Here is a 179809-nt window from a genome sequence, read left to right as displayed (position 1 = left end):
GGGGGGCCCCCGCCCCACTGCGCGAGCACTCGGGTTACCAAGCGTGCACTTGTGTCGTAACTTCCGGGCTAGGCGTCCGGCGTCCCGGTACGCAACCCCGTGAACGACCAGCCTTGTGTGCGGCAACGCGTGGGTGCTCCGGGCCTCGCGCGCGGAGTCCGATCGGGGTGGACGTTACTTCTCCTCCGTAACGTCCCTGGCCAACCGTGGTCCGCACTTCCATTTGTAGACGGTGACGCCCGTCACTGCAAGGGTTCCGGCCGGTGTGGTCGCGACGACTTCGCGGACTGGCGATCACCGCGCGCTCTGCGCTATGGGGCAAGCGAAAACGCCGCTCAGCGGCGGCGGCGCCAGGCGCGCAAGCCCCACCACGCGGCACCCGCCGCGGCGACCGCACCCATCCCGACCCCGGCCGCGGTGACCGCGGCGCGCGAGGGAGTGGGGATCCGGGCCCGCAGCGACACCGGGTGGTCGAAGGCCAGCGACGGCCAACCGCGCTGCACCGCTTCCTTGCGCAGCGCGCGATCGGGGTTGATCACAGTGGGGTGGCCGACGGCCTCCAGCAGCGGCAGGTCGGTGATCGAGTCCGAGTAGGCGTGGCACTCGGCGAGGTCGTAGCCGTTCTCCTCGGCCAGCTCGCGGGCGGCGATCGCCTTGTTCTCCGCCGAGCAGTAGAAGTCGACGTCGCCGGTGTAGCGGCCGTCGGCCACCACCATCCGGGTGCCCGACCAGTGGTCCGCGCCGAGCAGCTTGGAGATCGGGGCGACGACCTCCTCGCCGGAGGCCGACAGCACCACGATGTCGTGGCCCTGCTCCTGGTGCTCGGCGATCAGCTGGGTGGCTTCCTTGTAGACCAGCGGGTCGACGATGTCGTGCAGCGTCTCCTCGACGATGGCGTTGACCTGCTCGACGTCCCAGCCGCTGCACAGCGAGGTGATGTGCGCCCGCATCCGGTCCATCTGGTCCGCGTCGGCGCCGGCCAGCATGAACACGAACTGGGCGTAAGCGCTCTTCAGCACGGCCCGCCGGTTGATCAGCCCTTCCTGGAAGAACGGCCGGCTGAAGGCGAGCGTGCTCGACTTGGCGATGATCGTCTTGTCCAGGTCGAAGAACGCTGCCACCCGGCGTCCGGTGGCGGGCGATGGGTTCGCGGGCTCTGTCACGCCGCACAGCATACGAGCCGGGCCCGGCCGCGGACGGGCCGCGCACGCACGGTGGCATGGACCACTGATGCTTCACGCTGCGTAAATTCTTGCCCAGGTATTCCGACTAGTGGGATAAGTTTCTTGACTCGAATGATTGCTAGTTGGCGATACGTGCGCACCGAGAGCAATAACGTTCCCTCAAATGGACGGGGGGCAATGCGGGTGATCTGCGGGATACAGTGTGTGGAGTCCGGCACGACCGGACAGGTTCAGCTCGACCCCCCGGAGCTGAACTGATGACGACCCCCGCCCCTCCCCCCTGGCGGGGGTCGTCCCATTTCCGCGGTGCGCGGCCGGCGTCCGGTTCGCGGACCCGGCAGGCGGGGATCCGTGCCCAGGAATGATCTTGCCGAGTGGTGGGGCGGGCTCCCGTCCGCGGGCCGCCCGGCCGACGGTCCGCGCGGAAAGCGAATTCGCGCCACGCTTTCGAGTGAGCCGAGTTGTCCACAGGCCGGAGGTTTGTCCACAGATTTCGAAAACCTCCTTGGCATCGGCCGGAGTTCGGGCCACCTTGGTTATCGAGCGGAGCCGTTCGGGTTTTCGCTCCCCGTCCCGAATCACCGGAAGGTTTTTGCCATGACTGCTGCACGCCCGCTTCTCGTTGCGCGAGATGCCGAACTCGCCGAAGAAACCGCTCGCCTGGCCGCTGCGTCCGGTGGCGAGCTGGTGCGCACCCGAGATCTGTCCGCACCTGCCTGGCGCACCGCGCCGCTGGTGCTGCTCGACGCCGCTGCCGCAGCAGCCGGGGTGACCGGTGGTCTGCCGCGAAGACGCGGTGTCGTCGTGCTGTGCCGAGATCCGACGCCGGAGCTGTGGCAGGTCGCGTTCGGGGTCGGCGCGGACCAGGTGATCACCCTGCCCGCCGAGGAGGCGAAGCTGATCGAGCTGCTGGCCGATGCCGCCGACGTCCCGGTGCAGGACGGCCGGGTCCTCGCGGTGCTCGGAGGTTGCGGTGGTGCCGGTGCATCCGTGCTGGCCACGGCGACAGCGGTGCTGGCCGCACGCGGTGGCGAGCGGGCACTGCTGGTCGACTGCGATCCGCTCGGCGGCGGGGTCGACCTCGCGGTGGGCGCGGAGACCGACGACGGGCTGCGCTGGTCGGGGCTGGCGGTCAACGCCGGTCGGCTCGGTGCGAGCGCGCTGCACGAGGCGCTGCCCGAGCGCCGGATCGGTTCCGGCGCGATCACGGTCCTGTCCTGCGATCGCGACGGCCCTTCCACCGGACTGACCGCGGAAGGGGTGCGAGCGGTGCTGGCCGCCGGGCGACGGGCCGGTGACGTCGTGGTGTGCGACGTCCCGCGAGCGCTCCCGGAACCGGCCGTCGCAGCGCTGCGAGAGGCCGATCTCGTGGTGGTGGTCGTGCCTGCCGAGGTCCGCGCGGTCGCCGCGGCCGAGCGAGTCGTGGCCGCGGTCGGGGAGCACGCCGCCGGGCCGATCCGCCTGGTGGTGCGCGGACCCGCGCCAGGTGGGCTGCGGTCGTCGGACGTGGCGGGAGCGGTCGGAGCCGAAGTGCTGACCGGGATGCGGCCGGAGCCCCAGCTGCCGGCGCTGCTCGATCGCGGCGGGCTGGCGGCCCGGCTGCGCCGTCGCGGTCCGGTGGCCAGAGCAGCTCAGCAGGTGCTGGCGGAATTCGCTCGCCTGGAACCGGTCGCCGCGGCTTGCTGATCTCCTGATCGGCGATTTCGTTTTGTCGTACTGATTTTCCGACATCGTCCCGCATCGCGGCGGAACCGCGGTGCCTGCCCGGCTTTTGGGTGCCAGCCGTCGATGCGCGGCCGCACAGCCGTCAAATCTTTGCTGAGAACCCGCAGATCGTGAGCTTTCACCGAGTGCGGAAGGCGAATTCGGCATTTCACGCGGACGAAGTTGGAAACCGCATGGGAGAGGAGAGTTGAACGGTCATGTCCACGAGTCGTGTTCTGGAACCCGTCGACGGTGCGGTGGACGGCGAGCTGCTGGCGCGGGTCCGCAACCGCTTGGTCGGCAGCGGTGCTGCGCCGACCTCCAGCGCCGTCGCCGCCGCGGTCCGGGAGGAGTCCGGCGGGCTGGTCGCCGACGCCGATGTGCTGGCGGCGCTTCGGCTGGTGCAGCAGGAGTTCCGCGGTGCGGGAGTGCTGGAGCCGCTGCTGCGCGACCCGGAGGTCTGCGACGTGCTGGTGACCGCGCCGAACAAGGTCTGGGTGGATCGGGGCAGCGGTCTCCAGCGGGCAGCGGTGCGCTTCGCCGACGAGGACGCGGTGCGCCGACTGGCGCAGCGCCTCGCGATGTCCACCGGTCGCCGGCTCGACGACGCCCAGCCCTGGGTCGACGCCTGGTTGCCGCAGGAGAGCGCCTCCGGCGCGGTGCGGTTGCACGCGGTGCTGCCACCGGTGGCGGGCGAGGGGACCTGCATCTCGCTGCGCGTCCTCCGCCCCGCGGTGCACGACCTGGCCGCGTTGCAGCAGTCGGGCGCGTTCGACGGACCGACGGCAGGCGTCCTGCGCGAGATAGTCGCCGCGAGGTTGGCCTTCCTCGTGGTCGGTGGCACGGCCAGCGGGAAGACCACGCTGCTGGCGGCGATGCTGGGCGAGGTGGCCGAAGCGGAGCGGATCGTCTGCGTCGAGGAGGCGGCGGAGCTGCACCCGCGGCATCCGCACGTGGTCCGGCTGCTCACCCGGCCGCCGAACGTCGAAGGCGTCGGCGAGATCCAGGTCCGCGACCTGGTGCGCCAAGCGCTGCGGATGCGGCCGGACCGGTTGATCGTCGGGGAGGTGCGCGGCGGCGAGGTCCGCGAGCTGCTCTCGGCGCTGAACACCGGCCACGACGGGGGCGGCGGCACGCTGCACGCGAACTCACCGCAAGAAGTCCCGGCCCGGATGGAAGCGCTGGCGGCGCTGGGCGGTCTGTCGCACACCGCGCTGCACAGCCAGCTCGCCGCGGCGGTGCAGGTCGTGCTGCACGTCCGGCGAAGTGCGCAGCGTGGGCGGTACCTGGCCGGGATAGGCGTGCTGCGGCGCGACGACGAGCGGGTTCAGGTCGTCCCGGCCTGGCAGCGCGATGGAGGCTGGACATCGGGCCGGGAGGACCTGGCCGCGCTGCTGGCGGCTCGGGGAGGTGGGCTGCCGTGCTGATCCTCGCGCTGCTGCTGGCCGCAGTCGCGGTGCTGTGCTGGCCTGAGATCAGCGCTCGCGATCGGCTTCGCCCTCGACAGGTGCGGTTGGTGCTCGGGCCGGTGCGCCACGTGCGGTTGCTCGTGGTCCCGGTGGCGGCGGCCGTCGGGATGGTTCTGGCTGGTCCGGCGGGCTTCTTGGCCGGAGCCGGGTTGGCCCTGCTCGGCGGGCACCACTGGCGGTCTCTGCGGGGTCGGCGGGCCCGGCTCGCCCGGGCCGACGAGCTGACCGCGGGCCTGCGGCTGCTGGTGGCGCAGCTGCGAGCGGGTGCGCATCCGGCTTCGGCGGCGGAAGGTGCCGCGGCCGAAGCCGGGCCGGCGGTCGCCGGTGTCTTCCGGGACATGGCGGCCACGGTGCGGCTCGGCGGTGATGTGGCGGCGGTCCTGCGCGGGCACGACCTCGTCGAGCTGCGCGCTCCGCTGGGACGTGTCGCCAGGGCGTGGGCGCTGGCGGAGCGGCACGGTGTCGCGCTGGCCGATCTGCTCGACGCGGTTCGCCGCGATGTCGAACGGCGCACGGCGTTCCGCCGCGGCGTCGAGGCGAAGCTGGCCGGTCCGCGCTCGACGGCGGCGGTGCTGACCGGGCTGCCGGTGTGCGGCCTGCTGTTCGGCGAAGCCCTCGGGGCGGCTCCGATGGCCGTGCTCAACGACGGGCTGTTCGGGCAACTGCTGTTGCTGGTCGGGGTGGCGTTGCTGGCGGCCGGTGCGAGCTGGACGTTGCGGCTGACGGAGGTGGTGCGATCGTGATCGAGGCGGTGCCGGTGCTCGCGGCAGCCGCGGTGCTGGCCGCTCCGACGGGCTCGGGGCGGCACCGGCTCCGATCGCTGCGCCCGCGGTCCCGGTCCCGGCAGCGGATTCCCGTCACCGCATGGGCGCTCCCGCTCGCCGTGGGATCGGTTGCGGTGCAGGTGTTCGGCCTGGTCATGGGCGTGTTGATCGGGCTGGCGGCCGCGCTCGCCGCACGCCGCTGGTCAGCGCTGATGGCGCGAAGACAGGAGCGGACGGATCCGCTGGTGCTGGCTGCGGGCTGGGACCTGCTCGCAGCGGGCATGCGGGCGGGCCTGCCGGTGCCGGTGGTCGTGCGGGCGGTGGCCGAGGAACTGGCCGGATCCGCACGCCGAACCCTGCGCGAAGTGGCCGCACACCTCGCGCTGGGATCGGACGCGGTGACGAGCTGGGAGCCTGCGCTGGCCGACCAGGACACCGCCGAGCTGGCCCGCGCGGCGCGGCGGACCGCGCGCACGGGTCAAGGCCTGGCGGAAGTGGCTGCTGAGCTGGCCGAGCACGCCCGTGCCACGGTCGCCGAGCAGGCCGAAGCACGTGCGCAACGAGCAGCGGTGTGGATCTCCGCTCCGCTCGGCCTGTGCTTCCTGCCCGCGTTCCTGTGCTTGGGCGTGGTGCCGGTGGTCGCGGGCACGCTGAACCGGCTGGCCATCTCCGGATAGCCGAATCCGCTGCGGTCTCTCGGCAGCTGGCCGATCGGCATCGAGCGAAATCTCCCGAAAGTGGCCGTGCTGCTCGCTTTTCGGGCGAAGAGGTCACAGCGATGGGCAAGTCTGAAGCAGGTCAATGTGGACGGACGAATGGAGAAGAGGATGACCAGGACGATCATGACCACCCGGTGGGCGGCGGCCCGGCGGCTGCGGGCGTTGTTGCACGGCGATGGCGGGATGACGACCGCCGAATACGCGATGGGCACGGTGGCTGCGGTCGCGTTCGCCTCGCTGCTGTTCGAGATCGTCACCGGCGGCACGATCAAGGAAGCCCTGACCGGTCTCATCGAACGCGGTCTGGAGGGTGGCGGCATCTGATGGCTGCACAGGTGGCTCCGGCGCCGCGCGGTGCCGGAGCACCCGACCGCGGCGCGGTGACGGTGGAAGCCGCGCTGGGCATCTGCTCGGTGGTCGCGGTGTTCGTGCTGGGGCTGGTCGGCACCAACGCGCTGATCGGCCACCTCCGCTGCACCGATGCGGCGGTGGAGGCGGCCCGGCTGGTGGCGCGCGGCGATCGGGCCCGGGTCGACGAGGCGGTCCACCGGATGGCCCCAGCAGGTGCTGCGCTGGAGGTGCAGGTGGACGGTGATGTCGTCCGTGCGGAGGTGAGCGTGCCGCTGCCCGCTCAGCTGCCCGGTCGCTGGCTGCACGCGCGGGCGGTGGCCGTGCTCGAACCGGGCGTCGAAGGGCAGGTGGTGCGATGAACGACGACAGGGGAGCGGCGACGGCGCTGTCCGCGATCCTGGCGCTGGCACTGCTCGCGGTGCTCGTGCTCGTCCTCCAGATCGGTGCGGCGACCATCGCCCGGCACCGCGCGGAAGGCGCCGCCGACCTCGCGGCGCTGGCCGCCGCTGCGCACGCCCCGAGCGGGGCGGAGTCGGCGTGCGAGCGGGCCGCGCAGGTGGCGGACGGCATGCGCGCGTCGGTCGTCGAGTGCCTGCTGGTCGGCTGGAACGTCCGCGTCATCGTCGAAGCCGATCTTCCGGCCATCGTGCTGCTGAGCGGAAAGCCCAGGGCACGGGCGCACGCGGGGCCGATCGAATGCTGATCGGCCCCGCCACGACGAACGGTCGACGAACGGTCCGGAGCGGACCGCAACGTCCGCGCCAGCAGCGGTTCGGGAGCCGTTCACCTGATTGATCTTTCGGTGGTCGTGTTCCGCTCGGGCACGTTCGTCGCGGCTGGACGACCGGTCGCCGACGCGGGGTGTACTCATCGGGGTGTCATGCCGTTGATTGGAGGTGTGAGCGGAAAGACTCGAAGTTCACGACAACGAGGTCGCGAACCAGGTGGTTCCCCGAGACCACCGGTCCACCGCCCACTGTGGAGCAAGGAGGCGGAACAGATGCGATGGTCGGCGGAGAGGTGGCAAGGTGCCTTCCGCGGCGTCCCGGCCCATCCGGCCGGGTTGACCAGCAGCCGGATCGAACTGCGCGTGCAGGCAATCGGATTCGCTTCGCGCGGTTGGCCGGTGCTTCCCGGAACCTACCCCGATGAGGACCACTGGATCGGCCGGCACGGCCGCCAGGAGCACGGCCCGATGCCGGTGCACCGCGACTGGCAGACGCGGCTGGGCACCAACCCCGACGAGGTCACGGCCTGGTGGGCGGAGCACCCGTACAGCCTGCTCATCGCCACCGGGCACACGGTCGACGCGCTCGAGGTCGACGCGGCCCTCGGCCGGGCAGGCGCCTCGGTGCTGCGCGCCCTGGGCTTCCCGGTGCCGATCGTGGCGACCCCGCGAGGTCGCTGGTACTTCCTGATGGCCAGCGGCGGCGAGCTCGCCGCGGAACTGGCCGACGTGCCCGGAATCCGCTTGCACGGCAAGGGGAGCTGGGTGGCCATGCCCCCGACCGCCTACCCGGGTGGCGCGGTGCACTGGCGGGTCAAGCCGGAGGTCTGCGCCTGGCGGCTGCCCACCCCGGACTTCGTGCAGGACGCGCTCCGCACGGGTCGCGAGAACCTTGACAACGACGCAGACGTGGCGGAACTCCTCGCGGCACGCAGGTGACCCTGCCGACCGTGCCGGCGCCGACCGGATCGGCATCCGCGCCCGGGCTCCCCGACACGACCGGACACCGCAGCTCCCCGAGCACGCACCAGTTCCTCTGTGCTCAGACCCGTTGCGGACGGTCGTGCAGCCCAGCCGATCCACCGGTGCCGCCCCCGAGCACGGTCGACACCGCATCGAGAACAGCCACCGCCCCTGCCTTGTCCAGCGGTTCGTTGCCATTCCCGCACTTGGGCGACTGAACGCAGGACGGGCAACCAGCCGGGCAGTCGCAGGAAGCGATCGCTTCCCGCGTCGCGGCCAACCACGGGACCAATGCGGCAAAACCGCGATCGGCGAATCCGGCCCCTCCCGGATGCCCGTCGTGCACGAACACCGTTGCCTCCCCGGTGTCGGCGTGCATCGCGGTGGACACCCCGCCGATGTCCCAACGATCGCAGGTCGCGAACAGCGGTAGCAGGCCGATCGCCGCGTGCTCGGCGGCATGCAGCGCGCCGGGGATGCGCGCCGGTTCCAGCCCGGCGCCCCCCGGCGCGCTGCTCATCAGCAGTTCTTCGCTGGCCGTGTACCAGACGGCGCGGGTCAGCAGGGTTTGCGCCGGGAGGTCCAGCGCGACCTGGTCCAGCACCTGACCGGACGGCCGCTTCCGCAGGAAGCCGACGACCTGCGAGGTGACCTCCACCTCGCCGAGGCAGACCGTCACGCCCCGGCCGGTGTCGTGCTGCTCGATGGTCCGCAGCACCGAGATGTCCACGACGTTGCGCGGTGAGGTCGTCCAGTCCGGGCTCTCCGCGTGCACCAGCGCGATGCCGGTCTCCAGGTCCAGGTCGTCGACCACGAAGGACTCGCCGCGGTGCAGGTAGACGGCGCCCGGGTGCACGGTGCTGCAGGCGGAATCCGGGTCCACGGTGCCCAGCATCCGGCCGGAGTCGCCTTCGACGACGGCGATCGGGTGGCCGCCGGCGCCGCGCAGCTCCACGTTCCGGTGCGGACGTTCGCGCGAGGTCCAGAACCAGCCGTGCGGCCGCTTGCGCAGCACCCCGTCCGCGGTGAGGGCCTGCACCGCGCGATGCGCGGCCTCGCCGCCGAAGATCGCGAACGACTCCTCGTCCAGCGGCAGTTCCGCGGCGGCGCAGGCCAGGTGCGGTTCGAGCACGTACGGATTGGTCGGGTCTAGCACTGTCGCCTCGACCGGCCGGTCGAGCATCGCGGGCGGGTGGTGCACGAGGTAGGTGTCCAGCGGGTCGTCCCGCGCCACGAACACCACCAGCGCGCCCTCGCCGTCCCGCCCGGCGCGACCGGCCTGCTGCCAGAAGGACGCGAGCGTGCCCGGGTAGCCGGCGACCACCACGGCGTCGAGGCCGGAGATGTCGACGCCGAGTTCGAGCGCGTTGGTGGTGGCCACCGCGCGCAGCTCGCCGGTGAGCAGCGAGCGCTCCAGCTCGCGCCGGTCCTCGGGCAGGTATCCGCCGCGGTAGGCGGCGACCTTGCCCGGCAGTGAATCATCCACTTCGGACAGTGCGCGCTGGGCGGCGATCGAGGCCAGCTCGACGCCGCGCCGGGACCGGATGAACGCCAGCGTGCGGGCGTCCTCGATGACCAGTTCCGCCATGATCCGCGCGGCTTCGGTGCCCGCGGCGCGGCGCACCGGAGCGCCGTTCTCGCCGGTGGTCTCCTCCAGCAGCGGTGGTTCCCAGAGCGCGATGGTGCGCGCGCCGCGCGGTGATCCGTCGTCGGTGATGGCGCGGCAGGGCGCCCCGGTGAGGCGCTGCGCCAGCGCGTCCGGGTCGGACACGGTGGCCGAGGCGAGCACGAAGACCGGATCCGCGCCGTAGTGCTGCGCGATCCGGCGCAGCCTGCGCAGCAGGAGCGCGACGTGCGACCCGAAGACGCCGCGGTAGGTGTGGCACTCGTCGACCACGATGTGCGTGAGCTGCCGGAAGAACCGGGCCCAGCGGCTGTGCCCGGGCAGGATCCCGTAGTGCAGCATGTCCGGGTTGGTGAAGATCCACCGGCCGTGCGCGCGGATCCAGTCCCGCTCCACCTGCGGCGTGTCGCCGTCGAAGGTGACCGCGCGGACCTCCTTCAGGCCGAGTTCGGCGACGGTGCGCAGCTGATCGGCCCCCAACGCCTTCGTCGGGGCCAGGTAGAGCGCGGTCGCGCGGCGCTCTTTGAGCAGCCGGGACAGCACCGGCAGCTGGTAGACCAGCGACTTCCCCGAGGCAGTGCCGGTGGCGACCACCACGTGCTCGCCGGCCCGGACGGCCTCCGCGCCTTCGACCTGGTGCACCCACGGCTCGTCGGCGCCGCGCTCGCGGAGGGCGTCGACCAGCTGCGGCGGGGCCCACGCCGGCCAGTCGGTGGTGCGGGCCGTTCGGTTCGGCAGCTGCGCGACGTGGCGGATCGGTGATTCGCCGGTCGGCACACCGGCCAACACGCGGTCGAGCAACCGCTTGCCTCTGTTCTGCTCCGCAGCGCGCACAGCAGCGAGCCTCGCACAGGGCGGTGCGGGAGCCGCGCACGAGTTCCCGGTTCCCGCAGCTGTGTCGGTATCGCCCGATCGGCTGATTCCCGTCCATGGCGGGCCTGTACCGCGCTGGAAGAGCGCAAAACGGCGCTATATACCTCATGTCACCCGATTGGGCCAAATCAAGATCGGACCGAACGGGTGATCAAGTGGCCTTCTGAATCGATAAACAGGTAACAGATTCCCACGTCGGAGAGAGGTGCGTATCACACCGTGAGGTAAGCCACTCGTGGCCTGAATAGACTCCCGAGCCACGACGTCGCCACGGACGGCCAGCGGACGATCACGGGCCGTACCGGGCGGGGCCGCCTACCGCGCACTGGAGCCGGTCGCGAGCCGACCGTCTCCGGTGCTGAACCGAGCACAACCCAGGAGGACGGATGTCCCTGCTCACCCCGGTCCAGCACGGCTGGGCCCAGGGCGCTGCACCACCGAGCTCGCAGACCCGGATGGACCTCGCCCAGCAAGCCTCCGGAATCGAACTCGGCGGCGCCGACTACGCGGTGGTCGGCGTGGTCATGGTGATCGCTCTGGCCGCGTTGGCCTTCGGCTACGTCCTGATCAAGGAGGTGCTGGCCGCCGGTCAGGGCACGGCCAAGATGCAGGAGATCGCCAAGGGCGTGCAGGAAGGCGCTTCGGCCTACCTGAACCGGCAGTTCCGCACCCTGGCGATCTTCGCGGTGCTCGTGTTCCTGCTGCTGTTCGCGCTGCCCGCGGAAACCGTCGGCGAGCAGATCGGCCGCTCGATCTTCTTCCTGTTCGGCGCCGCGTTCTCCGCGGCCATCGGCTACCTCGGCATGTGGCTGTCCACCCGCGCCAACGTGCGCGTCGCGGCGGCCGCCCGCGAAGCCGGTGAGGGGCGCGAGAAGGCGATGCGCGTCGCGTTCCGCACCGGCGGCGTGGTCGGCATGACGACCGTCGGCCTCGGCCTGTTCGGCGCCGCGCTCGTGGTGCTGGTCTACGCCGGTGGCGCACCGCGCGTGCTGGAGGGCTTCGGCTTCGGCGCCGCCCTGCTGGCCATGTTCATGCGAGTCGGCGGCGGCATCTTCACCAAGGCCGCCGACGTGGGTGCCGACCTGGTCGGCAAGGTCGAGCAGAACATCCCCGAGGACGACCCGCGCAACGCCGCCACCATCGCCGACAACGTCGGTGACAACGTCGGCGACTGCGCCGGGATGGCGGCCGACCTGTTCGAGTCCTACGCGGTGACCCTGGTCGCCTCGCTGATCCTCGGCACCGCGGCGTTCGGCCTGCACGGCCTGCTGTTCCCGCTGATCGTGCCTGCCATCGGCGTGCTGACCGCGGTGATCGGCGTCTACATCACCAAGGCCCGCGGCGGGGAGAGCGCGCTGGTCGCGATCAACCGGTCGTTCTACATCTCGGCCGCGATCTCGGCGGTGCTCTGCGTGGTCGCCGCGCTGCTGTACCTGCCCAGCTCCTTCGCCGACCTCAACGGCGTCTCGCCGGAGCTGCAGGCGACCCCGGGCAACCCGGCGGTGATCGCGATGGTCGCGGTGATCATCGGCATCCTGCTCGCGGTGGTCATCCTCAAGCTGACCGGCTACTACACCGCGACCGAGCACCGCCCGGTGCAGGACGTCGGCAAGTCCTCGCTGACCGGTGCGGCGACGGTGATCCTCTCCGGCCTGTCCGTCGGTTTCGAATCCGCCGTCTACACCGCGCTGATCATCGGCGCGGCGGTGTTCGGCGCGTTCCTGCTGTCCGGTTCGCTGCCGGTGGCGCTGTTCGCCATCGCGCTGGCGGGCTGCGGTCTGCTGACCACCGTCGGCGTGATCGTCGCGATGGACACCTTCGGCCCGGTCAGCGACAACGCGCAGGGCATCGCGGAGATGTCCGGTGACGTCGAGGGCGAGGGCGCGAAGATCCTCACCGAGCTCGACGCCGTCGGCAACACCACGAAGGCGATCACCAAGGGCATCGCGATCGCCACCGCGGTGCTGGCCGCGACGGCGCTCTTCGGCTCCTACACCGATGCGATCGGGGTGGCGCTGGCGGACGTCGCGGGCACGCTCAGCCGCTCGGAGTTCTTCGTCTACGCGCCGAACGTGCTGGTGGGCGTGATCATCGGTGCCGCGGTGGTGTTCCTGTTCTCCGGGCTGGCGATCAACGCGGTCTCGCGCGCTGCGGGCGCGGTGGTCTACGAGGTGCGCCGCCAGTTCAAGGACAAGCCGGGCATCATGGACGGCTCCGAGCGGCCCGAGTACGGCCGGGTCGTGGACATCTGCACCCGCGACTCGCTGCGCGAGCTGGCCACGCCCGGCCTGCTCGCGGTGCTGGCGCCGATCGCGGTCGGCTTCGGTCTCGGCGTCGGCCCGCTGGCGGGCTACCTCGCCGGTGCCATCGCCACCGGCACCCTGATGGCCATCTTCCTGGCCAACTCCGGTGGCGCCTGGGACAACTCGAAGAAGCTGGTCGAGGACGGCCACCACGGTGGCAAGGGTTCCGAGGCGCACTCCGCCACGGTCATCGGCGACACCGTCGGCGACCCGTTCAAGGACACCGCCGGACCGGCGATCAACCCGCTGCTGAAGGTGATGAACCTGGTGTCGGTGCTGATCGCGCCCGCCGTGGTGGCCTTCTCCATCGGTGCCGGCGCGAACCACCCGCTGCGCATCGGCATCGCGGTGGTGGCCGTCGCGGTGATCGTCGTCGCGCTGGTGATCTCCAAGCGCCGCTCGACCTCGATCGCCGAGTCGTCCCCTTCCGATGACAAGGCGATCAACGGCGCACCTTCATAACGCGCCGGACCGGATCGGAGGGCGCCTTCCCCACCGGGAGGGCGCCCTCCGCCGTGCGCAGGGGTTTCGGCGGAGCGCGCACCCCGGGATCCGGAGCGTGATCGCGGATGCGGGAGAGTCTGGGCCGCACGCCGAAGGCAACTCCGATCTGTGCGAGGAGTGCGCATGAAGTTACGTTCCACCGCGGTGCTGGCCGCTGTTCCGCTCGCGCTGGCCGGTTGCGCCGGGGGTCCGGCGGGCGCCCCGGAACCGCCCGCACCGCCCGCGCCGAGCGCGGAGGCGGTCGCCTGGACCGGCAAGATGTGCGGTCTGATCAGCGGTTTCAGCACGGCCCAGCAGAACCTGCCCGAGCTGGACCAGAGCAACACCGCGACGGTGAAGGATTCGGTGATCAACCGCATCGATGCGGCGTCGAAGGCCGCCGACGACGCGGCGCGCGGACTGCAGGACCTCGGGGCCCCGCCGGTCGAAGGGGCCGAGCAGCTCGGGGTCGGCTTCCAGGAGAGCTTCGGCCAGGTCCGCGACCTCCTGGGCGGCGCGCGGGCGAAGGCCGAGCAGGTCGACCCGACCGACAAGCAGCGCTTCCAGGAGGGCATGACCGCGGTCCAGCAGGAGCTCGACAAGGGCGGCCAGCTCGACCTCACGGACAAGCTCGTCCAGCTGGAGCAGAACCAGCAGCTCAACGCGGCGGCCCACCAGGCGGCGGAGTGCAAGCCCTTCTTCGCCAAACCCCAGCAGCAACAACCACCGCGCTGACCCCTCGCGCCGCAACTTCCATTGAAGTTGGACGTCCGATTTCGTTGAGGTTTTTCCAGGCTCGTTTTGCGTGGCGGTGCGGGTGGCGGAACCTCAGAACCCGCGGCGGTGCCGGTTGCGTAGGTGGGTTGTGCGCCTGGCGGCGCATGCGGCACCCCGCCGACGTGCGGCTTCCAGCCTCGCGGCTGCGGAACCACCGAGATGAAGAACGCTCAATGGAAGTTGCGGCTGGAGAGCGCGGTGCGGTGCTTTCGACTCGCACGTTCGGGTGAAGGCATGGCGCAGCTCGAACTGTCGTTCTACGATGCGGGCCGTGGACCAGCTGTCCTTCTACTCGGCCGAGGCGCGGCAACCCGTCATCGCTGATCTGGCGGGCATGCTGTGCGGACCGGGGCAGGCCGTCGGCTTCGGGCGCGGCACCGCGGCGCGGCTGTCGGTCGTGGTCGACGACGAGTGGCGGGCCCGGTCCCTGGTCGACGCGTGCGCGCAGCGCGGCGTGGAAGCCGAGCTCGGTCGTTCGGACGAAGGCCGTCCGCTGATCCGCACCGCGTTCCGGGCCGACCTCACCGGCCTCGCCGCGAACTGGCTGCGAGGCGCGGTCAAGTCGGTCCCGGCCGGTTACGTCCCGGACGGCGCGGCCCTGCGGATCTGGGCGCTGACCGCGGGTTCCGCCGAGCCCACCGGCTACCGCCTCGGGCTCGACCCGCACGCCCCCGACACGCACGAGCCGCTGGCCGCGGCGCTGCTCGGCTGCGGCCTCCCGGCCAAGCCGATCGGCCTCCGCGCCGGTGGCCCGGCGCTGCGCGTCACCGGTCGCCGCCGCCTGGCCAGGCTGGCCGAGCTGGTCGGGCCGACGCCCGATGGTGCGATCGAGCGAACGTGGCCGCTCGTGTCGTGACCGATTTGACGCATATCACGCCAGGTCACGCAACGGAACACGTTCGTCACCCGATACGTTCGTAAGACAAGACGCCGACGTACATGGGCGTGTTATGTGCAACCCTGTGCCTTCCCGGGCGGCGGTCACGACCGCGCACGGGGCACACTGAGGAACTTGTCGGGTAGCAAAGGATGCTTCCGGGAGAAGAGAGCGGGTAAGCGTGGCTGGGTCGACACGGACGAAGAAGGCCGGCGGGACCGGCCGGACTTCGGGGTCCGCCAACGGGGCGGGCTCCGGGGGCCGGCGCCTGGTGATCGTCGAGTCGCCTGCGAAGGCCAAGAAGATCGCCTCCTACCTGGGCTCGAACTTCATCGTGGAGTCCTCCCGCGGCCACATCCGCGACCTGCCCAAGAACGCCAAGGACGTGCCGGAGAAGTACAAGGGCCAGGCGTGGGCCCGGCTCGGCGTGGACGTCGACAACGACTTCGAGCCGCTGTACCTGGTCTCCGCCGACAAGAAGTCCACGGTCACCGAGCTGAAGGACGCGCTCAAGCAGGTCGACGAGCTCTACCTCGCCACCGATGGTGACCGCGAGGGCGAGGCGATCGCCTGGCACCTGCTGGAGACGCTGAAGCCGAAGGTGCCGGTGCGCCGGATGGTGTTCCACGAGATCACCGAGTCGGCGATCCAGGCGGCCGCGGCCAACCCGCGCGACCTGGACCACGACCTGGTCGACGCGCAGGAGACCCGCCGCATCCTGGACCGGCTGTACGGCTACGAGGTCAGCCCGGTGCTGTGGAAGAAGGTCATGCCGAAGCTGTCGGCGGGCCGCGTGCAGTCCGTGGCAACCCGGATCGTGGTCGAGCGCGAGCGCGAGCGGATCAAGTTCGTCCCGGCCGACTACTGGGACATCTCCGCGACCATGGACGCCGGCCCCGATGCCTCGCCGCGCCGCTTCGGCGCCCGCCTGGTGACGGTGGACGGCGCGAAGCTGGCCACCGGCCGCGACTTCGGCCCGGACGGCCGGCTCAAGAACACCGACATCCGGGTGCTGACCGAGACCGAGGCCCGCGCGCTCGCGGCGGCGCTGACCGATGCGCAGCTGAGCGTCTCCAGCGTCGAGGAGAAGCCGTACACGCGGAAGCCGTACGCGCCGTTCATGACCTCCACGCTGCAGCAGGAGGCCAGCCGCAAGCTGCGCTTCTCGGCGGACCGCACGATGCGCACGGCGCAGCGGCTGTACGAGAACGGTTACATCACCTACATGCGTACCGACTCGACGACGCTGTCCGAGACGGCGATCACCGCGGCGCGCAACCAGGCCACCGACCTCTACGGCAAGCAGTACGTGTCGCCGCAGCCGCGGCAGTACACCCGCAAGGTCAAGAACGCGCAGGAGGCGCACGAGGCGATCCGCCCGGCGGGCGAGAGCTTCCGCACTCCCGGCGCGGTCGCCGCGGAGCTGGGCAACGACGTCGACGGCTTCAAGCTGTACGAGCTGATCTGGCAGCGCACCATCGCCTCCCAGATGGCCGACGCCAAGGGCACCACCCTGTCGGTGCGCATCACCGGCACCGCGACCAGCGGCGAGGAGTGCACCTTCGCCGCCTCGGGCCGCACCATCACCTTCGCGGGCTTCCTGAAGGCCTACGTCGAGGCCGTCGACTCGGAGGCGGGCGGGGTCGCCGACGACGCCGAGTCGCGGCTGCCGCAGCTGGTCAAGGACCAGTCGGTCACCGCGCCGGAGCTGTCCCCGGACGGGCACACCACCAACCCGCCGCCGCGCTTCACCGAGGCCAGCCTGGTCAAGACGATGGAAGAGCTGGGCATCGGCCGCCCGTCGACCTACGCCTCGATCATCAGCACCGTGCAGGAGCGCGGCTACGTGTGGAAGAAGGGCTCCGCCCTGGTTCCGTCGTGGATCGCCTTCGCCGTGGTCGGCCTGCTGGAGAAGCACTTCGAGCGGCTGGTGGACTACGACTTCACCGCCGCGCTGGAGGACGAGCTCGACCGCATCGCCGAGGGCCGCGAGCAGCGCACCAGCTGGTTGTCCGGCTTCTACTTCGGCGGTGACGTGGGCCCGGAGGGCTCGATCGGCCGCGCCGGTGGGCTGAAGAAGCTGGTCGGTTCGAGCGTCGAGGAGATCGACCCGCGGGCGGTCAACTCGATCCCGATGTTCACCGACGACCACGACCGCACCGTCTACGTGCGCGTCGGCCGCTACGGGCCCTACCTGGAGCGGACCCTGGAGGACGAGTCGTCGCAGCGGGCGAACCTGCCCGACGACCTGCCGCCGGACGAGCTGACCGTGGAGATCGCGGAGAAGCTGTTCGCCACGCCGATGGAGGGCCGCAGCCTGGGCACCGACCCGGAGTCGGGCCACGAGGTGGTGGCCAAGGAGGGCCGGTTCGGCCCGTACGTCACCGAGGTCCTGCCCGAGGGCAGCAAGAACAAGCCGCGCACCGGCAGCCTGTTCAAGTCGATGTCGCTGGACACCGTGACCCTCGAGGACGCGCTCAAGCTGCTGTCGCTGCCGCGCGTGGTGGGCAAGGACCCGGAGAGCGACAACGAGATCACCGCGCAGAACGGCCGCTACGGCCCGTACCTGAAGAAGGGCACGGACTCGCGGTCCCTGGAGACCGAGGAGCAGATCTTCTCGATCACCCTGGAGCAGGCGCTCAAGATCTACGAGCAGCCCAAGCAGCGCGGACGGCGTGCTGCGGCGGCGCCGCTGCGCGAGCTCGGCGAGGCGCCGGACACCGGCAAGCCGCTGGTGATCAAGGACGGCCGGTTCGGCCCGTACGTCACCGACGGCGAGACGAACGCGTCGCTGCGCAAGGGCGATGACGTGGAGTCGTTGACCATGGAGCGCGCGGTGGAGCTGCTCGCGGAGCGGCGGGCCAAGGCCCCGGCCAAGAAGAAGGCCCCGGCCAAGAAGTCCACCGCGGCTGCGAAGAAGACCTCCACCACCGCGGCGAAGAAGACCACGAGCACGACGACCAAGAAGCGGGCCAGCTCCTCTTCGAAGTCCTCGTGACGAGGCACGACGCGCTCTCCGGCCCGGACGGCACGCAGGCACTGCCGCCGCTGCTCCACTTCCCGGATGCGCTGACCGTGGCACGCGCGGTGCCGCCGACCACCACGTCGGCGGCACCGCCCGTCCCGCCACCCGTCGTCGAACCCGAAGAACAGTTCTCGTTCCCGCCCGCGCGGAGGCAGAGCCCGCCTGCGCAGCAGCGGCAGAAGAAGCCGAAGAAGAAGCAGCAGACGAGCGTCGGCGCGAAGATCGGCTGCCTGGTGGCGCTGGCCATCCCGCTGCTGGTGATCCTGGCCGCGGTCTTCGGTTAGGCCTCGGTCCGCGGTCGGGGCGGCACCGTAGAGTCGTGCGTGCGAGCACGCACCAGACACGGGAGGCGACGCGATGCGGACCGACGCTCCGGAGCAGCTGAACACCGGGGTGTGGGCGGAGGTCGTCGGCCAGCCTGACGCCGTGCAGACGCTGTACGCCGCGGTGAGCGCGGCCCGCCGCCAGGTCCGGGGCGAACCGGTCCCGCCGGGTGCCATGACGCACGCCTGGCTGTTCACCGGCCCGCCCGGTTCGGGCCGCTCGGTCGCGGCCCGCGCCTTCGCCGCAGCGCTGGAGTGCACCGATCCCGTCGTCGTGGGCTGCGGGAGCTGCACGGCGTGCCGGACGGTCATGCACGGCACCCACGCCGACGTGCGCCTGGTGGCGCCCGAGGGCCTGTCGATCTCCGTCGCGGAAATGCGCTCTCTGGTCCAGGCGGCGGCGCGCCGGCCGACCACCGGCCACTGGCGCGTAGTGCTCATCGAAGACTCTGACCGCCTCACCGAGGGCGCGGCGAACGCGCTGCTCAAGGCGGTCGAAGAACCGCCCCCGCGCACGGTGTTCCTGCTGTGCGCGCCATCGGACCACCCGGAAGACGTGTCGGTGACGATCCGCTCCCGGTGCCGAGTGGTGCAGCTGCGCACGCCCTTGTCCAGCGCCATCGCCGAGGTGCTGCACGAGCGCGACGGCGTTGGCGCCGAGCTGGCGCAGTGGGCCGCTTCGGTGTGCGGCGGGCACATCGGCCGCGCGCGGCGGTTGGCGACCGACGAGGAAGCGCGTGAGCGGCGCGAGTCGGTGCTGCGCATCCCGCTGGGCCTGCGCAGGTTCTCGGACGTCTTCACAGCGGCGACCGGCTTGGTGAAGCTGGCCGAGACCGAGGCGACCACGGCCAACGAGGATCGCAACGAGGCGGAGAAGGAAGAGCTGAAGACGGCGATGGGCGCGGGCGGCACCGGCAAGGGCACGGCCGCGGCCACCCGGGGCGCCAACGCGGCGCTGAAGGAGCTGGAGAAGCGCCAGAAGTCCCGCACCACCCGCTCCCAGCGAGACGCCCTCGACCTCGCGCTGGTCGACTTGGCGGGCTTCTACCGCGACGTCCTGGTGACCCGCGCGGGCTCGTCCGCCCCGCTGAACCACCCGGACTTCGAGCGCTCGGTGGCCAAAGCGGCGCAGGAGTGGACCTCGGAGTCGGCGCTGCGCCGCCTGGACGCGGTCCTGGAGTGCCGGGTGGCCCTGACGCAGAACGTGAAACCGATCATCGCGGTGGAAGCGATGCTCGCCACCCTCTTCACCGGCTGACGTCCACAGTGGACTTCAGGTTGCGGGCTTGGTCATGAACACGGCGCCTGCGATGTGCCCTGGCACGTGCGGGGCCTCGGCGAGCTGGTACCCGGCCCGCTGGTAGGTGCGGATGTTGCGCTGGCTCGCGGCTCCCGTGAACAGCGAGAACCGCCGCACCGATGTCGGGGCCTGCGCTTCGATCAGGGCCAGCAGCGCGGACCCGATGCCGTTGCCGGCCAGGTCCGGGGCGACCATGAGGCGACCGATCTCCCAGTCCTGGCCGTTCAACCGCCCTCGCACGGCGGCGACCAGACGTCCTTCCCGGCGCACGACGAGAGTCGTCCACGACTGCGTCCAGGCCAGCACCTCGTCGTGGGTCTCGTGCAGGGCGGGCACGTCCAGGGTGTTGTTCAAGACGGCCTCGGAAACCCAGCAGCACCGCTGCAGCACGACCAGCTCGGCCAAGTCCTCCGGGGTGAACAGGCGTGTGACGGCTCCGGGCAGAACCTGGGTCAGGGCGTCGTCCAGCGGAACAGCAGTCATGCCGACGACCATACGTCGCGGAGTCCTCGCAGAGCTCAGGCGCGGCGGCGGGGGAGGGCGGCGACGATGATCGAGCCCAGGAGCAGCAGGCCTGCGCCGGTCCAGAACAGCGGGACCGCGTAGTAGCCGCTGCTGGTGAGGGCCAGCGGCTGGACCGCTTGCGGGGTCGTGCCCGCTGGGGCGGCGGCAGCCGGTGCCGGGGCGGTCGTGCAGTCCACGCCGCCGCCGGGGGCACCGGCTCGGACGATCTGCTCGCCGAAGGAGGCCTGCACCAGCGAGGTCGGCAGTCCGACCGCGTGCCCCCGCAGGACCTGGAGGTCGAAAAGCCGTGCGGCGGCCCGGACTTCGGTGCCCACGACGTCCTGCTTCAGCTCGCCGACGCTCAGCCGCAGCACTCCTGCGTCGAGCACCCGCTGGTCGAGGCCGGGCAGCGGAACGTCCAGGCCGGGGTTCGCGGCGTCGAGCACGCCGAGCTCTTCGCCGCCGCGCGAAACCCGCAGCACCGGTGCCTCGTAGTCCACAGTGGAGGAGCTCGGGTCGCCGGTGGCGGTCGCGGTCAGCCGCGGCGTGCCGACCACGTCGACACGGATCTCCTGCGCGGTCCCGGCGAAGAGCCGCACGCTGGCCAACTGCAGGTCCGAGGTGGCCTGGACGGCCTTGCCGACCTGCCCGGGCACGTCGACGAGCTCCACACCGGAGTGCGCCTGCGCGGAGTCCGGCACGTGCAGCAGCGAACCGGTGCCGCTCTCGGCGGGCTTCCCGCCGCCGAGCAGCCCGCCCAGCGACAGCCCTTCCGGCAGCGCGTTCACGGCCGATGCGCTGCCCATCGAGTACCGCGCGTCGGCGATCGGCGACACGCAGGGCCCGGCCTGCTTGTCCCAGCGCGCGTGCACGCTGCCGTCCAGCCCGCTGAGCTTGACCAGCTGATCGGCCGGTGAGCTGGGCGGCTGCATGCTCGAACTGATCGGCTCGGCCCGATCCGGCAGCGCGGCCTGCGCCAACCCGACGGGCAGCTGGGGCGACTTCCCGAGCACCGCGACCCCGAACGGCGAGGCCTCGGCGACCGCCCGCTCGTGGGCGAAGTAAGCGGTGGAGTTGGCCTGCGCGACGGCCCGCCCCATCCCGGCCTCGGCGACGGCCTGCTTCGGCAGCTGCTCCTCGAACTCGGGATCTTCGACGACGGAGCCGCTCGGCACGGTGTTCGGCAGGATCCGCACCACGCCGATCAAGGTCCCGGCATCGGCCACGATCGGCCCGGGAGCCGGAGTCGGCACGGAAGCAGGTGGCTGACCGGGATCGACCGGCGACGGGATGGGAGTGGTCGGCAGAGTGCTCTGAGCGAAGGCAGCGGGCAGCGAAAGCCCAGCTACGGCCAACGACACGGCGGTGCACACGCCGAACCGGCGAACAGCGCGCATCCGACCCCCTCCAGGTCGAGTGACGGGCATCACTGTGATCTCAACGACGCCCCGCGCGCCGGGTGACGCCCGACTTCAGCGCACCTGGGGGTCGTGCGCGAGCCGCCGAGGCGGCCCGCTACACTTGACCGCGCAATGCCGCCTTAGCTCAGTCGGCCAGAGCGACGCACTCGTAATGCGTAGGTCGAGGGTTCGATTCCCTCAGGCGGCTCCGCCGGGTTCAGCCCGTTGACCTGCGGCGGGAGAAGAGATCGATGATCTCGGCTCCCGCCGCAGAGTTGTTTTCGCTCCTTGTTCGACGTCCGTGGGTGGTCCGGTCAAGGTCGGCGCGGTGGCGCGTAGCGGTTTGCCCGCTGATCGAGACATGATGAGTTTGCTCGATGCGCAGTACGCTGGGCTGAGCGTTGGCCGTCCGTTGAGCATGTCAAGGGGGTTCGCCATGACCGCCGAGATGATTGCGCCAGCCTGGATGCATGCGCAGGTCACTGCGGAGCAGTACGACTCCTGGTCGGCAGAGCAGTGCGCGGGCATCGAGATCGTGGACGGGATGATCGTTGTGAGCCCCAGCGCTTCCAAGCGGCACAATCGCCTGGCGCGGATTCTGGCGAACGCCCTGGATGCTGCGGCTGGGACGGAGTGGAACGCGGACACCGACTTCGACGTCCGCTTGCAGGACGTGCCGCTGACCAACCGTCGCCCGGATGTGGTCGTGTACCGAGCCGACACCATCGACATCACGCCGACCCGTCCCGAACACGTGCTGCTGGTGGTCGAGATCGTCTCGCCCGGTTCGGAGACCACCGATCGGATCGTGAAGGTCGCCCAGTACGCCAAGGCAGGCATCCCCTTCTACTGGCGGGTGGAGCAGAGCGTTCCGGGTGTTCCGCTGGTCTACACCTATCTCCTCGATCCGGCCAGCCGTGTCTATCGCGATGGTGACGTTTTTACCGGCGTGGTCAAGGCAATGGCGCCGTTTTCGGTCGAGATAGACCTCAGCGCGATTTGATCCGGCGCGCAGTGCCTCTCGATCGCCTGGGGCTTGTCACTGCTGGGGCAATCGATGTTTCTCGCGTTGTCTCTTGGTCAGGGGCTAGATTCCGGTCGAATCGGTGATCCAGCGGCTCAAGCGGCCTACGTTGACGACTACGAGAAATCATTCCGAGCGGCAGCCGTCGGTGCGGCTGTCGTACACGGTGGCTAGGTTCTCCGCATGACCTAACTTTTCTCCGTGTCGATCGACGACCACTACGAGTGTGCAATTCGCGGCACGGTGCACGTCATCAACCTCGATGCGGCCTTCTTCCCCGCCTGCGGTGCGGCAGGCGCTCAGGGCGAGCTTGAGGATTGTTGATTGCGTCCACTGGCGGATTGTCGCGACTTCGCTCCGCTGCATGACACGGCACTAATACCGGCATTGCCTACATCGGTAAGGTGAAACTCCTTGTCACAGTTGACTGTTCGCTGCGTTCGGATGAGGCTGGCCGTCGGGACTTCGTGATCGGGACTACCAGAGATCACTTCGGTTGGCGGCCGCCTGAATTCCCGTCAGCCCCTGCCCTTCTCGAGGTGCCTCGATCGACTGCGTCCGCGACTGAGTTCGAGGAAGTCATTGATGAAACGCTCCAAACGCACTGCTTCCGTGCTGGCCACCGTCGTGGCCACGCTGGTGTCCGGCCTGACCTTTGCGGGGACGGCCCACGCGGCGGGCACGTCGTACCACGTCGACAACCGTTCAGGCTCGAACTGCTCCGACTCCGGGCCCGGCACCCAGCAGCGGCCCTGGTGCACCTTCGCGCCGGTCAACGCCCGCACCTACACCGCGGGCGACAAGATCCTGCTGGCTCGCGGCGCTGCCTGGGCCGAGAGTATGGACCTGCGCGGCTCCGGTACGGCAGGCAACCGGATCGAGCTCTCCGCCTACGGCCGCGGAGACAAGCCGCGCATCCTCAAAGGCGCCGACCACACCGGCATCGAGATGTTCAACGTCTCGCACTGGAGCGTGAACAACCTGGAGATCGACGGTAGCGGGGAGGGGAAGGCGAAGCTGGTCTTCGGGATCCGGGCCAGGTACGACGGTGCCGAAGGCATCGGCAACCAGGACCTGAACTTCTCCAGCCTGGAGCTGCACCACAACCACATGGGCGTCTACGTCGCCGGGACTTCCACCCTCGCGGACGGCCAGTGGGCGATCAAGGGCGTCCGGATGAGCGATATCGAAGGATCGCGCAACGAGGTTTCGATCGCCTTCGGGGCCGCTGGGCTGCCGCGCACCTTCCTCCAGGACGTCGTGCTCAGCCGGCTCAACCTCACCAACGACGACGGCCAGCCCGCCGCCTACAAGAACTGCCCCAACTCCCTCACCCTGCAGAACATCACGCGGCTGACGGTGATGGACTCGCTCGTCAGCCACGCCGGGGGCTGCTACGTCCACTCCGGCACCACTGGCATCTACCTCGGCAACGTCAACGACGCCAACCTCACCAACAACATCGTCGCCTACACCCAGCAGTCGGGCTCTCCCGATCAGAGCGGCGTCAACTACGAGAACGGGACCAGCAACGTCGCCCTCCGCGGCAACCTGATCACCGGGAACGTCCGCTGGGGCGTCGCCCTCCAGGGCATCCACGAGGGCAGTCCGAACGAGGACGTGACCGTTGAGTCCAATGCGATCGCGTACAACGGCCAGCCCCCCATCGCGGCGCTGGGCGACGATGCGCACTCCGACGGGGTGATCCGCGGCAACCTGTGGGAAGGCGACAGCCTCACCGCGGTCGTGAACGGCGGCAGCTTCGCCGACGTCGAGATCACCGGGAACGTCGGCCCCGCCGTCGGAGACCGGATCTGGTTCGCGGCCCGCGACTTCTCGCCCAGCCAGGGCCTCTACGGCTGGCGCTACCAGTACTCGGACAACGGCGGGGCCACCTGGGCCGACCTCACCTACCACCAGAACGACCAGTCCTGGCGTCCGGCCGGCAGCGCTCTGCCCGTGCTCGAGAAGTGGAACTGGCACCCGGGCGGCTCTTCCGGCCACGTCGCCAGGACCTGGACGGCGCCGCGCGACGGGACGGTCGCGATCCGCGGCCAGGCCGCGAAGTCCGACCTGGGCGGGGACGGCGTGCGCGTCCAGATCCAGCACAACGGCCGTCCGGTGCTGGGCAGCCGCGCCCTGGGTGGCAGCGACCGCGTGGGTGTCCCCACCAACGTCGACTCGCTGACCCTCAAGGCGGGCGACACCCTCCGGTTCATCGTCGATCCCGGTGCCGCAGGTGCCAATTCCTACGACACCACCAGCTGGACCCCGGTCATCGGCTACCTGAACTGACGTGGGAAGGCCGCAGGATCACTCGGGTGACCTGTGGTCTTCCTCTTCTGGTCTGGGCAAGGGGAGTGGTCGCCGGATACGTTCGGCCGGTGGAATTCGTGCCGCTCGCTTCGCTGCTCGGTGTTGTGGTGCTGGAGTTGGGGATGGTGCTGACTCCCGGGCCCAACATGGTCTACCTGGCTTCGCGGGCCATCTCGCAGGGACGGCGGGCCGGTCTCGTGTCGCTCGCCGGGGTCGCTCTCGGGTTCGTCGTGTACCTGCTCGCCGCCGCTGCTGGTCTGTCCGCGCTCTTCGCGGCCGTTCCGGAGGCCTACCACGTGGTGAAGCTCCTCGGTGCCGCGTACCTCGCGTGGATGGCTTGGCAGATCCTGCGTCCCGGCGGCCGGTCGCCGTTCGAGCCGCGGGAGCTGGCCCCGCACTCCGCTGCCCGGTTGTTCGGCATGGGGTTCCTGACGAATCTGCTGAACCCGAAGATCGCGCTCCTGTACGCGGCGCTGATCCCGCAGTTCATCGATCCCGCGCTGGGTTCGACGTGGTGGCAGTTCATCCAGCTCGGAGCCGCGCAGATCGTGATCGGTGTGGGCGTCAACGGTCTCATCGTGCTCGCCGCCGCCGCGCTCGCCGGGTACCTGGCCCGCCACCCCCGCGTGCTCCAGGCGCAGCGTCTGGCATCCGGCACCCTGCTGGGCTTCTTCGCCGCGAAGATGGCCATCAGCCGACCCAGCTGAACCACGGCCCGAGGTGCGGGATGATCGTTCTCGGCGTTCGGGGGAATGCGGTTCAGGAGGCGGATTTGGCTCGAACACGCGGCAGGGCGAGGGCAGCTGACGGGGGTACCGCGGAGTCGCCCGTGGTTTCCACCGTGCTTCCTCCCGTGGAAGACGGGTACTGGACGGAGGAGCGGATGCGCAACGCCGTTCCGGCCGGGCCGAGGGTCAGTTACCGCTATGCGGTGATGGTGGCGGTGACCGGTGCGGTGCTCGGTGGGGTGAGCGCGGTTCTTGCCGCTGTGCTGATCGAGAAGCTGCGCCGGTGCTCGGTGGGTTGAGGCTCGGGAGGCCGGTTTCGCAGCAGTGCCCCGGCTACGGGTTCGGGGACTCGGCCCTGAGGGCGTCCATGGTGATGTCGAGCAGGCGTCGGGTTCGGTCTTGCCAGGTGGCGTCGGGGGCGATTCGCCAGAGGAAGCCGACCAGCAGGAGGACTTCTTCCGGCGTGATGTCCTCGCGGAGGGTGCCGTCCCGCACGCCCGCTTCGAGCAGTGAGCCGATCGCGGTGACGACCGGGCCGTAGCCCTCTTCGGCCAGTTCGGCGTGCATTGCCGTGTGGAGCGCGTTCGCGAGGCCGTGCTTGATGCGGCCGTACTGGGCGAGGCGGTCGAACCACCGGCGGAGGGCGACTGCCGGCGGGTGCTTCGCGAGCAGCGCTGGGGCGGCGTCGACCAGGTCTTGGACGTCGTTGCGGTGCACGGTCATGACGAGCGCCTCGCGAGTGGGGAAGTGCCGGTAGAGCGTGCCCTGGCCGACGCCCGCTGCCTTCGCGATCGCGTGCATCGAGGCGTTGCCGTCGGCTTCGAGCGCTGTTCGTGCGGCGCCGATGATCAGCGCGCGGTTGCGCTCGGCGTCGCGGCGGACCGCGCGTCCCCCGGCCTCCTGCGATCGCATCACCGCTCCGTTCCTCGATTGCAAAGCGGACAACTGTCCGATAGCTTCACGACTGTTCCGGACAGTTGTCCGCTTCAGGTTATCAGGGGTGCGCATGGGTGAGCGGGACGGCGTCGAGGGCAAGATCATCGCGATCACGGGTGCGAGCAGCGGGATCGGTGCGGCGATCGCCGAGCACCTGGCGGGGCGTGGTGCGGCCGTCGTGCTCGGTGCGCGGCGCGAGGACCGCCTCGCCGAAGTCGTCGCGCGCATCGACGCCGCCGGTGGCGCGGCTTTCGGGCTCGGCGTGGACGTGCGGCGCCGGGAGGACCTCGGGAGGCTCGTCGCGGCTGCTCAGGAGCGGTTCGGGCGACTCGACGTGCTCGTGTCGAATGCGGGCAGCATGGCCGTCTCCGGGTTCGACGAGCTGCGGCAGGACGACTGGGACGACATGGTCGCGACGAACCTGACCGGAGTTCTCAACGGGATCGGCGCCGCGCTCCCGGTGTTCCGCGCGCAGAAGTCGGGGCACTTCGTCCACATGGCGTCGACGGCCGGGCACCGGATCGTTCCGGCGCAGGGCGTGTACGCCGCGACGAAGACGGCGGTCCGGGTGCTCTCGGAGGCGTTGCGGCAGGAAGCCGGTCCTGACCTCCGCGTGACGGTCGTTTCGCCGGGGATGACCGACACCGAGGGCGCGCGCTCGGGTGCGGTCGACGAGGAGACCGCTTCCCGCGTGCGGGAGGTCGCGCAGCCGCCGTCCGCGATCGCGCGTGCCGTGGCGTTCGCGATCGAGCAGCCCGCCGGTGTCGACGTGGGCGAAGTGATCGTCCGCCCGACCGCGCAGAGCTAGTCCGCGCTCGGGGCGATCACGGTGCGTGCCGGGGTGACCGTCGCTCCGGTGAAGATCTCGACCGGTGGTGGACGCCGGCTGGCCGGGTCGGTGCGCTGCCGGTTGTCTCCCTCCTGCAAGCAGGTTCCAGGAGGGAGAACGCTGATCATGATTCGTCATCTCGGCCGGTCCGTGGCGGCAGCGGGTGTGCTGGCCGCCGCGCTGGGGTTCGCACCCGCCGCTCAGGCCACCGCGCCGGTCGTCCTGGCCAGCGTCGATGACTGCATCGACCACGCCGTCGCGAACGGCGGCAACGAGCACCTCGCGACGTTCGCCTGTCACGAGGTCAACCTCACCGACTGCTACCGGGCCTTCCGCGACAACTACGGCCGCCAGCAGTGGGCTCTGGACGCCTGCAAGCTCCGCGGCGCCTAGCCGCATTCGAAAAACCGGGCCTGCGATGGGAAGTGCTCCTGTCGCAGGCCCGGTGGCGTGTCAGTCGCAGTACTGCGCCGTTGCCCAGTGCGTGCCGGGCACTAGGTGGGCGACGTGGCGGGCGTCGTGGGCGGTGAAGGTGAACTCGACGTACGGGTAGGCGTCGACGTTCTCCGGGAAGTCGTCGTCGGTGGCGGTTTCCCAGAAGCCTTCGGCCTCCCAGAAGCCCGGCGTGTTCCGCGGTTCGCTCACCTCGGCGGACTCGATGATCTCCTCGAACTGGTCGAGGAGGGTTCCGTCCGCTTCCTCGTCCTCGAAGACCTCCTTCAGCTCGTGCTCGTCGGCGAGCGCGGCCGCTTCTCCGGTGGAGATGGGGAGGGCGTCGTCGGTGAGGCCGTCGCCGGTGTAGAAGCGGCCGTCCTTCATCCGCTGCCACGCGTCGAGCATGATCTCCAGCACCAGCTCTTCGTAGTCCGGGAGGATCCCGGCATCGGGGTTGATCATGTGGAAGCGGCCGCGCACGGTGGCGTCGGTCCTGTCGTCGATGGCGATCCGGTAGAGGGCGGTCACGTCTGCGGACTCCTATCCAGGTGTGGGCAATCAACGCCTAGGACGTGGCGGGGCGCGATCCGGTTTCGGCCGGATCCGGATCGTCGGCGATCCGGGCCTGTCCGGCGGGTTTTCGCCGGACAGGCCCGCCGTTCAGCGCTTGAGGGTGAAGGTGAAGTCGCCGGAGAGCTTGCCGTTCAGCCGGACCGCCGAGACGATTCTTCCTCCGTCGAGCAGCCTTTCGACCTCGGCCCGGGAGAAGCCGAAGCCGTCGGCGATCAGTCGTACCGGCCGGAGCGGGATCCGGGCCGCGAAGCGGACGGCGACGTCGATCGCCTCGTCCTCCGCGGGCTGTTCCGCTCCGCCGGTGTCCAGCCGCCAGGCGCCGTCCCAGTCGAGGGTGATGCGGTTGCGGCGCTGCACGACCGGGTCCTGGAGCAGCTCGGCGGCCAGGGCGGGATCGTTGTGGTGCAACCGGTCCAGCAGCTCGGCTCGCACGGAGCGGACGTGCGCCCGCTCCGTGATCGTGAGCTTCGCCGTCTCCCCGCAATCGGTGCAGAGCACCAGGAGCCAGACGTCGATGAGCTTGTGGTTGGCGTTGACGCGGAACTTTCCGTTCGGGCGGAAGCGATCGGACCCGCACGCGTGGCAACGACGGCGGACGAGCGGCAGGCAGGTGGGCGTGACCACCCAGTTGTTCAGCACGGATGTACACCTGTTTCAAGTGAGGAGGTCCGCAGCAGACATCGGCGCGACGCGGATGCGCGTCGCGCGATGAATCAGCGCTTGGGAGGTCTCACTCGATGTACAACGGCACGCCCTCGGCTAGACGACTCGGTCCAGCCGCAGAGTAGGCGCGCGCCTCGTTACCGCTCAACCGGTTTTCGGCGCGAGGCCTGTCGTGAACTGCCGGGAACTACCCGCCGGAAGCGGCCGACTACTGGCACGACGGGAGTGGCAGGAGCCGCCCGCAGGTCCGAGAGGGAGGCCGAGCGCCGTGAAGTGGTACGAGGACGACTCGCTGTGGTCCGACTTCGCGCCCACCATGTTCTCCCCGGCCCGAGCGGAGTCCGTCGCCGAGCTGGTGGCCACCTCACCCCTCCTCGACTTTCCGCCGGGAGCGAGGGTTCTCGACCTGTGCTGCGGTCCGGGTCTGTTCCTGGCGCCGCTGGTCGGCCGGGGATTCGACGTCACGGGCGTCGACCTCAGCGAGCCGATGCTGGAGCGCGCGCGGAGCGCGTGCGCGGAGGCCGGTGCCGATGTCCGGCTGGTGCGGGGCGACATGCTCACCTACACGGCGCCCGAGGCGTTCGACGTCGTCCTGAACGTGTTCACGTCATTCGGGTACTTCGACGACCCGGACGACAACCTCCGGGTCCTGCGCAACGCGTGGGAGAGCCTCGCCCCCGGTGGGCAGCTCCTCGTGGACGTCATGGGCAAGGAGGTCCTGGCCGGCTGGATCGGCAGGCCCCAGGTGGTCGACCTGCCGGACGGTTCGTACGTGGTCCAGCGGGACGTCGTCTTCGACAGCTGGCGCAGGCTCCGGACCGACTGGACGCTGGTGCGCGGTGCGTCGGCGCGCACGGCGTCCCTGACGTCCTACCTCTACAGCGCCGCTGAACTGCACGACCTGTTCGTGACCGCCGGCTTCGCGGATGTGGAGTGCTTCGGCGGTTTCGACGGTTCCGCGTACGACAACCACTCCCGGCGGTTGATCGCCCGGGGGCGCAAGAAGTGATCAGGTCCGCACCGTCGCCCTGGAGGACCGGTACGCGATGTCATCGCACCACGAGAACGATCCCCCGCTCGGCATCCGCTCGCCCGAACGCGGCCCGGAAACCGCCGCACCCGTCCACGAGCACATCACCGACGCGTTGAAGACGCCGGACCTGATCCGGCTCGACGGCAACGTCGTGCTCGCCCGCTTCGAGACGATGAAGGTCTACGCGGCTCTGGGCGCCGTTCGCACGCTGCTGCACCGCGGGCGCATCCTCCCGGGGCAGACCCTCATCGACAGCTCCAGCGGCATCTACGCCCTGGCGCTGGCCATGGCCTGCCACCGCTACGGCTTGCGGTGCCACATCGTGGCCTCCTCGGCCGTCGACTCGGTCATGCGCGCGCAGCTGGAGGTCCTGGGTGCGACGGTCGATCAGATGCCTCCGTCGCAGAACCTCCAGCTCGACCAGGAACGCCGCGTGCGCCGGGTCCGCGAACTGCTGGCCGACCGCCCCGACTTCCACTGGATGCGGCAGTACCACGACCCCGTCCACTACGTCGGGTACCGGGAGCTCGCCGAGCTCGTCACCGGGGCGCTGCCCGATGCGCCCCTGACCGTCGTCGGCGCCGTCGGTACCGGGGCGTCCACCGGCGGGCTCGTGCAGGCGCTGCGGGAGACGGGGCGGGCGGTGCGCCTGGTGGGGGTCCAGCCGTTCGGCAGCGTCACCTTCGGCAGCGAGCACTTCAGCGATCCCGAGGCGATCATCGCGGGCATCGGGAGCTCCATCCCCTTCGAGAACGTGCGGCACGAGCTGTACGACACCGTGCACTGGCTGGACTTCCGGCACGCCATGGCAGGCGCGATCGGTCTCCTGCAGGAGCACGCCACCTTCGCGGGGCTGTCGACCGGGGCCGCGCACCTGGTCTCCTCCTGGGAGGCCGCGCGCGATCCCGAGCGCCTCCACCTCGTCCTGGGCGCGGACACCGGCCACCGCTACGCCGAACGGGTCTTCGCCCGGCACACCGAGGCGCAGGACATGCGCACCCTCCGGCCGCGGCCCATCGGCACCCTCGACGAGCTGCGCCCGCCCTGGTCGGTGATGGAGTGGGCACGGCGTCCCGATCCGGCGTCGGCGCGGTGCACGAACAGCGTTGAACCCGTGGAGGTGACGCCATGACATGTCTCGTGTCGACAAATCGCGGAGAGGCGGACCGGCCATGACACCCCGTGTGCCAACCGGAGTTCTGCTCAACCGCACCTCAGGGGACCGTGATGCAACCCGGCCACAAGAAACCGCACAACGCGAGATCAATCCGGACGCAACCACCACTGAAAAACGCGGAGAGGCGGGACTGTGAGGCGGACTGCCCCATGACCATCGCAGCTTTGGAATCCCTGTCCTTCGGCCTGGGCCGCATGGCCGCCGCGGCGGCGGACGCCGGGCACGAGCTGTGCTTGCTCACCGCGGACCGTTCGGTCTACCGGCACGAACTCGAGACCCTGCCCGGCGACGCGCTCACCGTCATCGACGTCGACACCTTCGACGCGACGGCGTCCCGCAGCGCGCTGGCCGCCCTGCCCGACCTGGCCGGTCTGCTCAACACCACCGACACCTGGAGCGTGCCCGCCGCCGATCTGGCCGCCGAATTCGGGCTTCCCGGACCGGATCCGGCCGCGGTGCGGCTGCTGCGCGACAAGTACCAGGTGCGCGAGCTGCTGCACCGCCGAGGCTTGAGCCGGAGCGGTGCCGTGCGCGTCGCTGCGAGCCCGGACAGCGCCGACGCGGTGCGTCTTGCGGTTGGTCTGCCTGCGGTGCTCAAGGATTCCTCGGGCACCTCTTCGCGCAACGTCTGGATCGCCCAGGACGAAGAAGCGCTGCGCCGAGCGCTCGACGAAGCCGCCCAGCAGCAGTTCACGGGGGAGCTGTTCGCGGAGTCCTTCCTGGCCGGGCCGCTCTACAGCGCGGAGATGCTCAGCTGGGACGGCTCCACCCGGCTGCTCGGCGTCCTCAGCAGGCAGACCTCCCGGCAGCCCGCGGTGCGGGAGGAGGTCGCCGCCTTCCCGGTCGCGCTGCCGACGGCCGAGTCGAACGCCATCGAGCAGTGGGTCGGGGACGTCTTGCGCGCGGCGGGTCATCGCAGCGGCTTCGCCCACGTGGAGTTCGTCCGCACCACCGAGGGGCCGGAACTCGTCGAGATCAACCGCAGGATCGGCGGAGCCCTGGTGGGAGAGGTCATGTGCCGCTCGCTCGGCACCAACGTCTACACCGCCATGATGGAGGAGGCGCTGGGCCGCAGACCGGGCCTCATGGACGCCGCGCTCGGAGGCGGCCCCGCGCACGCCTTCGTCCTCGTCTACGCGGACCGTCCGGGCGTCCTCAAGGACTGGCACGGGCTCGACGAGCTGGCGGCCTTTCCCGGCGACGTGCGCTGGTTTCCGACCAGAGCGCCGGGAGACGTGATGCCGCAGGTGGGGGATCAGCGCGGCTGCACCGGCATCGTGCTGGCCGAGGCCGCGACGGCGGAGCTGGCGCAGCACCGGGCGTGGAGCGCGGCCACCCGCGTGCGCCCCGTCATCGCCGACAGCGGTTCGTGAGCCTCCCGCCGGTGACCCGCGTCACTGGGTGCTGGTGGGAACTTTCGCCTCTCCTGTCCGACTCATCCAACAGTGCGTCTTGGCGCGCCGTGCACGGAAGGCGACGCACCCGCTCACCAGCCGAAGCGACTGAAAAGGCGGCAAGATGACGTCATCACCAGCGCACCCCGCCTCTGAACCGGCAGGCGACCGCGTCGAGACCGGTGGCAGGCGGCGCCCCACCCTGCGGTCCGACCTGCGCGCCGCCTTGCCCGACGGCCTGATCGCACTGGTCGTGACCGGGGCCGTCTTCGCGCTCATCTACGTCCGCATCCGCGCCGGGACCTCCTCGACCTTGTCCGTCATGCCCTTCATGGCCGACACGGGCAAGTTCTGGATGTACTTCCTCAGCCAGGCGTTCGGCTGGTCCGCCCTGCTGTGGGCCTGGATCACCGTCGTCCTCGGGCTCTTCCTCTCCGGCCCCCGCCCTTCCTGGCCGCCGCTGTCCGGCCAGCGGCTGGAACGCCTGCACCGCACGACCAGCCTCAACACCATCGCCCTCATCGCCGCCCACGCGCTGCTGTTCGCCGCCGAACTGTTCCGGTCGGACTCCGCGCGCTGGGACTCCGCGCTCGTCACGGCCTTCGTGGAGACCTTCGTCCCCGGCGGCTACGTCTCGGGCACCGGCAGGATCGCCATCCCCATCGGGCAGGCGGCCCTCTACCTGGCCATCCCGCTGGGCCTGCTCTTCTACGTCAGACACCGCATCGGCCCCAAGACCTGGCGCGTCCTGCACCGCTTCGTGATCGCCGTGTACGTCCTGAGCGTCTGGCACACGCTCCTCTACGGCACGAACGTCTGGTACGACGGCTGGTTCCGCACCGCGGTCTGGTTGCTCCAGATCCCCATCGCGGCACTCCTCCTGCTGCGCCTGCTGCGGCCCGCCCGGCGCTCGGAGGAGCTGCGCGGCCCTCGCGCCCACACCGGATCGCCGACGGGCTGGGGCCTGCGCTTGGGCGGCCGTCTCGCCATCGCCGGCGTGATCGTCGCGCTGATCGGTGTGATCGTCAGCGGGTACGACGGCGGGCGGACCGCGCCTCCCGAGGACACCTCTTCCAGCCACGTCGAGCACGACTGAGTTCGCCCCCGCGCCAGGGATGCGCGCGGGGGCGATCGGTCAGCGGACGACGTCGTAGACGAGCTTCTGGATCCCGTTGGAGTAGGACTCGCTCTCGACGAGCTTCAGGTTCTGCTTGTCCTTGTCCGCGTCGCTGAAGAGCTTCTTGCCCGCGCCGAGCAGGACCGGGAAGCTCAGCAGGTGGTAGCGGTCGATCAGGCCCGCGTCGGAGAGGTTGCGGTTCAGCGTCGCGCTGCCGTTGATGATGATCGGGCCGCCTTCGGTCTCCTTCAGCGCGGCGACGTCGTCCAGCGAGCGCAGGATGTTGATCTCGCCCCAGTTGGTCACCAGGTCCTCGTCCTTGAGCGTCGTCGACACGACGTACTTCGGCATCGCGAGGTAGCCCGCGAACTCCTCGGTCATCTGCGGCCACACCGGGGAGAACGCCTCGTAGCTGACGCGGCCCAGCAGCAGCGCGGTGGCCTCCTCCTGCTCGCGACCCTTGATCTCGAACGCGGCCGGGTCGAAGTCGATGTCGTTGAAGGTCCAGCCGGCGTTGCGGTAGCCCGCCTCCCCGCCGGGTGCCTCGACGACGCCGTCGAGCGAGACGAACGCGGTGGTGATCAGAGTGCGCATGTGGTGCTCCTGGGTTGTTCTCGGCTTGCTCTCGTCAGGGCATCGAACGGGCCGCGCCGAAATCGACACGTCCGCCGAAAAATTTCTGACGAACCGAATTCAAGCAGGTCATGGGCGTTTCCCGGGCGGTTTCGCGGATCGGACCGCTGCCGGGCGGTGGAGTTCGCCGACCCGAACCTGTGACCTGCGGCATAGGGGCGGGACTCCCGGGTTTGTGAGCATGGGCGGGTGGTCGGGGAGCACGCGCGGTTGTGGACCGCGGCGGGCAGTTCGCAGGTCGAGCTGTTCGCCGCGCGGTTCGAGCGGTTCGCCTTCGACCGGCACAGCCACGAGCAGCTCTCCGTCGGCGTCATCGAGCAGGGCGCCGAGGGGCTGCACCTGGTCGGCGGGAAGGTCGTGATCCCGGCCGGGCAGCTGGTCGTCCTCAACCCGGGGCAGGTGCACACCGGGTTCGCCGCGGCCGAATCCGGTTGGCGGTACCGGATGTTCTACTTCGACACCGCGATGGTCGAAGAGCTGGCCCGCGAGCACCTCGGCACCTCCGGCGTCTGGTTCCCCGAAACCGCTGTGCGGGACGAGCGGCTGTTCTCCCGGATGCGCTGCATCCACCGAGCGCAGGAGCAGGCCGAGGATCCGCTCACCGCGGAATCCCTGCTGCTCGAAGGACTGGGCGCGGTGCTGCTCCGACATGCCCGCACCGGCCCGGCGTCGACCGTGGGAATGCCGGAAAGCCGCCAGGGCGCGGATCTCGCGCGGCAGCTGCTGCACGACCGGTGGGCCGATCCGGTCACGGTGGCGGAGCTCAGCGCCGCTGCGGGCATGCCGCGCACCACGCTCATCGCCGCTTTCCGGCGCGCGTACGGGCTGCCGCCGCACGCCTACCTGCTCCGGTTGCGCGCCAACCGCGCTCGGCGGCTGCTGCTCGCCGGGCAGCGGCCCGCGGAGGTGGCCGTCGCCGCGGGTTTCGCCGATCAGGCCCACCTGACGCGGATCTGCAAGCGCTACTTCGGCGTCACGCCCGGCGCGATCCGCCCGTAGCGGGATTTTCGTTCAAGACCGACGGCTCTCCGCGGCGCGAGGCTGTGCGCAGCGCACGACGGAAGGCGAGCGAAATGGTGTGGACGGCTGCGGTTTCCCCGCTGGTCCTGGTGTTGGTGATGATCACCGGTTTGCGCAGGCCCGCGCATTGGGCGGCGCTCTCCGGGGCGGTGCTGGCGGTGACCCTGATCTGGTGGCTGCCGGACTTCGCGCTGCCCGCGGATCTGGCGGCCGACGCCGGTGGTGCGGGGCTGCTGGTGCTCAACGCCGCCGCGGTGATGCTGCCCGGCGTCTACCTCAGCCAGGTGCTCACCCGGCGGGAGGTGCACCGGTCGTTGCAGGAGTGGGTGCGGGCGCTCCCGCTGCCCGGCCCGGCGAAGATCGCCCTGGTGGTCGCGGGCATCGCGCCCACGGTGGAAGCGCTCACCGGGTTCGGGGTGTCGCTGCTGGTCACCGTGCCCGTCCTGCTGGCGCTCGCGCCGCCCGCGATCGCGCTGCGGCAGGCCATGCTCGGCATGAACATCATGCCCTGGGGAACGCTCGGCCTGGCCACCGTCATCGGTGCCGCGCTGGCGGGCGTGGACGCCGCCGCGCTCGGCACCGCGACGGCGGTCACCAGCAGCTTGGTCTTCCCGCTGGTGGCCGTGTGGGCGACGCTGCTGGTCCGGCCGCGACGCCGGTTGCTCGCCGCCGTCGTGGCGGCCGGAGTGGGCGGCGTGCTCTCGCTCGGGTTGCTCGCGCTCAACTGGATGGGCGTGGTCGAGGCGGCCGGGATCGTCGCCGGGCTGCTGACCACCGCGATCGCGTTGGTGCTGGGCCGCGCCGGGGCCGGGAGGTTGTTGCCGCCGCGCGAGGTTCTGGTGGCCTACGGGCTGGTGCTCGGCGGTATCGCCGTCAGCCGCGCGGCGATCGCGCTCGGTGTTCCGCCGCTGGAGCTGCGCGCGGGCGAGACCAGTTTCGCGCTGCTGTCCGCACCGGGCCTGCCGCTGCTCGCCGCCGCGCTGCTGCTGGATCGGGGGCGGCTGCACGGATCGGACGTCCGCGCCGCCTTCGCCCGCGTCGGACGCCCGCTGCTCGCGCTGGCCGGGTTCGTCGTGCTCGGCAGGCTCATGGCGGGCAGCGGGATGATCGGCGAGCTGGGTGCTGCGGTCGAGGCGGCGCCGCCGCTGGTCGCCGTGCTGGCCGCGCCCGCGCTCGGCATGCTCAGCGGGTTCATCACCGGATCCAACGTCGGTGGCAACGCGCTGATGATGCCGCTGCAGGAACGGCTCGCGACGAGCGGAGTCGGCGAGTGGTTCGCGGCGGTGCAGAACAGCGCGGCGGGCCACGCGGTGTTCACCTCGCTGCCGATGATCATGCTCGTGCTGGCGGTGGCCGGAGATCGCGCGAAGACCGAGGAGCACACCTTGCTGCGCTTCGGCCTCGGCGTGGCCGCCGCGGTGTACGTCGCGCTGGCGGTGGTGGCGGTGGTCGTGTCGTGACGTGCTAGAACAGCGGCATGGCACATCGTTTCACCGCGCTCGCGATCAGCGCCGACGTGGAGCCCGACCACGTCGAGGCCGGTGTCTCGGAACTGGCGGACGGCAGCGGCTTCGTCGTGCTGTTCCAGTGCGGTGCCGATGAGCCGGACGCGCAGGACGCGGAGCTCGGCATGGACACGTACTGCGTGGTCACGGCCGACCAGGGCACCGCGTACGGATGCGTGCGAGCGGCGGAGCTGACCGGGAACGTGCTGCGAGTGACCTTCGACCCGGCAGCGCTGCCCGCGCTGGGCCTGGACGACGCCGAACTCGAAGCAGTGCTCGAAGCACCGGCCGAGGACGTCGCCCGGTTCGGCGAGGTCCTCGGGCAGGTCCTGGACTACGGCCGCGAGGACGTGCGAGTGGAGCTCCGGCCCGGCCTGCCCTTCCGTGCCGGAGCTCCGCGCCGCTAGCCGTTCGCGACGGCTCGGACCGGGCCGGTGAGGAACACCGGGCTCTCGGTCAGCGGCAGTACCACCCGCCCGTTGGCGGGTTCCAGGGTTCTGGTGCGGCCGAACTGGTCGGTCAGCTGGAGCGGCCCGGTCGCGGCGATGTCGACCCGGCTCTTCGCCGTGGACCACAGGACTCGCGTGGTGTCCTTCCCGGTGCCGAAGCGGTAGGAGTGGGACTCGGCCGCCAGGGCGTCGCGGCCGGTCGGTCGCAGGCCGTTGAGCATCCGGATCAGCACGGCCTGGGAGACCAGGGCCTTCTTCGGCGCCGGTGCGGTGATGCCGTTGCCGGACTTCCGGAGCAGGCCGAAGTTGTGCTCCTTGTCGTTCGGGTCGGTGCCGTCGTCGACCATGTCGTAGAAGTAGACCTGGCTGACGCCGTTGGCCAGCGCGAGCGTCTCGGCGCGGATCACGTAGTCCGCCTGCGCGGCGTCGTTGCCGCCTTTGGTGGTGCACCCGGTTTCGGTGATCCAGAGCGGTTTGTCCTTGCCGCCGTTGAACTTCCGGACGTTCTCCCGCAGCTCGCGGGCCTTGGCGTCGATGTCGCCCTCCGGTCCGTCCGCGCACGCGTAGACGTGCATGTTCACCGTGTCCACGGCGTCCAGCCCGCCGTGCTCGAACAGCTTCGCGTGCCACTCGGGCTTGCTGCTGACGTCGACGACGACGTTGGCGTCCGGCGTTCGCTCCTTGGTCCGGTCGTAGGCGGGCTTGATCAGCTTGTACTGGCAGCCGGGGCCCTTGCACGGGCTGGTGTTGAAGCCGCCGTAGAACTCGTTGTAGGTCTCGACGTCCTTGGTGACGCCGAGTTCGCGGAAGTGCGAGAGCCACCAGGCCTGGTAGTTCGCGAAGGCGCGCAGGCCGGTCGGGCTGCTGGGCGTCACGTCGTGGTCGTAGTTCGGGTTGTGGAAGCCGGTGACCAGCATCGGCGTGATGCCCTTGCGCTTCGCGGTGACCAGGTAGGCCTCGTACTCGGCGGGGACGTGGTACTCGCCCGGCTCCTTCTCCAGGGAACTCCACTCCATGCTCTCCCGCAGGTGCCCGAACCCGACCTGGCCGACCGTGTCCAGCAGCGACGTCGTGTAGTCGTCGTTCCAGGTGCGCTGCGCGAAGTGCGTGTTGACGCCGAACGGCGATGACGGCCTCAGCGCGTCCTCCGGCACCGGTGTCAGCACGGCGAAGTCGGTGTTCCGCTGCGTGGTGGAGCCGTTGGCGGTGGCGGTCGTCTCCAGGCGGTAGTGGCCGGGCCCGAAGCCGCTCACGTCGATGCTGCCGCGCCGCTGGTCGATCTTCGCGGTGCCCGATCCGGCCGGATCGCCGTGCACGTCGGAGATCTCCCACCGCACGCCGGCCGCGGTGGAGTTCAGCGAGATGCGGTTCTGGCCCTGGGTGAACACCAGGCTCGGCGAGTCGATGATCAGCGTGGGCGCCGCGGCGCTCGCCGAGGGCGCCACGAGCAGCGAGGCGACGCCCGAGGCGGCGATCAGTGCCCCTGCCGCGCGGTTCTGAGTGCTGGGCATGCCAGCTCCTTCCCGGTGCGGGTACTGCCGCGAACAGGCTGGCAGCACCGCTGCGGGTGGTATGTCGGCAGAAGTACCAGCATCAAACGCTTAGCTCTTGCGCTAAGTGTTTCGGCGAGCAATACTTAGCCTCATGGCACAGTATTCGGCGCAGCTGGACGGCGTGTTCGTCGCGCTCGCCGACCCGACCAGGCGCGCTGTCGTGCGGCGCCTCGGGCACGGGCCGATGAGCGTCGGCGACCTCGCGCGCGAGTTCCCGATGACCCTGCCGTCGTTCATGAAGCACGTGCGGACGCTCGAGTCGAACGGGCTCATCCGCACGGTCAAGTCCGGCCGGGTGCGCACCTGCGAGCTCCGCCGCGAGCGACTCGCCCTCGTCGACGACTGGCTCGCCGAGCAGCGCCGCATCTGGGAAGAGCGCACCGACCGCCTCGAGCAGTTCGTCACCCAGGAGGACAACGCATGAATCCCGACCTCGATCTCGGCCTGGAGCGGATCATCCGCGCCCCGCGCTCGACCGTGTGGAACGCGTGGACCGATCCGGCCCGGCTAGCGCAGTGGTGGATCCCGGCGCCGATGCGCTGCCGGGTCGACCAGCTCGAAGTCCGGCCAGGTGGCGCGTTCGTGACGCGGATGAGCGAGGACGGCGAGCAGTTCGTCCCGCACCTGGACGCGTGCTTCCTCGTCGTCGACGAGCTGGAGCGGATCGTGTTCACCACCGCGGTCGACAGCTCGTGGCGCCCGGCGAGCTCCGCACCGATCACGATGACCGCCACGATCACCTTCGCCGAGCACCCGGACGGCACCGACTACCGCATCGTCGTCCGCCACGGCGACCCGCAAGCCCGCGCCCGCCACGAAGAGCTCGGCTTCGCCGAAGGCTGGGGCACGGTCGCCGCCCAACTCGCCGCACTGGCCGAGCGCACCCACGACTAGGGGAGAGGTGAAGGGCACCTTTTAGCAAGTAACTTGCCTAAAGGTGCCCTTCACCGCGCAACATCTGAACGGGTGCGTTCAGATGTTGCGCTCGGCGGCGCTGCGCTCGATGCAGAACTCGTTGGACTCGGGGTCCAGGAGGGTGACCCAGCCGAGGCCGTCCGGCTTCCGGTGGTCCTCGTGCAGGGTCGCGCCGAGGGCGAGGATGCGCTCGACCTCCTCGTCCCGGCTGCGCTCGGTGGGCATCCAGTCGAAGTGGATGCGGTTCTTGACCTGCTTGCCCTCGGGAACCCGGATGAACAGCATGCCCGGCTGCGGCTCCGGTGCGACCACCAGCACTTCGGGATCGCCCGGGAAGTCGTCGTCGCCGAGCGGCCAGCCGGTCACCTCGCTCCAGAAGGAGGCGAGCTGGTGCGGATCGGCGCAGTCGATGGTCACGTGGCGGAGGATCATCCGCTCACCGTAACCGGATCTCGTGAGCGTGCAACGGAATTCGGGTGCGCTCACGGCCTCCTGGGCGCGACGTGGGTGAGCAGCTGTTCGAGGTGGGCGCGGGCGGTCCGGGCTGCTCGTTCGGGGTCGCCGTCGGCGATGGCTGCGACGACCTCGCGGTGCTCGGCATGATCCACCGGCCGCGGTTCCGGCAGCAGGGCCAGCACGTCCAGCATCGCTTCGCGGACCCGCTCGGTCAGCGAGTCGAACAAGCCCGTGATGATCGTGTTGTGCGCGGCGTCGACCACCGCTCGGTGGAACGCGATGTCCGCGTCGACGAACTCCTCCGGCGTGCCGTCCCCGAGTTCCGACCGTCGCGAGATGGCCCGGTCGATCGCGGCCAGGTCGGCGGCGGTGCGCTTGGTCGCGGCCAGCCGGGCGGCTTCCACCTCCACCGCGATGCGTCCCTCCACGACCTCCGAGATCACCGCCTCGCGGACCGTGCTCGGCCAGTCCTCGACCGGTTCGGTGCGGATCACGTACACGCCCGAGCCGTGCCGCGGTTCGAGCACGCCGCGGCCGGCGAGCTCGCGCACCGCTTCGCGGACCGTCGAGCGCCCCACGCCGAACTCCGCGGCGAGTGCCGTCTCGCTGGGGATCTTCCCGCCCACCGGCCAGTCGCCGTCGGCGATGCGCTGCAACATCGCCTCGGTGGCCTGCTCCGACAGCGGGTAGCGCCGCAGCGACACGACTGCCTCCAAAGTTATCGGGTTGTCTGAGGACCTGATCTATTGTACGTTGCCGATCATGTGGTTCGGAGCTCGCGGCCTTATCCGCCGCAGCAGGGGTTGATCGCACCGGCGCCCCCTGCTGCGGGGTGGAGTCGTGCGCCGGTGGCGACCCGTCTCACGAACGCGGAAGGCGAAATGACCTCCCACCACTGGAATCCGCAGCAGCCATCGGGAATGCCCCACCACCGCTACCGGAGCGCCTTCGACCGGGTGCCCGTCGCCGAGATCGACCGGGAGTGGCCGCGGAACCGGATCACGCAGGCCCCGCTGTGGGTGCCCGTCGACCTGCGCGACGGCAACCAGGCCCTGGCCGAACCGATGGATCCGGCCCGCAAGCGGCGCTTCTTCGAGCTGATGGTCTCCATCGGCTACAAGGAGATCGAGGTCGGTTACCCGTCGGCCTCGCAGACCGACTTCGACTTCGTCCGCCTGCTGGCCGAATCCCGGCTGGTGCCCGAGGACGTCACGGTCGTGGTGTTCACCCCGGCCCGGCGGGACCTCATCGAGCGCACCTTCGAGTCGATCGCCGGCCTGGACCGCGTCGTCGTCCACATGTACACCCCGACCGCGCCGCTGTGGCGCGAGGCCGTGCTCCGCACCGAACGCGACGAGCTGCGCGAGCTGATCCGCCGCGCCGGTGCGGACGTGCTGCGCTGCGGTGGCGACCGGCCCGGCATCAGGTACGAGTTCTCGCCCGAGGTCTTCAACCTGACCGAGCCGGACTTCGCGCTCGAGGTGTGCAACACGATGATCGACCTGTGGGACGCCTGCCCCGACCGGCCGGTCATCATCAACCTGCCCGCGACGGTCGAGGTGGCGACGCCGAACGTCTACGCGGACCAGATCGAGCACGCGAGCAAGAACCTCGACCGCCGCGAGGACGTGATCCTCTCGGTGCACCCGCACAACGACCGGGGAACCGGCGTGGCCTGCGCCGAGCTGGCGGTGCTCGCGGGCGCGCAACGCGTCGAGGGCTGCCTGTTCGGCAACGGCGAGCGGACCGGGAACGTCGACCTGGTGACGCTCGCGCTGAACCTGTACTCGCAGGGCGTCGATCCGATGATCGATTTCTCGGACATCGACGCGATCCGCGACACCGTCGTGCACTGCAACAGGATCGGCGTCCACGAACGGCACCCGTACGCCGGCGAGTACGTCTACACGGCCTTCTCCGGCACGCACCAGGACGCGATCCGCAAGGGCTTCCAGCGCCACGCGGTCCGGGCCAAGGAAGCCGATGTCCCGGAATCCCTGGCCCGATGGGAAGTCCCGTACCTGCCGATCGACCCGCACGACGTGGGCCGGGACTACGAGGCGGTGATCCGGGTCAACAGCCAGTCGGGCAAGGGCGGCATCGCATACCTGATGCGCACCGAGCACGGCCTGGAGCTGCCGCGCGGGTTGCAGGCCGAATTCGCCCGCGTGGTCCAGCGGCACACCGACGAGACCGGCACCGAGGTCGACGCGGACACGCTGTGGAAGCTGTTCTCCGCCGCCTACCTGGAGCACCCCGAACCGGCGGCGGAGCTGGTCGGGTGGTCGGTCGAGCACGGGCCGTCCGGCGACCGCCTCACGGCGACGTTGCGCACGAACGGCGAGACCACGACGCACGAGGTGACGGCGGAAGGAGCGGTGTCGGCCCTGGTGCTGATGCTGGCGCAGCACGGCCGAGAGGTGGAGATCGTCAACCTCGTCCAGCAGTCGATCGAGCCGGGCCGCTCAGCCCGCGCGGCGACCTACCTGGAGTACCGGACCAGCGCGGGAACGGCCTGGTCGGTGGGCATCGACGTCTCCACCACCGCGGCCAGCCTGCGCGCAGTGCTCGCCGCGGCCTGATCGAGTTCGTGCGCAACGGTCCGGGCACCGTTGCGCACGAACCGGCGGATCAGCGCACCAGCTCGTCGTACGGTGGAAGCGGTAGATCACCGGAGATCAGAGGAACACCGTGGAGAGAGTCAGCCCGCCCACCACCGGCTCGGAGCGCGAGCTCCTGCGAGCACACCTGGACTTCCACCGCGCCACGCTGGCGATGAAGTGCGAGGGGCTCGCCGACGACGACCTCCGCCGCCAGTCGGTCCCGACGACGTCGCTGACGCTGCTCGGCCTGGTCCGGCACATGGCGGAGGTGGAGCGAGCGTGGTTCCGCCGAACCATCGACGGCGAGCACGACCTCCCGCTGGTCTGGTCGAACGCGGGCGACTTCCAGGAGGCGTACGACGCGAGCGACGCCGACCGCGACGAAGCGTTCAAGGCCTGGCAGGCGGAGGTGGAGCACGCCCGCCGCATCGAGCTGGCGGCGGAATCGTTGGACGTGACGGTGCACAGCGCCCGCTGGAACGCAGAGGTCTCCCTGCGAGCGGTGATGCTCCACATGATCCACGAATACGCCCGCCACAACGGCCACGCAGACCTCATCCGAGAAGCCACCGACGGAACAGTCGGGGTCTGAGTGATCTCAGCTCTGCTGAAGGCGAGACGTGAACGACGCCCACTGCTCGGGGGTGAACGCGAGCGTGCCGCCGTTGCGGTCTTTGGTGTCGCGCACGCCGACCGCACTCGTGGTCACCGCGACCTCGACGCAGTGGGCGTTGCTGGCGCTGCGACTGGACTTCCGCCAGTGGGCCTCGTCTAAGCTTCGGGAAGCGCGGAAACTGCTCATGTTCCAACTGTATCTACCGCGGTAGCTCTGTCGAGATCTTCTTGATGAGTGAACGGGATTCCTCGCGGCTGAGTGCTGCCTGGACGGCGGTCTTGTGAGCGATGGAGTACTCCCGGACGGTCATGGGATCAATGATCAGCTGCGTTGACGTCACGGTCTCCTGCCAGAGCACGGTGGGCAATCGGCCGTTCGGGAAGGTCATGAGGTAGAAGGCGGATCCGCCCAAGGCTTCGTGTCCCCTGGAAGAAAACGGGACGACGCGCAGATCCAGGGTGTCGGGCAGGTCGTCGATGAGAGTCAGAAGGTGCTCAAGTTGAGTTCTGAGTACTTCTGGCCCGCCGATTTCTTGGCGCAGCACGGCTTCTGACATGACGGCGTTGAACCGGAGCGGATCGTCCCCGGTGAGTCTCAGCTGCCTGGTCATCCGGCAGGTGATTCGGCGATCGACCTCGGCCATTCGAAGATTTCCGGTGCTTGCGTCGCTGATCGCTCGTGCGTAGTCCTCGGTCTGCAGCAGGCCGTTCATGAGGCCGCTGTCGTATGCCTGCACTGATTCCGCGCCGTGCTCGAAACCGAAGAATCGAAGCAGATCGTTTCCGAAGATGCCGGAGTACTTGCCCCACCAGCCGCGCTGAACGGCCTGCTCCCGCAAAGTTCGCAGCTCCTGAGCCTCAGCGTCTTCGACGCCGTACTCAGCCATAAGAGTGTCGAGCTTCTCCAGGACGAGCGTCTTCTTGCCGTGCTCGGTCTCGGACAAGTAGGCGGAGGTTACGCCGATGACCTTGGACGCTGCGCCGCTGGTCAGGCCGATTTCCTCGCGGATTTCCCGAAGTCGGCGTCCCAGCGCCCAGCAAGCGACTGTTGGGGAGATTGGCGGCATGCTCGGACTCCTCCTGATCACACCTTTGGGTTTACAGGGTGGCTATATAACCAAAACCTTCGCTAGCGTTGCTGCTGTCGGTGACGATATCAGCACGGTCGGTCACCGCCTGGCGGTGGCTCCGGTGTTTGCCTCCTCCCCGACAGCCGGGGCCACCGCTTTCCCTTCGACACCAAGGAGAAGCGATGCACGACATGTTCCAGCCAGCGGGTTTGGTCGCGTACTGGCGGCCGGTCGACGGCGTGCGGCACGGGTTGCTGCCGACCGAGCCGCCGTACCCCGGTCAGGAACGCGAAACCCTGTGCGGCACAACGGTGACCATCTTCAAGCCGACCGACCTCGACTGGCTAGCCCCGACCTGCGGCCCGTGCTGGGACGAGGCCCGAAGCCGCCGCGACGCAGCAGAAGCCGCGAACAAGGCAGGTGCGCAGTGATGACACCGGTTCTCACCCTGATGCAAACACCGACCAACGCCCTGATCGCACTCAGCGCGATCGCGGTCCTCGCCGCAATCATCGCCCTACTACCGCTGCGAAGCGGAAACGGCCAACACGCGCACGCAGGCCCGGGAACGGTGATGGTGTGGCAACTCGTCGACGCGATAGCCGCCGAGCCCCGACCTCCCGAAATGCCCCTCCACCAACCACCAGAACCCATCGCCTGGCCACCAGAGCAAGAGGAGTGCACCGGCCGCCACCGGCTGCTCTCATCGACCTGAGTTCGCCCCGGTTACGCCGATCGAGCAGCCGTCCCGCCGGATCCGCCCAGGTGGCGGTCAATTTCGTACGAAATTGACCGTCACCCGGGTGAACGTCAATTTCGTACGAAATTGACCAGGCTCCCTGCTCGGGTGAGGCGCCTGCGGGGTCGTGAGTGCGTTGCTGGGCGCTTGCGGGTTGCTGCGTCAGAGGCTGGCGTAGGTGTCGTTGTAGAGGTGGTGGGCTCGGGTTTGGAGGTGCTTCGGGTTTTGGCCTTCGAAGCGGGTTGGGGCGAGGGTGTTCAGGTCCGGGAAGCGAGGGGTCTTGTCGAGGAGCTGGTCGACGAGGGCTTGGGCCGCTCCTCCTGCTGAGGTCACCCAGATCGCCACTGCCGACCAGAGGCCTTCGACGCTCGGGATCGGGCCGAGGAAGGGGAGGTTGTCCGGGGTGACGGCGAACATGCCGTTGAGGCGTTCCGCCGGGTCGAACGGCGTTGGCAGCAGGCGCATCGCGCGGTGCACCGCTTCGTCGAACACCTCTCCCGGCCACGGCTTCTCCGCGCTGGTGCCGAGGTCGTCCTGCGGGACCGGCTGGATCGCGTGGTTGTAGGTGCCCAGGCCGAGGCGGCCGCCGTGGTGGCGGACGTAGACCTGGTGCTCCGGCCAGCGCACGAACGGTGCGGTCGGCGCAGAAGCGCCTTCGGGGCCGTAGACGTACGGGTGGGCGAAGGCCGTCAGCGGCAGCTGCACGTCGACCAGCGCCGCGATCTGCGGGCCCCAGATTCCGCCTGCCAGCACCACGTCGTCGGCCGGGTACGTCTCGGTTTCGGTGCGGACCGCCGTGGCGCGGTTTCCGCTCAGCTCGATGCCGACGACCGCGGCGTCCTGGACGAACCGGGCGTTGCTGCGCTTTCGCAGGGCTGCGGTGAGGATGTCGGGGCGGGCCGCGCCGTCCGAGGTGAGGTGCAGGCCTCGGTGGCAGTGCTCGGGGTTGATCAGGCCCGGTGCCAGGGCCACCGCTTCGGCCGCGTCGAGCAGGCGGTGCGGGAGGCCCGCTGCGGCTGCGAGTTCGGCCCTCGCCGTCAGCTTCTCCGCCGCTTCCGGGCTTCCCGCGACCTCCACGCCGCCGATCCGCTCGAAGCCCCGCGTGCCGTCCAGCTCCAGGTCGTCGTAGAGCTCGGCGCTCGCGCGGGCCAGCTCGGTCAGCACCGGGACCTCGTTGAGCAGTCCCACGAAACCGGGCGCGAGGCCGGTCGAACCCGCCAGCGGTCCGACCGGTCCTCGGTCCAGCACCGTCACCGAGACGTCGTCGGGCAGCAGTGCCGCGATCGACGATCCGACGATTCCGCCGCCGATCACCACGATCTTCCTGGCCATGCCCACAACCTACGGGACGTTCGAAGCCGCGGGAAAACCGTTTCTGCGCCGGGCGATTCTCGGAGTCAGGCGATGTCCAGGACCGCCTTGCCGTGCAGGGTTCGGCCGAGGAGCGACTCGATCGCCTCCGGGGCGCGGTCCCAGGAACCGCGCCAGGAGATCTGCGGGTCGAGGTCGCCCGCCGCGACCCGTTCCGCCAGCCAGGTCAGGTCCGGGGCGAGGTTCTGGCAGCCGAGCAGGAAGAACGTGGCGATCGTGCGGTTGTGCCTGCCTTCGTTGCCGTACATGGCGCCGTGCGGGAAGTGCTCGCCCTCGGCCGTGGAATGCCCGATCGCGACCAGCGTGCCGTTCTCGGCGAGCCGGTCGTGGGCCGCGACCAGCTGGGGGCCGCCGACCATGTCGAGCACGCCGTCCACGATGCCGGATTCGGACGGTTCGGAGACCACTCGGTGCGCGCCGAGCGCGTGCAGGCTCTCCGCGTGCGCGGCCGGGTTCCCGGTCGACGCGGTGATGTGCGCGCCGCCCATCTTGGCGAGCTGCACGGCGTAGCGGCCCGTTCCGCCGGTGGCGCCGGTGATCAGCAGCTTCTTGCCGAGGATCGGGCCGACGCGGTGCAGCGCGCGCAAGGCCGTGGCTCCGGCCACCGGGATCGTGCTGATGGCGCCGAGGTCCGCTTCCGGCGGCACGATGCCGATCAGGTCGGTGTCCACGGCGCGGTACTCGGCCCAGCCGCCGTCCGCGGCGAGCGTGATGACCGGTGTTCCCGCAGCCGGGCCGGAGCCGTCGGCGGCAGGGCGCTCGATCACGCCTGCCGCGTCCCAGCCGAGCACGGTTCCCTCCGGGGCCTGCTCGATGCCCACCTTGACCTCGCCGTAGTTGAGGGAGGTCGCGGCCACCCTGACCAGGGCTTGGTTCGGCGCGGGCTCGGGCATCGGGGCTTCGCCGAGGCGGAGTCCGCTGGGGGTGGAGCGGTCGACGAGGAGTGCGCGCACGGGAACCTCCGGAGAGAAAATGTTACTGAGTGCCGAAAGTTTATGAGTCACGTTCGGTGTGCGGTAAACTGTTTGTGATGAGCACCTCACCACCCGCCTCGCTGCGCGAGCGCAAGAAGCAGCGCACCCGGCAGGCCTTGATCGACACCGCGCTGGCGAAGTTCGCCGAGCAGGGCTTCGACGGCACCACGCTCGACGAGCTGTGCGAGGCGGTCGAGGTCTCGAAGACCACGTTCTTCCGCTACTTCGGCGGCAAGGAGGACGTGGCGCTGGCCCCGGTCGAGGACATGTGGACGGCCTTCGTCGCGGACCTCGGATCGCGCGAGCCCGGCAGCCGCTCCCTGGTCGAAGTGCTGCAGGAGACCCTGCTCAGCGCGTTGTCCGGGATGCCCGGCGAGGACTGGGCGCACCGGCTGCTGCTGAGCAGGCGGATCGCCGCCGGGATGCCGTCCATCGACGCGCACGGCAAGCAGTTCTGCGAGCGGACCACCAACGAGGCCGTCGACGTGCTGCGGGCGCGGTTCGACCTGTCCGACCAGGTCGACCTGCGCGCGCGGCTGGCCATGGACCTGGCGATCGCCGCGTTCCACCGCGCACTCGAACTGTGGTTGCAGCGCGAGGGCGCGCACACCCGCGACGAGCTCGCCGACTGCGTCCGAGAGGTGTTCGCCGCCGTCCCCGGCGTGCTGGAGGTTTCGGTCAGCTCAGCCTGAGACGGCGCGCAGCGCTCCGGGGTGGCGGCCGTTGAGGCGGTCGAGCGCCAGGGCGGTCACGTCGTCGCCCGGGACGTAGACGACCAGGCGCTGGGAGTCCAGGTCGGCCAGGTCCATGATCTCGAAGTCCAGCAGCAGCTCGCCGACCTCCGGGTGCACCCACCGCTCCTTCCCGGAGCGCAGCGCCGGGGTGGGCGACCTGCGGAACCGGTCGGTGAACTCGGCGCCGACCGCGGACAGCTCCGCGACCAGCTGCATCGAGTGCGGGTCCTGCTCGTGGGAGCCGAGCTTGAGGTGGTTGGCCTGCGCGTCCGCGAGCAGCGGCCAGTCCGGGTGCGCGTCGCGGGCGCGGGGATCGGTGAACAGGTAGCGCGGCAGGTTCGGCGGCTCGCCGTCCAGGACGCCGAGCGGGCCCGCCAGCCGCTGGTAGCCGGCGGTGCGGGCGAGCACGTCGCCGATGCGGTTGATCACCAGCGCGGGGCTCGGTTCGAGGCGGTCGAGTACCGCTCGCACGCCCGGCCGCACCTGCTGCACCGGCGGTTCGGCCACGCTCGGGCACAGCGCGGACGGCTTGTTGTGGCCGAGGATCACCCACAGCTGCTCGCGGTCGGACACCGACAGCTGCAGCGCTCCGACCAGCGCGGACAGCACCTCCGCCGACGGGTGGCGGTCGCGGCCCTGCTCGAGCCTGGTCAGGTACTCGACGCTGATCCCGGCCAGCATGGCCAGCTCGGACCGCCGCAACCCGGGCGTGCGCCGCCGCTGCCCGGTGGGCAGCCCCACGTCCGCGGGCTGCACCGCTTCGCGGCGGGCCCGCAGGAAGTCGCCGAACTGGTTCTCGCGCACGGCTCGAACCTAGCGCGTCCTGCTGGGCGGAGGGTGTCCCTGGGAGGACCAGTCTCCGCGCGGTCTCCCCGGCGCCGGGCCGGAGCAGCAGTGTTTCCGGCATGACCACTCGAACCAATGCACTCCCGCTCATCGCCGGCCGCTGGGCGCTCGACTCGTTGCACTCCTCGGTCGGCTTCGCGATCCGGCACCTCGGGGTGTCGAAGGTGCGCGGCCGGTTCACCGCGTTCGACGCCGAACTCGTCGTCGGGGAGTCGCTGGCGGACAGCGCGATCACCGCGACCGTCGAGCTCGCCTCCATCGACACCGGCAACGCCGACCGCGATGCGCACGTGCTCGCCAATGACATGCTCGACGTCGAGAAGCGCCCCACCATGTCCTTCCGCTCCACCGGCATCCGCGGCGACGGCGAGGACTGGACCCTCGACGGCGAGCTCACCATCGGCGAGGTGACCCGGCAGATCAGCTTCGCCGTGGAGTTCGGCGGCGTCGAGGACGTCTTCGACGGCAGCAGGCACGCCGGGTTCGAGGCGACCGGGCAGATCCGGCGCAGCGACTTCGGCATCGGCTTCGGCGCGGGCGAGGCGATCCTGGGCGACGTCGTCAAGATCCAGCTCGACGTCCAGTTCGTCGAACCGGCGGAGTGACGCTCTCACCACTGCTATCGGTTCCGCCGTTGCTGGTCAGGTGCCGTGAGCGTTTTGTGGTGTTATAGCCCCACAAAACGCTCACGGTCACTGTGCAGGCGGAACGTCCCCGGCTCGGCTGAAGTTCTGGTGCAGGTGCGTGCGTATCGTGGTGGCACCGGCTTCGGGAGGGGAACGTGTCGCAGCGCCGCTACTGCGCCGATGATGCCGATCAGTGGGCAGGGTGGTCGTACTACGGGGCCGCTCATCGGTACGACGTTCACGGCACGTCCGAGGCGGCTTCCTCCTGTGCGCGGGTGATGGATCAGCTCGAAGCCGCCGGCGATGAGGTGCGGTTGCGCGAACTCGGTTTCGGGGACGGCGATCGGTGCGCCTTCATCCGGTTGATCGAGATCCTGGTGGACGGGGATCGCCTCGACGACCTGCGGATCTTGGCGCGGGACGGTGACGGTCGCGCGTTCACGACGTTGATGGAGCTGCTGTTCCGCACCGATCGCGTCGACCAGCTGCGCGCCGAGGCCGATGAGTTCCCGAGCGCCCGGTTGTGGCTGGCGCAGCTGCACCTCCGCCGGGGTGAGGTCGATGCCGGGCTCGCGGAGCTGGCGGCCGCGGAGCTCGATCCCGAGCTCGGGTGGAGCGCTCACTCCGAGCGGATCGCTCAGCTGCTCCGGTTCGGCAGGGTGGCGGACGTCCGCGCGATGGCCGAGGCCGGGGACCGGGTCGCCGGCAGGCGGCTGCGGCGGTTCGAGCGGGAGAGTGATCGCTCGCAGTAGCAGCCGCCTTGCTTAGTCACTCGTTCGAGTGGAACCGGCGGATATCGCGCGCTCACGTGATCGACTGCTGGAGCGGGCCGGAGCAGTTAGCTCGATCCGGTGAGTTTCGGCGAGGCAGCGGGGTGAATCCGGGTTCTCGCGTCCGGTCGGCACCGTCCGTGAGGAGTGGAACGGTCTTCGGATTCCGGGCCGGTCCGGTTCACCGATAATCGCGACCACTGTGGACTCTCGGTGTTCGCGGCGCTTTCTTGTGGCGGACTTCCGGAGTCGTCCGGACGAGTCCCGGAAAACGGAGTGGGTCATGCCATCGGGCCATTCCGGAATGCACCGCCGGAGCTCCTCGGCTGGAATCTCCCCGGGCTGCCCCGCGCCGGATCGAAACGGAATTCGGCGCCAGCGCCAATTCAGCCCGGCCACCGCCCGGTGCGGCGGATGGCGGGAGGAGTGGAATCCGATGGCAATTCCAGAGAGGACCGCGCTCGGCGGTCTCACCGTCCTGTTCGCGGTCAGCGTCGGCGGTGTCGCCACCGACCTGTCCGCCGCCGTCCCCGCGCCCGCCGCGCGCACCGCCCCCGCGGCGTACTTCGCTGCTCCGCGGCCTGCGCCGGACGAGGAGTGGGTGGCGCCGACCGAGGGCGAGATCAGCAGCGGCTTCGGCGAGCGGTGGGGATCGGTGCACCACGGCGTCGACGTGGCCAACGAGGTGGGAACGCCGATCCGGGCCGCTTCGGCGGGAGTCGTCATCGATTTCGGCCCGGCGAGCGGATACGGCCTGTGGATCAGGATCGAGCACCCGCACGACGTCATTTCCACCTACGGCCACATCGACGCCGGATTCGTGGCGGTCGGGCAATCCGTGCGGGCCGGTGAGGTGATCGCGACGATGGGCGATCGCGGCGAATCCACCGGACCGCACCTGCACTTCCAGCTGGACGTCGCGGGCGTGCCCGTCGATCCGGTGCGGTTCTACGCCGAGCGCGACGCCGAATTGCTCGGCTGATCCGCCGGACCCGGTTGCGCGGTGCGCGGCGGGCGCTGCCACAGTGGCAGGCCCGGAGCCGGTCGCGCCGCCGGAGATCGCGCCACCCGCTGTTATCACTGCGGAGTATCGCGCGGCGATCGACCTGCGAGCCCAGCGGCGATCACCCGGCGCAGCCGGAAGTGGTCCGGAAGGCCGAAGATTCCATCACCCTCCTGGCCGATTGTCGTGGTGCTCCGGGAGCTACTTCGATCGCATCAACGCGCTGGAAGGATAGTGATGGAGCGAGTGGACACAGCCGGCATCGTCGGCGGCGGGGTGCTCTCCGGAGAGCACCGGCCCGCGGACTGGGACCGACGGATCGCCGAGCGTTCCGAGCAGCTCTACCGCAACCGGATGGTCCAGCGGTTGCTGCTGCTCTGGGCCGTGCCCGGAAACCTGCTGCTGGTCGTGCTCGGAGTGGTCGCGCTGGCGTTATGGGGCATCGCCGCCCCGGCCGCGGTGGTGTTCGCGCTGGCGGTCGCCTCGGCCGCGGTGTCGGCGAAGTTCGTCTACCGGCAGCACTTTAGGGTTCGCGCGGTGGAGTCAGAACTGCGTGCGCTGGAGCACGGCTACCGCGAGCACCTGCTGGACGAACTGGGCGACGGGGATCTGCTGGCCGCGCACAAGCGCTACCGCGCGCAGCTCCCCGAGCTGATCGAGCGCTACCGCGGCGAGGCCCGGCGCGACCGGTGGAAGGACAACGCCCTGCAGACCGTGGTGGTGGGCGGTTCGATAGTGGCCGCCGCGGTGACCGCGACCGCCATGTCCGTTGTGGACGTTCGCTGGGTGGCGGCGGTGCTGAGCCTGCTGGTCGCGGTGGCCGCGGCCTTCGCCGGGTACGCCAAGTACCGGGATCGCGCGCAGGCGTTGCGGCAGACCGCGGACGCCCTGGAGCGGGAGTACGAATCGGTGGAGCTGCGGGTCGGCCGGTACCGCCGGTTCGACGGCGAGCGCGAGGCGTACGCGGAGTTCGCCGATGCGGTGGACGCGCTGCGGGCCGAGCAGGTGCGGCGGTTGCCGTCGGCAGCGACCGACGCGCCCGGCCAGTAGTCGCGGTCACGCCATATCGCTCGAAAGTGGGGCACTTGAACGGTGATTCGGTCACTCGGTGTTTACATTTCCCACTTGCGTGATCGCTGAATAGTGGAGGTTGATCCTTCCGTAATCTCCGCCGCGGACACAGGAAGTCGGCCTGTGCAGAGAGGAGCATTGCGATGAAGCGCACCCTTACGGCCGCGGCCGCAGTTCTGGTCAGCGGTGCCGGTGCCGTTGGCTTCGCCGGCGCCGCGAACGCCGAAACCCCGCAGCTGCCCGCCGAACTGCCCACGGACAACAACCTCGCGCAGACCGCGTTCCACGCCGCGGGCACGCTGCACTCCGCGCAGCAGACCGTCGGCGACGTGGTTCCGCTGGGCAAGCAGCTCTCCGGTCGCAGCGGCGACCAGGTCGGCGGCCTCGCCGGTGGCGCCCTGGCCGGGCTGACGCAGGGCGACGTGGTCGGCAACCTCGCGGGCAAGACCCTCGGCGGCCTGCCGGTCGGCAACGTCGTCCCGGCCGGGCAGACCCTGCCCGCGGGCCGCAGCGGCGTGGACCAGATGCTGCCGACCGGCGTCGCCCCGACGCTGGACCAGCTCCAGCCGAGCGGCCCGCAGACCAAGCCCGCGCAGCTGCCCGCGCAGGACGTGAACGTGGTCGGCGAGACCGTCAACGGCGTGGTCGGCACGACCCCGCTGGGCCGCACCGGCGACCTGCTGGGCGCCGCTGAAGGCATCACCGGCGTGGCCAGCGACCTGACCGGTGGCCTGCCGCAGGCCGTGCCGGTCGGCCGCGCGACCCCGGACGTCCTCCCGGCCGGTACCGGCGAGAAGGTCAACGACCTGCTCGCCCACGGCCCGCTCGGCGGCGTCAACCAGCTCGGCAGCTGATCCACCGCGGCGGACCGGGCGCCTCCGCCCGCGCCGGAACGCCCGCAGTGCCCAGGGCGGCCCCGAAACCCGCGCTGCCCGATCGGCGGGCGCGGTGTCGGACCGGCCGACGCCGGTAGCACCCCCGAGCGAAGACTCGATGGCCCTCGCGACCCCGCGAGGGCCATCGCCGCTTCCTGGCTGTCCACAGTGGATCAGACGTGGCGCTTTGCCGGAAATGCCCCGGAATTCGGGTATTCGACTGGGCTGAACGCGTGAACCGGCGCTGGGCCGAACGGGTGGAGTGCTGCCGGGCGGCATCATGACCCGGCTGCTCGCGCATTTCCCTCCGCGACGGGAGGGAACGCGATGTTGTGGTCGATGGCAGTGGTCGCGGTGGGGCTGGTGCTCGCCGTGCCCGGAGCCCGCAGGTACCTGCTCCGGCGCCGGGCGGTGGCCCGGGCGCGGACCGAACTGGCCTGGTTCTACCAGCGGCGCCCGGAGCGCGAGCGGTTCACGCCGGGCAGCGGGAAGCACGCTTCGACGGTTCCGGTGGTGGTGCTGCGCCGGGTCGACGGCACGCCGCTCGGGCAGGTGCCGAGGCCGCGCTGAGAGGGATTCCACAGAGTTGTCCACAGGCGGGACGAGTTATCCCCAGGGTTGTGGACAACCTCGGGGCAAAACAAAGCCCTCCCTCGCGCGAAGCGGGGAGGGCTCGTTTTGCGGGCCGGGTTTCAGTGACCCTGCTCCTTGAGCCGCTCGTACGAGCGCTTGATCTCCTCTTCGGCCTCCGTGCGGCCGACCCAGGTCGCGCCTTCCACGCTCTTGCCCGGTTCCAGGTCCTTGTACACCTCGAAGAAGTGCTGGATCTCCAGCCGGTAGAACTCGGAGAGGTGGTGGATGTCGCGGAGGTGCTCCTGGCGCGGGTCGTCCGAGGGCACGCAGATGACCTTGTCGTCGCCGCCCTTCTCGTCCCGCATCCGGAACATGCCGATGGCGCGCGACTTGATCAGGCAGCCCGGGAAGGTCGGCTCCTGGACCAGCACCAGCGCGTCCAACGGGTCGCCGTCCTCGCCGAGGGTGTCCTCGATGAACCCGTAGTCGGCCGGGTACTGGGTGGCGGTGAACAGCGTGCGGTCGAGGCGGATCCGCCCCGTCTCGTGGTCCACCTCGTACTTGTTCCGGTTCCCCTTGGGGATCTCGATCGTGACGTCGAAGTCCACGCGGTTCCTCACTCGTCTTGCGTCGGATGCAGCCGCCCGCTCCGGTGCGCGGCCACGTCTAGTGTGGACCACGGCAGCGCACCGAGCCCCACCGCAGTGCGGGAGCTCGCAATCTGGCAGGCTGGCGATCCGTCGAGGAGGAGCACGTGCCCGAACCCCAGAACAACCGGGGTGAGGTGGCCGAAACCGGCGCTCGGGCGTCGTCGTCGGACAACGAGAGCCCAAGCCCAACCGCTGCGTCATCGCCGAACCGACCTGCGGAAGCCCCCGCCCCGGAGGCGTCGGACACCACCCCACCAGAACCCGATCGCACCGCGGAAGCCGCCGAGCAGGCGGACGGAGCTGAGACGAAGCGCACAGCCGCGGTGTCGAAGCGCGTGTCGGGTGCGCTGGCCGAGCCGGAGGCGGAAACGACCCGGCTCCAGACCGTCGAGGCCGAGCGGGAGACCACCCGGTTGCAGACCGTCGGGGACGAGCCCGAGACCGCTCGGTCGCAGACCGCCGAGCGCGAGGACGCGAGCGCCTCGAAGCGCGTCGCGGGCAACCTCCCGGACGCCGAGGACGAGGCTGCGGAGCCCGCCGACGCGGAAGCTCCCGCCGAGCCGACCGATGGCGAAGCGGCGGACGGCGCTGGTCAGGGTGCTGCCGAGGAATCGGAGAGCGACTCCGCGGAGCAGGGGACTCCGGAAGACCCGGAGCCTGCCGATCAGGACGGCGCCGCCGACTCGGCGGAAGAGCCGAGCCCGGCCGAATCCGCTGATCAGGGCGAGGACGAGCCCGCCGAAGCCCCGGCTTCCGCTGCCGACCAGGACGACAGCGCTGAGGGCCGCACGGTGACCGGGCGCGTCACCGGCACCGTCGATGTCGGCGGTGCGGAACCGGAGCGCGCCGAGGAGCCGCCGCAGGCCGCCGTGGAGTCTGGTGACGCTGCGGAGTCTGGTGATGCTGCGGTCTCCGGTGACGCTGCGGGGTCCGGTGACGCTGCGGACTCTGGCGATGAACCGGCACCCGATGCCGCTCCCGAAGAGGAGCAGCCCGCCGAGAGCTCCGAGGCCGCCGACGACGAGTCGGCGACCGACGATGGCGCTGCGGCGAGCGATGTTTCTGCTGGTGAGCAGCCCGACGCAGAGGCTTCGCCGGGCAGCGCCGTCGATCAGCCGGACGCCGATGAGGCCGACTCGACGAGCGATGAGTCGGCGACCGACGCGGAAGCCGTCGAGCAGCCGGACGCTGCTGAGGAGAGCGTCGCCGAAGCCGCGACGAGCATTGATTCCGCTGGTGAGCAGGCGGACGGTGTCGCCGAGAGCGCTGCTGACGAGCCCTCGGCAGAGAAGGCCGACGAGCAGGCTCCGCCGGAGGACGCGAGCGAGCAGGACGTCGACGAGAAGTCGGACGCCGCTGCCGACGACGCGGCCGAGACCGTTTCGGTGAGCGTTGTTCCCGCTGATGAGAAGCCTGCCGAGCAGGCGCCGTCGGACAGCGCCGATGAGCAGCCGGTGTCCTGGCCCGCCGACGACGCGGCTCCGGCGGAGGAAGCCGCCGAGGAGCCGGAGCCGGACGACGATGCGGAGGACGGCCCGACCGGGCCCGTCGTCCCGCCGCCGACCGCTGTCGAGCAGACCCAGCAGTTCAAGCCGATCACCGACGCGCCGCCACCGGCCGCCGTCGAGCAGACGCAGACGATCGGCCGCGTCGAGGCCGCCGAGGTCGAGCGGGTCGACAGCACGCAGCAGATGCCGCGGGTTCCCGCCGCCCCCGAGGAGCGGCCTGCCGAGAGCACCCAGCTGATCGCCAAGGTGCCCGCCGAGACCGAGGTGGAGCGCACCACCCGGCTCGAGCTCTCCGACCTCGCCGAGCTGCGGAAACCCGCCGATCCGGGCCCGGCGACGCAGCGCATCCCGGTGGTGCCGCCGGTCGCGCCCGCCGAGCGGACCCAGCAGTTCGCCCGCCCGGACTTCAGCGCCCCGCGCCCGGCGTCACCGGCCGACTTCGCCGGTCTGGCGGCCCCGGCCGCGTCGCCGGGGGAGGCCGCCGGGCTGGACGCGCCGACCGCGTCGCCAGGCGATTTCCCCGGCTTGTCCGCGCCGACCGCGTCGCCCGACGACTTCGCCGGGCTCACCGCGCCGCACGCCAAACCGCCGCAGGGCCCTCCTCCGGTGGCCGCACCGGAGGACTTCGCCGGATTGCGGGCGCAGCCCGCGCGCATCGAGCCGCCGCACGCGGCCACCTCGGATGACTTCGCCGGGCGGGCTCAGCCGCAGCACGTCGGGCAGGCGCAGCCCGCCGCGCCGGCGAAGCGGAGCCGCAAGGGGCTCATCGCCGTCGCCGCGGCGGTCGTCGTGCTGCTCGCCGCGGGCATCGGCTTCGGGCCGCAGCTGCTGATGCAGGCGCAGATCGAGGATCCGCCGCCGCCCGTCCGGCTCGACCCGTCGATCAAGCCGCTGGCCCAGGACGCGCCGCAGCCCACGCCGTCCGGGGTCGAGGCGGTCCTGGCCGGCCCGCTGAGCAACCCCGCGCTGGGCACCCTCGCCGGGACCGTGCGGGACGCCCGGACCGGGCAGGTGCTGTGGTCGCAGACCCCGGACCAGGCCCTGCTCCCGGCGTCGACCGGCAAGCTGCTCGCCATGAGCGCAGCGCTGCTCGTCCTCGACCACGACCAGCGGCTGACCACCAAGGTGGTGCGCGGCAACGAGCCGGGCAGCGTCGTCCTGGTCGGCGGCGGTGACGTGACGCTGTCCACGCTGCCGCCCGGCAAGGAGTCGGTGTACCCGGGAGCCGCCCGGTTCGACGACCTGATCCAGCAGGTGCGGGAGGCGACCGGCGGGAACGTGACCTCGGTGCAGCTCGACACCGGCCGCTACCAGGCGCCGAAGCTGGCGAAGGGCTGGCTGCCGGGCGACGTGCGCGCCGGGATGATGGCGCCGATGGAGCCGGTGATGCTCAACGGCGGCCGCGACGACCCGACCCAGGAGTACAGCCCGCGGACCGAGCAGCCCGCGCGGCAGGCCGCGCAGCGGCTCGCCGACGCTTTCGGCGCGACGGTGGGCGGGGAGGTCTCGGCGCCGGGCAACGGGGAGGTCCTCGGCCAGGTGCAGTCGCCGACGGTGCAGGAGATGGTCGACATCGCGATGCTGCACTCGGACAACATGCTCGCCGAGGTGCTCGCGCACGAGGTGGCCATCGCGACCGGTCACTTCCCGTCGTTCGAGGGCTCGTGGCAGGCCGTGCGCAAGGTGCTGGCCGACCACGGCTTCGACGTCAGCGGCACCGAGATGGCTGACGGCAGCGGGCTGTCGGTCGACGACCGGGCCACGCCCAAGCTGCTCGCGGAACTGCTGACCACGGCGACCACGGAGGCCAGCCCGGAGGGCGGGCTGCCGCCGCAGGCGGCGAAGCTGCGGGGCCTGCTGACCGGCCTGCCGGTGGCGGGCGGCAGCGGCAGCCTGCAGGGGCGCTACGGCAGCAGCGACGGCCGCGGCTGGGTGCGGGCGAAGACCGGCACGCTGACCGGCGTCAACAGCCTGGCGGGCACGGTCGTGACGAAGGACGGCAGGCTGCTGGTGTTCGCGCTGATGTCCAACGGTTCGGGCACGCCGGACGAGGGCCGCAAGGCGCTGGACGCCGTCACCGGAGCGCTGCACAGCTGCGGTTGCCGCTGAGCGCCGCCGCCGAGTTCGGCGACAGGGCACCGGGCAGCGGGTACGGTCGGTCGTGTGAACGCCCGACCTTCCACCCTGCCGACGCCGGGCGCGGCGGGGGAGCACCGGCCGCTGGACTGGAACGTCGCCGTCGCCACCGCGGTCCGGCTGATGAAGCCGGGCCCCGAGGTGCCGCGAGCGGAGGCTGAGCGGGCGGTTCGCGCGCTGCGGCGGTTCAGCGTCGACGCCGAGAGCCACGTGCGCGAGGTGACCGGCCTCGGCCAGGAGCTGCCGATCATCGCGGGCGACGTCGTGGACCGGCCGGCCTGGGTGCACGGCGCGGCGCACGGCCTGGCCGCCCTGACCGACGCCGCGCTGTCCTCGGCCGATGCCCGGATGCAGCGCGTCGACGACCTGTTCACCGGGCTGAGCTCGCGCAGCGCCGGGGTGCAGGCCGGGCTCGTGCTCGCCTACCTCGGCGGCAAGGTGCTGGGGCAGTTCGACCCGTACGGCGAGTCCGGCGTGGCCGGGCAGCGCGGCAAGCTGCTGCTGGTCGCGCCGAACATCGTCGCGGCCCAGCGCTCTCTCGGCGTGCCCGCCGACGACTTCTCGATGTGGGTCTGCCTGCACGAATCCACGCACCGCCTGCAGTTCAACGCGGTGCCGTGGCTGCGCGAGCACTTCGCCGAGAGCCTCGGCATCCTGCTCGCGGAGATGGAGGGCACCACCGGTGAGCTGCTGAGCAGGCTGCCGACGGTCCTGCGGGAAGCCCGCGCGGCCCGCTCCGGCGACTCCAGCCCGGGCATGCTCGGCGTGATCGAACTGCTGCAGACGCCCCAACAGCGCCTCGCGCTGGACCGCATCATCGCCATCTCCACCCTCCTGGAGGGCCACGCGGACCACGTGATGGACGCGGTGGGCCCGCGAGTGGTGCCGAGCGTGGCGACGATCCGCAGCCGCTTCACCGAACGCCGCAAGGGCGGCGGCCTCCTCGACCGAATCCTGCGCAGCCTCCTCGGCGTGGACGCGAAGATCCGCCAGTACGCCCAGGGCGCGGCCTTCACCCGCCACGTCGTCGACCAGGTAGGCATGACCGGCTTCAACGCCATCTGGACCTCCCCCGACCACCTGCCCACCCGCGCCGAGATCTCCACCCCCGACACCTGGATCCGCCGCATCCACGGCTGACCCCGGTGAAGGGCACCTTTTAGCAAGTAACTTGCTAAAAGGTGCCCCTCACCATTTCCGCCACCCCGATCGATACCGGGGTGAAGGGCACCTTTCGCCAAGTTTGTTGGTGAAAGGTGCCCTTCACTCCTCGCTCGAACGTGTGAGCGCGGATGCTGTGCGTCGGGGCTTCCGGGTGGCGGGAGAATGGCGGCGTGCCGCCGCCTCCCGCCGTCAGCGCCGTCCGCGGCGCCGTCCGGCGCTTGCTCGGCTCCGCCGAGGCCGCGCCGTTCCGGGGCGCTCCGCTGGTCGTCGCGTGCTCCGGCGGCGCGGACTCGCTGGCGCTCGCCGCTGCCGCCTCGCACGCTGCCCGGCACGCCGGCGTCGCGCTGCGCGCTGTCGTGGTGGATCACGGGCTCCAGGTCGGCTCCGCCGACGTCGCCGCTCGCGCGGCCCAGCAGCTCGCCGGGCTCGGCGCCGTTGCCGAGGTGGTGAGAGTGCAGGTCGGGGGAGTCGGGGGGCCTGAGGCCGCCGCGCGTCGCGCGCGGTACCGGGTGCTGCGCGAGAAGTGCCCGCCCGGTTCGCTCGTCCTGCTCGGGCACACCCTCGACGACCAGGCCGAAACCGTGCTGCTCGGGTTGGGGCGCGGTTCGGGGGCGCGGTCGATCTCGGGGATGCGGCCGGTGGATCCGCCGTGGGCGCGGCCGTTCCTGGGCGTGCGGCGGGAGACCACCGAGGCCGCTTGCCGGGAGCTCGGGATCGAGCCCTGGCGGGATCCGCACAACGCCGATGCCCGGTTCACCCGTGTGCGGTTGCGCACAGAAGTTCTTCCGCTGATGGAAGCCGTCCTGCAAGGTGGCGTTCACGAGGCGTTGGCCCGGACCGCGCAGCAGCTGCGGGAGGACGCCGACGCGCTGGACGCGCTGGCCGCCGCCGAGCGCCGCCGGGTGGCGGCCGGTGATGGGCTGGATGCCTTGGCGCTGAAGGAGATTCCGGCCGCGCTGCGGCGCCGGGTGGTGAAGGCGTGGCTGCTCGACCGGGGCGTGCCGGAGCTGACCGATGCGCACCTGCGAGCCGCCGATGCGCTGGTGTCGGACTGGCGCGGGCAGGGCGGGCCGAGCTTGCCGGGTGACTTTGTGCTTTTCCGCGCGCATGGCACGCTTCAAGTCGAAGGGGCGGGTCGCAAGCCGCCGAATGGCTGACGGGCGACGCGCTTGTTCGACACCGGGGCGGGCAGCACCGGAGATCCGACGACGAGGGGAAGCCGGGCCGTGTACGACGGCGACATCGCTTCTGTGCTCATCAGCGAGCAGCAGATCAAGGACAAGGTCACCGAGTTGGCCAAGCAGGTCGACGAGGACTACCAGCAGGCCGGGGGGGATCTGCTGCTGGTGGGCGTGCTCAAGGGCGCGGTGATGTTCATGACCGACTTCGCGCGGGCCCTGCCGCAGCCCGCCCAGCTGGAGTTCATGGCGGTCAGCTCGTACGGCTCGTCGACCTCCTCCTCCGGGGTGGTGCGGATCCTGAAGGACCTGGACCGCGACATCGCGGGCAGGCACGTGCTGATCGTCGAGGACATCATCGACTCCGGGCTGACGCTGTCCTGGCTGTTGAAGAACCTCAGCTCGCGCAACCCCGCCTCGCTGGAGGTGTGCACGCTGCTGCGCAAGCCGGACGCGGTGCAGGTCGACGTGCCGGTGCGCTACGTCGGCTTCGACATCCCGAACGAGTTCGTGGTCGGCTACGGCCTGGACTACGCCGAGCGCTACCGTGACCTCCCTTACATCGGCACGCTCGATCCGAAGGTCTACACGTCGGGCGTCTGACGCCTGCGCAGGAGCCTGTTGGTGGTTGTTTTGCGTGGGTGGTTGCTTAGCGGAACCTGAGAGGCTCCCTGGACTGCGGGTGCCCCTCCTGATGTATGACCGAATACACGGCGGAGGGGCCGTCCTCGCCAGGAAGCCTCTCAGAACCCGCGGGTGGTTACGTTGCGTAGCCGCTCAAAGCGGCTGCCGCCGCTTGCACAAGCGCGGACGGCATTCGCCGACGGGCTGTTGGGCGTGCCCGGTTCGACCCTCCTGCCCCGCGCGGGCGGGTCGACCGGATACGCTGTTCAACCTGTGTCGGGTTCGGCGTGGTCGGGCCCGCACATCGGCCGGTACGCTGGTCTGAAGGGGTTGACGGCGACGATGAAGTGTGTCTGCCGAGCAGCCGTCGCCCGAAGTGACAGTCAGGGAGGGTCGAGGCCGCCCGTCGGCCGCAAGTGAATGGACCGAAAGCGCCTGCTCCGCAATCCGCTGCTGTGGATCCTCATCGCTTTTCTGTTGATCTTGTCCTTCAACGTGCTCTTCGACGAGACGCGCGCCTACCGCGAAGTCTCCACGTCGCAGGCGCTCGAGCAGATCGCTCAGGGCAAGGTCAAGGAAGCGACCATCGAGGACAAGGAGCAGCGGGTCCGGCTGACCCTTAATGACGGCCAGAACTTCGATGGCAGCAACCAGCTGATCGCGCAGTACCCCGCGGGGGCCACCGACAAGGTGGTCGACGAGATCCGCAACGCGCACGTGCCGGTGTGGAACACCAAGGTCTCCCAGGACTCGTTCTGGGTGCAGATGCTGTTCTACCTGGTGCCCATCGGCCTGCTCGTGCTGCTGCTGATGTGGATGATGAACAACGTCCAGGGCGGCGGGAACCGCGTCCTGAACTTCGGCAAGTCCAAGGCCAAGCAGCTCACCAAGGACATGCCCAAGACGCTGTTCACCGACGTCGCCGGCGCCGATGAGGCCGTCGAGGAACTGCACGAGATCAAGGACTTCCTGCAGAACCCCGGCCGCTACCAGGCGCTGGGCGCGAAGATCCCGAAGGGCGTGCTGCTCTACGGCCCGCCCGGCACCGGTAAGACGCTGCTCGCGCGCGCGGTCGCCGGTGAGGCCGGAGTGCCGTTCTACTCCATCTCCGGTTCCGACTTCGTCGAGATGTTCGTCGGTGTCGGCGCCTCCCGGGTGCGCGATCTGTTCGAGCAGGCCAAGCAGAACGCGCCCTGCATCATCTTCGTCGACGAGATCGACGCGGTCGGCCGCCAGCGCGGCGCCGGCCTCGGTGGCGGGCACGACGAGCGGGAGCAGACCCTCAACCAGCTGCTGGTCGAGATGGACGGCTTCGACTCGCGCGGCGGCATCATCCTGATCGCCGCCACCAACCGCCCGGACATCCTGGACCCGGCGCTGCTGCGCCCGGGCCGCTTCGACCGGCAGATCCCGGTGTCCGCGCCGGACCTGCGCGGCCGCCGCGCGATCCTGGGCGTGCACTCCAAGGGCAAGCCGCTGGCCCAGGACGTCGACATGGACAGCCTGGCCAAGCGCACCGTCGGCTTCTCCGGCGCCGACCTGGAGAACGTGGTCAACGAGGCCGCGCTGCTCACCGCGCGCGAGAACGGCCAGCTGATCACCGCCGCGGCCATGGAGGAAGCGGTCGACCGGGTGGTCGGCGGCCCGCGCCGCAAGAGCAAGATCATCTCGGAGCGGGACAAGAAGATCACCGCCTACCACGAGGGCGGGCACGCGCTCGCCGCGTGGGCGATGCCCGACCTGGAGCCGGTCTACAAGCTGACGATCCTGCCGCGCGGTCGCACCGGCGGGCACGCCCTCGTCGTCCCCGAGGACGACAAGGAGATGATGACCCGCTCGGAGATGATCGGCCGGCTGGTGTTCGCGCTGGGCGGCCGCTCCGCGGAGGAGCTGATCTTCCACGAGCCCACCACCGGTGCCTCCAGCGACATCGAGCAGGCCACCAAGATCGCCCGCGCGATGGTCACCGAGTACGGCATGACCGCCCGCCTGGGCGCGGTGAAGTACGGCAAGGAGGAGGGCGACCCGTTCCTGGGCCGCACCGCCGGCCAGCAGCCGAACTACTCGCTCGAGGTCGCGCACGAGATCGACGAGGAGGTGCGTCGCCTCATCGAGGCCGCGCACACCGAGGCGTGGGAGGTGCTCAGCACCTACCGCGACGTGCTCGACGAGCTGGTGCTGGAGCTGCTGGACAAGGAGACGCTGAACCGCAAGGACCTGGAGCGGATCTTCGCCAGCGTGGAGAAGCGCCCCCGGATCACCGCGTTCAACGACTTCGGTGGCCGCACGCCCTCGGACAAGCCGCCGATCAAGACCCGCGGCGAGCTGGCCAAGGAGCGCGGCGAGCCGTGGCCGCCGGTCAAGGAGGAGCCGACCCCGGCGCCCGCCGCACCGGTGAACCAGAACGGCGCCCCGCCGGCCCTGGGCCAGCAGGAGCCGACGCCGGCCGGTGCCGGTGCCAACCAGGGCACGGTGCAGATCCAGCAGCCGCAGCCCGGCCAGTACGGCCAGCCGCCGCAGGCGGTGCCGCCGAACTACGGCGCGCCGCCCGGGTGGACCCCGGCGACCACGCCGTCGGGCTCGTCCAACTACTCCGGTGGCCAGCAGTACAACTGGACGCCGTCCTGGGAGCGCGGGCCGCAGCAGGCCGAGCACCCGGCGACGCCGGAGTCCGGCGAGCAGCAGGCCGAGCAGGCCCCGCGCCAGGAGGGCTCGGACCCGGCTCAGGAGAACGGCAGCGGCAACCAGAGCCGCTGATACCGGCTCGCCGCACGGCGATCCGGTCAGTGGAGGAACGAAGAATTGACCAGTTCGGTCGACGAGCCGATCGGGGCGGGAGGCGACTCCCGTCCCGACGGCTCTTTTCACGCGCCCCAGTTCGACCACGCGCGCGCCGAGGCAGCGGTGCGCGAGCTGCTGCTCGCCGCCGGTGAGGACCCGGACCGGGACGGCCTGCGCGACACGCCCGCCCGCGTGGCCCGCGCCTACCAGGAGCTCTTCGCCGGGCTCTACCTCAACCCGGACGAGGTCCTGGACAAGACCTTCGACGAGGCCCACGAGGAGCTCGTCCTGGTCCGCGACATCCCGGTGTACTCGCAGTGCGAACACCACCTGCTGCCCTTCCACGGGTACGCGCACGTGGGGTACATCCCGAACGAGAAGGGGCGGGTGACCGGGCTGTCCAAGCTGGCCCGGCTGGTCGACCTCTACGCCAAGCGGCCGCAGGTGCAGGAGCGGTTGACCTCGCAGGTCGCCGACGCGCTGGTGCGCAGGCTGGAGCCGCGCGGGGTGATCGTGGTGATCGACGCCGAGCACCTGTGCATGGGCATGCGCGGGGTGCGCAAGGCCGGTTCCACCACCACGACGTCGGCGGTGCGCGGCCAGTTCCGCAGTTCGGCGTCCTCGCGCGCCGAGGCGTTGTCGCTGATCAGGGGACGCTGATGCATCCGCGGTTGCCGCAGCCCGAGCGGTGCGCGGTGATGGGCGTGCTGAACGTGACCCCGGATTCGTTCTCCGACGGCGGGCGCTACCTGGACCGCGACGCGGCCGTCGCGCACGGCGTGGAGATGCACCGGCTGGGCGCCGACATCATCGACGTCGGCGGCGAGTCGACGCGGCCCGGTTCGGAGCGCGTCGACGCCGGCACCGAGATCGGCCGGGTGCTGCCGGTGGTCCGCGAGCTGGTCGCGGCGGGCGTGCCGGTCAGCGTCGACACCACCCGCGCCGCGGTCGCCGCGGCCACCGCGGAGGCCGGGGCGGCGGTGATCAACGACGTCTCCGGCGGGCTGGCCGATCCGGACATGGCGCGCGTGGCGGCCGACACCGGGCTGCCGTGGGTGCTGATGCACTGGCGCGGCCACAGCAAGGACATGAACAGCCTCGCCGACTACTCCGACGTGGTCGCCGAGGTGCGCGACGAGCTGCTGCGGCAGGTCGACATCGCGCTGCGGGCCGGGGTGGCGGCGGAGGCCGTGGTGCTGGACCCGGGCCTGGGCTTCGCGAAGACCGGGCGGCACGACTGGCAGCTCCTGCAGCGGCTGGACGTCTTCGTCGAGCTGGGGTTCCCGGTGCTGGTCGGGGCTTCGCGCAAGCGCTTCCTGGGCCGGCTGCTGGCCGATGCCGAGGGAAGCCCGCGACCGCCCGCCGGGCGCGAGACGGCGACCGCGGTGGTCTCGGCGCTGGCCGCCGACCGCGGCGCGTGGGGCGTGCGGGTGCACGACGTTCGGCAATCGTTGGACGCCGTCGCGGTGACCGCCGCGTGGCGCAGCGGAGGGGAGTTCGGTGGCTGACCGGATCACGCTGACCGGCCTGAAGGTTCGCGGCAACCACGGCGTCTTCGACCACGAGAAGCGCGACGGGCAGGACTTCTTCGTCGACATCACGGTCTGGATCGACCTCGGCGAGGCCGCTTCCAGCGACGACCTGGCCAAGACGGTGCACTACGGCGAGCTGGCCGAGCGCGCGGCGGCGATCGTGGCCGGGCCGCCGAAGGACCTGATCGAGGCGGTGGCCGGCGAGATCGCCGACGACGTGATGACCGACGAGCGGGTGTACGCCACCGAGGTCACCATCCACAAGCCGAGCGCGCCGATCCCGCTGACCTTCGCCGACGTGGCGGTGACCATCCGCCGCTCCCGCCGCGGCGGCCGCGGCCAGTTCTAGGCAAAATCGCCCGGCCGTGCCGGGCACAGGCCGTGGTCGGTTTTAGGCAAAACTGCCCGGGGCACCGGGCGAGGAGGACGTTGATGAGCAGGGCAGTGCTTTCGCTGGGCTCGAACCTCGGGGACCGGCTCAGCTACCTGCGGATCGCCGTCGAGGGGTTCGCCGACGTGCTGGTGGCGGCTTCGCCGGTGTACGAGACGGCGCCGTGGGGCGTCACCGACCAGCCGGACTTCCTCAACGCGGTGCTGGTCGTGGAGTCGCCGGAGCTGGACGAGTGGGGCTGGCTGCGGCGCGGCCAGCAGCTGGAGCAGCAGGCGGAGCGGGTTCGCGAGCAGCGCTGGGGTCCGCGCACGCTGGACGTGGACGTGGTCAGCGTGGACGACGTCCGCAGCGAGGACCCGGAGCTCCTGCTCCCGCACCCGGGAACGCCGAGCCGCGCGACGGTGCTGATCCCGTGGCTGGCGATCGATCCGGACGCGGTGCTGCCCGGGCACGGCCGGGTTTCCGAGCTCCTCGACGCTCTGCCGCCGGGCGAGATCGCCGACGTGCACCTGCGCTCGGACCTCTCCCTCAGCTGACTCAGGATTCGGCGAGTTCAGCCAGTTCCTTCAGCGCTAGCTCCCGCTGGTGGCGTTCGCCGCGGCTGGTTGCCAGGCTCAGGGCCTTGTGCAGCAGCACGTTCGCCGCGGTGAGGTCGCCCACCTCGCGGTGCGCCGCGCCCAGGTCGATGAGCACTTCGCTCTCCGCCGCCGGGCCGCCCACCTTCGCCACCACGCGGCGCGCGGTCTGCAGGTTCGCGGTGGCTTCCGGGTAGCGGCCCAGTTCCCGGTAGACCTTGCCGATGCGGTGGCGGGCGTAGGCGACCTTCGGCGTCAGGCCGTGGCTCATCGCCAGCTCCAGCGCCTGGTCCAGGAAGTCCAGTGCCGCTTGGTGGTCTCCCAGGCGGCGGTGCGCGTCGCCGATGTCGGCCAGCGCGATGGACTGGCCGTCGATGTCGCCCGCCCGCCTGGACAGTTCGAGGCCGGTGTTCAGGCAGGTCAGCGCGTCGGGCAGGAATCCCTTCGCGGCCAGGGTGTTTCCGGTGCCGCTGTGCAGCACGCCCTGGCGGAACGGGTCGTCGCCGGTGCACAGCTCGGTGGCGTCGCGGAAGTGCTGTAGCGCTTCGTCGAACTCGCCCAGCCGGAAGCACGCGATGCCCAGCGATTCCAGCGTGCTCGTCTCCATCTCGCGGTCTCCGGCGCTGCGGTGGAACTCCAGCGCGCGGTACAGGTGCTCGCGGGCTTCCGCGCCGCGGCCGAGGTCGAGGTAGGTCGCGGCCAGGTCGGCCCTGGTGAGCGCCTCGCCGGTGGTGTCGTGGGCGGCGATCGCGGCGGCCAGAGCTGCTTCGTGCGCGCGCACCCAGTCGTGGTCGTGCCCGTAGCCGTAGAGGCGCAGGTACTCGCGCAGCGATCGGGTGAGCTGCCAGGCGTGCGTCGGCCAGCCGTGCGCCGCGGCGAGCCGCACCGCCGCGATCAGGCAGGCGCGTTCGGCGTCGAGCCACTGGCGTGCCGAGACCGGTGTTTCCAGTGCCGGGCGGTGCACGGGCTCGCTGCCGACCAGCGGCAGCGCGGGTTGGTGGGGTTGCAGGAGGCGGGTCGCGGCGGCCGTGCTGTGCAGGTAGAAGTCCAGCACGCGGGTGATCGCGGCGGAGCGCTGCGCTGCGGGGTCCTCGTCGCGGACGCGCCCGCGGCCGTACTCGGCGAGCAGGTCGTGCAGCCGGTAGCGGTCCTTGGTGACCACGGTGGCCAGGTGCTCGTCGACCAGGCGGTCCAGCAGGAAGCGGGCCTCACCGGCCGTGGTGCCGGCCAGCGCGGCCACCGAGTCGGCGGTGAACTCGTCGCCCGGGTGCAGGCCCAGCAGCCGGAACATCCGCCGCTCGACGGGGTCCAGGGCCTGGTAGGAGAGGTCGAAAACGCTGCGGAGGCGGCGGTTTCCGGCGACCAGCTCGTGCAGCCGGTCGTCGCACTCGGCCAGCCGTCCCGCCAGGTCTCGCACCGTCCACTTCGGACGCGCCTGTAATCGGCGCGCGGCCAGCGCCACCGCGAGCGGTAATCGGCCGCACAGCTCCACCAGGCTCCGCGCCGCCGAGGGGTCCACCTCGACGCGGTCGCGGCCGACCGCCTTGGTCAGCATGTCGCCCGCTTCGGCCGGGGTGAACACGTCCAGCGGCAGGGTGCGCGCGCCGTCCAGCGCCAGCGTGCCGCGGCTGGTGATCAGCACCATGTTCTCCGCGCCGGACGGCAGCAGCGGCGTGACCTGGTCCTCGGTGGCGGCGTTGTCCAGCAGCACCAGCGCCTTCTTGTCGAAGAGGCGGTCGCGGAACAGCATCATCCGCTCGTCGGCGCGGGACGGGATGTGGTCGTCGGGCACGCCGAGCAGCCGCAGGAAGGAGGCCAGCACCGCGGCCGGGTCGGCGGGCGGCTGGTCGGAGTGGCCGCGCAGGTCCACGTAGAGCTGGCAGTCGCTGAACCGGCCGTCGGCCAGCAGCCGGTGCGCGGCGTGCACCGCGAGCCGCGTCTTGCCGACGCCGCCCATGCCCTCGATCAGCACCACCTTCACCGCCGAGCCGCCGACGTGCGGCAGGTTCGCGCGCAGCGCGGCCAGCTCGGTCTCCCGGCCGGTGAACTCGCCGATGTCCGGCGGCAGCTGCCGGTGCGCGCTGACCGGGGTGAACTCCGGGCGCGGCACCTCCTGGCGCAGCACCCGCTGGTGCGCGGCGGTCAGCTCGGGCCCGGGATCGGCGCCCAGCTCGTCGGCGAGCCTGCGGCGCAGGGCGTCGAAGGTGGTGAGCGCGGCCGCTTGCTGGCCGCTGCCCGCCAGGGCGATCATCAGCGCGGCGTGCACGGCTTCGTGCAGCGGGTCGGCATCGGCGATGCGTTGCAGGTGCGGCAGGACTTCCTGGTGGCGGCCCAGTTCGGCCGCGACGGCGGCGTATTCCACCAGCACTGCGCGGAAGTCGCGGACGAGGGCCGTGATCAGCGGGTGTTCTTGCAGGCTGGCCAGGCCCTCCAGCGGCTCACCGCGCCACAGCGCCACGGCGTCGGCGAACAGCGCGCACGCTTCGGTGGCCTTGGGCGCCTGGCGGGCCGCGGTGACCAGTCGGCGGAACACCAGCAGGTCGTGCTGGCCCTCGGAGAGCACGAGCTGGTACCCGCCGCGGTCGGCGATCAGCACCGGTTCCTCCGCCTCGGCCTGCAACCTGCGCCGCAGCCGGGACACCCGGGACTGCAGCAGATCCGCCGAGCCCGCGGTGGATCGCTCGCCCCACACCGCCTCCACCAGGGCGTCCCGCGCCACCGGCTCGTTCGGCGAGAGCGCGAGCAGCCCGAGCAGCACGCGCTGGGTCTCCGATCCGGGATCCACCGCTTCGCCGCCCGCCGAGACCCGCAGCGGTCCGAGCACCTCGACGCGCAGGCCGCTGCCGTTCTCGCCGCCCGCCTCGCGGATCAGCGATTCGAGCTCGATCCGGGACAGCGCGAGGACTTCGCCCAACTGCCGCAACGTCGACACCCGCGGCCGGACCACCCGGCCCTGCTCCACATCGCGCAGTCCCGCGGCGCTCAGCCCGGCCTGCTCAGCGGCCTGGAGCTGGGTCAGCCCGGCCCGCTTCCGGAATCCGCGGACCAACCGCCCCAGCGTGCTCCCGGTCGTGCCCACAAGACCACCCCACATCGAAGATCGTTCAAGCGTTGAGCTCGTTGCGGCACCGATGGCGCGAATTCCCGATCCCCACGTCGGTTTCGACGACCCGGTGCCGCTTTCGGTTCCTGCTCGGCCGGATTCAGCCGGTTTCGGTGAGCGCGTCGGCCGCGCCCGCGAGGATCTCGTCGAGGATCTCGGCGCTGCTGATCAGCTCGGTGCCGCTGCCCGGGTTCAGGCACAGGGCCGGGCGTTCGGCGGGCCAGTTGGCGGCGAGGACGAGGAACGGCAGCCGGGTGAAGTGCTCGATGCCCGGCGCGGTGCGGTGCAGCAGCTCCTCCGAGGTGAAGGCGGGCAGCGCGGTGCCGGTGATCAGCCACGGGAAGTCGCGGTCCTCGGTGATCGGGGCGGTGAGCGGCAGCAGGACGTCGGCACTGATCAGCGTGGCCAGGTAGGACTCGAAGTCCTGCTCGGCGATGGCCTCGGCCAGGGCCGCTTCCAGTTCGTTGGCCGGTCCGGCATCGCCCGGGTCGCCGCCGAGCTCGGCGAGGCACCGGCGGCGGATCTGCGCCTGCACCACGGCTTCGGCGTCCTCGGCGGGCAGCAGGAACTCCTCGCCCGCCGCCATCCGGGTCAGCGAGTCCGGTGCCATGACCACGCCGATCGGCAGGTCGAAGTTCAGCGCCAGCACGTAGTCGGGGTGCGGCCAGTGCTGCATGAGCGTCGTCGCGCTGATCTCCCGGTGCCCCAGGGCGAACGGTTCGAGCGCCCGGGCCAGTCCTTCGCGCGAGGTGAACGCCAGGACGTGCCTTCGCTCCAGCGGGAGGTACTCGTTCAGCTCGCGGCGCATGTCGGTGCCCTGCGCGGGCAGCACCGGGAGGTAGAGCGGCGCGGAGAGCACCACTTCCGCGAATCGCTTGCTCTCGCCCGCTTCCAGGGCCGCGACCAGTTCCTTCTCCACCGCGTTGGCGGGATTCCACTGCGCTTCCAACCGAAACCGCCTTCCTGGTCATCGGATCTACTTCCCGGGGCGGGCCCTGGGGTAGCTTGTCCTCGCACGGCAACTGTTCCCGCGAGATTTGCTCGGAGCCATGGCACGCACGCTCTCCGTTTCCCCAGACCAGCGCGGTGCGCTGCCGACCATTCGGGATGCGCTGGAGGCCGCCGCCGACGGCGCGGTCATCTCCGTCGCGCCCGGCGAGTACGAGGAGCAGCTGGAGATCCGAGGTGCGCGCGTGACGATCGCGGCCCGCGAGCCCGGCACGGTCACCATCACCTCGCCGCTGCTCGACCAGCCCACCGTGTCGGTGGTGGGCGGCACCGTGGAGCTCAGCGGGCTCGCGGTGGTCGGCGATGCGCGGCCGGCGATCCGGATCTCCGGTGGCAGCGCGACGATCGCGGACTGCGCGGCCACCGCGGCCCGCGCCGCGGCGATCAGCGTCGGCGACGGCGCGGACGTGGCGGTGCGCGGCGGCCGGATCAGCGACTCGCAGTGCGGGCTGATCATCGAGAACGCCGACGGCGTGGTGGAGAGCTGCGAGATCCGGGACATCGGGGACGATGCCGTGATCGTGCGGCTCGGCGCGCGGGCCGTGCTGCGGCACTGCACGGTGCGGGGCGCCGGTTTCCGCGGCGTCTACATGTACCAGGCGGGCGGTTCCGGCCTGGAGCGCTGCGACATCTCGCAGACCGGTGATGCCGGGATCGCGGTGGCCGACCAGACCTCCCCGAACATCGTCGAGTGCTGGGTGCACGACACGCAGGGCGTGGGCATCTCGGTCGGGCGCGGGTGCGGCGGCGTGGTCGAGAACTGCCGGGTGGACAACACCGCCGCGCCCGGTGTGCTGATCGACGAGGGCGCGCGCACCGAGGTGCGCGACGACGCCCCGGGCAAGCCGCCGGTGGGTGCGTCGGCGTCCAGCGGCAGCAGGCAGGACCAGGAGCAGGTGGACCAGCTGCTCGGCGAGCTCGACGGCATGATCGGCCTGACCGGCGTGAAGGCCGAGGTGCGGGCGCTGATCGACGAGATCCAGGTCAACGAGTGGCGGCGCGGCGAAGGCCTGTCGGTCAACGCGGTCAGCAACCACCTGGTGTTCACCGGCGCACCCGGCACCGGCAAGACCACCGTGGCCCGCGTCTACGGCGATCTGCTGAAGGCGCTGGGAATCCTGCCGCACGGGCGGTTCAAGGAGGTGTCCCGGCGCGATCTGGTCGGCCAGTACATCGGGCACACCGCGGAGAAGGCGGCCAGCGCGTTCGACGAGGCGCGCGGCGGCGTGCTGTTCATCGACGAGGCCTACACGCTGTCCCGCTCCAGCGGTGGCGGCGCGGACTTCGGGCAGGAGGCGATCGACACGCTGGTCAAGCTGATGGAGGACCACCGCGACGAGGTCGCCGTGATCGTCGCGGGCTACACCTCGGAGATGCGCGAGTTCCTCGACGCCAACCCCGGTCTGGCCTCCCGGTTCGCCAAGACGCTGGAGTTCGAGAACTACACGCCGGAGCAGCTGGTCTCGATCAGCGGCCACCTCGCGCGCGGCGACGACTACCTGCTCGGCGAGGAGCTGGACCTGGCGCTGCTGGAGTGGTTCACGCTGGTTCCCCGGGACGAGAACTTCGGCAACGCCCGCGAGGCGCGCAAGCTGCTGGAGCGCATGCGCAAGTCCCAGTCGACGCGCTTGCGGGGCCTCGGCCGCCGCCCGACGCGCGACGAGCTCCGCACCCTGACCCTCGACGACCTGCTGGACGCCGTCCGCGAGTAGCTCAGGCATCGTCGGCCTTCCGCAAGGCCATGCCCACGAGCACGTCGAGCTCCCGGCGGCCCCGGGGCACGCGGCTGAGCGGGACCGAGATGCTCGCGTCGGGCGATCGCGCGGCCAGCAGCTGCCCGCCCACCACGCGCAGGACCGCCTTCCTGCCGTCCGGCAGCCGGACGGCCCACGCGGTGCTGTCGTCCGGGTGGCGTGCGATTCCCAGCTCTGCCAGCCGTTCCTCGGTCTCGTCGGGCTCCTCCTCCGGTTCCTCCGGTTGCGGCGGGACAGAGGGGCGCGGCGGTGTTTCCGGCCAGCGCGGGGCCGGTGGCGGTCCCGGTGGTGGCGGTGGCTCGGTGATCGGGTGCACCTCGCCGTCGCCGGTGATGCGGACCCGGGTGGTGGTGCCGTCGCCGCCGATCACCGAGAGCTCGATCTCGACGGCGGCCGTCTCGGCGAAGGACAGCTCGGCGGCCAGGCCGCGCGCGAGCTCGACCGGGTCCAGCGGTGCCCGGTCGAGTTCGGCCGGGGGCGTCCACCGGCGGCCGGTGAGCTGGGCGGCGGTCTCCAGGATCGCCGCCAGCTGCCCGGCGCGGGTGGGGGCGCCGGGGTCGAACCGCGCCATCCAGGTCCGCTCCGCGCCGGTCGCCTCGTGCTGGACGAGCATCGCGCGCAGGTCCTGACGTGCGTTGCGCCAGTTCTGCATCGCGTTCTCGAAGCGGTTCCGCGCCGCCGGGTCTTGCTGCACCGCTGCTCGCTCCGTCGCGACGGCGGCTGCCGCGCGCTCCAGCTCGGTGACCACGGTGCGCAGCGGCTGGACGTCGACCGTCGGTGCGGACTGGGCGATCTCGTCGAGGAAGGCGTGCATCCGCTCGGTCGTCCGCTGGTCGTGCGCCAGCTGCGCCGCCGTGGCGTCGTCGGTCAGGTGGAGCTTCGAGCCGGGCGATGTCAGCTCGGCGTGCTCTTCGCGCACGTGCGCGGCGAGGGAGCGGTGCGGGTGCTGCGGATCGTGGTCCGAGCGCTGTTCCGCTGCTCGCATCGCGGCGTTCAGGTCGACGGCCTGCTCCTCGGCCGCCTGGTCGCGCCTGGCCAACGCGCGCAGCACGCCCTTGAGCTTGCCTTCCGGCAGCTGAGCGTCCTGGGTGAGTTGCCACGCCTTCTCGTTCCTGAGCGCGTTCTGCAGCGCGTCGAGCTGTTCGGCGGGGACTTCCACGTAGATGTCGACCGGGTCGGCGTCGACGCCGACGTGCCGCTGGGCGACGGGCAGGGCGGGATCGGTCTGCTCGTTCATGGTCGCGGTGACGGTGAAGCGGGCCCGCAGCCGCACGAGCGCGCGCGGGTTGACGTCCTCAGCCTCCGACTGCGCCCACGCGCCGCTCTGCTCCGCCGCCGAGCCGCTGGTCGTGGTGCTCCGCTTCACGCCCGGGGCGAGCGGGACCTCGCCGTCGATCACGTCGCCGGGCAGGTCGCCCACCGCACCGGCCGAGTCGGTCCGGCTCCGACCGCGGCTCTGCGAGGTGGTGCGCTGCGCCCGGTCCAGCCCGTAGGTCCCGTGCTCGCCTCGTTCGTAGCGCCGCACGACCTGCATCTCGAAGTTCTGCAGCCGCACGTCGACGGCGACGTTGTGCAGCGGTGACGCCGGGTAGGTGCCGACCAGCGCCGGCAGGCCGGAGGACAGGCCGTGCCACAGCGCTTTGCCGCGCTGGGCGGTGAAGTCCCGCTGGATCGCGTGGGTCAGGTTGTTCGCCGCGGGCAGCTGCTGCGGCCGCTGCCAGGCGGCGCGGAGCACCTTCCGCACGGCGGCTTCGGCGGACGGGAGCAGGTCGCGCATGCTCCATTCGACGATGCGGCTGGTCACGTTGTCAGGCAGCCTGGTCAGCCTGCGGTGGTCGGCCGCTTCGCGCGGGCCGTGGACCTCGGGGCGCGCGCGGTGCATCGCGTGCTTGAAGGACAGCGTTCCGGTCGACTTCGGGCTGTCCACCGGTGGTTCGCCGGGCAGCAGTGCGCGCACGACGCCGATCGGGCCGAGCGGCGCGGTTTCGAGCTTCGCGGTGAACCAGGCCTGGGCCGGGCGCTCGAACCGGACCAGACCGCTGGAGTCGACCACGCCGGGTTCGCTGACCTCGGCGTGCGAGGTGGTCGTGCGGCTGGTCCGGCTCAGGCCGTGGCTGGTGCTGCCGGTGCCGCCGACATCGCTTTCGCCGACACCGTGGTCGGCGGTGAGGTTCTGGGACTTGCTCCTGGTGCTGGTGGTGCTGCTGGTGGTGCTGTCGCCGGCGCGGTGCCGGTGGCCCATCGACGAGGTCGCTCCCGGTTCGGTGCCGGTGGCGGTGGCCTGGCCGTCCGGGGTCACCTGGTAGGTCACGGTGAGCCGCATCCAGCGGCCGTTGCGGCGGATCAGGCCGCTGAACAGGTCGGTGCCGCCGCTGGCCAGCGCTTTGCCCTGCGTGTGGTTGAGCGCTTCGCCGGGCGCGAGGGCGCTGCGCAGCCGCTCTTCGAGCCCGGCGGTGTCGGCGACGTCGAGCTGCGCCAGGAGCTCCTTCGCCTGCCACAGCGGGAGCACGTCGGCCTGCCAGCCGCTCACCACGCCGGGACCGAGGCCGCTGCCCGGCTGGTAGCCCGGTGGCCGGAAGCGGTAGTTCAGCACCAGCTCTTCGTCGGTGTCCGCCAGCAAACGCGTCAGCTCGGTGCTCGCCTCCTCGTTGGTGCGGCCCAGCATTCGCGTCATCGCGGACGGGTACTCGCGCAGCGCGCGGTCCACGAGCCGCCGGTTGATCTCCCCGGTTTCGGCGGCTCGGCGCAGCACGGCGCGCGCGGCGACCCTGCGGTCCAGCGGTAGCGCGTCGTCGGCCCAGGCCGTCAGCATCTCGTCGATCGTCGCGGCCGGGACGGCGTCGACGACGAGTTCGTTGCCGTTGGCGTAGAACTCGACGACCTGCTGGGCGCTGAGCACGAACTGGAACTTGCCGGGCACCACCGCGGGCGGGGTGGTCGGTGCCTGCTCGCCCGCGGCTTCCCCGGCCCGGACCGCGATGTCCAGATCGGCTTCGAAGGTGAGCCCGTCGTGGTAGGGCGTGATGACGTTCTCATCGCTGCCACCAGCGCGCTTCTGGTTCGCGGTGGTCCCGGTGGTGCGGTCCTGGGAGGCGCCGACGAGGTCGGCCTCGGCCATCTCGCCCGAACTGTCGGACGAGCCGGAGCCGCTGCGCGAACGATCCGCGCTGGAGCTGTGCCCGGCCTGGGACAGCGCCATCGGCCCGGCCGCGACCTTCGTCAACCGGTTCAGCACCCGCAGGCCGGTGGGGCGCGCGGTGATCTCCGCGCGGCCGCGCACGTCGCCGTCCGGTGCGCGGGGGCGGACCAGCTCGCCGTGCGACAGCCACTCGCCGATGTGCGCGAGGGCGCTCGCGTTGGTGGTGTCCACGTAGGCACCGGTGACCGGCATCGCGCTGCGCACCGCGGCGTCCAGGCCGCGGGCGTCCAGGTGCAGCAGGGAGTGCATGCTGGTGACCAGCTCGGCGAACTGGGCCGGATCCACCACCGGAACCGTCCGCCCGGCCACCGCAACGGCGGTCGGCACCGAGATCTCCACGACCTGGTCGGCGATCTCCGCGCGAACCGGGGCTCCTGCCGCGTCGAGCACCGGGGCGCCGGTCGCGTCCACCACGCTCACCGCCAGCGCCACCGGGAGCCGCCACACCGAGTTGCCGCCGCGGTATTCCAGCCGGGTGCCGACGTTCTCCGACTGGCTGAACGCAATCGACGCGCTGCGGCTGGTGCTCGCGTTCGCGCCGAGGCCGCTGCCCAGCAGGCCCGTCGCGCCGTGCCCGCGGCTGCGCGTGAGTTCGACGGTGCTGCTGTGCGAGGTGCTGGTCAGCAGCGAGCTGACGCGCTGCGTCCGGTCGATGCGGCTGATCTCCTCGGCGCGCTCGGGCTCCCAGCGCGCCTCGACCTTCACCCAGCGCGGCTCGCCGTTGCGCGGCTCGACCCGGATCAGGAATCCGTCCTGCATCGCCTCGCCGATCCAGGCCTGCGCGTCCTCCTCGGTGAGCTGGGCGAGCACGGCGTCCACGCCGGTGAACTTGCCCGCGGTGAGCGCGGTGTGCAGGAAGTCGCGCACCGCGGGCAGGCCGGTCATCCGGACCACGCGGTCGAGCAGCGTCGGACCGCTGTCCTGGAGCTGGTTCCGGCTCGGCGCGCCGGGCGCGGTGTAGCCGCTGCGGGCCACCAGCGGCACCTCGCGCGGTGCGGTGAGCGCGTTGCCCTGCCCGTCGAGGACGAGCTCCTGCACCGTCGTGGTCGCGATCTCACCGTCCTCCGTGTACTGGAGCTCGCGGCGGCCGACCGGCAGCCCGTTGCTCGCCGCGTCCTGCACGGACAGCTGCGCGAATCCGCGGCCGGTGACCGACTCCGCTCGCTGCCCGACCTCGACCTCGGTGGTCACCTGCACGCGGTAGGTGTGCTTGGGGCGGAAGTCGTGGTCGTCGAGCAGCATGAAGTGCCCGGTGCTGGTGTCCGAGCCGACCGACACGCCGCGTCCGCGCAGGTAGTTGTAGGCGGCGAGCACCTTCGGGCCCACCGACGAGCCGCTCTGGGAGGTCCGCGTCAGCGAGGTCGACCCGGTCGCGCTGTGGTACGCCGCCACGACCCGGCCGTGGCCCAGCTCGGCCGCCGCCGCGTGCGCCGGTTCCGCGGTGTCCCACCGCACCCGCGTCCGCAGCGTCACCCGGTGCGCCTTCCCGCCGGGCTTGGCGGCGACGTCGAACCGGAGGCCGTCGGGGCGCAGGGCGGCTTCGGCCCGCCGCTGCACCTGGTCGACCACCTGCGCGCGGACGAAGTCGTTCTCGCGCATCCCGGCGGGCAGCTGCGCCAGCACGGCGTCGACCACCTGCGCGGTGTCGTCGAGGTCGAGCAGGCGGCTGGCGCGGACGAGCTCGTCCTCGTCGCGCCGCGCGCCCTCGAAGACGACGGTGTCGCCTGCCGGTTGCTGGTGGGCCGCGTTCACCCAGATCGACATCGCCCGATCGGCGGTGACCTCGGTGGTGGCCCCGGCTTCGGCCCGGATCCAGAGCTTGACGCCGGTCAGGTCGTAGCGGAGGAACTCGCCGCGGAGCTGGTCGGTGGGCGAGACGTGGGCCTGCTGCGCCGTCGTGGTGCCCTGCGAGCCGCTGGTGCTCCAGGTGGTCTGCGGGGTCGCGCTGACCGTGCCGCCGGTGGCCAGGCTCAGCGGGGCCTTCCCGGACACCGAGGTGCTGGTGCCCCGGGAAGCGGAGCTGCTCTGCTCCGGCAGGCCCACCAGCGCGGTCTGCCGCCTGCCCAGCACCGCATCGGTCGCCACGTGAGCGGCGTCGCCGAAGGTCAGGCCGACGGAGAACAGGGCGCCGCGGAACTCCAGCTGCTGGCCGTTGGCGTTGAACAGGCCGGGGAAGACGGCCAGCAGCCGCTGGTTCAGCTCGTCCTGCGTGAGCCCGCGAACGCCCTGGTCGGCGAGCCACAGCGCGGCTTCCGCCATGCCCGGGAGCGTTTCGTCGACCACCGCGGAGTGCGCGAGCGCGACGTCCGACGGCGCGTCGTCGCGGGCGTTGTGGTCGCGGACCGGCACGTCCTGGTGCAGCGCGCGGAGGCCTGCCTCGATCATCGACCGCATCTGCTCCGGCGTTCCCGCGGTGGACACGCGGACCTCGCCGGGGCCGGTCTGGCGGAGCGTGCTGGTGCCGTCGTTGCGCCAGCCGGGGGCGCGGGCCTGGACCTCGCCGGAGGCGAGGGTGGGATCGACGGTCAGGTCGACCGCCACGTCGGTGCCCGCCTGGGCGTAGTGCACCAGCAGCGTCTGGCCGGGCGTGCCCGCGATGGCGATCGGGTCGGAATCGGCGATGGTGAGGGTGGTTTCGGTCTGCCGCCGGGCGATCTCCTCGTGCAGCAGCTGTTCCGATTCCCGGATCGTGCCCGGCGCACCGGGTTCGGTCCGCGCGGTGCGGGGCGGTGGTTGGCCGAACGCGCGCACGTCCGCCTGCCCGGCCGGGAGCGGGGTGCGGCCGTGCGCGGCGGTGAACTCGCCGGAGGCGATGACCGGAGTGGTGGCGAGCAGGTGGCTCAGGGCCGCGGCGGTCTGGTGCCCGCCCAGCTCGCCCGCGGCTTCCGGGTACTGCGTGGTGGCGGTGGAGATCCGGATCTCGGCGGGCGCGGTCTGGACGTGACCGGCCGGGGTCAGCTCGAACTCGCCCGGCAGCACCTGGAACTCGCCCGGGGGCAGGTCGTCCTGCAGCCCCAGCCGCACCTGGACGACCTCGCCGGTGGAGGCCTGGGCGGTGAAGGTCCCGGTGTCCACGTCGAGCGAGCCGAGGCCCTGCCGGACCAGGTCCACGAGGTGGTCGCTCACCCCGGCGCGGGCGAGATCCGGCATCCGGACGGGATCTTCCGGCGGGGACGGCGGCTCCAGCCGGAGCGGTTCGGCCCGTGCGACCGAACCGAGTTCTCGCAGCCCGTCGGGCCGACCGGATTCGTCCGGGGCCGTGCGGGGACCGGGTGCTTCGGAGCGCTCGGCGTCCGGCGTGCCGGTGGGTTCGCGTTGCGAGGAGCCGTCGCCGGTTTCGGTGCTCGACGGATCGGCTTGTCCAGCAGCGGGTTCTGGTGCGCCGGTCCGGTTCTCGTTCTCTGCTTGACCTGCGGAGTTGTCGTCGGCTTCGGGAGCCCCGGGGGAGCGCGTTGCGGGTTCGGCGCGACCCGCTTCCTGGTTCCCTGAGCCGTTCTCACTGGCAGCGCGGCCCGGGTCGGCCTGCCCGGGGTCGGTGGCAGCCCGCTCGGCTTCGCGATCACCGGACTGCTGGCCTTCCTGATCGCGGGACCGTTCGGCCTCTCGATCACCGGTCTGCTCGGTTTCCTGTTCGCCGGTGCGGCCGCGTTCGGTCTGCTGGTCACCGGTGCGGCCGCGTTCGGTTTCCTGTTCGCCGGTGCGGTTTCGTCCGGCTTCCTGCTCCTCGGCCCGAACCCGTTCGGCTTCCTGGTCGCCGGTCCTGGTCGGGTCGGTTCGTTCCGGCTCGCCGGTCCGGGCCTGCTCGCTCTGCTCCGGCGTGCCCGCTTCCGGCTTCCCGGACTCCGGGCCCTGCTCGTTGCCCTCGCCGTTCCCGCCGTCGTCGCCGGGCGCTGCCGCACCGGCCCGGCCGTTGCCCGAACCGCCGCCTGAGCCGCCCGACCCCGCGGCACCGCCACCCGTGCGCGCACCGCCACCGTGCCCGGTGTTGGAACCGCCGGAACCCGACGCCCCGCCCTGCCCGGCACCACCTGCGCCCGCACCGCTCTGCGCAGCAGCCCCCGCCGCGGTGCCGCCCGCCGCGGTTCCGGCCGGACCGGCTTCGGGCGTCGCCCCGGCGACCGGGTCCTGCCCGAGCTGCGCGATCGCGGGCGCCACCCCGCCACCGGGCACGTTGCCCAGGTCGGGAGCCTGGCCGGTGGCGATCACGTTCCGCACCGCCATGCCCTGCCCGGCCTCGTGCCAGCTGCGCTCGCCGATGTACCGCTCCCACGAACCGCCGATCGCGCCGCCGATGGCCGCGTCCGCGATCTCCTGCCGGATGCGGTCGTTCTTCCACAGCTCGTCGACGTCGGTCACCGCGTCCCACAGCTTCCCGGGGTCGGTCGCCGTCTCCCAGACCTTCTCGGCGTGGGTCACCGCAGTGGCACCGGCGTATCCGGCCGCGCCGCCGACCGCGCCGAGCGCCACGAAGCCCGGCAACCTGCTCGCCAGGCCGAGCGGCGCTCCGCCGAGGCTGGCGCCGACGAAGGCCGCCGCCGTGGAGCGCAGGTCGATCTCGTACCGCCCGTCGGTCTCGATCACGGTCATGAACTGGGCGTACAGGTTCGTGCCGACGCCGAACTTCAGCGCGCTCTGCAGGCCGTAGCCGATCACCCGCTGCTGCAGGAGATTCCTCGTGGTGAACGCCAGGACGCCGCGGCGCGTCATCACGCCCCGCTCAGCGGCGCGCCGCACGACGGTGCTGATCAACGCGGCTTGCTCTCGCGTCACCGCCGCGGCGAAGGGCACGGATCGCCCGGCCAGCCTGGCCGCCACCTGCTGCCGGATCGCCTGCCGCACCGCGGGATTGCGCAGCACCGACCTGACCGCTTCCCTGCGCAGCGCCGGTGTGGCGCCGCGGGCCGCCGCCAGCGCCACCACCTCGCGGAGCAGGTGCCGGCTCTGCTGGCGGGCCACCGTGTTCGCGAGGAGACCGCCGACCCGCGGCGGAGCGGTCCGCGCCGCCGCACCGGCGAACGTCCGAGCACCGAGCCGCGTCGCCACGGTGCCGCTGCGCAGCCCCAGCCGTCGCAGGGTCTGCTGGATGAAGATGCTGCCGACGCGCTGCAGCGCCTGCGTCACCGCGATCCGGGTGCCGTTGCGAGCCGCGACGATCGCGGGTGGCACGGTGAGGAACGACCCGCCCATGGTGAACACCGCTGCCACTGCCGCGCGGATCAGCTCGTAGCACAGCAGCAGCAGGCTGCCCTGGAAGATGTTCTTGGCCAGCACCACGCTCATGTTGAAGTCGTAGGCACCTTTGGCGTACGAGGTCGCCGTGGTGGCGTAGTCGTTGACCGCTTGCGCCAGCTCGGTGAAGGCCATGCCCATCGACGACGCGGCCAGCCCGCCGTTCCAGCTGCCGTTGACGGCGTCCAGCGCCAGCTGCGCTTCGCGGAGGAACTCGACCGCCCTCTCGGCCTCCTGGGACCACGCTTCGCCCAGTTCCGCCGACTTGTTCTCGTCGGCCTCCGGGTACTCGCCGATGAGCAGCCGGAAAACGCTGCTCAGCCGCGGGATCGGAAGCACCGGGAAGCCCCAGGAGCTCCGGAACTCGTTGAGCTCGTCGATGTAGCCGTCGGCCCACTCGCCGAAGGCCATCACCTGCCGAGAGAACTCGTCGAGGACCCCGTCACCCACGGCGCACCTCCCTCAGGGCTGGACGTTGCGGTGCTGGTCGGCGAAGAAGTCGTCGACCGAGCCGTAGGCGCCCAGCGCCTGGATGCCGTTCTCGCCGAGGATCTGCAGCTGCCGGGCCAGGTGCTCGCGGTTGTCGAACACCGCATCGGCGTCGGGGAACTGCTTCCTGCCCTGCCGACCGATCCGGTCCTCGCCGAACGTGTCCGACTCGCTCATCAGCCTCTTGATCTGCTGCTGCCCGCCGCCCGCTCCGTTCGCATAGGCCTCGCCCAGCGCGCTGAGCCTGCGCAGCAGCGCCGCGACCGCTTCCGGGCCGCCGTTGACGTTCAGCGCATCGCTCACGGCCGGTCCTCCCGCTCTTCGTAGCGCTGCGCATCGCTGCGCATCAGGTCCGCGAAGTGGTCTCCCAGGCCGAGGTCCTCGCGCGGCTGCCGGGCGCGCAGTTCGGTGAGCTCGGGCGGCAGCTGCTCCTGCATGATCTCGTCCACCTGGCGGGCCACCTGGTCCGCGGCGTCGCGGCTGGCCTGCAGGATCATCGTGGTGAGCGCGGCGGCGTTGGGCTGGCGGAAGACCCGCGGGTCGATCACGAGGTCGACGAGCTGACCCCGCGGCCCGACCACGGCCTTCACCATGCGATCCGGTGACCACGCGACGCCGAGCTGGCCCATCATCCTCCGTTGCGTCTCCGGGATCCGCTCCGCCGTCCGCTGCAGCTGCTCCAGCAGGTCCTGGTAGACCGGATTCACCGACATGGCTTCGTTTTCCACTGGTGCACCTCGAAAGTTCCTCGCGTCGAAACCGTGGACAAGCCGTGCGGTGCACCGGCTAACATCCCCGGCGTGTACGCCAAGCGCAGCCTTCGCACGCTGCTGGCCGCTGCCGTCGGCAGCCTCGGCATCCTGCTGATCGATCCGTCCGCCGCCCACGCCCAGCAGTGCGTCGGCGCCGGGCAGCGGACCAGTCCGGTGCCGTGGGCCCAGCAGGTGCTGACCCCGGAACGGCTCTGGCCGCTGACGGCGGGCTCCAAGCAGCGCGTCGCCGTGGTCGGCAGCGGCGTGTCGAGCCCGCTGGTGGAGGTCGAGGCCGGTGCCGACCTCAGCCCGCCGTCGCGGAGCCAGCCCACCGGCAAGCCGGACTGCCTCGGGCTGGGCACCGCCGTCGCGGGCGTGATCGGCGCGGCGGAGACCGGCGAGCACGGATTCCACGGCGTGGCCCCGAAAACGCAGTTGCTGTCGGCGAAGGTGGTGGGCGACTCCTACCCGCCGGGCGGCCAGCCGAGCCAGGCGGTCGCGCCGGAGACGCTCGCCGCGGGCATCAACTGGTCCCTCGAGCAGGGCGCCACCATCATCACCGTGGCCGCGGTGTCCTACCAGGACAGCCCGGCCCTGCGGCAGGCGGTGGACCGCGCGCTGGCGGCCGACGCCGTGGTGATCGCGGCGGCCGGGACCGCCGGGCAGCACGACCCGCCGGGAACCGCCCCGTACCCGGCCTCCTACGACGACGTCCTCTCGGTCGGCATGATCGGGCAGGACGGCATGACCGCGGGCGCCACGCACGCACCGCGCATCGACCTGGTCGCCCCGGGCGCCGAGGTCACCTCCGCCTACCCGGACGGCGGCGTCGGCCCGGTCACCGGCACCGAACTGGCCGCCGGGTACGTGGCCGGCACCGTCGCGCTGCTGCGCGACTACATGCCACAACTGTCCAATGAGGACGTCAAGCGCCGTCTGCTGGCCACCGCGTCCCCGGCGCCGGAAGGCGTCGGCAGCCGCGACTACGGCCACGGCATCCTCAACCCGTACCAGGCCGCGGTGGGCAACCTGGCCGACGGCCACCCGTCGGCGCTGCCCCCGGCCGATCCGGGACTGCCCTCCGACGAGGAGCTGGCCCGCGAAGCCGCTTGGCAGCGGAGCACCCGCATCGCCTACGGCCTGGCCGGTGCCGGTGCCGCGGCCGCGGTGGCCATGACCGCGGTGGTCGTGTTCGGACCGCGCGGACGGCGCCGCCGCTGGCGCGCCGGGATCGCCGAAGCCCCGGTCGAGCGTCCCGAGGACGACCACCCGGAGCCCCCGGCCGAGCTCTTCGACGACCGGCCGAGAACCGGTGCCTGACAACAAGGTCCGTCCCCCAGTCCGGTCGGCTCAGCTGAACAGGTTGGAAGCCCTGATGTCGGTGGCGAGCATGTCCTCGCTGGCCTGCGTGGTCAGCTGACCGGTCCGCAGCTGCGCCTCGCCGAGCGCGTTGGCCTGCACGTCCCACCGCGCCTGCGCCTTGTCGAACGCGTCCGCGGCGGCACCGTTCCAGTCCTCGGCGAGGATGCCGCGCGCCTTGGTCATCAGGTCCTCGAAGATGGTCTTCATCTGCCCGGCGGCGGTGACGGTGTTGCCGCCGGTGTCGCTGATCGCGCCGAATCCGTACTTGATGGTCATCGTCTGCACCTCTCCCGCAACGTGTTTCGTCGAAGTTCGTGGGAATTCGTTAGCCTGTTCGGTAAACGGGGACCGCGATGGATGATCTGGTCATACATAAGGCAGGGCACCCGGAGTCCAGGCGGGCGCTGAGGTTCCGCTACCCGCACCGCCACGCAGAACGACCACTGGAATTCCTTTAAGAGTCAGAGTCTGCTGAAGTTGCCCATGCCGGTGTCGCCGCTGCCGTCCACGGCGTTGAGGAGCTGCTGGTAGTCGTCGTCCTGCTGACCGACCATCTGGGTCGTTCCCGAGATGCCCTGCGCCAGGTCGGCGAGGATCTCGGCGAGGTTGCGCCAGATGTTCTCGAGCTCCTCCTGCTTGTTGACGGCGGCCATGGACGCGCCGCCCATCCAGGCGGCACCCGCGATGGACGTGTAGTCGCCGGCGATCTGCCTGATCAGGCTGCTCGCGTTCTCGTAGGTGTTGCCGATCGCGATCTGCAGCTGGTTCGTCTGCTCCGGTGTCAGCTTGAGGTCGGGCAACTCGGGTCACCTCCAGGTGGGGCTGTGGGGACGCCACCAGGCTATGGCGCGGCGCTGCCAGATCCCGGGTAGCCGGAAATCCGCACCGCGCAGGTGATTTCGCAGGTCAAGCCGCTGATGGCGGCGTTGCCTGCGGGAGAACTACGGGAGCGCCGACGCGTCCTGCAGCGCGGCGGCCGGGTCCAGCGTGGGCCCGGCCGGGATCCGCTTCACCAGCTCGGCGGGCATCGACACCGCGTCCGCCGGGGTGTAGCCGAGCAGCGCCAGCACCTCCTCGGACGGTACCGGGAAGCGCAGGCCCAGGTCGGTGACCACCTGGTAGGCGCCCGCCGGGTCCGTCGCCGAGGACTTGGCGCGGACGATCACCACAGTGCCCGGCGGCACCAGCACCTGATCGGCCAGCTTGGTGCCGTCGGAGGTCTCCGCGCTGGTGCGGATGCCCGCGTCGAGCACGTCGGCGTTCCCGCCCACCGTGATCTCCGGTGCGGCCGCCGCGTCCGAGGTCCGCGCGCACAGCGTGTCCCGCCGCGAGACCGGTGCGGGGGCGAGTTCCGGCACGTCAGCGGGCTTCGCGGACTCGCCGCTGGGGGCGGCCAGCGCGTCGCTGACCGGGGCGGAGTTCGCCACCGACGGCGCGATCGCCACCGGCTCCACCGGGTACTGACCGCGCACGATGCGGACCTGGAGCTCGGTCAGCGGCGCGATCCCCTCCGGGCGCACCAGGTAGTACTGCTCCCGCGGGCCGATCGGGTGGTGCACCAGGTCGCCCACCTCGTGCCCGGGGAGCACAGTGGACGGTGCGCCGAAGTCGTCCACCGCGATCGGGGCGATGTCCTGCCCGGCGGGCAGCCCGTTGAGCCACGCGGTGCCCGCCTCGAGCACCACCGCCTGCGGGCCGAAGATCGCCCGGATGACCTGCTCCGGCTTGACGCTGTCGTCCGGCGACCCGACGATGCGGTAGCGGTGGTTGCGCCAGATCAGGTAGTTCATGTGGTCCTTGGTGTCGCGGGCCAGCACCGCCCGCTCCTCCAGCGGGGTCCCGCCCGCCAGCGATCCGCCCGCGAACAGCGTGCTGGTGGTGATGTGCCCGCCCGCCGGGTTGTTGCCCGGCACCGAGCACATCGTCCAGCCGTCCTTGTTCGCGAACTTCGCCTCGGGCAGCGAATCCGGCGCGCCGGGGATGCCGATCGCGGCCCGGCGCGGCACGCCTGCCAGCGTCTTCCCGGAAACCCGGTGCACCTTGGCGTCGGCCTTGCCCGCGACGAGCTTGGCGGAGGCGAAGTTGAGCGTGGGCTGCAGCGCGCCCTGCCGGTACACGTAGCTCGCGCCGGTCTCGCGCTCGACGACCACCGCGCCCTCGGCCTGCCACGCGTTGCCGCCGATGCCGGTGAACACGCCGTAGACCCCGAAACCCGCCGCCACCAGCACCATGACCATCACACCGGCGAACGCGGCACCGACTCCGCGGCGCAGCGGCGTCAGCTCGGGATCGGTCTCGCGCACCATCAGCGCGGAGACGACCCGCTGCATCATGAACTGGTACGCGTGCAGCTGGTCACGACGATTCGCCACGTTTCAGCCCCGTTTTCCCGGAGTTCGAAAGCACACACCTCAGGAACAGCCCCCGCAGTCTAGGCGGCCGCCAAGCGTTCGCCACCCACTCCGCGAACTTCTGTTCACCAACCCCGATCCCGCAACCCCGAGACGAACGCAGCCCACTGCCTGCGTGGGAAGGCGAGCACGGCTCCATCCCGGTCTTTCGAGTCCCGAACCCCGACCACGGCAGGCTCTAACGCCACCTCAACGCAGTTTCCTTGCCCGGCGCTTCGGCTGGACTTCTGCCACGCCACCTCGACGCAGTTCGAGGTCGATCCGGACCTGCTCGACTTGCGCCAGGTCGTCTTGTCCGAGTCAAGAGACATGATCACTCCTAGCTGAGCGCTGCGATCTCCTGGTTGATCAGCGACAACGTGTCTTTGTCGCTGAGCGCGGCCACCCGCAATCGGTCGAAACCAGGCTATATGCGCGGGTGTGCTGCGGTCGAGACAAGTAGTCGGCACTGGTCAAGCTCTCGATGTAGGCGATGTCCGAGTTGGCGTGCTCCACATGGAGGAGGGTGAAGGCGATCCCGAGGCCCGCGTGGGAGCCGCCATTCATCGGGATCGCCAGGACCGTTCCGTTGTCCAGTTCAGCAAGGGAGCGCAGTCTGTCCAACTGACCTCGATGAACGTCTCGATCGCCGACTCGCCGCAGGACGGCCTCTTCGCCGAGCACGACCCATTCCCGCTATCAAATCCGCGCTCAGGAGGTTCTGATGTCGGGCTACTTGAAGTACGTGTGGCGCCCGGTCACGGGAGGCCGCCACGCTTTCCCCATCACAGCAACGAAAACCCCACCAGACGAGCAGGTCGAGGCCTACTGCGGAGCGAAGGCCCCTGCCGCCGAGCTCCACGACCGCTCCGAAGTGGGCTGGGTCCGCGAGAAGTCCTGCATGAAGTGCTGGCACCACCTCGCCGACAACGGCCCGTGACGTCGCGGGCCCTGGTGGCGATTTCGCGCGAAATCGTCACCCCGCACGCCTGCCGATTGCTGATTTCGCGCGAAATCGCGCCACAACCACCCACGGAAGGACACCCGCCATGTTCTGGATCCAGCTCAGCACGTTCCTGCTGTTCAACGTCCTCCTGGCCGCAATGATCGCCACCCAGATCCCCTTCGGAGGCCTGAGACTCGCCACCGGCCAACACGCCGGAACAGGAGACGGCGAGCACACCGTGTGGCACCTCATCGCCGACATCGAAGCCGAACGCCACCACACCACCACCGAGCCCGGTACTCACGCACGCCGCCGCGAACAACCACCCATAACGCCCGAACCACCAGCACAACCCGAACCCAGGCCCGAGCTCCAATTCCCCGACCTCGACCCCGACGACCAACCCACCGGCCGCCACCACCTCCGCCGGTAACCCCCACCCCCGATTCACACCACCAAGCGAGAGGTGAAGGGCACCCTTCACCAAGTTAGTTGGCGAAAGGTGCCCTTCACCCCACCCCTCCACAACCCCGGTTCACACCGACAGGTGCCCGGTGAAGGGCACCTTTTAGCAACTTACTTGCCTAAAGGTGCCCTTCACCGGGCAAAAATCCCCCCGAACCGGGCCGGTGCGGTAGCGCCTCCCCCGACCGCCGCACTGCACCGGCCCACCCCCGGCGGCCGGGCGCGAACCCCTCCCCGCGCCCGGCCACCGCCCGCGGAGATCGACAATGGGGCTGAGGTTGGCCGATTGAGGCGATCCGCGCGGGCGGGGTTACATCGGGGGGTACCTGAATACGGGGACCGGTGGAACAGGGCCGAGGACTGGCTCGTGCTCGGCCTCGGTGAGCATGGTGATCACCTGGTCTGCCGTCGCCGAGGACATGTCGGCCAGTGCGATGTGGAAGTTGTCGTCGCCGAGCTGTTCCGTTGCCAGGATGATGGGGATCTGGCGGACCAGGTCCTTGGCCTGGGTCCTCTTCTTGGTCCACCACTGCTCGAAGCCGCGCAGCAGGATGCCGCCGCCCCAGATGGAGCCGTCGCTGATCGTCTGGATCATCAGGGGGACGAAGTTCGATTCCAGTGTGGTCGGCTCGTGGAGCTTCCCCTGGCGGACGTATTCGTCAGGGTTGGTGCGGGCGAGGTTGATCTCCACGCCGACGCCGACATTGGCGGTGAAGTGATCCACGAACGGTTCGTACAGCCGAGGAGGCAGGTCGACGTGCAGCCCGACCTGGGTCCGCATCGTGCGGGCGAAATCGGGATTCTCGTGCACGACGACCGACACTCCGGACGCAGCCGGTGGCTCCGGCACATCCCGCTCCGGTGCATCCTCGATGATGTTCAACGACGCCATCACGTTGTCCCGGTCGTTGATCGAATCCATGCCAGGCACCAGAACATCGTGCTCGTACAAAATCGACCGGAGTTCAGTGCTTTCCGCCCGTGTGATCGGAACCTTCCTGTGCAAGAGGGCATAGGCCAGGCTGTCCAGCGCCAACGTGTGCTCACCTGCGCGGGTGTACGAACTAAGCCACGGGCTCAGCTTGTCGTGGGACCGTTCGCTGATCGCGTCGATCAGGGCCTCAACCCGGTCCATGTATTCCAGCTCATCCATCGTCTGACGTCCGTTACTTCTTTCGGGGATTTTCGTGTACACCGGGGCCGCCCACGGGGAAGGCCGTGACAACTTCCCCGTTCGATTTGAGTACGACCTGCATGCGAACACCGTCACGTGTTCCGAAGACGACCCAGCGATCCTCGTCCGGCTGTGGCGGCTGGTCCGGGTTTCGTGCGATGTCTAGAGCATGCCCGATGACTCTCGGTGCTTTCCAGTCAGGCGGGAACTCGCTCTTGCCTGGTTTGCCAATCCCGGCTAGGTGACCGCCGCCGTTGCTCGGAGGTGGATCACCGACGAGGATGTGAGTCTTTCGCCAATCTGGGATGTGCATCTGCGATGCGGTCGGGTGCGGCTCGGGCACGTCGGCCCAAGCGCTGTAGGTCGCTTGGGTGATGTGTGCTTCGAGCCCTTGATCAGCTTGATCGTAAGCCCGTCGCTCCGACTCCACGGTTGTTGCTGGGGCGGTTGCCGCCCACGATTGGAGCAGGCTGAGTCTGCCGCCGGTGGAGAGAACCCGGATCGCCTCGGTTCGCTCGTACTCGTACACCTTCTTGATCTCTGGGACGCGGTTCCTGACCGCCATCAATTGCCCGATCTCGATGCCGATCTCTGCTGCTTGAACGAGCGGGGTTTTCCGGAGGATTCCCAGGACTGAGAAGAGATCGGTGTCCTTCAGGAACTGGTCGAGGTCCGCCATCTTGGTCTGAGCGGCTTTGACCGCAGCGGCCAGGATCTTGCAAGACGCGCTCAGCGCGCTGCAGGTGGCGGTGAGCACCGGCAAGATCTCCGAGGTTCCGCAGATCTGCGATTTGGAGGACCAGTAGCGGCGGATACCATCGAAGACCTCACCGCGATTGCTCTCGGTCAGCGCATCGATCAGGGAATCGCCTGAGCTGGAGATCTTTGCGAGCTTTTCGACGAGTTCTTCCCACTCGCTACCGGCGTACCTGAGTCCTGCCGGATCGCCGTCCGGCCAGTACTCGTAGCCCCAGTCGTCCAAGGCTTGTGCAGGGCCGCCCGAGCCGCTGGGCGGTGGTTCCACGCCGGGGCGGACGGTGTCGACCGGAAGCTGCGGTAATCGTTCCGGCAGGCCACGGCTGCGTCCGGCTACGGAGGCTTCCTCGGACGCGATGTAGTTGTTGCCGGTGTCGGTCATGCCCTGCGCGATGCCGCCCAGCATGTCAGCGGCCGTGTCGAGCACTGCCCACACCGCCCGCACGGTGTCGTCGTAGAGAACGCGCCACGGCTCCAGCACCGGGTCGGCTCCGGCCATACCGGTGGCGTTCGCGTGCAGATTCCGGCTGATCCAGGCCATGTTGTCGGCCAACTGCTGTTGGAGCCCGTAGAACGACCTCGCAGCGCGGCGCAGTTCCTCGATCGAGACGTCGACTTCGCCACCCGGCCCGGCGGTCGGGCCAGCCGACATCGCAACGGTCGCGGTCGCGTCCGCGGGGCCCGAGAATGCTTCCCAGATGGCCAGGTTCGCCTGGTGCGCGCTTTGGTAGTTCTCGTCGATCAGCGACAGCAGATCCGCCATGTCGGCGAGGAACTCGGTCATCTCCTCGGCTTCGCGAACCCACGTCGCGCGGGCGGTCTCGAAGCTTTCCGCGGCTTGGCCGGTCCAGGTCGCGCGCAGCGGTCCTAGCGACACGTCGAGATCAGCCAATTTCGTGCGGATCTGGCCGGTGGCGTCGCGGACGCTTTCCCAGGCTTCGCCGATCGCGGCATAACGGACGGCGAACCGATCCATCCCATTCCCCCTAGAACTCAAGGCCCCGCACAGTCCTAGGGGACGGTCCATCGGTGAGCAACCGATTTGGGTGGAATGTGATCAAGGCACGACTAGGGCACCGAGTTCCCGCAGTGGCTGACGTCTGCGGGACGCCAGCCACGCCCCTTCCACCTCAGCCGATGGAGGCCATGAGGCCTTGGACGTAGGTGAAGAAGCCGGTCGTGTAGGCGGCGTAGGGGATCAGGGCCAGGACGGCGAGCACGTCGGTCCAGTCCGCGATGCGGCCGAGGAGCGGCGACGGCGTCTTGTGCGCGTAGACCATGCCTGCGGCTGCGACCAGCAGCGCCACGAGCACCAGCACCAGCAGCGACAGCGCTGGGCCGAGCGTGCCTTCGAAGCCGGTGGTGATTCCGGCTGCGAAGCCCGCCGCGACCAGCAGACCGGCGATGAGCAGCGGAACCCGCTGGCGCGGGATCGGGAACAGGCGCGAGCGCAGCAGCAGCGCGGCCGCGCCCAGCGCGAGCATCGTCACCCGAGCTGCGCCGCCGTGCGCGAGCAGCGGCGGAACGCAGAGCGCGGCGGTGGCGGCGAGGCCGAGCAGGAGTCCGGTGAGGATCTCGTCGGTGCGGCGGGCGGCCGCGAACACCGTCGAGGTCGGGGCCGCGGGCTTGTCGGCGAGCATGTCGGCCGCGCGCTGGGGGAGTTCCGGGACGGGGAGCCGGCCGAGGCGGATCGCCAGCAGCGGATATGCCGGTAGCAGCGCGATTCCCGTCGTCAGGACCAGCGCCGCCGCCGCGTCCGCGCCGAGCCAGCCGCCGAACGCCGCGCCGAGCGTGCCGAACAGGCCTACCGCGATCGCGGCCACGAACACCCGCGCTTCGGCCGCGACTCCGACGTATCCGGCAATCCCGAACACCAGCAGGGAAATCGTGCCGACCAGCAGTTGCGCGCTGCCGAACTCCAGCAGCGCGACGTGCGCGGGCGCGGTGCTCAGCAGACCGCCCAGGAACGCGTACGGCAGCGCGCACCCGGCGAACAGCGCGCCCGCGCGCGCATCCGGAACCGCGCGCGCCACGACGATGCCGAGCGCGGTCAGCGCCACCGCGGTGGTCAGCAGCACCAGGCCGGGCAGCAGCCAAGGTCCCCGGAACAGCAGCGTGATCAGAGTTCCGCCGAGCAGCAGCGAACCGGCGACCGCCAGGCCGCACCGGCGCGTGGCCGTCCGACCCCAGCTTCGTCCGTTCTGCCTAGCGCCGCTGGCGATCGTCTCCACCAGATCGTCGTACTCGATCTCCGGCCATTCGGACTGGCCCGGCACCAGATGGAGTACTTCGCCGTCGAGAACTCCCTGCGCACCAAGGGTTTGCTTCGGGTCGAGCCGGTCGCCGGTGGTGCGCCGCAGCGCCCAGCCGCCGTGCCGTTCCCCGGCGTCGGCCGCGTCGTCGCCGGCGTGCCGCAGGACGTAGGGCAGCAGCTCGGCGACCGCGACGTCCTCGGGCAGTGCGACGTCGATCCCGCGCTTCGGCGTGGAAATCGTGACTTTCGCCAGCGTGGTGCCCAATGCGGACGACATGCGCGCTCCTGTCGGCGGGGGCGGGAAGATCGGAATTCGCCAGGATTGTCTATCAACGATCCGCTCGGTGGCGCCAGTAACGTAACCTCGCCGCGTCTTGGAAGTCCCGGATTTGCGGCTAATCTGTGCCCGGGGGCACCGCGCAGCACTTCGGGATGACGAGAACACGACCGCGCCGCAAGCGATCTGGAGGTCTCGGTCTTGGGAACGATCATCGTCCGGCGTCCGCTGCGGCGGCCCGCGCCGGACCTGCCCTCCGGCGAGCTGGTGCTCGACGCGCCGCCGGAGAACCCGCCACCACCCGGCCGGAACTGGACGCGGGTGCTGATGGTGCTGCCGATGATGGCCGGCATGGCGGGCATGGCGCTGCTGATCGGCGCCGGTCGTTCGGGCCCGCTGATGTACGTCGCGGGCGGGCTCTACGGCGCGGCGATGCTCGGCATGATCGGCTTCCAGGTCGTCAACCAGATGAGCCAGGGCGCCAGCAAGCAGGAGATGCTCGCCGAGCGCCGCCGGTACATGCGGCGGCTGAGCCAGCTGCGCGCCCAGGTGCGCGACACCGTCGAGCGCCAGCGCAAGGCGATGTTCTACCGGCACCCCGATCCCGAGCAGCTGTGGTCCACCGCGCACAGCGCCCGGCTGTGGGAGCGCCGCCCGGCCGACTGGGACTACACGGTGGTCCGGATGGGGCTGGGCCCGCAGGAGCTGGCGACCCGCCTGGTGCCGCCGGACACCCGCCCGGTCGACGAGCTCGAACCGCTGTGCGCGATGGCGCTGCGCAAGTTCGTCACCACCTACTCGACGGTGCCCGACCTGCCGGTCGCGGTGGCGCTGCGCGGTTTCTCCCAGATCTACGTCACCGGCGACCGCGAGGCCAAGCGCGCCTTCGCCCGCGCCGTCGTCGCGCAGCTGGGCACCTTCCACGCGCCGAGCAACGTGCTCACCGCCTTCTGCATCCGCCCCGACGAGCGCGACGTCTGGGAGTGGGCGAAGTGGCTGCCGCACGCGCTGCACCCGACCAAGACCGACGCCGTCGGCCAGATCCGCCTGGTGGCGCCGAGCGTCACCGCGCTGGAGGCGATGCTCGACGACGTGCTGGCCAACCGGCCGCGGTTCAACCCGGGCTCGGTGCCGATCGAAGGCGCCGCGCACCTGGTCGTCTTCCTCGACGGCGGCGACACCACCGGTTCCGAGCACCTGATGATCGAGGGCGGCGTCGAGGGCGTCACGCTGATCAACCTGGCCGCCGATCCGCCCCGCGTGCTGGATGCCACCACGCTGGTCCTCGACATCGCCGCCGACGGCAGGCTCACCAGCCGCACCATGGACGGCACCGGCTCCGTCGGCCGTGCCGACGCCTTCGACCTGGAAGGCATGCGCGGCCTGGTGCGCTCGTTGGCGCCGATGCGGCTCTCCGCGCTGTCCACCGGCGACCAACCGCTGTCCGGTTCGCTGGAGCTCACCGACCTGCTGGGGCTGGGCGATCCCTACGAGTTCGACCCGGCGGAGAACTGGACGGCGCGCTCCAACCGCGACCGGCTCCGGGTGCCGATCGGCATCACCGCCGACGGCCGCCCGATGGAGCTGGACATCAAGGAGGCCGCGCAGGACGGCATGGGCCCGCACGGCCTGCTGGTCGGCGCCACCGGCTCCGGCAAGTCCGAGCTGCTGCGCACCCTGGTGCTCTCCCTCGCGGTCACCCACGACTCGGAAGCCCTCAACTTCGTGCTCGTCGACTTCAAGGGCGGCGCGACCTTCACCAAGCTCGACCGGCTGCCGCACACCAGCGCGGTGATCACCAACCTCGCCGACGAGCTGCACCTGGTGGACCGGATGCTCGACGCGATCCAGGGCGAGCTGATCCGCAGGCAGGAACTGCTACGCAAGGCGGGCAACTACCCGTCGCAGCGCGACTACGAGCGCGCCCGCACCGCCGGTGCGCCGCTGGATCCGCTGCCCTCGCTGCTGGTCATCGTCGACGAGTTCTCCGAGCTGCTCACCGCCCGCCCGGACTTCATCGACATGTTCGTCCAGATCGGACGCGTCGGCCGCTCGCTGGGCGTGCACCTGCTGCTCGCCTCGCAGCGCCTGGAGGAGGGCAAGCTGCGCGGCCTGGACACGCACCTGTCCTACCGGATCGGCCTGCGCACCTTCTCCGCGATGGAGAGCCGCGTCGTGCTCGGTGCGCCTGATGCCTACGAGCTGCCGCGCTCACCGGGCAACGGCTTCCTGCGCGTCGGCACCGAAGAACTGCTGCGCTTCAAGGCCGCCTACGTCTCCGGCCTGCACCAGCGCGGAGTGGTCAAGCGCATCGACGACGAGGGCCGCCAGATCGACCCGGTGCAGGACTACTCGACCAACTTCCTGCGCCCCCGCGTCACCGAGGAGCTGCCTTCGGAGCCCGCCGAGGAACCGGCCGGCGACACGCTGCTCGACGTGCTGGTGGACCGCCTGGAGGGGCAGGGCAAACCGGCGCACCAGGTGTGGCTGCCGCCGCTGGACGAACCGGCCACCCTGGACCAGCTGCTCGGCCCGCTGGAGGTCGACCCGGAGCGCGGCCTGACCACGTCCAAGGTGGAGCTGCAGGGCAAGCTGCGCGCGGTGACCGGCGTCATCGACCGGCCCTTCGAGCAGCGCCGCGACCTGTGCTGGCTGGACCTCGCGGCGGCGGGCGGCAACGTGGTGGTCGTCGGCGGCCCGCACAGCGGCAAGAGCACCCTGCTCCGCAGCATCGTGGGCAGCCTCGCGCTCACCCACACGCCCGCCGAGGTGCAGTTCATCTGCCTGGACTTCGGCGGCGGCGGGCTGACCGGCATGCGCGAGCTGGCGCACATCGGCGGCGTCGCGACCCGCCGCGAGACCGACCAGGTGCGCCGCAGCATCGCCGAAGCCCTCGCGCTGCTGGCCGAGCGCGAGGCCCGGTTCGCCGAGCACGGCATCGACAGCATGGCCACCTACCGGCGGATGCTGCGCGAAGGGCGGTTCCCGGAGGACCGCTTCGGCGACCTGTTCCTGGTCGTGGACGGCTGGTCCACGCTGCGCGGCGAGTTCGAGAGCCTGGAGACCGGCGTCATCCAGCTGGTCAACCGCGGCCTGGCCTACGGCATCCACGTCATCGCCACCGCCAACCGCTGGATGGACCTGCGGATGAACACCCGCGACATGTTCGGCAGCCGCATCGAGCTCAAGCTCGGCGACGCGGTGGACTCGATGCTCGGCAGGCGCGAAGCGGCGGGCGTGCCCGAGCAGTCGCCGGGCCGCGGCCTCTCGCCCGACGCCGGGCAGTTCCTCGCCGCGGTGCCGCGGATCGACGACCGCTCGACCGCCGAAGACCTCTCCGACGGCGTGCGGCACTTCGTCGAAGCGGTCGGCCGGGCGTGGCCGGGGCAGCGCGCCTCCGGCGTCCGGCTGCTGCCCGCCGAACTGCCCTACTCGGCGCTGTCGCAGAACTCGCCGCACGGCATCGCGGTCGGCATCTCCGAGACCGACCTGCAGCCGGTCCACCTGAACTTCGAGGTGGAACCGCACCTGATGCTCTTCGGCGACGTGGAGTCCGGCAAGAGCACCTTCCTGCGGTCGCTGGCGCGCAGCATCATGAACCGCTACACCCCGGAGCAGGCGCAGATCGCGGTGGTCGACTTCCGCCGCAGCCTGCTCGGCCTGGTGCCCGACGAGTACCTGGTCGGCTACGCCAGCGCGGCCAACAGCACCAAGGAGATGGTGCAGCTGACCATCCAGGCGATGCAGAAGCGGCTGCCCGGCCCGGACATCACGCCCGAGCAGCTGCGCGCCCGCGACTGGTGGCAGGGCCCGGAGCTGTTCATCCTGATCGACGACTACGACCTGGTCGCGCCGAACCCGCACGACAACCCGCTCACCAGGCTGCTGGACTTCATGACCCAGGGCCGCGACATCGGCCTGCACCTGGTGCTGACCCGCCGGGTCGGCGGCGTGGCGCGAGCGGTCTTCGACCCGGTGATCTCCCGGGTCCGCGACCTGGCCTCGCCGGGCGTCCTGCTCTCCGGCAACCCGGAGGAGGGCCCGGTCTTCGGCAAGCTCAAGCCGGAACCGCTGCCCCCGGGCCGCGGCTGGCTGGTCACCCGCGGCCGCGGCCAGGAGCTCGTCCAGTTCGCCAACCTGCCACCGGAGTGAGGCGGTGGGGTTGACACGGGGTGGTTCGTTGGACGGGACGGGGTTCTGACGAAGGGGACGACATGGCGGTTCCAGAGCAGGACGGCGGCGGGGCGAGCTGGGCCACCGAGGGCGACCAGCTCAAGGCCGATCCCGGTTCGCTGCGCGGTTACGGCAAGAACATCGCCACCATCGCCAAGAACCTGCAGGACGACGCGATGGGCGGCGCCATGAACATCAACGGCGTCGGCGACGACACGTCGATCAGCACCGGCGGATTCCCGGAGGGCAGCCACGCCGGCCAGCTGGTGGACCGCAACGCCCGCGAGATCATGAGCTTCCTGGCCGACATCCGGCAGAACCACCTGGCTCTCTCCTCCGTGGCGCACATCTGCGCCGACCTCTACGAGGACACCGACAACGGCAGCCGGGTGCGCCTGAACGGCATCGAGTGGGCCTTCGCCGAACCGGGCGCGGAACGACCGCCCGGCGCCCCGCCGTACCTCAAGGGCAGCGAGACGCTCGCCGACCAGGCCCCGCCGCCCGGCATGGGCAAGCCCGGCGAGGAGAAGCTCGTCGCCAAGAGCAACTTCTCCGGCGGCGTGGCCTACACCTACGAGACCGCGGACGGCCGGACCCGCACCGTGGTGCAGACCGCCGAAGGCATCACCGAGACCGGGTACGACGAGAACGGCACCGAGACCTACACGAACATCACCAGGCCGGACGGCACGGCGATCACCAAGGGCTACGACGGCAACGGCCAGGTCATCAGCACCACCACCCGCACGCCGCGGGAAGATCGGATCGCCGGTGGCCGCGACGAGGTGACCAAGATCCGCACCGAGCGGCGGGGCAAGGGCGCTGTCGAGTTCGAGGAGCACAAGGAGATCCGGGAGCACCGGGACGGCACCGAATCGCACCACTACTACAAGCAGCGGGTGAAGGACGGCGAGGCCGTCGGCGACCGCACCGAGGAGCACGACGTCGGGCGGCAGCCGAAGAAGGTGACGCCGGAGGACATGACGGAGCAGGCGCGCCGCAACCTGGAGAAGAGCCGCCGACTGGCCGAGGGGATGTGATTCGGGTGCCCGGATCACCTGACGACTACTACGGCTACAACTTCAACGCGCTGGAGCAGTACTCCACCGGAGCCGGTCGCGGCCCGATGGGCCCCGACGAGCTCTTCTACACCGGGGAGACCAAGGGCGGCGGCGGGTACACCCGCAGCCCCGACGAGTCGAACGAGGGAATCGAAGGCATCAGGCTGCAGATCATGGGTGAGCAGCCGGAAACCGCGGAGTTCCGCGGCGACGAGTTCACCAACGTCGCGACGATGCTGTCCACCACGCAGACCCAGCTGCGCCAGCAGACCGAATCCCTCAAGGCGGAGTGGGAATCGCCCGCGGCCAAGGACGCGTACCTGAGCAAGGTCGGGGAGACCCTGGCGTACCTGCAGGTCTGGCAGTCGGCGGCGAGCCGCACGGCGGGATCGCTGTACGGGCTCGCCGCGGTGATGCGCGAAGCGCAGGAGAAGATGGACGCGCTGTGGCGCGAGTACCAGCGGGAGAAGGCCGCCGCCAACAAGTACAACCCGCCGGTCAACCCCGGGGCCGGACCGCCTCCGGGCGCCCGGGCGGAGAAGGTGGCCGAGGTCGGCGACGAGTACGACCAGAAGGCGCGGGAGCTCGCCAACGAGATCGCCTCCGACTACGCCCCCTACATCGTCGAGCTGGCGCAGGGGCGGGCGTTGAAGCTCAGCCCGCTGAACGCGGTCCAGCACCCGGGGGCGATGGGCATGCCGCCGCCGAAGCTCCCAGGAGCGCCGGGCGGCCCCGGAGCTCCTGGGGGAGCACCGCCCGCGGCCCCGGCGGCCCCCGCAGCGCCGGGAGCACCTGCTGGGCCAGGCGCGCCGGAAGGCATGGCACCGCCAGCCGCTGGCGGCGGCCCTGGCGCGCCAGCGGTGCCGCCGCCCGTCGGTGCTCCGGGCGCGCCTGGAGCACCCGGTCGGCCAACACCGCCCGGCGCGCCGAGCGGAGGGACGCCACCGGGAGCACCGCGAGGGACGACACCTCCGGCACCCGGCCGAACACCTGAAGCACCGGTGGGCACCACACCACCCGGTCAGGCCCCACCACCCGCCCGAGCGCCCGGAACGCCGGTCGGATCCGCTCCGCCCGGCGAAGCTCCGGCACCGGGCTCACCACCGCCGCTGGCAGGCGGCGAGGGCAGCGCGCCACCTGCGGTCGTCCCACCGGCGGTGCCGGGAACCGCCCCAGCTCCAGGTGGCGCCCCACCGCTCGGCAGCGCCCCGACGCCCGGCAGCGCACCAACTCCCGGAAGCGCCCCGCCGCTCGGCAGCCCCGCACCCGGCGTCCACGGAACTCCACCATCACCCGGCGCCGCACCGGGCATGACGGCACCGGGCGGTGGACTGCCGGGCACGATCGGCAACCCCGGCGTGCCGGGTGCGGGCATGCCGCACGGCGCGACGCCGCCACCACCGGGTTCGCTGCCGCAGCAGCCGAAGCAGCAGGGCAAGATCCTCGGCCAGCGCCCAGGAATCCCGGGCGCGGCAACACCTTCCAACCCGGAAGCGGGCACCATCCGGCCACCGGCGCCCGCTCAAGGTGCGCCCGGCACGCCGAGTTCGCAGCACGGCGGCCGGTCGCCGAAGAACACCTCCCGGCCGGAGGTGCCCGAGGCGTTCCTCCCGCCGCCCAACGCGACGCCGTCGGTGCTCGGCGGCGAGCAGCGGCGCACCCGGCCGGGCAGCAGCGCGGAATCGCCGGGCAAGCACTCGGGCAGCGCCGACGTCCCGCCGCCGATCCTGAGCAACCCGCACCGCTCGGGTCCGGCGATGACGTTCACCGAACGCCGGGCCCAGCGCAAGCGCGATCGCGACAAGAAGCGCAAGCAGCAGCCGACCTCGGAGTTCGCGGTGGACCTGCCCCTGAGCACGGCACCGGTCCTGGAAGGCCGGACGGCGCCCCAGGTCGACGTCCAGGCGGAGCTGGGCGCCCAGATCCCAACGGCCCTGCGCACCACCACGACGCCCCCGCCGAACACCCCGTCGGTCCGGGCAGCACCCGAACCGGCGGAGCTCACGGCGGACCGCAAAGCCCGCCGAACCCACCGGGACGACCAACCCCAGTCCACCTGGGAAGTGGAAACCCCGGGAGGCTCCCTCCTGAACGGCGAGCAGGAGTACCGCTACCGCCCAGAACCAGAACCAACCCTCAACACGAAGCCCTGAGAACCCCGGCCGGTGCGGACCCTCCCACCCCGCACCGGCCGGCCCGGGTTATGACCACGACAGCGGTGCCGAACCTCCGCGATTTCGGTTGAAATTGGCTTACCTCGTCATCGCAGGCTTCGTCGAAAACGACGCCAATTTCAATTGAAATCGCTACACCCCCAAGCCGACCACCCACCGCTTTGAACCCAACCCCACCCCGCACCCAACCGGCACCACCCCTGCCCAACCCACCTCGGTATCACCACCGAAACCCTCCGGCCAGGTCAGTACCGGCCGGGAGCGCCGAGCTCCTCCTGCTCGCGCTCTTCCGGGGTGACCCAGACGTAGTGGTTCTCCGACTTCGTCAGCACCGCCAGCATGTCGTCGTGCATCGCCTGCAACTGCTCTGCCGTCTGGGCGGTGAGGCGGCGTGCCGCGGCGATCGCTGCCGCCTCCTCGGGAGCGAGGCGCTGGAGGAGCAGGACGTCGGCGTTCAGCGCGGCGTCCGCTCGGTGCGGGGTGAAGCGGTGCAGGACCATCGCCCTCGCCTGCCACGGTGCGGGCTCCGCCGGTGGCGGCGGCGATTCCGCGTCGTACAGCGACAAGATCGGGGCATCCGCCGTCGCGGCCACGCTCGTCAGCGCACCCGGTTCCAGCACCGCCACCCGGTCTTCCCGGTCGGTCGCCGCGCGCCCCAGATCCGCCCAGCCGGCCGGTTGGTCGGTGAACACGTGCACCTTCGCGCCGAAGCGCAGCGCCCGGTAGGCCAGCAAGCGCGCCGCCCAGGACGCGCCGACCAGCGCGATCGACACCGGAACGGGCTGGAACAGCGTCAGCGTCACCGGGAACCCGGCCTGGTTGCGGCCCAGCGGGAAGCCGAAGGAGGTGCCGGTGAGCTGGAGCAGGTCCAGCTCCGCCTCGGTGGCCAGGTGCCTGCCGATGTCCAGCCTGGGCACCGAGCGCTGCTTGCGCGGCCGCCACCCGCGCGGCTTCCGCACCACCTCGGTCGGCGTGTCGTCCTCGCGCGGCCCCGGTCCACCCGGCGGCAGCGGCGCGGCGGCGGCCTGCGCCACCGGCGCGGACACCGCAGCGGTGCTGGTGAGGACCGCGCCGCGCGCCTGCTGGTGCCACTCCGCCGAACCGAGTGCGGGCGCGAACGCCGTGTCATCGGGCTTCGGCGCGGCCGCCGCGGGTTCGCCCGCGATCACCGGCGGCTGCGCCGCCGAGATCACCGGAACCTGCTTGCCCGGCGCGGGTTCCGGGGCAGGGGAAGGCGGTGCCACCGCCGCGTGCTGGCCCTCGCTCACCGCGCGCCTCCTCCGGTCGGTGCCGACGCGTACACCGCGGGCAGCTGCTGACCGTCCAATTTGGACAGCCGACCGCCCGCGAGCCCGACGAGCCGCGCCACCTGCTCGCAGGTCCTGTCGTAGTGCTGCGCGTCCGCGGCCACCCGGACGAGCCCGGACAGCTCGGTGCCGCGCAGCCCCGCTTCCACCGCGATCGAAATGCTGACCTGCGCCTCCGGCACCTCGGCCAGCGCGGACAGCAGCAGCGAGCCGCGCTCCGGATTCGGCCACGACCGCACCCAGAAGCAGCCGTGCCGCAACCGCGTGGAACGCCACGAATCCCATTCCTCGCGCGGCTGGACGGGCCGCCGGTCGGCAGGTTCTGCCAGGTCGCAGGAGCGCACCAGCGCGTCGAGCAGTCCATCGGCGTCCAGCGCGCGAGCCCGCGAACCCCGGCGCCGGAACAGCCTCTCGACGCGGTTGACCAGATCGGCGAGCAGCAGCGGAACATCCGGATCGATCCCGCTGTCCACCGCGGACGAGGCAACGGCCCGCGCGTCCAGCCGAACCGCGATCCACGCCACGTGATCGCGCCGCACCGTGCCAGGCAGGGGAGCGCTGTGCAGCACGCTCTGCACCACGACTCCGGGCTGGTCGGCCGCGATCCGCGCCAACGCCGTCATCGGAACCGGTGGCAGCGGTCCGTCCTCCGCGACGACCTCCAGCACGGCGAACCAGCCCGCGCCGTCGCTGCCCATGCCCAGCTTCGAATCATCCGCGCCCGCAACGTCTTCCGCGGTGAAATCGGGAGCTAGCTCGCACAGCGCGGCCAGCCGCGGATCATCGCGGCGGGCGGCGACGATGCCGCGCCGACCGCGGAACCGCAAGCGCAGCGCGAGGATCTCGGTCCACCAGCGGTCGCCGCGCCTGCCGAAGAGGAACGCCACCGCGGCGAGCCCGAGCAGTCCACCCACGACCGCCGCCCACCAGGACTGGACGACGACGGCGCACACCGCGAGCCCGACGATCGCGAACGCGAGCAGGCGGCCGAGTCCGACCGGTCCGATGCGGCCCGTCCGGCGCTGCGGCCGGAACCACGCGTCATCCCGGGAACGGCCGAACGCGGTGCTGGTCTGGCTTGTCATCGAAGGCAGATCCCTCCCACCGCGCAAGGCTATCCCGATCGGGGCCGCCACCAACAGCGTTCGGCCGCACCCAGCCGTACCCGGACCGCACCGCACCGGCACCGCGTCCGGACTCCGGCCCCGCAGCCTGCGATTACGCCGCCGGAACCGGGCGATCGGCGCGTCAGCGCGCTGCCAGCACCGTTCGGCACGCTGGCAGAGCACGCACCCGAAGTCCGGGAGGCCTGGCAGGTGGCAGCCCCGCTGCTCGACATCGACGACGTCCCCGGGACCGAGCGGCCCGCGACGGCCGTCGACCCGGTGCGCCTGTACCTGTCCGGGATCGGCCGCACCGAACTCCTCGACCACGCCGCGGAAAACGCCCTGGCGCAACGCGTCGCGGACGGGCTGCGCGCCGAGGAACGCCTCGCCGGAGAGCCCCTCGCCGCGCTCCGGGACGAGCTGCTGGCCGTCGCGGAGGACGGCCGAGCTGCCAGGACCGCGCTGGTGGAGGCCAACCTCCGGCTGGTCGTGAGCATCGCCAAGCGCTACGCCGGTCGCGGCCTGCCGCTGCTGGACCTGATCCAGGAGGGCAACCTGGGGCTGCTGCGCGCCGTCGAGAAGTACGACCACAGCCCGGGATTCCGCTTCGCGACCTACGCGACCTGGTGGATCCGCAAGGCGATCAGCCGCGCGCTGGCCAACCAGTCGCGCACCATCCGGCTGCCGGTGCACGTCACCGACCAGCTCGCACGGGTGGCGCGGCAGCGCCGCGACCTGTCGGCGGAGCTGGGCAGGACGCCCAGGCACGACGAACTCGCCGCGGCGCTGGACGTCCCGCTCCACCAGCTGCTCGAACTCCTCGCGGTGGCGCAGGAGCCGCTCAGCCTCGATCAGCCGGTCGGCCAGGACGGCACCTCGCTGGGCGACCTGATCGCCCGCTGGGACGACCCCGGCACGCCGGGAATCCAGTTGCTGCGCAACGAGATCGAGGACGTGCTGGAGACGCTCAGCGCACGGGAGCAGCAGGTCATCCGACTGCGCTGCGGCCTCGACGACGGCAGACAGCGCACCCTCGCCGAGATCGGCGACGAGCTCGGCGTCACCCGCGAGCGCATCCGCCAACTGGAGCACCGGGTGCTCCGAAAGCTCCGCGAGCCCGCCAGAGCCGACCGCCTGCTGACCTACGCCGGCTGACCGAGTTGTTCCACGCTCGTTTTGCGTGGCGGAACCTGAGCGGTTCCCTGGACTGCGGGTGCCCCTCCTGATGTATGTCCGATACACGGCGGAGGGGCCGTCCTCGCCCAGAGAGCCGCCCAGCGGCGGTGCCAGCTGCGAGGGTGGGTTAAGCGCTGCGCGCTTGCGGTAGGTCAAGCGGTTGGCGCGATGCGCCTCGCGGCTGCGGCCGCGAAATTGCAGTCCTGGGTCACGCCGGTTACTCGGCGGAAGCCCGCAGCGCGGCGGCGAGCCAGCGCGTCGTCTCGTCGGTGACCGGGTGCTGCGGCCAGCCGTTGATGATCGCCAGCAGCTCCCAGTAGCGGGACAGCCGCGGGTCGTGGCCCTCGTAGTGGTCGGCCATCTCGCGGCGGAACTCCGGCGTGTCCGGCTTCTTCCACTGCTCTGCGGCCAGCGCCATCATCCGGTCCACCAGCGCACGGGCCTCGGCGCTGTCCGGCGCCGCGCCCGACTCGGCGGAGGCCTTCGCCTCGTCGGTGATCGCCCACCACTTGGGCGCCTCGTTCTGCTCGACCATCTCCTCGCCCGCGTCGCGGCGGGCGGACTGCTCCCGGTAGAGCCCGCGCACGGTGGCCCGGAAGTCCTCGTCCTGCACCAGCTCGGCGAGCTCGATCCACGCCTCCAGCTGTTCGGTGCTCGGGTCGTCGGGCAGGTTCGGCTTCGCCGAGCGCATCCACTCGGTGAACTCCGGGTTCAGGTTCAGCCCCGACTCCGAGCTCACCTCGTCCCAGAACTCGTCGATCAGCCGGTTGCGCTCCTCGTCGGACATCTTCGCCAGTTCCTGCATGAGTCTTGCCTCCTCGGTCGTTCGGTCGAGCTTCACGACCGCCCGCAGCACGGCTCGCCGAGTCCGCAGCACGCGCATCTGGTCCTCCAGCAGCCCCAGGTGGGCGCCGGCCAGCTGCGCGAGCGTCGTCTCGCGGGCCAGCACGCGCTTGACCTCCTCCAGCCCGGCCCCCAGTTCGCGCAGCGTGCGCACCAGTTCCAGGCGGCTGACAGCGGTCACGTCGTACAGCCGGTAGCCGGCCGCGGTCCGGTCGGTGGGCGGCACCACGCCGGTGTCGGAGTAGAACCGGATCGTCTTCACGCTCAGTCCGGTGCGACGGGCCAGTTCGCCGATCGTGTAGCGGGCGGTGTCGTTCACGTCGTCCACCTTCGACCCTCCTGTCGGGGGAGACTCAAGACGATTTTTTCGCACCCCGCGCGACGGCCGGAACTCCCCGCGGCCGGATCAGGTGCGATCCTGGATCCGTGGCACCGCGACGAGCAGAGCACCTGTCCTTCACCAAGCCCGGTCAGCTGATCACCGCCGGCGTGGCGGCCGCGGTCGTGGTCTTCCTGCTCACCCGGCTCGCCTACGGCGACCTGCCGCAGCTGCCGCTGCTGGCCGGGGCGACCCTGCTGCTGATCGCGCTGGTGGACCTGGTGCTGGCGCTGACCATGCGGCCCCGGATCAAGCGCAAGCCGGGCACCGAACCGGTGGACGGCCTGACCGCGGCGCGCGCGGTGGCGCTGGCCAAGGCGTCCTCGATGGCGGGCGCGATCATGGCCGGGGTCTGGATCGGCCTCGGCGCCTACCTGCTGCCGATCGCCGGCACCGTGGCGGCGGCCCAGACCGACATCATCGCCGCGGTGATCGGTCTGATCAGCGCGGCGGCCCTGATCGCGGCGGGCCTCTGGCTGGAGCACTCCCTCCGAAACCCCGACGAGCCAGAAGAACCCCTCGACGACGAGGACTGAACCCGGCACGCCCCGCGGCGACGCGATCACCCACCGGCACCGACCGCTCCGCCGCAACCCCGCTCCGCCGAGCCCGCGGTCAATTTCGTACGAAATTGACCACCACCCGGGTGAACGTCAATTTCGCGCGAAATTGACACCGCCGCCCCGTGCGGAGGCCGCCGGTTTCGCGCGAAATCGTCACCGGCTCCGCACTGAACTCGCTGATCTCGCGCGAAGTCGTCGCGCGGTGACGGACGCCCGGACGCCGCCGCTCGGCCGTTCGGATGCACGTGGTGTGGGCCACGGCGACCAAAGTGGAGCCGGGTTGCTCGCCTTCAGGTCTCGAACTGATAACCGCCCGGTACCGTGGTGGGCATGTCCGACCGCGGCAGTACCGAGACCGAAACCCGCGCCGGCGGTTCGACCGCCCTGTGGGTCGGCGCGCTCGTCCTCGCCGCCGCCGCGACCGCCGTGCTGGTGATCAGCGACGACGCCCGCCTGCTGCGGCTGGGCCTGGTCGCCGCGCTGTGGTCGGCGCTGGTCGGGGCGTTCGCGGTCGCCCGGCTCCGGCACCGGGTGGCGCGGGAGGAGAAGCTCGCCGAGGACCGCCAGCGGATCTACGAGCTCGAACTGGAGCGGGAGATCGCGGCCCGCCGCGAGTTCGAGCTGGAGGCGGAGGCCGAGGCCCGCCGGAAGGCGGCCGAGGAGTCCGACGGGGAGCTGAAGGCGTTGCAGGCCGAGCTGCACCGGCTGCGGACGAGCCTGGAGCAGGTGCTCGGCGGCGACGTCCTGTTCGAGCGGGTCGCGCTGCGCGCCGAGTCCACCCGGGTCCGCTCGCTGACCGAGAACAGCAGCAAGATCGAGGGCCAGCTCCTCCAGCCGGCGCAGGCCCGGGAGCTGCCCGCGGCCCAGAACACCGAGCTGATCAACAGGCTGGCAGGCGAGGAGCACCGCCCGAAGACCCGCCCGCGCGTCAAGCCGCAGGCGGCGCAGGTGCACCAGTCCCGCCCGGTGCAGGCGCGCCGCCCGGAGAAGGTGCACCACGAGCCGCCGCAGCGCCCGCCGGAACCGCCGAAGCCGCAGCCCGAACCGGCTCCCGCGCCCGCACCGGACCCGGCAGGCGCGCATGCCGAGGGAACCTCGGTGAACGACCTGATCGCGGCCTACGGCGCCGCCCCCGAGACGCCGCGCCGACGGCGGCGACGCGCCTGAGAAGGTGACTGTCCGGGCAACCCCGGACGCCCTTCTCTAGGGTTTTGTCCGTGTCGAGTCCTGATCTCCGGGGTCCCGCCGCCGATCTCTCCGGCGCGCGCAAGCTCCAGACCCGCAAGCACCACGCCGTCGGTTGGCCGGTCGCCGGCCTGATCGTGCTCGGGATCTGCGGACTGGTGATGGCCGGTGTCACCACGTCGCGGGTCGGCCTGCTGCCCGCACTGGTCGGCGCGCTCGCCGCGCTGCTGCCGGTCGGCGTGGTGTTCGCCGCGATCATCTGGATCGACCGCTGGGAGCCCGAGCCGCCGATGCTGCTGCTCGGCGCGTTCCTGTGGGGCGCGGGCGGGGCGACCGCCTGCTCGCTGCTGCTCAACGACACCTTCATCCAGCTCGCCGACACCCTGATCGGTCCCGACGACCAGAAGTTCTTCCTGACCGCGGTGATGGGCCCGCTGGTGGAGGAGGCGGCGAAGGCGCTGTTCGTGGTCGCGCTGTGGTTCAAGCGCCGGTCGGAGTTCAACGGGATGGTGGACGGCATCGTCTACGCGTCGCTGACCGCGGCGGGCTTCGCCTTCACCGAGAACATCCTGTACTTCGGCAAGGCCTTCGCGATCGGCGGCGTCGGCGGCACCGCCGGTGGCGTGGTGGCGGTGTTCATCATGCGCGGCGTGCTGGCGCCGTTCTCCCACCCGCTGTTCAGCTCCATGTTCGGCATCGGCATCGGGCTCGCCTCGCGCACCGACAACAAGCGGCTGCGCCTGGGCTACCTGCTGGGCGGGTTCGCCGCGGCGTTCCTGCTGCACGCGGTGTGGAACGCGGCGACGCTGCTGGGCGGCGTGGAGTTCCTCAACGTCTACTTCCTGATCATGGTGCCGATCTTCATGGGCACCTTCGGCCTGGTGGTGTGGCAGCGCAAGCGCGAGCAGCGGATCGTCATCCAGCAGCTGCCGGTGCTGGAGCGGGCCGGCCTGATCGTGCGCAGCGAGATGGAGATGCTGGCCACCCTCGCGGGCCGGAAGGGCTGGCTGCGCAAGGTGCGCCGCAGCGCGGGCAGCGAGGCGGCGAAGGCGGTCCGGGACTACCAGATCGCGGTCACCGAGCTGGCGTTCCTGCAGCACCGTGCCGCCGAGGGCCGCACGACGAGCGCGGCCCGCCGGGCCCGCCGGGAGAAGCTGATCGAGGACCTCAAGCAGGCCCGCCGCTCGGCCGCGGGCACCCAGCAGGCGATCCAGACGGCCCGCATCAAGCTCAACGAGCTCACCCAGCACAACATGAAGCGCCCGCTCCCCAAACCCCCACAACGCTCCCGCGACTGACCAGCGCGAGCGCTCAGCGGCGGCGGGGGACCACGCGATTTCAACGGAAGTCGGGCGTGTGATTTCCATTGAAATCGCGCGGTGACGGACGCGAGCGGGGCGTGGTGCTTGCCACCCGGGGCCTGTTGGCGGGCCGTTGGCGGGCTACTCTCGCGCTGCTGTCCGGTACCCGGAGGTTGGGACTGGAACGGTATGGAGGACGACGTGGCGATGTCTGGTCGCACGGGCCCTCGGCTGCGCGTCGGAGTGATCTCCGCGGGCCGGGTGGGTGCCGTGCTGGGCGCGGCGTTGCAGCGAGCAGGGCACCAGGTGGTCGCGGTATCCGCGGTGTCCGAGGCGTCGCTGCGCCGCGCGGAAGAACTGCTCCCCGAGGTGGCCGTGCTGCCGCCGGACGAGGTCGCGAAGCAGGCCGATCTGGTGCTGCTGGCGGTCCCGGACGATGCGATCTCCGGTCTGGTCCGCGGGCTGGTCGCCACCGGATCGCTGCGTGCAGGCCAGATCCTCGCGCACACCTCCGGCGCGCACGGGGTCGCCGCGCTCGCCCCGGCGGCCGAGATCGGCGTGCTGGCGCTGGCGCTGCACCCGGCGATGACCTTCACCGGGCGCGCCGAGGACGTCGAGCGGCTCGGCAACGCCTGCATGGCCGTCACCGCGTCCACCGCGGACGAGACCGGCTGGAGCGTCGCGGAGGCGCTGGCCCTGGAGCTGGGGATGGAGCCGGTCCGCGTGCCGGAGGAGTCCCGCCGCCTGTACCACGCCGCGCTCACCCACGGCGCGAACCACCTGATCACCCTGGTCAACGAGTGCGCGGAACTGCTGCGCGACGCGGGCGTGGACAACGCCGACCGGGTCATGGCCCCGATCCTGTCCGCATCGCTGGACAACGCGCTGCGCTTCGGCGACCGCGCGATCACCGGCCCGGTGATGCGCGGCGACGCGGGCACGGTCCGCGCGCACCTCGCCGCGCTGCGCGAGGCGAACCCGGACGTCGTCCCGGGCTACCGGGAGCTGGCCAGGCGGACCGCCGAGCGGAGCGAGCGCGCGGGCGTCCTGCGCGCCGACGGCGCCGCCGAGGTCCGCGAAGCACTTGACGAAGAGCCGTCGTGATCACGACGCGCCGAGCACTGGAGTCGTGATGAGCGCAGCTTTCGAGCGCGGTGCGCTGACCGTGCACCGCGAACCCGCCGAGCTGGCGAAGGTCACCCGCGCGCTGCGGGCCACCGGCCGCAAGATCCACCTGGTGCCGACCATGGGCGCCCTGCACCGCGGGCACCTGGAGCTGATCGAGCGGGCCCGCCGCGACATCAACGCGGTGGTGGTCGTGTCGATCTTCGTGAACCCGCTGCAGTTCGGGCCGCACGAGGACTTCGACCGCTACCCGCGCAGCTTCGAGTCCGACCTGCAGCTGTGCCGCGAGGCCGGGGTGGAGCTGGTCTTCGCCCCGTCGGTCGAGCAGATGTACGGCCCCGACCCGCAGCTGACCGTCCACTCCGGACCGCTCGGCGAGCAGCTGGAGGGCGCGGTCCGGCCGGGCCACTTCGACGGCGTGCTCACGGTGGTCCTGAAGCTGCTCAACATCGTGCGCCCGGACCTGGCGTTCTTCGGCGAGAAGGACTACCAGCAGCTGGTGCTGATCCGCCGGATGGCGCGCGAGCTGAACCTGGACGCCCGCATCCAGGGCATCCCCACCGTGCGGGAAGCGGACGGCCTGGCGCTGTCCTCCCGCAACGCCTACCTCAGCGATGAGCAGCGCGCCGCGGCGCTGGCGATCTCGGCGGCCTTGGCCGCCGGGTCGCACGCCGGACCGGCGGGGGCGGACGCGGTGCTCAAGGCCGCGGGCGAGGTGCTGGCCACCGAACCGTCGCTGCAGCTCGACTACCTGGAGCTGCGGGACCCCGAGCTCGGGCCGGTGCCCGCGGAGGGCGAGGCGAGGCTGCTGGTGGCGGCCCGCGTCGGCACCACCAGGCTGCTCGACAACGCCATGGTGCTGCTGAGCGCGCGAGAGCAGGGCTGAGCGGTGCCGGCGGTGGGAGCCACCGCGGCATCGCGCAAGATACGTCGGCGAGACGATGCGGTACCGGCCGTAGGAGGTCAGCGATGTTCCGCACCATGTTGAAGTCCAAGATCCACCGGGCCACGGTGACCCAGGCCGACCTGCACTACGTCGGCTCGGTGACGGTGGACGCCGATCTGATGGACGCCGCGGACCTGCTGGAGGGCGAGCAGGTCGCCATCGTGGACGTCACCAACGGCGCCCGCCTGGAGACCTACGTGATCACCGGCGAGCGCGGCTCCGGCGTGATCGGGATCAACGGCGCCGCCGCGCACCTGATCGAGCCCGGTGACATCGTGATCCTGATTTCCTACGGGGTGATGGACGAGCTGGAGTCGCGGTCGTTCCGCCCGAAGGTGATCTTCGTGGACGCCGACAACCGGATCCTGGAGACCGGCGACCAGCCGGGCGTCGCCCCGGAGGGCTCGGGCCTGATCAGCGCCGGAGTCGAAACGCCCGCCGAGACCGACGACGCGGCCAAGCTCGACGCCCTCCTGCAACAGCCCGAGCACTGACCAAGACCGGCACGGAAGGACGAACCGGTGCTGCTGGCCATCGACGTCGGAAACACCAACATCGTGCTGGGCCTCTACGACGAGGATCCGGGCAGCTCCGACATCGCATCGACCCTGGTGCACGACTGGCGGATGCGCACCGAGCCGCGGATGACCGCGGACGAGATGGCGCTGACCATGCGCGGCCTGCTCGGCGAGCACGCCGACCGGATCACCGGCATCGCCGCCCTGTCCACGGTGCCCGCGCTGCTGCGCGAACTGCGCGTCATGCTCGGCCGGTACTGGAACGACGTGCCGCGCGTGGTCGTCGAGCCGGGCGTGCGCACCGGCGTCCCGCTGCTGGTGGACAACCCGAAGGAGGTCGGCGCGGACCGGGTGATCAACACCCTCGCCGCGCACCACCTGCACGCCACCAACTGCGTGGTGGTCGACTTCGGCACGTCCACGAACATCGACGTGATCTCGTCCAAGGGCGAGTTCCTGGGCGGCGCGTTCGCCCCCGGCGTCGAGATCTCGCTGGACGCGCTGGCCTCCCGCGCCGCGCAGCTGCGCAAGGTGGAGCTGGTCCGGCCGCGCTCGGTGATCGGCAAGAACACCGTGGAGTGCCTCCAGTCCGGCATCCTCTACGGCTTCGCCGGGCAGGTGGACGGCCTGGTCCGCCGCATCGTGGCGGAGCTGGAAGCCACCCACGGCGGCCCCACCACGGTCCTGGCCACCGGCGGCCTGGCGCCGCTGGTGGTGTCGGAGTCGACGACGATCACCCACCACGTCCCCGACCTCACCCTCCTGGGCCTGCGCCTGGTCTACGACCGCAACTTCAGCCGGGCCTGAGCCAGGTTCAGTTGAGCTCGGAGGTTCGGCCTGCACAGTGGCCGTGAGCGTTTTGGGGTGTCATAGCGCCCCAAAACGCTCACGACCCCATGGACACCGAACCCATCCCACCTCTGACCGTTGGTTGGCCCTGCTCATTCGGTGAAATGGCGGAACCGTACCCTTGTTCTCCGTGACTGAGGACCGTTCCATTCCCCCGGCAACCAGCGACGACGGCGTTGACGACCTGCCGGAGCAGATGCGGGTCCGGCGGGAGAAGCGGGAGCGCTTGCTCGAAGCCGGAGTCGACCCGTACCCGGTGACCCTGCCCATCACGCACGAGCTCGCGGAGATCCGCGCCGCCCACCAGGGGCTGGAGCCGGACACCGCGACCGGCGCGCAGGTCGGTGTCGCCGGCCGCGTGATGTTCCTGCGCAACACCGGCAAGCTGTGCTTCGCCACGCTGCGCGCGGGCGACGGCACCGAGCTCCAGGCGATGCTCAGCCTCAAGCAGGTCGGCGAGGATTCGCTGGCCATGTGGAAGAGCGACGTCGACCTCGGCGACCACGTCTTCGTGCACGGCGAGGTGATCACCTCCCGCCGCGGCGAGTTGTCCGTGATGGCCGATGAATGGCGAATGGCGGCCAAGTCGCTGCGCCCGCTGCCGGTCATGCACAAGGAACTCGGCGAGGAAATGCGGGTCCGGCAGCGCTATGTCGACCTGATCGTCCGAAAGCAGGCCGCCGACACCGTGCGCACTCGGGCCGCGGTGCAGCGCTCGTTGCGGGAATCGTTCGACCGGCGCGGTTTCGTCGAGGTGGAAACCCCGATGCTGCAGACGTTGCAGGGCGGTGCCGCCGCGCGCCCGTTCGTGACGCATTCGAACGCCTTCGACATGGATCTGTTCCTCCGGATCGCGCCGGAGTTGTACCTGAAGCGTTGCGTGGTCGGTGGGATCGAGAGGGTTTTCGAGATCAACCGGAACTTCCGCAACGAGGGGAGTGATTCTTCCCACTCGCCGGAGTTCGCCATGTTGGAGTTCTACCAGGCGTACGCCGATTACAACGACATGGCCGCGCTGACCAGGTCCCTGATCCAGGAGGCCGCGGAGAAGATCGCCGGTTCGCAGGTGGTCACCTGGTTCGACGGAACCGAGTACGACCTGTCGGGCGAGTGGACGTCGATCCGGATGTACGACTCGCTGTCCGAAGCGCTCGATTCGGAGATCACCCCGGAAACTCCGGTGGAGGTGCTGCGCAAGCACGCCGACTCGCACGGATTGCAGACCGATCCGGCGCACGGGCACGGAAAGCTCGTCGAGGAGCTGTGGGAGCACCTCATCGGCGACCATTTGACCGCTCCGACGTTCGTTCGCGACTTCCCGGTGGAGACCTCGCCGCTCACCCGGCAGCACCGGGAGCGGCCGGGCCTGGCGGAGAAGTGGGACCTCTACGTCCGCGGCTTCGAGCTGGCGACCGGCTACTCCGAGCTGGTCGACCCGGTGGTGGAGCGCGCTCGCCTGGAGGAGCAGGCGGCGCTCGCGGCGGCCGGGGACGACGAGGCGATGCCGGTCGACGAGGACTTTCTGCGCGCGCTCGAGTACGGAATGCCGCCGAGCGGTGGCGTCGGAATGGGTATCGACCGGTTGTTGATGGCGTTGACCGGTCTCGGTATCCGGGAGACGATCCTGTTCCCGCTGGTCCGGCCGGAATGACCCGATCAGGGCCGTCGAGGTGAATTTTCGGGCAGAGGTGAGTGCATTATCGCAGTTACTGCGCTAACCTGAGCCCAGAATCCATCGGTGACGGCTATTGGAGTACTTGCGGGGGAGTTCGCTCCCAGCGGTTCGTGCTGTCCCGTTCTGGCACATTTAGCTCTCCCGGGGAGGACTTCGAAGATGGCGCAGAAGGTCACAGTCACTCTTGTCGACGATCTGGACGGCGGCCAGGCCGACGAAACGGTCGAGTTCGGATTGGACGGCGTGTCCTACCAGATCGACCTTTCCGCCGACAATGCCGGCGAGTTGCGGGACGCTCTGGCGAACTACGTCTCCAACGCGCGGCGCGCGGGCGGCCGGAAGAAGCCGGGGCCGCGTCCGGGCGGTGCCGGTCCGCGTTCCGCGGGCGGTTCCACGAGCGCGGATCGCGAGCAGAACCAGGCCATTCGGGAATGGGCCCGCAAGCGCGGCCTGAAGGTGTCGGACCGGGGCCGGATCCCGGCCGACATCGTGGAGCAGTACCACCAGGCGAACTGACCTGGTCCCCGCTTTTCGCGGTGCTGCGGTGGCCGCCCCGGTCGGGGTGGGCCGGGGGATCCCGCAGTGGCGCGAGTTGTGCGGTCGAGGGGCGTTGGCCCGGCGAAGTGCCGGGCGAACGCCCCTCGTTGCGTTCGGATAACGCTATTCAACGTGAATCGCGAAAAGCGGCAATGATCTTTCTGCGGTGATTTCTACCCGCGGATCAGCCGAACCGGTGTGACGGTGGACATCACGCCCCGCTCTGGGCAGCATGCTTAGGTGGGCCTAACCTAAGCACCGATCGGGTGAACCGGCAGGAGGAGTGGGACGTGAGTGGCAGCCTGGCCGTCGACGGTCCACGCGCAGCCGACCAGGCCGCGCCCGGCGGTGCCCGCCTGCGCGAACGCCGCCGCAAACGGCTCATCGGCATCGGCGTGCTGGTGGTGGCGCTGCTGGTCAGCTGCGTGCTCAGCGTCGTGGTCGGCGCCAAGACGATCCCGCTGTCCGAGGTGTGGAGCGGGCTGTTCGCACCGACCGGCACCGAGAACGACCTGATCATCCGCGAGCTGCGGGTGCCGCGCACCATCGTCGGCGTGCTGGCCGGGGCCGCGCTGGGCCTGGCCGGGGCGCTGATGCAGGGCCACACCCGCAACCCCATCGCCGATCCCGGCATCCTCGGCATCACCTCGGGCGCCGCGCTGGGCGTGGTGCTGGCGATCTACACCTTCAGCGTCACGACGCTGCTGGGCTTCATCTGGTTCGGCTTCGCCGGTGCGGTGCTGGGCGCGATCGCGGTGTTCGCCATCGGTTCGATCGGCCGCGGCGGCCCGACGCCGGTGACGCTGGCGCTGGCGGGCACCGCGATCAGCTTCCTGCTGCAGGCGATCACCTCCGCGCTGGTGCTCACCGACCAGCAGACGATGGACACCTACCGGTTCTGGAAGGTCGGTTCGATCGCGGTCACCGACGCATCGGTGATCCCGCAGGTGCTGCCGTTCGTGCTGATCGGCATCGTGCTGGCGCTGACCAACGCGAGCGGGCTGAACGCGCTGTCGCTCGGCGAGGACGTCGCCCGCTCGCTGGGCCACCGGGTGGAGTGGTCGCGCCGGGCCGGGATCGCCGCGATCGCGGTCCTGGTCGGCAGCGCGGTCGCGATCTGCGGGCCGATCGGCTTCGTCGGGCTGATCGTCCCGCACGTGGCCAGGTTCTTCACCGGCGCCGACTACCGCTGGCTGCTGCCCTTCGCCGGACTGCTCGGCGCCGCGCTGGTGCTGCTGGCCGACGTGCTGGGCCGCATCGTGGCGCGGCCGTCGGAAGTCCAGGTCGGGGTGATGCTGGCGATGGTCGGCGCCCCGTTCTTCATCGCGCTCGTGCGTCGCAGGAAGATGGTGCGGTTGTGACCCAGGTGCTGGAAGGCGGGGTCGCCGGGCGGCGCCCGGCCCGGCTCGGGCCGTTCTCCGGAGTGCTGCGCTGGCGGCCGCTGGTGGCCCTGCTCGGCGGGCTGGTGCTGCTGCTGGCGGTCTTCGTGCTCGACGTCGGGCTCGGCGAGTACCAGATCAGCCCGGTGGAGGTGCTGCAGACGCTGGTCGGCGGCGGCGACCGGGCGCAGCAGATCATCATCCTGGAGCTGCGGCTGCCGAGAGCGCTGACCGCGCTGCTGGTCGGTGCCGCGCTCGGCCTGTCCGGCGCGATCATGCAGACCCTCGCGCGCAACCCGCTGGCCAGCCCGGACATGCTCGGCATCACCTGGGGCGCGGGCACCGCGGCGACGACGGTGATCGTGCTCGGCGGCACCGCGGGCAGCCTGGCCGGGGCGCTGGCCGACTACGGCCTGCCGCTGGTCGCCCTCGCAGGCGGGCTGCTCACCGGGCTCGCGGTCTACGGCCTGGCCTACCGGCGCGGCGTGGACTCCTACCGGCTGGTGCTGGTCGGCGTCGGCGTCAGCGCGCTGGCGGGCAACGCCACCTACTGGCTGCTGACCGTCGGCGACGTCAACGAGGCGGGCCGCGCGCTGGTGTGGCTGACCGGCAGCCTCAACGCGCGCGGCTGGGAGCACGTGGTGCCCACGGCCATCGCGCTCTGCGCGCTGGTGCCGCTGACGCTGATCGGCGGGCACGTGCTCGGTGCGCTGCAGTTCGACGACGACACCGTGCGCGGCCTGGGCGTGCGCACCGACCTGACCCGCGGCGTGCTGCTGCTGGCCGCGGTGGTGCTGGCCTCGATCGCGACCGCGGCGGCCGGGCCGATCCAGTTCGTCGCGCTGGCCACCCCGCAGATCGCGCTGCGCCTGGCGCACACCTCGCGCCCGCCGCTGCTGTCCTCGATGGTGTTCGGTGCCGCGCTGGTGGTCGGCGCCGACGTGATCTCGCGGACCGCCTTCGGCTCCCTGGAACTACCGGTCGGCATCGTCACCGCGGTCCTGGGTGCGCCCTACCTGATCTATTTGCTCGTCCGTCGGTACCGGGAGGTCCGTGCATGACACCCGACATGCCAGCTCCAGCCCTGTCCAACCGCACCTCAGGGGACCGTGACGCAACCCAGCCACAAGAAACCCGCTCAACGCAAGATCACTCCCGAACGCAACCACCACTGAAAGTCGCGGAGAGGCGGGACCGTCTGCACGCCACCGACCTCAAGCTGGCCTACGGCGAGCGGGTCATCGCCGACGGGCTGGACTTCGACGTCGTCGACGGCACGATCACCGCGGTGATCGGCCCGAACGGCTGCGGCAAGTCGACGCTGCTGCGCGCTCTCGGGCGGCTGCTGCAACCGCAGCGCGGCAGCGTGCTGCTGGACGGCAAGCAGATCCACAAGATGCCGACCAAGGAGGTCGCGAAGGTGCTCGGCCTGCTGCCGCAGTCGCCGGTCGCGCCCGAGGGCCTGACCGTCGCCGACCTGGTCGCGCGCGGACGGCACCCGCACCAGTCCTGGTACCGGCAGTGGTCCTCCGACGACGAGTCCGCGGTGGCCGAGGCGCTGGGCATGACCGGCATCGCCGAGCTGGCCGACCGCACCCTCGACGAGCTCTCCGGCGGCCAGCGGCAGCGCGCCTGGCTGTCCATGGCGCTGGCCCAGGGCACCGACCTGCTGCTGCTCGACGAACCGACCACCTACCTCGACCTGTCCCACCAGGTGGACGTGCTGGAGCTGGTCGGGCAGCTGCACGACGAGAGCGGCCGCACCGTGGTGATGGTGCTGCACGACCTCAACCTGGCGGCCCGCTACGCCGACCGGCTGGTGGCGATGAAGGACGGCGCGGTCGTCGCCGAGGGTGACCCGTCCGAGGTGCTCACCGAGTCGCTGCTGGCCGAGGTCTTCGGGCTCAAGGCGCGGGTGATTGCTGATCCGGTGGCGGGTACCCCGATGGTGGTACCGATCGGTGGTCGCACCGCCGGGAAGGCCGATCGGCCCAGCTAGGCGGGCCGTGTTCGCGCTCAGCGGAACGGGCCATCCGATAGGTGCAAATCCGGAATCCCGCAGGCCAGCGAGCCGTTGGTCAGGGTGCCGGACAAGAATGTGGGCAGCAGGCCGTAGCGGGCACGGACCGCGACCGGGTGGGGCTACTACAGTGGTCCTCAAGAGTGCTGAACCCGTCGTGGGCATCGGCGATGCAGGAGCCGTGTCCCAGCCAACGAGACCGCCGGCGCAGCAGTCAGGGAGTGCGAATGTTCGAGAGGTTCACCGACCGCGCGAGGCGGGTGGTCGTCCTGGCCCAAGAAGAGGCCCGGATGCTCAACCACAACTACATCGGCACCGAGCACATTCTCCTGGGCTTGATCCACGAGGGTGAGGGTGTCGCCGCCAAGGCGCTGGAGTCGCTGGGTATCGCGCTTGAGGGCGTGCGGCAGCAGGTCGAGGAGATCATCGGCCAGGGGCAGCAGGCCCCGAGCGGGCACATCCCGTTCACCCCGCGGGCCAAGAAGGTGCTGGAGCTGTCGCTGCGCGAGGCGCTGCAGCTCGGCCACAACTACATCGGCACCGAGCACATCCTGCTCGGGCTGATCCGCGAGGGCGAGGGCGTGGCCGCCCAGGTGCTGGTCAAGCTGGGCGCTGACCTCAACCGGGTGCGCCAGCAGGTCCTGCAGCTGCTGTCGGGCTACCAGGGCAAGGAGCCCGCGGAGGCCGGTGGCCGCGGCGAGGGCACCCCGTCGTCGTCGCTGGTGCTGGACCAGTTCGGCCGCAACCTGACGCAGAGCGCGCGCGAGGGCAAGCTCGACCCGGTGATCGGCCGGGAGAAGGAAATCGAGCGGATCATGCAGGTCCTCTCGCGGCGCACCAAGAACAACCCGGTGCTCATCGGCGAGGCGGGCGTCGGCAAGACGGCCGTGGTCGAGGGCCTGGCGCAGAAGGTCGTCAAGGGCGAGGTGCCCGAGACGCTGAAGGACAAGCAGCTCTACACCCTCGACCTGGGCTCGCTGGTCGCCGGTTCCCGGTACCGCGGTGACTTCGAGGAGCGCCTGAAGAAGGTGCTCAAGGAGATCAAGACCCGCGGCGACATCATCCTGTTCATCGACGAGATCCACACCCTGGTCGGCGCGGGCGCCGCCGAGGGCGCGATCGACGCGGCGAGCATCCTCAAGCCGATGCTGGCCCGCGGTGAGCTGCAGACCATCGGCGCCACCACGCTCGAGGAGTACCGCAAGTACGTCGAGAAGGACCCGGCGCTGGAGCGCCGGTTCCAGCCGATCCAGGTCGGCGAGCCGTCCCTGCAGCACACCGTCGAGATCCTCAAGGGCCTGCGGGACCGCTACGAGGCGCACCACCGGGTGTCGATCACCGACTCGGCGCTGGCGGCCGCGGCCAACCTGGCCGACCGCTACATCAACGACCGGTTCCTGCCGGACAAGGCGATCGACCTGATCGACGAGGCCGGCGCCCGGATGCGCATCCGCCGCATGACCGCGCCGCCGGACCTGCGCGAGTTCGACGAGAAGATCGCCGACGTGCGCCGCGAGAAGGAGTCCGCGATCGACGCGCAGGACTTCGAGCGGGCCGCCCGCCTGCGGGACGAGGAGAAGCAGCTCCTCGGCCAGAAGGAGGAGCGGGAGAAGCAGTGGAAGGCCGGTGACCTGGACGTCGTCGCCGAGGTCGACGACGAGCAGATCGCCGAGGTGCTGGCGAACTGGACCGGCATCCCGGTCTTCAAGCTCACCGAGGAGGAGACCACCCGCCTGCTCCGCATGGAGGAGGAGCTGCACAAGCGGATCATCGGCCAGGACGACGCGGTCAAGGCCGTGTCCCAGGCGATCCGCCGCACGCGTGCGGGCCTGAAGGACCCGAAGCGCCCGTCCGGTTCGTTCATCTTCGCCGGTCCGTCCGGTGTCGGTAAGACCGAGCTGTCCAAGGCGCTGGCGGAGTTCCTGTTCGGCGACGACGACGCGCTCGTGCAGATCGACATGGGTGAGTTCCACGACCGCTACACCGCCTCGCGGCTGTTCGGCGCCCCTCCGGGCTACGTCGGCTACGAGGAGGGCGGCCAGCTCACCGAGAAGGTCCGCCGCAAGCCGTTCTCCGTGGTGCTCTTCGACGAGATCGAGAAGGCCCACCAGGAGATCTACAACACGCTGCTGCAGGTGTTGGAGGACGGCCGCCTCACCGACGGCCAGGGCCGCACGGTGGACTTCAAGAACACGGTGCTGATCTTCACCTCGAACCTCGGCACACAGGACATCTCCAAGGCCGTGGGCCTCGGCTTCTCCAGCGGGCAGGGGGCGGAGTCCAACTACGAGCGGATGAAGTCCAAGGTCCACGAGGAGATGAAGAAGCACTTCCGGCCGGAGTTCCTCAACCGGATCGACGACGTGATCGTCTTCCACCAGCTCACCGAGCAGGAGATCATCCAGATGGTCGACCTGCTGTCGGGCCGGGTGGAGAAGGCGCTCAAGGGCAAGGACATGGCCCTGGAGCTGACCGAGAAGGCGAAGAAGCTGCTGGCCAAGCGCGGGTTCGACCCGGTGCTGGGCGCGCGGCCGCTGCGCCGGACGATCCAGCGGGAGATCGAGGACAAGCTGTCCGAGAAGATCCTGTTCGGCGAGATCCAGGCCGGTCAGATCGTGATCGTGGACGTCGAGGGCTGGGACGGCGAAGGCGCCGACGACAAGGCGCACTTCACCTTCCGCGGCGAGCCGAAGCCGTCGCTGGTCCCGGACACCCCGCCGGTCGCGGTCTCGGCCGGCACCGAGGACAAGTCGGAGGGCTCGGACTCCGAGTCCGCCTGACCCACCGCAGCGAAGGCCCCGCCCCCACCAGGGAGCGGGGCCTTCCGCACGACCAGGTCGAGGTGAAGGGCACCTTTCACCCGCATAGTTGGCGAAAGGTGCCCTTCACCTCGCACCCGATCAGGTGTCACGCGGCAACGGGCGGAGCCGCTGCCCACCTCGGCTTCACCCGGACGAGATGGTGTGAAGGGCACCTTTCGCCAAGTAAGTTGGCGAAAGGTGCCCTTCACCTTGGATCGATCGGTCAGCGGAGGCGGCGGATCTCTTGGGTGGGGGCTTCCGCGGAGACGCGGGCGAACTGGACCGTGGGGGCGTCCTCGGCCTGCGGTGCGGGTTCGCCGCGGCGGTTGTTGCGGATGCGGACGGCGATGAAGGCCACCACGGCGAGGATCGCGAGGACCAGGACCACCTTGGAGAACACGCCCGCGTACTCCTCGACCAGGTACCAGCTCTCGCCCAGCAGGTAGCCCGCCACCACGAAGACCGTGTTCCAGATCAGGCTGCCGAGGGTGGTGAACAGCGCGAAGGTGCTCAGGCGCATGCGCTCGACGCCGGCGGGCAGCGAGATGAAGCTGCGGAACAGCGGGATCATGCGGCCGAAGAACACCGCCTTGACGCCGTGCTTGGCGAACCACGCCTCGGTCCGGTCGATGTCGGCGATCTTGACCAGCGGCAGCTTCGCCGCGATGGCGCGGGTGCGGTCGCGGCCGAGCGTGGCGCCGATGCCGTAGAGCGCGAGGGCGCCGACCAGCGAACCGAGCGTGGTCCACAGGATCGCGCCGATGAGCGTCATGTTGCCCTGGCTGGCGGCGAACCCGGCCAGCGGCAGGATCACCTCGGACGGGATCGGCGGGAACAGGTTCTCCAGGGCGACGATGGCCCCGGCGCCGGGGCTGCCGAGGGCCTCCATCACGGAGATCACCCAGCCGGTGAAGCCGGTCGGTTCGGCGGAGGTGGCGGCAAACGTCGTCAGATCCATTCGAGCGGCTCCGGGTAGGGGTGCTCCGCCGCGGCTCGCGGCAAAAGCGGAACGTTGATCGGAATAAATGTCCGTTTATTCCATGATTCCAGCCGTTCGGCGTACTCCGCCCGCACGGACAGTGATCTATGCCACTCCTCGGCTCGTTTCGCGCCCCGAGCGCCCCCGCACCTACGCTGTCCGAGCGGGACGGAGGTGACCGCGAGTGGCGAACTACGCGGCCCGTCGCGGCGCCCGGACCGGAGCGACGGTGTGGCGCGTGCGGGCGGACGGTCCTCAGCAGCACGTCGTTCCCGACGGCGTGCTGGATCTGATGTGGTTCCAGGACCGCCTGGTCGTCGCGGGCCCCGACACCCGGGCGATGGCCGTCCGGACGCGGCCGGGAGAGGTGACGTGGGGCCTGCGCCTCGCTCCGGGCGTGGCGCACGCGCTGCTGGGCGTGCCCGCGGACGAGCTGGCGGACCGGCGGATCGACCTGGCGGAACTCGTCACCCCGCCGAAGCGCTGGTCCTTCGAGGGCGACGTGGCCGACGCCCTCGAACAGGTGCTGATCGACATGTGGGCCCGTGCCGACCCCGACCGCTCGCTCCTGCGCACCGCGGCCTCGCTGGACCGCGCGGCCCGCGAGGGGCTGAGCGTGCGGGAGACGGCGGAGCTCCACGACCTCTCGGAGCGTTCGTTGCGCAGGCTCAGCGCCCGGCTCTTCGGCTACGGCCCCAAGTCGCTCGCGCAGATCCACCGGTTCCAGCGCGCGCTCCACCTCGCGCGGTCGGGACTGCCGCTGGGCGAGGCCGCCGCGACCGCGGGCTACGTCGACCAGGCCCACTTCACCCGCGAGACCAAGCGGCTCGCGGGGCGGACACCCGCAGCGCTCACCCGCGCGTAGCCGTGGCCGATTCGTCCAAGCCGGATCGGGCAGGCAGCTGGCACAGTCCTGGCATGAGCATCGACCTGGGGCGCGCGAGGACGTTCATGGCCTCGCACGCGAGAGTTCTCGACCGGCGGCGATTCGAGGCCCTGACCGGCGGCGACGCCGCTCGCGATGCGATCGCCAGCGGGCTCGACGCCTACCGGAATCCCGACGGCGGCTACGGGTGGGGCCTAGAACCGGACCTCCGCGCTCCGGAGAGCCAGCCCGGCGGTGCCCTGCACGCGCTCGAAGCGCTCGCGGACGCCCGGGCGAACTCCTCGCACGCCACCGCCCTGCTCGATTGGCTGAACACCGCGACGCTGCCCGATGGCGGCCTGCCCTTCGCGCTGCCGATCGGTGATTCCGCGGCGTGCGCGCCGTTCTGGTCCCAAGCCGATCCCGCGGAGTCGTCCCTGCAGATCACCGCCGCCGTGGCGGCGCAGGCCCACCGGCTCGCGCGCTGGGACGGATCGGTCCGCGACCACCCGTGGCTCGCGACGGCGACGCGCTACTGCTTCGACGCGATCCGCCGGATCGACGAAGCCCCCTTCGCCTACGTCCTCTCCTTCGCGCTCCAGCTCCTCGACACCGCCTCCGACACCCACCGCGAGGCGCGCGAGCTGCTCGACCACCTCGGCCGCTTCGTCCCGCCGGACGGAGCGATCGCCGTCGTCGGCGGCGCGGAGGGCGAAACCCTCCACCTCCTCGACTTCGCGCCGGAACCCGGCCGCCCGGTCCGCGAGCTGCTCGACCCCGAAGCCGTGTCCGCCGACCTCGACCGGCTCGAACGGGGCCAGCGCGAGGACGGCGGATGGGCCGTGGACTTCACCAGCTACTCCGACGCCGCAGCCCTGGAGTGGCGCGGTTACGCGACCGCCAACGCGGTCTCGGTGCTGCGCAGCAACGGCCGATGACGGTTAATCCCGAGCATCGGAGCAGGAGTCTTTGAGAAGCTGGGCGGGTGCGTGTCGCTCTCCTGGGGCCCTTCCGGCTGACCGCCCCCGACGGCCGGACGGTCGACGTCGGCGGCCTCCGGGTGCGCACGCTCCTCGCGCGCCTCGCGCTCGAAGCCGGCCGCACCGTCGCCACCGAGCGGCTCATCGCCGACCTCTGGGGCTCCGCCCAGCCGGCCGGCGCGCTCAACGCGCTCCAGTCGCTGGTCTCCCGCGCGCGCCGCGCGCTCGACGGCTCGCTGACGCTGCGCTCCGACCCGTCGGGCTACGCCCTCCTGGTCGATCCCGACGACGTCGACGCCGACCGCTTCGCGCGGCTCGCGGCCGATGGCCGCCGCCTGCTCCGCGACGGCCACGTCGACGCCGCCGCTGCCTCGCTCCGCGAGGCGCTGGCGCTCTGGCGCGGCGGCGCGCTCGCCGACTTCCTCGACGTTCCGTTCGCCGAAGCGCAGGTGGCGCGGCTGGACGAGCTGCGCCTCACGGCGCTCGAAGATCGCATCGAGGCGGACCTGCGCGCCGGGCACCAGGTCGACCTGGTGCCCGAGCTGCAGGGGCTGTGCGCGCGCTACCCGCTGCGCGAGCGGCTCACCTCGCTGCGGATCCGCGCGCTCTACGCCTGCGGCAGGCAACCGGACGCGCTAGCGGTGTTCGAGGCGTTGCGGCGGCGGTTGGACGACGAGTTCGGCGTGGAGCCGTCGCAGGAGCTCAAGGACTTGCAGCTCGGGATGCTGCGCGGTGATCCCGCGCTGGCGCCGAAGCCGGAGCCGCGCCGGTCGTCGAGCCCCGCCGTGCTGCCGACGCGGTTGAGCAGCTTCGTCGGCCGGGAGCGGGAGATCGAGCGCACGCTGGCGGAGCTGACCGATGCGCGGCTGGTCACGCTCTTCGGGCCGGGCGGCGCGGGCAAGACCCGGCTGGCCATCGAAACCGCGGCCGGGGTGTCCGACCGGCGGGTGTGGTTCGTGGAGCTCGCGCCGCTGCGCGATGAGCAGGACCTGCCCACCGCGGTGCTGACCGCGCTGGGCATCCGCGAGAACCGGCTGCTGGAAGGCCCGAAGACGCACGCCTTGAGCCGGGTGGGTGAACTGCTCGCGGCGGAGCCCACTCTGCTGGTGCTGGACAACTGCGAGCACGTGATCGGAGCTGTCGCCGAGTTCGCCCAGGAGCTCCTCGGCCGCTCGCCGCAGCTGCGCGTGCTCGCCACCAGCCGCGAGCCGCTCGCGGTGGCGGGCGAACGGCTGCTGCCCGTCGGCCCGCTGGAGCTGCCGGAATCCGCTGCCGTGGCGGGGGAATCCGCGTCGGTGCGGCTGTTCGCGGACCGGGCGGCCGCTGCTCGCCCGGGTTTCGCGCTGGACGAGGACACCATCGGTGACGTGGTGGAGATCTGCCGCCGGCTGGACGGCATGCCGCTGGCGATCGAGCTCGCCGCGGCCCGGCTGCGGGCGATGAGCACGCGGCAGATCGCCGACCGGCTGGACGACCGCTTCCGCTTGCTCACCAACGGCAACCGCACCTCGATGCCCCGCCACCGGACGCTGCGCGCGGTCGTGGAGTGGAGCTGGGACCTGCTCACCGAGCAGGAGCAGACGCTGGCCAGGCGGCTGTCGGTGTTCGCGGGCGGTGCCACGCCGGAGGCGGTCTCCGGGGTGTGCGCCGACGCCGAGCTCGCCGGCGGCGACGCGTTCTACGTGCTGCTGTCGCTGGTGGAGAAATCGCTGGTGGAGGCGGTGGATTCGGGCCTGGGCATGCGCTACCGGATGCTGGAGACGGTGCGCGCGTTCTGCGCCGAGAAGCTCGACGCGGCGGGGGAGGAGGACGCGCTGCGGGCCTCGCACGCCGCGTACTACGTCGAGTTCGCCGAGAGCGTCGCGCCGAAGGTGCACCAGGCCGACCAGCTCGACTGGATGGAACGGCTGGACGCCGACCACGACAACATCATCGCCACGCTGCACTGGGCCACCTCGTCGGGTGACGCGGACCGGGGGATCCGGCTGGTGGCGGCGCTGTGCTGGTACTGGTCGATGGCGGCGCAGCACGAGGAGCTGACCGGTCGGCTCAACGCCGTCGCCGAGCTGCCGGGAGCGGCCCCGCCTGCGAGCCGGGCGGTGGTCGGGCTGATGCGGCGGCTGGTCGCCGAGGAACCGGACTGGTTCACCCGACTGCGCGCCTCGGTGGCCGAGGTCCGCGACACCGGCGCCCGGTCCCGGTACCTGTACGCGTCGATGATGGAACCGATGGCCTGGATGCTCTCCGGTGAGCTGTCCGAGATGGAGCGGTGCGTGGAGTCCGCGCTGCAGGACCCGCACCCGTGGGCGCGCGCGGCCGGTCTCTACTGCCGGGCCTGGGGTTTGGAGCACACCGGCAATCCCGGACCGGCGGAGGAGGACATGCTGGCGTCGCTGGCCGGGTTCCGCGCGATCGGCGACCGGTGGGGCACGGCGAGCACGATCCAGAGCCTGGCCGAACTGCGCTCCCAGCGCGGCGACCACGCAGCGGCGATCGAGGGGCTGCGGGAATCGGCCGCCACCCTGCGCGAACTGCGCTGCACCGACGACCTGGTGTCGGTGCTGGCGCGGATCGGCCTCGAACGGCTGCGCGCGGGCGACCTCGAAGGCGCGGAGGAAGAGCTGCGCCGGGCCGAGGAAGCCGGCCAGAACGCCTTCCCGCACCACCGCATCGGCGCGCTGAGCGGGCTGGCCGAGGTGTCCCGGCAGGCCGGGGACTTCGCCAAGGCGTGGGAGCGGATGGCGGAGCTGCGCGAGCTCGTCGGCGACGTGACCGTGACGCCGCAGCCGCTGCGGCAGCTGGTGAAGCTCTGCGAAGCCCGGCTGCACGTCTCGGAGGGCCGCTTCGACGCCGCGCGGGCGGGACTGGCCGAAGCGCTGGTCACCGGCTTGGACCTTCGCGACATGCCGATGACCGCCGCCATCGCCGAGCAGGCGGCGAGGACGGAGCACGCGCAGGGGCGGCCGGAGGCGGCGGCGCGGCTGCTCGGCATCGCGATCGCACTGCGCGGCCAGCTCGACGAGGGCGACCCGGAAGTGCGCGATCTCCTGCACGCCCTGACCGGGACCTTCGACGCGGAGCAGGAGAAGGGCGCGGCGCTCTCCCGCGAGGTCGCGTTCGAGGAGCTCCGCGCGGCGCTGGGCGCGTGACCGGTTCCTCCCGCCCCCGAGCACGGGAGGAACCAGGTCGTGCACTTCAGACCCGGCGGCGGTAGGCCCACATCGCCAGCGGGAAGAACACCGCCACGATCGCCACCATCCAGATCGCGGTGGCCGTCAGCGGGCTGAGGACCGGGCCGCCGATCATCAGGCCGCGGGCGGTGTCCGCGAGCTGGGTGACCGGGTTGATCCCCACCCAGGCCTGCAACCAGCCCGGCATCGTCTCGGTCGGCACGAACACGTTGCTGCCCATGGTGAGCGGGAACATGAACGCCATCGCCACGCCGGGCAGCGCCTGCTGGCTCTTGATCAGCATGCCCAGGAACACCGTGATCCAGCACATCGCCAGCGCGAAGGCGATCACCACGACGATCGCGAGCAGCGCGGACAGCGGATCGGTCTGGATCCGGAAGCCCATGATCGTGGCGAACACCAGCAGCACCGCCAGCGACACCACGTAGCGCACGATGTCACCGAGCACCGCGCCGATCAGCGGCGCCGAACGCGCCACCGGCAGGCTGCGGAACCGGTCGAAGACGCCCTTGTTGATGTCGGTGTTGAGCGCCATCCCGGTGCCGAGGCTGCCGAAGACCATGTTCATCGCCATCACACCGGGCAGCGTGACCTGCAGGTAGGAGGCGGTGTCCCCGGCGATCGCGCCGCCGAAGAGGTAGACGAACATGACCAGGAACAGGATCGGCTGGATGGTGACGTCCACCAGGCCCTCGGGCGACTTGCGGATCTTCGCCACGCTCCGCCCGGCGAGCGTCAACCCGTGCCGAAGCGTGCGCAGCGGCCCGATGCGCTCGGGAGCCGCGGCCGAAGCAGCGGGCGTGCGTTCCAACGTGGCAGTCATGCGGCCTCCTCGGCTGGTTTCCCCGTGATGGCCAGGAACACCTCGTCCAGGCTGGGCAGGCGCAGCGCGAGCTCGTCCGCGGTGATGCCCGCGTCGTCCAGGCGGCGGACCAGGGTGGACAGCAGCACCGGGTCGTCCACCGGGGCGGTCAGCAGCCCGCTCTCGTCGTGCACGGCTGCTTCGGCGCCGGTCAGCTCGGTCAGGATCCGGCGCACCGCGGGCACGTTCGCCAGATCGGTCGGGCGCACCTGCAGGGTCTGCCCGCCGGTCCGGCGCTTGAGCTCGTCGGCGCGGCCGTCCGCGACGACGCGACCGTGGTCGATCACGCTGATCCGGTCGGCCAGCTGATCGGCCTCCTCCAGGTACTGCGTGGTCAGCAGCACCGTGACGCCCTCGCCGGTCAGGTCGCGGACCATGTCCCAGACCTGGTTGCGGCTGCGCGGGTCCAGCCCGGTGGTCGGCTCGTCCAGGTAGAGGATCTCGGGGCGGCCCACCAGGCTCGCCGCCAGGTCCAGGCGGCGGCGCATCCCGCCGGAGTAGGTCTTGATCGCGCGCCCGCCCGCGTCGGTCAGGCCGAACCGCTCCAGCAGCTCGGCGGCGCGGGCCTTCGCATCGCCGCGCGGCATCTCCAGCAGGCGGCCGATCAGCACCAGGTTCTCCACCCCGGTCAGCTCCTCGTCCACCGAGGCGTACTGCCCGGTCAGGCCGATGCGGCTGCGCACCGCGACGGACTGCCGGAGCACGTCGTAGCCAGCGACGGTCGCGGTGCCGGCGTCCGGCCGCAGCAGGGTGGCCAGGATGCGCACCGTCGTCGTCTTGCCCGCGCCGTTCGGGCCGAGCACGCCGAGGATCGTCCCGGCGGGCACGGCGAGGTCGACCCCGGCCAGCGCGGTGGTGGAGCCGAAGCGTTTGACCAGGCCTTCGGCCTGGATCGCGTATGACATGCAACCTCCTCAAGGGCTTGCGCATCCCACTATCCGAAGGGGCGCTGACAGCACGCGCACAGCGCGCTGACAGGCTTGGTGAGCCGGATGACAGGGGGTCGCGAGTGACTCGGACGTTGGTCGAGGAGCCGGAAGAGGAGCTGGAACGGCGCAAGCCCGGCGGGCGGGTGCTGACCGTCCTGCTGGTGCTGCTGAGCCTCGGCTTCCTGGCCTGGGCGGCGCTGCCGCTCGGCGGGCTGGAGTTCGACCGCTACACCGTGGCGCTGGTGGCGCTGACCCCGTACGCGGTGCTGGTCGGGGCGGTGCTCGCGCTCTTCGCGCTGCTGCTGCGCCGCTGGCTGACGATGCTCGTCGTAGGCCTGGTGACGGCACTGCTGGTGTTCTCCGTCGCGCCGCGGACGATGTCGAGCACGACTCCGGCGCAGGGCGCCGCGCTGCGGGTGCTGTCGGTCAACGCCTACTTCGGGCAGGCGGACGCGGAGGCGGTGGTGGAGCTGGTGCGGCGGCACGAGGTCGACGTGCTCAGCCTGCAGGAGCTCACCCCGGAGCTGGTGGACCGGCTGGACCGCGCGGGGCTGGCCGCGGAACTGCCGCACCGGGTGTTCCGGGCGGGGCCGAAGGCGGACGGTTCCGGGATCGCGGCGCGCTACCCGCTGCGCGAGCTGGACCTGGTGCCGGAGTCGACGCTCGCCCAGCCGTCAGCGCTGCTGGACCGGCCGGGCAGCCCGCCGGTGGAGATCGTCGCGGTGCACACGCTGTACCCGATGGGGCGCCACACCTACGACGTGTGGCGGCGCGAGATGGTCGAGCTGGGGCAGCTGCCGCTGAACGGCACGCCGCGGGTGCTCGTGGGCGACTTCAACGCGACGCTCGACCACGCCCGGCTCGGCGACCTGATCGGCCGCGGCTACACCGACGCCGCAGCGGCCACCGGCTCGGGGCTGAGCGCGACCTGGCCGGCGGGCTGGTTCCCGCCGCCGGTGGCGATCGACCACGTCCTCACCACGCCGGAGATCACCCCCCAGTCCTTCGAGGTCGTCCCGCTACCGGGCGCCGACCACCGCGCGACCCTCGCGACGCTGCGGTGGCGCGGCTGAGGAGCTCCGCTTGCGTTGGGGAGGGGGTCCGTGAGCGTTTTGGGGCGCTATGGCACCCCAAAACGCTCACAGGCTTCTCACTTCTCCGGGTAGGACTCCTGGACCAGCTCGAACTCCAGCAGGCTGGACCCGGAGGCGACCGGGTTCTTCGCCTCCCCGGCGTGCGCGGCCTTCGCCGGGCCCGACGCCCAGGCCTGGAACGCCTCCTCGGACTCCCACTTCGTGTAGACGAAGTAGCGGTTGTCGCCCTTCACCGGGCGCAGCAGCTCGAACCCGAGGAAGCCGGGCGCGCTGTCCACCGAGCCGTGCCGCGAAGCGAACCGCTTCTCCAGCTCCGGACCAGCACCTTCGGGAACCTCGATCGCATTGATCTTCACAACAGCCATGTAGCCAGCCTACGAGCCCGGCGGAGTGATCGCGCTAAAGCTCGATCTGCGGGTGCAGGCGGGCCACGGACCAAGTGCGCTGCTTCTGCACGACCAGCGTGGTCAGGAGCAGGAAGACCACCAGGAACCCGGTCAGCACCACGGCGTCCTTGAGCAGGTGCTGCGTCTCGCCGCCGGAGATCGTCACCCGCAGGCCGTCGACCAGGTAGCTCATCGGCAGGAACGGGTGCACGGCCTGGAACGGCGCGGGCGCGGTCTCCATCGGGTACAGCCCGCCGGAGGCGGTGAGCTGGATGATCAGCAGCACCAGCGACAGCAGGTCGCCGACCGCGCCCAGCGCGGTGCGCAGGAAGTGGTCGATCGCCACGAACGCGAGCGCGGCCAGCGAGACCAGCCCGAGCGTCCACCACAGGTGCACCGGGTCCAGCCCCAGCCCGAAGTCGACCACCGCGTACAGCACCAGCCCGCCGAGCACGCCCAGCGCCGCGGCGGGCAGGAACCCGGCCAGCGCGATGGTCCACGCGTTGACCCGGTCCGCCATCGCCCGCTGGTTCACCGGCTTGAGCAGCAGGTACGCGAACAGGCCGAACACCCACAGCGCGATGGCGAAGAAGAACGGCGCCAGCCCGCGGCCGTAGACGTGCGCCGGGTTGATGTTGTCCACGTGGATCTCGGTCGGCGAGCCCAGCACGTCGGCGGCCTGCGCTACCTCGGTCGGGTTCGTCGGCGGGATCTTGCCCAGCGTGTCGTCGACCAGCCCCTGCAGGGACTTGGCGCCGTCGTTGAGCTGCCCGGCGCCGGTGTGCAGCACGCCGCTGCTCGCGGCCAGCGTGTTGAGCCCGTTGGTGATGCCGAGGCCGCCACCGGCCAGCTCCGCCGTGCCCGCGCGCAGCGTGTCGGCCGGTGCGGTGATCGCGCGGACCTGGTTCTGCAGCGGGCCGAGGTTGTTCTGCAGCGCGAGCGCCTGGCGGTTGGCGTCCTGCGCGGTGGCCAGCGCCTTCTGCGCATCGCCGTCGGCCGTGGCCGCGGAGTCGGCGAGCTTGCGGGAGATGTCCAGCGCGCGCTGGTAGGCGGAGTCCTGCGCGATGTCGGGGTGCTTCTCGCCGAGCTCCTCGACGGCCGCGCGGCCCTCGGCGGCCCGCTGGCTGAGGAACCCGGTGGTGGTCTTGATCGCGCTCAGGCTGTTGACCGCGATGTTGCTCGCGTTGACCAGCGCGTTCACCGCGCCGGGCAGCCGCTCGGCGGTGAAGTCGGTGATGGCCCGCAGCTGCTGGTCGAGCTGAGCGCTCGCGTCGGCGATGCTCTGCACGCCGCGGGTGATCTCGCCGGTGCCGTCCCGCACGCCGTTGAGCCCGGTGGTGAGCGCGGCGGTGCCCTGCTTGCTCAGCTCGGTGCCCTCGACCAGCTGCTTGGACGCCTCCGACGCCAGCTGGAGCTTCTGCCGCGCCTGGTCCAGCTCGCCGTAGAGCGCGCGGGCGTAGGTGGCGTGCGCGGCCGCGTTGATCTGGTTCTGCAGCTCGGTCTTCACCGTGTCGGCCATGATCCCGACGATGAAGCCGTTGGCGTCGTTCTTGACGATGTGCAGCGCCGCCCGCTCCGGGTTGCGGTCGGCCGCGGTGGCCAGCCGGGCGCTGAAGTCCGACGGCACCTCGATGGTGAAGTAGTAGGTGCCCTCGGTCAGCCCGCGGCGCGCGTCGGCGGCGTCCACGAAGTGCCAGTCGAAGGTGTCGGTCGCCTTGATCTGCTGGATGAACTGCTCACCGGCGTTGATGTGCTCGCCGCGGCTGTCCACCGGCAGGTCGGAGTTCACCACGGCGACCGGGACCTGGCCGAGCTTGCCGTAGGGATCCCAGTTCGACCACAGGTACAGCGAGCCGTACAGCAGCGGGACCAGCACCAGCACCAGCGGTACGAGGCGGCGCAGCGGTCCGCGGAAGCGCCGCAGCTCCAGCCAGGCCAGGGTGAACGCTTTCACGGCGTGTCCTCCTCCAGCAGGTCGAGCACATCGGTGGGCCGGTCCTGCTCGCGCGCGGGGAGGTGGATCACCTCGACGTCCCCCGACGGCGCGTCGGCGGCGCTGGCCAGCACGGTCATCCCGGTCCGGGTCACCTCGCGCAGCGCCGCCCACACCCGCGCCCGCGACGGCAGCGGCAGGCCGACGTCGACGTCGTCGACCAGGATCCCGGCGGGCGAGGGCGCGATCGCCAGCGCCACCGCGAGCAGCAGCCGGTCGGCGGCGTGCAGCTCGTCGACCAGCGCGGACCGGTCGGGGGCCAGGCCGACCAGGTCGAGCGCGGCGTCGATGGAGCTCTCGGTCGCACCGCTGATCAGGCGGCGTTCGAGGATCGCCTCCCGCACCCGGTGCTTGTCCTCCAGCTCGTAGCCCGGCCGCAGCCGGGCCGGGCGGATCAGCTGCTGCACCGCCTTCGCCTGGGCGGGCAGCACGTGCCCCGAGACGTCCAGGTAGCCGGTGATCAGCGGCAACCGGCCGGACAGCGCGAGCAGCAGCGAGGTGCGCCCGGTCCCGGAGGGGCCGGCGACCACGGCGAGCGCCCCGGCGGAGACCTGCAGGTCGAGGTTGGCGAACACGACGCCTTCCGGCCCCTTGGCCGCGATCCCGCGGCCGAGGATGCTCACGCCGTCGACGTCCATGCGTCCTCCTACCGGGTGCGAGGTGCTGGTCCAAAGTGGCGCGTCACCCGGAACTCGGCAACTCGTGATCGCGAAGGACGTCCACTATGGACCAAATGCCCGACCTCGGAAGCGGCCCCTCCACCGCTGCGCCCCGCGGCCCCGCGCGATTTCAATGGGAAATCAGGGCTCCGATTTCAATGGAAATCGCGGGACCGACGGCGTGTCGGGACCCGGACGCGCCGTCGGTGCGGTCAGCGGGTCAGGACGGTCTCGGCGTCCCCGGTGCGGGTGTCGACGATCGCGACCTCGCTGATCGCGGCGCGGACGGCTCGCGGCGGCTGGAGCGCGCGGAAGCCCGCTGCGAGCTGGTCGTCGGTGATGCCCTGGGCGAGGGTGCAGTGCGGGATCCAGGCGCCCGGGAAGTAGTAGGCCGACGGGTTCTGCACCCGGCCCGCCAGCGCGTCGTGCACCGCGGAGTGCACCGCCAGCAGCTCGGCGTCCACCACCGCGCCCAGCAGCAGCTTCCGCTCCTCGTCGGGGAACGTGCCGAGCGTGTGCAGCCAGAGGTCCGGGACGGACAGCAGCTCCAGCTCGGCGCGCACCGCCTTGCGGGCGGCGGGCGGGATGCCGCCGGCGGCCGCCAAGGTCACGTGCGGGCGGTGCTTGCCCGCCGGGCTCGGCACGCCCGCGCCGTCCAGCCGCTGCCACAGGCCGCGGATCTCCGACTCGGTGCGGTCGTCGAAGAAGAACACCAGCGCGTGCGCCATCAGTGCTCTCCGGGCAGCGCGAAGCGGCCGTCGTCGGTCTGCTCGACGAGCCCGTCGACCAGCAGCGAGTCCAGGCAGCGGTCGCGCTGCCCGGCGTCCGACCACACCGCGTCCAGCTGCTCGCGCAGCACCGGGCCGGTGGAACCGCGCAGCACGTCGAGCAGCTTGCCGCGCACCTGGCGGTCGGTGCCCGCGAACTTCTGCACCTTCTTCGGCGGGCCCGCGTAGGCCGGTCGCCCGGCGTGCTGCCAGGCGCAGTCGTGCGCGATCGGGCACGACTCGCACAGCGGCGAGCGCACCGTGCACACGACCTGCCCGAGCTCCATCAGCGCGGCGGAGAGCTTCGCCGCGGAAGCGTCGTCGTCGGGAAGCAGGACGTCGACGTCGTCGAGATCCCGCTTGGTCGACGGCGGTCCGGCGTCGCCCGCACCGTGCACGGCTCGCGCCACCACGCGCCGCACGTTCGTATCGACCACCGGAGCGCGCTTGCCGTAGGCGAAGGCGGCCACGGCCCGCGCCGTGTAGGCGCCCACGCCCGGCAGTGCGAGCAGGGTGTCCACGTCCGACGGGACGACGTCGCCGTGCTCGGTCGCGATGGTCGCGGCGGCCTCGTGCAGGCGCAGCGCGCGGCGCGGGTAGCCGAGCTTGCCCCAGGCGCGCACCACCTCGCCCTGCGGCTCAGCGGCCAGGTCGGAGGGGCGCGGCCAGCGGCGCATCCACTCCTCCCAGATCGGCTGGACCCGGTTGACCGGCGTCTGCTGCAGCATCGTCTCGCTGACCAGCACGCCCCAGCCCGTGACGCCGGGCGCGCGCCACGGCAGCGGTCGGGCGGTGGCGGCGAACCAGTCGATCAGCTCGACCGGGTTCAGCGGCGGGACGACGGGATTCGCGGCGGAGGTCTTCATGACACCGCCGATCCTGCCAGGCCCCCGGATCCAGCGAAGACCCGCGCCCGAACCAACCACGCACAGTCACTCCCCGGCCACCACGACCTCCACCAACCTCGAACCAACACAGCCTTGGTCACCAGCACGAACACCGCTGCGGCGGCGAGACGGTGTCAATTTCGCACGAAATTGACCATCACCCGGGTGAGCGTCAATTTCGCGAGAAATCGGCGCTGCTCGCTCGGCCGGGTGGTTTCGGTGCGGTGGGGGCGGATTCGCCGAGTTGCACCCGATCAGGTGATCATCGGCAGCGCCGTTCGGAGTAGTCGCCGCGTTACTGTCGATCCGTGCTAGATCCGAACGGGCCGTTGCCGCCAGCCGTGTACTGGCGTCGCCGCGTGGTGGCGATCGCCGCGGTCCTGCTCGCGGTCGCACTGGTCGCCTGGGCAGCGGTGGTGCTCCTGAACGGGTCGGCGCCCCAGCCGCAGGCCGCGCCGCCTGCCGCACCGGTCGCGATCGCGGCCGACGAGCCGCCGGCGCAGTGCCCGGACGAGGCGATCCGGGTGGTCGCGGAGGTGGCCCGCCCCGAGTTCCGGGCCGGTGACAAGGTCCCGATGAGCATCGTGATCACCAACGCGGGCGAGCGCCCCTGCGTGCGCGACACCAACCGCATGCTGCGCGAGCTGACCGTGACCTCCCAGGCGGGCAAGCACGTGTGGTCCAGCAACGACTGCTACGCGGAGTCGACCAACGAGCAGCCGCTGCTGCAGCCCGGCCAGTCGGTCCGCAACGACGTCGAGTGGTCCGGCCTGACGTCCACCCCGGACTGCGGCCCCGACCAGGCCAAGGCCGCCGAGGGCCAGTACAAGGTGGTGGCCAGGCTCGCGTCCCTCAACAGCGCCCCGGTCGAATTCCGCCTCACGCCCTGACTCAGGGTTTGGTGGTGGTTGTTTTCGAAGCGGCTGCCGCCGCTTATAAGGCGCGGACGGCTACGCCGACAGTGCTATCAGGCGAACGGGTCCACGATGGACGACTCGGCCAGCCGGGACAGGCCTTCGCGGACCAGCCGGGCCTTGGCGTCGCCGAGCCCGTCGACCTCGCCCAGCTCGTCCACGGTCGCCGCCAGCAGCCGCTGCAGCGAACCGAAGTGCTCCACCAGCCGCCGGCGAGCGGTCGCCGGAAGCCGCGGCACCCGGGCCAGCAGGCGGTAGCCGCGCGGGCTCAGGTGCTGGTCCAGGGCCTCCGGGGCGTCCGAGTAGCCGAAGGCGGCGGCGATCGCGGTCAGATCCAGCAGCTCGGTCGCGTCGAGCTTGTGCAGCGCCGCCTCCACCTGCTCCGACGTCGGCACGGCGTCGGTCGGCAGGTACTCCTGCACGATCAGCTCGCGGTCCAGGTCGGTGCCGTCGCGCTCGGCGCGGGTGCCGCGCAGCGGGCCGACCAGCTCGTCGAGCTGCAGCTCGATCAGCCTGCCGTCCCCGCCGAGCTCGACCACGTCGCCCTCGATCTCGTCGGCGATCCGCCGCACCATCTCCATCCGCTGCACGACGGTCATCGCGTCGCGCAGCGTCACGTAGTCCTCGATCTCCAGCGCCGACAGCGCCTGCGCGACCTCGGCCAGCCGCGCGGTGTAGCGCTCCAGCGTGGCCAGCGCCTGGTTCGCGCGGGACAGGATCTCCGGCGAGCCGATCAGCACGTGCCGGTGGCCCTGCGTGTAGACGCTGATGATGCTCATCGACTGGCTGACCGACACCACCGGGTAGCCGGTCTGGATCGCGGTGCGCTCCGCCGTGCGGTGCCGGGTGCCGGACTCCTCGGTGGGCGTGCTCGCGTCGGGCACCAGGTGCACGTTGGCCCGCATGATCCGCCGGGCGTCGGTGGACAGCACCACCGCGCCGTCCATCTTGGACAGCTCGCGCAGCCGGGTGGCGCTGAACTCGATGTCCAGCCGGAAGCCGCCGTCGCAGAGCGCCTCCACCGCCGGGTCGTACCCGAGCACGATCAGCCCGCCCGTGCGGCCGCGCAGGATGCGCTCCAGGCCGTCGCGCAGGGCGGTGCCGGGGGCCAGGCGGGCCAGCGTGGCGCGCAGCGCCTCGTGGCTCATCGTCACCTCACGATCTTGAGCGCGTCGCCGATGTTGGACACCACCGTGGCACGCACGCCCTTGGGCAGCGGACCCGAGTCCGGCGGCACCAGCGCCTGGTCGAAGCCCAGCCGCGCGGCCTCCGCCAGCCGCCGCCCGACCCCGTTGACCCGGCGGATCTCGCCCGCCAGGCCGACCTCGCCGATCACCACCAGGTTCGGCGGCAGCGGCTTGCTCTTGCGCGAGGAGGCGATGGCCATCGCCACCGCGAGGTCCGCGGCGGGCTCGCTGACGCGCTGGCCGCCGACCGTCGCGGCGAACACGTCGTGATCGCCGGTGGGGATCTTGCCGTGCTTGCCCAGCACGGCCAGCGTCATCGACACCCGGGCCGAGTCCAGCCCGCTGACCGATCGGCGCGGCATCGCCATCTGGGTGTGCATCAGCAGCGCCTGCACCTCGACCAGCAGCGGCCGCTTGCCCTCGACCATGACCGTCACCGCCGTGCCGTCGACCACCGATTCCTGCCGGTTGATGAACAGCCCGGAGGGATCGGGCACCTCGGCGATGCCGTCGTCGCGCTGCTCGAAGCAGCCGACCTCGTCGGCGGGGCCGAACCGGTTCTTCACGCCGCGCAGCATCCGCAGCGCCGAGTGCCGGTCGCCCTCGAAGTGCAGCACCACGTCGACCAGGTGCTCCAGCACGCGCGGCCCGGCGACCGCACCGTCCTTGGTGACGTGCCCGACCAGCACCACCGGCAGCCCGCGCTCCTTGGCCAGCGCGACCAGCGCGGTGGTCACCGCCCGGACCTGGGTGACGCCGCCGGGGCTGCCCTCGGCATCGGGCGACTGCACGGTCTGCACCGAGTCGACGATCAGCAGGCCGGGCCGCACCGCGTCGACGTGCCCGAGCACGGCGGAGAGGTCGCTCTCCGCACCGAGGTAGAGCTGCGGGTGCACCGAATCCGTCCGCTCCGCCCGCAACCGCACCTGACCTGCGGATTCCTCGCCGGTGATGTACAGCGACGGGCCGCGCGCGGAGCTGGTGGCCCAGCGGTGCGCGACCTCCAGCAGCAGTGTGGACTTGCCCACACCGGGTTCGCCGGCGAGCAGCACGACCGCGCCGGGCACGATGCCGCCGCCGAGCACCCGGTCCAGCTCGTCGATGCCGGTGGACACCGCGCGGGCCGAGTCCAGGTCGACCTCGGCGATCGGCCGCGCCGGGGTGGCCGGGGCACCGGCGCTGACCTTGGCCAGCGCGGGCCGGGCCGGTGCGGCCTCCTCGACGGTGCCCCACGCCTGGCAGCCCGGGCAGCGCCCCACCCACTTGGCGACCTCGTGGCCGCAGTCGGCGCATCGGTAGGCGGGGCGGGCGGCTCGGGCGTTCTTGGGCGGCACCCGGCGAGGCTATCCGCCCGCGACGACACCCCGCCCCACGACGTCCGCCTCGGTCGTGTTCCCGCAGGTCAGAACCCGTGAGTGTTTTGTGGTGCTATAGCCCCCCGAACCACTCACGGGCAACCACCTGCGGAAACGCAGATCGGGCCGCCCGCGTGGTGCGGACGGCCCGATCCGGGAAGCTGGGAGGTCAGTGACCGCCGCCGCCGTGCTCCTCGGGGCGCGGCGAGTGGTCGATGCCGATCGGCACCTGGACGGTGACCGGACCGGCCTTCTCGAAGACGAAGGTCACCGGGATGGTCACGCCGGGGGTGATGTCCTGCTTGAACCCGTTCAGCGTGATCTGCACCTGGCGGTTGCCGACGGCCTCGGCCTGCGCCTTCAGCTCGGCGGAGGCGCCGGTGGCGTGCAGGGCGGTGCGGCTCGGCAGGTCGGTGACGCCGCCGATGGTGGCAGGCGCGGTGGTGTAGCTGCTGGTGACCTCGACGAGCTTGTCGTTGGCGCCCTCGTTGGCCAGCACGGCCTCCAGCGGCGCCGAGGATCCGGCCGGGTAGACCGTGCCGGTGCTCGGGAAGGTGAACATCGCGTTGCGGACGGCGATCTCCTGGACCTCGCCGTTCCCGCCGTTCACGGCGGCGACCTGGGTGTCGGTCTCGGTCACCTGACCGGCACTGCACCCGGCGAGGGCAACGATGGCGCCGATCCCGAGTGCGGCCGGGATCAACCGCAGGCGGACGGCCTTGTGGTGCTGGGGGCGGCTCACGGTTGCAGCGTCCTTCCTGATTGCCGGACAACCAGGTGGAGCTTAATGCCCCGCCCGCGCGGGGGTGCCCCAGGGTCTTGCCGAGCTACGCATCGAGCGCCCGCCGATCCGGCCGAAATCGATGTCCACAGTGGACGATTTCAGTGGGCCGAAAGGTCGCGCCTTGCACGTTCGGGTGCCCTTTGTCAACCCCGGTCCACGGCTTGACCTGCGAATACGGGCGACGGGGCTTCGAGGGCGAGTTGCCCGGCGTGGTAAAGTGGGCATAGCGAAAGGGGCAGAGGACACATGGTTTTCAAGGTCGGAGAGACCGTCGTCTACCCGCATCACGGTGCCGCACTCATCGAAGCAATCGAGACTCGTGTGATCAAGGGCGAGGAGAAGCAGTACCTCGTCCTCAAGGTCGCGCAGGGCGACCTGACCGTGCGCGTTCCCGCGGACAACGCCGAGATCGTCGGCGTCCGGGACGTGGTCGGCCAGGAGGGTCTCGATCGGGTTTTCGACGTGCTGCGGGCCCCGCACACCGAAGAGCCCACGAACTGGTCTCGACGGTACAAGGCCAACCTGGAGAAGCTCGCCTCCGGCGATGTGAACAAGGTGGCCGAAGTGGTGCGCGACCTCTGGCGACGCGAGAAGGATCGTGGCCTGTCCGCAGGCGAGAAGCGGATGCTGGCGAAAGCCCGTCAGATCCTGGTGAGCGAACTGGCGCTGGCCGAGGGCACTGACGAGGGCAAGGCGGAAACCCTGCTGGACGAAGTCCTCGCCACCGCGGTTTGATCATCGGGAACGGGCGAGCGTGAGCGTAGTCGCGCTGGTCCCCGCGGCAGGTCGCGGGGTGCGCTTGGGGATGGGGATGCCCAAGGCGCTGGTTCCGGTGAACGGTGAATCGTTGTTGTTGCGCGCGGTCCGCGGCCTGCTGGCCGCGGGCTGCGTGCAGCACGTCGTCGTCGCGGCCCCGCCCGACCAGGTCGAGCTGGTGGCCGCTGAACTGGCCGAGCTCCCGGCCGCGCACGTGGTGCCCGGGGGATCGGAGCGAACTGATTCGGTGCGCTTGGCGCTCGACGTCGTCGAGCGGATCGCACCGGACGCGCGGGTCGTGCTGGTGCACGACGCCGCACGTGCTTTCACCCCGGCTTCGGTGATCCGGGACGTCGTGCGCGCGGTCGAGCAGGGCGCGCCCGCGGTGATCCCGGTGCTGCCGGTGTCGGACACGATCAAGCGGGTGGACGAGTCCGGCGACGTCGTCGCGACCGTCGACCGCGCCGAGCTCCGGGCGGTCCAGACCCCGCAGGGCTTCGCCATCGACGTGCTGCGCGAGGCGTACGCGGCGGCCGGTGACATCGCCACCGACGACGCCGGCCTGGTGGAGCGGATCGGCGGCGAGGTGCGCACCGTCGCGGGCCACCCGGACGCGTTGAAGATCACCACCGCGTTCGACCTGGCCGTCGCCGAGTCGGTGCTGGCCGCGCAGACCACTGGAGAGCTCGCGTGACCGAACTGCTTCCCCGCGTCGGCCAGGGCGTCGACGTGCACCCGGTCGAACCGGGCCGCGACTGCTGGGTCGCGGGCCTGCTCTGGCCGGGCGTGGACGGCTGCGCCGGTCACTCCGACGGCGACGTCGCCTCGCACGCGCTGTGCGACGCGCTGCTGTCGGCGGCCGGGCTGGGCGACCTCGGCGCGGTGTTCGGCACCGACGACGACCGCTGGGCGGGCGCGCACGGCGTGGACTTCCTGGCCGAGGTGCGCGATCGCGTCGCAGCGGCCGGCTTCCGCATCGGCAACGCGACGGTGCAGGTGATCGGCAACGCACCGCGCATCGGCAAGCGCCGCGAAGAGGCCCAGCAGGTGCTCTCGGAAGCGATCGGAGCGCCGGTGTCGGTCTCCGGCACCACCTCCGACGGCCTCGGCCTCACCGGCCGCGGCGAAGGCATCGCCGCGGTCGCCACCGCCCTGGTCTTCCCCACCGCCTGAGCCGCGCCGCTGCACTCCGCCTCGCGCACCCGGGGCGGCGTCAATTTCGCACGAAATTGACCACCACCCACCTGGCCGAGGCGAGGGACCGCTGAGTAACGGGCCGGTACCCGGACGTGACGGATCAGCGGAGTCCGGGAAAACTCAGGGTCCGCGCTCTGGAACGTCGGGGGCGGCGCGCGCGATATTCGAATCATGGTGATCGAGCGGAACCGGTGGATGCGTCGGCTGCTCGTGGCGCAGCCGATCGTGGTGTGGCCAGTGTCGTTCGTGCTGTGGTCCGGAGGCGGTGGTCTCGGGCTGGCGCTGGCGGTGGTCCTGTTGTGGGCGAGCGCGGCGATCTCCGTCGCGGGCATCGTGGTCCCGATGCGCGGTGTCGATCGTTGCCGCGATTCCCGGCGGGCGGCGTGATGGGCGTTGCCGTTCACGGGAGTCCGCGGCGGGAAAATCCGGCAATTCAACGCAGGTGAGCTTGGCCGCATGTCGGTGCCGGGTCGCTCCGGCACCTCTACCTTGGGCGTCGTGACTCTGCGCGCGGTGCTCTTCGACTTCTCCGGCACGTTGTTCCGCCTCGAGGAAGATCCGTCCTGGTACGCCGACCTCACCGATGCCGACGGCGCCCCGTTCGACCTGGCCGCCCAGGCCGAGATCATGCGGCGGATGACCGCGCCGACCGGGCAGATCGTCCAGCTCGACGCCGAGTACCAGCACGCCTGGGACAACCGCGACCTCGATCCCGAGCTGCACCGCAAGGTCTACGTCGAGGTGCTGCGCAGCTCCGGGGTCCAGGACGGGGAGGCCGACGGGCTCTACGAGCGCCTGATCGACCCCGACTACTGGACCGAGTACCCGGACGCGGCCGAGGTGCTGCGCAGGCTGCACACCTCCGGCGTGAAGGTCGGCGTGATCAGCAACATCGCCTTCGACATCCGTCCCGCTTTCGAGCGGATCGGTGTCACCCAGTACGTGGACGAGTTCCTGCTGTCCTACCTCGAGGGCGTCATCAAGCCGGACCCGAAGATCTTCCTGCGCGCCTGCGAGCGGCTGGGCGTGGAGCCGTCGGAGGCCCTGATGGTCGGCGACAGCGAAGAGGCCGATGGCGGGGCCGCGGCGGTGGGGTGCCAGGTGGCGATCGTGGAGCCGTCGCCCACCGCGCAGCGCCGCGACGCCCTGCTGACCGCAGCGGGCGACCTGCTGCGCTGACCGTCACTGCGGTCTTGACGTGACCGCACCTGTCGTGATTCGGCGCGGACCGGCCCCCGTACCATCGGGGTGTGAGCCTGCACCTGCATGACACCGCGACCCGCACGACGCGCGAATTCCACCCGCGCTGCGCCGGAGTGGCGTCGATCTACGTCTGTGGTGCCACTCCGCAGGGCCTTCCGCACGTCGGCCACGTCCGCAGCGTCCTGAACTTCGACGTGCTCCGCCGCTGGTTGCAGCACCACGGCTACGAGACGCGCCTGGTCCGCAACGTGACCGACATCGAGGACAAGATCCTCACCAAGGCCGCCGAGGCGGGCCGGCCCTGGTGGGAGTGGGCTGCCACGCACGAGCGGGCTTTCGAGCGCGCCTACGACCAGCTCGGCTGCCTGCCGCCGTCGGCGCTGCCCCGCGCGACCGGCCACGTCACGCAGATGGTCGACCTCATCCAGCGCCTGATCGACAAGGGCCACGCCTACGCGGCGGGCGGCGACGTCTACTTCTCGGTCGCCTCCTACGCCGACCACTACGGCAAGCTGTCCGGGCAGCGCCTCGACGAGGTGCAGCAGGGCGAGACGCTGGCCAGCGGCAAGCAGGACCCGCGCGACTTCACGCTGTGGAAGGGCGCCAAGCCGGGCGAGCCGAGCTGGCCGACGCCGTGGGGCAACGGCCGGCCGGGCTGGCACCTGGAGTGCTCGGCGATGGCCACCTACTACCTGGGCGGCGAGTTCGACATCCACGGCGGCGGGCTCGACCTGATCTTCCCGCACCACGAGAACGAGCTGGCGCAGGCCAACGCGGCGGGCGACGGGTTCGCCCAGTACTGGATGCACAACGCCTGGGTGACGATGAGCGGCGAGAAGATGTCGAAGTCGCTCGGCAACGTGCTGTCCATCCCGGAGGTGCTCAAGCGGGCCCGCGCGGCCGAGCTGCGGTACTACCTGGTCACCCCGCACTACCGGTCCAACATCGAGTTCTCCGAGGCGGGCCTGTCCGAGGCGGTGGCCACCTACCGCCGCATCGAGTCGTTCGTGCGGCGGGTCGGGCAGCGCGCCGGTGCCGTCGAGCCCGGCGAGGTGACCGCCGAGTTCGCCGCGGCGATGGACGACGACCTGTCGACGCCGCAGGCGATCGCGGCAGTGCACAACGTGGTCCGCGAGGGCAACGCGGCGCTGGACCGGGGCGACGACGAGTCGGCCCGCAGCGCGGCGGCGTCCGTGCGGGCGATGACCGGCGTGCTCGGGCTGGACCCGCTGTCCGAGCAGTGGGCCGAGGACTCGGGCGCGGACGACGCCGCGCAGCGCGCGCTCGGCGACCTGGTCGATGCCATGCTGGAGCAGCGCAAGCAGGCCCGCGCGGAGCGCGACTTCGCCACCGCCGATCTGCTGCGCGACCGGCTGCTGGCCAGCGGGATTGCCGTCGAGGACACCCCCGACGGTCCGATGTGGACATTGAAAGACGGGTAACACGTGGCTGGCAACGACAAGCGCCGCGGCGGCATGCGCAAGACCAACAAGAAGGGCATGGTCGTCGGCTCCGGCGGCCAGCGGCGCAGGGGGCTGAAGGGCAAGGGCCCGACGCCGAAGGCGGAGGACCGCGTCAGCCACCCCGCGAAGCGGCGCGCGGACGCGCGCTCGAAGGCCGAGCAGCAGCGCGCGAAGCGCCAGGCGGCGGCGGAGACGCAGCCGGAGCTGGTGGCCGGGCGCAACCCGGTGGTGGAGTGCATCCGCGCGGGCGTGCCCGCCAGCGGGCTCTACGTCGCGCAGGGCATCGACATCGACGACCGGGTCACCGAAGCGGTCCGGGAGGCGAAGGCGCGCGGCATCTCGGTGGTCGACGTGCCGCGCATCGAGCTGGACCGGATGACCAACAACGCGATGCACCAGGGCCTCGCGCTCCAGGTGCCGCCGTTCAAGTACGCGCACCCGGAGGACGTGCTGCAGGCGGCCTACGACTCCGGCCTGCCGCCGCTGATCGTGGCCCTCGACGGCGTCACCGACCCGCGCAACCTCGGCGCGGTGATCCGCTCGGCGGCGGCCTTCGGCGCGCACGGCGTGATCGTCCCGCAGCGCCGCAGCGCCGGGATCACGGCCGTGGCCTGGCGGACCAGCGCGGGCACGGCGGCGCAGCTCCCGGTGGCCAAGGCGGTGAACCTGACCCGCACGCTGAAGGACCTCAAGAGCGAGGGCCTGATGGTGATCGGTCTCGACGCGGACGCCGACGTCACCTCCGACGAGCTGGAACTCGCGACCGGCCCGCTGGTCGTGGTCGTCGGCTCGGAGGGCCGGGGCCTGTCCCGCCTGGTCCGCGAGACCTGCGACCAGACGGTCTCGATCCCGATGGCAGCGGGCGTCGAGTCCCTCAACGCCTCCGTGGCAGCCGGCGTGGTCCTCTCCGAGGTGGCCCGTCGCCGCCGAATCAGCTGAGTCGTCCTCGGGGCCGTGAGTGTTTTGTGGTGCTATAGCCCCACAAAACACTCACGGCCCCACCCACAACCAAACCTTCCCCACCACCGAACACGGGCCCCACCACCGAACACGGGCGGCTACTGCTGCTGGCTGGCGATGGTGTCGAAGGTGAGGGCCGAGGCCAGGACCATGCTCAGGAGCGGGTCTTGGAGGGGGCGGTGGATGTGCAGGACGTAGTTGTCCGCCGTGGTGAAGGCCGCCTTCGCCAGGCCCTGCCAGGTCTTGGTGATCTGGCCGATCTGCTGGTCCGCGTGGTCGACGACCTTGATGTCCCACGCGCGCAGGTTCTCCGCCCGCATGCCGCCGATGCGCTGGCCGCCGACCTCGAAGTCGAAGCGGGGCTTGCCCCAGACGTTGGCCAGCTTGATCTCGCCGACCGGTGACTGGTCCGGGCGCTGCACCTGGACCTTGCCCTTCCACATGGTGGCCGGGCGGGTCAGCAGCAGCACCGGGCGGCCGGTGGCGTCCCGGATCTCCAGCTTCACCGTCATCAGCGAGTCGAGCTTGGTCAGCACCCGCAGGGCCTTCTGCGCGCCGCTCTGGCCGGTCTGCACGACCGAGCCGAGCTGCCGCCCGTGCTGGTCGTAGATGGCGTACTGGTTCGACACCTCGATCAGCTTCGCCTGCTGGTTGATCACCAGCACCGGCTCGCTGAACAGGGTGCCCCCGCCGCCCGCGACCGGGCCGCCCACCGCGGCGCGCTGCTGCACCTGCTGCTGGATGGACGCGGCGTCGCCGGTGCCGCCCACGGAGAGCTCCAGCTCGGAGCCGTCGCCCTGCGGCGCCGGTGCTCGCGCCGGCTGCACGTGCGGGGTCCACTGGCGGCCGTCCCACCAGCGGACGTAGCGCTGATCTGCCTGGTCTGGGTACCAGCCCGGCGGGGGAGCGTTCATGAGCCCCAGGCTAGGTGATCCGCGCGGCCGCTGTCCCCGGTTCGCGACCGTGCCCGCGAACTCGTTTCGCCTGGTCAGGACAAAGCGGATCAATGCCAGGTTTTGACCCGTTCCGTTTCGGCACGGTGACGTTCCGGGCTCGGCTAGAGTCCGGTTCAGCAATCCTGACGTGCTCCCAGGGGAGGCGAGGGCCTCCCGTACCCCGAGGCCCCGATGTCGTTCGCAAGCCCCCTGTTCCTCTGGTACTTCCTGCCCGCTGTGCTGGCAGCAGTGCTGATCGCGCCGCGCGCCGGGCGCAACGCCGTGGTCGCGGTGGCCAGTCTGCTGTTCTACACCAGCGGTGCGGGCGGCACCACGCTGCTGCTGCTGGCGTGCATCGTGGTGAACTACTTCGCGGGGCTGCGGCTGGAACCGGTCGAGTGGGGCTTCGAGCAGAACCGGCGGCGCTGGGTGCTGATCGGCACCGTGTCGTTCAACCTCGCGATCCTGGCGGTGTGGAAGTACGCCGGGTTCGCCACCGAGCAGCTGGCGGTGCTCGGCAGCTGGTTCGGCGGCGACTTCCCGGTGCTGGAGCTGGCGCTGCCGATCGGCATCTCCTTCTACACGTTCCACCACATCTCCTACGTGGTGGACATCTACCGCGGCGAGCGGCCCGCGCTGCGCAACCCGGTCTCGTTCATCACCTACATCGCGATGTTCCCGCAGCTGGTGGCGGGTCCGATCGTGCGCTACCGGGAGATCGCCGACCAGCTGCCGCAGGAGCGCACGCACCGGCTCGACGACATCGCGGCCGGGTTCCCGCGCTTCGCGTGGGGGCTGACGAAGAAGGTCGTGATCGCCGACACGCTGGCGCCGATGGTGGACGCCTGCTTCGCGACACCCGACGAGGACATGACGTTCGCGATCGCCTGGCTCGGCGCGATCGGCTACGCGATGCAGCTGTACTTCGACTTCTCCGGCTACTCGGACATGGCCATCGGGCTGGGCCGGATGCTCGGGTTCCGGCTTCCGGAGAACTTCGCCCGGCCGTACTCGGCGGTGACGGTCACCGAGTTCTGGCGCCGCTGGCACATGTCGCTGTCGCGCTGGTTCCGCGACTACGTCTACATCCCGCTCGGCGGCAACCGGGGCGGCCCGGCCCGCACCTACCGCAACCTGGCGATCATCTTCGTGCTGACCGGCTTCTGGCACGGCGCGGCCTGGACGTACCTGATGTGGGGCCTGTTCCACGGCCTGCTGCTGGTCGTCGAGCGGAGGTTCGGCTGGGCCCACGCCCCGACGGACGTCCGCGCCCGCATCGCCCGCCGCGCGCTGACGATGCTGCTGGTGGTGATCGGCTGGGTCTTCTTCCGCTCCCCGGACCTGACCAGCGCGTTCGTCATGCTGGGGCACATGCTGGTGCCGGACTTCGCGGGCCTGACCGACATCGTGGCGGCGGCGGTGACCAACCAGCGCCTGGTGTTCCTGCTGCTGGCGCTGGTGGTGGTCTTCCTCCCGGCCAACGCGGGCACCGGCCCGTTCCTGGAGTCGGTCCGCACCCGCCGCGCCAAGGCCCTCCGCATCGGCGTCCTGACCCTGGGCCTGGGCTACTCCGGCCTCCTCGTCGCCACCGGCTCCTTCAGCCCCTTCCTCTACTACCAGTTCTGAGGTGTTTGACTCTTCCTGGTGGGACGGGCCGGTGTGATCTTCGCACCGGGATTGCGGGATCGTGCGAACCTCAGCGGGTCGGTGGCCGTCTACCGATCGAGCAGTTCGACCGGTCAACCCAACGGAGGGGATCCGAAGTGACCAGCACGCTTGTCGCCGGCGCAGCAACGCACCAGGGCGGACGCAGGAACAACCAGGACGCGGTGGTCGTCGGCGACGGGCTGTTCGGGCTCGCGGACGGGGTGGGCGGGCTGTCCAGCGGGGAGGTCGCCAGCAGGCTCGCGCTGGACGCGCTGAACGCGGACTTCGCCACCGACCGCAGCGCCGACGGGCTGCTGCACGCCTGCCAGCAGGCCAACCGGGCGGTGCTCAGACGCGCGGACCGCGAGGCGGTGACCATGGGCACCACGCTGGTCGCCGTGGCGCTGACGACGGACGCCGGGGTCGTGGCCGCGCACGTGGGCGACTCGCGGCTGTACCGGCTCCGCAACGGGCACCTCGAGCTGCTGACCCGCGATCACACCGTCATCGCGGAGCTGCTGCGCGCCGGAGCGGTCAGCGAGGACGCGGCCGACGAGCACCCGCACCGCAACGTGCTCACCCGGGCGATCGGCGTCGGCCCGGAGGTCGAGGTCGACCGCATCGAGCTGTCCTGCCGGCCGGAGGACCGGCTGCTGATCTGCTCGGACGGCCTGTTCAAGACGCTGTCCACCGAGGAGATCGAGGAGATCCTGGGCTCGGAACCGAACCCGCAGGACGCCGCGGAGCAGCTCGTCGCGGCCGCGGTGGAGCAGCTCTCCGACGACAACGTCAGCGCGGTCGTGGTCAACGTCGAGTAGCTCCGAGGTGCCGCGCGGGCTCAGCCGGCGTTCGGGCGCGGGGGCACTTGCAGGCCGTCCATCTGCTTGACCCAGTTCTGGATGACCTCGTCGCCGTCGACCATGAGGGTCAGGCCTTTGCGCAGCTCGCGGAAAGCGGGGCGCAGGTTGCGCGATTCCCGCTCGACGGGCTCGATCGTCGACACCAGTTGCTCCAACGCCTCCAGGCCCTCCGCCGAGCCGGACGCCATCTGCCGGACCAGCTCGACGAAGTCCTCGGCGCTGCTCGAGTTCTGCCTGAGCTCGCCGGGCATGCGCGCGAGGACCGCTTGCATGCCCAGGTCCATCGCGTGGAGTTGGGCGGCGAACTCGTTGCTCAGTCTCGCGATCCGTTCGGCCGGAGACTTCAGCCCCTGTGCGAACTGGTTGAAGATCGAGTTCCTGGCCACTGGCCCCTGCCCGCGGGCATCGCTGGCCTGGAGCTGCTCTCCCGCAGTGGTGGCGAGCTTCTCGATGCGGAGGATCTCCGCCGTGATCCGGCGAACCGTTTCCGTCCACGCGGGCATGACTTCCTCGGCCTCGGACACCGCGTCGGCGAATCCCGCTTCGTCGTCCGGCGCGGACGGGATCGCCTCCCGGACGCCCTCGGCGTCGCTGCTGTCGTCCACCGCTTCAGCGGCGGTCGCGGCCTCCGCGAGCCGCTGCGCCAGCTGTGCCACTGCTTTCCGGTATTCAGGAGAGGTGGTGGCCGCGAACCGGAGATCGGTCCAGTCGACCCGCTGGAAGGCGCTGGTGCGCGCGATCAGCTCATCGGTCGGCGGATCTTCGCGGAGTTCGGGGAAGTCGGTGTAGAGGATGGGCAGGACCAGCTCGGTGAGCCCGAGCGCTCGGGCCTTCTTGATGAAGAAGTCCAGTTCGCGGCGGCACTCCTGGCTCCGGAAGTAGCGCCGCGTGAGCACCGGGATGAAGAAGGCCACGTCGGACAGGGTGTCGTCGATCTTGGAACGCCAGTCCTCGCCCCAGGAGATCTCGTCGCGGTCCAGGAACAGGTCGATCTGCTCACCGGTGATCATCTCGTACTGAGCCACGACGTCCCGGGCGAGCTGCGCGATCCTCCCGGATTCCGCGGCGTCGTCCGCGTGGACGTAGGACAAGAACCCCTTGGCGCTCGACATGTGCTCGCTTCCCCGGTCGATCCTGCGCAGCTGGCTGAATCGTCTCAGCGGTGCTCGGGGCGCTGCGGACTCGGATCTGCGCTTCACCCGAATAGATCAGCTGGGCTCGGTGCTTGTCGTGGCGCGACGGCGCTGCTCGTGGATCTGCGAGTTTTCGATCGGTCGCGGTGAGTGGCCGGTTAACGTTGGGGTGTGTCGCGGCAGAAGAAGCTCCCCCCGGTCCACGAGGCGTGGTTGCCGCGGGAGCACCCGCTGCACCGGCCGCGGCACGGCAGGCGGCAGCTCGCGGCGCTGGTGTGCGCCGTCCTGTTCTTCACCGCGCCGCTGGTGAGCTGGGTCTTCGGGGCTCGTCCCGCGCAGCTGGAGAACCGGCCGCTGGCCGCGTTCCCGAGCGTCACCGACGGCTGGGGCTTCTTCACCGGGATGAACGCCTGGGCCACCGATCACCTGCCGTTCCGGCGCCAGGCCGTGCAGTCGGTCGACGCGCTCAGCCGCGGCGTCTTCGGCGAACCCGCTCGGCTGGACGGCGGTTCGCACACCTCGCCGGTGGGTGCCGGGCAGGTCGACGAGAAGCCGCAGATCGACGAGAACGTGTTCCCCGCGGTCATCGAGGGCAAGGGCGGCTGGCTCTACCTGGGGCACGACGTGTCCTACCGCTGCGTGCCGAAGCGCTCGCTGGACGAGGTGATCGCCGGGCTGCGCCGCTGGCGCCAGGTCGTCGAGGCCTCCGGGCGGAAGTTCCAGCTGGTAGTGGCACCGGACAAGTCCACTGTGTACCCGGAGAACCTGCCCGACGCCTTTGCGGGCGAGGACTGCTCGGCGAAGGCCCGCGAGGAGTTCTGGAAGCGGGTTCCGCGCGAGACCGGCGCGCTGGACATGCGCGGTCAGCTGCGCGAGGTGGCCGCGCGCAACCAGCGGCCGATCTACCACGACATCGACACGCACTGGACGCACGAGGGCGGCATCACCATGGCCTACCAGCTCGCCGAACGCCTGGAGCCGGGCGCGACGCGCGACTGGAAGGTCCGGCCGTCGCGGCAGTACCCGCACAGCGCGGACATCCCGGACCTGCTGGGCCAGGACCGCACCGTGCCGATCCAGGCGTACTCGCTGGCACCGGACGGCAGCGACGTGGACAACACCCAGTTCAAGCCGAGCGACTTCCACGAGCCGCTGCACCTGGAATCGCCGCCGAAGCCGGGCATGGTGACCCGGCCGATGCGGATGGTGGGCGACTCGTTCACCCAGTTCGCCAGCCCGTACCTGGCGGCGACGTTCACCGATCTGACGATCGTGCACCCGGACCAGGTCGCGGTGGACCCGGAAGCGGCGGGCCGGCTCCTCGCCGAAGGCGAGATCGTGACCTTCGAGCTCTCCGAGCGCTTCGTGGCAGGCGGCCGCTACCCGATGCTCGACGCAGCGGTCGCCGACAGGGCGGGCGCGGTCCTGGCGGCCCACCCCATCCGCTGAGCCGTGGCCGTGAGCGTTTCGGGGCGCCATAGCACCCCAAAACGCTCACGGAACCATCACCAACTCAGCAAAACCCCCACGGCACCCATCACCGACTAAGCGGCGTGCGGTCCTGCGCCGCGATGAAGCGCGGGCGTGGGATCTGCGCTGCGAAGGGGTGCTCCAGGGCGTTCTCCACGCTGTTGAACACGATGAAGATGTTCGAGCGGGGGAACGGCGTGATGTTGTTGCCCGAGGCGTGCATGCAGTTCGAGTCGAACCACAGGGCCGAGCCCGCCGGGCCGGTGAACTGCTCGATGCCGTGCTCGTAGGCCAGCCGCGTGATGTCGTCCTCGCTGGGCACCCCGACCCGCTGCTCCTTGAGCGAGGACTTGTAGTTGTCCGCGGGCGTCTCGCCCGCGCAGGGCACGAACGTCCGGTGCGAGCCCGGCATGATCATCAGGCCGCCGTTGAACGGGTAGTTGTCCGTGAGGGCGATCGAGATGCTGACCGCGCGCATCGCGGGCATGCCGTCCTCGGCGTGCCAGGTCTCGAAGTCGGAGTGCCAGTAGAAACCGGTGCCCCGGTAGCCGGGCATGTAGTTGATCCGGCTCTGGTGCACGTACACGTCCGAGCCGAGGATCTGCCGGGCCCGGTCCAGCACCCGCGGGTCGCGGGCCAGTTCCGCGATCAGCTCGCTGGTGCGGTGCACCTCGAAGATCGAGCGGACCTCGTCCGACGACCGCTCGACGATGGTGCGCTCGTCCGCGCGCACCGCCGGGTCGCTGGTGAGCCGTTCCAGCTCCTGCCAGTACGTCTGCACCTCAGCCGGGGACAGCAGGCCCTCCACGACGTGGAAGCCCTTGACCTCGTGCGAGCGGAGCTCCGCCGCGCTGGCCGGGCCGGCGTCCACGCCGGGCCACACGGTGGGGTCGTCCCGGTCGATCGGGGACGGTTCGGCGCCCACCCGGGTCGGGTAGCGGTCCTGGGTGCTGAGTTCAGCGACGGTCATGGGTTGCGCCTCCTTCGCGAATTCCCGCCGGAGCGGTCGGTGCCGTCGGCACCGCCGCCATTTCTCGGTTCCTCGGTTAGAAGCGGCGCGCACTCGGCGCGCCCGCAATCCCCCCGAGCCGGGGGGAGACCAGTTGTGCGCGTGGCGGGTAACCAGCCTGGGTTACCCGCCACGGGCGGTGGACAAGCGCGGTGGGCTCAGTTGGCCGCCGCGGCCTCGTCCTCTTCGACGATCAGCGGGTACACGCCGTTCTCGTCGTGCACCTCGCGGCCGGTCACCGGCGGGTTGAACACGCAGACCGTCTTCATCTCGGTGCGCGGCCGGACCTGGTGCTTGTCGGCGTTGTCGAGCACGTAGATCGAACCCGGCTTGAGCTGGTGCACCTCGCCGGTCGCCTTGTTCTCGACCTCGCCCTCACCGGAGGTGATGAACACGGCCTCGATGTGGTTGGCGTACCAGAAGTCGTTCACCGTGCCCGCGTAGAGCGTGGTCTCGTGCACCGAGAAGCCGAGCTTGTCCTTGGCCAGGATGATCCGCTTGCTGCGCCAGTTCTCCGACTTGATGTCGGCGTCGGTGTCCTCGATTTCCGACAGGTGCCGGACGATCACGTTTCCTCCAAGGATGTTTCTCAGTACCAGTTCGCGCGCGGTCGCTGCCGCGCACCGCCGCAGATTCTCATCAGGCGCACGCGCGGGAACAGTCCCGGCACGCGGATTCGATCGTCCGGGTGCCGGGATTCCCGCGCGCCCGTCAGGCCAGCACTTCGCGGACCGACTCGCGGATGATCTGCAGGCCCTTCTCCAGCTCGTCGTCCGAGACGGTCAGCGGCGGCATGATCTTCAGCACCTCGCTGGACGGACCGGAGGTCTCCACCAGCAGCTTGCGGTCGAAGGCCGCCTTGGAGACCTTGCCCGCCACGTTGAGGTCGTCGAAGCCGATGCCGCGGGCCAGGCCGCGGCCCTTCGAGATGGCCCCGCCGTGCTCGGCGGCGATCTCCTCCAGCACCGCGCCGACCCGCTCGCCCTTGGCGATGGTCGCCTTCTGCAGCGAGTCGTCCTTCCAGTACTGCTCGATGGCCTCGGTCGCGGTGATGAACGCCGGGTTGTTGCCGCGGAAGGTGCCGTTGTGCTCGCCCGGCTCCCACACGTCGTGCTCCGGCTTGATCAGCGTCAGCGCCATCGGCAGGCCGTAGCCGCCGATGGACTTCGACAGGCAGACGATGTCGGGCTGGATGCCGGCCTCTTCGAAGCTGAAGAACGGGCCGGTGCGGCCGCAGCCCATCTGCACGTCGTCGACGATCATCAGCATGCCGTGCTTCTGGCACAGGTCGTAGAGCCCGCGCAGCCACTCCGGCCGCGACGAGTTGATGCCGCCCTCGCCCTGCAGCGTCTCGACGATCACCGCGGCCGGCTCGTTGAGGCCGCTGCCGCTGTCCTCGAGCATCTTCTCGAAGTACAGGAAGTCGGGGACCTGGCCGTCGAAGTAGTCGTCGTAGGGCATCGGCGTGGCGTGCACCAGCGGGATGCCCGCGCCGCCGCGCTTCATCGAGTTGCCGGTCACCGACAGCGAACCCAGCGTCATGCCGTGGAAAGCGTTGGTGAAGCTGATGATCGACTCGCGGCCGGTGATCTTGCGGACCAGCTTCAGCGCCGACTCCACCGAGTTGGTGCCGGTCGGGCCGGGGAACTGGACCTTGTAGTTCAGCCCGCGCGGTTCGAGCACGTTCTGCTGGAAGCTCCGCAGGAACTCGCCCTTGGCGACGGTGGACTGGTCGAGGGCGTGGGTGACGCCGTCCCGCTCCAGGTATTCGAGGAGCTTGCGTTTCAGCGCCGGGTTGTTGTGCCCGTAGTTGAGCGCTCCCGCACCGGCGAAGAAGTCCAGGTAGGCGGTGCCGTCCTGGTCGTACAGGTAGCTGCCGGAGGCGCGGTCGAACACCGTCGGCCAGGTGCGGCAGTAGCTGCGGACTTCGGATTCCAGGGTTGCGAAGATGTCGTTCACGATCCTCCGTTCGTGCCGGGCGGCGCACTGCGGGCGCGCCTCGGCAGCAGGCAAGATTTCGTGCGTCAGCGGCCGGTTGCGGCTGCGACAGCGGGGGCCGCGGCGAACGGCCCGATGCGGTACAGGTCTTCTCCCAGGTGCGCGTCCGGGAACAGGTCGGCGGTGAACAGCTCGCTGCGCTGCAGTTCCGCCGAGCGGCTGCGCGCCAGCGCGGTGAACAGCTTGATCGAAGCGGCGTTGTCCGGGGTGATCGTCGTCTCCAGGTACCGGATCCCGCGCGGTTGCACGCGGTCCACCAGGTGCCCGAGGAGACGGCTGGCCACGCCACCACCGCGCTGGGAGGCATCGACGGCGATCTGCCACACCACCAGGGTGTCGGGGGCGTCGGGCCGGATGTACCCGGTCACGAAGCCCACCACCGCTCCGTCGATGCGCGCCACCGCTGAGGTCTGCGCGAAGTCCCGGCACCACAACAGATAGGCGTAGGACGAGTTCACGTCGAGCACCGCCGAATCGCAGGTGATCCGGTAGAGCTCGGGGCCGTCCGCGACGACCGGAGCGTCGATCTCCAACCGCCCGGCTGAACCGCTTCCGCCAATTCGTTCGTCGTTGTTATGGCTCGGTTTGTCGCCGGTCATGCTTCGCCAACTTAACAGAACATCCGTAACGCGTCAGGTTCGCGGAGCGATAGTCACTCGTCTACCAGGCGAGACGCGATTTTACACGTGAGAAGCACTACAGAAACGTTGATTTGTGATCTGACGCGGTGCTACCCGCGCGCCGCGCGTATTATTGATCAATTCTTTCGTATACCTTCTGACCTGCGGAAACGCCGAATTCCCGCGCTGTTCGCGCGGGTGTGTCGGGGATGATTTCCGTTAGCCGAAAAAACTGCTCGCAGAGATGAAATCCAAACGCGAACGGTCCGCTCGGGTGCCGGCACGCACCCGAGCGGACCGCCGACCGCGTGGGATCTACACGCCCGCCACGGACTGGATCCAGTCGCGGTATTGGGTGATGTTGGTGTAGGCCGTGGTGGTCTGCCGGTCGCTGGTGGAGGCCACGCCGACCTGCACGTTCCCGGAGAACATCGGGCCGCCGGAGTCACCGCCGGCCGGGATGCCGTCGCCGCGGCTCGCGCACACCGCGGTGCCGCCGCGGTAGTCGCTGCACGCGATGTCGGTCACGCGCACGTCGGCGACCTTGAGGCGCTGCGACTGGCACTGGATCTCGGGAAGGTTGGTGCAGGTCGCGCCCCAGCCGTAGGTCTGCACGGTCTGGCCGACCTGGACGTCGCCGACCGTGCCCAGCGGCGCGTACTCGGCCTGCACCGCGTGGTCGATGTTGACCAGGGCGAGGTCGGCGCTGGGGTGGGTCGTGACGCCGCCGGGCTTGGCGTTGGCCTTCTCGCCCTGCGTCTGGTCGAGGTTGCCGATGTTGAAGCTCAGCTGCCCGCCGCCTGCGACGCAGTGCTGCGCGGTGAGGATCCACTCCGGCGCGATGATGGTGGCCGAGCAGTTCTCGCGGCCGTCGGCGAACAGGCGGGCGGCCCACGGCGCGTTCTCCGCGTACCGGCCGTCGATGATGTAGGGCTGGACGTCCGAGGACGGGGGTTGCTCGGCGGCCTGGGCCGGGGCGACGAACGCCGCGGCGGCCAGGACGGCCCCGACGACGCCGGCGAGGTTTCGGGCGAGGGACACGCTGATCTCCTTCGGTTCGCGAGGAACGCAGCTGGTTCGAACCGAAATGCACTCTTCACTCGATCGAGTGAAGATGTCCATTTGTTGGACACAACTCGCCAAATTAACGGCGAACCCCCAGAAATTGATCAAGGTGTTGACCCGGTAAAACTCGGGGAATTACCGGATTTCCCGCGCTGCTGGTGATCGGGAGGCGGCGGGGCCTGCGGACACGCCGAGATCGATGCGCCTGCGCAGTCCACAGAGGACTCCTAGGCTCCGCGTGTGATCAGAGCGACCCATTCGATCCTCGCCGCGGTAGCCGCGGTGGCCGTGGCCGCCGCGGGGCCGACCGCGGCCGCCCAGCAGACCGTCGCCGAGAGCTCGCTGCTGCAGCTGGACGTCACCGCCGTTCCGCAGGCCGGCGTCGGCGGCTTCAGCGGCGAGCTCGGTGCGGTTTCCGCCGGTCCGGGCAACGAGCTCGCCTCGTGGGACCAGAGCGACCCCGAAGGCGTGCGCAGCCACGTCAACGGCTGGCACGGCGGCCCGACGCCGCCCGGCACCTCGACCGCGCAGGTCACCGACAGCGCGGGATCGCGCGAGGCCAGCGCGGCCTGGAGCGGGTTCGGCATCTCCGCGACCGAGGGCGGCCCGAACCTGCTCAGCTTCGGCGCGCTGCACACCTGGGCGCGCTGCACGCAGGCGCCGCTGGCCAGCAGCGAGGAGGCGTACGCGGCGACCGACTCGAACTCGGTCTACCTGTTCGACGACACGACCCGCCCGCTGCCCGCCGGGAGCTCCACCGCGGAGACCACCGGCGCGCAGCTGGGGCTGTCCGGGATCGGCGAGGTGACGCTGACGATCGACGTGGCCCGGATCCAGGAGACCTACGCCCACGGCGCGCACGCGGCGATCCGGGTCCAGGTGCACGCGGTCATGCGCGACACCTCGGGCGAGACCGTCTTCGACGGCGGGCTGATGGACGTGACGGCCGGTGAGGTCCGCGTCGAGTGCGGGGACGACCAGTCGACGTCGGAGCCGCCGACGTCCACCACCGAGACCACGGAACCGCCCACGTCGTCGGAGACCTCGGAGCCGCCCACCTCGACTTCGGAGCCGTCGACGAGCGAATCCCCGACGTCGACGAGCTCGCCCTGCCCGCCGCCCCCGGACTGCGACCAGCAGCCGTGCCCGGAACCGCCTCCGACCTGCACCGAACCGCCGGACTGCGCGGAGAATCCCGGATCGCCGGGCTGCGGTGGTGACGGCGGTGGCGGTGACGGCGGTGGACCTGACGGCGAACAGCCCGTTGACGGCTCTTCGCCGGGCATCGACCACCTGGCCCAGACCGGTGTGCCGACCGGTGCGCTGAGCATCGCCGGTGCCGCGCTGCTGGCCGCCGGTGCGCTGCTCCTCGTGGTGCTGCGCAGGAAGAAGGTCTGACGGCCGGAACTCGCTCCACCCGTCGCCCGACACGCTCCGGTGTGTCGGGCGACGGCTTTCACCGGAGGTCCCGGATCTCCGGTGAAACTGGCATATTTCGCGGTCCAGCGGTCACGCTCGTCGTCTGCGCAGTTCCAGGTACTCCTTGACGACCAGGACGATGATCGCCACGTCGAGCGCGGCGAGCAGCGGCAGCACGATCGAGCGGGTCTGCGCGGCCCGGAGGACCTCGAAGACGACGAACAGGCCCAGCGCCGCGACCGCCACCGGGTACATCGGCAGGATCTGGCGGATCAGCGCGATCACCAGCACCAGCTTGATCGCGCCGTGCAGGAGCAGGTACGCGATCACGAAAGTGCGGTTGCCGTCGGCGAAGTGCCGCACCGCCTCCTCGAAGTGCCCGGCCAGCGGCCCTTCCGGCGGCCCGACCAGGTCGCGGGTGACGACCGCGTGCGCGAGCCGGGTGATGGTCCCGGGTGGCAGGAGGACGAGCACGATCCCGCCGATCAGCTGCACCGCGCCGTCCAGGCCCTTCAGCAGGACGGCGAGCAGGAAGAGCTTGTCGGTCAACGTCTTCCGCTCGCGCACCGCCCCATCATGCGCGCGCTGATCGGGAGCGGCGAGCTCACCTGCGCGCGTAGGTGTGGATCGCCGCGCCGCCGCTGAGGACGTGGGAATCGGTGAGGGTGAGGTGCGTCGGGGCCACCTCGCCGTCGAACACGCCGATGCCGGTGCCGAGGACGAACGGGTAGATCTTCAGCACCAGCTCGTCGATCTCCGGCAGCAGCGCGGCGGCGAGCTTGCCGCCGCCGGCCAGCCAGATCCCGCCGCCCGGCCGGTTCTTGAGCTCCTTCACCGCGGCGAGCGGGTCGCCTGCGATGACGTTGATCGCCGGGTCCGGGCTGGTGCGGCCGGACGAGACCACGTGCTGCTCCAGGTGGGCGTAAGGGCTGGTGACGCCCTGCTCCACGCCCGGGTCGTAGGTGCCGCGGCCCATCACGACCGCGTCGAAGCGGTCGCCCAGGTCGGTGACGCCCATGACCTCGTGCAGGTGCGTCGGCAGCGTCTGCGGGTACTCCGCGACGACGTGTTCCACCAGCCCGTCCGGCAGCGGGAAGAACGCGTCGAGCGAGCCGTCGGTGGCGGCGATGTAGCCGTCGACGCTGCATCCGATGAAGTAGGTCAGCTTTCGCATCGAGTTCTCCTGTGCGCGGGCGGGCTGGGCTGGTGCGAGGAGTCTGTCAGCGGTGACCTCCGGGCTTGGGCAGCGGCCGCCGGATCGGGAACGAGCGGGGAGCCTGCGGGCGCGGGTTGTGCCGCTTGCCGCCGCGCGGCGCCGGGAAGCCGGACTGGGCGTTGAAGGGGTTTCGCATGTGACAACCACTCCGTTCGAAGTACTGCGTTTGAAGTACTTCGAACGTAGTACTCCATCCGTAGTGGTGTCAACCGTGGTGTCGAGAAGGCGTGCTGACCTGGTCTTCCGCGCGGGTTCAGAGCCGCTTGGTCAGGAAGACGCTGTTGGGGTCCGGGCGGTAGTCGGCGAAGGGCTCGCACCGGGTGAAGCCGTGCTTGGCGTAGAGGCGGCGGGCGGGCTCGAAGAAGTCGAACGACCCGGTCTCCAGGCTCAGCCGGGAGAAGCCGCGCTGCTGCGCGGTGGCGGTGATGTGCTCCAGCAGCCGGGACGCCAGGCCGCGGTTCTGGTGCGTCGGAGCGACTCGCATCGACTTGAGCTCCGCGTGCTCGTCGTCCAGCTCCTTGAGCGCTCCGCAGGCGACCACGGCGTCGCCGTCGCGCATCGACCAGAAGGTGATCTCGGGGCGGCGCAGCGCGTCGAGGTCGAGCGCGTGGGTGCTCTCCGGCGGGGAGATCGCTCGCAGCTCGGCGACGTGGGCGGTGAGGAATTCGGCGATCTCCGGCCCGGTCAGGTCGTCGACGATGATCTGCACGCGTTGCTCCGTTCGGCTCAGTCCCGCCTGATCGTCCGGGATCCCGGTTTCGGCGGAGAAACGGCGGTGTGACGGTCGCGTTTCCGCTGGTCGGGCTCCGTGAGTGTTTTGGGTTGCTATGGCACCCCAAAACGCTCACGGCAGTCCACCTGCGAAAACCAGCCCAAAATTGGTAAATACCACCGAGCCGGAAGTCTTGTTTTCGATCTGCCCGCTTGGCATAAAGGTTTCGATTGAATTCGTCGTATTTATTCGATTCAGGACCAATTTCCGAACTGGTCCGGTCGAGAGGGGAGCGGTACATGGCCGGTCGGATGAAACGCCTGCTCGGAGCCGGTCTGGCGGTGGCCTTCACCGCCGTTCTTCCGGTGTTCCCGGCCGCGGCGGACACCTCGGCTCCCGCGCCGGAAGCGGCGGCCAGCTGTCCGGTGAAGTCGAAGCCGGAGGGCAAGGTGCTGCACGGCTACTGGGAAAACTGGGACGGTGCGGCCAACGGCGTGCACCCGCCGTTCGGCTGGACGCCGATCACCAACCCGGAGATCCGCCAGCACGGCTACAACGTGATCAACGCGGCCTTCCCGGTCATCCGCTCCGACGGCACGGTGCTGTGGGAGGACGGCATGGACAGCACCGTCAAGGTGGCCACGCCGGAGGAGATGTGCCAGGCGAAGGCGGACGGCCTCACCATCCTGATGTCGATCGGCGGCGCGACCGCGGGCATCGACCTGTCCTCCAGCGCGGTCGCCGACCGGTTCGTCGAAACCGTGGTGCCGATCCTCAAGAAGTACAACTTCGACGGCATCGACATCGACATCGAGACCGGCCTGAGCAGCAGCGGGAACATCAACGAGCTGTCGCCGTCGCAGGCCAACCTGATCCGCATCATCGACGGCGTGCTGGCCCAGATGCCGGCCAACTTCGGCCTCACGATGGCCCCGGAGACCGCCTACGTGACCGGCGGCAGCGTGACCTACGGCTCGATCTGGGGCGCCTACCTGCCGATCGTGAAGAAGTACGCGGACAACGGCCGCCTCTGGTGGCTGAACATGCAGTACTACAACGGCAGCATGTACGGCTGCTCCGGCGACTCGTACCAGGCGGGCACCGTCGAGGGCTTCGTCAAGCAGACGGACTGCCTGAACAGCGGCCTGGTCGTGCAGGGCACGACGATCAAGGTGCCCTACGACAAGCAGGTCCCGGGCCTGCCCGCCCAGCCGGGCGCGGGCGGCGGCTACATGTCCCCGGACCTGGTGGCCCAGGCCTGGAACAACTACAACGGCGGCCTGAAGGGCCTGATGACCTGGTCCCTCAACTGGGACGGCTCGAAGAACTGGACCTTCGGCAACAACGTCAAGTCCCTCCAAGGTCGCTGACCGGCGAAAACCGTTGCCCCGCCCGGGATTCCCCGGCGGGGCACTCCGCCGCGCCCGTCATCCCACGGGGAACGCACTTTCGAGGGATTCGTGCGCAGGATCAGTGCTGGAACTCGCCGCCGTCGGTAGACAGGTCGAGTCGGCCTGCTTCCAGTCGTCGGAACTGGTCGGATTCTCGGGAGATGCAGCAGAATACGAACTATGAGGGAGCAGCCAGTGAGCGTGTGCGCCGATGCAGTGGACGAGGCGCTGTCGTCGGTGGGCGAGGCCTTGTCGTCGTGGACGGATGCTGTTCGCAGAGCCGAGCACGGTGAGACGGTGCCGGTCGTCGCGCACGGCGAACACGTCGCGGACGTGGTGCCGTCCGGCGAAATCGACCGGCTGCGCGAGACGATCGAAGTGCTTTCCGACTCCGACCTCATCCGGGACCTGCGCGAAGGACTTGCCGATGTGACCGCTGGGCGCACCGTGTCCGCCGACCAGATGGCAGCTGATCTGCAAGCGAGGCAGGACAACGAGTGAGTTGGCGCGGTAGCTACGCGGTCGTCTACACCGCTGCTGCGCGTCGCCAGATGAACCGCTTGCCGTTGGCTGCTGCCATGGCCATGCACGACCACCTGACCGGCCCGGTCGCCGACAATCCCCACCGTCTTGGAAAGCGCTTGGACGTGCCGTTCGACGGACTGTGCAGCACGCGCCGTGGTGAGTACCGAGCTCTTTACTCGATCGATGATGGTCGGATCACGGTCACCGTCGTGACTGTCGCTCACCGCCGGAACGCCTACCGGTCGTCCTGAATCCGCTGGTCCGGGGCACTGTCGGTTCGTTCATCGCGCTGTGCCCAGTGATCGGTCGTTGATCGAAGTCGTGAGTCATCCCCCGGGGATCGACGCGTAGCGGTGGGCGAGCTTTCGGCATGCTTCGACGAGTTCTGGTGGGTGCAGGTCCGTCAGGTGGGCGTCGAACGTCGCGAGGATTCCGGCGATTCCCGCCCAGGACCAGGCTCCGAGGGTGAGGCGGCAGTGCTCGGCGTCGAGGTGTTCGACGACGGATCCTCCGGGGGCCCAGCGGGCCACGACGTGGGCGGGCAGGCGGAGCCGCGCGCTGCCGGTGCAGGGCCAGGCCGCGAGGACGTCGCCGCGGTCGTGGCTGCTCATGACGAAGTGGGCGAGGTCGCCGCCGGGCACTTCGCGGTGGTCGAAGCGCGTGGTCGTGTGGCGGGGGTGCAGCCGGTCCACGCGGTGCACCCGCCACTGCCGGTCGTCGACGTCGTGGGCGACGACGTACCAGCGGGCGGCCCAGACGACCAGGTGGTGCGGCTCGAAACGGGCAGCGGTGAAGTCGTCGTCCTCGGGGGCGGGTCGCGTTCCATCGGGGCGCAGGAGTTCGGCGACCAGGACGCGGCGGTGCCGCACAGCGCTGCCGACGGCGCTCAGCGCGGCAGGATCGATCGGTGGTGCGGGGAACTCCCAGTAGTTCTGCAGCTGGGTCAGGCGCAGGGATTCCATTGCGGTGCGCAGTGTTTCGGGCATGGCCTGCTGCACGGTGGCCAGGGCTCGGGCGGTGTCGTCCTGCAGGCCGAACACCGTGCTGGGCGCGGTTTGCAGCGCCACGGCGATCGCCAGCGCCTGGTCGTGGTCGAACAGCAGCGGCAAGGTGCGCCCGGTGCCGAGCCGGTAGCCGCCGTCCGGGCCGCGGACGGTCGTGATCGGGTAGCCGAGCTCCCGCAGGGTGCCCAGGTCGCGGCGGACCGTGCGCTCGCTGACCTCGAGCCGGGCCGCGAGGGCGCGGAGCGACCACTGGCGGCGCGATCCCAGCAGGGACAACAGCCGCAGCGCTCGGTGCGAGGTGCTCGCCATCGGCCCATCCTGGCACCGGTACTGGCCGTTCGGCGTCCACTACCGGTGTCACCGTCGGGGACGAAGTGATCGCTCGGCAGTGGAGGTCGGATGAGCATGCGCGTCGCCGTGGTCGGGGGCGGGATCGGTGGGCTCGCGCTGGGCGCCGGGCTGCGCCGCAGCGGGTACGAGGTGGCGGTGTTCGACCGCGACACCGATGTCGCCGCGACCGGCGGCTACCACATCACGCTCGACCAGCGGGCGCAGTCGGCGCTGGAACGGCTGGTGGCGCCGGAGATCGTGCGGCGGCTGCTGGCGTCGGGGTCGGCGCTGCGGATGCGGGACCGGGACGCGTTCTGGGACCGCCGCGGCCGCTTGCTCGGGCACGGCCCGGACCTGACGGGCAGCGCGAGCATCGACGTCGACCGGATCACGCTGCGCACGCTGCTGGCCGAAGCCGTCGGCGAGGACTTGCACCTCGGGCGGGAGGTGTCGGGCGTCGATCAGCGGGGGACGCCGCGAGTGACGTTCACCGACGGCACGTCGGTCACCGCGGACCTGGTGGTCGGAGCCGACGGCACCCACTCGGTCGTCGCCCGCCACCTGGCGGCGGGCCCGACCAGCCGCCCGGCGGGCATCATCGGATTCTCCGGGCGAACCCGGCGCACCGACCTCAGCCCTGCTGAGCAGCAGCGCCTCGGCCTCCGCTCGTCGATGGCGATCGGCCCGCGCGGTGCCGCGCTCTACATCGGATACCTGGACCCGGTCGGCAACGCCGCCCTCGACGCCCCTGAGCTGCGGATGTCGGTCACCACCGGCCCCACCTACATCTGGGGCGCGATGTTCCCCGAATCCGCCCGGACGGACGCCCTGCGCGATCTGAGCGGCGCCCGGTCGCAGGGCGCGCTCCTCGACCGCTTCCGCGACCAGGGATGGGCCGAGCACGTGCTGGAGGTCATCGCCCGGGCCGACCCGTCCAGCGTGGCGGCCTTCCGTTTCAACGCCGCCTCGACCCGAGCCGCCGACCTCGTGCCGTGGAACGCCAGCCGCATCACGGCCCTCGGCGACGCCGTCCACGCCACCCCGCCGACCGCGGGCATGGGCGCCGGCGCTGCCATCCGCGACGCCGCCGACCTCCTCCACCACCTCGACGCGACGACCGAAGCGACGCTCATCGAAGCGATCACCCGGTACGAAGCGAGAATGCGCGAGCGCGGAGCCGAAATCCTCACCACGGCGATGAAAACGGTCCGCCTGATCCTGGCCACGGACACCACCCTCGGGGCAGCAGCCACCACGGTCGCCACCCCGCTCCTCGCCGCGGCCGCCCGCCTCCGGCGCTAGGACCGTGGCGGTTTCGCGCGAAATCGCCGCTCGCCAGGCGTGGAAGATGCCGATTTCGCGCGAAATCGCACGCGATCACGACGCCGGTCGGGAGACGAGGACGGCTGACCGACCCCTCGGGCCCGGCGGTGAACCGCCGCTCGTCCAGGCCTTCCCTGACCGCGCTTCCGGATCCGTCCGGGGAAAACCCCGATGTCTGCACGGCCTTCCCCGGCCAGTGTCGGTGCATGACCTTCTCCCGGGCATGTCTTCTCGCAGCGCCGCTGTGCTTCGCCGGATACGGGATCGCGCGGCTGGTCGGCCGGATGGACGGCCAGTACGGTCCCGGCCTCGACTGGCAGGTCGCGCACATCCTCGAGCTCATCGGCCTCGCCCTCCTCGTGCCCGCGGTCCTCGGGGTGCGGCGGGAACTGGCCGCCCGCTCCCGCACCTTCTGGACCGTCGTTACGCTCGCCGGTGCGGCGACCGCGGCGGTTCAGTTCGCGGTCGACGTCGTGGCAGGCCTGCTGGCCGCCGACAAGGCGGAGATGAACGCGATCACCGCCCGGTTCAGCGAGATTCCGGGCGCTCAAGCGGTTTTCTACATCGCCGGGCCACCCCTGATGTACGTCGGCCTGCTGGCGTTGACGATCCTGTGCGCCCGGGCGGAGAAGCTCGCGTGGTGGGGGCCGGTGCTGCTCTTCGCCGGTTCCGCCCTGCCGCTGATCACGCTGGACCTGCTGCCCATCGCTGCGCTGTGCGTGCTCGTCGCGCTGGCACCGCTCGCGCTGCGCAACGAGACTGCCGGGTAGTCCGGGCGAATCGCGGCGAGCCGGTCTATGTTCGGCCGCGTGGTTCGGGCAGAACGGGATGGGAGCGCTCATGGAGCCGGAAGCGCCGCTGGTCGGGATCGGTGAAGCCGGAACGTTCGCCTGGAAGGTGTTCCACGAGCGGCACCCGGTGATGATCGACCAGCTGTGCGCGGCATTCCCGTACAGCGCCGGGACGCGCGGCAGGCTGGCGGAGCTGCTGCGGGAGACGACCGGGGGAGTCGTCGAACCGCTCGACGACGTGGCGCCCGACCACAGCGCGTGGCAGGCCTGGACGAGTGAGCGGATCGGGCGGCCGTGGTCCGAATGCCCCTTCCTGTGGGCGGAGAGCTACTTCTTCCGCAAGCTGCTCGCCGCCACCGGCTACTTCACACCCGGACCGTGGCAGGGGGTGGATCCGTTCGCGCCGATGAAGCAGGCCGAGCTGCGCAACGCGGCCACGGCGGAGACCCTGAAGTCCTTCGACGCCCTTCAGGGTCTCGATGCTGCCGAGCGCGACACCGCGGTGCTGCAGGCGGCCGTGTGGGGAAACCGGGCCGATCTGGCCTTCCAGCTGTCGGCGGGCACCACGAGGGCGTCGTCCGCGCTGGTGGCGGACGAGGGCGGACCGTTCTGGTCGCTGTTCGACGAGGCCGGTCCGGTTCAGCTCGTCGCCGACAACTCCGCAGGTGAGCTCGCCGCGGACCTGGTGCTGATCGACCACCTGCTGATGACCGGCCGCGCGAACCGCGTCGTCTTGCAGGTCAAACCGAACCCGTACTACGTCTCCGACGCCACGCCCGCCGACGTGCTCGAGGTGCTGCGGCACCTCCTCGTGCTCGACGGCGAGGCTGCCGCCGTCGGACAGCGCGTCTGGGACGGACTGCGCGACGGCCGGATCGAGGTGCGCGCTCACCCGTTCTTCTGCGCACCGCTGGACTTCCACGCCATGCCGGACGACCTGCGCGCGGAGTTCGCCTCGGCCGCGGTCACGATCATGAAGGGCGACCTGAACTACCGGCGCCTGGTCGGGGACCGGCACTGGCCCGCGACGACACCGTTCGCGGCCGCCACGGCCCACTTCCCGGGACCGGTGGCGGCACTGCGCGTCCTGAAGTCCGAGGTGGTGGTCGGCCTGGACCGGCAGGCGCTCGAAGCCCTCGGCGACCACGACGCGACGTGGCGGACCAACGGCACCCACGCCCTCGTCCAGGCGACGAGGTGACCAGGTGAGGGGCACCCGCGGCTCAAGGGACTGATGCCCCGCTCGGCATGATCGGGCGGGGTGCTGTGTGCTGCACCTGACAGGCCGCTCGGGCTTCATCAAAAGGCCTGGTCAGGTACCTTTGGAGCCGCTGAGGGGACTCGAACCCCTGACCGTCCGCTTACAAGGCGGGCGCTCTACCAACTGAGCTACAGCGGCGCGCACGTCGTGTTGTGCGGGGACATCGTAAGCATCCGCCCGCTCCGGTTGGGAAGCGGCTCGGCCGCATCTGGCGGACCATCGCTTCGGCCGCTGGTGACGGGCGCGGCCGGACAGTGATGGACGCCACGGAATTCAGGTGCAACGGTCAGCTCATGACAGGCGATGCCCGAGGGGAAGATCAGGCACGGCGGACCGCCCGCAAGCCCGGGCGGCAGGAGGGAAGAGCAGCATTGGGAATCACGCAGCGCGCCCGGGGTGTGCTGCGGCGGCGCGACCCGGAGGCCACCATCCCGCCCGGGGTTCGCAACGTCGTCTACGGGCCCGCCCTGCCCGACGAATCCACCGTCCACCTCGTGCTCGACCTCGGCCTGCGCATCGGCGAGGTGCAGATGGCCAGCGGTGCCGGTGCCTCCGACGTGACCGCGACGATCATCGCCGTCGTCAACGCCTACGGCCTGCCGCACTGCGAGGTCGACGTGATCTACACGTCGATCACCGTCTCCTGCTACCGGGGCACCGAGGTTCCGCCGATCACCTCGCTGCGCGTGGTGCGCAACCGCTCCATCGACTACACGCGGCTCACCGACGTCGAGAAGCTGCTGCGCCAGATCACCGCCAACGAGCTCTCCGCCTCCGAGGCCTACGCCGAACTCGACCGGATCACCACCGCGCCGCACCCGTTCCCGCGCTGGGTGGCCACCGTGGCCTGGGCGGGCATGGCGGCTTCGCTGGCCGTGCTGCTCGGCGGCGGTGGCGGCGAGGTCATGCTGCCGGTGACCGCTGCCGCCGCGACCGCGCTGGTGGACCGCATCGGGCGGTTGCTGAACAAGCGGGCCCTGCCGTTCTTCTTCCAGCAGGCCGTCGGCGGTGCCGTCGCCACCAGCATCGCGATGACCTTCTTCGCCCTCGGCTGGCTGAAGAGCCCGGAGCTGGCGGTGGCCGCGGGCATCATCGTGCTGCTGTCCGGGATGACCGTGGTCGGTTCGATGCAGGACGCGATCACCGGCTACAACGTGACCGCCGCGGGCCGGATGGCCGAACTCGCGCTGATGTCGGCCGGGCTGATCGCCGGTGTGGTGCTGTCGCTCTACATCGCCGTGCGCATCGGCGGTGACACGATGGCCATGCTCGACGCCACCGACCTCGGGCGGGCTCAGGTGCTCCCCGCTGCGCTGTCGCTGTCGGTGCAGGTGCTCGCGGGTGCGTCGACGTCGGCGTGCTTCGCGCTCGCCAGCTACGCGCCGCCGCGGCCGCTGCTGGTCGCCGGGATCGGCGGTGCCGTCGCCGCCGGGATGCACGCGGTGCTGATGCTGGCCGACGTGCACACCGTGCTGGCCGGGGCGATCGCGACCACCGTGGTCGGTTTCGCCGGCGGCATCATCGCGCGGCGGCTGCGGATCCCGGCGCTGGTGATCGCGGTCTCCGGCGTCGCGCCGCTGCTGCCCGGCCTGGCGACCTACCGCGGTCTGTACGAGCTGTCCGTGCTCGGCAGCCCGAGCGGGGCGACCACGCTGATGCTCGCCGCGGCCATCGGGCTCGCGCTCGGTGCCGGCATCGTCCTCGGCGAGTACCTCGCGCAGCCGGTGCGCACCAGGCTGGGCAGGCTGGAGCGGCGGTTCTCCGGACCTCGGCTGTCCGGACCGCTGCGTCCGACCAAGCGGCGGCTGGATTAGGGTCGTGAGCGTTTTCGGTTGTGCTGGCAACCAAAAACGCTCACCAGGATTGATCTCCTCGGGCCGTTGTTCGTTGCCCGGAAGGGGCGCAAGGCGCGCGGTGCGGGTTGACCCGCTCGCAGCACGCCGGGTCTGGCTGGATTAGCTAGCCTCGCGACAGGTAGTTGACACGGCGGGAGGAATACCGGTGAGCAAGGGCAGCACGCCCGACCGAGCGGACTTCGTCGTGGTCGCCAACCGGCTACCGGTCGATCTGGAGCGCCTCGACGACGGCACCGAGCGCTGGAAGCACAGCCCGGGCGGGTTGGTCACCGCGCTGGAACCGTTCCTGCGCGCCAGGCGCGGGGCGTGGGTCGGCTGGCCCGGCGTGGCCGACGTCGAGGTCGAACCGTTCTCCGACGACGGCCTGCAGCTGCACCCGGTGCCGCTGTCGGCAGCCGAGTTCGCCGAGTACTACGAGGGCTTCTCGAACGCCACGCTGTGGCCGCTCTACCACGACGTGGTGGTGCCGCCGGTGTTCGACCGCTCCTGGTGGCACGCCTACCAGCGGGTCAACCAGCGGTTCGCGGAGGCCGCCGCGGAGGTCAGCGCCGAGGGCGCGACGGTGTGGGTGCAGGACTACCAGCTGCAGCTGGTGCCCGCGATGCTGCGGGAGCTGCGCCCCGACCTGCGCATCGGGTTCTTCCTGCACATCCCGTTCCCGCCCACCGAGCTGTTCATGCAGCTGCCGTGGCGGACCGAGATAGTGCGCGGCCTGCTGGGCGCCGACCTGGTCGGCTTCCACCGTCCCGGCGGGGCGCAGAACTTCCTGTGGCTGGCCCGCAGGCTGGCCGGTTTCGAACCCAGCCGCGGCCAGGTCGGCGTGCGCTCGCGGCCGGGCGTGGTGCAGGTCGGCGACCGGACGGTGCGGGTGGGCGCGTTCCCGATCTCCATCGCCTCCGCCGAGCTCGACCGGCTGGCCCGCACCAAGGAGATCCAGCAGCGGGTCAAGGCGCTGCGCGCGGAGCTCGGCAACCCGCGCAAGATCATGCTCGGCGTCGACCGCCTCGACTACACCAAGGGCATCGACGTGCGGCTGCACGCGATGCACGAGCTGCTGGCCGAGGGCCAGATCAAGGCCGAGGACGTGACGATGATCCAGATCGCCACGCCGAGCCGGGAGCGCGTCGAGCACTACAAGCAGATGCGCGAGGACATCGAGCGCGAGGTCGGGCGGATCAACGGCGAGTTCGGCCGCGTCGGCCACCCCGCGGTGCACTACCTGCACACCTCGGTGGACCGCAAGGACCTGGTCGCCTTCTACTGCGCCGCCGACGTCATGGTGGTGACGCCGGTGCGCGACGGCATGAACCTGGTCTGCAAGGAGTACGTGGCCTGCCGGTACGACCTGGGCGGCGCGCTGGTGCTCAGCGAGTTCGCCGGAGCCGCCGCCGAGCTCACCAGCGCGTTCCTGGTCAACCCGCACAACCTCGACGGCGTGAAGGACGCGCTGCTCGCCGCCCTCGACATCGACGAGGCCGAAGGACGCCGTAGGATGCGCGCACTGCGTAGGCAAGTGCTCACGCACGATGTCGACCGCTGGGCGCGGTCGTTCCTCGAAGCTCTGGGCACGCCTGCTGCGGAATAGCTGCGAGTGACTGGTCCGCAACACGGACGGCCAAGCTTCAGCGATACTGATTGGAACCGGCCGGTCACCATCGATGACCGCAACCGGATCGATCAACCTCAGACCTGGAGTTGTTTCAGAATGGTTTGCGTGGCGGTGCCGGTGGCGGAACCTCAGACGCCGCCTGGTCTGCGGGATCCCGTTCTTATGTATGTCCAATACACGGCGAACGGGCTGTCCTCGCCAGACGACGTCTGAGAACCCGCGGCGGTGCGGGCTGAGTCCCGCACCGCATGCGGCTCACGCCGCATTCTGAAAGAACTTCGTTGACCACGCCCCTGATGAGGAGTATGGCGTTGACCGCCGAAGCCCTGCCTGCGGAGCTGCGCCGCGAGATCGTGCAGCTCGCGCGGACACCGCGACTTCTGGTCGCCTGCGACTACGACGGCACCCTGGCGCCCATCGTGGCCGACCCCACCCAGGCGAAACCCCTGCCGGAGTCGGTGCACGCCCTGCGTTCGCTGGCCGCCCTGCCCGCCACCACCACCGCCGTGATCTCCGGCCGGGCGCTGCGCGACCTGGCCACCCTGTCCCGCCTGCCCGCCGAGGTCTACCTGGTCGGCAGCCACGGTTCGGAGTTCGACGTCGGCTTCGTGCACGAGCTCGAACCCGAGGCCACCCAGCTGCGCACCGAGCTGCAGATCGGCCTGCAGGACATCGTGCGCGGCAAGGACGGCGTGACGCTGGAGGCCAAGCCGGCCAGCGTCGCGGTGCACGTCCGCCGCGCCGAGCCCGACGTCGCGGGCGAAGTGCTGGAGACCGTCCGCACCGGCCCCGCCACGTGGGACGGCGTGCAGGTGACCGAGGGCAAGGAGGTCATCGAGCTCGCCGTGGTGCAGACCGACAAGGGCAACGCGCTGGACACCCTGCGCCACCAGGTCGGTGCCACCGCCGCGGTGTTCCTCGGCGACGACGTGACCGACGAGAAGGCCTTCGCCCGCCTGCACGGCCCCGATCTGGGCATCAAGATCGGCGACGGGGAGACCCTGGCCCGCTACCGGGTCGGCGACGCCGCCGACGTCGCCACCGTGCTGGCGTTCCTGATGGAGGAGCGCCGGACCTGGCTCTACGGCGAGCAGGCCCCGCCGATCGAGCGGCTGACGATGCTGTCCAACGAGCGCACCGTCGGCCTGGTGACCCCGGACGCGCGGCTGACCTGGATGTGCCACCCCGGGCCGGACTCGGCGGCGGTGTTCGCCGACCTGCTGGGCGGCCCCGGCGCGGGCCACTTCAGCATCCGCCCGCACGGCGGCGGCAACGGCACCCAGCGCAGCCCGCTGCCGCTGGGCCAGCGCTACGTGCCGAACACGATGACCGTGGAGACCCGCTGGTCGCGGCTGCTGGTCACCGACTACCTGGCGCACGGCACCGACAGCCACCGCACCGACCTGGTCCGGGTGATCTCCGGCAGCACCACCGCCGACGTGGAGTTCGCGCCGCGCCCCGAGTTCGGCCAGGTGCCGGTGCGGCTGACCGCCGAAGCCGGCGGGCTGCGGGTGCAGGGCACCGCCGAGCCGATGGTGCTGTACTCGCCGGGCGTGCAGTGGGAGATCAGCTCCGACGGCATGCACGAGTCGGCGCACGCGGTGCTGGAGCTGGCCGAGGGCGAGCCGGTCGTGCTGGAGCTGCGCTGCGGCGCCGACGACCTGTCCCCGGCGCGGCCGGAGGCGGAGCGGCGGGACGAGGCCGACCGGTACTGGTCGGACTGGATGAAGACGCTGTCGCTGCCCGAGGTGGAGCACGACCTGGTCGCCCGCTCGGCGCTGACCCTGCGCGGCCTGTGCAACACCGACACCGGCGGCATCATGGCCGCCGCCACCACCTCGCTGCCCGAGGAGATCGGCGGCGTGCGCAACTGGGACTACCGGTACTGCTGGCTGCGCGACGGCGCGATGACCGCGCAGGCGCTGGTGACGCTCGGCTCCACGGCCGAGGCCGAGGCGTTCCTGGACTGGCTGCACCGCGTCCTCGACACGCTGCCCGGCCCGGAGCGGCTGCACCCGCTGTACACGCTGGCGGGCACCAGCCTCGGCCCGGAGGCCGTGATCGACAGCCTGCCCGGCTACGCAGGCTCCCGGCCGGTCCGCGTCGGCAACCTCGCCGACCAGCAGGTGCAGCTGGACGTCTTCGGCCCGGTGGTGGAGCTGGTCGCGCACCTGGCGCAGGCCACCGGCCGGGTCCGCGACGTCGACTGGCAGCTGGTCACGGCGATGGCCTCGGCGGTCTCGCAGCGCTGGTTCGAGCCGGACCACGGCATCTGGGAAGAGCGCGACGTGCCGCGCCACCACGTGTACTCCAAGGTCATGTGCTGGGTGACGCTGGACCGCGCGGTCAAGATCGCCGAGGCCTACGGCCGCGAGGCCGACCCGTCCTGGGCGCCGCTGCGCGACCAGATCTCGCAGGACGTGGTGAAGAACGGCTGGCACCCGGACGTGCAGGCCTTCACCACCGCCTACGAGGGCTCGGACCTGGACGCCGCGTCGCTGCACGTCGGCCTGTCCGGGCTGATCGACCCGTCGGACGAGCGGTTCCAGGCGACGGTCACCGCGATCGAGGCGGAGCTGCGCAGCGGCTCCACCGTGTACCGCTACCGCCGCGACGACGGGCTGCCCGGCGACGAGGGCGGCTTCCACCTCTGCGCGGCGTGGCTGATCGAGTCGTACCTGCTGATCGGCCGCCGCACCGAAGCGGAGGAGCTGTTCCAGCAGATCGTGGACACGGCGGGCCCGACCGGCCTGCTGTCCGAGGAGTACGACCCGATCGCGGAGCGCTCGCTGGGCAACCACCCGCAGGCCTACTCCCACCTGGGCCTGATCCGCTGCGCCCAGCTCCTCTCGGCCTGACCCGGGTGCTCCGCGACCCGCAGCGGGTCGCGGAGCACGCTGCTTCGGCAGTGGCGGCCGTTTTGGCAGGTCGTGGGCCGTGAGTGTTTTGGGGTGCTATGGCCCCACAAAGCACTCACGGCACCTGACCAGGCCAAACGGCGTTCTCGTCGCAGACCGTGCGACATCGGGCCGGGGATGCTGGTCACGATTTGGGCGGATCGTGTCATCCGGTCGGCGGCTCGCTAATACGCTCTGTGCCGGACACTCGCGCTAGGGAAGGGCTGACGGGTGAACGGTCTGGTCACGGCGTTGATCATCGTCGTCATCGTGCTGATCATCGTCGCGGTGGTCGCTGTGGTCATGGGGATGCGCGCCAAGCGCGCGGCCTCGCAACCGCAGCCGCAGCCGCCCGCTGATCCGTTCCACACCGGCGATCAGGACTCGCTGCGCGGCGATCCGCGCGCGCTCAAGGCAGGTGACATCGTCGAGGTGCGCGGCCGGTCGTTCACCGTGCGCGGCACGCTGCGCCTGTCCGAGGGCGGCTGGACCTGGTCGGAGCACCTGCTCGACGACGCCAAGGGCACCCAGGTGTGGCTGGCCGTCGAGGAGGACCCGGACCTGATCCTCTCGCTGTGGACGCCGGTGGACGACGCCGGTGAGCCGGGCCCGAAGACCATCACCTTCGGCGGCCGCACCTACCACTCCGAGGAATCCGGCGGCGCGGACTTCCGCAGCGAGGCCACCACCGGGCTGGCCGAGCGCGGCACCGTGCGCTACCACGACTACGAGTCGTCGGACGGCGCGCTGCTGGGCTTCGAGTCCTACGGCGGCGCCGACTGGGAAGCCAGCACCGGCGAGGCGCTCAGCCGCTACGACGTGCTCATCTACCCGGCTGCGAGCTGACGCCGTGAAACCCAAGTTCTGGTTCGTCATCGCCGGCGCCGCGGCAGTGCTCGCGCTGATCGTCGGCCTGGTCACCGCGTTCTCCACCGGCAGCGGCCCGCGCGGCTACGTCGCGAACAACTACACCCGCGCGGCGCACCTGGATCTCAGCGGCGACTCCGACAACCGCGCCTACACCAGCCCGCTGCCGCCGAGCACGGTCGCCTTCCAGATCAGCTCGAAGTGGAAGCCGCAGTCGCAGTACAACGACGCCTCGGGCATCTACCTGCGGTACTCGCGCGACGCGGTGGTGATCAAGCCGCAGGCGCAGGGCTCGGTGATCCACGTGATGGACGTCGACCACGCCTACCGCCGCTACCACACCCACGTCGGCGGTGTCTGGGGCTGGACGAGCGCGCATGGCGAGAGCTTCCGCGGCAGAGGACCGGGAGCGGGCAAATGACGAACACCGCGAGGCCTCAGCGCCGGGTCGGCGTCATCGTTGTCGTGGTGCTCTTCTTCGCGGCAGCGGGCATCATCGGCACGCTCGTCGGCGCGTTCGGCGGCGACGCGGCGCAGGAGGAGTTCACCTCCGACGACACCACCGTCTACTCCGACGACCAGACCTACTACGGCACGACGCTCCAGGGGTTCACGCCCAGCGAAGCCGAGCAGCTCGCGCAGGGCCTCGCCGAGGCCGAGGCGCTGCACGGGGTCTGCTTCGGCTGGAAGCTCGTCGACGGGACGAGCGGGGAAGCCGGTCAGGGCTCCAGCCGCGGCGCGAACGTCCCGGCCGACACCTGCCCGCGCTGGGCCGAGGTGGAGGTGTTCGTCGCGGCGGGTTCGACCGACGACGACCTGGACGCCGCCGACGTCCGGACGGCGGGCTCCTCGGACCTGTCGCCGCTGCCGCTGCGGTCGGACTTCGTGAAGCTGGGCGTCACCGCGGACTCGCTGGCCGCGGAGCCGGTGTCGGTCACCGGTCAGGCGGCGCTGGGACTTCCGCTGCTGCTGGTGGAGAGCGGTGCGCTGAACCCGCCGCAGGTTCCGGACCAGGAGCCGGGCGGCGCGACGCCGCCGCCGTTGCCGCCGGGCGACGGTTCCGGTTCGAGCTGGGTGACCTGGGCGTGGCTCATCGGACTGGGCGTCGTCGCGGTGGTGGCGCTGGGTCTCGGCTTCGCCGGCCGGGCCAAGCAGAAGTCCACGTCGGACGGAGGCCCGCCACCGCCGGGCCCGCGGCCGCCAGGTCCGAACCCGCAGGCACCGCCACCCGGCCCACCGCCACCCGGACCGTCGTGGTTCCAGCCAGGAGCCCCGCAGCCCGGCCCGAACCCGCAGGCACCGCCGCCCGGTCAGGGCCGGCCGCAACCGCCCTGGCCGCAACAACCCGGCCGCTGACCCCGTTCACGACACGAGAAGGACTTCACCTTGCTCCAGCAACTGCTCCACGGCTTGCTCGCCGCGGTCGCCTACGGGGTGATCGGCGTGGCGATGATGGCGCTCGGCTACGTGCTCGTCGACCTGGCCACACCGGGCAGGCTGCGCGACCTGATCTGGGTGCAGCGCAACCCCAACGCGGCGCTGCTGCTGGTCTCCGGTCTGCTCGGCGTCGGGGTCATCCTGACCACGGCGATCGCGGCCAGCTCCGACGACCTGGTCGCCGGGCTGATCGGCACCCTCGCCTACGGCGTCCTCGGGCTGATCCTGATGAGCCTGTCGTTCCTGCTGATCGACCTGATCACGCCCGGCAAGCTCGGCGAGGAGCTGGCCACCCCGAACCTGCACCCGGCGACCTGGGTCTCGGCGGGTGCGCACCTGGTGATCGCGGTGATCATCGCCGCGGCGATCTGGTGACCGCGACCGACACCGAACCGGACACCGCCCCCAGCAGACCGCGCAGCCGGCTCGCCCGGACCGCCGTGCTGGTGGCGGTGTTCGTCTGTGCGGCCTGCGGTCTGGTCTACGAGCTCGCGCTGGTCGCCCTGGGCAGCTACCTGATCGGCGACACCGTCGGCCAGGCCTCGATCGTGCTGTCGCTGATGGTCTTCGCGATGGGCGTCGGCGCGCTGGCCGCGAAGCCCCTGCAGCGCTGGGCGGCCGAGGCGTTCGCCGCCATCGAGCTGCTCCTCGCCCTGCTGGGCGGGCTCAGCGTGCTGCTGCTCTACGCGGCCTTCGCGTGGCTGAGCCTCTACACCCCGGCGCTGATCGCGACCGCGCTGGTGCTGGGCGTGCTCATCGGCGCGGAGATCCCGCTGCTGATGGTGCTGCTGCAGCGGATCCGGCGGCAGGACGCCGGATCGGCGGTCGCCGACCTGTTCGCCGCCGACTACGTCGGTGGGCTGGTCGGCGGCCTGGCGTTCCCGTTCCTCCTGCTGCCGCTGTTCGGGCAGGTGCAGGGCGCGCTGGTGGTCGGCCTGGTGAACGCGGCGGCCGGGATCGGGCTGGTGCTGACGGTGTTCCGCCGCGAGCTGTCCAAGCGCGCCGTGCTGGTGCTGACCGGCATCTCGGTGCTGGTGGGCGGGCTGCTGGTGAGCGCCTACGTGTTCGCCGACGACTTCGAGATCACCGCGCGGCAGGCGCTGTACGCCGATCCCGTGGTGCACGCAGAGCGCACGCCCTACCAGGAGGTCGTGCTCACCGAGTCGGTGTCGCTCAAGGGCACGCCCGACACCCGCATGTACCTCAACGGCGATCTGCAGTTCAGCTCGGCGGACGAGTACCGGTACCACGAGGCGATGGTGCACCCGGCGATGGCAGGCCCCCGCGGTCGCGTCCTGGTGCTGGGCGGCGGGGACGGCCTGGTGCTGCGGGAAGTGCTGCGCTACCCGGACGTCCGCGAGGCCACGCTGGTGGAGCTGGACCCGGCCGTGCTGGAGCTCGCCCGCACCGATCCGCGGGTGTCGGCCTTGAACGGACGCTCCTTCGACGACCCGCGGGTGCGCACGGTCGCCTCGGACGCCTTCACCTGGCTGCGCGAGAACCGCGACCGCTACGACGTGGTGCTGGTCGACATGCCCGACGCGGACTCCACGGCCACCGCGAAGCTGTACTCGACGGAGTTCTACGGCCTGGTCCGCCACGCGATGGCCGACGACGCGCGCGCGGTGGTGCAGGCGGGCTCGCCGTTCTTCGCGCCCAAGGCGTTCTGGAACATCGAGGCGTCCATGCGCGCGGCGCACCTGAACACCGCGCCCTACGCGGTGACGGTGCCGAGCTTCGGCGAGTGGGGCTTCCACATCGCCTCGGCGGCGGATCAGGGCGATGCGATTTCAATGGAAATCGGACGTCCAACTTCAATGGAAGTTGCGGAGTCCGGGAAAGCGCGGAGCCCGTTGGCCTCGCCGGGAGCACCGGAACTGCGGCTGCCCGCGGACGTTCCGCCCCTGCGTTCCCTGGACGAGCCGACTCTGCGAGCCGCGGCGACGTTCCCGCCGGACCGGACGCGCATCCCCGGCATGGAACCGTCGACCCTCATGCACCCGACGATCCTCCAGCACGCCCAAGGCGAGTGGGAGAACTACTGATCTCCGGGCCGGGTGCGGTTCCGGCGTGTCGGGCACCGACGCGCCGGAGCGTCACGGCATCAGGTGACGTCGCGGGTCACGGGCCGAACCAGCGCTCCTCGGCGGAGCGGGGCGGGGCCGAGGTGGATCCGGTGATCAGCTGCGTCTCCAGCTGGATGTGGCGGGGCCTGCCCGGCTCGCCGGGTTCCAGCAGCAGGCGGCCCGCCGCCCGGCCCTTCTCCAGCCACGGCTGGCGGACCGTGGTCAGGCCCGCCCGCTCGGCGTCCGGGATGCCGTCGAAACCGGTGATCGTCAGGTCCTCCGGCACCCGCAGGCCGCGGTTGCGGGCCTCGCTGAGCGCGCCCAGCGCGAGGATGTCCGAGGTGCAGACGATCGCGGTGATGTCCGGGTCGATCTCCAGCAGCTGGGCGGCCGCCGACGCGCCGGAGGCCGTGGTGTGGTCGAAGCGCTCCACCACCGGGATCGTCGTCCAGTCCACGCCTGCTTCGCTGAAGACCTCGGCCAGCGCGGTCAGCCGGAGCTTCTGCACGTGGAAGCTGGCGTTCGCCTGCCGCTGCACGGATGCGGGGCCGTCGTTGCGGCCGCGGGCCAGGCGCATGCACAGCACGCCGATGCGGCGGTGGCCGAGCCCGATCAGGTGGTCGGCGACGCTCTTGATGGCCTTGCGGTCGTCCGGGCCGACCCAGTCCACGTTGTCCAGCCGCGGCTGGTCGCAGACCACCACCGGCACCGGGCGCTCGAGCACGGCGGCCAGGTGCGGGTCGTCCTCGGGCACGGAGTAGACGACGAAGCCGTCCACCCCGGCGCGGTGCACCGCGGCGACGTCCTCGCGCTCCGGGCTCGCCGGGATGAGGGTCAGGCCCTGACCGGCGTCCTCGCAGGCCAGCGCCAGCCCTTCGAGGAAGCCCACGGCGCCTGGATCGCGGAACGCGTAGGAGAGGTTCTCGGTGAGCAGCAGGCCGACGGCACCCGCCTTCCGGGTGCGCAGCGACCGCGCCACCGGGTCCGGACCGGGGTAGCCGAGCCGGCGAGCCGTCTCCAGAACCCGCTTGCGCAGCTCGGGGGAGAGCTGGTCAGGACGGTTGTACGCATTCGAAACCGTGGTCCTGGAGACCCCGAGTTCTGCAGCGAGCGAGGCGAGCGTCGCAGGCCGCCGGGCATTCGTTGACCGCGCCATGGAGGAACCGTAACGGTTCAGTACCCCTCGGTGAAGTGAGCATGATGCATATCCCACTCATGTTCGAGTGGTGAACACGGAGCGACTCTGCGTGATTACGTAGCGAGTTGGTTCATTCGAGGGGATGACCTTTGGTGTTGGACCGGTTACCGTTTCGGGACCGGTTCAGTTGAAAGGTGCGTCACACATGGCTGAGGTTGCATACGTCAACGCGTCTCGGGTGTACCAGGGGAATCCGCCGGTTCGCGCTGTTGACCAGCTGGAACTGGACATTGCGGACGGGGAGTTCCTGGTGCTGGTCGGCCCGTCGGGGTCGGGCAAGTCGACAGCGCTGCGAATGCTCGCCGGCCTGGAGGACGTCGACGAGGGCGGCATCACGATCGGCGGAACCGATGTCACCCACACGCCGCCGAAGAACCGGGACATCGCGATGGTGTTCCAGTCCTACGCGCTCTACCCGCACATGACCGTGGCCGAGAACATGGGCTTCGCGCTCAAGCTCCGCAAGACGCCCAAGGACGTCATCAAGGAGAAGGTCACCGAAGCCGCCCGGATGCTGGACCTGGAGAAGTACCTGGACCGCAAGCCCAAGGCGCTCTCCGGTGGTCAGCGGCAGCGGGTGGCGATGGGGCGCGCGATCGTCCGCGAGCCCAGCGTGTTCCTGATGGACGAGCCGCTGTCGAACCTCGACGCCAAGCTGCGCGTGGAGACCCGCGCCAACATCGCCGCGCTGCAGAAGCGGCTGGGCACCACGACCATCTACGTCACCCACGACCAGGTCGAGGCGATGACGATGGGGCACCGCGTCGCGGTGCTCAAGGACGGCCTGCTGCAGCAGTGCGCCAGCCCGCGCGAGCTGTACGAGAACCCGGCGAACGCGTTCGTGGCCGGCTTCATCGGCTCGCCGGCGATGAACCTCAAGACGGTGCCGCTGACCAGCGAAGGCGCGGTGCTCGACGGGACCACGATCCCGCTGTCCCGCGACGTGCTGGCCGCCGCCGACGGCCTCAAGGAGGTCACCTTCGGCGTGCGCCCGGAGGCGCTGTCGCTGGTCCCCAGCGAGGACGACGGCATGGACATGACCGTCGAGCTCGTCGAGGAGCTGGGTGCGGACGCGCTGATCCACGGCGCCATCGACGTCAACGGCTCGCAGGAGCGCTTCGTGGTCCGCGCCGACGGCCGCACGCCGCCGGCCCTGGGCCAGCACGTCAAGGTCGCCCTCCGCGACAGCACCGAGGTGCACCTGTTCCACCCGGAGACCGGCCTCCGCCTGGTTGGCTGACCCGCGAAGGGTTTTCCCGGCTGTTCAGCGGTGGGTGGGCCGTGCGCGTTTTGGGGTGCCATAGCGCCCCAAAACACTCACGGACCACCCACCCGACCGGCGCCGTCCGCTGCTCGCTCCGACGCCCCCGCTCCCGGCGGGGGCGTCTTCGCGTTTCGTGGGGAATAACCCACTCGGTGGAGTGTTGTGGAACGACGTGCTTAGACTGTAGATGACAACGGTTTCCGTTACCGTTCGCAGTAAGCCGTCCGCCTGCTGCGCACAAGATCACCTAGGAGTGCGCTAGATGACCTCCCGCCGTCGCGCTGCGTCCACCGCCCTGGCCGGGCTGGCCGCCACCGCTGTCGCCCTGACCGCCTGCGGAACCGGGGAGCAGGCCGCACCCGGTGCCGATGACAAGATCAAGGTCGTCGCGTCCACCAGCGTCTGGGGCAGCGTCGTGCAGGCAGTCGGCGGCGACGCCGTCGAGGTCGAGTCGATCGTCAGCGACCCCAGCGCCGACCCGCACTCCTACGAGAGCACCCCGCAGGACGCCGCCAAGGTCACCGACGCCCACCTGGTGGTGTTCAACGGCGGCGGCTACGACGAGTTCATCGAGCAGATCCTCGGCAGCGGCAACCAGAAGCCCACCGTGGAAGCCGTCAAGGACGAGCACGAGGGCGAGCAGAACGGCCACGAAGGCCACGGCGACCAGCCCGCGGCTCCGGAGGAGCACGGCCACGAAGGCCACGGCGATCAGCCCGCGGCTCCGGAGGAGCACGGCCACGAAGGCCACGGCGATCAGCCTGCGGCCCCGGAGGAGCACGGCCACGAAGGGCACGACCACTCGGTGAACGAGCACGTCTGGTACGACCTGCACGTGGTGCACGAGGTCGCCGACCAGGTCGCCACCGAGCTCGGCAAGCTCCAGCCCGCCAAGGCCGAGCAGTTCCGCCAGGCCGCCGGGCAGTTCGAGGCCGAGGTCGGCGCGCTGGAGGGCAAGGTCGGCGAGATCGCCGCCGCCAACCAGGGCAAGCCGGTCATCGTCACCGAGCCCGTCGCGCACTACCTGGTCGAAGCCGCCGGGCTGCAGGACGTGACCCCGCAGTCCTTCGTCAAGGCCATCGAGGCCGAGACCGACCCTTCGGCGGCGGCCGTCGCCGAGATCCAGAACGCGATCAACGCCAAGCAGGCGGTGGCGGTCATCTACAACCCGCAGACCGAATCGCCGGTCACCCGCAACGTGCGCACCGCCGCGGAGCAGAACCAGATCCAGGTCGTCGAGATGACCGAAACGCTGCCGGAGGGCAAGACCTACGTGCAGTGGATGGACACCCAGATCGCCGCGTTGCAGAACGCCCTGAACCAGAATCGCTGAGACATGACCGCCAAACCCGAGACCGAGCCGGTCCTCGCGCCGCCCACCGCGCCCGCGGTGCGGCTGCGCGACGCCGCGCTCTCCTACGGCAGCCGAACCCTGTGGTCGGGCCTGGACCTGGAAGTCGCCCCCGGCGAGTTCCTGGCCGTGCTCGGGCCGAACGGTTCCGGCAAGACCAGCCTGCTCAAGGTGCTGCTCGGGCTGCAGCAGCTGAGCGCGGGCACCGTGGAGATCGCGGGCGGCCCGGCCCGGCGCGGCAGCAACCGGATCGGCTACATCCCGCAGCAGCGGGCGCTGGAGGCCACCGTCACCGTGCGCGGCACCGATCTGGTCGGGCTCGGGCTGGACGGCCACCACTGGGGCGTCGGGTTCCGCAACCGCCGCGAGCGCAAGCGGCGGGTCGAGGCCGCGGTGCGCGCGGTGGAGGCGACCGAGTACGCCCGGATGCCGCTGGGCCTGCTCTCCGGCGGTGAGCAGCAGCGGCTGCGGGTGGCGCAGGCGCTGGTCAGCGACCCGTCGGTGCTGCTGTGCGACGAGCCGCTGCTGTCGCTGGACATCGCGCACCAGCGCAAGGTGAGCCGGCTGATCGCCAACCAGGCGCAGCAGGCCGGGGCGGCGGTCCTGTTCGTCACGCACGAGATCAACCCGGTGCTGCCGCTGGTCGACCGGGTGCTGTACCTGGTCGACGGCCGGTTCCGGGTCGGCCCGCCGGACGAGGTGATGAACTCGGCCACCCTGTCCGAGCTGTACCGCACCGATGTCGAGGTCGCCCGCGTCGGCGGCAGGCTGGTGGTCGCGGGTGCCGACGACCACGACCACCACGTGCAAGAGGCGGAAGAGGCGTGAACGCGATCACCGAGGCGCTGGGCAAGCTCTTCGACTTCAGCGCGATGGTCGACCTGCTCGGCTACCCGTTCGTCCAGCAGGCGCTGCTGGCCGCCGCCGCGCTCGGCCTGGTGTCCGGGTGCCTGGCGCCGCTCGTGGTGGCGCGGAAGATGTCCTTCGCCGTGCACGGCACGGCCGAACTCGCCTTCACCGGCGCCGCCGCGGCGCTGCTGTTCGGCGTCAGCGTGGGGACCGGGGCGCTGGCCGGTGCCGTGGTCGCCGCGCTGCTGCTGGGACTGCTGGGCCAGCGCGGCACCGAGCGCGACTCGGTGATCGGCGCGATCCTGTCGTTCGGCCTGGGCGTCGGCGTCCTCCTGCTGTGGCTGAACCCGGAGCGCACCGCGAACAAGTTCAGCCTGCTGGTCGGCCAGATCGTCGGGGTCGACTCCGCCGACGTCCTGCTGCTCACCGCCTGCGCGCTGCTCGTGCTGCTGGTGTTCGCCTTCGTGTACCGGCCGCTGCTGTTCGCCAGCGTCGACCCCGACGTGGCCGCGGCGCGCGGAGTGCCCGCGCGGGTGCTGACGCCGCTGTTCGCGGTGCTGGTCGGAGTGGCCACCGCGCTCGGCGTGCAAACCGTGGGCGCGCTGCTGGTGCTGGCCCTGATGGTGACGCCGGGCGCGGCGGCGGCGCGGGTGACGGCGAGCCCGCTCAAGGCGACCGTGCTGGCCGTGGTGTTCGCGGAGGCCGCGGTGCTGGGCGGCATTGTCCTGTCGCTGGCCCCGGGTGCCCCGGTGAGCGCCTTCGTCACGATCATCTCGTTCGTGATCTACCTGGCCTGCCGGGTGATCGGCAAGCGCCGCCTCAGCCGCCTGACCAGGACTCCCGCCGCCGCCTGACGCCGGGTCGAGTGGTGCCGGGCGCGCCGGTGGCACAACCTGGCGATCGTGGCCCGGAGAGTGCTGATCGACCTGGCCGCCGCGGTCGGCTCCGTGGCGGTGTGCACCGGCGTCTACTACGCGCTGCCGATCGGGGTGTTCGGCCTCGTCGGCACCATCGGCGAGGTCGTGGTCTTCGGCGTCGGCCTGCTCGTCGTCTCGGTGCTGATCATGGTCCAGGTGCGCCGGTTCCGGTCGGGCGGGCACCACGGGAGCTCGATGGCGGGCGTGGTGGCCGCGCTCTACCTGGCGGTGCTGTTCTTCGCCGCCGTCTACTTCGGGCTTGCCCAGCACCAGCCGGACGCGATCGCCGAGCTGCGCACCAAGACCGACGCGCTGTACTTCGCCCTGTCGATCACCAGCACCGTCGGCTTCGGCGACGTGCACGCGGTCTCGCAGTTCGCGCGGGCGGTGGCCGCGGTCCACATGGCCTTCAACATCGGTTTCCTCGGCGCGGCGGTGTCGGTTCTGCGCACCAAGGCGACCCGCCCGAAAGCCCCCTGACCACCACCGTCACCCGGGGAGACGTTCACCGGCAACGGCGGGTCGTCGCGCACTGCATCCGGGACGAACCGTGCATTCCTCCATTGG

At 70.9% G+C, this 179809-nt stretch carries 164 protein-coding genes and 2 tRNA genes; 107 read left to right on the top strand and 59 right to left on the bottom strand.

The window, feature by feature from the left end:
• Positions 1-335: 335 nt before the first annotated feature.
• Positions 336-1175 (bottom strand): HAD family hydrolase, encoded by an 840-nt coding sequence (locus OU416_RS31755; RefSeq protein ID WP_270930739.1) that lies wholly within the window; start codon positions 1173-1175, stop codon positions 336-338.
• Between the two features lie 606 nt (positions 1176-1781).
• Between OU416_RS31755 and ssd the strand changes: the two genes are divergently transcribed.
• The 8 genes from ssd (at position 1782) to OU416_RS31715 (ending at position 7857) form a co-directional block, all read left to right on the top strand.
• Positions 1782-2870, top strand: coding sequence for a septum site-determining protein Ssd (ssd, locus tag OU416_RS31750; RefSeq protein WP_270930738.1), 1089 nt, complete (start codon positions 1782-1784; stop codon positions 2868-2870).
• 236 nt (positions 2871-3106) lie between these two features.
• Complete coding sequence (locus OU416_RS31745) at positions 3107-4315, top strand: TadA family conjugal transfer-associated ATPase (protein ID WP_270930737.1); 1209 nt, start codon at positions 3107-3109, stop codon at positions 4313-4315.
• The gene (locus OU416_RS31740; protein WP_270930736.1) at positions 4309-5100 is read left to right on the top strand and encodes a type II secretion system F family protein; all 792 of its coding nucleotides are present in this window, start codon (positions 4309-4311) and stop codon (positions 5098-5100) included. Before OU416_RS31745 ends, OU416_RS31740 begins: the two co-directional genes overlap by 7 nt.
• Entirely contained in the window at positions 5097-5798 is a 702-nt protein-coding gene (locus OU416_RS31735; protein WP_270930735.1) for a type II secretion system F family protein, read from the top strand. Before OU416_RS31740 ends, OU416_RS31735 begins: the two co-directional genes overlap by 4 nt.
• Before the next feature lie 150 nt (positions 5799-5948).
• A complete protein-coding gene (locus OU416_RS31730; protein ID WP_270930734.1) occupies positions 5949-6164 on the top strand; it encodes a DUF4244 domain-containing protein in 216 nt (71 codons plus the stop codon).
• A complete protein-coding gene (locus OU416_RS31725) occupies positions 6164-6550 on the top strand; it encodes a TadE family type IV pilus minor pilin (protein WP_270930733.1) in 387 nt (128 codons plus the stop codon). Before OU416_RS31730 ends, OU416_RS31725 begins: the two co-directional genes overlap by 1 nt.
• Entirely contained in the window at positions 6547-6894 is a 348-nt protein-coding gene (locus OU416_RS31720) for an Rv3654c family TadE-like protein (RefSeq protein ID WP_270930732.1), read from the top strand. Before OU416_RS31725 ends, OU416_RS31720 begins: the two co-directional genes overlap by 4 nt.
• 297 nt (positions 6895-7191) lie before the next feature.
• Positions 7192-7857, top strand: coding sequence for a bifunctional DNA primase/polymerase (locus tag OU416_RS31715; protein WP_270930731.1), 666 nt, complete (start codon positions 7192-7194; stop codon positions 7855-7857).
• Between the two features lie 103 nt (positions 7858-7960).
• Here OU416_RS31715 and OU416_RS31710 read toward each other — a convergent pair whose 3' ends face one another.
• Entirely contained in the window at positions 7961-10339 is a 2379-nt protein-coding gene (locus OU416_RS31710; RefSeq protein ID WP_270930730.1) for a DEAD/DEAH box helicase, read from the bottom strand.
• A gap of 494 nt (positions 10340-10833) precedes the next feature.
• Here OU416_RS31710 and OU416_RS31705 point away from each other — a divergent pair, with 494 nt between their 5' ends.
• The 6 genes from OU416_RS31705 to OU416_RS31680 all read left to right on the top strand — a co-directional run bounded on the left by OU416_RS31705 (position 10834) and on the right by OU416_RS31680 (position 19424).
• Complete coding sequence (locus OU416_RS31705; RefSeq protein WP_270930748.1) at positions 10834-13143, top strand: sodium-translocating pyrophosphatase; 2310 nt, start codon at positions 10834-10836, stop codon at positions 13141-13143.
• A gap of 165 nt (positions 13144-13308) precedes the next feature.
• Positions 13309-13899: a hypothetical protein gene (locus tag OU416_RS31700; protein WP_270930729.1), complete on the top strand. Its 591-nt coding sequence runs from the start codon at positions 13309-13311 to the stop codon at positions 13897-13899.
• Positions 13900-14203: 304 nt separating this feature from the next.
• The gene (locus OU416_RS31695) at positions 14204-14797 is read left to right on the top strand and encodes a hypothetical protein (RefSeq protein WP_270930728.1); all 594 of its coding nucleotides are present in this window, start codon (positions 14204-14206) and stop codon (positions 14795-14797) included.
• 202 nt (positions 14798-14999) lie between these two features.
• Complete coding sequence (gene topA, locus OU416_RS31690; protein ID WP_372907188.1) at positions 15000-17816, top strand: type I DNA topoisomerase; 2817 nt, start codon at positions 15000-15002, stop codon at positions 17814-17816.
• Positions 17813-18127 carry a hypothetical protein gene (locus OU416_RS31685; protein WP_270930727.1) on the top strand — a complete coding sequence of 105 codons (315 nt, stop codon included), beginning with the start codon at positions 17813-17815 and terminating at the stop codon, positions 18125-18127. The genes topA and OU416_RS31685 overlap by 4 nt, the downstream gene beginning before the upstream one ends.
• Before the next feature lie 73 nt (positions 18128-18200).
• Positions 18201-19424, top strand: a complete 1224-nt coding sequence (locus OU416_RS31680; RefSeq protein ID WP_270930726.1) for a DNA polymerase III subunit delta' — start codon at positions 18201-18203, stop codon at positions 19422-19424.
• 15 nt (positions 19425-19439) lie between these two features.
• Here the strand turns inward: OU416_RS31680 and OU416_RS31675 are convergent, their stop codons facing one another.
• Positions 19440-19949: a GNAT family N-acetyltransferase gene (locus OU416_RS31675; protein WP_270930725.1), complete on the bottom strand. Its 510-nt coding sequence runs from the start codon at positions 19947-19949 to the stop codon at positions 19440-19442.
• A gap of 35 nt (positions 19950-19984) precedes the next feature.
• The gene (locus OU416_RS31670; protein ID WP_270930724.1) at positions 19985-21223 is read right to left on the bottom strand and encodes a hypothetical protein; all 1239 of its coding nucleotides are present in this window, start codon (positions 21221-21223) and stop codon (positions 19985-19987) included.
• A gap of 281 nt (positions 21224-21504) precedes the next feature.
• Here OU416_RS31670 and OU416_RS31665 point away from each other — a divergent pair.
• From OU416_RS31665 to OU416_RS31640, 6 genes are all read left to right on the top strand, one after another.
• Positions 21505-21578: transfer RNA gene (locus OU416_RS31665), tRNA-Thr, on the top strand.
• A gap of 228 nt (positions 21579-21806) precedes the next feature.
• Positions 21807-22373, top strand: a complete 567-nt coding sequence (locus OU416_RS31660) for a Uma2 family endonuclease (protein WP_270930723.1) — start codon at positions 21807-21809, stop codon at positions 22371-22373.
• Positions 22374-22595: 222 nt separating this feature from the next.
• On the top strand, positions 22596-22718 hold the full coding sequence (locus tag OU416_RS31655; RefSeq protein WP_270930722.1) for a hypothetical protein: 123 nt from the start codon (positions 22596-22598) through the stop codon (positions 22716-22718).
• A 261-nt stretch (positions 22719-22979) separates the two neighbouring features.
• Positions 22980-24689, top strand: a complete 1710-nt coding sequence (locus OU416_RS31650; RefSeq protein ID WP_270930721.1) for a right-handed parallel beta-helix repeat-containing protein — start codon at positions 22980-22982, stop codon at positions 24687-24689.
• Positions 24690-24778: 89 nt separating this feature from the next.
• The gene (locus OU416_RS31645; RefSeq protein ID WP_270930720.1) at positions 24779-25417 is read left to right on the top strand and encodes a LysE family translocator; all 639 of its coding nucleotides are present in this window, start codon (positions 24779-24781) and stop codon (positions 25415-25417) included.
• Between the two features lie 122 nt (positions 25418-25539).
• The gene (locus tag OU416_RS31640; protein WP_270930719.1) at positions 25540-25737 is read left to right on the top strand and encodes a hypothetical protein; all 198 of its coding nucleotides are present in this window, start codon (positions 25540-25542) and stop codon (positions 25735-25737) included.
• A 34-nt stretch (positions 25738-25771) separates the two neighbouring features.
• Here the strand turns inward: OU416_RS31640 and OU416_RS31635 are convergent, their stop codons facing one another.
• Complete coding sequence (locus tag OU416_RS31635; protein ID WP_270930718.1) at positions 25772-26350, bottom strand: TetR/AcrR family transcriptional regulator; 579 nt, start codon at positions 26348-26350, stop codon at positions 25772-25774.
• Between the two features lie 94 nt (positions 26351-26444).
• Here OU416_RS31635 and OU416_RS31630 point away from each other — a divergent pair, with 94 nt between their 5' ends.
• Positions 26445-27182: an SDR family oxidoreductase gene (locus tag OU416_RS31630; protein ID WP_270930717.1), complete on the top strand. Its 738-nt coding sequence runs from the start codon at positions 26445-26447 to the stop codon at positions 27180-27182.
• Here the strand turns inward: OU416_RS31630 and OU416_RS31625 are convergent.
• Positions 27179-27301 carry a hypothetical protein gene (locus tag OU416_RS31625; RefSeq protein WP_270930716.1) on the bottom strand — a complete coding sequence of 41 codons (123 nt, stop codon included), beginning with the start codon at positions 27299-27301 and terminating at the stop codon, positions 27179-27181. The two genes, OU416_RS31630 and OU416_RS31625, sit on opposite strands and share 4 nt — an antisense overlap.
• A gap of 28 nt (positions 27302-27329) precedes the next feature.
• Between OU416_RS31625 and OU416_RS31620 the strand changes: the two genes are divergently transcribed.
• Positions 27330-27596, top strand: a complete 267-nt coding sequence (locus tag OU416_RS31620) for a hypothetical protein (protein WP_270930715.1) — start codon at positions 27330-27332, stop codon at positions 27594-27596.
• Between the two features lie 60 nt (positions 27597-27656).
• Here OU416_RS31620 and OU416_RS31615 read toward each other — a convergent pair whose 3' ends face one another.
• Together OU416_RS31615 and OU416_RS31610 are read right to left on the bottom strand one after the other, a co-directional pair.
• Positions 27657-28166 carry a hypothetical protein gene (locus OU416_RS31615; protein ID WP_270930714.1) on the bottom strand — a complete coding sequence of 170 codons (510 nt, stop codon included), beginning with the start codon at positions 28164-28166 and terminating at the stop codon, positions 27657-27659.
• Positions 28167-28298: 132 nt separating this feature from the next.
• Complete coding sequence (locus OU416_RS31610; protein ID WP_270930713.1) at positions 28299-28850, bottom strand: DUF1062 domain-containing protein; 552 nt, start codon at positions 28848-28850, stop codon at positions 28299-28301.
• A gap of 292 nt (positions 28851-29142) precedes the next feature.
• On the opposite strand from OU416_RS31610, the gene OU416_RS31605 reads away from it, so the two are divergent.
• From OU416_RS31605 to OU416_RS31590, 4 genes are all read left to right on the top strand, one after another.
• Positions 29143-29883 carry a class I SAM-dependent methyltransferase gene (locus tag OU416_RS31605; protein ID WP_270930712.1) on the top strand — a complete coding sequence of 247 codons (741 nt, stop codon included), beginning with the start codon at positions 29143-29145 and terminating at the stop codon, positions 29881-29883.
• Between the two features lie 37 nt (positions 29884-29920).
• Entirely contained in the window at positions 29921-31039 is a 1119-nt protein-coding gene (locus OU416_RS31600; protein WP_270930711.1) for a pyridoxal-phosphate dependent enzyme, read from the top strand.
• Between the two features lie 194 nt (positions 31040-31233).
• Positions 31234-32457, top strand: a complete 1224-nt coding sequence (locus tag OU416_RS31595; RefSeq protein WP_270930710.1) for an ATP-grasp domain-containing protein — start codon at positions 31234-31236, stop codon at positions 32455-32457.
• A 145-nt stretch (positions 32458-32602) separates the two neighbouring features.
• Positions 32603-33574, top strand: a complete 972-nt coding sequence (locus OU416_RS31590; RefSeq protein ID WP_270930709.1) for a ferric reductase-like transmembrane domain-containing protein — start codon at positions 32603-32605, stop codon at positions 33572-33574.
• A gap of 39 nt (positions 33575-33613) precedes the next feature.
• Here OU416_RS31590 and OU416_RS31585 read toward each other — a convergent pair whose 3' ends face one another.
• On the bottom strand, positions 33614-34189 hold the full coding sequence (locus tag OU416_RS31585; RefSeq protein WP_270930708.1) for a dihydrofolate reductase family protein: 576 nt from the start codon (positions 34187-34189) through the stop codon (positions 33614-33616).
• A gap of 228 nt (positions 34190-34417) precedes the next feature.
• Here OU416_RS31585 and OU416_RS31580 point away from each other — a divergent pair, with 228 nt between their 5' ends.
• From OU416_RS31580 to OU416_RS31570, 3 genes are all read left to right on the top strand, one after another.
• Complete coding sequence (locus OU416_RS31580; RefSeq protein ID WP_270930707.1) at positions 34418-35227, top strand: AraC family transcriptional regulator; 810 nt, start codon at positions 34418-34420, stop codon at positions 35225-35227.
• Positions 35228-35301: 74 nt separating this feature from the next.
• On the top strand, positions 35302-36708 hold the full coding sequence (locus OU416_RS31575; RefSeq protein ID WP_270930706.1) for an L-lactate permease: 1407 nt from the start codon (positions 35302-35304) through the stop codon (positions 36706-36708).
• Positions 36709-36725: 17 nt separating this feature from the next.
• Positions 36726-37160, top strand: coding sequence for an Imm10 family immunity protein (locus tag OU416_RS31570; RefSeq protein WP_270930705.1), 435 nt, complete (start codon positions 36726-36728; stop codon positions 37158-37160).
• On the opposite strand, the gene OU416_RS31565 is transcribed toward OU416_RS31570, so the two are convergent.
• On the bottom strand, positions 37157-38713 hold the full coding sequence (locus tag OU416_RS31565; protein WP_270930704.1) for a glycosyl hydrolase: 1557 nt from the start codon (positions 38711-38713) through the stop codon (positions 37157-37159). The genes OU416_RS31570 and OU416_RS31565 overlap by 4 nt on opposite strands.
• A gap of 133 nt (positions 38714-38846) precedes the next feature.
• Here OU416_RS31565 and OU416_RS31560 point away from each other — a divergent pair, with 133 nt between their 5' ends.
• Positions 38847-39179, top strand: a complete 333-nt coding sequence (locus OU416_RS31560) for an ArsR/SmtB family transcription factor (RefSeq protein WP_270930703.1) — start codon at positions 38847-38849, stop codon at positions 39177-39179.
• Positions 39176-39649: an SRPBCC family protein gene (locus OU416_RS31555; protein WP_270930702.1), complete on the top strand. Its 474-nt coding sequence runs from the start codon at positions 39176-39178 to the stop codon at positions 39647-39649. Before OU416_RS31560 ends, OU416_RS31555 begins: the two co-directional genes overlap by 4 nt.
• Positions 39650-39727: 78 nt before the next feature.
• Here OU416_RS31555 and OU416_RS31550 read toward each other — a convergent pair whose 3' ends face one another.
• Together OU416_RS31550 and OU416_RS31545 are read right to left on the bottom strand one after the other, a co-directional pair.
• Positions 39728-40102 (bottom strand): VOC family protein, encoded by a 375-nt coding sequence (locus OU416_RS31550; protein ID WP_270930701.1) that lies wholly within the window; start codon positions 40100-40102, stop codon positions 39728-39730.
• Between the two features lie 50 nt (positions 40103-40152).
• Positions 40153-40830, bottom strand: a complete 678-nt coding sequence (locus OU416_RS31545; protein ID WP_270930700.1) for a FadR/GntR family transcriptional regulator — start codon at positions 40828-40830, stop codon at positions 40153-40155.
• Positions 40831-41007: 177 nt separating this feature from the next.
• Between OU416_RS31545 and OU416_RS31540 the strand changes: the two genes are divergently transcribed.
• Together OU416_RS31540 and OU416_RS31535 are read left to right on the top strand one after the other, a co-directional pair.
• On the top strand, positions 41008-42708 hold the full coding sequence (locus OU416_RS31540; RefSeq protein WP_270930699.1) for a 2-isopropylmalate synthase: 1701 nt from the start codon (positions 41008-41010) through the stop codon (positions 42706-42708).
• Between the two features lie 109 nt (positions 42709-42817).
• Positions 42818-43321: a DinB family protein gene (locus tag OU416_RS31535; protein WP_270930698.1), complete on the top strand. Its 504-nt coding sequence runs from the start codon at positions 42818-42820 to the stop codon at positions 43319-43321.
• A 6-nt stretch (positions 43322-43327) separates the two neighbouring features.
• Here the strand turns inward: OU416_RS31535 and OU416_RS31530 are convergent, their stop codons facing one another.
• Both OU416_RS31530 and OU416_RS31525 read right to left on the bottom strand, forming a co-directional pair.
• On the bottom strand, positions 43328-43531 hold the full coding sequence (locus OU416_RS31530; RefSeq protein WP_270930697.1) for a DUF397 domain-containing protein: 204 nt from the start codon (positions 43529-43531) through the stop codon (positions 43328-43330).
• Between the two features lie 13 nt (positions 43532-43544).
• Positions 43545-44411, bottom strand: a complete 867-nt coding sequence (locus OU416_RS31525; protein ID WP_270930696.1) for a helix-turn-helix domain-containing protein — start codon at positions 44409-44411, stop codon at positions 43545-43547.
• A gap of 185 nt (positions 44412-44596) precedes the next feature.
• On the opposite strand from OU416_RS31525, the gene OU416_RS31520 reads away from it, so the two are divergent.
• Positions 44597-44845 (top strand): zinc finger protein, encoded by a 249-nt coding sequence (locus OU416_RS31520; protein WP_270930695.1) that lies wholly within the window; start codon positions 44597-44599, stop codon positions 44843-44845.
• Entirely contained in the window at positions 44845-45129 is a 285-nt protein-coding gene (locus tag OU416_RS31515) for a hypothetical protein (RefSeq protein ID WP_270930694.1), read from the top strand. The genes OU416_RS31520 and OU416_RS31515 overlap by 1 nt, the downstream gene beginning before the upstream one ends.
• A 186-nt stretch (positions 45130-45315) precedes the next feature.
• Here the strand turns inward: OU416_RS31515 and OU416_RS31510 are convergent, their stop codons facing one another.
• Together OU416_RS31510 and OU416_RS31505 are read right to left on the bottom strand one after the other, a co-directional pair.
• The gene (locus tag OU416_RS31510; protein WP_270930693.1) at positions 45316-46485 is read right to left on the bottom strand and encodes an NAD(P)/FAD-dependent oxidoreductase; all 1170 of its coding nucleotides are present in this window, start codon (positions 46483-46485) and stop codon (positions 45316-45318) included.
• 65 nt (positions 46486-46550) lie between these two features.
• Positions 46551-47477 (bottom strand): zinc-binding dehydrogenase, encoded by a 927-nt coding sequence (locus OU416_RS31505; protein ID WP_270930692.1) that lies wholly within the window; start codon positions 47475-47477, stop codon positions 46551-46553.
• Positions 47478-47554: 77 nt separating this feature from the next.
• Here OU416_RS31505 and OU416_RS31500 point away from each other — a divergent pair, with 77 nt between their 5' ends.
• Positions 47555-48190, top strand: a complete 636-nt coding sequence (locus tag OU416_RS31500) for a TetR/AcrR family transcriptional regulator (protein ID WP_270930691.1) — start codon at positions 47555-47557, stop codon at positions 48188-48190.
• Here the strand turns inward: OU416_RS31500 and OU416_RS31495 are convergent.
• Entirely contained in the window at positions 48182-49036 is an 855-nt protein-coding gene (locus tag OU416_RS31495; protein ID WP_270930690.1) for a helix-turn-helix domain-containing protein, read from the bottom strand. The genes OU416_RS31500 and OU416_RS31495 overlap by 9 nt on opposite strands.
• Before the next feature lie 101 nt (positions 49037-49137).
• On the opposite strand from OU416_RS31495, the gene OU416_RS31490 reads away from it, so the two are divergent.
• The 6 genes from OU416_RS31490 to OU416_RS31465 all read left to right on the top strand — a co-directional run bounded on the left by OU416_RS31490 (position 49138) and on the right by OU416_RS31465 (position 53993).
• Positions 49138-49683, top strand: coding sequence for a YceI family protein (locus tag OU416_RS31490; RefSeq protein ID WP_270930689.1), 546 nt, complete (start codon positions 49138-49140; stop codon positions 49681-49683).
• 296 nt (positions 49684-49979) lie between these two features.
• Positions 49980-50456 (top strand): hypothetical protein, encoded by a 477-nt coding sequence (locus OU416_RS31485; protein WP_270930688.1) that lies wholly within the window; start codon positions 49980-49982, stop codon positions 50454-50456.
• A gap of 454 nt (positions 50457-50910) precedes the next feature.
• Positions 50911-51456, top strand: a complete 546-nt coding sequence (locus tag OU416_RS31480) for a M23 family metallopeptidase (protein WP_270930687.1) — start codon at positions 50911-50913, stop codon at positions 51454-51456.
• A 258-nt stretch (positions 51457-51714) separates the two neighbouring features.
• Positions 51715-52527: a DUF4231 domain-containing protein gene (locus OU416_RS31475; protein WP_270930686.1), complete on the top strand. Its 813-nt coding sequence runs from the start codon at positions 51715-51717 to the stop codon at positions 52525-52527.
• Between the two features lie 164 nt (positions 52528-52691).
• Entirely contained in the window at positions 52692-53402 is a 711-nt protein-coding gene (locus OU416_RS31470; protein WP_270930685.1) for a hypothetical protein, read from the top strand.
• Between the two features lie 348 nt (positions 53403-53750).
• Complete coding sequence (locus tag OU416_RS31465) at positions 53751-53993, top strand: hypothetical protein (RefSeq protein WP_270930684.1); 243 nt, start codon at positions 53751-53753, stop codon at positions 53991-53993.
• Between the two features lie 122 nt (positions 53994-54115).
• Here the strand turns inward: OU416_RS31465 and OU416_RS31460 are convergent, their stop codons facing one another.
• Positions 54116-54604 carry an inorganic diphosphatase gene (locus OU416_RS31460; RefSeq protein WP_093156441.1) on the bottom strand — a complete coding sequence of 163 codons (489 nt, stop codon included), beginning with the start codon at positions 54602-54604 and terminating at the stop codon, positions 54116-54118.
• Positions 54605-54750: 146 nt separating this feature from the next.
• Here OU416_RS31460 and dacB point away from each other — a divergent pair, with 146 nt between their 5' ends.
• The 9 genes from dacB to folK all read left to right on the top strand — a co-directional run bounded on the left by dacB (position 54751) and on the right by folK (position 66496).
• Positions 54751-58263 carry a D-alanyl-D-alanine carboxypeptidase/D-alanyl-D-alanine endopeptidase gene (gene dacB / locus OU416_RS31455; protein ID WP_270930683.1) on the top strand — a complete coding sequence of 1171 codons (3513 nt, stop codon included), beginning with the start codon at positions 54751-54753 and terminating at the stop codon, positions 58261-58263.
• Positions 58264-58317: 54 nt separating this feature from the next.
• A complete protein-coding gene (locus OU416_RS31450) occupies positions 58318-59430 on the top strand; it encodes a zinc-dependent metalloprotease (protein WP_270930682.1) in 1113 nt (370 codons plus the stop codon).
• 194 nt (positions 59431-59624) lie between these two features.
• Positions 59625-60611, top strand: a complete 987-nt coding sequence (tilS, locus tag OU416_RS31445) for a tRNA lysidine(34) synthetase TilS (protein ID WP_270930681.1) — start codon at positions 59625-59627, stop codon at positions 60609-60611.
• Positions 60612-60680: 69 nt separating this feature from the next.
• On the top strand, positions 60681-61235 hold the full coding sequence (gene hpt, locus OU416_RS31440; protein ID WP_270930746.1) for a hypoxanthine phosphoribosyltransferase: 555 nt from the start codon (positions 60681-60683) through the stop codon (positions 61233-61235).
• Between the two features lie 441 nt (positions 61236-61676).
• The gene (gene ftsH, locus OU416_RS31435; RefSeq protein WP_270930680.1) at positions 61677-64013 is read left to right on the top strand and encodes an ATP-dependent zinc metalloprotease FtsH; all 2337 of its coding nucleotides are present in this window, start codon (positions 61677-61679) and stop codon (positions 64011-64013) included.
• A 69-nt stretch (positions 64014-64082) separates the two neighbouring features.
• On the top strand, positions 64083-64697 hold the full coding sequence (gene folE / locus OU416_RS31430) for a GTP cyclohydrolase I FolE (RefSeq protein WP_270930745.1): 615 nt from the start codon (positions 64083-64085) through the stop codon (positions 64695-64697).
• Entirely contained in the window at positions 64697-65545 is an 849-nt protein-coding gene (gene folP / locus OU416_RS31425) for a dihydropteroate synthase (protein WP_270930679.1), read from the top strand. The genes folE and folP overlap by 1 nt, the downstream gene beginning before the upstream one ends.
• Entirely contained in the window at positions 65538-65918 is a 381-nt protein-coding gene (gene folB, locus OU416_RS31420) for a dihydroneopterin aldolase (RefSeq protein WP_270930678.1), read from the top strand. The genes folP and folB overlap by 8 nt, the downstream gene beginning before the upstream one ends.
• Positions 65919-66001: 83 nt before the next feature.
• Positions 66002-66496 carry a 2-amino-4-hydroxy-6-hydroxymethyldihydropteridine diphosphokinase gene (gene folK / locus OU416_RS31415; RefSeq protein WP_270930677.1) on the top strand — a complete coding sequence of 165 codons (495 nt, stop codon included), beginning with the start codon at positions 66002-66004 and terminating at the stop codon, positions 66494-66496.
• A 1-nt stretch (position 66497) separates the two neighbouring features.
• Here folK and OU416_RS31410 read toward each other — a convergent pair whose 3' ends face one another.
• Positions 66498-69614 (bottom strand): tetratricopeptide repeat protein, encoded by a 3117-nt coding sequence (locus OU416_RS31410; RefSeq protein WP_270930676.1) that lies wholly within the window; start codon positions 69612-69614, stop codon positions 66498-66500.
• A gap of 124 nt (positions 69615-69738) precedes the next feature.
• Positions 69739-70587 (bottom strand): SseB family protein, encoded by an 849-nt coding sequence (locus OU416_RS31405; RefSeq protein ID WP_270930675.1) that lies wholly within the window; start codon positions 70585-70587, stop codon positions 69739-69741.
• A gap of 100 nt (positions 70588-70687) precedes the next feature.
• Between OU416_RS31405 and OU416_RS31400 the strand changes: the two genes are divergently transcribed.
• On the top strand, positions 70688-72358 hold the full coding sequence (locus OU416_RS31400) for a right-handed parallel beta-helix repeat-containing protein (RefSeq protein WP_270930674.1): 1671 nt from the start codon (positions 70688-70690) through the stop codon (positions 72356-72358).
• 1 nt (position 72359) lies between these two features.
• Here OU416_RS31400 and OU416_RS31395 read toward each other — a convergent pair whose 3' ends face one another.
• The 3 genes from OU416_RS31395 to OU416_RS31385 are packed head-to-tail and all read right to left on the bottom strand — an operon-like array spanning position 72360 to position 82045.
• Positions 72360-81278 carry a WXG100-like domain-containing protein gene (locus OU416_RS31395; protein WP_270930673.1) on the bottom strand — a complete coding sequence of 2973 codons (8919 nt, stop codon included), beginning with the start codon at positions 81276-81278 and terminating at the stop codon, positions 72360-72362.
• 12 nt (positions 81279-81290) lie between these two features.
• The gene (locus tag OU416_RS31390; protein WP_270930672.1) at positions 81291-81620 is read right to left on the bottom strand and encodes a hypothetical protein; all 330 of its coding nucleotides are present in this window, start codon (positions 81618-81620) and stop codon (positions 81291-81293) included.
• Positions 81617-82045, bottom strand: a complete 429-nt coding sequence (locus tag OU416_RS31385; RefSeq protein WP_270930671.1) for a YbaB/EbfC family nucleoid-associated protein — start codon at positions 82043-82045, stop codon at positions 81617-81619. Before OU416_RS31385 ends, OU416_RS31390 begins: the two co-directional genes overlap by 4 nt.
• A 72-nt stretch (positions 82046-82117) precedes the next feature.
• On the opposite strand from OU416_RS31385, the gene OU416_RS31380 reads away from it, so the two are divergent.
• Positions 82118-83389, top strand: a complete 1272-nt coding sequence (locus OU416_RS31380; protein WP_270930670.1) for a S8 family peptidase — start codon at positions 82118-82120, stop codon at positions 83387-83389.
• A 30-nt stretch (positions 83390-83419) separates the two neighbouring features.
• Here the strand turns inward: OU416_RS31380 and OU416_RS31375 are convergent, their stop codons facing one another.
• From OU416_RS31375 to OU416_RS40340, 5 genes are all read right to left on the bottom strand, one after another.
• Positions 83420-83707 carry a WXG100 family type VII secretion target gene (locus OU416_RS31375; RefSeq protein ID WP_270930669.1) on the bottom strand — a complete coding sequence of 96 codons (288 nt, stop codon included), beginning with the start codon at positions 83705-83707 and terminating at the stop codon, positions 83420-83422.
• A gap of 185 nt (positions 83708-83892) precedes the next feature.
• Complete coding sequence (locus OU416_RS31370; RefSeq protein WP_270930668.1) at positions 83893-84231, bottom strand: WXG100 family type VII secretion target; 339 nt, start codon at positions 84229-84231, stop codon at positions 83893-83895.
• 141 nt (positions 84232-84372) lie between these two features.
• Positions 84373-85803, bottom strand: coding sequence for a type VII secretion protein EccB (gene eccB, locus OU416_RS31365; RefSeq protein ID WP_270930667.1), 1431 nt, complete (start codon positions 85801-85803; stop codon positions 84373-84375).
• Between the two features lie 104 nt (positions 85804-85907).
• Entirely contained in the window at positions 85908-86153 is a 246-nt protein-coding gene (locus OU416_RS31360) for a DUF397 domain-containing protein (RefSeq protein ID WP_270930666.1), read from the bottom strand.
• A 37-nt stretch (positions 86154-86190) separates the two neighbouring features.
• Complete coding sequence (locus tag OU416_RS40340) at positions 86191-86505, bottom strand: Scr1 family TA system antitoxin-like transcriptional regulator (RefSeq protein ID WP_372907189.1); 315 nt, start codon at positions 86503-86505, stop codon at positions 86191-86193.
• A gap of 40 nt (positions 86506-86545) precedes the next feature.
• On the opposite strand from OU416_RS40340, the gene OU416_RS31355 reads away from it, so the two are divergent.
• Complete coding sequence (locus OU416_RS31355) at positions 86546-86761, top strand: zinc finger protein (RefSeq protein WP_270930665.1); 216 nt, start codon at positions 86546-86548, stop codon at positions 86759-86761.
• Positions 86762-86870: 109 nt separating this feature from the next.
• The gene (locus tag OU416_RS31350) at positions 86871-87200 is read left to right on the top strand and encodes a hypothetical protein (RefSeq protein ID WP_270930664.1); all 330 of its coding nucleotides are present in this window, start codon (positions 86871-86873) and stop codon (positions 87198-87200) included.
• A 342-nt stretch (positions 87201-87542) separates the two neighbouring features.
• Here OU416_RS31350 and OU416_RS31345 read toward each other — a convergent pair whose 3' ends face one another.
• From OU416_RS31345 to eccD, 3 genes are all read right to left on the bottom strand, one after another.
• A complete protein-coding gene (locus tag OU416_RS31345; RefSeq protein WP_270930663.1) occupies positions 87543-88385 on the bottom strand; it encodes a hypothetical protein in 843 nt (280 codons plus the stop codon).
• 13 nt (positions 88386-88398) lie between these two features.
• Positions 88399-90138, bottom strand: a complete 1740-nt coding sequence (locus OU416_RS31340) for a WXG100 family type VII secretion target (protein WP_270930662.1) — start codon at positions 90136-90138, stop codon at positions 88399-88401.
• 154 nt (positions 90139-90292) lie between these two features.
• Entirely contained in the window at positions 90293-91693 is a 1401-nt protein-coding gene (eccD, locus tag OU416_RS31335; RefSeq protein WP_270930661.1) for a type VII secretion integral membrane protein EccD, read from the bottom strand.
• 201 nt (positions 91694-91894) lie between these two features.
• Here eccD and eccCa point away from each other — a divergent pair, with 201 nt between their 5' ends.
• From eccCa to OU416_RS31320, 3 genes are all read left to right on the top strand, one after another.
• On the top strand, positions 91895-95845 hold the full coding sequence (eccCa, locus tag OU416_RS31330; RefSeq protein WP_270930660.1) for a type VII secretion protein EccCa: 3951 nt from the start codon (positions 91895-91897) through the stop codon (positions 95843-95845).
• A gap of 62 nt (positions 95846-95907) precedes the next feature.
• Positions 95908-96906, top strand: coding sequence for a hypothetical protein (locus tag OU416_RS31325; protein ID WP_270930659.1), 999 nt, complete (start codon positions 95908-95910; stop codon positions 96904-96906).
• A gap of 5 nt (positions 96907-96911) precedes the next feature.
• Complete coding sequence (locus tag OU416_RS31320) at positions 96912-99080, top strand: hypothetical protein (protein WP_270930658.1); 2169 nt, start codon at positions 96912-96914, stop codon at positions 99078-99080.
• A gap of 266 nt (positions 99081-99346) precedes the next feature.
• On the opposite strand, the gene OU416_RS31315 is transcribed toward OU416_RS31320, so the two are convergent.
• The gene (locus tag OU416_RS31315; protein ID WP_270930657.1) at positions 99347-100369 is read right to left on the bottom strand and encodes a hypothetical protein; all 1023 of its coding nucleotides are present in this window, start codon (positions 100367-100369) and stop codon (positions 99347-99349) included.
• Positions 100366-101493 carry a type VII secretion protein EccE gene (locus tag OU416_RS31310; RefSeq protein ID WP_270930656.1) on the bottom strand — a complete coding sequence of 376 codons (1128 nt, stop codon included), beginning with the start codon at positions 101491-101493 and terminating at the stop codon, positions 100366-100368. The genes OU416_RS31315 and OU416_RS31310 overlap by 4 nt, the downstream gene beginning before the upstream one ends.
• A gap of 231 nt (positions 101494-101724) precedes the next feature.
• Here OU416_RS31310 and OU416_RS31305 point away from each other — a divergent pair, with 231 nt between their 5' ends.
• On the top strand, positions 101725-102669 hold the full coding sequence (locus tag OU416_RS31305) for a sigma-70 family RNA polymerase sigma factor (RefSeq protein ID WP_270930655.1): 945 nt from the start codon (positions 101725-101727) through the stop codon (positions 102667-102669).
• Positions 102670-102907: 238 nt separating this feature from the next.
• Here the strand turns inward: OU416_RS31305 and OU416_RS31300 are convergent, their stop codons facing one another.
• Positions 102908-103852: a MerR family transcriptional regulator gene (locus tag OU416_RS31300; protein WP_270930744.1), complete on the bottom strand. Its 945-nt coding sequence runs from the start codon at positions 103850-103852 to the stop codon at positions 102908-102910.
• Between the two features lie 131 nt (positions 103853-103983).
• Here OU416_RS31300 and OU416_RS31295 point away from each other — a divergent pair, with 131 nt between their 5' ends.
• The 13 genes from OU416_RS31295 (at position 103984) to OU416_RS31235 (ending at position 118790) form a co-directional block, all read left to right on the top strand.
• Positions 103984-104448: a DUF3180 domain-containing protein gene (locus OU416_RS31295; protein ID WP_270930743.1), complete on the top strand. Its 465-nt coding sequence runs from the start codon at positions 103984-103986 to the stop codon at positions 104446-104448.
• A gap of 357 nt (positions 104449-104805) precedes the next feature.
• A complete protein-coding gene (locus tag OU416_RS31290; protein ID WP_270930654.1) occupies positions 104806-105642 on the top strand; it encodes a DUF6779 domain-containing protein in 837 nt (278 codons plus the stop codon).
• Between the two features lie 50 nt (positions 105643-105692).
• Positions 105693-106958, top strand: a complete 1266-nt coding sequence (locus OU416_RS31285; protein WP_270930653.1) for a PrsW family glutamic-type intramembrane protease — start codon at positions 105693-105695, stop codon at positions 106956-106958.
• Between the two features lie 210 nt (positions 106959-107168).
• On the top strand, positions 107169-108065 hold the full coding sequence (locus OU416_RS31280; RefSeq protein WP_270930652.1) for a Rossmann-like and DUF2520 domain-containing protein: 897 nt from the start codon (positions 107169-107171) through the stop codon (positions 108063-108065).
• Positions 108066-108093: 28 nt separating this feature from the next.
• Positions 108094-108972, top strand: a complete 879-nt coding sequence (panC, locus tag OU416_RS31275) for a pantoate--beta-alanine ligase (protein ID WP_270930651.1) — start codon at positions 108094-108096, stop codon at positions 108970-108972.
• Between the two features lie 83 nt (positions 108973-109055).
• The gene (gene panD / locus OU416_RS31270; protein WP_270930650.1) at positions 109056-109526 is read left to right on the top strand and encodes an aspartate 1-decarboxylase; all 471 of its coding nucleotides are present in this window, start codon (positions 109056-109058) and stop codon (positions 109524-109526) included.
• 27 nt (positions 109527-109553) lie between these two features.
• Entirely contained in the window at positions 109554-110357 is an 804-nt protein-coding gene (locus OU416_RS31265) for a type III pantothenate kinase (protein WP_270930649.1), read from the top strand.
• Between the two features lie 238 nt (positions 110358-110595).
• A complete protein-coding gene (lysS, locus tag OU416_RS31260) occupies positions 110596-112050 on the top strand; it encodes a lysine--tRNA ligase (RefSeq protein ID WP_372907194.1) in 1455 nt (484 codons plus the stop codon).
• Between the two features lie 183 nt (positions 112051-112233).
• A complete protein-coding gene (locus tag OU416_RS31255; RefSeq protein ID WP_270930647.1) occupies positions 112234-112590 on the top strand; it encodes a histone-like nucleoid-structuring protein Lsr2 in 357 nt (118 codons plus the stop codon).
• Between the two features lie 311 nt (positions 112591-112901).
• Entirely contained in the window at positions 112902-113972 is a 1071-nt protein-coding gene (locus tag OU416_RS31250) for a FecCD family ABC transporter permease (RefSeq protein ID WP_270930646.1), read from the top strand.
• On the top strand, positions 113969-115051 hold the full coding sequence (locus OU416_RS31245) for a FecCD family ABC transporter permease (RefSeq protein WP_270930645.1): 1083 nt from the start codon (positions 113969-113971) through the stop codon (positions 115049-115051). Before OU416_RS31250 ends, OU416_RS31245 begins: the two co-directional genes overlap by 4 nt.
• A complete protein-coding gene (locus OU416_RS31240; RefSeq protein WP_270930644.1) occupies positions 115048-115989 on the top strand; it encodes an ABC transporter ATP-binding protein in 942 nt (313 codons plus the stop codon). The genes OU416_RS31245 and OU416_RS31240 overlap by 4 nt, the downstream gene beginning before the upstream one ends.
• A gap of 248 nt (positions 115990-116237) precedes the next feature.
• Positions 116238-118790: an ATP-dependent Clp protease ATP-binding subunit gene (locus tag OU416_RS31235; protein WP_270930643.1), complete on the top strand. Its 2553-nt coding sequence runs from the start codon at positions 116238-116240 to the stop codon at positions 118788-118790.
• 244 nt (positions 118791-119034) lie between these two features.
• Here the strand turns inward: OU416_RS31235 and OU416_RS31230 are convergent, their stop codons facing one another.
• Positions 119035-119769: a DedA family protein gene (locus OU416_RS31230; protein WP_270930642.1), complete on the bottom strand. Its 735-nt coding sequence runs from the start codon at positions 119767-119769 to the stop codon at positions 119035-119037.
• A 205-nt stretch (positions 119770-119974) separates the two neighbouring features.
• On the opposite strand from OU416_RS31230, the gene OU416_RS31225 reads away from it, so the two are divergent.
• The 3 genes from OU416_RS31225 to OU416_RS31215 are packed head-to-tail and all read left to right on the top strand — an operon-like array spanning position 119975 to position 124784.
• Positions 119975-120655 (top strand): helix-turn-helix domain-containing protein, encoded by a 681-nt coding sequence (locus OU416_RS31225; protein ID WP_270930641.1) that lies wholly within the window; start codon positions 119975-119977, stop codon positions 120653-120655.
• A 53-nt stretch (positions 120656-120708) separates the two neighbouring features.
• Positions 120709-121593 (top strand): hypothetical protein, encoded by an 885-nt coding sequence (locus tag OU416_RS31220; RefSeq protein ID WP_270930640.1) that lies wholly within the window; start codon positions 120709-120711, stop codon positions 121591-121593.
• Positions 121594-121640: 47 nt separating this feature from the next.
• A complete protein-coding gene (locus OU416_RS31215; protein WP_270930639.1) occupies positions 121641-124784 on the top strand; it encodes a BTAD domain-containing putative transcriptional regulator in 3144 nt (1047 codons plus the stop codon).
• A gap of 46 nt (positions 124785-124830) precedes the next feature.
• Here the strand turns inward: OU416_RS31215 and OU416_RS31210 are convergent, their stop codons facing one another.
• Positions 124831-125649: an ABC transporter permease gene (locus tag OU416_RS31210; protein ID WP_270930638.1), complete on the bottom strand. Its 819-nt coding sequence runs from the start codon at positions 125647-125649 to the stop codon at positions 124831-124833.
• Positions 125646-126593: an ATP-binding cassette domain-containing protein gene (locus OU416_RS31205; RefSeq protein WP_270930637.1), complete on the bottom strand. Its 948-nt coding sequence runs from the start codon at positions 126591-126593 to the stop codon at positions 125646-125648. Before OU416_RS31205 ends, OU416_RS31210 begins: the two co-directional genes overlap by 4 nt.
• Positions 126594-126697: 104 nt before the next feature.
• On the opposite strand from OU416_RS31205, the gene OU416_RS31200 reads away from it, so the two are divergent.
• A complete protein-coding gene (locus OU416_RS31200; RefSeq protein WP_270930636.1) occupies positions 126698-127690 on the top strand; it encodes an endonuclease/exonuclease/phosphatase family protein in 993 nt (330 codons plus the stop codon).
• Positions 127691-127767: 77 nt separating this feature from the next.
• On the opposite strand, the gene OU416_RS31195 is transcribed toward OU416_RS31200, so the two are convergent.
• The 5 genes from OU416_RS31195 to OU416_RS31175 form a co-directional block, all read right to left on the bottom strand.
• Complete coding sequence (locus OU416_RS31195; protein ID WP_093156509.1) at positions 127768-128076, bottom strand: antibiotic biosynthesis monooxygenase family protein; 309 nt, start codon at positions 128074-128076, stop codon at positions 127768-127770.
• Between the two features lie 34 nt (positions 128077-128110).
• Positions 128111-130051 carry a YhgE/Pip domain-containing protein gene (locus OU416_RS31190; protein WP_270930635.1) on the bottom strand — a complete coding sequence of 647 codons (1941 nt, stop codon included), beginning with the start codon at positions 130049-130051 and terminating at the stop codon, positions 128111-128113.
• A complete protein-coding gene (locus tag OU416_RS31185; RefSeq protein ID WP_270930634.1) occupies positions 130048-130728 on the bottom strand; it encodes an ATP-binding cassette domain-containing protein in 681 nt (226 codons plus the stop codon). Before OU416_RS31185 ends, OU416_RS31190 begins: the two co-directional genes overlap by 4 nt.
• 233 nt (positions 130729-130961) lie before the next feature.
• A complete protein-coding gene (locus tag OU416_RS31180) occupies positions 130962-131477 on the bottom strand; it encodes a 2'-5' RNA ligase family protein (protein WP_270930633.1) in 516 nt (171 codons plus the stop codon).
• Complete coding sequence (locus OU416_RS31175; protein WP_270930632.1) at positions 131477-132382, bottom strand: HhH-GPD family protein; 906 nt, start codon at positions 132380-132382, stop codon at positions 131477-131479. Before OU416_RS31175 ends, OU416_RS31180 begins: the two co-directional genes overlap by 1 nt.
• Positions 132383-132711: 329 nt before the next feature.
• On the opposite strand from OU416_RS31175, the gene OU416_RS31170 reads away from it, so the two are divergent.
• Positions 132712-133293, top strand: a complete 582-nt coding sequence (locus OU416_RS31170) for a hypothetical protein (protein WP_270930631.1) — start codon at positions 132712-132714, stop codon at positions 133291-133293.
• A gap of 77 nt (positions 133294-133370) precedes the next feature.
• On the opposite strand, the gene disA is transcribed toward OU416_RS31170, so the two are convergent.
• The 3 genes from disA to OU416_RS31155 form a co-directional block, all read right to left on the bottom strand.
• Entirely contained in the window at positions 133371-134465 is a 1095-nt protein-coding gene (gene disA / locus OU416_RS31165; protein ID WP_270930742.1) for a DNA integrity scanning diadenylate cyclase DisA, read from the bottom strand.
• A 2-nt stretch (positions 134466-134467) separates the two neighbouring features.
• Positions 134468-135838 (bottom strand): DNA repair protein RadA, encoded by a 1371-nt coding sequence (gene radA / locus OU416_RS31160; protein ID WP_270930630.1) that lies wholly within the window; start codon positions 135836-135838, stop codon positions 134468-134470.
• A gap of 190 nt (positions 135839-136028) precedes the next feature.
• Complete coding sequence (locus tag OU416_RS31155; protein WP_270930629.1) at positions 136029-136601, bottom strand: copper chaperone PCu(A)C; 573 nt, start codon at positions 136599-136601, stop codon at positions 136029-136031.
• A 288-nt stretch (positions 136602-136889) separates the two neighbouring features.
• On the opposite strand from OU416_RS31155, the gene OU416_RS31150 reads away from it, so the two are divergent.
• The 7 genes from OU416_RS31150 (at position 136890) to rlmB (ending at position 142201) form a co-directional block, all read left to right on the top strand.
• Positions 136890-137378, top strand: a complete 489-nt coding sequence (locus tag OU416_RS31150; RefSeq protein WP_009947449.1) for a CarD family transcriptional regulator — start codon at positions 136890-136892, stop codon at positions 137376-137378.
• Positions 137379-137397: 19 nt separating this feature from the next.
• Positions 137398-138093, top strand: a complete 696-nt coding sequence (ispD, locus tag OU416_RS31145; protein WP_270930628.1) for a 2-C-methyl-D-erythritol 4-phosphate cytidylyltransferase — start codon at positions 137398-137400, stop codon at positions 138091-138093.
• Positions 138090-138572, top strand: a complete 483-nt coding sequence (gene ispF, locus OU416_RS31140; RefSeq protein WP_270930627.1) for a 2-C-methyl-D-erythritol 2,4-cyclodiphosphate synthase — start codon at positions 138090-138092, stop codon at positions 138570-138572. The genes ispD and ispF overlap by 4 nt, the downstream gene beginning before the upstream one ends.
• A gap of 195 nt (positions 138573-138767) precedes the next feature.
• Complete coding sequence (locus OU416_RS31135) at positions 138768-138983, top strand: hypothetical protein (protein ID WP_270930626.1); 216 nt, start codon at positions 138768-138770, stop codon at positions 138981-138983.
• Between the two features lie 111 nt (positions 138984-139094).
• Positions 139095-139775: an HAD family hydrolase gene (locus tag OU416_RS31130; RefSeq protein ID WP_270930625.1), complete on the top strand. Its 681-nt coding sequence runs from the start codon at positions 139095-139097 to the stop codon at positions 139773-139775.
• A 71-nt stretch (positions 139776-139846) separates the two neighbouring features.
• Positions 139847-141241 carry a cysteine--tRNA ligase gene (gene cysS / locus OU416_RS31125; RefSeq protein ID WP_270930624.1) on the top strand — a complete coding sequence of 465 codons (1395 nt, stop codon included), beginning with the start codon at positions 139847-139849 and terminating at the stop codon, positions 141239-141241.
• Positions 141242-141244: 3 nt separating this feature from the next.
• Positions 141245-142201: a 23S rRNA (guanosine(2251)-2'-O)-methyltransferase RlmB gene (gene rlmB / locus OU416_RS31120; RefSeq protein ID WP_270930623.1), complete on the top strand. Its 957-nt coding sequence runs from the start codon at positions 141245-141247 to the stop codon at positions 142199-142201.
• Between the two features lie 119 nt (positions 142202-142320).
• On the opposite strand, the gene OU416_RS31115 is transcribed toward rlmB, so the two are convergent.
• Entirely contained in the window at positions 142321-143136 is an 816-nt protein-coding gene (locus OU416_RS31115) for a phospholipid scramblase-related protein (protein WP_270930622.1), read from the bottom strand.
• 213 nt (positions 143137-143349) lie between these two features.
• Here OU416_RS31115 and OU416_RS31110 point away from each other — a divergent pair, with 213 nt between their 5' ends.
• Both OU416_RS31110 and OU416_RS31105 read left to right on the top strand, forming a co-directional pair.
• A complete protein-coding gene (locus tag OU416_RS31110; RefSeq protein WP_270930621.1) occupies positions 143350-144783 on the top strand; it encodes an MBOAT family O-acyltransferase in 1434 nt (477 codons plus the stop codon).
• Positions 144784-144920: 137 nt separating this feature from the next.
• The gene (locus tag OU416_RS31105; protein WP_270930620.1) at positions 144921-145622 is read left to right on the top strand and encodes a PP2C family protein-serine/threonine phosphatase; all 702 of its coding nucleotides are present in this window, start codon (positions 144921-144923) and stop codon (positions 145620-145622) included.
• A 20-nt stretch (positions 145623-145642) separates the two neighbouring features.
• On the opposite strand, the gene OU416_RS31100 is transcribed toward OU416_RS31105, so the two are convergent.
• The gene (locus tag OU416_RS31100) at positions 145643-146776 is read right to left on the bottom strand and encodes a toll/interleukin-1 receptor domain-containing protein (RefSeq protein ID WP_270930619.1); all 1134 of its coding nucleotides are present in this window, start codon (positions 146774-146776) and stop codon (positions 145643-145645) included.
• A gap of 192 nt (positions 146777-146968) precedes the next feature.
• On the opposite strand from OU416_RS31100, the gene OU416_RS31095 reads away from it, so the two are divergent.
• Positions 146969-148246 carry an alginate O-acetyltransferase AlgX-related protein gene (locus tag OU416_RS31095; RefSeq protein WP_270930618.1) on the top strand — a complete coding sequence of 426 codons (1278 nt, stop codon included), beginning with the start codon at positions 146969-146971 and terminating at the stop codon, positions 148244-148246.
• An 88-nt stretch (positions 148247-148334) separates the two neighbouring features.
• Here OU416_RS31095 and thpD read toward each other — a convergent pair whose 3' ends face one another.
• The 5 genes from thpD to OU416_RS31070 all read right to left on the bottom strand — a co-directional run bounded on the left by thpD (position 148335) and on the right by OU416_RS31070 (position 152935).
• A complete protein-coding gene (gene thpD / locus OU416_RS31090; protein WP_270930617.1) occupies positions 148335-149237 on the bottom strand; it encodes an ectoine hydroxylase in 903 nt (300 codons plus the stop codon).
• Positions 149238-149434: 197 nt separating this feature from the next.
• A complete protein-coding gene (locus OU416_RS31085; protein ID WP_270930616.1) occupies positions 149435-149845 on the bottom strand; it encodes an ectoine synthase in 411 nt (136 codons plus the stop codon).
• A gap of 142 nt (positions 149846-149987) precedes the next feature.
• Complete coding sequence (gene ectB / locus OU416_RS31080; protein WP_270930615.1) at positions 149988-151235, bottom strand: diaminobutyrate--2-oxoglutarate transaminase; 1248 nt, start codon at positions 151233-151235, stop codon at positions 149988-149990.
• 65 nt (positions 151236-151300) lie between these two features.
• Positions 151301-151807 (bottom strand): diaminobutyrate acetyltransferase, encoded by a 507-nt coding sequence (ectA, locus tag OU416_RS31075; protein ID WP_270930614.1) that lies wholly within the window; start codon positions 151805-151807, stop codon positions 151301-151303.
• 402 nt (positions 151808-152209) lie between these two features.
• Positions 152210-152935 carry a S1 family peptidase gene (locus OU416_RS31070; protein ID WP_372907190.1) on the bottom strand — a complete coding sequence of 242 codons (726 nt, stop codon included), beginning with the start codon at positions 152933-152935 and terminating at the stop codon, positions 152210-152212.
• Between the two features lie 264 nt (positions 152936-153199).
• On the opposite strand from OU416_RS31070, the gene OU416_RS31065 reads away from it, so the two are divergent.
• On the top strand, positions 153200-154357 hold the full coding sequence (locus OU416_RS31065) for an LPXTG cell wall anchor domain-containing protein (protein ID WP_270930613.1): 1158 nt from the start codon (positions 153200-153202) through the stop codon (positions 154355-154357).
• Between the two features lie 111 nt (positions 154358-154468).
• Here the strand turns inward: OU416_RS31065 and OU416_RS31060 are convergent, their stop codons facing one another.
• From OU416_RS31060 to OU416_RS31045, 4 genes are all read right to left on the bottom strand, one after another.
• Positions 154469-154945: a DUF2127 domain-containing protein gene (locus OU416_RS31060; RefSeq protein ID WP_270930612.1), complete on the bottom strand. Its 477-nt coding sequence runs from the start codon at positions 154943-154945 to the stop codon at positions 154469-154471.
• 37 nt (positions 154946-154982) lie between these two features.
• A complete protein-coding gene (locus OU416_RS31055) occupies positions 154983-155552 on the bottom strand; it encodes a dihydrofolate reductase family protein (RefSeq protein ID WP_270930611.1) in 570 nt (189 codons plus the stop codon).
• A gap of 46 nt (positions 155553-155598) precedes the next feature.
• Entirely contained in the window at positions 155599-155730 is a 132-nt protein-coding gene (locus OU416_RS31050; RefSeq protein ID WP_270930610.1) for a hypothetical protein, read from the bottom strand.
• A gap of 117 nt (positions 155731-155847) precedes the next feature.
• Positions 155848-156303: a GNAT family N-acetyltransferase gene (locus OU416_RS31045; RefSeq protein ID WP_270930609.1), complete on the bottom strand. Its 456-nt coding sequence runs from the start codon at positions 156301-156303 to the stop codon at positions 155848-155850.
• Between the two features lie 302 nt (positions 156304-156605).
• On the opposite strand from OU416_RS31045, the gene OU416_RS31040 reads away from it, so the two are divergent.
• The 3 genes from OU416_RS31040 to OU416_RS31030 all read left to right on the top strand — a co-directional run bounded on the left by OU416_RS31040 (position 156606) and on the right by OU416_RS31030 (position 158473).
• Complete coding sequence (locus tag OU416_RS31040; RefSeq protein ID WP_270930608.1) at positions 156606-157676, top strand: chitinase; 1071 nt, start codon at positions 156606-156608, stop codon at positions 157674-157676.
• A gap of 216 nt (positions 157677-157892) precedes the next feature.
• Entirely contained in the window at positions 157893-158198 is a 306-nt protein-coding gene (locus OU416_RS31035) for a hypothetical protein (protein ID WP_270930607.1), read from the top strand.
• Positions 158195-158473: a type II toxin-antitoxin system RelE family toxin gene (locus tag OU416_RS31030; RefSeq protein WP_270930606.1), complete on the top strand. Its 279-nt coding sequence runs from the start codon at positions 158195-158197 to the stop codon at positions 158471-158473. Before OU416_RS31035 ends, OU416_RS31030 begins: the two co-directional genes overlap by 4 nt.
• 75 nt (positions 158474-158548) lie before the next feature.
• On the opposite strand, the gene OU416_RS31025 is transcribed toward OU416_RS31030, so the two are convergent.
• Positions 158549-159535 (bottom strand): helix-turn-helix transcriptional regulator, encoded by a 987-nt coding sequence (locus tag OU416_RS31025; protein WP_270930605.1) that lies wholly within the window; start codon positions 159533-159535, stop codon positions 158549-158551.
• 90 nt (positions 159536-159625) lie between these two features.
• On the opposite strand from OU416_RS31025, the gene OU416_RS31020 reads away from it, so the two are divergent.
• From OU416_RS31020 to OU416_RS31010, 3 genes are all read left to right on the top strand, one after another.
• Entirely contained in the window at positions 159626-160858 is a 1233-nt protein-coding gene (locus OU416_RS31020) for an FAD-dependent oxidoreductase (protein WP_270930604.1), read from the top strand.
• Positions 160859-161085: 227 nt separating this feature from the next.
• The gene (locus tag OU416_RS31015; RefSeq protein WP_270930603.1) at positions 161086-161649 is read left to right on the top strand and encodes a hypothetical protein; all 564 of its coding nucleotides are present in this window, start codon (positions 161086-161088) and stop codon (positions 161647-161649) included.
• Positions 161650-161719: 70 nt separating this feature from the next.
• A complete protein-coding gene (locus OU416_RS31010) occupies positions 161720-162871 on the top strand; it encodes a damage-control phosphatase ARMT1 family protein (protein ID WP_270930602.1) in 1152 nt (383 codons plus the stop codon).
• A 122-nt stretch (positions 162872-162993) separates the two neighbouring features.
• Here OU416_RS31010 and OU416_RS31005 read toward each other — a convergent pair.
• A tRNA-Thr gene (locus OU416_RS31005) sits at positions 162994-163069 on the bottom strand.
• Between the two features lie 233 nt (positions 163070-163302).
• Between OU416_RS31005 and OU416_RS31000 the strand changes: the two genes are divergently transcribed.
• From OU416_RS31000 to OU416_RS30965, 8 genes are all read left to right on the top strand, one after another.
• The gene (locus tag OU416_RS31000) at positions 163303-164745 is read left to right on the top strand and encodes a threonine/serine exporter family protein (protein ID WP_270930601.1); all 1443 of its coding nucleotides are present in this window, start codon (positions 163303-163305) and stop codon (positions 164743-164745) included.
• Positions 164746-164932: 187 nt separating this feature from the next.
• Entirely contained in the window at positions 164933-166372 is a 1440-nt protein-coding gene (locus tag OU416_RS30995) for an alpha,alpha-trehalose-phosphate synthase (UDP-forming) (RefSeq protein ID WP_270930600.1), read from the top strand.
• 329 nt (positions 166373-166701) lie between these two features.
• Positions 166702-169254, top strand: a complete 2553-nt coding sequence (gene otsB / locus OU416_RS30990; RefSeq protein WP_270930599.1) for a trehalose-phosphatase — start codon at positions 166702-166704, stop codon at positions 169252-169254.
• Positions 169255-169524: 270 nt separating this feature from the next.
• Positions 169525-170139, top strand: a complete 615-nt coding sequence (locus tag OU416_RS30985) for a DUF4178 domain-containing protein (protein WP_270930598.1) — start codon at positions 169525-169527, stop codon at positions 170137-170139.
• Between the two features lie 4 nt (positions 170140-170143).
• Positions 170144-170581 carry a DUF4247 domain-containing protein gene (locus OU416_RS30980; protein ID WP_093156564.1) on the top strand — a complete coding sequence of 146 codons (438 nt, stop codon included), beginning with the start codon at positions 170144-170146 and terminating at the stop codon, positions 170579-170581.
• Positions 170578-171516, top strand: a complete 939-nt coding sequence (locus tag OU416_RS30975; protein WP_270930597.1) for a hypothetical protein — start codon at positions 170578-170580, stop codon at positions 171514-171516. The genes OU416_RS30980 and OU416_RS30975 overlap by 4 nt, the downstream gene beginning before the upstream one ends.
• Before the next feature lie 30 nt (positions 171517-171546).
• The gene (locus tag OU416_RS30970; protein WP_270930596.1) at positions 171547-171972 is read left to right on the top strand and encodes a DUF350 domain-containing protein; all 426 of its coding nucleotides are present in this window, start codon (positions 171547-171549) and stop codon (positions 171970-171972) included.
• Positions 171969-173642, top strand: a complete 1674-nt coding sequence (locus OU416_RS30965; protein ID WP_270930595.1) for a polyamine aminopropyltransferase — start codon at positions 171969-171971, stop codon at positions 173640-173642. The genes OU416_RS30970 and OU416_RS30965 overlap by 4 nt, the downstream gene beginning before the upstream one ends.
• 76 nt (positions 173643-173718) lie before the next feature.
• Here OU416_RS30965 and OU416_RS30960 read toward each other — a convergent pair whose 3' ends face one another.
• A complete protein-coding gene (locus tag OU416_RS30960) occupies positions 173719-174819 on the bottom strand; it encodes a LacI family DNA-binding transcriptional regulator (RefSeq protein WP_270930594.1) in 1101 nt (366 codons plus the stop codon).
• A 187-nt stretch (positions 174820-175006) separates the two neighbouring features.
• On the opposite strand from OU416_RS30960, the gene OU416_RS30955 reads away from it, so the two are divergent.
• The 5 genes from OU416_RS30955 (at position 175007) to OU416_RS30935 (ending at position 179722) form a co-directional block, all read left to right on the top strand.
• Positions 175007-176101, top strand: coding sequence for an ABC transporter ATP-binding protein (locus OU416_RS30955; RefSeq protein ID WP_270930593.1), 1095 nt, complete (start codon positions 175007-175009; stop codon positions 176099-176101).
• 286 nt (positions 176102-176387) lie between these two features.
• On the top strand, positions 176388-177458 hold the full coding sequence (locus tag OU416_RS30950; protein ID WP_270930592.1) for a metal ABC transporter solute-binding protein, Zn/Mn family: 1071 nt from the start codon (positions 176388-176390) through the stop codon (positions 177456-177458).
• 3 nt (positions 177459-177461) lie between these two features.
• Positions 177462-178304 carry a metal ABC transporter ATP-binding protein gene (locus OU416_RS30945; RefSeq protein ID WP_270930591.1) on the top strand — a complete coding sequence of 281 codons (843 nt, stop codon included), beginning with the start codon at positions 177462-177464 and terminating at the stop codon, positions 178302-178304.
• A 17-nt stretch (positions 178305-178321) separates the two neighbouring features.
• The gene (locus tag OU416_RS30940; protein WP_372907195.1) at positions 178322-179179 is read left to right on the top strand and encodes a metal ABC transporter permease; all 858 of its coding nucleotides are present in this window, start codon (positions 178322-178324) and stop codon (positions 179177-179179) included.
• Between the two features lie 48 nt (positions 179180-179227).
• Positions 179228-179722, top strand: a complete 495-nt coding sequence (locus OU416_RS30935) for a potassium channel family protein (RefSeq protein ID WP_270930590.1) — start codon at positions 179228-179230, stop codon at positions 179720-179722.
• Positions 179723-179809: the final 87 nt, after the last annotated feature.

Origin of the sequence: Saccharopolyspora indica (genome assembly GCF_027853965.1) — a bacterium.
In the GTDB taxonomy this organism is placed as follows: domain Bacteria; phylum Actinomycetota; class Actinomycetes; order Mycobacteriales; family Pseudonocardiaceae; genus Saccharopolyspora; species Saccharopolyspora indica.
This window is presented reverse-complemented; position numbering and strand designations above follow the sequence as displayed.

Excerpts from the sequence above, each read along its gene's own strand:
- OU416_RS31755 (WP_270930739.1), bottom strand. The coding sequence starts at position 1,175 with ATGCTGTGCGGCGTGACAGAGCCCGCGAACCCATCGCCCGCCACCGGA.
- ssd (WP_270930738.1), top strand. The coding sequence starts at position 1,782 with ATGACTGCTGCACGCCCGCTTCTCGTTGCGCGAGATGCCGAACTCGCC.
- OU416_RS31745 (WP_270930737.1), top strand. The coding sequence starts at position 3,107 with ATGTCCACGAGTCGTGTTCTGGAACCCGTCGACGGTGCGGTGGACGGC.
- OU416_RS31730 (WP_270930734.1), top strand. The coding sequence starts at position 5,949 with ATGACCAGGACGATCATGACCACCCGGTGGGCGGCGGCCCGGCGGCTG.
- OU416_RS31725 (WP_270930733.1), top strand. The coding sequence starts at position 6,164 with ATGGCTGCACAGGTGGCTCCGGCGCCGCGCGGTGCCGGAGCACCCGAC.
- OU416_RS31720 (WP_270930732.1), top strand. The coding sequence starts at position 6,547 with ATGAACGACGACAGGGGAGCGGCGACGGCGCTGTCCGCGATCCTGGCG.
- OU416_RS31715 (WP_270930731.1), top strand. The coding sequence starts at position 7,192 with ATGCGATGGTCGGCGGAGAGGTGGCAAGGTGCCTTCCGCGGCGTCCCG.
- OU416_RS31705 (WP_270930748.1), top strand. The coding sequence starts at position 10,834 with ATGGACCTCGCCCAGCAAGCCTCCGGAATCGAACTCGGCGGCGCCGAC.
- OU416_RS31700 (WP_270930729.1), top strand. The coding sequence starts at position 13,309 with ATGAAGTTACGTTCCACCGCGGTGCTGGCCGCTGTTCCGCTCGCGCTG.
- OU416_RS31695 (WP_270930728.1), top strand. The coding sequence starts at position 14,204 with ATGCGGGCCGTGGACCAGCTGTCCTTCTACTCGGCCGAGGCGCGGCAA.
- OU416_RS31680 (WP_270930726.1), top strand. The coding sequence starts at position 18,201 with ATGCGGACCGACGCTCCGGAGCAGCTGAACACCGGGGTGTGGGCGGAG.
- OU416_RS31675 (WP_270930725.1), bottom strand. The coding sequence starts at position 19,949 with ATGACTGCTGTTCCGCTGGACGACGCCCTGACCCAGGTTCTGCCCGGA.
- OU416_RS31660 (WP_270930723.1), top strand. The coding sequence starts at position 21,807 with ATGACCGCCGAGATGATTGCGCCAGCCTGGATGCATGCGCAGGTCACT.
- OU416_RS31650 (WP_270930721.1), top strand. The coding sequence starts at position 22,980 with ATGAAACGCTCCAAACGCACTGCTTCCGTGCTGGCCACCGTCGTGGCC.
- OU416_RS31635 (WP_270930718.1), bottom strand. The coding sequence starts at position 26,350 with ATGCGATCGCAGGAGGCCGGGGGACGCGCGGTCCGCCGCGACGCCGAG.
- OU416_RS31630 (WP_270930717.1), top strand. The coding sequence starts at position 26,445 with ATGGGTGAGCGGGACGGCGTCGAGGGCAAGATCATCGCGATCACGGGT.
- OU416_RS31620 (WP_270930715.1), top strand. The coding sequence starts at position 27,330 with ATGATTCGTCATCTCGGCCGGTCCGTGGCGGCAGCGGGTGTGCTGGCC.
- OU416_RS31600 (WP_270930711.1), top strand. The coding sequence starts at position 29,921 with ATGTCATCGCACCACGAGAACGATCCCCCGCTCGGCATCCGCTCGCCC.
- OU416_RS31595 (WP_270930710.1), top strand. The coding sequence starts at position 31,234 with ATGACCATCGCAGCTTTGGAATCCCTGTCCTTCGGCCTGGGCCGCATG.
- OU416_RS31590 (WP_270930709.1), top strand. The coding sequence starts at position 32,603 with ATGACGTCATCACCAGCGCACCCCGCCTCTGAACCGGCAGGCGACCGC.
- OU416_RS31585 (WP_270930708.1), bottom strand. The coding sequence starts at position 34,189 with ATGCGCACTCTGATCACCACCGCGTTCGTCTCGCTCGACGGCGTCGTC.
- OU416_RS31575 (WP_270930706.1), top strand. The coding sequence starts at position 35,302 with ATGGTGTGGACGGCTGCGGTTTCCCCGCTGGTCCTGGTGTTGGTGATG.
- OU416_RS31570 (WP_270930705.1), top strand. The coding sequence starts at position 36,726 with ATGGCACATCGTTTCACCGCGCTCGCGATCAGCGCCGACGTGGAGCCC.
- OU416_RS31565 (WP_270930704.1), bottom strand. The coding sequence starts at position 38,713 with ATGCCCAGCACTCAGAACCGCGCGGCAGGGGCACTGATCGCCGCCTCG.
- OU416_RS31560 (WP_270930703.1), top strand. The coding sequence starts at position 38,847 with ATGGCACAGTATTCGGCGCAGCTGGACGGCGTGTTCGTCGCGCTCGCC.
- OU416_RS31555 (WP_270930702.1), top strand. The coding sequence starts at position 39,176 with ATGAATCCCGACCTCGATCTCGGCCTGGAGCGGATCATCCGCGCCCCG.
- OU416_RS31550 (WP_270930701.1), bottom strand. The coding sequence starts at position 40,102 with ATGATCCTCCGCCACGTGACCATCGACTGCGCCGATCCGCACCAGCTC.
- OU416_RS31540 (WP_270930699.1), top strand. The coding sequence starts at position 41,008 with ATGACCTCCCACCACTGGAATCCGCAGCAGCCATCGGGAATGCCCCAC.
- OU416_RS31530 (WP_270930697.1), bottom strand. The coding sequence starts at position 43,531 with ATGAGCAGTTTCCGCGCTTCCCGAAGCTTAGACGAGGCCCACTGGCGG.
- OU416_RS31525 (WP_270930696.1), bottom strand. The coding sequence starts at position 44,411 with ATGCCGCCAATCTCCCCAACAGTCGCTTGCTGGGCGCTGGGACGCCGA.
- OU416_RS31520 (WP_270930695.1), top strand. The coding sequence starts at position 44,597 with ATGCACGACATGTTCCAGCCAGCGGGTTTGGTCGCGTACTGGCGGCCG.
- OU416_RS31515 (WP_270930694.1), top strand. The coding sequence starts at position 44,845 with ATGACACCGGTTCTCACCCTGATGCAAACACCGACCAACGCCCTGATC.
- OU416_RS31510 (WP_270930693.1), bottom strand. The coding sequence starts at position 46,485 with ATGGCCAGGAAGATCGTGGTGATCGGCGGCGGAATCGTCGGATCGTCG.
- OU416_RS31500 (WP_270930691.1), top strand. The coding sequence starts at position 47,555 with ATGAGCACCTCACCACCCGCCTCGCTGCGCGAGCGCAAGAAGCAGCGC.
- OU416_RS31490 (WP_270930689.1), top strand. The coding sequence starts at position 49,138 with ATGACCACTCGAACCAATGCACTCCCGCTCATCGCCGGCCGCTGGGCG.
- OU416_RS31480 (WP_270930687.1), top strand. The coding sequence starts at position 50,911 with ATGGCAATTCCAGAGAGGACCGCGCTCGGCGGTCTCACCGTCCTGTTC.
- OU416_RS31475 (WP_270930686.1), top strand. The coding sequence starts at position 51,715 with ATGGAGCGAGTGGACACAGCCGGCATCGTCGGCGGCGGGGTGCTCTCC.
- OU416_RS31470 (WP_270930685.1), top strand. The coding sequence starts at position 52,692 with ATGAAGCGCACCCTTACGGCCGCGGCCGCAGTTCTGGTCAGCGGTGCC.
- OU416_RS31465 (WP_270930684.1), top strand. The coding sequence starts at position 53,751 with ATGTTGTGGTCGATGGCAGTGGTCGCGGTGGGGCTGGTGCTCGCCGTG.
- ftsH (WP_270930680.1), top strand. The coding sequence starts at position 61,677 with ATGGACCGAAAGCGCCTGCTCCGCAATCCGCTGCTGTGGATCCTCATC.
- folP (WP_270930679.1), top strand. The coding sequence starts at position 64,697 with ATGCATCCGCGGTTGCCGCAGCCCGAGCGGTGCGCGGTGATGGGCGTG.
- folK (WP_270930677.1), top strand. The coding sequence starts at position 66,002 with ATGAGCAGGGCAGTGCTTTCGCTGGGCTCGAACCTCGGGGACCGGCTC.
- OU416_RS31400 (WP_270930674.1), top strand. The coding sequence starts at position 70,688 with ATGGCACGCACGCTCTCCGTTTCCCCAGACCAGCGCGGTGCGCTGCCG.
- OU416_RS31375 (WP_270930669.1), bottom strand. The coding sequence starts at position 83,707 with ATGACCATCAAGTACGGATTCGGCGCGATCAGCGACACCGGCGGCAAC.
- OU416_RS31360 (WP_270930666.1), bottom strand. The coding sequence starts at position 86,153 with ATGTCTCTTGACTCGGACAAGACGACCTGGCGCAAGTCGAGCAGGTCC.
- OU416_RS31355 (WP_270930665.1), top strand. The coding sequence starts at position 86,546 with ATGTCGGGCTACTTGAAGTACGTGTGGCGCCCGGTCACGGGAGGCCGC.
- OU416_RS31350 (WP_270930664.1), top strand. The coding sequence starts at position 86,871 with ATGTTCTGGATCCAGCTCAGCACGTTCCTGCTGTTCAACGTCCTCCTG.
- OU416_RS31345 (WP_270930663.1), bottom strand. The coding sequence starts at position 88,385 with ATGGATGAGCTGGAATACATGGACCGGGTTGAGGCCCTGATCGACGCG.
- OU416_RS31340 (WP_270930662.1), bottom strand. The coding sequence starts at position 90,138 with ATGGATCGGTTCGCCGTCCGTTATGCCGCGATCGGCGAAGCCTGGGAA.
- eccD (WP_270930661.1), bottom strand. The coding sequence starts at position 91,693 with ATGTCGTCCGCATTGGGCACCACGCTGGCGAAAGTCACGATTTCCACG.
- OU416_RS31325 (WP_270930659.1), top strand. The coding sequence starts at position 95,908 with ATGGCGGTTCCAGAGCAGGACGGCGGCGGGGCGAGCTGGGCCACCGAG.
- OU416_RS31310 (WP_270930656.1), bottom strand. The coding sequence starts at position 101,493 with ATGACAAGCCAGACCAGCACCGCGTTCGGCCGTTCCCGGGATGACGCG.
- OU416_RS31290 (WP_270930654.1), top strand. The coding sequence starts at position 104,806 with ATGTCCGACCGCGGCAGTACCGAGACCGAAACCCGCGCCGGCGGTTCG.
- OU416_RS31280 (WP_270930652.1), top strand. The coding sequence starts at position 107,169 with ATGTCTGGTCGCACGGGCCCTCGGCTGCGCGTCGGAGTGATCTCCGCG.
- panC (WP_270930651.1), top strand. The coding sequence starts at position 108,094 with ATGAGCGCAGCTTTCGAGCGCGGTGCGCTGACCGTGCACCGCGAACCC.
- panD (WP_270930650.1), top strand. The coding sequence starts at position 109,056 with ATGTTCCGCACCATGTTGAAGTCCAAGATCCACCGGGCCACGGTGACC.
- lysS (WP_372907194.1), top strand. The coding sequence starts at position 110,596 with ATGCGGGTCCGGCGGGAGAAGCGGGAGCGCTTGCTCGAAGCCGGAGTC.
- OU416_RS31255 (WP_270930647.1), top strand. The coding sequence starts at position 112,234 with ATGGCGCAGAAGGTCACAGTCACTCTTGTCGACGATCTGGACGGCGGC.
- OU416_RS31240 (WP_270930644.1), top strand. The coding sequence starts at position 115,048 with ATGACACCCGACATGCCAGCTCCAGCCCTGTCCAACCGCACCTCAGGG.
- OU416_RS31235 (WP_270930643.1), top strand. The coding sequence starts at position 116,238 with ATGTTCGAGAGGTTCACCGACCGCGCGAGGCGGGTGGTCGTCCTGGCC.
- OU416_RS31230 (WP_270930642.1), bottom strand. The coding sequence starts at position 119,769 with ATGGATCTGACGACGTTTGCCGCCACCTCCGCCGAACCGACCGGCTTC.
- OU416_RS31220 (WP_270930640.1), top strand. The coding sequence starts at position 120,709 with ATGAGCATCGACCTGGGGCGCGCGAGGACGTTCATGGCCTCGCACGCG.
- OU416_RS31210 (WP_270930638.1), bottom strand. The coding sequence starts at position 125,649 with ATGACTGCCACGTTGGAACGCACGCCCGCTGCTTCGGCCGCGGCTCCC.
- OU416_RS31205 (WP_270930637.1), bottom strand. The coding sequence starts at position 126,593 with ATGTCATACGCGATCCAGGCCGAAGGCCTGGTCAAACGCTTCGGCTCC.
- OU416_RS31195 (WP_093156509.1), bottom strand. The coding sequence starts at position 128,076 with ATGGCTGTTGTGAAGATCAATGCGATCGAGGTTCCCGAAGGTGCTGGT.
- OU416_RS31185 (WP_270930634.1), bottom strand. The coding sequence starts at position 130,728 with ATGGACGTCGACGGCGTGAGCATCCTCGGCCGCGGGATCGCGGCCAAG.
- OU416_RS31180 (WP_270930633.1), bottom strand. The coding sequence starts at position 131,477 with ATGGCGCACGCGCTGGTGTTCTTCTTCGACGACCGCACCGAGTCGGAG.
- OU416_RS31175 (WP_270930632.1), bottom strand. The coding sequence starts at position 132,382 with ATGAAGACCTCCGCCGCGAATCCCGTCGTCCCGCCGCTGAACCCGGTC.
- disA (WP_270930742.1), bottom strand. The coding sequence starts at position 134,465 with ATGAGCCACGAGGCGCTGCGCGCCACGCTGGCCCGCCTGGCCCCCGGC.
- OU416_RS31150 (WP_009947449.1), top strand. The coding sequence starts at position 136,890 with ATGGTTTTCAAGGTCGGAGAGACCGTCGTCTACCCGCATCACGGTGCC.
- OU416_RS31135 (WP_270930626.1), top strand. The coding sequence starts at position 138,768 with ATGGTGATCGAGCGGAACCGGTGGATGCGTCGGCTGCTCGTGGCGCAG.
- OU416_RS31115 (WP_270930622.1), bottom strand. The coding sequence starts at position 143,136 with ATGAACGCTCCCCCGCCGGGCTGGTACCCAGACCAGGCAGATCAGCGC.
- OU416_RS31110 (WP_270930621.1), top strand. The coding sequence starts at position 143,350 with ATGTCGTTCGCAAGCCCCCTGTTCCTCTGGTACTTCCTGCCCGCTGTG.
- OU416_RS31100 (WP_270930619.1), bottom strand. The coding sequence starts at position 146,776 with ATGTCGAGCGCCAAGGGGTTCTTGTCCTACGTCCACGCGGACGACGCC.
- thpD (WP_270930617.1), bottom strand. The coding sequence starts at position 149,237 with ATGACCGTCGCTGAACTCAGCACCCAGGACCGCTACCCGACCCGGGTG.
- OU416_RS31055 (WP_270930611.1), bottom strand. The coding sequence starts at position 155,552 with ATGCGAAAGCTGACCTACTTCATCGGATGCAGCGTCGACGGCTACATC.
- OU416_RS31050 (WP_270930610.1), bottom strand. The coding sequence starts at position 155,730 with ATGCGAAACCCCTTCAACGCCCAGTCCGGCTTCCCGGCGCCGCGCGGC.
- OU416_RS31040 (WP_270930608.1), top strand. The coding sequence starts at position 156,606 with ATGGCCGGTCGGATGAAACGCCTGCTCGGAGCCGGTCTGGCGGTGGCC.
- OU416_RS31025 (WP_270930605.1), bottom strand. The coding sequence starts at position 159,535 with ATGGCGAGCACCTCGCACCGAGCGCTGCGGCTGTTGTCCCTGCTGGGA.
- OU416_RS31020 (WP_270930604.1), top strand. The coding sequence starts at position 159,626 with ATGAGCATGCGCGTCGCCGTGGTCGGGGGCGGGATCGGTGGGCTCGCG.
- OU416_RS31015 (WP_270930603.1), top strand. The coding sequence starts at position 161,086 with ATGACCTTCTCCCGGGCATGTCTTCTCGCAGCGCCGCTGTGCTTCGCC.
- OU416_RS31010 (WP_270930602.1), top strand. The coding sequence starts at position 161,720 with ATGGAGCCGGAAGCGCCGCTGGTCGGGATCGGTGAAGCCGGAACGTTC.
- otsB (WP_270930599.1), top strand. The coding sequence starts at position 166,702 with ATGGCGTTGACCGCCGAAGCCCTGCCTGCGGAGCTGCGCCGCGAGATC.
- OU416_RS30975 (WP_270930597.1), top strand. The coding sequence starts at position 170,578 with ATGACGAACACCGCGAGGCCTCAGCGCCGGGTCGGCGTCATCGTTGTC.
- OU416_RS30960 (WP_270930594.1), bottom strand. The coding sequence starts at position 174,819 with ATGGCGCGGTCAACGAATGCCCGGCGGCCTGCGACGCTCGCCTCGCTC.
- OU416_RS30955 (WP_270930593.1), top strand. The coding sequence starts at position 175,007 with ATGGCTGAGGTTGCATACGTCAACGCGTCTCGGGTGTACCAGGGGAAT.
- OU416_RS30950 (WP_270930592.1), top strand. The coding sequence starts at position 176,388 with ATGACCTCCCGCCGTCGCGCTGCGTCCACCGCCCTGGCCGGGCTGGCC.
- OU416_RS30945 (WP_270930591.1), top strand. The coding sequence starts at position 177,462 with ATGACCGCCAAACCCGAGACCGAGCCGGTCCTCGCGCCGCCCACCGCG.